Origin of the sequence: Streptococcus vestibularis (genome assembly GCF_900636445.1) — a bacterium.
GTDB classification, from domain to species: domain Bacteria; phylum Bacillota; class Bacilli; order Lactobacillales; family Streptococcaceae; genus Streptococcus; species Streptococcus vestibularis.
Genome location: NZ_LR134275.1, coordinates 1,383,241 through 1,613,926 on the forward strand (window position 1 = coordinate 1,383,241; position 230,686 = coordinate 1,613,926).

The following is a 230,686-nucleotide window of genomic DNA, read 5'->3' on the forward strand; positions in this document are numbered from 1 at the left end:
TGATTGTCTGAAAGTGCATGCTTACGTTCAATCCATGTGTCAGTGTAATACTTACGAATCAAACCAGCCAAGGCTGTGAAGATTTCGGTTGGTGTGCCTTAGCTACTCTAATCAACTGTTCTTGGTGGAGCGTATCTTTAAAATCACGGATAAATTGTCCTTTTATTAAATTTTCGAATTGCATAGAAATCCTTTCTTATACTTCTATACCTTTGATAGACATCTTATAGGGTAAATATTAGGATAAGGGGGAATTATACTTCTAGAGCGCCTCTCTCATTTGCTTTAGCAACAAGATTTGGGCGACTATCTTGTTTTTTCTAACTGTAGTTACAGCGCTTTTAACCTTTTTTACATGAAAATAACTTTTCCCTTTCGAGAAAAGTTATCTTTGTATTACACTAATTGTTTATACAAATCAACATATGCCAAACTTGCTGTATCCCATGAGAAATCACGAGTCATAGCATTATGCTGGAGTTGTTTCCAAGAATCAGTATTATTTTTGTACACATCGAGAGCTTTTTCAAGGATTTGAACCATCCAGTAACCTGAAAAGTTACCAAATGAGAAGCCTGTACCTGAGCCTGTCACAGGGTTGTATGGTTCAACAGTATCACGAAGACCACCAACCTCACTAACTACTGGCAAGGTACCATAACGCATAGACATCATTTGTGAGAGCCCACATGGTTCAAAAGCTGAAGGCATAAGGAAAATGTCACAACCAGCATAAATTTGTTGAGCCAACTCTAGGTTGAAGGTAATGTTGGCAGACATTTTCTCTGGATAAGCATGACCAAACCAAGAGAAAGAATTCTCGTAACCACTATAACCAGTACCCAAAAGAACAATTTGAACATCATGTTGCAAAATATTGTGAAGTTCGTTAACCACCAAATCGAAACCTTTTTGGTCAGTCAAGCGTGATACAATACCAATCAATGGAACATCTTCACGAACTGGGAGGCCAACACGCTCTTGAAGAGCTGCCTTGTCTTTGGCTTTACCTGACAAATCATCCACTGAGAAATGATAAGGAATGTGAATATCTGTTTCTGGATCAAGGAGGTCTGTATCGATACCATTAACAATACCAGACAACTTACCAGATTCCATGCGCATGATTTGATCAAGACCTTTACCAAATTCAGGTGTTTGAATTTCACCAGCATAAGATGGAGAAACTGTTGTTACACGATCTGCGTAAAGAACGGCGGCTTTCATCCAGTTAAGGCAGTCATTCCAACGGAGCGTACCGTCTGCATAACGCTCGTAACCAACACCGAAGATTTCCCAAAGCATACCACTGTCAAATTGACCTTGGAACTCAATATTATGGATAGTGAAGACCGTCTTAATACCTTGGTAAGCTTGAATCCAATGGTATTTTTCCTTAAGAAGGAATGGAATCATGGCTGTGTGATAGTCATGAACATGGAGAATATCTGGAATAAAGTCCACTTTTTCCATCAACTCAAGGGCAGCCATTTGGAAGAAACCAAAACGCTCACCATCATCCCACTCACCGTATACCGTACCACGATTAAAATACTGCTCATTATCAATGAAGAAGAAGGTCACACCATCACGGACAATTTTCTTGATACCGACATATTGACGACGCCAACCAACATTTGTATAGAAGAAGCCAAGGTCTTCAACTTGATTGCCAAATTTAGCCGAAACCACATCATAATATGGGAGAATTACGGCTACTTCGTGACCATTTTTGACTAGAGATTTAGGAAGAGCACCGATAACGTCACCCAAACCGCCAGTTTTAGCAAAAGGTGCCCCCTCTGCTGCTACAAATAAAATTTTCATCGTACAATATCCTCTGTTACAACGCTACCTTTTTTGATGACAACTGGATTGTTTTCTGTACCTCGAATCGTAACACCTTCGGCGATTTCAACATCTTTATCCACAATAGCATATTTAACTGTTGCACCTTTAGCAACTTTAACACGTGGGAAGATAATCGAATGGTTAACACTAGATCCTTCAGATAAGTAAACATTACGTGAAATCACTGAGTTCTCAACTTTACCTCGTACGATCGAACCAGATGCAAATTGTGAGACCTTAACTTCAGAAGAGTCTGCATAATATGTTGGCTCTTCATTTTTAACTTTTGTATAAACTTTTTGGTTTGGTGCAAAAAGTGAATAGAATTTTTGTGATTCCAACATATCCAAGTTGGCATCAAAGTACGATTTCACTGAGTGGATATTTGAAAGGTAACCAGTGTGCTCGTAAGCAAAAGCATTCTCAGCAACTGCCAAATCACGAAGCACATAACGAAGCTTACGTGGCTCTTCTTTAGCAGCTTCTTCTTCCAATTTTTCAATCAAGAATGGTGTATCCACGACAAATATGTCTATAGACATATTGTAAACTTCTTTATTCCCACCCTGGAAGAGCTCATGCTTAAGCACTTTATCAGATTCATCAATATCCAAAATGCTGTTTACATCTGAAATGAGTTCTTTAGGAAGTTTTTTGTAGACTACAGTAACTTTTTGTTTTGTTACATTGTGAAGGTGGAAAACTTGGTTAAGATCAATGTTGACCAAAACATCACTATTAAGAGCTACAGTCTGGTCTGAGCCTGAACGTTTAAGGTAGGTCAAAATTTGATGATAGTATTCTTTATCAACAGTTGAACTATCAACTGGAGTATTGTAGATACCAAGATAGTAGTGGCTGAGGAGAGTAGACAAGCCCCACTCACGACCTGAACGAATATGGTCGAAGACAGAACTAATGTTTTCGTTTTGGAAGATTCCGAAGACGCTACGGATACCGGCATTAGCCAAGTTAGACAACGGGAAGTCGATGAGGCGATATTTTCCACCAAATGGTAGGCTGGCAATAGGACGTTGATCAGTCAAGCCATCCATGTCATGGAATCCTACGGTATTTCCTAGAATTGCAGAATATTTATCAATCTTCATCTTTTGCTACCCCCACTACTTCATTGTATCCTACGACTTGCACTTCCTCTGTACCGTCAATTTCCACACCATCAGAAACGTGTGCACCTTCACCGATAATAGCACGTTTAATTTTTGCACCTTTACCAATAACTGCACCACTCATAATCACTGAATCTTCAACGACTGCCCCTTCACGAATTTGTGCATTTGTTGAAAGCACAGAATGCTTAACAGTTCCATCAACCAAACAGCCATCAACAACGAGTGAATCTTCAACCTGAGCATGTTCACCAAAGAAGTTTGGTGTAGCAATCACGTTACGTGAGTAAATTTTCCATTGACGGTTACGACTATCCAAGGCATTTTCAGGAGAAATGTACTCCATGTTTGCTTCCCAAAGGGATTCGATAGTACCTACGTCTTTCCAATAGCCTTCAAATTCATAAGCATAGACGCTTTCACCTGTTTTAAGATAAGCTGGGATAACGTTTTTACCAAAGTCTGACATACCAACTGCATTCTTTTCAGCTGAAACTAACATATTACGAAGACGTTTCCAGTCAAAGATGTAAATACCCATTGATGCTTTCGTAGATTTAGGATTTTCAGGTTTTTCTTCGAACTCAACAATACGGTTATTAGCATCAGTGTTCATGATACCGAAACGGCTAGCTTCTTTAAGTGGCACATCTAGAACGGCGACTGTAAGACTTGCGTTGTTGTCTTTGTGAGATTGGAGCATATCGTCATAGTCCATCTTGTAAATATGGTCACCAGACAAAATCAAAACATATTCAGGATTGATGCTATCGATATAGTCAATGTTTTGATAAATAGCGTGGCTGGTACCTTCAAACCAACGATTACCTTCGCTAGCTGAGTAAGGTTGAAGAATTGATACACCAGAGTTAACACCATCCAAGCCCCAGCTTGAACCATTACCGATATGATTATTCAAAGCAAGTGGTTGATACTGTGTAATGACACCTACATTGTTAATTCCTGAATTGGCACAGTTAGACAAACCAAAGTCAATGATACGGTAGCGTCCACCAAACTGAACAGCTGGTTTGGCAATACTTTGGGTCAATTTTCCAAGACGAGTTCCTTGCCCACCAGCAAGGATCAAAGCCAACATTTCATTTTTCATGAATAGTCCCCCTCATGATTTTTAGTTCCATCCTCAAAAGAATGTGAGACAATCAGTCAAAACTGATTATGACAATTAAAGTAGGTTTCTCAGTGTAGCAATAGTTTGAGCGCCAAAAAGCTTCTTTCAACCGCGACTTTCTTTCTATCATCCCTGAAAAACAAATCGTGTACACATTTACATCTAACCTTTATTTCAAGCGACGTTTAACACGCCAAATACTTGCTCCAAGAGCTGGCAATGTGAAGCTAAGAGTATTTTCATAATCCTTCCACTTCGCTTTTTGGGTACGGGTATCAGGATTTCCTTCCTTCCAGACACCACCGAACTCTTCCATCTCAGTGTTAAGGACTTCTTCGTAAATACCGGCAATTGGCAAGCCAATAGTGAACTCTTTACGTTCCACTGGAGTAAGATTGAAGACACAGACTAGGATATCCCCCTTATCACCTTTATCACCCTTACGGATAAAAGAAAGAACACTTTCAGCACGGTTATCCGCATCAATAATCTCAATACCATCGTAAGAATCATCAATCTGCCAGAGAGACTTGTGGTCCTTATAGAAAGCATTCATATGACTAGTGAAGGCCTGCATCTTATGGTTCATCTCATCTTCAAGATTTCCCCATTCAAGTTGGTAATCATGTTTCCACTCTAAGAATTGACCAAATTCAGATCCCATGAAGAGCAATTTCTTACCTGGATGACAGAGTTGATAAGCGTAGAGGTTACGAAGACCAGAAAACTGATTGTATCGGTCGCCCCACATCTTATGCATCATACTCTTCTTACCATGTACCACCTCATCATGTGAGAATGGTAGAACATAGTTTTCATTGAAGCAATACATGAAACTGAAAGTCATCAGATTGAAATCATACTGACGGTAAACAGGGTCCTCCTCGTAGAATCTTAAAATATCGTTCATCCAACCCATATTCCATTTGAAGTCAAAGCCTAGACCACCTTCTTCAATAGGTTGTGTGATTGGCGTTGCTGCAGTTGATTCTTCCGCAATCATCATGACATCTGGATAGCGTTTTTTAATTTCACGATTGAGTTTTTGAAGAAAGCCGTAACCTTCCAAGTTACGATTACCACCATCCTTGTTGGGCATCCATGGACCCTCATCATAGTCTAAATAGAGCATATTAGAAACTGCATCCACTCGGATACCATCGATATGATAATTCTCAATCCAATAAAGAGCACTTGAAATAAGGAATGACTGTACTTGATTTTTTCCTAAGTCAAAGTTCAAGGCACCCCAACGATAATTATGAGCTCGATCGTGATCTTGATATTCAAATGTTGGTGTGCCATCGAAATAGGCCAAAGCATCATCATTTTGTGTATAGTGACCTGGGACCCAGTCCACTAAGACACCGATATTATTCTGGTGACATACTTCAACAAAATCTTGAAACTCTTCTGGTGTACCATAAGTATGCTCAAAAGCAAAGTAACCCATGAGCTGGTAACCCCAACTCATCCCTAATGGGTGAGCCATGAGTGGCAGAAATTCCACGTGAGTATAATTCATCTTAACTAAATATGGTATCAACTCCTCTTTCAATTCCTTGAAAGTATAAGGCTGACCATCCTCTTTTAGTTTCCAAGACGATGCATGAACTTCATAGATATTTACCGGACGTTTTTGGAACCCAAATCGTTTGCGACACCCCATCCAAAGGCCATCTTTCCACTTCTTAGCTTTCTGCTTACGAATGACAGCTCCTGTTCCTGGGCGTGGTTCCAAATAAGTAGCAAAAGGATCCATCTTTTCAACTACTTGACCACCCTTACGTTTTACCAAGAACTTATAAAGTTGTCCTTCTTCAGGGAGAGATGAAGTCGCCTCCCAAACGCCGATATGGTTTTGAGTCATATCCAGAGGTGTATCAAACCAACCTGTGAAATCTCCTATTACCTGAATCTGCTCAGCATGAGGGGCCCACACACGGAAGACAAATCCTTCTTCTCCCTCCAATTCATGCACACCCAAATAATTCTGAAGGTGGAAGTTCTCACCTGTTCCAAACGTGTACATGGCTTCATCAAGATTCATACCATCACTCCTTCCTTAAACTCGTCTTGATAAGAGATATCAAGGCAGTAAAACATTGAAATTAATATATGTAAATACACCAGAAAACCCTTTACGATGATAGAGCTTTCAAGCCCACAAAAATCAAATATGTAAGCGTTTTCTATATTATATCATTTTTTGACTACTTTGTCAGTAAATCTCCAAATCTTTTTTCATATTATCGAACACTAAGGTTTCATCCAGTTTTCCAGAAATATGTAGTTCCACGATACCTGAAGCAAAGTCTGCTTTAGTCACGTAGAGATTATCATATATATCCGCATATGAACGATATGAAAATTCTGCTACTGTTTTCTTGCGTTCAATTAATTTGGCAATTTTATCAACCAATTCTTTCTTAAGAGTCACCTGATTCCAATCCACCCGATTTACCTCATCAGGGGCATTGTAGCTATTCATAGCACGCTTAACATCTGCTTCTGTGTAATTTCCATCTTCACCTGTTGCAACCATCTTACTACGCTGGAATTCTTGCCCTAATTGCATGAAACACATCCCCTGCATAGTCAGATTAAGAGCGTTAGCCAAGTAAATTCGTTTTTCAATATCCTCTGGCGAATCATGTGGATGCAGATGATGCATAAGATCATTCAAATTGTAATTGTCATGAGCTTCAATATAGTTGAGAACCTGACCTGGCATGAGGTAGTTTACAAAGCCACGGCTACCAAGTAAACTCTTAGCAATTTTATCTTCTAAAGGAGCTCCGGACACATAACCATTGCTGATGTGTCCATAGACTTCTGCCCCTTTAACGGCATCACGCGCATTGTCATTGAAAAATCCGATTCTAGGCATCAAAGCTGCGTTATCCTTCTTGGCCTTTTGGTCTACAGGAAGACCAATCCCCATGTCCCATCCTTCACCGTAAATAAGAATCCTAGGATCTATATCATCCATGGCTGAACGAATGGCATTCATAGTAGCAACGTCATGCAAGCCCATAAGGTCAAAACGGAAACCATCCACTCCAAATTCTTCTGCCCAATAGGTCAAAGAATCAATCATATACTTGCGGTACATTTCTTTCTCACTAGCTGTTTCGTTCCCACAACCTGATCCATCTTGAAATGAACCATTGTCGTGCATACGATAATAATAAGCCGGTACTGCCAGTTGGAAAGGCGAACTATATGACGAATAGGTGTGGTTATAAACAACATCCATGATGACCCCAATACCCGCTTCATGGTAGACCTGAATCATCTTCTTAAGCTCCAAAATTGGTGCTAAGGGATTTTTTTGATCAACCGCAAACTGACGATCTGGAACATTGTAATTTTCAGGATCATATCCCCAGTTATAGAGAAGATTACCATTCTTATCATAGGTCTTGTGATGATCAAAGACCGGCTGTAACTGGACATAGTTATAACCCATGCGTTTGATATAATCAAAACCAGTCACATCCCCTTGGTCATTTTTAGTTCCTTTCTGGCAGGCACCCAGATAAGTCCCTCTATATGCCTTCTTAACACCAGATGTTTCTGAGATTGAGAAGTCTCGCAGATGCATCTCACAGATAACAGATGAGCAGGCGTTGACATTACGCCAGTTGGCCTCTTGTCTTGTAACCTTCTGATACCCCTTAGGAACCAAACGCTCAGGGTTTACCACCAAGCTCTTTTTATTATTTAAGCTAAGGGCAATGCTATACGGATCTCTAGTATCTTGATAGAAACTCTCCTCATGGTAGACTCGAAACTGATAGGCTAACCCATCCAAATCCCCAGGGACAGAGACGCTCCAAACACCGTGTGTGTTCATCTCGTGACGATCCTTATTTACACTGGTTCCTCGGCTCATCTTAATCACCTTAGATTTTTTACTACCTTTTTTAAAAAGTAGTAGCTGCACTCGCCGAGCTAGTGGCGCCCAAAGGCGAAACTCTGTGGAACCTTTTTCATACTTATGTCCTAACCAACCTTGAAATCCCCACTTTTGATCAAATTCCTGTCTACGAAGAGCCATATCAAAGGCATGCTGATCACGCCCTTCAAAACTATGACTCGTCATAGCAGCCTGTTTAGAATAATAAACAGTCGGGTCTCCTTCAACCACCCAAATAGCATTCGGGGCATCCCCCAAGAAACGTCTGATACGATAATCATGTGTCTGCTTTGACCAATCTTCCGTCTTAACCAAGAGATTGACATAGTCAATAAAACGATTAGCCGGAAAGGTGAGCTGACCCACCAGTCCAAAATCATCCTCACGAGAAAAACGGGCTTCTTCGCCCCAATAACCATCTAGCCACTTCCACATACTATATTTCGAATAGTCGCCATGCATACTATGAAAATGAACGGTTAATAAATTGTCCATTTAAAACTCCTTAAATCTTTATTACTCATTTTCCTTTTATTATAGCAAAAAACGTTCGTTTTGTAAGCGTTATTATGAAACAGTTTGACACTTTTTGATTTGTGTTAAACATAAAAAAGAATGAGAAAATTTGGCTCTATAATTTCTGTAGTGGGTAAAACCACTGTAGAGATTATGGAGCTTTTTGAATGCAGACAAAAAGTCCCATAAGAACTATAATGAAAAGCAACCAAACCATCATTAGGAAGAACTTATGAGACTTATTAAGAATACCACAGAATTAATCGGAATTAAAGACCCTAACATCATTATTTCTCTTGTTTTTGAAACGGATACTCATATCGAGGTTCAAGCAAAACTGGATTATCCTGCACCACCATGCCCTCATTGCCAAGGAAAGATGATTAAATATGACTTTCAAAGACCTTCTAAAATCCCTCTTCTCGAGCAAGCGGGAATGCCGACACTGCTACGTCTGAAGAAACGTCGGTTTCAGTGTAAAAGTTGTAGGAGAATCACGGTGGCTAAGACATCAATCGTTGAGAAAAACTGCCAAATCTCAAATCTAGTCCGTCAAAAGGTCTCACAACTCCTAACTGAGAAGATGTCACTAACGGATATTGCCAGAAGACTTCGTGTATCGACATCCACTGTCTATCGTAAGCTTGATCAGTTTTCTTTCAAGGAACATTTTGATAAACTCCCAGCTGTTATGTCCTGGGATGAGTTTGGGTTCAAGAAAGGGGAATTGGCTTTTGTGGCGCAGAATTATGAGACAAACGAACTCATAACCATCCTTGATAATCGCCGCCAAACCACTATACGAAACTACTTTTTGAAGTATCCATTGAAAGCTCGACAAAAGGTGCAGTTTATCACGATGGATATGTCAGGAGACTATAATGCCACTAGCTCGAAGACTTTTCCCAAACGCTAAAATCGTTCTTGATCGTTTCCACATCATCCAGCATCTTGGTCGAGCCTTTTTAAAGACAAGAATTGCCATTATGAACCAGTTCGATAAGAAGTCACTACCCTATCGAGCCTTGAAGAATCACTGGCGACTCTTCCAAAAGGACAGCCGTAAACTATCTCTCAACTCTTTTTATTCAAAGACTTTCCGCCAAACTTTAGCACCACATGAAGTTGTTGAGAAGACATTGAATTTCTCAGAGGAACTCGCTAATTATTATAACCTCTATCAGCTCTTGCTTTTTCACTTTCAGGAGAAAAGAGTAGATGAGTTCTTTGAGCTGATAGAGGAAAATAGAAGCAAAGTCAATCACTATTTTCAAACGGTCTTTAGAACTTTTCTTAGACACAAACAATACATCCAAAATGCACTAGAAACAGATTATTCAAACGCAAAACTGGAAGCTACCAACAAGTTGATTAAAGACATCAAACGGTTGGGCTTCGGTTTTAGAAACTTCATCAACTTTAAGAAACGTGTCTTCATCACTCTAAACATACATAAAAAGAGGACCTATCCGGTCCTCTCAAGATGTTAGCTTTTCGTCACCCACTACAGTTGACAAGGAGCCGAAAATTTGCGCCGAAACAGTTACTCTCTCATCCTTTTATTATTTTTAAAACATATGTAAATGGTGGGTAGTACTTTTCCCATCATCACTCTTGAGTCATCAAAACCTTACGTGGCTTAGTGCCTTCAGCTGGTCCAATCACTCCGGCTTCTTCCAATTCTTCCATCAAACGAGTGGCACGGTTAAATCCAACCGACAGACGACGTTGAATCATAGAAGCGCTAGCTTTTTGTGTTTCCAATACCAAGGCCTTCGCTTCTTCAAAGAGAGGATCTCCTTCCGAGCTACCACCATTGGCAGACGAACCTCCACCAAAATCATTCTCAGAAACTTCGCCAGGGTCAAAGCTCTCATCGTAGTCAGCAGAAGCCTGATCCTTGATAAAGGTCACAATACGTTCCACGTCATCATCAGAAATGAAGGAACCTTGTAGACGAACAGGGTGGTTCTCATCAATCGGTTTGAAAAGCATATCCCCACGTCCGAGTAGTTTCTCTGCCCCATTTTCATCTAAAATGGTACGACTATCTGTTCCGGAAGACACCGCAAAGGCCACACGAGAAGGCACATTGGCCTTAATCAAACCAGAGATAACATCAACCGATGGACGTTGGGTGGCAAGAATCATGTGAATTCCAGCCGCACGTGCTTTTTGTCCAAGTCGAATGATGGCATCTTCCACTTCTTTACTGGCCACCATCATCAAGTCAGCCAACTCATCAACGATAACCACAATCAAAGGCAAGGGGATCTGTTTCTCTTGCGACTGGGCATTCCAGTCTTCAACCTTGGCATTATAGCCTGCGATGTTACGCACGCCAAACTTACTAAAGAGTTCGTAACGATTTTCCATCTCATCAACCACTTTTTGAAGAGCCTTGGCGGCCTTACGTGGATTGGTCACCACAGGGATAAGGAGATGAGGAATATCGTTGTAAACAGAAAGTTCAACCATCTTAGGATCGACCATGAGGAACTTAATCTGATCTGGGCGAGCCTTCATTAGAATACTAGAGATGATTCCATTAACCGCAACAGATTTACCAGAACCAGTTGATCCAGCCACTAACAAGTGAGGCATCCGACCTAGGTCAAAGCTACGAGCTGAACCATCAACAGCCTTACCAAGAGGAACTTCCAAGAGCTTATTAGGATCCGTCTTGGACTGTTCCCAAAGTTCACGGAAAGAAACCGTCGCAATCTCGGAATTAGGTACTTCGATACCAACTAAAGATTTTCCAGGTATAGGTGCCTCAATACGGACATCTTTTGCAGCAAGAGCCAGAGCCAAGTCATCTGCTAAATTGGAAATACGATTAACCCGAACCCCAACAGCAGGCTTGACCTCGTACTTAGTTACAGACGGTCCAATCTCAGCCCTCTCAACCTTGACATCAATATTGAAACTCTTGAAAGTATCTTCTAAGATTCGAATATTCTTACGAACGATGTTTTTCTCTTTAGATTGACTCTTAGGCTTATCAGGTGCAAAGAGATCTATCTGAGGTAATTTATACTGTAAGAGCTTCTTCGGTGTGAAATCAACCTCGACAGGTGCATCATCTCCCTCAACAACCATAGATGGCGGAAACTCCTCGGTTGGCACATCCTCTGGATAAGGTGCATAATCTTCTTGGAAATCCTCATAATCCCCTGGAGGCAGATTATCATAGTAAGCCTCAGAGGCATAATCACTGATTTCAGGTTCAGGTTCAAAAATCTCGGCTTCTTGTGGCAACTCTTCTGCGGCGTCATCTAAGATTTCTCCCGTCTCCTCGTCAACAGTTAAATCAGCCAGACGCTCTTCCTCAGCACGTTCTTGCGCTTCACGTTCTTTCTGAGCCTGACGTTCTGCCTTCTTCTCCTGACGTTTGGCCGTTCGTTCCAAACGCTTCTCGGAACCTCTCTGCCAGATACCTTTTGCATAATCCATGATATCTAAAACATCCCAAGGACTGAGAATAAAAGCACCCAATAGAATAATCAAGCACCCAATCATGAAGCTACCGATATTTGAAAAGAGGAAGGAAATCGGTTGGTATAGGAGAGCTCCCAACATACCACCACCCGCAAAACGAGCTACTTGCACACTGACCAGTTCCCCAAAAAGCAAGTCCTTTGTCCCAGGGAAAATATCCAGACCACTCATGCGTTCTAGACTAAAGAGATAGGCGTGAAACTCCAACAAGAGACCCGCGAAGACCATCCAAAATCCTGTTACGTAGTTACTATGTTTCCGTAACCATTTAAAACCAAAGAGATAGATATAGATAGCAAAAATCAAGGGATAAGCCATACTCCCTACGAAGACTCGAAAGAGATTATAGAGCGTAATCCCAAAGAAACCCAATCGAAAGACTGGGAAAATTAAGACAAAGGCAAAAAAGAAGGTCCATAGCATTCGCTTAATCGCCTTCTGTCTGTCTAATTCTGCTTTTGTAAGCCGCTTCTTACTGTTCTTAGAAGTCGACCCTTTTTTCGTTTTTTTCGTTGTAGCCATAGGTGTATTATACCACGTTTTTAGACATGAAAAAAGAGAGACTGGTCTCTCCTTAGATTGAAGACAAAGTCTTTTTTTGAGACTTTCCTTCTTTTGACATTATTCTTCAATTAATGATGTTGAGTGAACCGGACGATTCTTACCGTCTGGATCAATATATTGAATAGCTTGGTTGATAGCGATAGGAGCTTCACCCATTCCCACAGCAATCAAATCAATCTTACCCTCATATTCTGCCGCATCACCAATAGCATAAACACCTTCTTGTGAAGTTTCAAACTGAGCATTAACCGTAACACTAGAGCGTTTGAAGTCAACATTCCAGTTACGAAGGTTTTTATTATTGGTTAAGAAGCCAAAGCTAACAATAAGGGCATCAAGTGGCAATTCCACAACCTCGTCTGATTTTACTTTTTGAACGGTCAAACTTTGGGCAAGACCATTTTCACCCTTGATTTCAAGGGGGACATAAGGCGTCATCACATTAACTGATGATTGATGAAGAAGCTCTACACTATGCTCATGGGCACGAAAGGCATCACGGCGGTGAATCAAAGTCACGCTCTCAGCAATCCCATCCAAGTGATTAGCCCAGTCAACAGCTGAATCCCCACCACCAGCAATCACAACCTTCTTGCCGGCAAATTGGTCAAGGCTATGCACATTATAGAACAAGTTATTGTCCGCATAATCTTCTTCATTGTCCACACCCAAAGGACGGGGAGCGAAGGCACCATTCCCACAAGCAATGACGATAGCCTTGGACAAGTGTTGACCCTTGCTAGTAGTAATCGTGAAGATACCATCTGTTTTTTCAAAGGTTTGAACCTCCTCTTTTAAGCGAATACTGACACGATCTTCAAAACGCTTAAGTTGGGTCAAGAGATTTTCTGTCAATTCGGCACCTGTCGTTTGAGGAAAGGCTGGGATATCATAGATTTTCTTCTCAGGGTAGAGAATGGCAGGCTGACCACCAAGCTCTGACAAACTCTCGATAATATTCACAGTCATGCCACGTAAGCCGGCATAGAAGGCAGCCCAAAGGCCTACTGGTCCACCACCGATAATAGTAATATCATATATCTTTTCTTCTGACATTTTATTTTCCTTCTACTTTTATCTCTTCTAAAATTTGACGTTCTTCGTCTGTAAAGGCGTAGTTTTCCAAGAGGTCAGGTCGACGCTCCCAAGTCTTTCGCAAACTCTGTTCCATACGCCAACGTCGAATATTAACATGGTGACCTGACAAGAGTACATCTGGCACCTTCATGCCACGAAACTCAGCTGGGCGAGTGTACTGTGGAAATTCCAAAAGCCCTGATGAGAAACTATCATCCTTATGACTAGCTTCCTTACCTAAGACCTCAGGAATCAGGCGGACAGTCGCATCTACAATAGTCATTGCAGCCAACTCTCCCCCAGTTAAGACAAAGTCTCCTAGTGATATTTCATCAGTCACTAAGGTTTTGATGCGCTCATCATAGCCCTCATAGTGACCACAGATAAAGACCAATTCCTCTTCTTGCGCCAATTCCTCTGCATAGGCCTGATCAAAGGTACGACCTGCAGGATCCAAGAGAATAACACGAGGCTTAGTCACATTTAATTTATCAAAGGTATCAAAAATTGGCTGGGCACGTAGCAACATGCCTTGCCCACCACCATAGGGTTCATCATCTACATGACGTGCCTTTTCCGCATTTTCACGGAAATTGTGATAGTTGATTTCTAGAAGCCCCTTATCCTTTGCCTTACCAACAATGGAATGCTCTAAGGGAGCAAACATATCTGGAAATAGGGTCAAGATATCAATCTTCATCGTCTAATCCTTCCATGAGCTCAACCTCAATACGACCAGCTGCGACGTCAACACCAAGAACCACTGGTGGAATATATGGCAAGAGCAGGTCCTTTTTACCTTTACGTTTCACTACCCAAACATCATTAGCACCCGGTTGGAGAATCTCTTTGACCTGACCAATCAAACTATCGCCTTCGTAAACATCAAGGCCAATGATTTCATGGTAGTAAAATTCACCGTCATCAAGGTCTGTTAGATTTTCCTCAGCAATTTTGAGACTGCAGCCTTTATACTTTTCTACATCATTGATATGGTAAAGCCCTTTGAACTTAACGATATCAAAGTTCTTATGCTTACGGTGACTCGCAATCTCAACATCCATGATGTGATTATCTTTGTCATCAAAAAGAGCTAGTACACTCTTCTTCTTAAAACGTTCGTCCGCAAAATCTGTTACAGACAAAACACGAAGTTCACCCTGCAATCCCTGTGTATTTACAATCTTTCCAACGTTATAATATGTCATTTAACTTCCTTATTAATTCTTATTCAAATCAAACCATGAGTCAACGAATTATCAAGTAGCCTATGACGGCATCTCAAAAAACGCGTTTTAAACCAGGTTAGATTCTTGTTATTCTTTATTTTAAAGCGATATAAAATGTCTGGCTTAGATCATTCAACCCCTCTATTTTATCAAAAAGGACACAAAAAAACCAGCTTTCTCTAGCTGGTGCTTATAGTCCGTACGGGATTCGAACCCGTGTTACCGCCGTGAAAAGGCGGTGTCTTAACCCCTTGACCAACGGACCATAATCTGTATCTCTACCCTCAGATAGAACTGGGGTAGCTGGATTCGAACCAACGCATGAGGGAGTCAAAGTCCCTTGCCTTACCGCTTGGCTATACCCCAAAAGACTCTTATTATTTTACAGAAAAATCAGGAGGCTGTCAATACTTTTCTTAACTTTTTTTCAAAAAAAACAATCGGCATAACCGATTGCTAAGTGTTAGGAGATTTCATCATCTAAGTGACCTTAGATTGATGATTCGAGGTTGAAGCAACCTCATACGAAAAAAGAAAAGTTTTAGGATGATTTAATTATATATGTTGCTAGAAATAAAGTCAAACACTTTGACTCGCAAAATAAGAGATAATTTGCACAGCTATAATTAACCTTTTCCAACTCCTAAAATAGATTTATTCATCATCCTGTGAAACCAGATGATGTCTAAAGGCATAAACTACAGCCTGAGTACGGTCATCAACATTTAATTTCCCAAGGATATTAGACACATGGGTCTTGACGGTTTTTAAAGAAATAAACAGTTCGTTAGCAATGGTTTGATTGTCATAGCCTTTAGCTAAGAGGGCTAAGATATCACGTTCACGTGCGGTCAAATCATCATGTAAGTCCGGGTGACTATCGTGGTATTTAATCTTATTGTCCACCTCAGTTTCGATAGCTTCTTCTCCACGGTAAACCTTTCGGATACTATTTAGAATCTCTGTTGCACTGCTCGTTTTAAGCATATAGCCTTTGGCGCCAGCTTCTATGACTGGATAAATTTTTTCATTGTCCAAATAGCTGGTCAAAACTAAAATCTTAGCTTCAGGCCATTCTTTGAGCAATTCCAAAGTCGCCTGAACACCATCTAACTCAGGCATAACAAGATCCATAACAACAACGTCTGGACGCAACTCCAGGGCAAGATCGATACCATCACGACCATTTCCTGCCTCTCCCACCACTTCTACATCTCCTTGGAGATTCAAGAAACTCTTAAGGCCTAAACGAACCATTTCATGGTCATCTACCAAAATCACATTAATCTTATTCGACATTGTCTTCTCCTCTTAATATTGGCACACGAACATCAATAGACGTCCCTTTACCTTTAGCTGATAGGAACTGCACAGTCCCCGCCATTTCATCAACACGCTCTTGGATGTTTTTTAGCCCATAACTCATCTCGTCAGTCGAGGCATTCAAATCATAACCAACACCATTATCTAGCATTTTTAACTGAATTTCCTGACTATTTTGATAGAGGTAAACCTCTATTTGGCTGGCCTTGGCGTGCTTAAGGGTATTAGAGATAAACTCTTGGGCAATCCTAAAGAGATTATTTTCAATACGTTTGGGCACTTTCTTAACCATATCCTTGTAGACAACACGGATATTGGATTTATCGGTTAATTCCTTAAGAATCATCTGCAAGCCTTCTTGTAAGGTCTTGTTCTCAAGCTCTGTCGGACGAAGGTGCAAAAGCAAGACACGCATATCATTTTGAGCATCTGTCAGCATGGCCTCGACTGCCTGAATCTGATTATGTAAATCTTCCTTACTTAGTTGGCCCACCATCTGAGAGACACCAGATAGGATCATACTAGCTGCAAAAAGCTCCTGGCTAACGGTATCGTGAAGATCTCGAGCAATGCGGCCTCGCTCTTTCTTAAGAATATCACGACTTTGCAAAGCCTGAGCATTTTCCGTCTTTTGCAGATCCTTGGTCAATTTACGCATTTTATGAGATAGACGCATCATATTCTTGTCCAACTCAATATCTCCCTGACGTTTGACTGGCTGGTTATTGATAATACGACGCAAGTCCTGATTGACCGAACGCATACTATTATCATTAGCAATGGCCCAAAGAATATATAGTAAAATGAGCAAACTCAGAACCACAAAAAACATGTTAAAAAAGAAGTGAAATGCCTGAGAAATACTACCGAAAACCAGCGAAAAGTTTAGGTTAAAGCTATCCATAACCACAAGGGTAACCCCAATTAAAACAACAACTGAATAAGTTAGGATTAAAAATAGGTACTGTTTCTTCATTTACGACGTACCTCCACTGGTCCAGCTCCCACATTGAGAATCAATTTAACCGTGCGATGGGCATGCTCATACTCCGCTCCCTGCAAGGTCAATCTTTCGTAACGGAGGTCGTATTCATCTTCATTAAAGAAGGTCACAGAGCTATAGATAGCTGATATATTCAGCTTTACAGAAACATCAATTGGTACCAAGATTGTCGTTGGCCCATAAAGTTTCTGTAAAATGACGACATTTTCTCGACCCGAAACGATAACCTGGGTCAAATCAATCACATCTGTCCCAAAGAAACGGATAATATTAATATCATCAAAGTCATAGCGATCACTGACAGGTTCCATACGAGTCCCAATCCACTGATTTCGCACAGCCTGTGGATTCAAGTCGTCTTCCTTAAATTGAATGAGAGCATAGCGATTCTTTTTCTTAACCTGTGAAAAATGGTTAATCATGACATAGGCCACACCCACTAAGATAGCAAGAACCACATAGATATTCCACATGGAAACCAGAAAAAGTGAAATCAAGCAGATTGTCAAGACAAAGTCGCTCTTGGACTCCTTGTTAAAAAAGCGAACTGCCAACAAGGTCAAAACCAGTATGAAAATAAAACTGGTAATATCATTATTAAAGATGGTGATTAAGCCTAGAGTTAAAAGAAGAGCCTCCACCACTAAGAAAAAATTAAATTTGGTCATAAGGACCTCTCAAATAAAAGTATACAGGGTTCATTCTATCAAATTTTGGACTAATTGACAAAAAGACCTAGTTTGAGAACTTACTAGCTATGGGAGATAGGAGCAAAAAAGTACCTCCATTATAGGAAGCACAATCTTTAATCTACAGAAAACCTAGTCGTCGATCTCATCCATTTCCCTATTCATAGCAAGCACCGTACTTCTGATTTCCTCAAGAATGGCACGTTGTTCAGCCAACTCCTTCTCAAACTCAGCTAATTTTCGTTCAGTTTGGCGACCTGAACGTACAAAAATATTATTAAGAGAGTTAGTCAACAACCCCAGAGTAGTAATTCCACTAAACATGAGCACAACAGCAATCACCTTACCTACGATGGTTTTAGGGACACTTTCCCCGTAACCTACTGTGATAATTGTTTCCACAGACCACCAAATAGTATCTATAAAATTATGATGCTCCACAAGGGCGATAATAGCACTACTGATAAGGATGATAATACTATTAACCGAAGGCAAAAAGTAAAAACCATTCCTACGATTAATACGATTTGAATTATGCTTAAGTTTACTACTTAGACCAATTAGACATGAGATTTTTACCAAACGAGCAAAGCGGCCCCCCTTGAAAAACAAAGGAAGGTGAATACTTCATTGTAAGAGACAATAGCCAACAAGTCCAAGACATGCGTTTTAACAAAAATCCGCTTCCGAAGTGCCAAGGAGAAACAAATAATATAATCTAAAGCAAAATATAAGGGTAATGGTCTTATTAATAAATAGAAAAGAGTGTCTCCCAATAGTAATCAACCCAACCAAATCAAAAATCACTCTCCCTATGGAAAGAAGGTCTAGAATCGTCATGACAATATCGTAGCTAATAATATACCTTTTTCAGTTTTCTACGGTTTCTCATTGCGCCTCTCCTCTATGTGACGCGTTCATTATAAAAGAATCTGCCATTCCTGACAAGCAACCACATTAAAATCCCCAAGCAATTGAATCAAAAAGAGAGGCAAAAAACCTCTCTTTCTCTTATATCTAAGATTTCAAAACTTATTATTGCTCTGTGTGGGTAGCTTCAGTAGCTGTTTCGGTACTAGAGGCTGTACTTTCAGAACTAGAACTTGTAGATGACGACGAATGTGTCGTACTTGCTGAGCTTGACTGTTGAACGCTTGAACTCTCAGTTACAACTGAAATATAGAGAATCACTGCGCTATCAACGGCAGTACCAACTTGTGGGTCTTGATAAAGTACCTCTGTATTACTAGGTACCTTACTCTTATCCAACTTAACACCAGTATTATAGTCGTGATACTCAATACTACTACTTGAAATATCTTTACGATTCAAGGTTTGGACTGCTGTCGAGACAGTTAAACCAGTCACATCAGGCATAGTTATGGTCTTAGGAGTTGCCACACGGAACTTGATTTTTGCCTTACTATCTTTAGGATTGAAGGACTTGTTTTTCTCCGGACTTTGAGATAGGATTTCACCTTCTTTAGCATCATCGTCTTCAACATGTTGAATATCAATTTGATCCTCGGAAACCCCATAATTCGAAGTTAAATCCTCAATGGCATCCTTATAATTTTTCCCCTTGTAATTTTTCAGAGTGAAACCTTTGCTACCAGAAGAAACATAGACATCAATGCTTGTTCCCTCTTTACGCGTTGTCCCAGCTGTAGGGTCGGTCTTGATAACTTTGCCCTTATCGACTGAATCATTCTCGACTTCATTAACATCGCCAACTTTAAAGCCTGCACTTTCAAGTTTCGTCTGAGCTGTTGACAACTCTTGACCTACAACATTTGGCACCTGAACATTGTCAGGATTGGTAAAAACAAGATAGGCAAAAATGATAATTCCTATAAAGACTAAGCCTAGGAAAACCTTGAGTAGAGTTGAAAAGAGATTTTTCTTCTTTTTAGCTAGAGAAGCTTTTTCCCTCGGTTGTTTGCTTGGAGCCGGTGTTGGCTCTGATGGTTTAGGAGAAACCTTTTTCTCAGGACCTACTGATGGAACTGAATCAACCTTTGGCAGGGTCTTAGTATCCATCATGTCATCAAAAACTACTTTAGAATCACGACTATGACTAGGATGTAAACTAGTTACTAGGTCGCGACTCATTTCCAAAGTGCTATTGTAACGATTTTCAAGCTTTTTAGCAGTTGCTCTAATAACAACATTTTCTAACGCTTGAGGAACATTACGGTTCTCAGCCAAAATCGATGGCAGGGGCTTTTGGAAATGTTGAAGTGCAATGGTTACTGCACTATCGCCATCAAAAGGAATATGCCCTGTCAACATTTCAAAGAGCATAATCCCCATAGCATAGATATCACTTTGGATAGTTGCTTTAGAACCACGTGCCTGTTCTGGTGACAAATAATGGACTGACCCCAACATTGAGTTAGTTTGTGTCAGACTGGTTTCAGCAAATGCTACTGCGATACCAAAGTCTGTAACCTTAGCTCTACCATCCTTAGTTAATAGAACATTCTGTGGCTTAAGGTCACGGTGAATAATGCCCTTTTGGTGGGCAAGAGTCATGGCGGAAAGGACTTCCCCCATAATACGCACAACATCTTGGTTAGACAACGGAGCATGGTCTTGAATGAATCTCTTCAAGTCCGAACCGTCCACATACTCCATCACCAAGAACTGCTGACCGTCTTCTTCACCAATATCTCGAATCGCAACGATATTCGGATGGCTAAGCTCAGCCATGGCACGCGCTTCACGCTGGAAACGCGCCACAGCAACCTGATCAGTTTGATAATTGGTACGTAGCACCTTAATAGCTACACTTTCATTATCCAGAATCAGGTCGTTAGCCAGATAAACATCCGCCATACCACCACGTCCGATAGACTTAAGGATTCGATAACGTCCAGCAAACAATTTGCCAACTTGGATCATTATCCTTCCTCACTTTCTACTTTGATGAGAGCAACGGTAATATTATCATAACCACCGGCCTCATTGGCAGCGACAACTAAACGACTGGTTTTTTCTTCGACGAAACCAGGACTGTTAACAATATGAATAATCTGTTCAATTGAAATCATATTAGTCAATCCATCTGAATTGGCCAAAATATAATCTCCCGGTTCCAATTGTTGAACACCAAGATCTGCTTCAACTGGAGCAGCTTGCCCTATAGATTGCGTAATAATATTACGTTGTGGGTGAACTGCTGCTTCTTCTTCTGTCAACTGACCAGCCTTGATAAGAGCATTAACCAAGGAGTGATCGTTCGTCAATTGCTTATACTCACCATTACGGATAAGGGAAATACGTGAATCCCCAACATGAGCGAAAATCACAGCATTATCAACTAAGGCAAGAACCTCGATAGTTGTTCCCATTCCTTTATATTCTTCATTTTGACCAAGCTCATAGATTTTACGATTTTCTTCATCGATGGCAGCAATCATCCAATCACGAATATGGCTCAACTCACGAAGATCAGTATTAATCCAGTCACGACCAAGGTCAGTTACTGACATCTCACTGGCAATATTTCCAGCACGGTGTCCCCCCATTCCATCTGCAACAATGACAAGTGTAACACCAGCCTTGTTGACAAATTTATTAACAAAATCTTGATTGTTTGACCGTTTTTGGCCAATGTCTGTTAATAATGATATTTCCATAATTTTCTTTCTGACTTGCGTCAGTGTTTCCTCCTCTGTAACCCTAGACCTTCTTACGCAACTGAGCGATAAAAAAACCATCAGTTAGATACTGTTCGGGGGTAATAGCCAAACAGCCATTGACCACGATGTCCTTGCATGGATGATCCAAGGCAACTTGCTCAAAATCAGGATGGCTCTCAAGAAAGGCTTGAATCACCTCTTGATTTTCTTCTGCTATGATAGTGCAAGTACTATAGGTTATTATACCACCTTTTCGTAGGGTTTGACAAACACTGGATAAGATATCCAATTGCACGGACTTGAGGGATTCAAAATCTTGAAGATCCTTATTGTATTTGATGTCTGGTTTTCGACGAATGAGACCAATCCCTGAGCAAGGAGCATCCACTAGAATCTTGTCAAAACTATCAGTCGGAAAGACTTGATGCACCTGACTAGCATCCAGTTTCTGAGTCTTAACCTTATCAGCTAGACCAAGACGCTGTGCGTTTTCTTCGATAAGGACAAGCTTATGATCATAGAGGTCAAGCGCCGTCACATGTCCACTCGTCAAATAAGAGGCCATATGTACCGTCTTACCACCAGGTGCTGCACAAGCATCCAGAATTTCTTCCATACCTTGAATTCCTAAAGTTGGTGCAACTAGCTGACTAGTCTCATCCTGAATGGTCAATAAGCCCTCTTTAAAATAATCAGTCCCAGCAAAATAACCCGAAGATTTAACAAGCCCGACTGGTGATAGGACTGAACGCTCTGCTCCAGTGGCCTCCGCAATCTCTTCCAAACGTGACGCATCCGTTACACGCACACTAGCCTTGTTTCTCACAAAGAGACTTTGGAAAATAGCAAGGGCACGGTCCTCTCCATACTGGTCAATAAGCTTTTTCACCAACCATACAGGTAAAGAATACTGAACAGAATAGCGTTTATTGACACGTTTAATCTTGCTTGGATCTGGCAATGGCTGGCTAGATAGTTTACGAAGAACAGCATTCACCAGCTTCTCAGCTCCTTTTTTATTGCCACGATTTTTAGCAATAGAAACGGCATCGTTAACCACCGCATGGGCTGGAATCTTATCCAAGTAGGCCAACTGGTAAAGACTCAAAAGCAAGAGGTCGTAGACCCAAGGTTCAAGCTTATCTCGGTCCTCGATGACATGGGCTAAAATCCACTCCAAAGTAATCTTACGAGCTACGGTCCCATAAACAATTTCCGTCACCAAGGCCTTGTCTTTATCAGTCAAATATGACTTGCTCAGATGTGCATTGAGAGCAATATTTGAGTAAGCCCCTTCTTGGAAGACTTCTTCTAAGACTTCAAGTGCCTGTCCACGGGCTGTTTTTTTCCAATCATTGGCCAAATGCATCACCTACTTCAAGATTGCGACCAACTCCATTAAGGAAATCAGCAATAGCCATACGAGGTTTACCTGCAGGCTGAACACTCTTAAGTGAAATAGCCCCCTGACCAGTCGCAACGACCAAACTCTTCTTAGTTTTTTCGATAATATGACCAGCCTGTCCTTGCCCTTCTACTAAGTCTCCTTCATAAATTTTGAAACGTTTACCATCAAGCAAAGTATGTGCCACAGGCCATGGGTACATGCCACGAATTTGATTAAAGATGTCACGAGCCGACTTATTCCAATCAAGGCGTTCCTCTTCTGGGCTAATGTTTGGTGAAAACGTTACCTGACTGGCATCTTGAGGAACAGGTTTGATTTCTCCAGCAATGTAGGCAGGCAAGGTTTCAAGCAATAGGTCACGACCCAAAACTGCCAATTTTTCAAACATAGTACCGACATTATCTTGCTCCAGAATTGGCAAGGCCTTTTGGCTGACCATGTCACCAGCGTCCATTTCCTTGACCATTTCCATAATTGTCACACCTGCTTCTGCATCACCATTGATAATGGCATAATGGATAGGTGCACCACCACGATATTTTGGCAAGAGCGATGCGTGAACATTCACCGCAAAATCCATGCTATCAAGCAACTTACTTGGCAAAAATTGTCCATAAGCTGCAGTAACAATCCCATCAGCACCAAGCGCCATCAATTGCGCCATTTCTTCTGACCCTGACAACTTTTCAGGTTGATAGATTGGCAAGTCATGCGCCAAGGCTACTTCCTTGACCGGTGTCATGCGGATTTCTTTTTTACGGCCGACAGCACGATCTGGCTGTGTGACAACAGCGACAATGTCGTAACGCTCATCTGTCAAAAGTCCCTCCAGCACTGTCGCTGAAAAGGCCGGCGTTCCCATAAATACTATTTTTGTCATATTCTTCCTTTTCTAAATTAGGTAAAATTCTGAGGCTCATGGTCGATAATCAAACGCAGATCCTTATTTTCAGGTTCCTGAGTCATATCGAGGATCTTATTAAGCGTCTCTTCCAAGCTATCCTCAAAACGATATTTGATAATAATCTGATAATGATAAAGGTTATGTGTTCGGGCAATAGGTTTTGGTGTTGGTCCCAAGAAAGTCACCTTGTCCGACAAGTGTTCTCTTAAATAAGCCATGACATCATAGCTCTTACGGATTACAAACTCTTCATCCTTGTGGGAAAGAGTGATCCCTACCGTATAAAAATATGGCGGGTAGGCCAACTGACGTCGAATCGCCATCTCATAGGCATAGAATCCCTCATAATCCTGTTGCTGTGCAAAACGAATGGCATAATGACTAGGATTATAGGTTTGAATAATAACTTCCCCTTCCTTGTCAGCACGACCAGCACGACCAGCCACTTGTGTCAAAAGCTGGAAGGTACGCTCAGCCGAACGAAAATCTGGCAAATTTAGCGACGTATCCGCATTTAAGACCCCTACCAAGGTAACATTGGGAAAATCCAAGCCCTTGGCAATCATTTGGGTTCCTAGCAGAATATCAGCCTGGCCACTTCCAAAAGTCTCTAGGAGCTTCTCGTGAGCCCCTTTTTTACGTGTAGTATCAACATCCATACGAATCACTCTGGCTTCTGGCAAAAGTTCCGTCAATTGATCATAAGCCTTCTGTGTTCCTGTCCCATAATAGCGAATCTGGCGACTCTGACAGTTGGGACAAACATGAGGAATAGCTTTTTGAAAATCACAGTAGTGACAATTCATGGTCTTAGTATCCATATGCAAAGTCAGTGAAATATCACAGTTCGGACAATCATCCACATAGCCACAGTCACGACACATGACAAAAGAGGAATAGCCACGACGGTTCAACATTAACACGACTTGTTCCTTACGTGCCAAGCGTTCTCGGATTTTCTCTAAGAGAGGGGGCGTAAAATCACTCGCCTCTTGTCGGCCTACAAAGTCCTTAAAGTCCACCACTTCCACCTGCGGAATTTTAGCCTTAGGATTGGCCCTCTCCGTCAACTCAAGAAAATGGTAGACCCCTTTCTGAGCCCTCGCTCGCGACTCAATAGAAGGCGTAGCTGACCCAAGTACAAGCACAGCTCCATGACTCTTAGCCCTAAGCAAGGCCACATCTCTAGCATGGTAACGAGGATTAGACTCTTGTTTATAAGTAGCCTCATGCTCCTCATCGATAATGATAGCCCCAATATTTTCCAAAGGAGCAAAGATAGCCGAACGCGCTCCTACGACAACCTTGGCCTGACCAGACCTAACCTTACGCCACTCGTCAAATTTCTCACCGTCTGACAAACCTGAATGCATGATTGCTACTAAGTCACCAAAACGGGAGATAAAACGATTGGTCATTTGTGGCGTCAGAGAAATTTCTGGAACCAAGACAATAGCCGTTTTCCCCATAGCCAAGGTTCTCTCAATGAGATGTAGGTAAACCTCAGTCTTACCTGACCCCGTCACACCTTCCAACAAGAACGGCTTCCCACCATGACCAATCTGACCTGTCATTACTTCAACAGCATATGCTTGCTGAGTATTAAGCTCTAGAAAATCCGTCTTCTCTACCTTTTCAAAGTAGCTATCAGCACGATTGACCTCAACTTCAGTGATAGATAGAGCTCCAGTACCAATGAAAAACTTCACCACATCTCGAGAAAAAAGTTTGTGCAGGTCTACCAACTTTCCAGACTCATTCTTTTCTAACAAGAAGTCGCGCAGCTCCATCCGTTTCTTGGCTCGTTGCGAAATATCCAAAGTCTCTAAAATGCCCCTTTGAACACTATAATGCTTCTCCGTTTTTATATTTTGTTTATCCTTAGCAATGTAATCAACCGTTACGCGACCAGATTCCACCAGACGCGGAATAGCTTGACCTTGTTCCTTCGACAATTGGGAGAAGAGAATATGATCTCGCCCCTGAAGAAAAATGTCCCTCTCCTCTTCGCTCAGTTTATCAGTTGCCATGATAACTTTGTCATACTGTGAATTAAGGAGACCCGGAAGCATAGACTTCAAGATGGAAATCTTATAGGAAAAAACCGTGTGTCGCATTTGGTCAGCCAAATCCAGCTGATCCTGATTAAGGACTGGTTCATAATCCAAAAGTTCCGCAATTGACTTCAAGTCTGGCAGCTTTCTTACATTTTCTTGCTCTCCAAAGCCAATAACAAACCCTTGCAAGAGACGATTTCCTTTACCAAAAGGCACATGAATCCTCATGCCGATGGCAATTTGCCCCTGCATGGATTCGGGTACAAGGTAACTATAAGGCCTGTCCGTCTGCATCAGAGGAACATCTACAATTATTTGTGCAACTAACACCATATATCTCCTCTCTTCACCTTTGGACCAGCGATTTCCTAAGCTCCAGAAATCCTGAGCTAGTGATATTCATCATAAAGAAGGAAGCTGAGACACTATGCCTCAGCTCCTCCTATCCTTGTAAACCAAAGCAAGACTTTGATTTTAAATTTTATCGCCTTCTTCTTTTTCTTTAGCGATTTGTTCTTTGATTTTACGTTCTTCTTCCTCAGCAGCAAGACGCGCTTGGATAACTTTCAAACGTGCCAATTCACGTTTAGCTTCTGGATCTGGGTGGATAGTGACATTACCAGATTCAATTTCTTCAAGGGCTTGAAGCGTAGATTTTACAGCCGAAAATTCTTGAGTAGGTTCAGCACCAGCTGCCAATTCATGGGCACGTTTTGCTTGCAAAATAACTAATGAATATTTTGAAGGCACTTTATCCAAAAGTTTATCAATAGAGGGTTTCAACATCATAATTCTATACCTATTTCTAATTTATTTATCTGATAATTTCTTGTCTGAAATCATATTACGATAATGACCAATCACACGGTCAACTCGGAAGTGTTCCGCTTCAATAACACGCTTCACACGCTCGGCAGCCAAAGGCACCTCATCATTGACAATGGCATAATCGTATTCGCTCATGAGAGCAATCTCTTCACGCGCACGTTCAATACGTTGGGCAATAACTTCTTCAGAATCCGTTCCACGGCCAACTAAACGTTCTTCAAGTTCGTTCAAATCTGGTGGTGTCAAAAAGATAAAGACAGCATCTGGAACCTTTTTCTTAACCTGTAGGGCCCCTTGAACCTCGATTTCAAGGAAAACATCAATCCCTTTATCCAAGGTTTCATTGACATAGGTCAAGGGTGTTCCGTAGTAGTTGCCCACATACTCAGCATATTCCAACATTTGACCATTACGAATAAGCTCTTCGAATTCCTCACGCGAACGGAAGAAATAATCCTTTCCATCAACTTCACCAGGACGTTGAGCACGTGTGGTCATCGATACCGAGTATTCAAATTTGTGGTCAGGTGTTGAAAAAATCTCCTGACGAACAGTTCCTTTTCCGACACCAGAAGGCCCTGAAAAAACAATTAAAAGTCCACGTTCAGACATGTCTTCTCCTTAAACTAAGATTAAAATTCTTCTTATGACTCACCTTAAAAAAGAGAAGTAAATCATCTCTTTTTATGGCTTAGGGGTTGTTCAGTGATTAAGTTACAGCTCACTTTTCAAAGCAGTCGTATTTCTTACTATTTTATCAATAAAAGCGACTTTTTTCAAGGTGAGGACACCATTAAAAAGAGTGAATCTCTTTTCCCAGTACTCACTCTTTTTAAACCAATCCAGTCAAGAGACCTTGCATGAATTCTTCTGAATGAAACTCCCCAATGTCGTCAATTTTCTCACCAAAACCAATTAACTTAACTGGAATATCCAACTCTTGGCGAATGGCTAGAACCACACCACCCTTGGCACTACCATCCAACTTAGTCAAGACAAGACCTGTAAGAGGTGTAATTTTTGAAAATTCCTTGGCCTGACTAAGGGCATTTTGACCTGTTGAGGCATCCAAAGCCAAGAGGGTTTCATGAGGTGCTTCTGGCACCACACGCTTGATAATACGGCCGATTTTTTCAAGCTCTGCCATAAGGTTGTCTTTGTTTTGTAAACGACCCGCAGTATCAATCATAAGAACATCAACATCTTCAGCAAGGGCCTTCTCCATACCATCAAAAACCACTGAAGCAGGGTCAGCCTTTTCAGCACCAGTCACTACTGGCACATCAACACGACGTCCCCACTCGACCAATTGGGCAACAGCTCCCGCACGGAAGGTATCGGCAGCAACCAGCATAACTTTTTTGCCTTCTTGTTTGTATTTATGTGCCAACTTACCAATAGAAGTCGTTTTACCAACCCCATTAACACCAACAAAAAGCATAACTGTCAAACCATCTTGGAAATTAATATGCTCCTTATAAACATCGTCCTTCTCGTAGATATCCACAAGTTTTTCAATAATCAAGCGTTGCAAATCCTCAGTCTTTTTGACATTCTCAAGTCGAGCTTCATAGCGTAAGTCTTCTGTCAATTGCGTTGCAACATTAACACCTACATCGGAAAGAATCAGCATTTCTTCCAATTCTTCGAAAAACTCTTCATCAACACGACGGAAATTCGCAAAGAATTCATTCAGGCGGGCAGCAAAACCTGTACGCGTCTTCTTAAGGGTACGATTATATTTTTCTTGTTCTGTTTCAGTTTTTGAAGCCTGAACTTCTTCAGTTTTTTCCTCAACTTTACGGGTTTGAACAGCCTCAAAAGTAACTGTTTCACCTTTTTCTGCAGCAGCAGCTACCTGAGCCTTTTTAGCATAGTAATCAGCCATGACATCCGCAAAGTGGTTATCCACAGTTACTTGGCTTTCTTCTGTCACTGTAGATTCGCTTTCTTCAACAGATTCTGTAGACGAAATCTCTTCTACTTGAGTCTCTGACTCACTGAGCTGTTCTGCTTGACTTTCACTTGTTGACAAGTCTTGATTATCAAGAGCCTCAGTTTCTGAAAATTCCTGATTTGCTACAGTTTCTTGTGACTGGTTTTCCTCTTGTCCAAATAATCGATCAAATAGACCCATTTGGTTCTCCTTATTTCTCTAGAATATATTTGTGGATGGCCTCAGCCACTCCAGATTCCTCATTAGTTTTTGTCGTTACAGCCTTAGCAACAGCCTTAGCCTTAGGAACAGCATTTGCCATAGCCACACCAAGACCAGCCCACTCCAACATGGTCAAGTCATTTTCCTCGTCTCCCATAGCCATAACCTGACTTTTATCAATGGTAAGATAATCAGACAAAAGTTTCAAGCCTACAGCTTTATGAACTCCTTTCGGCATGACCTCAAGGATAATCTCACGAGACTTAAAAACTTCAAAATTCTGATATAGCTGTTTAGGTAGTTTTTCAATTTGGGCATCCAAAAATGCTTCCTCACAGACCGTAACTACCTTATTATAGACGATATTTTCAGGAATGTCATCAATACTCTCCACATCAACGAAGGTCAAGGTAGGATTAGCCTGACGATAGAGAGAATGATTGCCTTTACTCGGAACACCATAGACAATGCCATCACTGATAACATCCATAGGGAGCCCTAGAGGTTCAAATACAGCATAAATCTGCTTTAAATCTTCTCGACTCATCTCTTTCTTTATGAGGATATCCCCATTATTACGCTGAACCAAGCCACCATTGAAGGTCACACTATAGTGCTTATCATCCAACAAGCCCAAATCTTCCAAGATATGAGTAATAGCTGGCAGAGGACGACCAGTCGTAATGACCACATGAACTCCCTCAGCTTCTGCCGACTTCAGAGCAGCTCTATTTTCAGCTGTTACTTGCTTATCCTTGGTAAAGAGGGTCCCATCTAGGTCCAAGGCTAGTAATTTAATCTCAGACATCTGATCCCACCAATCCTTCCATGTAGTCAAAGACTGCCCCGTCTTTATGGTGACCAATCACTTCATCAGCTACTGCCTTAATCTCATTGCGCGCATTTTCCGTAGCAACCGCACACCCTGCAAAGGTCAGCATCTCCATATCATTGAGATTATCGCCAAAAGCAACGACATCTGAAGCCTTACGCCCCAACTCTTGACAAAGATGGTAAAGCCCAAATCCCTTGTCTATACCTTTAAGGATAATATCCATAGAATCAAAGCCAGTTGTCACTGCTGTCATATCCTCAAAGATTGTGTTGAGGTAGTCACCACGTTCCATAACAGTATCCCCTTGAAACTTAGCAGTTACCTTGAAAATGTCATCTGTAACCGCTTCAAGGTCCGTCGCCATAACATTTTCATAGTAACGTTCCATGGCCTTAAGATAGGCTGGATCTGCATCGTTTGGTGCATAGGCACCTCGACGGCCTGACAAGAGAATCCCCTCGCAAGTTGGCAAGGCTAAAGTCGTGTCTGCAATTTGCAAATAATCCTTAGGTTCTAGCTTGGACTCAAACAGGACTTCACCCTTATACTGAACCAAGGCCCCATTTTCTGCAATAATAGCAATGCGGTCCACAAATCCATCAAAAAGCTCTTCCAAAGCCAAGAGAGCTCGGCCAGAAGCTACAGTAAAAACGTAATCTTTAGCTTCACAAGCAGCCAAAAGGTTATCCAAACGTGTCTTATCATAGGTACCAAGATGGTCTAGAAAAGTACCATCCATATCTGTTGCTAAAATTTTCAAAATAATCTCCCTTCAGGTCGAATATACTTGCCCCTATTGTACCAAAAATAGGAATATAAGTTTGGGAAAAGCCAAAGAAATTAGAGAAAATATAGCATTTTACTTGCAAATTTATCGTTTTAGTTGTATCATTACTGTAGTACAAAAATAATACTATTATACTTTTAGAAAGGAGTCTTTTATGGCTTGGACATTTGATGAAAAATCACCAATCTATCTCCAAATCGCCTATCGTGTAAAACTGAAGATAGCTTCCAAGGAATTGAGCATGGGACAACAACTCCTACCTGTAAGGGAATTTGCTCAGGAAGCCGGGGTCAATCCCAACACCGTACAAAGAGCCTTCCAAGAACTTGAAAAAGAGGGGCTGGTCTATTCTGCCCGTACCTCTGGCCGCTTTGTTACCGAAGATGAAAAACTTATTGATCAAAAACGGCACGAGATTGCCCAAAGTCTCATGAAAAACTTTGTCACTGAGATGGCAGCCATTGGTTTTAGCTCACCTGAAATCAAAGCTATCATTACTAACTACATTGAACAAACAGGAAAGGACTTATAGACCGATGACTGATATTGTAACTCTAACAAATCTCACCAAGACCTATAATGGTATTCCAGCCCTTAGAGATGTGACCATGTCCATTCCTTCTGGTAAAATCATTGGTCTCTTAGGACCAAACGGTAGTGGTAAAACAACTCTCATCAAGATTTTGAATGGCCTCCTCCAACCAACTTCTGGTTTAGTAACTATTAATGGATTTCAGCCATCACCTATCACTAAAGCTCAAGTGGCATATCTACCCGATACAACTTATTTGGATGAAAGTAAGACTATCCAATACTACTTGGACTTATTCCAAGATTTCTATGCTGACTTCCGCTATCCTCTTGCCTTGCAACTCTTGCAGGATCTAAAACTACAGCCTGATTTGCACCTCAAAGACCTTTCAAAAGGTAACAAAGAAAAAGTTCAGTTGATTTTGGTTATGAGTCGTGAGGCTAAACTCTATCTCCTTGATGAACCTATCGGTGGGGTCGATCCCGCATCACGTGACTATATCCTTAAAACTATCATCAACCAGTACTCTGAAGATGCTTCTGTTATTATTTCAACCCATTTGATTGCAGATATTGAATCCATCCTAGATGAAGTTGTCTTCCTAAAATATGGTCAGATTGAACTTCAGGGTGATGCTGATAATATCCGTCAAGCCCATGGCAAATCTATCGACAAACTCTTTAGAGAGATGTTCCACAATTAGGAGGTATGAGCATGTTTTGGAAATTAGTTAAATATGAATTACAATCGGTCCGTAAATGGTATCTCGGCATCTATGGTATTGCTATCCTACTCTCTATCCCCTTGGGTTTAATGCTTCGAAAATTAACGGTCACCTTTGAACACAGCCACAAGGAACCAAGCTTACTGTTTATGGCTTTCTTTACACTGATTGTGATTGCTACCATTGTTGTTTGGGGAACCATCTATATCGCAACCATTGTTCTCATTATCAAACGCTTTGCGACTAGCGTCTTTGGACGAGAAGGCTACCTAAGCAACACGCTTCCTGTTTCAGCGCACCAATTAATCTTGTCTAAACTTTTGGCAGCTTTTATTTTAGATACGATTTCATCTCTCGTTGTACTCGCTTCAATTGGCATTATAGCCACTTTCAACCTTGATATGAAAGATATCCTACTGACTACCAGCTACTTCGGTCAAATCTTAAAAGAAATGGGAGCTCTCTATCTCTTCATCCCTACTACAATTTTAGGAACAATTGGCAGTATCCTATTCTATTACCTCTGTATCAGTATCGGAAACCTCTTCAATAATAACAAAGTTCTTATGGGATTTGTCGCCTATTTTGCCATTCAGGCTATCCTATTCTTTATTGGTTTCTTCTTTGGAATCGGTGCATCCTTGACCGGAAATGCAACAAATACTATAATTAATAACTCGTCATATGTCTTTAGTCTAGTTCAATCTCTCATTCTCATCGCAGCAAGTTACTTTGGTACCTACTATATCATGACAAAGCGCTTAAATTTAGACTAAAGAAAAACCGTGTTCCTTGTGGAACACGATTTTTTTTGCATTGAAAAGACTTACTTACTTTGTTCTTTACGATAAGTCTCAATTTCTTTCTTGTTACCCCAAACGAAGTGACCTGGACGTACTTCCACCATTTCTGGTTTATCAACCGAATAGTCGTGTTGGTTTGGATCATAAACCTTCAAGACTTTCTTACGTTCCAAGATTGGATCTGGAATAGGAACAGCAGACAAGAGTGACTTGGTGTAAGGGTGAATAGGATTGTTATAGAGTTCTTCTGTCTCAGCAACTTCCACGATTGTCCCCTTATAGATAACAGCGATACGGTCAGAAATGAAACGGACCACTGACAAGTCGTGAGCGATAAAGAGGTAGGTCAATCCCAACTCTTTTTGGAATTTCTTAAGCAAGTTCAAAACTTGGGCACGGACTGACACGTCAAGGGCTGAGATTGGTTCGTCAGCGATGACCAAGTCAGGTTGCATGACCAAGGAACGCGCAATACCGATACGTTGACGTTGTCCCCCAGAAAATTCGTGAGGGTAACGTGTCAAGTGTTCCTCAAGAAGTCCCACTTCTTTGATGATTTCCTTGATTTTAGCTTTACGATCTTCCTCATCCTTATAGAGATGGAAGTTATGCAAGCCCTCAGACAAGATATAATCAACTGTTGCACGTTCATTCAAACTAGCCGCAGGGTCTTGGAAAATCATCTGAATACGACGAATAAGGTCGTTTTTCTCAGAGTGCGATAAGTGTCTATTGATTTTCTTACCGTCAAAAATAATCTCACCATTACTTGTATCATTCAGACCAATAATGGCACGTCCGATAGTAGTTTTACCACTACCAGACTCACCAACGAGGGAAAAGGTTTCACCCTTGTTGATGAAAAAATTAGCATTGTGGACCGCAACGAATTTCTTGCTTCCCTCACCGAAGGAAATCTCCACATCTTTTACTTCAACTAACTTCTCAGACATTGCCTTCCTCCTCATCTCCTAAATGTGCAAATCCCATATTAGCACGGATTTTTTCATGTAGATTTTGGATAACCGCAGGTTTTTCAACCTTTGGTGCATCCTCATGTAAGAGCCAGGTCTTAGCCCAGTGAGTATCTGAAACTTGGAATTGTGGTGCTTTTTCCTCAAAGTCAATTTGCATAGCATAGTCTGAACGCAAGGCAAAGGCATCTCCAACAACCGGTGTATAAAGTGATGGTGGTGTCCCTGGAATTGAGAAAAGCTCACCCTTATCGTCAGCCAACTGTGGTAAGCTTGAAAGCAAGCTCCACGTGTATGGGTGACAAGGCTCATAGAAAATTTCCTCAACAGTTGCGTACTCAATGATTTCACCAGCATACATAACAGCAACCTTGTCAGCGATACTTGCTACCACACCAAGGTCATGGGTAATGAAAATCACTGAGAAACCGTACTCCTCTTTGAGAGATTTCAAGAGGTCAATGATTTGAGCTTGAATGGTCACATCAAGGGCAGTTGTTGGCTCGTCACAGATAAGGACATCAGGACGACAAGCCAAGGCAATGGCGATGACGATACGTTGACGCATCCCACCAGAGTATTGAAAAGGATATTCGTTGAAACGTTTTTCAGCATCAGGAATACCAACCTTATCCATGTAATCAATAGCCATTTTTTTAGCTTCTTTGACTGATTTTCCTTGGTGTTTGACAATGACTTCAACAATTTGGCTACCAATAGTCTTAATTGGGTCAAGACTGGTCATAGGATCTTGGAAAATAGTCGCAATCTTAGCTCCACGAATAGGTGCCCAATCTTGGTGACTCTTAAGCTTGGTCAAATCTTGGCCACGATAATCAATAGAACCGCTAGCTACACGACCATTTTCTTCAAGCATCCCTGTGAAAGTCTTAGTCAATACTGATTTACCTGAACCAGACTCACCAACCAAGGCTAAAACTTCACCTTCAACCAAATCAAGGGACACTCCTCGAATAGCTGTCAAAACACGGTCACGAACGTCAAACTCCACGACGATATCGCGAGCCGATAATATTACATTTTTATTTTCTGTCATATTGGACTCCTATCTATGCGTACGTGGGTCGCTGGCATCCGCCAAGTTTTGACCGACAATAAAGAGGGCAAGGGAAACGAGGATCAAGGTAGTCAATGGAATCCAGAAGAGATAAGCATTGACTGTAACGTTCTGTGCATAGTCTGAAATCAAACGACCAAGACTAGGCGTAGTAACGGGAAGTCCCAAACCAAAGTATGAAAGAAAGGCCTCATAAGAGATAAATCCTGGCAAAAGTTGACTAGCCATGGTTACGATAACTGACACAAGTTGTGGCATGATATTTTTAACCACAATCTTAGCAGTTGGTGTTCCCAAAGTACGAGAAGCCAAGTTATACTCCAAATCACGGTAACGCATGATTTGAATACGGATAGTATAGGCAATACCAATCCATCCTGTAACAGTCATGGCAAAGATCATATTCCAGAAACCAGAACCCAATGAGTAAGTCAAGACGATAACCACAAGGAGGTCAGGAATATTTGAGATGATGTTGTAGATTTCCATCATAATCATATCGAAGGTCTTAGAAATCCCCCAAACAGCACCAACAATCAAACCAATTATAACATTAAGGAAGGTAGCGATAACAGCAATAAGGATAGAATTACGAGCTCCGAACCAAACACTGTCAAATAGAGACTTACCATTACTGTCAGTACCGAACCAGTATTGAGCGTTTGGATGTACATAACGCAAACTGAAATCATTTACTTTTGAGACATCATTGAAGTCAAATTTAGAAAACATTGGGTAGATGAAACTCATCAAAACAATGGCAATCAAGATACCTAACATGACAACTGTTGATTTCTTTTTAAAAAATTGACGCATCACTGATTTCCAGTATGAGTAAGCCGGTGCATCAATTGTTTCAGAGGCAAAATCATCGCGCTTTACAAATTGGAACTTACTTTTATCAATTGAAGCCATTATTTACCTCCTTTAGATGTCAATTTGATACGTGGGTCAATCATAGTCATAAGGATATCACCCACAAGCAATGAGAAGATGGTGAGGGCTGTGAAAATAAATACCAGACCAACAACCATAGCATTATTAGAAGCACGAACAGAATCGATCAACATTTTACCCATACCAGGGTAGGCGAAGATTGTTTCTGTCAAGGTAGCCCCTGTAATAACCCCAACAATAGATGCTGGAATTCCTGAAACCAAGGAAACCATAGAATTCTTGAAAATGTGCCTGTTCGAAATTTCTTGTTCTGACAACCCTTTGGCACGTGCAAAACGAACGAAGTCTTGTGATTGCAAGTCAATCATGTAACGACGAATCCAAATAGCAAGACCTGGTGTTGACAAGAGACCGAGAATAACAGATGGCAAGACGTATGAACGCCAGTCACCTGCACCCAAGATAGGGAAGGAATCTGGAAGACCAATCTCAGAACCAATCAAACGAATGATATAAACCAAGGCGATGGTTGGTAGTGAAAGCAAGAAAGTCAAGACACCTGTTGACACACTATCAAAGAGTGTATTTTTAAAGCGTGCCATGTAAGATCCCAATGGAATCGCTAAGGCATAAGACAAGACCAAACCAATCAAACCTGCAATGGCAGAGCTTGTCACCATTGATGGGTATTGATAGCGACTCTTAGTAGATGTGTACGGATCATCACCATAGTAAGAACGATCTCTAGCGTCAGCCTGACTAGGTGATTTATAAGTACGAGAATAGATATCTACTGAAGATATTTTCTTACCAGTAGGGAAGTTAACCTCAGAGCTTTGTGTTTGCCCTTGGCCTTGAGTAATAACATCAAGAACACCTTGCTCAGCATAAGTTGGGTATGAAGTTCCAAGATTCATCTTCACAAAGTTTTGGTGAACAAATGGGAACTGACTGTTAAAGTAAAGCAAATATTTGTGCTTAGTCCCTGAACCAACAACTGACCAACCAATAGCTGGATCATTTTCAATACGGATGTAACGCTTCAAGTTTGGATTCGTTTTATCTTTAACCCATCCAGTATTGTCAAATTCAAAGAGGTGCGTGTAGAATTCAAACACACGTTCAAGCACTGGTACATCACGTGTCGCATAGAACTGCTTACTTTGCTTAAACTGATGCAAACTCCAGCCATGTCCCAAACTATCCACATATTTTTGGTAGATAGCTTTATTGGCTTTTGTTGGCTTAGTGGTTACTGACTTATCAAGGGAGCTAGCTTTCTCCTGCAACTCCTTGGTGTCATAGTAATCAATGTAACCCATACGTTCAAAGATTGTATTTTCATAGTTAGCCTTAGAATCAGCTGTCTTAGCAATCTTGTTGTAGTTTGGGTCCTGTCTGAAAATCAAACGCCTCGGCACCATGGTATAGATAATCGTGTAGGTCAAGGCCGTCACGACAAATATTGACAATAGAGAACGGAGGGTTCTCAATAAAATGTATTTTTTCATGTCTCTTCCTTTAATTCCAAAAGAACTTTCCCAATCAAATGAGAAAGTTCCATCGTCCTTTTATTTTACGTGTTTCTCAAGATCTTTTTGAGCTTTTTCGTTAGATGCTTTCTTTTCTTTAAGCCATTTTTCACGACTTTGTTCATATTCTTTCTTAGTAACTACTTTTTCTTGTGGTTTCACATATTTGAAGTAGTCTGATGAGTTTTTATCTCCCACCTGCATGCTAGCACCGGTAAACGGTGCCAAGCGTGAGATAACTGGTGCAGCACCATTACCAACAGTCAATGGAATCACAAGCGAGCTGTCCTCCAACCATGCTTGAGCTTGAGCATAACGGTCGTAACGAACATTGAGGTCACTTGTTTCTGAAGCTGCAGAATCAAGCAAGGCATCATAGTCTTTGAGTCCTACTTGGGCTGCTGCCGCATTATTTGGATCATCATAACCCATGAAAGTCTTAGTGTTTTCACTTGATGTTGTTTTGAAGATATCAAGATAAGTTGATGGGTCTTGATAGTCTGGACTCCAAATAACACCATTTGAAATATCCCAATCTTCTGCTGCTGCGTTGGCTGCATTAAGTGTTGCATTTTGCATATCATCAGATGACAATTGGTTAATATCGATCACCACATTGTCATTTCCCAATGATTTTTCAATGGTTTGTTTCAAAGATTGGGCTTGGGTAACATTAAGTTTAGAGCTTTGGTCAACTGGAAGGTCCAAATGAATTGGAAATTGAACACCATCTGCTTGGAGAGCATCCTTAGCTTTGGCAAACTCAGTCTTAGCTTTTTCTGCATTGTAGAGGCCATCTTGACTATCAGCAAAATTCACGCCTGACCATTCATCCCCATATGAAGACATTTTCTCTGTAACAAGATCTCCGAAGGTCTTATTACCTGCACTAACGAAGTCAGAAGGAACAAAGAGATTTCGAATAGCTTTAGCTGATCCATCCTTACCATTGACTTGTGATTGATATACCGTACGGTCAATAGCAAAGTTAATTGATTGACGGAAGTCTTTATTCAAAAGAGCTTTTTTCGTTGAAGACTTTTCAGCGTCAGTCTTTTTAGCAGTGTATTTGTAACTTTGACGGTCAATATTAACACCAATAGCTGATGTAGACGCACCTGCTGCTGTGTAATAAATATTGTCTTTATATTTCTTCTCTACAGAAGCATAGTTTGAACTCGTTGGGAAGACACGAGCAATATTATAAGCACCATCAGTGAAACCACGTTCTTGAGCCTCTTGATCCGAACCATCATCATACGTCAATTTGATAGCATCAAAGTGAACATTTTTCTTGTCCCAATAATTTTCATTCTTAGTCAACTCAATTGAAGATTTAGCTGTCAAAGATTTGAGAAGGAAAGGTCCATTATAAAGGATAGAGGTTGGGTCTGTTGATTTACCAAAATCTTTTCCTTTATTCTTGAGGAAGTCTCCATTTACTGGGAAAAGCAAACTATAGGTTGTCTTAGAGTTCCAGTATGGTTCTGGTTTCTTAAGCGTGTACTGCAAAGTATAGTCATCAATTGCCTTGACACCCACATTAGAGAAATCTTTATTGGCACCAGAGAGATAGTCAGACAATCCAGCAATAGAATCTTGTACCAAATAGAGAGCCCCAGCTTTGGCATCTGCAGCATGCTTAAGACCAGTTACAAAGTCCTTGGCAGTCACATCAGCATACTCTTCACCATCTGAAGTATACCATTTAACACCCTTACGGATCTTATAGGTATAGGTAAGACCATCTTGAGAGACAGACCAGTCTTCAGCTACTGAAGGAACAAGGTTCCCATATTTATCAGCTTCCATAAGACCATCTACAGCGTTAGTTACAGCAGTTGTCGTAGGTCCAGTATTTGATGTAATATAATCCAAGGTTTCTGGATCCGAACTGTAAATATAACCATAAGTAGTTCCGCTAGTGTTTGATTTAGATGAACAAGCCGCTAACGCACCAACACTTAGAAGTGCTACCCCCACGAGAGCCAACCATTTGCTTTTTTTCATAAAATTTCTCCAAAAAAATTTTTTACAACTTTATTATAGCATAAATAATCAAGCATCACAGCTTTTATCAGAATATTTTGTACAATTCGATAACATATGTAAACACGAGAACAACTGCGATTCCTTATAAATAAAGGTTCTATCTAGTTTACATTGATTTATTTTTAATCACAAAAATTGCATAAAAAAGCCCAGACACTTAGCCAGACTTTCTTTTATTATTGCTTTTAATTATTAAGAGCTTGAGCAGCTGTGATAATAGCTAAGTTGTAAATATCTTCAGCACTCGCACCACGAGAAAGATCGTTTACTGGTTTATTAAGACCTTGTAAGATTGGTCCGATAGCCTCAAACATTCCCAAACGTTGAGCAATCTTATAGCCGATATTTCCGGCCTGCAAACCAGGGAATACAAAGACATTAGCATGTCCTGCTACGTCACTATCTGGAGCCTTAATAGCTGCTGTTGCTGGAACAAATGCTGCATCGAACTGCAACTCACCATCAATAGCCAAGTCAGGACGCATTTCTTTAGCAATATTTGTTGCTTGAACAACCCTGTCAACTTTTGGTGATTTAGCAGAACCTTTTGTTGAGAAGCTAAGCATGGCCACTTTAGGATCAATACCAAAAACTTTAGCTGTTTCTGCAGTATTAATTGCAATTTCTGCTAATTCTTGAGAATTTGGTTCAATATTGATAGCACAGTCGGCAAACATCAAACGATGATTGGTATCCTCACGGTTCATAAGGAAGACACCTGATGTACGAGAAATACCAGGTTTTGTTTTGATAATTTGAAGAGCAGGACGTACCGTATCCGCTGTTGAGTGAATAGCACCTGAAACCATCCCATCAGCAAGACCAAGTTTAACTAGCATAACACCGAAATAGTTGACATCACGAAGCAATTTCTCTGCATCTTCGACTGTTGCTTTTCCCTTACGAATTTCAAGAAATTTTTCCTTCATTTTCTCAAAACCTTCATAGGTTTCAGGATTAATAATCGTATAGTTAAAGTCTGCAAAGCCAAGATCGTTCAAGATTTTGTGAACCTCAACTGGGTCACCCAAAATAATAGGATCCACCAATCCTTCAAATTTCAAACGGGCAGCAGCACGAACCACACGGTCATCGTTACCCTCAGGGAAGACAATCTTAACTCCTTTCCCTGAAATACCTTCACGAAGTTCACCAAATAGACTACGCATAAAAAATCCTCAATCAATCTTTTTTAGTTTGTAAGTTCATGATAACGGTTTCAAAATCATCTGTCAAGGAAGATGCATGGACCATCTCTTTTTTGGTGAAAGGATCTATAAATGCAAGGCGATGACAATGCAAGGCTTGACGCTTAATACCGTAGTCTAGGGACCCGCCATAAAGGTCGTCTCCCAAAAGAGGCAAACCTAAGTGGGCAAAGTGCACACGAATCTGGTGCGTACGTCCGGTATGAAGATTGATATCAACCAGTTTAACCCTACCATAATCACCTACCAAACGATAACTAGTGTGAGCATATTTTCCCGATTTATGGACTCGACGTGTGATAATGGAATCCACATCACGCGCAATTGGTGCAATGATTTCACCCTGCTGCTCAAGTTTGGTATCACCTTCAACCAAGGCATAATAATGTTTCTTAATAGACTTCTGTTGTAACTGTTTATCCATACGAGCATGGGCGTAACCATGCTTGGCAAACAGCATGAGACCAGATGTGTCCTTATCCAAACGTGTCACGATATGGACACGCTGGTTAGGATAATTATTGCTGACAAAGTGATATTTGACAAAGTTAGCCATGGTATTATCATGGTTAACACTTGGAATACTAGCATAGCCATAGGGTTTATTAATCACCAAGAAGTTATCATCCTCATAGACGATATCCAGGTCAAAAGGAATTGGCTTCAAGGTTTCATGCGGCACCTCATCAGGGATTTCTATGGCAACCACGTCTCCCTCATGGACAGGATAAGTCGCAAACTGCTCCTCACCATTGACCCAGATATGACCACCCTCAAACTTAATTTTGGCTAGAAGTCCTTTTGAAATATCGTGCTCCTTCAAAAAGGTTTTAACTCGACATGAACGTCCTACAGTAAATTCATATCTCATTCTTCCATGTCTCCAATAAAGGATTCACGGACCCGTTCCCAAAAACTTGTGTGACTAGCACTAGCAACAAAAGAAATCTTACGTTGGTCAATCGAAAATTCTACCTTTTTCACATTACGGTTGGTATAGGTCTTATTATCAACCGACAGAGTGTAGCTCCCCATTCGAGTAGGATAGATAGTAATCTTCTCATGTTTTGGCACGATAAGTGGACTACCTAAGGTACGGTAAACACGATTATTAAGACTAGCAATTTCTGTCAGCTGCAAGGCTTCAATAGTGGGATGAAGTACCGCACCACCCAAAGATTTATTGTAGGCGGTTGACCCCGTAGGCGTCGATACAGATAACCCATCTCCACGGAAGCTCTCAAACAGTACATCATTAAGACAAACATCTGCCGCCATAGTCTTCTCGTTACGCTTAATTGCTGCTTCATTGAGGGCAATAGACGTGAAAGAACGCCCATCAGCCAAGGTTAATGTGACATTTAAAAGAGGGTAGGAAATCTTATCTCCATTATCCTTACGCAGGGTTTCAATTAATTGATCCACTTCACTATCCAAGTAATCTGTATAAAAACCTAAATGCCCCGTGTGAATCCCTACAAAACGGACACGAGAGAGCTCTTTTTCATACATGTGGAAAGACGATAGCAACATGCCATCGCCACCAATAGAGATAATCACATCAGGATTTTTCTTAGTCAAATAAAAATCAGGATCATCTCGAAAGGTATTAAAAAGTTTTGAGGCAACACGCCTGCTTTGGGGTTTGCCATTAGCAATAATAGCTACCTTCATCTTATCAGAAAAGGTCTTCATCTGTGTCATCACTATTTCCTACACTATCTTTCAAAGTTCTGTTGATTGGATCAAAGAGCAACTGAGCATCTCGAATATCATCACGTATCTTACGCATCTCTTCATCAAGTTGATAGGCTATGCGTGCCGTAGTTTCCAAGCGAAGTTTAATCTCCTCTGGAAAATTTCCCTGATACTTATAATTAAGGGAATGTTCAATGGTGGCCCAAAAGTTCATGGCCAAAGTCCTAATTTGAATCTCGGCAAGGATTTCCTTGCGACCATCAATGGTATCAACAGGATAAGACACGATAACATGGTAAGAGCGGTAACCCGAGTGTTTACGGTTCCTAATATAATCACGCTCTGAGACTATGGTCATATCACTACGGCGACGCAGAAGCCCCAAAACCTCGTCCACATCATCAACAAATTGAACCATTATTCGGAGTCCTGCAATATCTTGCATATCCTTTGCTAAATTTTCAACAGACAGTCCACGTAGGGCAATCTTCTCTTCAATGGAAGCCACTGACTTCACACGTCCCGTCACAAACTCAATGGGCGAGTGACGATTTTGCTTACGAAATTGTTTACGAATACCTCGAAGCTTAATTTTGAGCTCACCTACGGCCTGAATGTAGGGGTCTAGAAATTCTTCCCAATCCATGGTCAAGATAGGACTCCTCCTTGTCAAAAGCTTTAGTTTTTTATAAAATAAATACAATCTGTTACATTATACCACATTTAAAAGAACAAGGGAGGACACACATGAACCATTTAGAGATAGAGTACAAGACTCTGCTCACCAAAGACGAGTATAATCGTTTAGCAGTGCTTTTCTCCCATGTAACACCTGTTACGCAAACCAACTACTACATCGATACACCCCAAAGTGACATGAGGAATAAAAAGTTGTCTTTGCGTATCAGAACCCTTCCCACTCATGGTGAGCTGACTTTGAAAATTCCTGAAAAGGTCGGAAATATGGAATACAACGTCACCATGGACTGTGCAGATGCTAAGGCTATGACCAAGTCTCTTAACTTCCCTGATTGCCAAATCAAGTCCATTCTTCTGGAACGTGGTGTTAAGTTAGAAGACCTAACCATCCTCGGACATTTAACCACAACCCGACGTGAATACCAGACCAATATTGGTCTCATGGCACTTGATGTCAATGTCTATGCTGATAAGAAAGACTATGAGCTAGAGTTGGAAGTTTCAGATGCCAAGAAAGGTAAAGACGACTTTGATGCCTTTCTTAAGGAAAATAATATTGACTTTAAGTATGCCAAGAGTAAGGTTGCACGCTTTGTAGCTACCCTAAAGCGAGATAAAGACTAGTTGGTGAAATGTGAGTTTATAGAAATTCCGCTAGTCATTTTTGATACGTTCTGAGGCGAACTTTTCACCATGAAAAACGTCTATAAAAACTATTTACTTCATTTTAAGACAAGGATTAACCCTTGTCTTTTTTATATATGCAAAGACAATTTGGTACTTGTGGCAACTTCCACAATCGCTCTCATCTATCTAAAAACGCATACAAAAACGATTCAGCGATTTATGGTCCGTCAATTTTCATCAATATCGCTTTCTGAAGGCTGAAATTTCTACTTTTTTTTGCTAAAATAGAATCATCTGTAGTTTTATTACAATAGCCCTAATTGGGCTTCGCATCTTATTTTTTTAAAGGAGTCACCATCGTCATGGTACATCAAAAAGCAAACCCACAATTGAAGTTGTTCTCGCTCAGCTCAAACCCAGAAATTGCTGAAAAAATTGCTAAGGCTACCGGATTGCCACTTGGCAAAGTATCTTCACGTCAATTTTCTGACGGTGAAATCATGATCAATATTGAAGAGTCTGTTCGTGGGGACGATATTTATATCATCCAATCTACAAGCAACCCTGTTAACGACCACCTTTGGGAATTGCTCATCATGATTGATGCCTGCAAACGTGCCAGTGCTAACTCTGTCAACGTAGTGATGCCTTACTTTGGTTATGCACGTCAAGACCGTATCGCTGCTTCACGTGAACCAATCACTGCTAAATTGATTGCCAATATGCTGGTTAAAGCTGGTGTCAATCGTGTCTTGACACTTGACCTTCACGCTGTCCAAGTTCAAGGTTTCTTCGACATCCCAGTAGATAACCTCTTCACAATGCCTTTGTTTGCTGAATACTACAACGAAAAAGGATTCACAGGAAGTGATGTTGTCGTTGTTAGCCCTAAAAACTCAGGTGTTAAACGTGCTCGTAGCTTGGCGGAATACCTTGATGCACCAATCGCTATCATTGACTACGCCCAAGATGATTCAGAACGTGAAGAAGGCTACATCATTGGTGAGGTTGAAGGAAAAACAGCAATCTTGGTTGATGATATCCTCAATACTGGTAAAACATTTGCTGAAGCTACTAAAATCCTTGAACGTGGTGGCGTTAAAGACATCTATGCAGTTGCTAGTCACGGTCTCTTTGCAGGAGGTGCTGCCGAAGTCCTCAACGCTACTCCAATTAAAGAAATCTTGGTAACAGATTCAGTTGCGACTAAAGAAAAAGTGCCTACAAACGTTAAATACCTTTCAGCAAGTGAGCTGATCGCTAACGCTATTACTCGTATCTTTGAACGTCAACCACTTAGCCCACTCTTTGCATATACTGCCAACGAGGACTAATTTATGGTTTATTTGGACAATGCAGCAACGACTTCTTTGAATACTGCTGCTATCTCAGCGATGACACATGTCATGACTGAAACTTTTGGAAATCCATCCAGCCTACATGCTTATGGCCGCAAGGCTTCTAAGGAACTCCGTGAGGCTCGTGAAGAAATGGCCAAGCAATTTCAAGTTCCTGCTCGAAAACTCATTTTCACCTCTGGTGGGACTGAAGGAAACAATACAGCTATCAAAGGTTATGCCCTAGCCAACCAAGCTAATGGTAAGCACCTGATTACAACTGCTATTGAACACCACTCTGTCCTTCACACCATGGCCTACTTGGAAGAGCGTTTTGGTTTTGAAGTAACCTATATTCAACCAGAAAATCAAGTCATTACTGCTCAACAAATTGCTGATGTCCTACGTGACGATACTATTCTGGTTTCTGTCATGTATGCCAATAACGAGACCGGCCAATTGCTTCCTATCAAGGAAATTGGTGACCTACTCGCCAATCACCAGGCTGCTTTCCACGTGGATGCTGTTCAGGTTGCAGGAAAACTTCCAATTCACCCAGAAGAACTTGGCGCCGATTTTCTCTCAATCAGTGCCCATAAATTCCATGGACCTAAAGGTGTCGGCCTGCTCTATCATAACGATTTGCATTTTGACAACCTACTCCATGGTGGTGAACAAGAGGAAAAACGTCGTGCCAGCACTGAAAATCTGGTCGGTATTGCAGGTATGACCGCAGCTTACAAGCATGCTAGTGACCACTACCAAGACAATTACCAGCATGTTGAAAAGATTCGTCAGGTCTTTCTAGATACCCTTACCGTTCCTTATGAAATTAATGATGGGGGATCTAGCCTACCTCACGTCATCAACATCAGTTTTCCTGGTAAGGAAAATGGCCCTCTCTTAACCTTGTTAGACCTAGCTGGCTTTGCTGTTTCAACGGGTTCTGCTTGTACTGCTGGAACTGTTGACCCTAGCCACGTCATCCAGGCCCTCTATGGTAAGGATTCTGACAAGTTAAAAACAGCCATCCGAATTAGTTTATCAGAGGAAAATACCGCTGAAGAACTCCAAGCCCTAGCAGAAAAACTTAATCAAATCATAGGAGACTAACATGGCATTTGAAAAAAGCATTCATTTGACTAACTGTAAATACCGTTACACCATCAGCCCTAATGTCAAAAAATTCACCCTTCGTGATACAACTTTTGTACAAAATAAAATCGGTAACTACGAGTTACACCGTCTACTCGAAAAAGTGCCTAACTCAGGTGAAGGTTTCCCACTAAAGATCACTATTAACAAAGATTTGACAGGTTTCAAATTGTCAATCACAGACAAATCTGGCCTTCGTAACGTTAATATCTTTAAAAATGAAGATCATCACATCTTGCAAGAAAAATTCTACTTCTTGATGCAGAGTTTGGTTGACCGTCAAGTTTTTGAGCAAGAAGAAGTCTAAATTTTTTCTTACTACATAGAAATAGCCTATCCATGTGATAGGTTTTTTATATCGCCTCATCTACACTATTTTGTTGCAATTTTCACAAACTTTTCTTAAAATATAAGAGAATCATACTAATTGAAGAAAGGAAATGCGATCAATGACATTTGAGAAAAACATTCCAAACGCTACTGCTAAACGTCTCTCTCTCTATTATCGAATTTTCAAACGATTCCATCGTGAAAATATCGACAAAGCAAGTTCCAAACAAATTGCTGAAGCAATTGGAATTGATCCTGCTACAGTGCGTCGTGACTTCTCCTATTTTGGTGAGTTAGGTCGTCGTGGTTTTGGTTATGACGTTAGTAAGCTGATGACATTTTTCGCAGAACTCCTTAATGATAATGCGACAACTAAAGTAGTCCTTGTAGGAGTAGGAAATATCGGACGTGCTCTTCTTCACTACCGTTTTCAAGAACGTAACCGCATGCAGCTGGTTATGGCTTTTGATACAGACGATAACGAACTGGTAGGAAGTCAGACTGAAGACAATATTCCGATCTATGGTATCTCTCAAATCAAGGACAAGATTTCCCAGGAAGATATTAAAACAGCGATCCTGACAGTGCCATCAGTCAAGGCACAGGAGGTGGCTGAGCTTTTGGTTGATGCTGGAATCGAAGGCATCCTCTGCTTCTCCCCAGTCAACCTCAATCTTCCACGCCACGTGGTTCTCCAATACGTAGACCTGACTAGTGAGCTACAAACCCTACTCTATTTCATGAAAGAAGAAGAAAAAGCAAGGAGAAACAATGACTAAACCAATTATAGGTATCACAGCCAATGTAAGACCTAATCCAGCCCATGAAGATATCAACTGGTCTTATGCCCCATCTGGTTTTGTAGAAGGAGTTCAAAAAGCTGGTGGTCTAGCAATCCTTCTACCAGTATCTGATCCTTCGGAGGCTAAAAACTATATCTCCATGATTGACAAGCTTATCCTCATCGGCGGTCAAAACGTTGACCCTAAATTCTACAACGAAGAAAATCATGCCAGTGAAAATGACTTCTTCCTTGAGCGAGACCTCTTTGAGATGGCACTGATTGAAGAAGCTACCAAACAAAAGAAACCAATCTTTTCAATCTGTCGTGGTACCCAACTCATGAATGTTGCCCTTGGTGGCAGTCTCCATCAAGATATTGAAAGGCACTGGCAGGATAAGCCTTCCGATTACCTTTACCACGAAATGATTATCGACGAAAACAGTAAGTTAGCGGAGATTTACGGCCTAGAAACCTCTATCAACTCTTTCCACCATCAGAGTATTAAGCACTTGGCCTCTGACCTCCGTGTTATTGCGCGTGACCCTGAGGATAATACTGTCGAAGCTGTTGAATCAAACACTCCAGACCTTCGTTACCTTGGTGTTCAGTGGCATCCAGAACTTCTCCTACACAAACGTGAAGAAGACCTCAAACTCTTTGAATACGTTGTAAACGAACTTTAAAAGCAACTGAGACTACACTCAGTTGCTTTTCTTGTGTCTTTAACTTATAGACTCTACTTAAAGCTCAAAATCCTCCCTCTCCTCACGAAAGGAATAATATGTTGATTTTCCAACAATAATATGATCAAGCAGACAAATTCCCAAATCATCGCAAGACCGCTTAATTTTTTGCGTAAAATCAATATCATTTCGGCTCGGATAGGCCTCACCCGAAGGATGATTGTGAACCACTATCAAGGACGTCGCCATCAGATGACAAGCATAATGTAAAATCTCACGTGGCTCGGCAATCGAACGGCGAACACCACCAATAAAGACTGTCTTCTGCTGAATAATACGATTCTGCGTATCCAAATAGATAGCCACCAGATGCTCCTGAGGCTTGTCGCCAATATCCAACATCATACGACGCGCCACCTGCTGACTGGACATAATCTGCTCGGAACGAGCCAACTCAGCCTTCTCAATCCGCTTAGCCAACTCCACCATAGCCTTCAGCTCAATAGACTTCACACGCCCAATACCAGGAATTTCCTGTAGCTCATTCAGGGACAAACGAGACAAATCCGCCAAACTCGTCATCCCTGTTAAAATACGATTGGCCATAGATAAGACCGACTCAGACTTGGTCCCTGTTCGCAGCACTATCGCCAACAACTCCTGGTCCGATAAAACCTCTGCTCCCTTCTGTAAGAGTCGCTCACGAGGCAAAAGCCCCGCCTCCTCAGATACAATACTATACATAAGAAAAAACCTCCTACTTACCTATTCGTAAGTGGGAGGGGGAAGTTACACAGCTGAGGATTTATTCTATGGCCAAACTCTGAATCAACAAAAGAAAAAAAGATTTTCTGATTTATTGACTTGCTTCTATCTGTATTGGGAGAGCTTCAATTATAGCTCAAACAAAGATAAACTATGTCTGTAACTGAGTATATATACCGATACTTATAGTTAGGATATTTAGATACACTAATATATATTGTAAAGTACTTTCAAAATTTGAGTTTTCACTCATAATAGTTTCAGCAATACCGAATAATTTTCTAAACCAAGAGCCACAATAAAGCGGCATGAACATAAGAATAAAATAATAATAACGGCCTTGAACGCCACCAACAATAATATCTCCTTTATGGTATACTCTAGGATCTCCAGATATGGCAATCACTATCAGAGAAGCAATTGCTATAAGCAAAATAAGGCTAAAATATTTAAAGAATTTTGGAAGTTCAATCTTATTTCTCATTACAACAATAAATAAGAGTAAAAAGAATATTATTGTTGAAATAGCAATTAAAAATGCTGATGGTTCTTTGACGTATTTTAATGGCTCAGAAACAAAGTCATTAATAATACCATACGGTGCTTGGAATAAAGTTCTAATTAAAGGCAAAGGATGGGTTATAAAATAGGAAATTCCTGGTCCATTTCCTGAAAGGGCACCTTTAGAAGGAAACAACTTAATTATTCCAACATAAATAAATGAGACTAATAAATTCAAAAAGAACAAAATTAAACTTAAAATTCTCACCGATTTCTTTTCGTAGTATTTATTAGGTAAAACGGAGAATAGGCTGCCAATTAGTATGAACGGAAATTTTGAAAATGAAAAAAGCAAGGTTGAACATTGAAAAGCAATTGCATACCTTCTATCAATTTTATGGTTTCCACTAAGAACATTTGTTAGTAAAGCAAGTCCAAACATGCTCGCACCAAAATATAGATAGTCATAATGATAACCCGCTATGATATACAATACTGCCGGAAAAGTAGAAAACAAATAGATGACTTCTTTATAAGCCTTACTTATTTTCAAAGCAAAAAATACTATTAAAGCAAATGCTATCACCTCAAATATTCTTCCTAAAAAGTAAGAGATGTACACTTTATTTGAAATAATCCTACCAATATTCCATCCTATTGAACTAGGAATAAATGCAGGATTGTCGAATCCAGTCTTAACCCCACTAATTTTACTTTTTTTATGTTCAACATTTAACCAATAATTCTTATCTTTTTTAGCAGGATTCCTAAGAGAATCATATGCAAATACCGAATCATAATCTGCTAGTTTTTCTTTAGAATATTTGAAAATTGGACTATCCGAAACACTGATTACATTTGGTAAATGTGACTCCTCGTCTAAACCGTACTGAACTGGTTTTACAACAGAAATAATTGTTCCAAATATAATAATCAAAAAGAAGGCATTTATCGGTAATTTTTGTTTATCAGTTGGATTGAATATAATAAAATACATTATTACACCCAGAATTAAAAGATAAACATTGGTATTGATAGTGAGGTCAAATAAACTAGCTAAGAACACCTTCGAAAATAAAATCAGAAATACCGAAATAATAATATTAACTATTTTTGTCTTATTTATAATTTTCACAATACATACACTACTTTCTAATCAATAGCCTTTTGAGAATATATTTCACAGCTCTTGCTGGACCGATCACGATATACTTCAAGGCACCTTTAATCCCACCGATTTGATTAAAGTCCACGAAGGTATGCGGTTGGAGATCTTCACGATTGTTCAACTGCTTATTATCGATAAATGGGGTTAAAACATGCGGGTTTTGAGAGATTCTAAAATCATACTTTTGATCCCAGGCAATGTAGATCAACAAACGTTCAATCGCATGCAATATCGAATTTTGAGGAAGAGGTTCAGCTGGAACATCTGCTGCTGTCAGGTTCAAATCAAACAAAGGTTTTAGAGCATCATATTTAAACCAAACAAAAGTCCCATAACTCATGACAAAGGTATTGAGACTCTTGAAATCAATTGTCTTGGTCGCTCCCATCCGTTGCCAGAGCTTGTTCATCTCTGGTGAAATGAGGGCCTCATTCCAGGCAACTACTATTCGATTATAACGGAAGAAGGTTGGAATATCTGCGATAGTGATTCCGACTTTTGGATTGGCCTCCATATTGGCAAGGATTAGATCTGCTGGTTTGACCAGCATCTCGATCAATTCTTTTCGCCAGGATTCACCTGCCCAGAAATCTGCTTCTTTGGATTTCTTGGTATGGAAATGACCTACATAATCATAGCGCGAGAGTTGCTCTTTTAGGAGCAACATTGGCAACACATCTCGTCCAATGTTTCCAGTCACCACAACCGTGGCATCTTGTACTCGATTAGAAAGAATTTTCTCAATAGCCTGCTTCTTTTCTTCTACATCTGTCGTAATCCATAAGTCATAGATGAAATGAAAAGCTTGGAAAGCATCTAGAAATTCTTCCAAAAGATCCACATAAAAGACATGGAGATGAACCGCAACTTTTCTATCGAAATTCTCTACCAATTCTTGGCCTTTCAAGTACTTATGCGATAACAAATACGGATAGTCCGGACGATCAATCATAGACATGTGGTTGAGAATCAAATCTAATGGATAGTCCGATATACGTTCCAATTCGTCAAAAATGTAAGGCATAATTCCTTCATTGTTTGCAATAGTTTTGACTTTGATGAAAGGAACCTTATGATTTAGAATCGCTGTAGGATTGTAGTAAGAAAAGTCTGGATAGAGCATTCCTGTTGTGTCTTCATGGATAGTATCAAAAACAGTTTTATAGCGAAAACCAGCATTCAAGAAGTTCGTTGTGACCTTGGTCTCGTAGTGATCAATCACATTTTGAACATTGGTGAAGTCTTGAACACCCTGCCAAAATTCATGAAAGGCGCTCGATGTTAGCACCTGTTTTTTAAAACTGAGATAATAACTCTGAATATGCTCGTTAAAATCCTTGTCTTTCCGATAATTGGTCATCCCCCAGAAATCCACTTCGTCATCATTTTCAAACTGCTGATAAATTGGTTTTAGATCCCAAAGAGGTCCAAAACAGGTATCATTCATGAGGGTGACAGAATCAAAGTTAGCTAGTTGATCAAAGCCGACCACCTTCATCCCATCTCGCCAAGCAGCAAAGTCAAATCCGATATTTTGACGCTCCAGAATATCATCTACTAGATTTTGAAAAGACAAACTATCCTTCACATCTTCTGAAAGTTGACTATTGGAGATAAAGACCACCCGAGAATACAAGGGACGGATTTTTTCCAATTGATAGAGAACATGTCCACTAATAAAGCTAAATTTATTGAAGTGAACATATAAAAGTAAACGTTGCATACTATTTCCTCATTCTTAAGAATTTCAAGATTTTTGTGGGGATGGTCCAACGGCGTGAATGAATGACTGTACTATATGCTTCTTTTGTAGCTTGTAACTCTGCCTCAAGATTTTTCAAACTATTTTGACAATCTAACATTTCGGCAGCAAAAACCTTTCCAATATAATCCGGTGCAGAAGGATTATCTATAGAAATCATTTTATAGCTCAGTTGATACACACCCTCTTCTTCAACTTCATAAATCAACTGAGGATCCGGTTCGCTAAACAAATACAAATGATCAACAACAACACCATTACTATAAACAGCTGAGCAAACTTTGCCTGACGAATCTTTCAATTCAACATCAGAGTAATAACTAGGACATTCCGAAAGATCAACTCGAACAGTGGAGGTTCCCTTCGGAATTTCGATTGTCAGACTATCTTCTTTTTGAAGAAGTTTAGTCAGGACACGATCTTCCGAATAGGTATTTTTTTCATCTCCAAAATAAATTGTAACAGACTCCATTCCGATGTGTGAAAGAGAATCCATTGGTTTGGAAAGACGGATCTCATAAGTATTATTACGATCTAAAAGGATCTTCGTCATCTCTTTATAATCGGCATTTGGATATTTATCAAGATACTCAAGTTGTGTTTTCAACAAATTATGAAAACGTCGTTCTAATTTTTTTAAATCAGTAGGACGAGAATCCGATCCTTGATTAATGGTATAAGCAACTGTCGCTTCATCCAGATATGCTAAAGAAGTCCGTTGAAAGAGCTCCAATTGGAGGTTGAAAGTATCATCTGATGTTGTTAAGTCTAACTCTTGATTGACTTCTAACATCAGTTCTCTATCTACTAGCCATGTAGAAGCCATGGTAAACCCTCTTGTTGCAAGCATCTTTTCGTAGGTATCTGCTAATGGAATCGTATGATTCGCAAAGCCAGCCTTAGAAACGAGAGTCCCTTGTTCATCATAAATATCAAAATCTGTATTGGACCATTTACAATCAGGCTTACTTTCTAATAAGTCAACCTGTTTCTGAAGTTTTAAAGGATCTAACCAAAAATCATCTCCGTCACAGCGAGCAATATACTGTCCCTGCGCTTCCTTACAGATAGTGACCCAGGTTTTAGCAATCCCCTGATTCTCTTCGTGATAAAAGGTACGAATCAAATTAGGATAGTTAGCTTGATAGTCCTGAATGATGTGACGAGAACCATCGCTTGAGGCATCATCCACCAAGATAATCTCAAAAGCAAACTCTGTTTGTTGTACTAAGAAGCTATCAATCGTCTTCTTTAGCCAGGGTTCTTTATTAAAAACTGTACAAATAATCGAAACAAAAGGCGTCGTTTCCATATCTTCCTCAGTCTAGTCAGTTATTGACCATGTTCCATTACGTTGGATTAAGCCACTTGCTGAATCCATTGCTGATTTATCATCTAAATCTATATCATCTCGATTGATAAAGATTAGTGGAGTTTGGGTAGCATCTGAAAAAGCCAACATTTGCCCTTCAGCATCCCGTACTGTCACTTCTAATTTCATTTTCAAGTCATTCACAGTTGAAAGTGAACAAGAGTAGTACACCGTTTTATGTCCAGCCCCACTCATAAGTCGATCCATAGAATTATCATTATAAATCCAAATGTTCCGATCGATATCCGTTAAAGACAGAGCAATATAGGTTTGAATATCTTCACGAACATCAAAATCAATCTGGAACTGAATGGGATCTTGTGGACGTAACTTGTTCGAACTTAATAACTGAAGCTGAAAGTTTTCAACCAAGACTTTTTCCTCCTGGTTTGACTTAGCAATCCCACTAGTCTCTCCTCCCTGTTGTAAAGGAGCTGTATTATCAAAACTATACTGATTGGCAACATTTTCCGGACTTCCTAAAGCCTTCACCAAACCATTTTCAATCAAAACAGCCTTGTTACAATATTTCTTGACGGCTCCCATATCATGGGTAACCAGGATGGTGGTTTTCCCTGATTTCTTTCGTTCTTGGAAGTAATCGTTACACTTGCGCTGGAAAGCCTCATCCCCTACCGCAAGAACCTCATCCAAAATCAAGATATCACCTTGTGCCTTAATCGCAACCGAAAAGGCTAGGCGAACCTGCATACCTGATGAGTAGTTCTTAAGTTTTTGGTTCATGAATTCATGCAACTCAGCAAAGTCTACGATGTCATCATACATGGCATCAATTTCAGCTGTTGAGAAGCCCAGCATAGCTCCATTCATGTAGACATTTTCACGACCTGTCAGTTCTGGGTTAAAGCCCACTCCAAGCTCGATAAAAGACACCAGTTTCCCATCGATGGTAACAGAACCTTTCTCAGGAACATAGATTTCAGAAATAATTTTCAAGAGGGTCGATTTCCCAGAACCATTTCTTCCTAGGATCCCAAAAAAATCTCCTTTTTCTACTTCGAAAGAAATATCATTCAGAACGTGTTGTTCTTTGTAACCTTTAATTCCTTTGAAGCGATTAACCAAGGTAGTTCGGAGACTGTTAGTAGCCTCTGTTGGCAACTTAAAGTACTTGCTAACATGGTCTACTTTTACTGCAATTTGTTTATCTGTCATTAGAGAATCTCCGCAAATTTCTTAGCATGTTTGTTAAAGTAAGCAAAGCCAGCAACAAAAATAATAATTGGCAAGACATAAGGAATCAGAACCAAATACTTATTCTGCACCAAAAGCCATACTGGGGTGTTAGCTTTATCAATCAAGAAATAACGCATATCTTGAATAATCTGAGCCAATGGATTCATCATGACCAACTTAGCCGCCCATGGATTGCGGTCTGCAATAAAGGTAATCGGGTAGATAATTGGCGTCGCATACAAGCCGGCTTGCAAAAGTACTTCCCAGACTTGACCTAGGTCACGGAAACGAACAAAAAAAGTCGCTAAAATCAAAGCGCATCCTGTCGCTATCAAGAATAACTCAAAGAATAACGGAATAACCATCAAAGCTGTCCAAGAGAATGTCACCCCATTAAAGAATGAGAAAATCAAGACCACTACAAGGTTAATGACAAAGTTAATCGCTGCTCCTGAAATCGCAGATAAGACAATGATATGTTTGGAGAAGTTCAACTTGCGCAACAGGTCGCCTCGACTAACAATCGAAACCATCCCCATAGATGTTGCTTCTGAGAAGAAGCCCCAGACTACATTGGCCAACAAGAGGGCAACTGGGAAATGGGGCACATCTCCACCCAAGCGTAAGAATCGGATGAAGACAATATACATGATTGTGAAAGTCATCAAGGGTTTTAAAATCGACCAAAGATAACCAATCGCTGATCCTTGGTAGCGTAATTTAAAGTCTGTTTTAATTAATTCTCGTAATAAAATTCGATTTTTCTGACTAAAAACGTCAAACATTATTTTTTACCTCGATATGCAAACTTTGTCAGAATCAAGCTGGTAAACACAAAGGTGTGGAAGGCTCGGTTCTTACGATAACCATACTGACGAATCCGTCTCATACGTTCTTTTAAAGGGACGTCCATAATAGTTACAAAGTTTTCAATAATTCCTTTATTTTGGGGACTGACAGGCAGATCCAATAGATTTTTCGCTTGTTCTTGACTAGATTCGATGAGATTCCAATACTCAGCAAACAAAATATGGGGACGAACCCAATTTTTGACCCGTTTTCTAAGGGTACGAGCACCCAGAACATTGCTACTGTGCTGACGGTACAATTCTGTTGGTTGATCGACATAGATGAGCTTTCCAAAGGCAGCTGCTAGTAAGGCTAAATACCAATCATGCATGAGGAGCCCATGCTTTTCTTGACCCGTCCATAAGTCAGCCAGAGCATGATTAATCATGGCTACTCCACCAGTTACCGTATTTTCTGTCAGCTCTTGAATCAATTCTGTATTGGCATGATCAGACTGGGTGCGAATCATACTTTCATGCTTAACATTTAAGTTTTCATCAACCACTTTTAAATCTGTGTAGACCAATAAAGGCTCCTTTTGCGGATGTTTCTCTGCTTCTTCCACTTGTAGGGCAATTTTTTCAGGAAGCCAGACATCATCTTGGTCACTAAAGCAATAAAGATCAGCCTTTTCATATTTTAACAGTGTGTGAAAACTCTTGATAACTCCGAGATTTTCGATGGCTCCTTGATTGATAAAGCGAATGCGCTCATCCTGAGCAACCAGCTCTTGAATAATCTCTACTGTACCATCTGTCGAACCATCATCCCGGATCAAGAGTTGCCAATCCTGATAAGTCTGGTCTTGAATACTTTTGACCTGCTCTTTTAGATACTGCTCACCATTGTAGGTGGACAACAAGATATTTACTTTCATAATAAGAATAATTCCTCGTACTCACCTACAATTTTTCCCCAGGTAAAGTTTTGCTTCATATTGGCTTTGGCTAGTTGGCCCCATTCAGATGCATCTTCTAAAGAATCGACTTGATTAATCAAATGTGCCAAATTTCCAGTTTCTTTGGTCCAATATTGAGCCGTGTCCTTTGCGACTGTTTGATTAAAAGAGACTCCTAGGACCAAATTGAGATCCGTCTGAGCAAGAGCCTCTAGGAGGCCTGGATTGGTCCCACCCACTTCATGACCATGGATATAGGCAAAGGCTTCTTTACGGACATACTTCAAAAGGTCTTGATCATAGACTGTTCCTACAAACTTGACGCGTGGGTCCTGATCAAATCCAGTCCGAGAGCGAAGTTCTTCAAAATAGGGATTGCCTTCATGGTTACAAATAATCACCAAATCTCGCTTGGTAGAAGAACCCATAAATTCACGAATAGCGGTCTCGTAATTATTTTCTGGAACAAAACGTCCCAAAATCAGGTAATATTTTTTTTCCTGTGTCTGCCACTTTTGATAAAGTTCTCTAACCTTGCTATCCTGACTAGCCAAACTTGTTGGAGATAAGTCAGTCCCATAGGCAATATAGGTCGTTTTAGACCAAGGATAGACTTCCTGGATATAGGACTCAATTCCAGGATTATCAGAAATTACCAAGTCAGCATGATGCGTCATGACCTTTTCAGAATACTTGAGATAGGCTTGAATTGGCTTTGCCCACTTGGCCCGTTTCCACTCCAGTCCATCAGGATTAATATAGAATTGACCACCAATTTTATGAATTTTTCTCGCAAAAGGCGCCACAAAGGCCCCGATGGTATTGCCCAAAATATAAAAAATAGGTTTTTCAATTCCTTGTTTCTTAATGACCTTCAAGGCATAATTGATGGCTATCATATCATAGGCAATGACCCGCGCAGGCCCAAGTTTGGGCGCTTTAATCGTAAAACAATCTACACCCTTGTATTCAAAATGATAGTAAGCTTGATCATTAGAAAGGCAAGCAACATGGTACTTGATATTCGGTGATACTCGATTGGAGACCAATTGGTCCACGAAGGTCTCGAAACCACCATATTGAGCCGGAAGTCCACGACTTCCGATAATAAAAACGTGTTGCATATTATTCCCTTTCTAACAAACTACAATCCGTTCAATTATACCATTTTCTGGGCTTTTTGCCTAATACAAAAAGAAAAGCGACTGTTCAAGTCGCTATTGCTATGAATATAAAAACAAATCAATTATTCGTCTTCTGACTCTTTACATATTGTTTCATAAGGATATTTGCTATCCATTTTGGCCAAAAGAGTTGGTACATATACAAATCTTCTTTACTACGAGTATTATCAGCAATTGTCTTAGAAGTCTCAGATTCCTCATGAATTCGGTGACACATTAGCTTATCTGACACATAAACAAAACGTCCCTTGTATTCACTAATCTTATACCAAGCATACCAGTCAAGACTAACCTTCATTCCCTCATCAAAATAGAAATTCTTCAATTTTTCAAGGTTATAGGTGACAGCTGGACAACAAATTGGATTACCAAAAGCCATTACGCGGTTACGCCAAAAATGACTACCAGGAAAAAGATTCATTGTTTTCAGCATCAAAGTTTTAATCTTGAGATTTGTATTTGCAGGAATCTTAAGACCGTTTTTTTCTTCAAAATAATCAGAATATCCAATTAGGACATCACTATACTTATCCATCTTGGCCAATACTTTTTCTGCATATCTTGGCTCATAATAGTCATCCTGATGGGCGATAGTAGCATATTTTGTTCCTACAAAAGAAATGGCATTATTCCAATCCTTACCAATCCCCCCACCTTGTTTCGTATAAAATGGGATATCATAACGCTGGCAAAGTTCCTTAATCGAATCAAGTGGCGTTGAACTATAACAGATAATTTGAGAATAAAGAGTTTGATTTTTCAAAGATTGAATACAGGCTTCAAGATAATCACTTTCTCCATAAGCGCAAATTACCCAAGTATGATTATCATTCATTCTTTTCCTCTTTCTCTTCTACATGACTTTTTAGAATAGATAATTCCTGAACTAAATGTTTAATCTGCTCTTTTTGTTTCGATAAAGTCATGGTTTGTAGGAAAGCGATGACCAATAAGAAAAAGATAGCAAGCGACAGCAAAAAATTCGAAGTCAGTTCAAATCCAAGTAATCCTGCAAAATATACCGGAATAACATCAAAAAGGGAAATAACAATCATAACCAGACTGATGACGATCCACATGAAGGCCTGTTCAAATAAAATATTATTCTTATTAATATTTCTAATGACTAGATAAAGGAAAAAGATGGAAGCTACCAACATCACAATAGATAAAACTGACATTATTCACTCTCCCTCATAAAGGCTGCAATAACAATCGACGAACACACTTCAAGCATATATCGAATAGATTTGATGGGCGTAATGGAAGAAACGCCACCAGTACGTTCAAACATATTCGCTGGTTGCTCAACAACTCGATATTTACGTTTCAAAATATGAACAATAGTCTCTGGTTCTGGATATTTGATTGGATAACGCTTAGCGAACTGTTTAATAACATCTTTATCAGCCAAACGGTACCCCGAAGTTGTATCTAAAACTCTTTGTCCAGTTGTCCATTTGATAAGGTTGGAAATAACACTAATTCCGAAGCGCCTCATAAAAGTTGTTTGAAATTCCGACTTAACATCACCAACAAAACGAGAACCAATAACTAAATCTGCTTCATTTTTTCGAATTGGCTCTAGCAAATCTGACAAGGATTCAATGTCATGCTGGCCATCTCCATCAAATTGAACTGCTACATCATAGTCATGATCTAGTGCATATTTGTATCCTGTTTGAACCGCACCACCAATCCCAAGATTCATCACGAGATTAACCGCATTAAAACGATTATCTTCCAGAATTTGTTTTGTCTTATCTGTTGATCCATCATTGATAACCACATAATCCAAATCAAAATCAACTTTCTTGCGGTAATTCAAGATACTTGTTACCGTGTCGAAAATACTTTCCTCCTCATTGTAGGCAGGAATTATCATTAAAACTCTCATTTATTATTTTCTTTCTTTATTCATTACAACTATTTCTTATTCTTTTGAAGTTGTTTTTTTCGATATTTCATGAATGTTGGTATAAGTGAGTTAATTATCTTATAACGTAACATTGGAAAAGGTTTCATAACTATATTAAAAATCCTAAAACAAATAAAGTATAATTCCCAACCAGTTTCCATAGGCGTTTCAGACCAAGGTGTTCGTTTCTGATAATCAAGATATTGCTTGGCAAACCTATGTGTATTTCCTTTACGCCAAGGGCGTTCCTCTCCTAAATAGTGGATAATTGAAGGTGATTTTTTTATTTCTAAAAATTCATTTTTGGAAATAAAGTCTGAAGGAAAACTTAATTGTTTTAAAATTCTGTAAGGGTAAGTATCATAAATATTGAAATAGTTATATGAAATTGATAACGTTGCTATATCCTTATTAAGGGCACCATTTAACGCATCTTGATCTGGAGCAAAAAGTTTTCCATCGTGCAGTTTATAAAAATCAATAACTTTTTTACCGATTTCTTCCCTCCTCCATCTTTTTAAATCAATCAATAATACTCCTGAGTTATGATATGGAACCTCTCCTAAAGCTAAGAATTTCCTTCTTTCTTTATCAACAGTAGGCTCAGGACACATCCCTAAAACTTTATCGCCAAGATCAATGTTATAAAAATTAGAAATATCTTTTAGTACGAGAGTATCTCCATCCAAATATAAAATTCGATTGATATCGTCAGGAAGCAATTTATCAAGGAATAATCTAGCTAATACAATTGAAGACCATCCATTGGTATCAAAATCAAAATCTATAAGGTCTGAGATTTCTCCTAAATTAATCAGGTGTACTTTGCGACCGTACCTTTCAGCAAAATTAATTAATTTTTGCTTATTATCAATAGAAATATTCGAAGCAATCAAATAAATATTGATTTCACTCATAGACTTATTATTTTCAAAAATTGAACACATACATGTTGCAGCTTGAGGAACAAAAGCGTTATTTAACGTAAATAAAATATTCATTAACTTCTCTTTCTTTTATTGTTATTATTTACCCAAATATAAATTATTATGCTAGTGCAAAAAAAGATAATCATTGAAATCAAGAATGACATTGATGCACCCATAATCCCCTCTCCCTTTACAAACGGCATTGTGATAAATTTAGCTACAATAAAGCTAGTAATATATGCAATCACAAGATATGTTTGTTTTCTAAAAATTGTCATAACTATATCAATAACAAGTGCTAATACATTTAGGATTCCTCCAATAAGGAGAATCACAAAAGGCACTTTATATTCTACCAATGACGTTCCATAAATAAAACCTAGAATCTCTGTACCAATTAGATAGCCTAGACCTATAATAATTATGCCTAAAACAGTCATAGTTGCAAATAAAAGATAAACCTGCTTATAAAACAGATTATATTTCTGTTCATACCAATAGATTGATAGCTGTGTAGTTAAAGGTCTTAAAACGAAAAATAAGAGGGATAAAACAAAGACGGGCATAAACAATACATTAAAGTCTCGTTGAATACCATTTGAAAATAACCCCTGAGACAAGAGAGAATCAATATCAATCTTAGCTTCATTGTAGACATAAGTAATCAAAAAACCATTTAGAAATAAGGGAAATGCTTCTTTTAATATAGAGATAATATTACGGTTATCTTTAAATATTGATGGATAAAAATTAATTTCAAAGTTTCTAGTAGAGATTCTATAATCTAGGACAACTGTAAGAAATAGATTTATCAAACAAATAATAGTACTTGAAATCATTAGTGATTTTGCTAAAATCAAGCTTAATCCAAAGACTAATATAGAAATCCAACTACGATAAAACTGAACTTTTCCAGCTAAATCTGATCTGTTTTGTTGTTGAAAATAACCCTGAAAAACATCTGAATAAGCATCGATTGCTCGATACAACACTAGGAGTAAGATAATTACTGCTTTATAAAAACTATATCCTTGCACAAAAATATATCCAAGAGAGGTTAATAACATCATAATAACTGTTACTATACGTGTATTATGATAGGAAACAAATGAGTGCCTTTCTTGAACATCTGTAGACTGCATATTACGTATCTGGAAATATCCCAAAATAAAGAACTGCTGACTTAGTGCGTATGCAATGCTAAAAATATCTGAATTTTGAGAATCAAGAAGTCTAGAAGCTAAGAGCAAGAGAATAACTGAAATTAAAGAAGAAGAGATAGTTCCCAACATATTCCAGATATAATTCTCCTTTATAGAAATTTTATTATCTATTATCTCTGAAATGAATTTTGGGTCATCTACATTCTTCACTAAAGTGCCTTTTTCTGAACTCATTATTTCTCCTACAAAAATGATTTTTCCCTTTATTATACTATAGATTTTTTAAAAAGTGAAAATCCCACTAACAATTCACTTCACCTCCTAAAAAAGAGGTCTTAAAGACCTCTTCAAAAAAGTTTGATAACTATATTCTTTTAGAACAAATAACACTAATTATAAATAATCTGCTTCTGAATTATATAATACAACCAAGGGACTGAATACTATTGCGAAATATTCTTTGCCAAAATTGGATAATGTCAGAAATTTCTATTTACAGTTTCCCTTCTGGTACCACTATTTTCATCGCACTATCCAAGGCTATAGAAAACTACCAAAATAACCACTAATAAACCAAACAATAGTACTTTTCCCATATTCTTATTTCACTTCTTGTTTGTAAAACTCTCTCAAAGCATCTTGCCATGTTGGGATGACAAACCCTGTTGCCTTAGCCTTAGCCAAACTCATTGTTGAATTAAGTGGGCGTTTAGCTTTAGCAGGGAATTGGCTTGAATCAACAGGTTTCACTTCAACATCAGTATCTTTGAGGATTTCAACCGCAAAGTCATACCAAGTTGTATCTTCTGCTGCATCATTTGACAAGTGATAGTAACCATATTCCTTACGGTTTTCAGCCAAATAAGTCATAAACTCTGCCAAAGTACGTGTCCAAGTTGGACGACCATGTTGGTCATTAACAACTGTAAGTGTCTTGTGAGTCTTAGCGAGGTTTTGCATGGTGAAAACAAAGTTCTTACCATAGTTACCGAACACCCAAGCTGTACGGATAATGTAGTAGTTTGAAACATGTTTTTCAACTAACTCTTCACCCATGCGTTTTGTACGGCCATACTCTGTCTGTGGATCTGGTTTGTCATCAACTTCCCACTCTTGACCTACAGGTTTTTCACCATCAAAAACGTAGTCCGTTGAAATATAAACAAGCGTTGCACCATGTTTTTCGGCAGCCTTAGCGACATTTTCAGTACCTGTCACATTAATTGCATAGTCAAGCTCTTTGCCTTCATCTTCAGCAGCATCAACAGCTGTGTAGGCAGCACAGTGATAGACCAAGGTTGGTTTTACTTCCGCCAACACTTCATCTACTTTTTCAGCATCTGTGATGTCCATTTCTGCTACATCTACTGCTACATACTCTTCGTTACGCTCGTCAAGAAGGTGACGAAGCTCAGTTCCGAGTTGGCCATTTGCACCTGTTACTAGAATCATATTTTTCTCCTCGTAATTTTCATTAATAGCACTTTAATTTTAACAGAAAAAGGGTGAAATTTCACCCTTTTTCTTTAATAACATACACTGGTCGTTTCTTGGTTTCTAGGAAAATCTTTGAGATGTAGTTCCCGATGATTCCCAAGGCTAAGAGTTGGATTCCTCCGATAAAGAGGATGATTGAGACAAGGCTTGCCCAGCCTGCGACACTCCCACCTATAGTTAGTTTTCGAATAACGACAAAGAAAATTCCAACCAAAGAAATCAAGAATGAAAAGGTTCCTGCCCAAGTAGCAAGTTTCAAAGGCACTTCGGAAAAGTTGATAAAGCCATCAAGAGAATAGCTCAATAATTTCCAGAAAGACCATGAGGTTTCTCCGGCAACGCGTTCACGATTCTCATAAGAGACGTAGGCCACATCAAAGCCAACCCATGAAAAGAGCCCTTTTGAAAAACGATTGACCTCTTTGAGTTCTAGGATAGCATCAACAACCTGGCGAGTCATCAAACGAAAATCACGTGCGCCACCAACCATCTCGGTGTCAGAAACTTTGTTAATTAGCCAATAGAAAGTCTTGGCAAAGATGGAACGAATCGAAGGCTCTCCCTTACGGTCAGCACGACGACTCCCAACAACATCATAACCTTCTTGAATCTTGGCATACATCTCAATAAGCAGTTCAGGCGGATCCTGAAGGTCAGCGTCCATAACTGTCACATAGTCTCCCTGAGCTGCTTCAAGGCCAGCAAGTAAGCCCGATTCTTTACCAAAATTACGTGAGAAAGATAGATAGTGAACATTTTCAAATTGCTTTGAAACTTGTCTCAATATCTCTAAAGTTTTATCTTTAGAACCATCATTCACAAAGTAATAGTTGAATGCCAGTTGATTGGCCATCTGCTTTTCAACAGCCTGAGAAGCTTCTAAAAATGGATGAATAGTCTCTTCTTCGTTATAACAGGGGACAACGATAGCCAGTGTTTTCATAAACGTTCTCCTAACGAATACCTAGAGCGATACGGGCATAACGGCTCATTTTTTCTACAGACCAAGCTGGTGTCCAGACCAACTTCACTTCAGTCTTAGTGACTTCTGGCACTTCTTTCATAGCATCATAAATTTGGTCTGTCAAAAGATCTGCCAAAGGACATCCCATAGTCGTCAAAGTCATATCGATTTCAGTATAGCCGTCTTGTTGGAAACGGATATCGTAAATAAGGCCTAGGTTGACAATATCAATCCCCAACTCTGGATCAATGACCATTTCTAAGGCTTCCAAGATACGGTCTTTGATTTTTTCAATTTCTTCTTCAGTGTATTTTACTTCAGACATAGCTTTTCCTCCAAAATCAGGGCCTAACAATCAGGCCCCTTCCATTTACTATCTTAGTCTTCAATAAAGTCTTTAAGTTGTTTGCTGCGGCTTGGGTGGCGCAATTTACGAAGAGCTTTAGCTTCAATCTGACGAATACGTTCACGAGTAACGTTGAAGACTTTACCAACATCTTCCAAGGTACGCATCTTACCATCATCAAGACCGAAACGGAGACGAAGAACGTTTTCTTCACGATCTGTAAGGGTATCAAGCACTTCATCCAATTGTTCACGAAGAACGACACGAGTTGTGTAATCTACTGGATTTTCGATAACTTCATCCTCGATAAAATCACCCAAATGGCTATCATCTTCTTCACCGATAGGTGTTTCTAGAGAAACTGGCTCTTGAGCAATCTTAAGGATTTCACGAACCTTATCTGGTGTCATATCCATTCGCTCAGCAATTTGCTCAGGTGTTGGGTCTTGTCCCAACTCTTGCAAGAGGTTACGTTGCTCACGTACCAATTTATTGATGGTTTCAACCATGTGAACTGGGATACGGATGGTACGTGCTTGGTCTGCGATAGCACGTGTGATTGCTTGACGAATCCACCATGTTGCATAAGTTGAGAATTTGAAACCTTTAGAGTAGTCAAATTTATCAACGGCTTTCATAAGCCCCATGTTACCCTCTTGAATCAAGTCCAAGAACTGCATACCACGTCCAACATAGCGTTTAGCGATTGAGACTACCAAACGAAGATTAGCTTCTGCCAAACGTTGTTTAGCTTCCAAGTCACCATTTTCAACAGCAATAGCCAATTCTTTTTCCTCTTCGTTACTCAAGAGAGGCACTACCCCAATCTCTTTGAGATACATACGAACAGGGTCATTAACCTTAGCTGAGTTTGAACCAAGAAGCTCCTCGTCTGTCAACTCTTCTGGTTTTGGGGCTTCAACAACATATTTAGATGAAGGATTTCCATCTTTATCAGTGATAGAGATACCACCATCTGTCAAACGTTCCAAAAGGTCATCAATCCCATCAGCATCTAGAACAAATGGGATAACTAGTTTTTCTGTGACTTCATCATCAATTGCTGTACCAGCTTTTTTATGGTTACGAATGAAATCAGCGACTTGAACGTTGAATGCTGTATTTTGTTTTTTCTTTGCCATGTGTTACTCCATATCTCGTTTTTGGGCGATGAGCATCTGCAAGGCTTCCACCGCTGCATCCACATCACCGTGGTTACTTGATTCTCTAATTTGTTTACTTTGCTTGCGAAAGTCCTGTTCCATCAAAAAATGATTTCTACGCTCTTCGATAGCTTGAACTTCTTCAAGACTAGTTTCAGGTGGTAAAATCTCCTCTAAAACCTGATAATAGGCTGTTTGTACCTCTTGAGAAAGTAGAGACAAAGCTACGGTATCAATCTGACCATCTTGTTTCAGAATATGATAAAGCTCCTCTAACTCAGGTGTTTGGAAGAAAAACTCCTCTCTCATGCGATAGTCATTCAAAATCATAGGATGATTAACCATACGATGGAAGAGTTGATTTTCCGCTCGACGAAGACCTGTGATTTTAGGTGTAGAAGGTAGATTGACCGTTCCTCTGAATCCTGACGCTGAAGACTCATAAGCACTATTACTAGCAGCCGATAATTGAGCCGTCTGCTGATTTCTCATGGTCAATCGTTCGTTATTGACCGCTTGCTCGACTTGGAAAAAATCAAAGTCAGGCAAAAGGTCAGCCACCTTAGAAATGTAAGAATTTTGTGCCGTCACAGAAGGTGACTTGGCAATAATCTTAACAATCTGCTCGACATAGGCAATCTCCGCTTGAAGATTGTCTACATTAGCAGGTTTTAGCTGTCCTATCCAAAATTCCACATCTGAAATACGGGACTCGACCAAAAGTTTCCTCAAAGCCTCTTCGGATGTTTTCTGTAGATATTCATCAGGGTCCATATTATCTGGAATTTTAACAATATCTACTTGAAAATCCGATAAAAGCTCAAGAGACTTGGCAATCGCATTTTGCCCTGCCTTATCACCATCATAGGTCAAAACAATTTTCTTGGTGAGTTTACGCAGACGATTGACATGCTCAGGAGTCAAAGCTGTTCCCATAGAAGCTACTGCATTAACATGCCCAGCCCTATAGGCCGCAATGACATCCATGAACCCTTCCATCAGATAGACCTCATGGGTCTTCTGAATCACTGGCTTAGCCTGATCGAGGTGGTAGAGTTCATAAGACTTATTGAAAATGCGGGTAGCCCTTGTATTTTTGTACTTGGCTTGTCCTTTTTCAATATCTTCCTTGGTCCAAACACGCCCTGAAAAACCGATAGTCTTTCCAAACTCATTCTTAAGCGGAAACAGAATTCGATTTTTAAAAGTATCGAAAAGACGATTACTTTCAGAAAGATTAAAAAGACCTGATTCTGTCAGTACCTCTTCGTCATATTTTTTTGATACAGACTGATAGAGATAATCTGGTTCGTCAGGGGCTAGACCAATCTGGAAGGTCTTAAGTAAATCGTCAGTCATACCACGCTCATAAAGGTAGGCACGCGCTGCTTCTCCTATCTTGGTCGTCATGAGGACAGCGTGGTAAAACTTAAGTGCATCCTCATGAAGATCATAGAAGGCTTGATTAGGAGAATTTTGCTGCTGGACTTGCCTTGGCGCATCTATACTAACTGCGATACCTAGTCGATCTGCCAGAACCTTGACACTTTCTTGGAAAGAAATCTGACGGTATTCCTCTAAAAATTTAAAGACATCTCCAGACTTTCCGCAACCAAAACAATGGTAAAACTGTCTGTCCTCAATAACATTAAATGAGGGGGTTTTCTCCTTATGGAAGGGGCAGAGACCCAGGTAATTGCGGCCAGCACGATTAAGACTGACAACTTCACCAATCACGTCGACGATATTGGTACTGCTCTTAATATCTTCTATTAAAGTTTTATCAATTACCATCTAATCGCCCCCCATCTTACCATAATTGCATTACTTCTAATTATAACATGACGAAAAATGAAAGTAAAATAAAATTGATTTTTCATGAGCAAAACTCTTGTCAAGATTTACAAAATCAGATAGACTATTAAGTGAATAGATGAAAGGATTCATTGTCAAAATGATTAAAGAACTTAAAGACTTTTTATTCAAGGGTAACGTCCTTGACCTTGCTGTAGCCGTTGTTATGGGGGCTGCTTTCAACGCTATTATCACTTCACTTGTAAGTGATATCATCACACCACTTATCCTTAACCCAGTTGTTAAGGCTGCTAATGTTGAAAACCTCTCTAAATTGTCATGGAACGGTATCGCATACGGTAGCTTCTTGAGCGCAGTTATCAACTTCATCATCGTTGGTATTACTCTCTTCTTCGTTGTTAAAGCTGCTAACCACGCCGCAGCTCTTGGTAAAAAAGAAGAAGCTACTGAAGAAGCAACAGCTCCATCACAAGAAGAATTGCTTGCTGAAATCCGCGATCTTCTTGCAAACAAATAATCTTTATTTGTTCAACTAAAGACGTCTGAAATTCCAGACGTCTTATTTTTTGTATCTCATAACTACTAACTGACTTATTTATTCGATTAACAGAAAAAAACTTGAGTAAACTCAAGTTTTTTTCTGTTAATTTCATTCTTAATTAGAATTTTTTACGTTTGCGAGCTGCCTCTGATTTACGTTTACGTTTTACAGAAGGTTTTTCGTAATGTTCACGTTTACGAGCCTCTTGAAGAGTACCAGCTTTAGTCACAGAACGTTTGAAACGACGAAGAGCGTCGTCAAGTGATTCGTTTTTACGTACTACTGTTTTTGACATTGAATTCACCTCCTCAAGATAATGTAACATTTTACACGTTCTATTCAAGTATACAAGACTGATCTTTTTCTGTCAAGAAATATCTTTTAAGTTTGGGCATTTTTGATGTCAACGCTATTTTCTAAGTCTTACTGAAGATTATCAGAGACTTCGCCATACAAAAAACTAGAGGAATCATCCTCTAGTCTATTTTTTACTCAACTGCTGTATATTTAGAAGCATCCTTGATGTACTCGTCATAAGTACCATTGTCTTTCAATTTCTTGATAACCTTGTTTACTGCTTCTTTCAATTTGTCATTACCTTTAGCCATAGCGACTGCTTTAGCATCACCATCGTCAACTTTGAGGGCAACACTTGCCAATGCCAAATCTGGATTTTGTGCCACGTAACCTTCTGCTACTGGTTTTTCAAGATCAACAGCATCAACTTGGCCAGACTTAACTTCGTTAATAGCTTCACCCATCGCTGTAAGTGATACAACTGTTGAGTCTTTCAACTGTTTCTTAGCAAGTCCTTCTTCGATAGTACCTTTTTGAACAGCTACTTTTTTACCCTTGAAAGCGTCTAGGCTTGGGTAGGTAGATTCTTGATCTTTACGAACGATGATAGCATTTTGTGTTTCGTAGTAAGGATCTGAGAAATCAAAGGTTTTCTTACGTTCGGCTGTTACTGAGATACCTGAGATAGCAAGATCAGCCTTACCTGATTGAAGGCTAGAAAGGACATTGTCAAAGCTCATTGTTGTCACTTCAAGTTTAACCCCAAGTTCATCAGCAATAGCTTGTGCCAACTTGATGTCTGACCCGACAACTTGGTCTTTACCGTCGACCAAAGTTTTGAACTCAAATGGTGCATAGTCTGGACTGACAGCTACGACAAGTTTTTTATTTTCTTTAATAGATTCGTAAGCATCTTTTTTTGACCCACATGCTACCAAGGTAACAGCAGCAAGGAGAGCCATGACTCCAAGTAATAGTTTTTTCATAAGAAACTCCTGTATAAATATAATTTTTGCTCGTTTATTTTACTTAAAATTAGTGGTATTGTCAACATTTATTAAGAAATTGCGACAGTTTTTCTAAGCCCTTTTGAAGGACTTCCTTGTCACAGCAATAACCGATGCGGACATGGGACTCCTTGTCAAAACGGTTACCCGGAACCACAAGAACACCATAGCCCTGAAGAAGCTCTAAAGCAAAATCTTCGATAGGACGATTCACATCTAATTTGACAAAAGAGGTGGAAACACTAGCAGGTCTCATCCATGACGCCTTAGGTTCTTTGGCAATCCAGGCATCCATAAGAGCTAGATTTTCCTCCACAATCTGACGATTACGTTCTAGGATAGCTTCTTTATTTTCCAAGACAAGGGTAGCCACCATATCATCAAAGACTCCAGCACAAATCATCGTGTAGTCGCGGTAGTCACGTAGAATGTCCGCTACCTCTGTGTTAGAAGCTACCCAACCCACACGAATACCGGGAATCGAATAGGTCTTTGACAGACTATTGATGGCAATACCCTTTTCATACAAATCCACAATAGAAGACGCAGGCTGGTCAAAACTGCGATAGACCTCATCTGAGAAGATATAGGCGTCTACTTCTTTAGCGATAGCCACTAGCTCCTCGAGGTAAGCAGCGTCCATAAGGGCCCCGGTAGGATTGTTGGCATTGTTAATACAGATCATCTTGATATTAGGGCGAATCAGACGACGGAGTCGATCCAAATCAGGCAACCAGTTATAGTCCTCCTCAATCTCCCAAAGGTCCACATCTGCTCCTAGCGACTTGGGAATGTCATAGAGCTGTTGATAGGTTGGATACATGGAGATGACATGGTCTTCAGGCTCAATAAGAGCGTAAAGGGCTAGCATCGTCGCTCCCGTTGCTCCATTGGTTTGGAGGATATTATCAACTGGTATGTTCTTGTATAAGCTAGCCACTTGAGTCTTGAACTCTGGTGACCCTTCAATCCAGCCGTAATCCATTTTTTTATTTAGTAATTGGGCAAAAAAGGCGTCCTTATCAAGGCCTGATAGGTCAAATAATTCTCCCATTGTGAGGGCCTTTATTGAAACTCCTGCGATATCATAAATGGCAGATTTTTCATGGACATTAAGCCATTCTTCAACACCAAAACGTGGTAGCTTCATAGTTTCTCCTTGCTTTTCTTAAGCACTCTATACGATGTCATTTGTCTATTTGAACAGACTTACCTACTTTGATAATAACTGTTTTTAGCAGAGAATTCAATAAAACATGGGGTATTGCCCCATTTAGATTCAAGAATTTTTGGCGACTCCCCTTAAGTGAGTAAAGCGAGCACCAAACGAGACTTTTCGCCGTTGGTGAAAACACCTGAAATTGACTTGTTTCAGGTGCTCAGAAGTTTTAAATTTACTTACTTTGTTTGTAGGTTGATACTTCTTTTAACCATTGGTCAAATTGTCCAGAGTCTTTAGTCTCTTTGATGACGGCATTGATTTCTTTAAGCAGATCGTCCGAGCCCTTACGTGTCGCGACTGCATAAGCATCCGAACCGTCTGACTTGAGGTTAAAGTTGGCAAGGGTTAAATCGTCATTTTGGGAGATATAACCTTCTGCAATGGCCTTCTCAAGTACAACTGCTTGAAGCTGTCCTGACTTGAGTTCATTAATCATTTCACCATTTGAAGCCAGCGAAACGACACTTGCCTTAGAAATTTGTTTCTTAGCAACTGTTTCTTGAACGGACCCTTTTTGCGTACCGACAGTTTGTTTAGCTAGACTATCAGCACTCGTAAAATCATTCACCTTGTCTTTTTTGACAATCACTACATTTTCAGAGGTATAGTAGCTATCAGAAAAATCATAGACTTTCTTACGCTCGTCTGTTACTGAGATTCCTGCAATGGCGATGTCTGATTTACCACTTTGCACACTAGCGAGGACATTGTCAAAAGACATCACGGAAAATTCAACCTTTACGCCGAGTCTTTCACCGATAGCTTTGGCCAACTCGATGTCTGCTCCAACTAGCGTATCTTTGCCGTTAACCAATGATTTGAACTCAAATGGTGCAAATTCTGATTCTGTTGCCACGACAATTTTCTTCTTTTCCTTAATCGTTTTTGTGTTCACTCCCTGACTTCCGCTACAAGCAACTAGAAAGCACGTGGCGACTAGAGCTGTAAGGATAAACCAAAATTTCTTCATATAATACCCCCTTATTTAGTAGAACTCTTAAGTGACAGAGCATAGGCATCTTGAACATAGCTGTCAATCTTACCTTCTTTTTTGAGTTTAGCGATAACCTTATTAACCTTTGCTTTTAGCTTATCGCTTCCTTTAGGCATTGCAACGGCATAGGCGTCTTTTGAATCTGACTTGAGAGCAATGTCTGACACAGCTAGGTCATTGTTTTGCTCTATATAACCTTGTGCAATGGCTTTTTCAAGAACCACTCCTTCAACTTGACCAGATTTCAATTCATTGATAGCTTCACCAGGTTGTGCCAAGGATACCACATTAGCATCTGACAAGTTGGATTTAGCAATGCTTTCTTGAATAGAACCTTTTTGAACGGCTACAGATTTTTTAGCAAAATCACCGGTTTGTTTGTAAGTTCCTGTCGCATCTTTTTTGACAACAAGAACCGTTTCAGACTCATAGTAAGTATCTGAGAAGTCGAAAATTTTCTGACGCTCTTTAGTGGCTGAGATACCAGAAATGGCAATATCAGCTTTACCAGATTGAACGCTGGCTAAGACATTATCAAAAGACATCTCAGAGAATTTGACTTTCACACCTAGTTCATCGCCAATAGCCTTGGCAATTTCGATGTCTGCTCCAGCAATAGTATCCTTACCATCTTGGATGGTTTTAAATTCAAAAGGAGCAAAATAGGGATTAAGAGCAACTGTCAAAGTTCCTTTATCTTGTACCTTTTCCAAAGTGTCCTTCGATGAAGAACAAGCTGCTAAAGTCATCAAAGCAAAAATCCCTGCAAATCCCAACAAAAGTTTTTTCCATGTTTTCATAATCAATCTCTTTTCTATATTTATTAACTTATGTAAGTATAATAATGTATTATTATGCATTTGTCAATGAAATAATGAACTTTTATTGATTTATTTTTTATTTTTATTAATTTCGGAGTCGTTATGAATACCCAAAATCGTTTGTTTTAAAGTTTTCTATCTAATTTCAAAGACAAAAAAACTATTCATTCATTTGAATAAATAGTTCATTTTTTTACCAAAACTCTTTTAGGAAATCATTTTCAAGGCGCTCACGATAGAAAAGTTCGGAGAGTTGATCCTCTTCAAACACGCGCAAGAGGTTGAGCATGTCATAGGCCAGCTCCATCTTAGGAACATCCTCCCTGGCAACCCAACGGACTTCTCCCTCCTCTGTCGAGTGAATGTCACCTTCAAAGTCTGAAGTTCTATAGAGGAAAACGAGATAACGCTCGTCATCTGTCGTGTACCAATGCTTCATACCAACCAATTTAGGATTTTTAATGGTCAAGCCAGTTTCTTCCTTGACCTCACGAATAACTGACTCCACTAGTCCCTCGTGTGCTTCAATATGGCCACCAGGTAGGGCAGCACCTGACCAAGAATAACGCTTGGGATCGCGAATTTGCATAACAATATTTCCATGACCATCTTCAATGAGACACATGTTGGTCAGAATAGTAGCTTGTGAACGTGACATATAGTTCCTTTCTATAAGTAAATATTTATTTAGTAGGAGCAATAGTTATATAATCAAATCAACTTAAATATTTCTTTTTGATATCTTCAATTTTATCATCATTATCCTCAAATTGCTTAATTCGTTTTTTATTTAGTATAATTGCTCTCTTCCCATTAGACTTTTTAACAGAGTACATATTAATTGATTCGTAAGGTATTTTATAAGCATAATCCACTTCAAAAGTTGGACTAAAAACCAAAACTAAAAGATAATCAAAAGTTGGGTTTTCAGTTGAAATTGAAACTGACCCAAACTCAACATTTAGACCATCTTCCCTCCCATTTAACCTACGAGACTTAATCTGGTACCTAATTTCTCTATTATCAACAATCTCAATAGCATCTACATCCTTTGAACTATTATCACATAACTCTAAATTCAATTTGTCAGAAAGCAAGTATTCAGCATAAGAACCAACTAAGTTATCAGTTCTTAGAATCCCCTGTATATAAAACCAATTCATTAATTCCTTATATTCACAAAACTTTTCTTGTAACACTTTAATATCCATTAATCTCACCTTAATCCATACTCTTCAGCTCTAGAACCATATCACGGATTTGTGCTGCCAATTCAAAATCAAGCAGTTCTGCCGCTTCGTGCATTTGTTTTTGAAGTTTCTTGATGGCTTCTTGGCGTTCTTTCTTGTTCATGGCACTGTAGTTCACCGTATCCTCTGCCACTTCTGCTTCATTGGCCTTGGTAATCGAAATAAGATCACGAATTTCTTTCTTAATCGTTTGCGGAGTGATACCGTGCTCCTTATTATAAGCCATTTGGATTTCACGACGACGAGCAGTTTCATCCATAGCTTTCTGCATAGACTCCGTAATCTTATCCGCATACATGATAACGTGCCCTTCACTATTTCGGGCAGCACGCCCGATTGTTTGGATGAGCCCACGTTCATTACGAAGGAAACCTTCCTTATCCGCATCCAAAATAGCAACCAGACTAACTTCAGGAACGTCAATCCCTTCACGAAGAAGGTTAATACCAATAAGAACATCAAAGACACCCAAACGTAGGTCACGGATAATCTCAGTACGTTCCAAAGTCTTAATGTCAGAGTGCATGTATTTGACCTTGACACCCATCTCCTTGAGATAGTCAGTCAAGTCTTCAGCCATCTTCTTAGTCAAAGTGGTTACAAAGACACGCTCGCCTTTTTCAGTTCGGGCATTGATTTCACCAAGAAGGTCATCCATTTGTCCCATAATTGGACGCACTTCGACTTCTGGATCAAGGAGCCCTGTCGGACGGATAATTTGCTCAACAACAGTCTCAGTCTGCTCCATCTCATAGTCCCCTGGAGTGGCAGACACATAGACAATCTGATGGACATGACTCTCGAATTCTTCACGTCGAAGTGGACGGTTATCAAGCGCCGATGGTAAACGGAAACCGTAATCAACCAACATCTTCTTACGGGCCTGGTCTCCGTTATACATTCCCTTAATCTGACCCATAGTCATGTGACTTTCATCAATCATGATAAGGAAATCTTCTGGGAAGAAATCAAGCAAGGTGAAAGGTGGCTCGCCTTCTTTACGTCCATCCATATGGCGCGAGTAGTTTTCAACACCATTGGTGTAACCCATCTCACGGAGCATTTCGACATCGTATTCTGTCCTTTGGCGAATACGTTGAGCCTCGATGAGCTTACCCTCAGCTTCAAATTGCTTAACTTGAGCTTCCATCTCTTCCATAATATTCTTGATGGCTTCTTCCATATGCTCTTCATTAGTCATAAAGTGAGTCGCCGGGAAAAGAACAAGGTGCTCAACCTCGCCGAGATTGCGTCCTGTCAAGCTTTCAATCTCACAGATGCGGTCAATCTCATCACCGAAAAATTCCACTCGAAAAGCATGTTCATCACGACTGGCAGGGAAAATTTCAACCACATCGCCACGTACACGGAATTTTCCGCGTTGAAAATCAATATCGTTACGCTCAAACTGGATATCAACTAGGTCATTGAGCAACTTGTCTCGAGAAATCTCTTGGCCTGGACGAAGACTAACCGCTGAATCGGCATATTCTTTGGGTGAACCCAAACCATAAATACAAGAAACGGAAGCCACAACGATAACATCATTACGCTCAAGGAGGGCCGACGTTGCTGAGTGTCGTAGCTTATCAATTTCATCGTTTACAGAGCTATCTTTTTCGATATAGGTATCTGATGACGGTACATAGGCCTCTGGCTGATAGAAATCATAGTAGGAAACGAAGTATTCTACAGCATTGTCTGGGAAGAACTCCTTGAACTCTCCGTAAAGCTGACCTGCCAAAGTTTTATTGTGGGCGATAACCAAGGTTGGTTTATTCACGCGCTGTATGACCTGACTCATGGTATAGGTCTTACCTGTCCCAGTCGCACCCTTTAGGATTTGAGCCTTCTCACCACCTTCAATATTGTCCACCAAGGTTTCGATAGCCTGAGGCTGATCTCCTGAGGGTTCGTATTTAGAAACCAAATGAAATTGGTTATCTTCTTTTCTATCTATCATAGTTTTTCCTTTCATTTATGTAATCATTCATCTCTTGGTCGGAGAAAAATTCTCCTTCTGCGATAGGAATGTGAATCATTCGTGTCGCAGCAACGTATTTTCGCTTTTTTCGTGTCTGAAAACCACGTTTTTTATCATATTTCAAGGCCGTTTTACTATCATTGAAAAAAATGTATAAAACTCTATATCTCTGCCTTTCCCAAGACCTTATATTTCCGAAATCATCGATACGTTTTAGAATATAGTATATAGTCGACGAGTGTTTGGCATCATCCATTGGCGTTGACCAATCCTTCATAACCAAGTCAATCTCAGACAGCAGAATCTCAAAGGTGACCCGTCCACATAATCTTCCATAATAAATAAAGGTATCATTGTTAATTTCCAAAATTTTTTTATGACCTTTAAGTCTCACAATACCATCAACTAAGTTAGTCAGAGCATGAAGAAATATTAGTAAAACGAGGAAGGCAACACAGTTATCCACAAAATTCCCAAAACGATAATCGTCTATAAGAAGCCAGCAGAATAAACTGGTAGAAGCGATAAGAAGTATAAGTCCATAGACAATCTGTACCCAAATCATACCTCGCTCAAGCTTTACTATCATCTCTTCCCCTTTTCCAAACTTTCTTCTATTTTAACACAGAAGTAAAAAGACCGAGTCTTTGAACTCAGCCTTAAAAGTTTTCTTTTTTCAATTGTAGACGAAGGATGATAATCCCTACCAAGAGAACGAGACAGGTAACGAGATTTCCTTCTAGCCCAAAAGCTCCTCCTGACAACCAATCAGGCACGCCTGACCTGGCCTGAAAGTGCAATAAGCTACCGCCTGCATTCTGTCCACTAACTGCCACGCCAACTAGATTCCCTTGCGCAAAGTTCCAAGCACCGTGAAGGGCAGCGACACCCCAGATATTATCTGTCTTGAGCATGTAAAGAGCCATGAGAATTCCTACTAGAACAATACTGATAAGAGACAAGGCTGTAACACCTTGATTTCCTAGGTGTAATATTGAAAAGAAAGAACTTGAGATAGCAATTCCCCAGGAAAGGTTCAATTTATTAGTCACCGTCTGAAGTAACCAACCACGTGTCACCAATTCCTCGGTTCCGCCTTGGATAAACCAGAAAGGTATTAGGGAAAGTATATATAAGACGGTTCTCTGAGAAAAGTCTACTTTTACAAATTCTAACCCTCCAAGTAAATAAGTCCCAAGGAAACTAACTAACAAGAGTAAAGTCCCAAATCCCCAGCCCTTAAGCAAGTTCAACCAAATATAACCCTTGAAAAATCCAAGTGTACGAATGGGACGTTTTTCAACAACTTTAACCCAGAAAAAGATAGCTAAGGCAGTAAAGGCAAATGTTCCCAACTGAAAATACATGTTTGAAAACATCTTATAGGAAATCGTATTTATATCCTGAAACTGAATGTCGCCATTAAACATCAAGAATGAAAGAACAATAGCCATTGGAATTCCCACAACAATCCCTGATAGAAATCCACCTATGAGGACATAACCAAAAGCAATAAAACAAGACAGCATAATCATCAGCCAACTTGGGACTTTATCATATCGGCTAGTATATTTCTCAAGTATACGTCTCTTCATTTTTTAGCTCCTGTAACAAATCTTACATGTATTCGATTACAGTGTAACTAATTGACACAAGCTTGTCAACTTCTTCCCAGATAGCTCTCATAGCTAACTGACTTTGTCACATTTCCTGACATCAAACTTCTAGAAGTTTGATAATAAGACCTTTTTTTGATAGAATAAGAGGGTATTTTATAAAGGAGACTTTTTATAATGAAGAAAAAACTTCTGACACTCTTCTTGAGTGCCATGTCAGTTTTCTTTGTTTTCGGAGCTAAGGTATCTGCTGAAACAATTTCAGTCGTTTCAGATACAGCCTATGCCCCATTTGAATTCAAAGATTCTGATCAGATCTACAAAGGTATTGACGTTGATATCATCAACGAAGTTGCCAAACGTAAAAATTGGGATGTTAACCAAACCTTCCCTGGTTTCGATGCAGCCGTTAACGCTGTTCAATCAGGCCAAGCAGACTCCCTAATGGCCGGTACTACTGTTACCGACGCACGTAAGAAGGTCTTCACTTTCTCAGACACTTATTACGACACTTCAATTGTTATCTATACACGTAGTAGCGACAAAGTCAGCGACTACAAACAATTGAAGGGGAAAACAGTCGGTGTTAAAAACGGTACCGCTGCTCAAACTTGGCTCGATAAAAACGCTAGCAAATATGGTTTCACAGTTAAAACTTTTGACACTAGCGACTTGATGAACAACAGCTTGGATTCAGGTTCTGTTGACGCAGCTATGGACGACACGCCAGTTGTTAAATACGCTATTGGTCAAGGAAAAGACTACGCTATCAACATCAAGCCTGAATCTATCGGTAGCTTCGCTTTTGCTGTTAAAAAAGGCGGAAAACACGAGAAGCTTATCAAAGACTTTAACGAAGCTCTTAAGGAAATGAAGAAAGACGGCACCTACGACAAAATCATGAACAAATGGTTGGGGGATTCAGAAAAATCTTCTTCATCAAAACCTTCAGCAGATCTTAAATTGACTGGTGATGCTAACGCAAAAGCCACTCCTGCCAAGGAAACCTACACTATCTCAATGGACTCATCTTTTGCTCCATTCGAATATCAAAATGGTTCAGGTAAATATGTAGGTATCGATGTCGATATCATCAATGCCATTGCTAAAAACCAAGGTTTTAATGTCAAATTGACAAACCCTGGTTTCGATGCATCACTTAATGCTGTACAATCTAGCCAAGCTGATGCCGTATTGGCCGGTATGACCATCACTGATGCTCGTAAACAAATCTTTGACTTCTCAGATTCTTACTACACATCAAATATTCGTTTGGCTGTGGCTAAAGGAAGTAAGATTAAATCTTATAAGGATCTCAAAGGTAAGACTGTAGGAGCTAAAAACGGTACGTCATCTTACTCATGGTTGGAAGACCACGCTGGTGAATATGGCTTTACAGTCCGTGCTTACGATGAAGCTTCTACTATGTATGACAGCTTGAACTCTGGTTCAATCGATGCTCTTATGGATGACGAAGCCGTTCTTCTATACGCTATCCAACAAGGGCGTAACTTTACAACACCAATTGAAGGTATTGCTACTGGTGATGTCGGCTTTGCTGTTAAAAAAGGTGCTAATCCTGAGTTGATTGAGATGTTCAACAATGGTTTAGCTGCTATCGTTAAAGATGGTACTTACGATAAGATTATCAATAAATACCTCGATAGCAACAAATCAAAAGAGGGAAGCTCAAAAAAAGCTACCGATGAAACAACCATCGTAGGCTTGATTAAGAACAACTATAAACAACTCCTCCAAGGTCTTGGAATTACCCTTGGTTTGACCCTTCTTTCATTTGCTATTGCCATGATTATCGGTGTTCTCTTCGGTATGATGGCAGTTGCACCAAACCAGACACTCCGCGTGATTTCGCAAGTCTTTGTTGACGTGGTTCGTGGTATCCCATTGATGATTGTTGCAGCCTTCATCTATTGGGGTATTCCGAACTTGATTGAAAATATCACTGGTCACCAGTCACCAATCAATGACTTTGTGGCAGCGACTATCGCCCTCTCACTTAACGGTGGTGCTTACATTGCTGAAATTGTGCGTGGTGGTATCGAAGCTGTGCCAATTGGTCAAATGGAAGCCAGCCGAAGCTTGGGTGTCCCTTACAATACAACAATGCGTAAGGTCATCTTGCCACAGGCTGTTCGCTTGATGTTGCCAAACTTCATCAACCAATTTGTTATCTCATTGAAAGATACGACTATCGTATCAGCTATCGGTTTGGTCGAACTCTTCCAAACTGGTAAAATCATCATTGCTCGTAACTACCAATCATTCCGTATGTATGCGATTTTGGCCATCCTTTACTTGGTCATCATCACATGCTTGACGAAATTGGCCAAACGACTAGAAAAGAGACTTAAATAATGGCTGAATTGAAAATCGATGTGCAGGACTTGCACAAATCATACGGCGACAATGAAGTCCTTAAAGGCATTGACGCCAAATTCTACGAAGGTGACGTTGTATGTATCATCGGTCCTTCAGGTTCAGGTAAATCAACCTTCCTTCGTACTCTTAACCTACTTGAAACAGTAACTTCTGGTAAAGTAGTCGTTGATGGCTATGAATTATCAGATCCTAAGACAAACCTTGACAAAGCCCGTGAAAATATCGGGATGGTTTTCCAACATTTCAACCTCTTCCCCCACATGACCGTCCTTGAAAATGTGACATTCGCACCAGTTGAACTTGGACGCATGACTAAAGAAGAAGCTGATAAATTAGCTATGGATCTTCTTGATCGTGTTGGACTTGCTGACAAGGCTGATGCAACGCCAGATAGCTTGTCAGGTGGACAAAAACAACGTGTGGCGATTGCACGTGGTTTGGCAATGAATCCTGATATCATGCTCTTTGACGAACCTACTTCTGCCCTTGACCCTGAAATGGTCGGAGATGTTCTTAACGTTATGAAAGAATTGGCAGAGCAAGGTATGACCATGATTATCGTTACTCACGAAATGGGATTTGCCCGTCAAGTTGCCAACCGAGTAATCTTTACTGCAGAGGGTGAGTTCCTCGAAGATGGTACTCCAGATCAAATCTTTGATAACCCACAACACCCACGTTTGAAAGAATTCTTGGACAAGGTTCTAAACGCCTAGCCTAATTATCAAAACGGTTACTCTTGCTAGAGTAGCTGTTTTTGATTACTATTTTGGATAAGAAAAACAGAGCAAGTGCTAGACTTGCTCTGTTTCTTCATTTAGTTCAGGGTGTTTTGCTGCTTCTTCCCTTGCCAAGCGTTCACGCTCAAGACGGAGTTTTCGGTTAGGATTTAAGCGCGTAAAGAGTTCTTCAAGTTTCTTTGGATTCCAAACATCGGCCGCAGAAACAAAGTTTCCATCTTTATCCCTGAAGGATATCGGTTTATCTCCCATTGTAAACCTCTTATTTCAATATTTTTAAATTCGCCGACTTTACATAGTTAGTGAGGTTGCTTGGCAGGCCGCCATAGCGACTGCCGTACACTATCTTGTGCTTCAGTACTTAGAGAGTCTTACAACGTCAATCCACAAACTCAAATTCGAAGTTACCGATACGAACGATGTCGCCATCCTTAGCACCACGTTCACGGAGCGCTTCATCAACTCCCATACCACGCAATTGACGCGCAAATTTCATGATAGATTCGTCACGTTCCATGTTAGTCATGACAAAGAGTTTTTCAAGTTTCTCACCAGAAAGTACCCATGACGCATCATCGTCACGACTGATTTCAAATGGACGTTCATCCTCGTTAAAGCCGTAGTAAACTTCTTCTTGTTCCATATCGTCTTCGCTATAGAGCAAGAATTCATCTGTCTCATCAAGCAACTCTGCAGTAGCTTCCAAGAGATTTTCCAAACCTTGGTGAGCCAAACTTGAAATTGGGAAAATTTGTGGCAACTCATCAAACTCATCATAATTAGCAGCCAATTTTTCCTTAAACTCTTTTAAGTTTTCCTCAGCCTCAGGCATATCCATCTTATTAGCAACAATAATTTGTGGACGTTCCATCAAGCGCAAGTTGTAAGTTTCCAACTCTTTGTTAATTTGAAGATAATCCTCGTAAGGATCACGCCCCTCACTTGCGGACATATCAATAACATGAAGGATAACACGTGTACGCTCAATGTGGCGGAGAAACTGTGTTCCCAACCCAACCCCCTGGCTAGCACCTTCAATCAATCCTGGAAGGTCGGCCATGGCAAAGCTCTCTCCTGACTTTGTACGGACCATTCCCAAGTTAGGAACAATTGTCGTAAAGTGGTAGGCACCAATCTTTGGTTTTGCTGCCGTTACCACACTGAGAATTGTTGATTTACCAACAGATGGGAAACCAACCAAACCAACATCAGCCAAAATCTTCAATTCCAATTGAAGTTCACGCTCTTCACCTGGTTCACCATTTTCAGCGATTTCAGGGGCAGGATTACGAGGTGTCGCAAAACGGATATTTCCACGTCCACCACGTCCACCGTGAGCAACGATAAACTCTTGGCCATCCTCGACCATGTCAGTAATAACCTTACCTGTTTCAGCGTCACGTACTGTCGTACCAGGCGGGATGCTAACGATAAGGTCTTCAGCTCCTCGACCATGCATACCCTTGGTCATCCCTTTTTCACCGTTTTTGGCTTTGAACTTCCGGTTATAACGGAAATCCATAAGGGTGCGCAAGCCTTCGTCAACCTTGAAAATGACTGAGCCACCCTTACCACCGTCACCGCCCCAAGGACCGCCATTTGGCACATATTTTTCACGACGGAAGGCAACCATCCCATCGCCACCACGACCAGCTTTGACACTGATCTTGGCTGTATCTAAAAACATACTCATTTATATTCTCTCTTTCTGATTTGTATGCAGTGTTCTAATTCAATCTCAGACCAAAGAATTTCCGACATACACAAAAAAACGCTTGATAGCGTCTTAAAGGACAGATGCGACTGCTTGGAAAATCAATGCCCCAACTGTTACTAATAGCATAATCAAAACGACTAATACTGTTAGACGTTCAAAAAATGATTTCTTACGTGGTCCGTTATCTCCAAATGCCACTTGAATTTACCTCGTTTTTTCTTCTAGAATATCACAATAATAGTAACAAAAATCCGCCTATTTCGCAACTATTAGACTAGCTTAAGACAAAGGAATTCCAAAAACCGTTAAAGCTTCCAACTCCTCCTCGGTTAAACGTCGCCAAGTACCAAGTTCTAAATCATTGGGCAGGCTTAAAGGCCCCATACTTAGACGTTGTAACTCTGTCACTTCCTTACCGCAAGCAGCTACCATACGCTTAACCTGATGGAATTTTCCCTCGGCAATGGTAATTTGAACCCAACTAGTACTCTCATTCCTGTCGACTGATACAATCTCTAATTTCGCTGGCTGACAAGTATGGTCTTTAAGCTTAATCCCTTTTTCAAAAGCCAAGATATCCTCTTCATCCATTACACCAGCCACCTTAGCCTGATAAATCTTGTCCACATGTTTCTTCGGAGATAGCATAGCATGGGCTAAGTCTCCATTATTGGTCAATAGAAGGAGACCATGAGTATCAATATCCAAGCGACCAACTGGAAAAACCTGCTTATGTCTTGCTGTGTCATCGAGTAAATCAAGCACAGTCTTATGACGGGGATCTTCCGTTGCTGAAATGACACCTTGAGGTTTATTTAAGAGATAGTAAACAAAAGTCTCATGTGTCAACTCCTGATCCAAGTAAGCAATTCGGTCTTTATTCTCATCAATCTGAGTCTTAGGTGATGTTTCCAGCTGCCCATTTACAGTCACTTGCTTCTTTTTCAGAAAGTTCTTGACTTGACTACGACTCCCGACACCACAGTCCACCAAAAACTTGTCCAGACGCATCTACACTTCCTCCTTTATTGGAATCCAAATTTCCATTTCATAATCTTCAGCCTGACGATTCCCTGGTGGATAAACCTCTACAGTAGGCTGATCAGTCATCACAAAATGTTTCTTAGCATAATGAAAACACTCCCAAACAGCCGCCGTCGCAGGCCCTCTAAGTTTAAAAAACGCACAAGTAGCTGGCGCAAGAGCAATCATTCCCAGACTATTGTCCTCACCAGCCAAAGCTGTTACATAAGTCTTTCGACTCCCTCATTGAATGACACATCAACGAAACGATAAAGAGAGCCAGTTAAATCAATAACCACCATCTCCAGTCCAGTCACTTGAAACAGGAGTTCTTGGTCCCCTAAGTCGTACCTTCATAGTCAGGCTTTCAGTATCTATAGAAAAACTATTATCCAAATCCATTACAGACTGAAAAAGACCTTGTGTAAGCCAGAAAAATTTCAGACGGCATGCTAAGGACACATCATATCATAATCGTCAAGAGGCACAAGAATATTCCTGAACACTCAATTGGTCTGGTGTCAGGTAGTCATTTACAAAGACTGCAAACTCATCCACAGTTTGAAAATCTGACATAAGATCCCTTCTCTACTCCGAAACCGAGCCTGTCACATACATGGTAAAGGTCGCCCTAGTAAGAATTTTTTCCTCCTGATTAGTAATGAGGACTTCTACCACCTTGGTCATTTTACCATTATGCACACAAAGACCTTCAATCTTGAGTTGGTCAGACAAATGGCCTGCCTTTAAATAATTGATATTGGACTGAAGAGTCACAGCGTAGTCCCCTGTTGAAAGTGCCACAAGTCCTGCCACCTGATCACAGAGCGTAAATAAATAACCTCCATGAGCATTACCAAAATAATTCAAGGACTTCTCGACGACCTCAGTTGCGACAATCACATGCCCAGTTTCAAATAGTTCTTCTTGAAAATTCTCAAACACACGGATTTCATGTAGTTTGTCTTGCATAGCAAGCCCTCCTATCAATACCCATCCCACCACAAGTGAAACAGGTTGTCTATAGCTACTAGTATAACACGAATTTCTCGACGGATAACAAGCTTATTTCACCAAGCTGATATCAACATCTATATCCGCTTCTTCATAGCTAGAGTCAATCCGTATATCCAAAGAGTTCCACAGACACTCCGTAACCCTCTGAAAGTGAATGATAGCATTTGTCACCTTTAATCGTCGTTTGATACATAATGAACCTACATTTGTTTTCTTTTATTATAACAAAGAGAAGCCTAACAACCGAACTGAACGCTTTAAAATATCTATCATAACCCTTAAGGCATCCTCTTATTTTTCAACAGATTAGTCTTATACAACACCTATCTTACCAAGAGTTTACAGTTCGGTAAAAATAGAATCGCTTTCAATTCGATGAGTTTTCATTAAATTAAATTTACTAATAAAAAAGGAATATTATTATGAAAGTATTTTCTAGATTAACTTTAGCATCTGTCTCAGTTCTTGCCTTGTTAACCCTAGCAGCATGTGGTAACTACAAAGACAAAACTGACTCATCTTCTTCATCATCATCAAGTAAGGTGAGAAAATACTCTTCTTCTAACGACTCAGGTACCTCAGTTAAAGTCAACAAAGACAGTTCGTCTGAATTGAACAGCGAAAACGGTAATTCAGCCAAAACAAATGGTGAAAATGCTGTTTAAGCCAAGACATTACAAATGTCAAAGTTGGCTCAAACGGAACTGTCTCAATTGGTAACCAATATAAGATAGGCTAGCTATTCTGCTAATCTTTTTAGATTCAGATTGATGAAAGCGTTATCTAAAGGTGCTATAATAGGTATGGAAATCCATAATCAGGGGGTGAGACAATGAGACATAAAATTATCTTGGGATGTTTGGCTGCAGCTGCCTGCGAGATCCTTTTTGGGCTCAGTTTTATCTTTACCAAATCGATTACAGCACAGGCCAGTGGCCTTGCTTTAATCTCTTGGCGTTTTGTCACAGCCTTCTTCTTTGTCAACCTTTATCTTCTCGCAAGAAGACATAGGGTAGTCATAAACGGCAGAAATCTCAGACCTCTGACACGTATTGCCATCCTTAATCCTATTATCTATTTTATCTGCGAAACGATTGGAATTCGTATGACTACTGCCTCTGAAAGTGGAGCATTCCTCGCTTGCATTCCGGTCGTCGCACTTATCATGTCTAGTCTTATTTTGAAAGAATGGCCAAGTCGTTGGCAAGTGGTAGGTGTCACTACAACCCTCATCGGTATCATTATTGCCGTATTCGCTGCAGGTGACTCTACCAACTTCTCACTTGTCGGGTACTTCATTTTAGGTTTAGCCGTTGTCTCCTATGCTCTTTATTGCGTTGACGTTGAAAAAGCCAGTCAATTCACTAGCTTTGAAATTACCTATTTTATGTTAGCCAGTGGTTGCCTTACATTTGGACTCTTTGCACTAAGCCATAGCTTTCTAGCAGGTAACTTGAAGGAGCTCTTAACGCTCCCTTGGAGTAATCCAAAGTTCGCCATAACCATCCTGTACCAAGGATTGGGCTGTAGTGTTATAGGGTATATCCTTTCAAATTTTGCTATCGCAAATATCGGAGTTAACCGAACCGCTTCTTTCATCGGCATATCGACGATTATCTCAATTCTAGCTGCTGTAGTCTTCCTTGGGGAGCCCTTTTCACAGTTACAAATTTTAGCGGTAATCTTGGTAGTCCTTGGAGTCTATTTGGCTAATAAAAATTAAAACTCTCGGAAATTTACCTTCCAAGAGTTTTTTTGCTGTCAATCAAGTTCCGCCTAAACGAAAACCACAAGCTCTTCCTCATTAGGAATACTACTTACCGCCGTCGGCACAGGTAAGTTCCTTGTCTCCATAATTAGTGATAATATGAGCCAAAAAAACTGACGATTTCGTCATAACATCAAACAAAGAAGCTACCTGAATAATCCGACCAAAATTGGGAAAACTAATCCTGTAAGCTTCCTCAAACATGTAAAAAATAGCTGGATATTCGTATAACATATCCCTTCTCCCATTTCAATACTAGACTCCTCTATGATAAGATGAGTTCTAAGAGATGTCAACCGAAAATTGTGATAACAAAAGTTTTGAAACCATTCGAAACAATACAGCAAGTTAAATTAAGGCTTAGTCCGTATACAACCTGAAAAAAGTGGCACCGATTCGGTGCTTTTTTGACGTACAAAAAGTCCATTGGAATGGTCCAACAGCTTCTTTTTCTACCATTTGTCAAGTATAATACGGTTTCTGATTCAACATTATTTCTGAAAGTGCATAAAAGGAATTTTTTGAGGAATAGTTCAAGCCATTTTTTCTGACATTTGAGCATATAAAAACGACACCTTATCTGGTATTTTTTGAAATAAGGTGTTAGAATTATAAAGCATAGACGACTTTAATGACTTTTGGCTAAAGTATAGTCGTAAAGTTTATTATGCATTATAAGATAGTACATTGTCCTAATGAGGCGATGTATAGAGGCAATCGTATGTGGCTTAGTTGAAGTTGTCTGCGATTGTCTTTTTCGTTTCTCATAGAAATCTGCGATATGGCAAGGATTGGTATGACTAGCTGAAGCGATATTGTGAATACATTTATACATAATTTTTCTTGCATAAGGATTCCCACGCTTAGTGATATGCTCTTGAGCTAGGAAATCTCCCGATTCATAGTGTTTGAGATCAATGCCGATAAAAGCGTTGATTTGATTAGCAGACTTAAAGCGACGAATGTCTCCTAATTCGCCAATAATGCTTGTAGCCGTTGTTTCTGCGATACCAGGAATAGAGAGAAGAATCTCATATTCAGGTAGAGGTTCAGCTAACGCTATCAACTGTTGTAAAACTTGTTCCCGACGGTTTGTCAACCTTATAAGTTCCTGTGCATTATACTTAACCTCTTCTATCATAGGAGAGGTTTTTGAAATGGCAGAATAAGATTGCTTTGCCAGTCCAACTAACTTCTCGGCCAAGTTACCTACTCTGTTCTCTGAAATGCGTTTAGAGGTTGAGTTGCGGATAGTCTCTTTCAACTCAACTTCTGATAATTCCAGCACCCAATGCTTTGTTGGGAAGATGGACACGAGATTCCAATATTGCTCACCTGTAGGAGTAGATAGTAGATTCTCGATTTCTGGGAAGGCGACTTGAAGAACTTTGTGCAGCCTATTCTTTGTCCTTACGATATCCTCTGTCAGATTTTGGTAGAATCGGCTAAGATCATGCAAGTTTTGATAGACTTCTTCTTGAACGTAAGTTGGTTTACGATTTAAAACAAATTGTGACGAAGCTAGTTTCTCTGCGTCAATCTTATCAGTTTTCCGAACTCGTAAGCTATCAAGTTGCTTCTTAGCTTCCAAAGGATTAAGACGTGTATAGTCATAGCTGTTTTCTTCCAGAAAAGCCTGGAGTCGGCGAGAATAGACACCAGTAGCTTCGAAAATAATTTCGGGGTTGCTCACGGTCTTTAGATCCTTCAGTAGATGAGAAAATCCGATAATGTCATTAGGCATAGTATAGCTATGAACCCTTTCACCATTCACAAGAATAGCGACTTCTGAGCTTGCTTTACTCACATCGATACCAAAAACTGTCCGCATTATGTTTACCTCTTTGTCTTGAATGATTCCTTATTTTAGTGATTTCATTTTCAATACTCGACGTCTAGCGTCCAACATACTTTGATAAAATTCCATCTAAAACAGGTGTCTTGCCAGTTTTATATACGACGTCTAGCGCCAAAAGAAGCCACGACTTAACAAGACACCTCTACTTTAGCACAAAGAAAAAGTAGTGAGTACTCTCTCCCGTCGGAGATTTCTTCACTACTAATCTTAGTATGTTTTATATCTACTTTGTCTTAACCTCATCCAAAATCTGAATCACCTTATATAAATTTGGTTCTGTGATTTGATAGGGAGCTTGTTCACGGACAATTGGTTTGGCACAAAAGGCGATGCCTATGCCGGCTGTCTTAATCATAGGCAAATCATTGGCTCCATCACCCATAGCAATGGTTTGAGAGAGTTTAAGACCATTTTCTGCTGCCCAATCTTTAAGTTTGGCTACCTTGACATCTTTGGTAACAATCTCACCATAAATCTTACCAGTTAAGAGACCATCGACCACCTCAAGGTGATTAGCCTTCACATAATCAATACCTGCTTCTTTTGCCAGTCTATCAACTGTCTCATGGAAACCACCAGAAACTAAACCTACCTTGAAGCCACGTGAGTGAAGTTCATCCACAAGTTCCTTGGCTCCCTTGTTGAAATGAATGCGGGCATAAACCTTCTCAAATATGCTGTCAGGTAATCCCTTAAGGGTTGCCACACGCTCATTCAGAGCCTGTCTGAAATCTAATTCTCCACGCATGGCCCGCTCTGTGATTTCAGCGACCTCTCGACCAACACCAGCCTCTTCCCCCAATAAATCAATTACTTCTTCTTGGACCAGAGTTGAGTCTACATCCATAACTAATAAGCCTTTTACTTCTGACATAATTACCTCTATTCTTTAATACCTATATAACTTTTATTAGGCTTTTCATTAACCTAAAAAGAGATAAGTTTCTTCAAAAAAATCCTGAACCGAGGCCCAGAATCTCTCTTCTACATACGAATTTGTTCGCGTGTTTTTTCGTAAGACGATACAAAACGATCTGTTACACCTGGTTCTACTGTTTCCAAGGCGTAAGAGATTTCTTCCAAAGATGCATCGTAGTCATGGTCGACTTCGAACAACTTAAGTGCATGCTCAAAGCTACTTTGAACAGCAGGTTCGAAAGAGCGGTAACGGTTTGAGTACTGCAAGAGTTGTTCAGTTAAGGTTGCATTTTGAACAACCAAATAAGCAGTCTCTTCCAAATGTTCAATAGCATTTTTTGACGTTTCAGTCAAACGCATTACTGCATCAATATTAATACGTCCACGGCTGAGCTCATCCATTAGAGCTTCAATTTGTGCACTTGTTGAGAAGAATACACTCAAGAAGGATTGAGGAATACCTGGAAGATTACGTTTTTCCATATAACGCTTGATAACATGCAATTTATTAACATAAACATCAAGCTCGTCGCGCGCCTTAGCTTCATTTTTCGCGATAGCTCGAAGATTTTCAAAAACCTCAACCTGTCCATTTTCAACAGCAGACAAGGTATTGAGACTCTTTTCGAAGATCTTTTCAAGTTCTGAGAAAGGTTTCACCTGATTATCAAAGTTTTCAAGGGTTGGAAGAACTGCTGTTTCAACACTCGAAATATCTGAAGCAAAGCTACGTACATCTGCTGCATAAGTTTCATCGAAAATGTAAGTCAACATGAGACGCTCAAGCTCTTCTTGAAGTTTCTTGTTGTTTTCTTTAGCATGCTTGAGATAATCTGGCAAAATTTTCTTTTGACGTATAACAGCCTTGTATGATGCAATTTCGCGTTCGAAAATGCTATACAAGTTGTCAATTTTTTCTTGAATATCAGCGTTTTCTTCTTCCGCGCGATCCAGGTCAAGAGAAACCAACTCACTTGAGTTTGAACGGATAGCTTCACGAATTTCCTGGAAGCGACGTTCGATATTTTTCTCAGGGAAGTGGTAATTTTGCTCAATCAACTTGCGGTAGCCAGATTCCAAATCATCCAACTGATCTGGGAAATCATCTTCCAACTTAGCTACAATGGCTGGAATCTTCTCTGAAATTTGACCCAAAGCAATGGTATGCTCCTCTGCACGGTCCAAAATGCTTGATGCCTCAACAGGGTCACCTGATGAATTAAGAGTCACGAATTCAGCAAACTCAGATTCGATGTTTTTAAGCTGTTTATTGATTTCACCCATAGTAGAGCCAAAATTATCAGAGTTTTCTTCAATAGAATTTTGCAACTCTTCGTACAAGTCAAGTGCATGTTTAACACGAGCACTATTCTTTTCTTCTTGTTCTTTCAAGGTTGAGAGCGCCTCACGAATAGACTTAATGTCTTCTTCCACAAGATCTAACTGACTCTCAATATTATTGATCTCACCACTAGCTTTAAAGAAATGGAAGGTATCATTCATATTTTCAGCTTCGAAAATATGATTTTCAATATCTGCAAATGAATTTGTCGAAATGTCTATCCATTTCTGATTCCATTCACGGAAAGTTGTTTGACTTTGTCCAATCAAATGAAGCTTTTTAACTTCTTCAATTTCTTCGTTAATTGGCAAGTCAAACAATTTTTGCTTGCGTTCTTCAAGCTGTGCAATCCGCGAATCATTTCGTTTTCTAATAAGAATACCGACTAAGTAAGCGACAATTACAAGTATAACTGCCACTACAATCAGTAAAACAATTCCGCTAGACATAGTTTCTCCTTAATCGTCTATTATGTTCATAAATGTAGAATAACATTACGATTATATCATAGTTATCCTAGCATTGCACCTTTTTCTAAAAGAATATTAGATATCCAGAGTACTGTAAACGGCATTTTCTTCGATAAATTCGCGGCGAGGTTCAACCTTGTCTCCCATCAACATATCGAAAATCTTATCGGCCTCTGCAGCATCATCCACAGAAACACGTGCCATCAAACGATTTTCAGGGTCCATGGTTGTTTCCCAAAGTTGGTGGTCATCCATTTCACCTAGACCTTTATAACGTTGAACCGTAGGTTTTGAACGTCCCACACTGTAATTTTCAAGAGCTACACGCAATTTTTCTTCTTGATTTGCACCAGGTTGGATGTATTCTTTAATCTCAGAACCAACCTTAACCCCATAAATTGGTGGTTGAGCAATGTAGACATAGCCTGCTTCCAAGACTGGACGCATAAAGCGGTAAATCAAAGTCAGAAGCAAAGTACGGATGTGGGCCCCATCGACATCGGCATCAGTCATGATTACCAACTTGTGGTAACGAGCCTTGCTGACATCAAATTCTGATCCAAAACCAGTTCCCATAGCTGTGAAGAGAGAACGAATCTCTTCGTTGGCTAGAATCTTATCCATGCTAGCCTTTTCAACGTTCAAAATCTTACCTCGAATTGGGAGAATAGCTTGGAATTCACGGTTACGACCTGATTTAGCAGATCCACCGGCTGAGTCCCCTTCGACAATGAAAAGTTCATTCATTTCAGCATTATTCGATGAACAATCTGCCAACTTCCCTGGAAGGTTTGAAATTTCAAGACCTGACTTCTTACGTGTCACTTCACGAGCACGCTTAGCGGCGATACGGGCCTTAGAAGCCAGAATTCCTTTTTCAACAATCTTTTTAGCAATAGCAGGATTTTCCAAGAGAAAGCGACTTAAGGCTTCACTGAAGAGACGATTAGTAATCTTAACCACTTCTGAGTTTCCAAGTTTGGTCTTGGTTTGCCCTTCAAACTGTGGGTTTGGATGCTTGACAGAGATGATAGCAGTCAAGCCTTCACGAACATCATCACCGGTCAGATTATCATCTTTTTCTTTGAGAATCTTATTCTGACGTGCATAATCATTGATAACACGAGTAAGAGCCGTACGGAAACCTTGTTCATGAGTACCACCTTCATGAGTGTGGATATTATTGGCAAAACTCATCACCGTTTCATGGTAGCCGGTCGTATACTGCATAGCAACTTCGACTGAAATGCCATCCATCTCACCATCTGTGTAGATAGGCTCGTCAAAGATAACGTCTTTGTTTTCATTGATGTACTTCACATAAGATGTGATTCCACCCTCATAGTGATAATGTTTCTCTTGTTCAAGACCTTCACGCTTATCAGTGATAGAGATACGGAGCCCCTTGTTCAGAAAGGCTAATTCTTGGATACGTTTAGCTAACTTTCCAAAGTCAAACTCCGTTGTCTCTTGGAAAATCTCTGGGTCTGGCGTAAAGTGAACAGTCGTACCATGTTTCTCTGTTTCACCAATTACTGCTAAATCTGCTACCACTACCCCACGTTTATACTCTTGGAAGTGGATATAGCCATTTTTATAAACCTTAACATCAAGTTGTGTTGAGAGGGCATTAACGACCGAAGAACCAACCCCGTGCAAACCACCAGAGACCTTATAACCGCCTCCGCCGAATTTACCACCAGCGTGAAGTACTGTAAAGACAGTTTCTACCGCAGGACGGCCAGTTTTTTCTTGGATATCGACTGGGATACCACGACCATCATCAACAACCGTGATAGAATTATCAGGTTCAATAAAAACTTTGATATGTGTGGCGAATCCTGCTAAGGCCTCATCGATTGAGTTATCGACAATCTCCCATACCAAGTGATGCAAGCCTTCTTTTGAGGTGGATCCAATATACATTCCGGGGCGCATACGTACCGCTTCAAGTCCCTCTAAGACCTGAATCTGGCTGGCATCATATTCTTGCGCTTTTTCTTCAAGATTTTTTAATTCATCAGTCATCTATGTCACAATCTCCAATAATGATTTATGGCCATCAACAAACAAGGTATCCAAACCCGCTGCTCCTCCAGCCTCTATGTCTATCTGGCGGTCACCAATGACCAAGCCATGTTTAATATCGTATTTTTTAATTAAATAAAGAAAACTATCTGGACTAGGTTTTCTAGCAAAACCATTTTCAGAAGTTACAACCTCTGTAAAATAATGAGCAATCTCTGCTCTATCAAGGATATCTAGCACCAAATAATTACGGTGGCTAACCAAGAAATTACGTCCGCCCTCAGCCACAATCTTAGCAAGGACATCCTTAGCACCTTCAAAAAGCACAGGTTCTTGTAAATGTTTGGCTTCCTCTTGCTTATATAGGGTTCGAAAATCAGTTATATCAGGCGCAAACATGGCAATGGCAGTACTGGTTGACACCTTAAGGGCATCATAGACTGCTTGAAATTCTGCTGTACGCTCAAATTGTTCTAAAGTTGCTAGAAAGGCTTGGCTTGATACCTGGTAATTATCCAACAAGGTACCACCTAAATCCCAGATATAATCTCCATAATTCATAATCTTAATTATAGCATAAAAGGTCAGATTTTGCTTGTTTTTCATAGCTAAAAAGGCTTGGAAAACCTATCCAAACCTTAATTTTTTATCTCAGAATTAAACTAGCCACAATAGGACTAATAAAGACATATAAAATCCCTGTTACAGCGATTGATAGACCACCCATGGCACCTGCAACCTGACCATATCTGAAGGCAGTTCCAGTACCAACGGCATGCCCAGTTCCTCCTAGGGAAAGACCAATAGCGACTGGATCTTTAATACCAATCATCTTTAAAAAGACAGGACCTAAAACTGAGGTTAAAATACCCGTAATAACAACTACAACCAGAGTAACTGTCGTAATCCCCTGCATTTTTTCCGAAATTCCTACAGCCATGGCAGTCGTCACAGACTTAGGAAAGAGTGAGATAGCAAGGAAATAATCCATACCAAAAAGCTTAGCAATCAAAGCGGTATAAGTAGTGTTAAGAACACAGGCAACTGTTGACCCAATCAAGATACTCTTATAGTGATGACGCATGAGGTGTAGATTTTTATAAAAAGGAACTGCTAGCGCGACGGTTGAAGGAATAATCAAACTGTTAAGATAAGAGCCACCTACATAGTAATCCTTGTAGGAAATACCTGTATAGTGCAAAATGACGATAATCAAGGCAGTCGATACAAGAAGAGGCGTTGTCAAAGGATTAGGAAAACGGCGATAAATCAAAAGTCCTATTGTGTAAGCTAGTACAGAAAGTGTTAGCCCAAACAAAGGTGTGTTAAAAAAATTAGCCACGATTAACCTCCTCATAATCGCCTTCAAAGTGTTTTTTGATAAAGACGACAACTACTGCAATCACTACAATATTAAGAACCAAGGCTCCCATAATAATCAAAATAATAGGGACAATATTCGCTGAAATAGCATTCCATCGTTCCATAATACCGACACCTGCTGGCAAAAATAGAATAGTCATATTGGCAATTAAAAACTCTGCTACTGCATGAATATGACGTAGACGAATCCACTTAAGCTGTAGAGCAATCAGAAGTAAGAATAAGCCAATGATACTTCCAGGTACAGGTAATTTAAAAAAGGTTGAAAGCGCTTCGCCAATCACGGCAAACAAACAAATCAACATGAATTGAACGTAGTATTTCACGAGTTGCCTCCTAGGTTTAATCACCTATTAGTCTACTCCTTTTTTTTTGAATTTCAAGAGTTTTCAGTAAATACTTTTGAAAAATTGAGAGGCATAAATCAGCCTCTTTGAATATAGTCAAAACCACCCGTGAGAACGGGTGGCTTGCTCTTCGGCTGAAAGCCTCTGCTACTGGCCGAGGCCTAAAGGCCTACCGAATGGTTTCCCTTCAGCACCACCTTTTCTAGCTGACCCGTCTAGCGGGTCTCTTTAAGACTACTTTCTTTTATTCTTATCACCTGTAAACGGATCATACTCCTCAAATAGACTTAGCTGATCTGCTATCACGTCTTCTTGTAAGTGATTACGAATATATTCTTCAATTCGCTTCTGATTTTGCCCAACCGTATCAACATAAAACCCTCGACACCAAAATTTGCGATTCCCATATTTATACTTTAAATTAGCGTGTCGATCAAATATCATTAAACTACTTTTGCCCTTTAAATATCCCATAAATGAGGAAATACTTAGCTTCGGTGGTATACTCACCAACATGTGAATATGATCTGGGCAAGCTTCTGCTTCATGAATTTCAACGCCTTTTCTTTCACATAATAACCGTAAGATTTGACCAATACTTGCTTTGTATTTCCCATAAATTATCTGACGTCAATATTTGAGTGCGAACTCAATATGATACATAGAATTCCATGTAGTATGTGCTAAACTATTATTCTGTCTCAACAAAAATCCTCCTTTAATATATTAATTAGTGATCGAGAAACCTTATCTAATATAACACTTTAGGGGGGGACTTTTTTGATACATCGCTAAAAGCTTTTCGGAACCACTAGCACAGCTAGTGGTTTTCGTAAAACAAAAAAATCCAACCCTGAGGCTGGATTCATTCACAGATGCCACCACCGAGAATTGAACTCGGAACGGAGCATTACCATTGCTCTATTATACCATTTAACTATAGCGGCAACTGTTTTAATCTTACCATACTTCTATTTACTGTGGCAAGATTTTTTGCTTATTATTTATAAATTTAAGTCTTGGTAAGGGGTGCGGTAACCAACCTGTAAAACCTTACCATCTTTAATCAAGATAGGACGTTTTATCAACATCCCATCTGAGGCCAAGAGATCAATAGCTTCATCAAGAGACAATGTTGGTAGCTTATCTTTTAAACCTAAAGAACGGTAGGATTGTCCACTCGTATTAAAGAATTTCTTGAGTTCTAAATCTGACCCCGCCAAAAGTTCTTTTAAAAATTGAGCCGAAGGTGGGTTTTCCTTAATATTAATAGATTCAAAATCTAAACCTAATTGATTGAGTTCCGCCTTTGCCTTACGACAAGTGCTGCATTTTGGATATTCATAAAAAGTGTACATGTTTTTCTCCTTTTTTCTAGCATAAGACATCTGTCTAAGGATGGTCAAACCTAATGCCTTCTAACTGAAGTAAGAAACGCTTGGCTTCTTCTCCTGCTGCATATTTTCCTATACGACCACTACTAGGAAGAACCCGATGACAGGGGACGAGAATCAACCAAGGATTCTTACCAACAGCAGTTCCTACAGCCTGTGCGGATTGACAAGAAGTTGCCTTACCAATCTGACCATAGGTTCTGATTTGCCCCATAGGAATTTCACTTAAAGCCAACCAAACTCTTTGTTGGAAAGCTGTTCCTCGTTCAGCTAAAGGAAGGTCATCTGGACTTGGATTCTCACCTTTAAAATAAGCCTGCAACCACTTCTTGGTCACTTCTAAAATAGGATTTGAGGTGTCCGCTAACTCCTCTTCCTTAAAACCAGACTGAAAATGATTTTGTCCTTTTAACCATATACCATAGAGGACTTCTTCACCAGCCACCAAGGACAGGCGACCAATAGGGGATACATAATACTGACGATAATACATAAGTTCATTATAACAAAAAAAGACAGGAAAACCTTGTTCCTGTCAGCTTATTTCTGAATTATTTACCTTTAATCAAACGTACTCGTACGATATTGTCGCTGGCCTCAAACTTAGCGACCAATTCATCAATCTTAGACTTGTCTGTCTCATCAAGGTCAAGAAGGGTATAAGCATACTCTCCCTTTGAACGGTTAATGATATTATCAATATTGATATTAAAATCAGAGACCGCTGTTGAAATACGGGCCACAATGTTAGGCACGTTTTTATTAATCAAAGTGATACGATATGGAGCACTCAAAACCTGTTGTACACGTGGGAAGTTAACAGAATTGACAATTTCACCTGTTTCCATGAAGCGACGGATGGTTTGACCAGCCATAATAGCACAGTTAAGTTCTGCTTCACCCGTTGAACCACCAACATGTGGAAAGACTGTCACATTAGGCTTATTAAGTAGTTCTTCTGTCCCAAAGTCAGTGATGTAACGTTTTACTACACCTGTTTCCAAAGCATCAAAGAGCGCATCATTCTCTACTAATTCTGCACGGGCAAAGTTGATGATTGTTGTTCCTTTTTGCATAAGGCTAAAGGCATCTGCATTGAAAGTACCTTTCGTATCAGGTGTCAATGGAACGTGAACAGTGATATAATCACAGTTTTCAAAGATTTCTTTGAGATCAGAAACACGCTTAACGTGGTGAGAAATATTCCAAGCTGCTTCAATAGAAACATATGGGTCGTAGCCATAGACCTTCATCCCCAAACGGTAGGCATCGTTAGCAATACGCGCACCAATGGCACCTAGGCCGATAACACCCAGTGTCTTACCAGCAATCTCGCTACCCGCAAACTGCTTCTTACCTGCTTCGATTTGTTTAGACACATCGTCACCGCTAAGTTTGTTAACCCAAGCATTGGCCGCAATATAATCACGTGCTGAAAGCAAGATAGAAGCTAAGACAGCTTCTTTAACTGCATTAGCATTAGCTCCTGGAGTATTGAAGACAACAATTCCTTTTTCAGTTGCTTCATCCACTGGGATATTATTAGTCCCAGCACCGGCACGCGCAATAGCTTTCAAATTTTCAGGGAAAACTGTATCATGGAGATTTTGACTACGAATAATGTAAGCATCTGGATTTTCCGCTAAATCACCATCAATTTGGAAATGATTTCCAAGTTCCTTCAAACCAATTTGGTTAATATTATTATATGTTTTTACGCTAAATACCATAATTTTATTCCTCTTAAATTAATGAATCCCGTGGTGAGTAGCTTCATCAACTTCTTGATAAAAAGCCTTCTCCCTCTTGGTTTTGATTTTCTGATAGGCAAGTCGTTCACCATCAATAGGAACCTTACCACAATAGACATAGCCAAGTTTCTCCAAAATATGCTGCATGACAAGATTCTTTTCATGCGTGTCGCAACGAAAATCATGAGCGTCAGTTCCCTCAATAAGACCTTGAATAAATGTTTGAGCGACCCTTTGACCTGTAACCTCAGTCAAAACGGCAATCCTATGGAAGGTAATGTAGCGCTTATTATGATGCTTCCAGTCTCCATCATAGATTTTGTCGTAAGCAGGGTCTCCATCAGTAACCACCGCAGCATAAGAAACAACTTTACCATCAATGATACCGACATAGGCCTGTCCTTTAAGAACATCATCAAAGATGGTTTCTTCAGTAGGGTAACCATCAGCCCCTTGCCATTGGGGACTACCTGCTTCTGCTAAAGCAGTTCTAGCACTCTCAATCACAGTCATGATAGCCCCAATTTCATTTGGGAAGGCTTGTCTAATTTCCATCTCTTTACCTAATTATTTATTTTCGGCTTCAAATTTCTTCATAAAGTCAATCAAGTCAAGTACACCCTGACGTGGGAAAGCATTATAAACACTAGCACGCATACCACCTACAGAACGGTGTCCTTTGATATTCTTGAAACCAAGAGCATCTGCTTCTGCTACAAACTTAGTATCCAACTCTTTACTTGGTGTAACAAATGGAATGTTGCAGACAGAACGATCCTTTTCATATTTGACAGGGTTTGTGTAGAAATCAGATGATTCAATGTAATTGTAGAGAAGACCAGATTTTTCGCGTTGAATTTCAGCCATCTTGTCTACGCCACCAATTTCATTTTTAACCCAGTCAAAGACGAGTTTTGAAATATAGATGTTGAAACATGGTGGTGTATTGTAAAGTGATCCTGCTTCAGCTTGAATACGATAATCCAACATAGCAGACAATTGTGGTTGGTCGTTAAGGAAGTCTTCACGGACGATAACCACTGTTACACCAGCAGGCCCAATATTTTTCTGAGCACCAGCATAGATAAGAGCAAAATCCTCAACATTATAGCGAGCTGCTAAGATATTTGAAGACATATCTGCTACAATTGGCACACCATTAGTATCAGGCAAATCATAGATAGATGTTCCCTCAATTGTATTATTGGTAGTCAAGTGAACATAAGCGGCTTCTGGATCAATCGTTGAAGGATCAAAACTTGGAATATGATCGTAAACAGTATCCTCAGATGACGCCAAAAGAATTGGTTCAAAAGGAATAGTTTTTGAAAGTTTAACAGCTTCTGTATAAGCTTTTTTACCCCATGACCCTCCCACAAGGTAGTAAGCTTTCTTACCTTGAGCAAGGTTCAGTGGAACCATTGTGAATTGCGTTGAAGCGCCCCCTTGCAAGAAAATAACCTTATAGTTATCAGGAATGGCCATAAGCTCGCGAAGTGTCACTTCCGCATCTTTAACGATTTTGTCAAATTCTGGAGAACGGTGGGACATTTCTAGCACGGACATACCGGAATCTTGATAGTTAAGCAATTCAGCTTGTGCTTTTTCGAGCACAGGTTTTGGTAATGTAGCAGGTCCTGCTGAGAAATTATAAATTGTCATAAAGACACCTCCAAAATTTTAATGGTCCCATTATAGCGAATTTTCTGAATATTGTAAAGTGTTAATAGTAAAAAACGAACGGAATTGCCCGCTCGTCACAAAAAAGTTAGGTATTTTATGTATATTTTTGCAAGTAATCGAATTTACTATCCGTTATCCTTGCTTAAGAAAATAGGCTGCACCAATTAGATTTGCTCCATTATGATGATAACAGGCCACAATCTTCGGACGTTTAATGATTTTACCAATAAAGTCAATCTCATGGTGAACCTTATCAAACTGGCGATTGACCTCCTCGATAAGAATAGGCTGGGCTGAAATACCACCTCCAATAACAAAGGTTTCCATATCAAAAATGGTTTGAAGATTCAATATGGTAATGGCTAAGTTACGGCAATAGCTTTCAAAAAGTGGATAGACTGTTTTATCTCCTGCATTTATGGCCTTAAATGCGGCTAAACCATCCTTTAAATCTGAATTACCTAGCACTTCATTTACCTTGGTGATTAAACCGACAGCCGACAAAGTCATGCCTCGCATCAATGAAGAATCCACTTTTTCCATTTGAACTGGTAACAGAAAGGTCAACTCACCCGCTTGAAAGTGACTTCCTTGAAAAAGTTTACTATTAATAATAAATCCACCACCTAGACCTGAACCCAAAACAAGGGCTGCACCATTGGTCACTCCTTGCAAATGACCTGTAGCTAGCTCTGCCAAGGCGACTGCTTTTCCATCATTAAGAGCAGCTACTGGCAAATGATACTTGGCTTGCAGGGCTGCTTTGACACGAAAACCATGAAAGAATCTCAACAAACCGCCGTGATAAATCACACCCTCCTCAGTATCAACAGTTCCAGGAACACTAATAGCTATACCTGATAGGGCTGCTTCAACTGAAGTAACTATCTGATCAATCATATCAATAGCTTGTTCTAAGGTTTGTGGAGATGACTGCGTCGGCAGACTCTTTTCAATGGTAAACTGCTCTGAAACAAGTGCCGACTTCACCTGTGTTCCCCCAAAATCAATCGCTAAAATTGTCATAAGCATACTCCACAGATTGTTTTTCGTCATTATAGCATAAAAGAGCCAATAGTAGAAAAAACGGTTCCAAAATGCTATCATAAACTTACAGAATTAGATAAAAGGAGTATCTCACATGACTAAATTTCTACACACTTGTGTCCGTGTCAAGGACCTAGAAGCCTCACTTAAATTTTATAAAGAAGCACTTGGTTTCAAAGAAGCTCGTCGCAATGATTTTCCAGAATATAAGTTCACCCTTGTCTACTTGCAACTCGAAGATGATCCTGATTACGAGTTGGAATTAACCTACAATTATGACCACGAAGCCTATGATTTAGGAGATGGATACGGTCATATCGCTGTTGGTGTCGATGATTTAGAAGCTACACACCAAGCTCACAAAGAGGCTGGATACACTGTTACAGACCTCTCAGGTCTTCCTGGTAAACCAAAAATGTACTACTTCATCACTGATCCAGATGGCTATAAGATTGAAGTTATCCGTTTGACACAATTCCTAGAAAAATAAAACAAAAAAGTCAGATCGTATAGATCTGGCTTATTTTTGTGCTTAATTTTTATTATCTGCCTTCAAAGCTGACAAAATTTGGGTACGAATATCATCCACACCGTTTGGATTATTTGGTAGGAATAAGGTTTGATTACCTTTAGCTGCAAAAGTATTAAGGGTATCTAGATATTGGTTGGTCAAGAGAATAGACATAATCTGCTCTTCAGACATACCCACATTAGCCTCTTTAAGTTCTGCAATAGATTCAGCCAAACCATCAACGATAGCTTTACGTTGTTGAGCAATACCAACACCATGAAGACGATCTTTTTCAGCTTCGGCTTCAGCTGCTGTGACAATCTTAATCTTATCTGCTTCTGCCAATTCTTGGGCTGCCACACGCTTACGTTGAGCAGCATTGATTTCGTTCATAGACTGCTTAACTTCAGCATCTGGTTCAACTTTGGTAATCAAGGTCTTAACAATGATATAACCATAAGTGGTCATTTCTTCTGCTACTTGGTGTTGAACCTCAAGGGCAATTTCATCCTTCTTCTCAAAAAGCTCATCAAGCGTCAATTTAGGAACTGATGAACGGAGAGCATCCTCAATGTATGATTTAATTTGAGCTTCCGGACGCATGAGTTTATAGTAAGCATCTGTAACATTTTGCTCATTAACACGATATTGAGTAGCCACATTCATCATGACAAAGACATTGTCCTTTGTCTTAGTTTCAACCACAATCTCACTTTGAAGCAAACGTAGTTGAATACGGGCTGCAATTTTATCGATACCAAATGGCAAACGCATATGGATACCACTCGTTGCGATTTTTTGATAGCGTCCAAAACGTTCAACGATAGCTACTGACTGTTGACGTACGACATAAAGCATACTGATGAGAATTCCCAAGATAATCAAGAATGAAATCAGTAAAAAGAGAAATGCTGCTTGCATGTTAAGTCCTCCAAAATAAACATAAAAATTTCTTTGCTTTATTATAGCACAGTAATACAGTTGTTCAAGAAAAATAGCATGGTTTGTTCAGAATAGTGTAAAGTAGACACTTTCTTAAACTCTTATGTGTCAGCACTTCTGAAATCTTGGAAACTCTTGTTAATCGAGAGACTTGTACGCAACAGGCGAGACTTTTCGATGTAAGAAAAAGACTGAAACTATTGCGTTTCAGTCTCTCCGTAATTTTAAAATAAAATCGTTTGAAGAACCGTTTTAGATTGCATCTGAAACTTAGGCCTCAAAAAACTTATTTACGATACATCTTAACTTGAAGGTAAATATCGTTATAGATTCCTAGCCACTTTTGACCTAGGTTATTATAGACTTCAAGGTTTTTAATGGTTGATTCTGATGGGTAAAAGGCCTTATCATCAGTAATACTCTTTGGAAGTAAGGCTTTGGCTGCCTCATTAGGTGTGGCATAACCAATATATTCAGCATTTTGTGCTGCATTTTCCGGTTTAAGCATGAAGTTGATAAAAGCATAAGCTTCTTTTTCATGCTTCACTGTTTTAGGAATGACCAGATTATCAAACCATAGATTTGAGCCTTCAGATGGAACAACATAACGAAGATCCTCATTTTTATCAAGCATCTCACTGGCTTCCCCTGAGAAGGTTACTCCAATAGCTGCATCACCTTGAATCATGTAGCCCTTCATCTCGTCACCAACAATAGCCTTGATATTTGGTGTTAGACTATTAAGTTTAGTTTCAGCCAAACGTAATTCAGTCATGTTCTTGGTATTCAAACTGTAGCCCAAGCTATTGAGAGAAAGACCAATAACTTCTCGCGCGCCATCGACCAGCATAATCTGGTTTCTGTATTCGGGTGACCAAAGATCATCCCAGTGCTGTGGTGCTTTTTTCACCAATTTTGTATTATAAACAATGCCGACTGTTCCCCAGAAATAAGGGATAGAATAGTCATTATTGGGATCGAAACTAAGCCCCTTAAAACTTGAGCCAATCTGATCAAAGCCATGGATTTTAGATTTATCCAACTTCACCAAAAGGTCTTCCTTGACCATCTTATCAATGGTATAGTCTGAAGGTACAGCAATGTCGTAAGTCGTACCACCTTGCTTAATTTTAGTATACATAGCTTCGTTAGAATCAAATGTTTCATACTGGACCTTGATTCCTGTTTCTTTAGTGAACTTGGTCAAGAGATCAGGGTCAATATAGTCACCCCAGTTATAAATAACAAGTTTGTCCGAAGCATTTCCGGTGCGACTTTGCATGTAGGCAGAAATTCCCCAAAGGAAGAAAATAATTGCTAAAATCCCTGCCAGAAATTGATAGAGCTTACGCATCATGCTTCTCCTTTCTCTCCTGAGTAATCATATAATATCCAATGACTAGAAGAATAGAGAACAGGAAGACAACCGTTGATAGAGCATTGATTTCTAAGGAAATACCTTTGCGAGCACGTGAGTAAATTTCCACAGCAAGTGTTGAAAAACCATTACCCGTTACAAAGAAGGTTACTGCAAAGTCATCCAAAGAATAGGTAAAGGCCATGAAATAACCAGCGATAATACCAGGTGTCAAGTATGGCAACATAACCTCACGTAACATCTGCCATTGGGTGGCCCCCAGGTCATAAGCTGCATGCACCATGTCTCGATTCATTTCCTTAAGGCGTGGCAAAACCATGAGAACCACGATTGGGATTGAGAAGGCAATATGACTCAACAAAACTGATACAAAGCCAAGTTGGAAACCAATCAAGGTAAAGAGAATCAAGAAACTCGCACCAATCATAACGTCCGGTGCAACCATTAGCACGTTATTTAGGGATAAGATTCCAGTCTGTTGCTTCTGTTTGATCTCATAAATAAAAATTGACCCAAAGGTACCAATAATCGTCGCCAGAAGAGCGCTAAGGAAAGCTAAAAAGAAGGTTTGAACCAGAATTAACATAAGACGGCTATCTGAAAACATGCTCTGGTAGTTATCCAGAGTAAAACCTGTGAAACTATTCATATCACTACCACTGTTGAAAGAATAGGCGATTAAATAAAAGATTGGCAGGTAAAGGATAACAAAGACAAAAGCTAAATAGAGATTTGCAAATTTTTTCATTGACGTCTCTCCCTTGTTAACCACATTGTCGCAATCATAGCAGCAATAAGAACAACACCAATAGTTGCCCCCATTCCCCAGTTTTGTGTTGTGAGGAAATGCTGTTCGATAGCCGTTCCTAGTGTAATAACTCGGTTCCCACCAATCAAACGTGTTAGCATGAAGAGGCTAAGACTAGGAATGAAGACCGATTGTACACCCGAGCGTACCCCATTAAGCGACAAAGGAAAGATAACCTTGGTAAAGGTCTGCCAATCATTAGCTCCTAAATCCTTACTTGCATTGACAATATTCTCATCCAAATCATCCAGAGCATTAAAAATTGGTAGAATCATAAATGGAATTTCAATGTAACTGGCTACAAAAATGAAAGAGAAATCCGTAAAGAGAATTTGCATAGGGGCAATCCCAAAGAAACCAAGAAAGGCATTGATGCCCCCCTGTTGACCAAAAATCCCCATAAAAGCATAGGCTTTCAGAAGGAGATTGACCCAGGTTGGTAAAATGACCAACATCAACCAAAGTTGCTTATGCTTTAGTCTGGTTAAAAGATATGCCGTCGGATAAGAAATGAGAAGGGTTACCAGAGTAATGATGGCTGCATAAAGAACCGAGTTAAAACTCATCCTTAAGTAAGTCCAACTGGAAAAGAAGGTACCATAATTGTCCAAAGTAAAGTTGCCACTGATATCAAAGAAAGACTGATAGAGTAGCATGAGCACTGGAGCAACCACGAAGAGCAGGAGCCAAAGGAGGTAAGGTACCGAGAAGAGGCTAGCTGTTTTCTTCATAGCGCTCCTCCTCAATGGCATTAATCAAGCCATCTTCATGTTCTTCCACTTCCACATATTCTTCAATACGTGCATCGAACTCTTCTTCTGTCTCATTAAGACGCATGATATGAATATCCTCAGGCGTAAAATCAAGACCTATAATCTCACCCTCAATCGCCTTACGGGTTGAATGAATCATCCATTCATTGCCAAGATTGTCATAAGCAATGATTTCATAGTGGACCCCACGGAAGAGCTGCGTTTCCACGCGAACTTGCAGTTTACCTTCTTCAGGAAGCGTGATTTGTAAATCTTCAGGACGGATAACCACTTCGACAGGTTCATTTGGACGCATTCCTCCATCCACAGATTCGAAACGTTTTCCGTTGAACTCAACCAAATAGTCCTCAATCATGACTCCTGGTAGGATATTAGATTCTCCGATAAAGGTTGCAACGAAATGGTTGATAGGCTCGTCATAGATATCAACAGGCGTTCCTGATTGAACAATTTCACCATCGTTCATAACAAAAATCCAGTCTGACATGGCCAATGCTTCTTCCTGGTCGTGAGTGACGAAGACAAAAGTAATCCCTAGACGTTGCTGTAGTTCACGCAACTCGTATTGCATTTCAGTACGTAACTTCAAATCCAGTGCTGACAAGGGCTCATCCAAAAGGACCACACGTGGCTGATTGATAATCGCACGGGCAATGGCCACACGTTGGCGTTGACCACCTGATAATTTTTGAATCGAGCGCTTTTGATAACCATCTAGTTGAACCATTTTCAAGGCTTCTTTTACACGCTCTTCAATTTCCTTTTTAGGCACTTTTTTTAACTTAAGCGCAAAAGCCACATTGTCAGAGACATTCATGTGTGGGAAGAGGGCATAAGATTGGAAAACGGTGTGGACATCCCTTTTATTGATAGGGATATCATTAATACGCTTTCCATCCAAAAGAACGTCACCACTGGTCGCATCCAAGAGACCAGCAATGATGTTCAAGATAGTTGATTTACCAGAACCAGAAGCACCAAGTAGGGTATAGAACTTACCTTCTTCCAGTTCAAAGTTGATGTCTTTTAAAACTTGTGTGCCACTGTCTTCAAATACTTTCGAGACGTTCTGAAAGGCAATAATCGGATTAGTCAATTGTCATAAATCCTCCATGGATAACAAAAATAGGATTAGTATTATTAATTTAATTTGTCGCCAATGATGCGAACTTCAGGCTCTAGTGTCACACCTGAATTTTCCTTAACCTTAGCGATAACATCTGCAATAAGGTCTTCATAGTCTTTTGCTGTTCCTTGATCGACATTGACCATGAAACCGGCATGCTTAGTTGAAACCTCAACACCACCGATACGATGTCCCTTGAGGTTGGCTTCCATAATAAGCTGACCTGCAAAATGACCTAGCGGACGTTTGAAGACCGAACCACATGATGGGTATTCAAGAGGTTGTTTAAGTTCTCGCAAGTGATTAAGACGGTTCATCTCATTCTTGATTTGCTCGTAGTCTCCTGGTTTGAGGTTGAATTTTGCTGAAATAACCACTTCACCTGTTTCTTGGAGCACCGAACGACGATAACCAAAACGCATATCTCTTGCATCAATCGTACGAATTTCACCGTCTTTTGTAAGAACCTGGGCAGAAACCAAGATATGTGCAATCTCGCCACCATAGGCACCCGCATTCATAAAGACAGCACCACCAATACTACCTGGAATTCCCGCCGCAAATTCAAAACCAGTCAAACTTTGGAACCGGGCCACCTTGGTTGTTGCAATCAAATTAGCTCCCGCTTCTGCTTCAACTTGATAACCATTAACAGCGATACCATTGAGCTTGTCAAACATAATCACAAAACCTCGGATACCTCCGTCACGAACAATCAAATTACTGGCATTACCAAGCACCATCCACGGAATGTCGTGCTTGTTTGCAAATTTGACAATACGAGAGAGCTCATATCGGTTACGTGGAAATGCCAAATAATCCGCTGGACCTCCAACCTTGGTGTAAGTATAACCTTTTAAGGGTTCGTCGAAACGAATATCAATCCCCACTAAGTCTTCTTTAAGTTCATCTAACATGTTATTTCCCATACTTTTTCTATACATTTATTTCTTTGTAGGTATTGTGAAAAATTCCCCCTTATGACTATCACAACCTAAAAATGAATTAGTATTTTTTCCAAAAAATTAAAAGAAAAATACAGCAAAAAGCCAAGATTAATTATAGCAAAAAATCCCCATCTTGACGACAAGGAATTTTAGTAAAAACTAGTCCACTTGCTCCAATTTGCGGACATCACTAGTGTCTAATTGACTCAAATATTTTTCGTAGGGTTGACCAGTTTGAGGCTCAACTAAATCCTCGGCAATTTCTAGCAGAGGAACCAAAACAAAGGCCCTTTGAGTCATGAAAGGATGAGGCACTTTAAGGTGTTCAGTCCCCCAGGTTTCCTGCCCATATAAAAGAATATCAATATCCACAGTCCGAGGGCCCCAGTGTTCATGTCGAACGCGGTCAAGATTTTTTTCAATTTGCTGGCAAGAACTTAGTAAGGTTTCGGCCGGCAACTGAGTGTCAAGTGCTAAAGCGAGATTCAAAAAATCAGCCTGATCTGTTAATCCCCAAGCAGCCGTCTCATAATAAGAGGACACTGCTTTAACTTCCGTCTCAGGCAATCGATTCAAGCTCTCAACCGCTTTTTGAAGATAGCCTTGACGATTTCCTATATTAGATCCCAAACTTAAATAAACTTTCGTCATCGACTGCGCTCCAACTCAATTCCAACACTTCTATAGTGCCCATTAATTGGTGGGTTTTCTTTAGTAATTTTAATTTTAACAGATTGGATTGGCGCAAATTGATTAAACAAGTCCTCACAAATAGCACCAGCTAAACGCTCGATCAAAATATACTTTTCTTCTTCCACCTGTTTCTGTACTGCTTCAAAAACCAAACCATAATGAACTGTATCTGCTAGATTGTCACTTTGTGAAGCCCTGGTCAAATCAACTTCCAGTTCCAGGTCAACCACAAAAATTTGCCCTAGGGTTTGCTCCTCAGCAAAAGCCCCGTGATAGCCATAAAAACGGCAACCATTTAAAATGATTTTATCCATATCTTCTCCTTAAGACGACTAAACTCATCTTTATTCTAACACAAAAAAGGTGAAAAGTTGGGATCTAATTAGTATGATATTTTAGACAAATCTGAAGTTATTGTTTTTCGACAATACAATCGATTGCGTAATTCTTCTGATTTGGTAAAATAAAGGCACAGGAGTTTAAAAAACTCCTGATATCTAAACTAAGACTATCTCAACTAATAAGGAAAAAACTATGACAAATCAAACTGCAATGCAATACTTTGAATGGTATCTCCCAAGTGACGGCCAACATTGGAACAACTTAGCTGATGATGCCCAACATCTAGCAGACCTTGGCATCAGCCATGTTTGGATGCCACCTGCTTTCAAAGCTACTAACAAAGATGATGTTGGTTACGGAGTCTATGACCTCTTTGACCTTGGGGAATTCGACCAAAAAGGAACCATACGCACCAAATATGGTCTCAAGGAAGAATACCTTAATGCCATCAACCAACTCAAAAATGTTGGTATCGTCCCTATGGCCGATGTTGTGCTCAACCACAAGGCAGCCGCGGATAAACTTGAAACCTTTGATGTGGTAGAAGTTGACCCCGAGGACCGTACCCAAGAAATCAGCGAACCGTTTGAAATCGAGGGTTGGACTCATTTCACTTTTGACGGACGTCAGAAAGCTTACAACGACTTTGAATGGCACTGGTACCACTTTAATGGGACTGACTTCGATGCCAAAAGAAATAAAAATGGTATTTATCTTATCCAAGGTGACAACAAGGGCTGGGCACACAATGACTTGGTTGACAATGAAAATGGTAACTTTGACTACCTTATGTATGCCAACCTAGATTATAAACATCCTGAGGTTATAGAAAATATTTACGAATGGGCTGACTGGTTCGTCGAAACAACTGGGGTCCAAGGTTTCCGAATGGATGCCATCAAACACATTGATTCTTTCTTTATGCGTAATTTTATTCGCGACGTCAAAGAAAAACAAGGTCAAGATTTCTATGTTTTTGGTGAATTTTGGAATGCCAAGGAAGAGGATAATAATACTTATCTCGAAAAAACTGAAAACCGCTTTGATCTTGTGGATGTTCGCCTTCATAACAATTTATACGATGCTAGCCTCGAAGGAGCCGAGTATGATTTAACGACTATTTTCGATCATAGCTTAGTCAAAAATCACCCTGAACATGCAGTAACCTTTGTAGACAATCATGACACCCAACGTGGACAAGCCCTGGAATCTACTGTTGAAGAATGGTTTAAACCATCTGCCTATGCCCTTATCCTTCTTCGTAAAGACGGTCTTCCTTGCCTATTTTATGGTGACTACTATGGTATTGATGGTGAGTTTGCTCAAGAAAGTTTCAAAGATGTCCTAGACACCTTACTTTACGCTCGTAAAGATTTGGCTTACGGAGAGCAAACAGACTACTTTGACGACCCTAACTGTATCGGATGGACACGCTCTGGTAATGAAGACGGTACTCCATTAGCCGTAACGATTTCTAATGATGCTGCCAACAACAAATCTATGGAAATTGGAAGTGATTGGGCTGGACAAACCTTCTATGATATTCTTGGGAACTGCTCTGACACTGTAATCATTGACGAAGACGGATGGGGAGACTTCCCAGTCTCTGAAAAATCTGTCAGCGTTTGGACAATTCAAGACTAAGAAAAAAAGCTCAATTGAGCTTTTTTAATTTCATAAAATTCCTGAGATAGTCTTAACAATATCACGATTGACTTCAACATTATGGACACGGACAATTTGGCATCCCTTGCCAACAGCATAGGCAGATAAAGCAGCTGTCCCTTGATCACGGTCCTTGGCAGGAATATTTCCACCTAGGAGATAATCCACAACACGCTTACGAGAAATCCCAAAAAGAACAGGATACCCAAGTCCAACAACTTTGTCCAAGCCTCTAAGCAGGTCAATATTGTGTTGAACATTTTTAGCAAAACCAAAGCCAGGATCAATCCAAATATTTTCTTTAGCTACACCTGCTTCCAAGGCAGCTTGCGCACGTTGATTGAGAAAGGCACAGATGTCTTTAGTGACATCATTGTAAACCTCTTCTTTTTGATTGTGCATTAGGATGATTGGCACATCTTTCTCAGCAGCTAAAGCCAGCATCTGACCATCATAAAGCCCTGCCCATACGTCATTAAGAATATCTGCACCTGCTTCAAGAGCAGCTCTAGCAGTAGCTGTCTTGTAGGTATCTATACTGACGAGAACGTCATATTTTGCCTTAATAGCTTGTATAATTGGCACAATACGAGCAATCTCTTCTTCCTCGGTTACAAATTCTGCTCCGGGTCTTGTAGATTCACCACCCACATCGATAATGCTAGCCCCTTGCACAATCATACGCTCAACCTGAGCCAGTGCATCTTCTATTGTGACAAAATCACCACCGTCTGAGAAAGAATCTGGGGTGACATTCAAAATTCCCATAATGCAGGCATTACCTGCAATTTCATGTTTACCAATAAACATTTTAACTCCTACAAATCACGTATCAAAGAAAGAATTTCCTTACGTTCTTCACGGTCTTCTTTATAGAGGCCTTTTGCAACCGTTGTGATGGTCTTACTTCCTGGTTTTTTAATACCACGCATAGTCATACACATGTGCTCAGCTTCCACCATGACAAAGACCCCTCGAGGATTAAGGGCTTCTTCAAGCGCTGTAGCGACTTGATCTGTAAGACGTTCTTGCAATTGTGGACGACGGGCCGCCACTTCAACAGCACGTGCCAATTTTGATAGTCCTGTCACCTTATCCCCACTTGGCAAATAGGCTACATGAGCCTTGCCATAGAAAGGAACCAAGTGATGCTCACACATAGAGTAAAAAGGAATATCCTTCACAAGGACAACTTCATCATGAACTTCTGAAAAAACCGCTGTAAACTGATCTTTCGGGTCTTCATTTAAACCTGAAAACATCTCAGCATACATCTTAGCCACACGTTTTGGCGTATCCAAAAGACCTTCACGCTCAGGATTCTCACCCAAAGCTTCCAATAATTGATAGACTGCTTGTTCTACTTTTTCTTGATTTGCCATAATTTCCTCTTGCAACGTTATAATATTATCTATTATAACTCATTTTACCCGATTTTTCTTGCAAAAAATAAAATTGCTAAGCTGAATCCTAGCCAATCATAACCACCCGTCTAACGGGTGGTTTGACCAAGGGCTATAAGCCCATAATACCAGCCAGCGCCTAAAGACGCTGGCTTTCACTTTGTTCAAGCCTTATTGCTTTTGACTCGTCACAAGCCTCTCAAAGAGGCATTCGCATTACTTACCGTTATCCCTAAAGGGATTTTCATATTCTTTCACGCTTAATTTATCTAAAGCGATATCATGCTTCTCTTGTTCCTGAATATATTTCTTAATTGTGGCTTCATTAAGTCCTACCGTACTTACATAATAACCTTCTGCCCAAAAATGTCTGTTCCAAAATTTATATTTTAAATTGGCGTGTTTATCAAACATCATTAATGCACTTTTACCTTTCAAATATCCCATAAAACTAGCTACACTCATTCGTGGTGGAATACTTACTAACATATGGACATGATCTGGCATTAAGTGGCCTTCTATTATTTCAACGCCTTTATATTGGCATAGTCTATGAAAAATCTCTCCCAGACTACTCCTATATTGATTATAGATTATTTTTCGTCTATACTTAGGTGTAAATACAATGTGGTACTTACACATCCATTTTGTATGTGATAAACTGTGAGCTTTTTGCGCCATAGTCTTAACTCCTTCCGCTTTACAATTGGCTTGAACACCTATATTGTAACTCGTTTGGAGTTTTTTTGTTATGACGGTATAACCTTCGATGCGCACCCGCATAGCGGGTGGTTTATCTGTTTCGCACCTTCGGAGCGAAACGGACTTAAAGTCACATAATCATAACCACCCGTAAAAACGGGTGGTTTGCTCTTAGGCTTTAGCACCACCTTTGCTAGCTGACCCGACTAGCGGGTCTCAATATCAACTAAGGCGTGGAACCGTTAGTAAAGAATGTATTCATATCGCACTTGGCATTACACCAGAAGGACAGAAGGCTGTTCTTGGATATGAGATTGCCCCAAATGAAAACAATGCTTTTTGGTCCACCCTGTTAGACAAGCTTCAAAACCAAGGAATCCAACAGGTTTCTCTTGTAGTGACTGATGGCTTCAAGGGGCTTGAGCAGATTATCAGTCAGGCTTATCCATTAGCCAAGCAACAACGTTGCTTAATTCATATTAGTCGAAATCTAGCTAGTAAAGTGAAACGAGCAGATAGAGCGGTTATTCTGGAGCAATTTAAAACGATTTATCATGCTGAAAATTTAGAAATAGCAGTGCAAGCTTTAGAGGACTTCATCTCTGAATGGAAACCAAAGTATAGGAAAGTCATGGAAAGTCTGGAGAATACGGATAATCTTTTAACTTTTTATCAGTTTCCCTACCAGATTTGACACAGCCTTTATTCGACAAATCTCATTGAGTCTCTTAACAAAGAAATCAAACGTCAAACGAAAAAGAAGGTTCTTTTCCCTAACGAGGAAGCTATGGAACGTTACCTAGTTACTTTGTTTGAAGATTATAATTTCAAGCAAAGTCAACGAATCCATAAAGGGTTTGGCCAATGTTCTGACACACTTGAAAGCTTATTTGATTAACATTCTTCAACTCTACTTGAGTGTTTACACATAATCATTGACAGTATTCATCAGAAATAATCCAATTGATAATACAATTGTTCCTGTCAACATGCCAAATATATACTGAAAAAAATATATCTAACAAAAGCGACCTAAAGTTCCTACAAATAGTAAGATAGAAAAAACCACTAATTATTTTACAGGAAATGGCATAGAGTAAAACCAGAAAAGTTGCTCTTAATGATTCTCTACTTGCCTTTTTTTATAGGTGTATTCTTTATCAAATCATCTTTTTTAACTCTATCAATTAAAATACTAATTGTGAAACAAACTAAAACTGCTACACATAGAGTCAGAAGTACTATAATTAAATTGTTTAATTGATATAGGTAGGCTACAAAATTCCCCATAATTGACACAATTATTATAGATACAATAATAGGAACATTAATTGATTGTGTCATTTGGCCTACTAGAATTGAAGTTAACACTACGATAAGTACAAAAAAGCCTGCAAACATAGCTACGAAGATAGCTTTTAACACATAAACAAACAAGCTAGTTGATAAAACACCAAGAGAGAGTCCCACAAAATAAAAAATAATATTTTCAAGAAACAAAACAGGAACTAGACTTAAAAAACAATGAATAGACAAAGAAATAACTTTACTTAGGAATATCTCAAATCTACCGCCTGGAAATAAAAAGATAATTTCCCTTGCATTTCCAATATAATCTTTTAATAACAAACGATTTAGAATGACAACACCATAAATAGCAGCAACAGATACTGTTAATGTTGAAGCCAAAGTCATTATGCCTGCAGAGTCAGTTAAAATAGAGTTTTGATCAGATGACTCAAAATGTCCTACCAAACTAAAAAAAATCAAAGCAGATAAGTTGACTAATATATTTGTCCACATAATGCCCCTAAAATGACGACCATGGGTAGTGAACTCATAAATGATCTGTTCCTTCATACACCGTATTCCTCTTTTATTTTTCTATAGAATTGTTCCAAAGTTTCAAAACCTTGTCGCTTAATTTCCAAAACATCTGTATCCACTAAAATTTCCCCTTGCTGAATAAAAATAAGGCGATCAGTTATCTTCTCTAATTCAGCAAATGAATGGCTTGAAATAATAATCAACTTCTCTTGTTTTTTGAAATCCATCAAAAGATGCTGAAGAAAAAGAATACCATCTCTATCCAAACCATTAAATGGTTCATCTAGTATCAATATCTCTGGATTATGCAAACATGCTAAGGCAATATTAAGGCGTTGCTTCATACCTAAAGAAAATTTACAAATCATATCTCCTAAGTAAACATTTAGTCCAAATTTTTTTAGATAACTTTCAACATCCACAGATTGACAAGCATAATAACGTGTATGATTGTCAAAAACCTCTTTTACAGTATAAGCTCCAAAGCTATCTGGAAAAGGAAAGACAACACCGACTTTTTTAAGGAATTCGTTATAATTGAAAGAATTTACGATTTTATCGTCGAGAGTAACGGTTCCAGTAGGTTGACTTAATCCCAAAATACATCGGAATAGTGTTGTTTTTCCTGCACCATTATCTCCTATAACACTATAGACTTGCCCATAGTTCAAGGAAAGGCAGACGTTATTTAATAGCATCTTGTTCTTTACAACTTTTGTTAAATTAGAAACTGTTAACTTACTCATAACTATTTCCTCCTAGATAATGTTATTAGTGATAAAAAAAATCCAAAGCAAGCCCAAACTATTAGTGTGGAAAAATTCTGGCTGTCAACATACTCTAGTCTAAAAATGGATGAACGGATTATCTGACTAGCTGGTACAAAAGGAAAATACTTATATAAAGTTATTATCCATGAAGGTAGTCTATCTGTTGCATAGATTATTGGAGAAAACATCAATCCACCAATCATAATTAGCTGTGTTACTAAGGGAACAACATTTGTTGGTAGAATATAGGCAATCGCAAAACCAACTAATAACAAGGAAAAAATAATCAATAATGCAGATAAGATTGAATTAATCCCAATTGAAACATCTAAGCCAAAACCAAATTTGCTAATCAATATACTTGATAAGATTCCTGGTAGACATAATAATCCCCAAATTAATAAATCAGACAACAGTATCTCTACTCTCGAAACAGGCAATGTTTTCTGATATTCGTAAACACCATTTTGCTTAGCCTCACTAACAATTTGAGGTGCTAGCACACAAGTAACAGCAATCACATTTATAGCCATAGCTCCTGTACAAAGATAAGACTTCTCTGCTTGATTAGTTGAATTGGTAATGAATAGAAAACCATAAATGACAGCAAATGATAGAATGATTTGAACCACAACAAAGACTGGAATATAAAATCTGTGACGAAGTAAGCTCCATTTTACCAATCCACCGAATTTAGATAACCTTTTTTGACTATTATTCATTTATGTACTCCTCGTAGTCATCAGAGAGAGTTCTCAACTTTATCTCATAACTAACAATTCTATCTGTTTTCAGTAAATCAAAAATAACCGATATTACCTCTGTAAAACAATCTTCACTGACTGTAAAAATCAAACGTTTTTCAACATCATCATATTTCAAGTTACTATGATTCAAGAAATGAAAAAGTTCCTCTTTATTAACACCTGATAGCGATACTTGATGCTTTAACTGACGAGCATTTTTAGACTCTGATACAAGCACATCTCTTTTAATACGCCCTTTATCAAATAGTAAGTATCGATCAGCATACCTCTCTACCTCAAATAAATTATGACTGACAATGATAACTGTTGTTCCTAAATTTGCAAGAGAACGCAAGTAACGCCATATCAAAGTCCTTCTAAATGGATCAACATCATTAGTTGGCTCGTCCAAAACTACAATAGATGGGATATCGACGACTGACATCGCAAAAGATGTTAATCGCTGAAGTCCACCTGAAAGCTTTTCGCCAGCTGTATGCTCCCATTGGTTAATCTCTAAGAAATCAATTAATTCTTTGGTACGACTTTCAACCGCTGAAGAATTCATTCCTTTTACAGCACCAATGCATTTAATTGCTTCCTGTACTGTGACTCCCTTAATTGGTACTTGAAACTGCGGCATGGAAGAAACAAGTTCTCTCGCTTTTCCAGGTTGTTTGGTTACATCTACTCCTTTAATATGTATTGTCCCCTCATCTGAGGCTACTGTGCCATTTATTTGATTCAGAAACGTACTCTTTCCAGCTCCGTTATGACCTACAATTGCAACGATCTGACTACTATAAAAAGTAATACTAATGTCATCTGTAACATTTTTTTGACCGTAAGACTTTTTCAAATGTCTTACAATAATAGTTTCTTGTTTCATGAATACCTCACAATCTGTGCTACAAAAAATAAAAGAAGTAATAATAGCAAGATAGTTATAATAGTGCTAAAAATACGACATACTCTCCATACTATCTTTTCTTTATTTGTTAAAGAATCTCTATTATTATCAAAATTATTTTTCAAAAATGGATTATCAAATAACATATATATCAGTAACCGGCCATCAGTATGTTCTGTAAGTCGTAATTGCCACAATAATCTAAAAATCATAATATAAATGGATATTGTTATATATGGACTAAAAAAATAATCACTTATTAGGTAAAAACAAGACAAGATAATACTGTCAAACAATGGGCCTGCTAAAATAGCCATACTTCTTTCAAAAAGTGGCCAAATCCAAACATGTGTCAAATCAACTGTTGCTACTGATTTCTTCCAAGAAAAACGTAGAACTCTCCCTATATTTGTAACATTATTTGAAAACAAAATATGCATTCCTTCATGTATTATTGTGGTAAACAATGAGAAGAACACTCCAAATATTAAAAGCAAAATTTGGTTCTCTCTACCAAAATCATATTCAAGAAAAGGAAGTTTCGTTATACAAAATAAATTGTAAACTATAGCACCTCCTCCAAAAATGATTGCTAAAATTCTAAAAAAAAGTAGGTAGTTATTATCAGAATTCGGGATAGAGTTACCACTTTCAAAGAAATGATTCTCTTTCAATAATTCAAATAAAGGATCCCCGATTAATTGATGAGGTAACGATTCTATAATAGATTCATCCCATGTAATTTCATCAAAGACTAATAATTTCGAGCCTGTTGAATAAAGTAAGTAATCATTTTTACGAGTTTTCCTAAAGTAAATTTCTTGATTGAGGGACTCTATAACAATTACTTCAGTATTATTTTTTGTCATAATACCTGAAAATTTCCCATTTTTTAGCATCCCCATTTCCACATGTTGGACAATCATCAGCGTATCTCTCCCACGATGGGTGAGTAAACGAAGAGCCGTCTTCGTAGTTAATCTCATATTGTGTACTAAGGCTACTTGGTCTCGCATAGCCTGTCAGGACTCGAACTGCCTCATCAACAATAGCTGCCGTCAATTGAAAAATAGCTGGTGCATAGGCAATTGTCGGTGGATTAAAATCAATATTTCTAAATCCTACAAACTGCTCGACAAATTTATCATCATGCAAAGTATAATGGATATTCAAACAATCAAAGCATCCTGTCACTTTTGGAATGACAGAAAATACCCTACCTCGACTAACCTGCGATGCACCAAACACACAAGGCAAACCTGCTTTTATAATTGCTTTATTTACCGTTTTTTGTGCTTGAAAAGGCGGTTCGTCAATAACACAGATGACCAAATCAATACCTTCTGTAAATTCTAGTACATCTTCTGGTGTCTCAATTTTCTTGTTAAAACCTTCGACATTAATTGTAGAGTTCATTTCCCGTAATGCATTAACAGCTACATCTACTTTAAGTTTTCCTAAATCAGACTCTCTATATAGCAATTGCCTACCTAAATTACTTCTTTCAACTCTATCATAGTCGACAACCCGTACTGTTTTTGGCCCTAATCCAGACAGTAGTGTCAAAATGTTCGATCCACCACCCCCAAGTCCAAGTAATAAAATCGAGCTGGATCTGATTTTTTCTTGTATATCCATTGGGTTTCTGTCATATGGCATGTACCGACTGAAATAACTAATATTTGGATGGTAACGCTCATCCAAATCTTCCAAGACTTTATTAGGTGTTTCTTCAATAAGATTCTCTGCACTAAGAATATCCAATCCATCTACGACATCTTCTGGAGTTAAATCTGGAAAAGTATTAATCATGTGCTTGACTATTTCAGCCATCTCTCTACCATCGAGAACTTTTACCAACTCAAGCAACTTTCCTTCTGGGTCTTCAAACTCAGTTGTAATAGAAAGTTGGGCCCCTATGCGAAATAACTCATCATTTAACTGATATACTGGATAAATTGGTTTTATTCTTGGTTTAATGTATTGAAAGTTCATACTTTACCTCTTCTATAAATCCTGTAAAATGAAAACGCATGAATACCTTTCCATGCGTTTAACAAAATGTTGTACAAAATTCTTTAACAAATGGCTAGCTATTTTAACACAATAAAGGCACTTCTACAAACTAATAGCTTGCAGAGGCATATGTAATAACGTCACGATAAATCAGACGATAATCCACCAAGCTGTAGCATTGGCACTTTCAGCTTTACGTACTTTGATGTTTTTCATACGCTTTTCATCTCCTTTTTAATTTATCTGATCGATCATTTTAAGTGGGACATGTCCCACTACATACCATTGGTATGTAGTTTGATTCTAACATACCAATGGTATGTTGTCAACTACTTTTTTAGATTTTTTAATAAAAAATGGTTATAGAAAATAATTTCAAAATGCAATGAACAAAAATTATTAGGCAAGCTATGTATAAGTCTGTTATAATGATTAATTGGTAACTCTGTCAACAGTAATTGTGTACTAATTCCATTGACATAAATAAATTGAAAGGAGAGTTATTTTCTAAAATATGGAAAACACTAAAGAAAAAATACTTGAAGTCGCAACTAATCTTTTCTTAACAAAGGGATATGAACAAACTACCATTTCTGATATTATAAATGGCTTAGACGGTTTAACAAAAGGAGCAATTTATCACCATTTTGAATCTAAAGAGGATATTTTTGAAGCGGTTGTCAAAAATATAGGTTTACAGAATAAAATTATTTTTGACAAAATCAAATTTTCCAAAAATATAACTGGATCTGAAAAAATAACACAACTAGTTTCTATTAGTTTAGCTAATACTAATATGGAAACTATAGTTACAATTTCTCCTAAGTTACTGGATAGTCCTAAGTTATTTGTTTCATTTTTAAAACAAATGCAAGAACTCACAATCCCTGATTATTTTTATCCAATTATCGTAGAAGGAGTTTTAGACGGCTCAATAATGACAGACAAGCCTCAACAACTTGCAGAATTAATAGCTATTTTACTGAATATTTGGCTAAATCCTTTGATATTTGAAAATTCTAAAACTACTATTGTCTCAAAAATAGATATGCTAAACAAATGCTTGGAAAGCTTCAACATTAAATTTGATTTAAATATGTAAAAAATAATTCTCTTAGTCACATTCTAAGATGATTTCTACTTTCTCATATCCAGATACCTTGACAAAGGAGAAAATAAATCTTCAGAATCTATTTGAGGCCAAATTTAACTTTATTTGGATAGTCTTTATGTTCGAGAGAAAATAGAGATTGATTAATCGTTTACACAAATTTCACTAATCATCAGTAGATTTTATTATTGATTGTTTATGTTGTCTATCTCCTTCTCCGCCTGATCCAGTTTGAAAGCCAATCTTAAATCAATCTTGGAATAATCATACCTGTCTGGTCTACGATTCTTGGAACTGAGTTATTAATCCAAATTATTCATATCTCACACAGACAACTGCAGAATTAAAAACCACCAGAAAAGATAGTTGAATGAATCGCTATCCTCTTTGGTGGTTTTTATTTGTTTCTGATGTTTAAGATATGATAGACTAAACTTGTATTGATTTTTTCTCTTGAAAGAAGCCTACTCCTTATTTAGTAGGATAGTCTATTTTTAAAATAGGATTACTTATTCTGTTAGGAGCATCTGTTTCTGTTCTCTAACCAGATAGGGGAGGAGAACCTCAGATTTATCTGTCAGTTCTTATTAATTGGAGTATATAGACTTGAGAGTTTGAGAATATTTCATCTAGAAATAGATCCTTTTTTTCCAGCAATCGTACGGCAGGGACGTAAAAAACGTTTGCTGGTCGAAATTTCTATCTTGTCCCCCCCAAAAAAAGAATATTACCTTACTTTCTTTAAAAAAGTTTTCAATAATACCTCGTTCTCGATCAAAAAATGGTAAAAACGACGTAAATAGCGCTAAGAATTAGATTTATAAAGGGAGTCTGGCTAAGAAGAGTGAGGTAAAATCTTAACAGAATAAGGGCAAATGTCACATGCTACTAAATACTGCGCTACTTTTGAAATATTTTTGATTTTTGCTTTGAAGCTATTCGCATTTGAAAACATTAAGACATCACCTCCATATAAGATTGTAACTTATCAGCTACTTTAAATAGCTTGGCATAATAAAATAATTTGTGTAAATGAATTTGATTCTGTTGAAAATATTTCTTAAACTCTGGTGCAATAATTTGAAGATCAACCTGATGAACTGGTCTTAGACATTCAACCAAAACACGTTCAACTTCATAAACTTTAAGAAACCTGTCTTCATCACTCTGAACACACAAAAAGAGAAGACATATCAGGTCCTCTCTCAAGATGTTAGCTTTTCGTTACCCACTTCAGTTGATAAAGAGCTGTCTTAATTTAATCTTTTAAGTGGTAAGAATAGGATGAAATGACAATATTCTCACGCCATTTGAGATAATATTTCAATCGTAAACTCATCTGATTATGAAGTATGGTTTGCCATGATTTTTTCGGAACAAACTGTGGAATCATAACAGTCAGAGTCGCATTATCCTTTTCAGCCTGAGTAGCCACTTCATCTACATATTGAATAGTTGACTGCGTAATTGAACTATAAGGTGATTGAATATGAACCATCTCGATTTCTGGGAAATATTTTTTAAATTCTTGTTCGGTTTCCTTATCCTTATTCTCTGTATCTTTAGTAGACACATGCATAGCAATAACCTTATCTCCAATAGAACGTGCATAAGAAATGGCACCAATATTAGCCTTTGTAACATTTCCCACCAAGATAAGAACAATGTTGCCTTGATAATGATGTTCTTTGACTTGACCATTAATACGCAACTGTTGAGCAACTCCATTGTAATGTTTCTTAATCTTAAGGAACATCCACATCAAAATAGCAATAATTGGGAAGAATGGCCAAATATCCCCTAAGCGGAAGAGGAAGAGAATGAGGACAATAGCGTAACAAATTAAGGCACCTAAAATATTAGCCAAAGAATGCTTCCAGAACCCTTTGCCGTATTCACGAATCCAATGGACAACCATACCTGTTTGAGAAAGTGCAAAAGGAATGAACACCCCTATTGTATAAAGCGGAATCAAACGTTCCGTATTTCCTCGGAAAATGAATAAGAGAGTAATGGCCCCAATAGCCAGCGTCAAGATTCCGTTAGAGTATCCCATACGTGCACCTTTTTCAAGATACATATGAGGCATGTATTTATTCTTAGCCATGTTAAAGGACAACATCGGAAAGGCTGAAAAACCTGTATTTGCTGCCACTGCAAGAATCATAGCAGTTGAGAACTGAAAGATATAAAATAAGATACTTCCAATCCATGAATCACCAAGAATTTCCCTAGCCATCTGCGCCAAAATTGTCACACCTGAATGAGGTGTAATACCAGTCCACCAGCTAAGGAAGGTAATACCAGCAAACATGACTCCCAAAATACTTGACATGATAAAGAGGGTTGATGCTGCATTTTTAGCCTTAGGTTTCTTAAAGAAAGGCACCGCATTAGAGATGGCTTCTACCCCTGTCAATGAAGCCGAACCTGAAGTAAAGGCCCTTAAAATAAGAATAACTGACACGCCTGTAACCGGTTGACCTAAATGCGCCGTAGCCGCATAAGGCATATGACCCGTTAAAATTTGAAAGAAACCAAATCCCAACAATAATAGCGTCGAAACAATGAAGAGATAAACTGGTATCATCAAAGATTTTGCCGATTCGCGCATTCCCCTAAGATTCATAACCATCAAAACAAGCACCAAAATCATTGAGATTTCAAGATTGAAAGGATGAAGGAAGGGAAGGGCTGAAGTAATGGCATCTGCACCTGAGGCTACTGAAACAGCAACCGTCAACATGTAATCGACCAAAAGACTACCACCAGCTATCAAGCCAAACTTAGGAGACAGATTTTCCGTCGTTACCATATAGGCACCACCACCTTGAGGATAGGCTTTGATAACCTGTCTATAAGAGATAGTAAGACTGGCCAAAAGAACGAGAACCAAAAGCCCAATAGGGATTGACCACCAAATAGCCGCACTAGATACAGCTGTCAGAACCAAGACGACCTGCTCTGGACCATAGGCGATAGATGAAAGTGCATCACTCGACAACATGGCCAAGGCCTGAATCTTGGACAATAAGTGTTCATCACCATTATCATCATGAGTTAAAGGTTCACCGATTAAAATGTTTTTCAGACGTTGAAACATTGTGATCTCCTTACTTTTAAAACATACGAGGGCTATTATACGCCCCTAAATGTCATCTTTCAAGTCTTAAACATCACTTGCCTGCTCTAAAACCCATTTTCTGACCTGAGAAATGAAGTATAGAGATCCCGTAATCACATAAAGTTTCTTATTGTCAGTCGTCACATGTTCTTTAATCCATGTTTTGAAGTCTGGTACCTGCTTATAAACCTCTGGGTATTGATCTAGTTTAACACTGTTTGGATAGTCAAAACTCGTTACAGTCAAGTCACCAACCGATTTTAGTTGAGCAAGCATGCCATCAATAGGCTTGGTGTCAATCGCCGCAAAGAGAAGTTCAATCTCCTTATCTACATATTCTGACTGCAACAAATCAATCAAAACTTTAACACTCTCATTATTATGAGCACCATCAATCATAAGATTAGGTCTTAAAAATTCTGTTCGACCTCGCCAATTGGCATGAGCCAGGGCATCCTTTATGAGTTCAGGCGTTACTTTGGGATAATCTTTTTGAAGCAATAAAGAAGCCATGATAGCCAAGCTAGCATTTGCTACTTGGTGTTGACCAGCCATAGCCAAGACTATATCATCTAACCTTTGCTCTCCATAGGTAAAATCAAAGGAATGGCTTGATCCTGTAGCCGTGAAATCTCTCCCTAGCTCATAGGTCTTAGACCCTTCTTCACGCGCTTTCTTCTCGAAAACATCTCGAACATCAGTACGGTCAGTCGCATAAATAAAGGGAGCTCCATTCTTCAAAACACCGGCCTTCTCAGCTGCAATCTCAGCATGAGTATTCCCCAAAATAGCCTGATGGTCTAAACCAATCGAAGGGCATAGGACTGCCAAGGGCTTAAAGAGATTAGTCGAATCATGAAGGCCACCCATTCCCGCTTCAATGAATGCGATATCCACAGGATGGACCTGACCAAAATAGAGGAACATCAAGACTGTGATAATTTCGAACTCTGTCGCATTTTCGTGATTTGTCTCTTTTGGCAACCGTTCAACCACAGGCTTCACACGATTAACCAGGTCAAGTAAGTCCTCTTCTGAAATCATCTGACCATTGATAGAAATCCGTTCCTTAAAATCAATAATGTAAGGCGAGGTAAAAGTTCCAACTTCATAACCTGCTTGAGAAAAAATCATTTGTAAGGCATTGACAGTAGATCCCTTACCATTTGTTCCCACAATATGCACAGCCTTAAGATTGTCCTGTGGGTTTCCTAGTTCTTCAAGCATCCAGGCCATACGTTCCAAGCCAGGCTTAATACCAAATTTTAATTGACCATGAATCCAATCCAATACTTCTTGATAAATCATAATTGCTCCTTTTTAAGCTAATGCTTTGACTTAGCCATTAAACTAACCATTAAACTAGTTAACCTAGTTTTTCTATTAGCCTAATACCACTTTAACCCTCTTATTATACCAAAGACTGCTAGCTATAACCAAAATAGACAAAAAAGGTAACCCTAGGGTCACCTCTTAAGCTTTCTCTTTTTCGTCAATAACAAGACGAACTTTTTTACCTTGAGTAGGTACCGAATAGACAATCGCTCTTATCGCCTTAATAGTACGTCCTTTTTTCCCGATAACACGCCCAATATCGGATGGAGCAAGATCAAGATGGTACTCCAAAAACTCAGGACCGTCAATAATCTTGATGGTCAACTGATCTGGTGAAGTAATTAAGGGGTTAATGATAGCGATAATAAGATTTTCAATGGTATCCATAGGCTAAACAATTATTTTGAGAATTTTGATTCGTGGAATTTCTTCATAACACCTTCTTTTGAAAGGATGTTACGAACTGTATCTGAAGGTTGTGCACCTTTAGACAACCACTCAAGAACACGTTCTTCTTTAAGTGTTACTTGGTTTTCTTCAACGAGTGGGTTGTAAGTACCAACTGTTTCGATGAAACGTCCATCACGTGGAGCACGTGAGTCTGCAACGTTAATACGGTAGAAAGGTTTTTTCTTAGAACCCATACGAGTCAAACGGATTTTTACTGCCATTTTCAATTTCTCTTTTCTTCAGTTTTTTTATTATGGTGGAGGCACTTACTGCCTCTCTACCTTAACTAGTATACCATATCATTTTTATGTGTCAAGAAAAAAACTTGACAGATTTAAATTTTCTACAAAAAACTAGAGACAAGCTCTAACTTCCTTATAGGACTATTTCTTGGTAGTACTCTTATGATTTTTTTCATAAGCCACCTTTGTTTCAGCATACTCGGCTTCTAAGCCCTTAGCTGTCGCTTTAGAAGCTTTCTCAGTTCATATATTTGAACTTTATCTTCATAAATCAATTTCATAATAAAAACACCTCAAAAGTTAGACTTTCTCTATCTAACTTTTTGGATGCAGTTCAGCTAAGCCTTTTTTCTTTTTCCATACTTTTGCTATAATAGAGACATACATATCGAAGGGAACTCAACATATGACAATAGATCAGCAACTCGTTTGCTACAAACGTCTTCCAAACTGGACAGCCAAGACACTCCCAGAAATGGTGACGCAAAAACATAACACTAAGGTTGGAACCTGGGCTAAACTGACTATTCTATCAGGAGCTCTTCACTTTTACGAATTAGATGAAGGGGGACAAGTTACCGCAGAGCACCTCTTCACGCCTGAAACAGAAATTCCTTTTGTCCAACCACAAGCTTGGCATCGAATCGCTCCTGCTTCCGATGATTTAGAATGCTATCTTTCCTTCTACTGCAAGCCAGAGGACTACATGGCTAAAAAGTATGATACTAAAGCCCACTCTGAGGTTCTTGAAGCCGTCCAGTCTGGATATATTAAACCTGGTCGTACCCTTGATTTAGGCTGTGGCCATGGTCGCAACGCTCTTTATTTGGCATCACTTGGGCATGATGTTACAGCCGTTGACGTTAATAACGAAGCTACACAACGCATCCAAATGATTGCAGATGAGGAAAGTTACAATGTTAGAGCTGGCTACTACGATATCAATGTTGCTGCTCTTCCCGAGTCTGAGACCTTTGATTTCATCCTCTCAACAGTAGTCTTTATGTTCCTTGATCCCGATCAAATTCCGACTATTATCAAGAATATGCAAGAGCGTACTGTCGTAGGTGGTTACAATCTGATTGTCTGTGCCATGGATACCGAGGAACACCCTTGTACCATGCCTTTCCCATTTACGTTTGAAGAGGGAGAGTTAAAAAATTATTATAGTGACTGGGAGTTAGTCAAGTATAATGAAAATCTTGGTCACCTTCACCGTTTGGATGAATATGGCAATCCCATCGCCCTTCAATTTGCGACCATGTTAGCCAAGAAGGTAAAATAAGAGCGAATAACTGTAGACGAGCTGAGCACAGCTTGACTTGTCTTCAAAGTAAAAACTAGGAATCCAGTCGGATTCCTAGTTTTTTAATTGTTTACAATGTCTGCATATCCTGATTTAAGGTCTGCGTTTTCTGTTTCTTTGACATCATACACACCACCATTAGTAGTTACTGAGTAAGGAACAAAGGGAGTTCCGTCTTTTTTTATCGTAAAGAAATAGCGGTGAACAGAAGCATTTCCCATCTCTCATAAACCGAAACAATGGTACACTCAGAACTGCTATTACCATTTGCAGCATCGGTTTCATCCACAGACATATTATTGTCCGACATTCAACGAAGAGGCTTCCTTGGCATGGTTAGAATCAGGTGTATCAATACTTACACTACTAGATTCGTTTGACTTATTATTTCACTAGATGAAGTGATAGTATTCTCCGTTGATGAGAATATCGAGCTAGCCACTGTGGAAGACGACTGAGTCTGTTTATCGTTCTTCACTGAACTGGTGACAAGAGTCAAACCAATTGCAACTACGATTGCTACTAGGGATCCTAAAAGTATATAGATATAATTATATTTTTTCGAGACTCCAATAAGGCCAGACCGATAAGCCAGTTGTAGCTAATCAGATTTTGGCTTACGTCCCTGAACTTACTCAAAACGACTTATCCATTCTGCTTCTGACAGCTTTCGCATAATTTTCCTCTTCTCTTTATCTTATTACCTTTCATCCTATTACAGAATAAGTATGATGACAATAATGACAAAGATATGAAACTTGCTCTTAGTAAGACGATTAATGACTTATAAGAGAGAACAGGTTCAGACAAAAGAGGAAAATCAAGACACCCATGACCAGTAGGAGACTAATCTTATAACCTAGAGGATTTTGGGGATTTAAACTGATTTCAAGACCATACCTACGGAGGACAAATAAGGGTTCTGAGGGAGATCGATTAAGGGTGTAATGCAAGAGATACCTTAAGTAAAATAGAAAGAAGAGACTCATTCCTGGAAAAATGGCAATGGGAAGAATAATTCCCCGCGACAGACTAGTCATTATGGTAAGAATGATTTGTATCAACAAGAGAGCCCAAAACAAGTAATAAATATATGATTACTTTTTCATTAATATATACCTCTCAATCTAAAATAAGTATACTCCTCCTAGTTTCCCTTATCAATCCCATAACTCGCCTGATATCTTATTTTCTGCTACAATAGATAGGAACAATTCAAAGAAGGAAACTGTACACATGAAATTAATTTCTTGGAATATTGATTCCCTAAATGCTGCTCTTACCAGTGATTCTGCACGCGCTCAATTATCACGCGCTGTCATCGATACTTTGGTCGCTGAAAATGCAGATATCATTGCTATTCAAGAGACAAAATTATCTGCTAAAGGGCCAACTAAAAAGCATTTGCAAATCTTAGAAGACTACTTCCCTGACTATGTCAATACCTGGCGTTCATCTGTCGAACCTGCCCGTAAAGGTTATGCTGGAACCATGTTCTTGTATAAAAAAGAATTGATGCCAATCATTACTTATCCTGAAATCGGAGCGCCTTCAACCATGGACTGTGAAGGACGCATCATCACTCTCGAATTTGACAATTTCTTTGTGACACAGGTCTACACACCAAATGCTGGTGACGGTCTCAAACGTCTGCTTGAACGTCAAATCTGGGATGAAAAATATGCAGATTACCTAGCCAAATTGGACGCTCAGAAACCCATTCTTGCGACTGGCGATTATAACGTTGCCCACAAGGAAATCGACTTAGCCAACCCGTCAAGTAATCGTCGCTCACCAGGCTTTACAGATGAAGAACGTGCTGGTTTCACTAACCTCCTCTCTAAAGGATTTACAGATACTTACCGTCACCTCAATGGTGATGTTACAGGCGCTTATACATGGTGGGCTCAACGTAGCAAAACATCTAAAATCAATAATACAGGCTGGAGAATTGACTACTGGTTGACTTCAAATCGTATTGCCGATAAGGTCACAAAGTCAAACATGATTAACTCTGGTGATCGCCAAGACCACACACCTATTGTCTTAGAGATTGACTTATAAAATAACTCTAGACCTAAATCCCTAAAAGAGTAGACCTGCTACTCTTTTACTATGCCCAATAAAGGAGAAATAATGAAATCTAAACTTAACCCTACACAAAAGCTTGTTCTCTCAGCTATTATCATGGCCCTTTATATCGCTATCCTCTTTGTCTCACAAGCCATTTCCTTTGGTGCTGTTCAGATGCGTCTGGCCACGGCTTTATATGGATTAACCTATATCTTTCCATTTTTGGTTGTCCCACTCAGTCTCGCAAATGCTATTGCTAACTCTTTTGGTGGCCTGGGATTGATTGATGTTGTCGGTGGTTTCTGTGCCAGCTTTTTAGCAACTGGTAGCATCTACCTCATCCGTAAAATTAAGCTATCTAGCTGGTTTATCATACTCCCAATCCTACTCATTCCATCCTTAGTGGTACCAATATGGCTTAGTGCCCTACTTAAACTTCCTTATATTGCTCTTGTTATTAACCTTATCTTAGGGCAAATAGTTCCTTCAATCCTGGGAGCTGTACTTGTACGAGAGTTAACTAAGCGAGGATACAAAGACTGACAGACAAAAGTATCTCTGCAAATTGCAGAGATACTTTTTTTAGTAATGATTTGCTTTTTCGTAAGCTTCTTTTGGTGTCAGTTTATCTCCAAAAATAAGTAAACGGTAGTCAACATTAGTAGGATCTTTTTGATAGTCATCAACCCAATCTTGATTCATTTCGAGGTAAAGATTATAGGTTCCCAACTTAGTCGAAACAGTACCTATCTTGTAAAAATCTTTATAACGCTTTTGGTTATCCGATTTTTTTAATTTTTCATATCGATAATAACTTCTGCTAAACTCCGTGAACTGGAATTCTTTCTTATCTTTTCCAGAGCCAGTTGTGACTTCAATGGTGCCCTTGTTATTTGTTAAATGTAAATCATAATCATAGTCATTGTGACTATTCACTTGGAAGACACCTGAAGTGATATCACTGTCATCAGAGAATGTCTGAATATCAGCGAACTTAGCAGCCTGCCAAGAAGCAGGGATTCCTTCATACTCACCATCGCTTTGCAAGCCTAAAAGTGACCAATAATGACCAAGATAGAAGGTATTAGACTTATTACGATCTGTCACCAGTTCACCTACCATCTTAAGGTTTTCAGCACCTAGACGGTAAGGGTTAGAAAGGTAACCAAAGACTGGGAAGAAGTAAATGATGACTGTAAAGGTTAAGAGAGTCTTCATATTAATCTTATTGATAGCCCAGAAGAAATAGGCAGCTGAGAACAAGAGAGCGTAAGCAGCACCATAGCTAAACTTATGCGCATGGGCAATCAAAAGTAAAATGAAGAAAATAGGTTGGATAGGGCGAATCTTATGATAGATGATAGAGAAAACGTCCTCCTTGTCTTCCTCAGATTTGAAAATCAAGGACAAGACAATAGTCAAGAGTACAAAGAAGGCGCCAAACCCGAAACCAACATCATTTGGACGGAAGAAGTAAGCCAAGATGGACATGTCCATTACCAATAGCCAAACAGATGCAAATTTGACTATGTTGTTACCAAATTTTTCAGCTGTTTGACTAGGTGCCTTCAAAGGTACCTCAAAGGCTTGTGCAAGTGCTCTTTCTTTGGCTTGGCGTTCGGCCTCTATTGCCGCTTTCATTTCCTTAGTACAGCGTTCCTTTTGGAACAAATGAGCAACCTTGGTCGGTTCATCTTGTCTCGACTTGGTAATGCTCAAAAAGAGCAAATATTGCATAGCAAAGATGAGAGCTGTGTTCCCACCGTATTCTAGGAAGGAACCATCCCAAATACTAGAAACAACTGCAAAAACAATATAACCTCCAATTGAGATTAAAACCGTCAAAAGCAAATGAATCCAACGAAAACGATAAGTGTATTTATCAGTTGTATCTCGTCTCAAAAACGTGTCACGTGGGTAAAGATACCAGATAACTAAGATAAGTTCAATGGCCTGAACAGATGTTAGAAAACCAACATAGTTGAAGCCAAAAACGGCTACTACCACATTGATGAGATAGGAAATAATAGCCAAAACTCGCAGACTGGTTCGCTTAGACAAGAGTCCAATACTCATCAGGGTGATAGTTGAGAAGGCAGAAAAACCAGCACCCATCTTATTATCAAAGATAAACACATTGACAAAGGCAAAAATCAAGATTCCTAGAAGAGTTAAGACTTGTTTTTGCATTTCTTTTTTCTTTTCTTTCATATTTTCCCTCCTTCAAAGCGTTGAATATACTTTTGAAAGCCTAATAAACTAAAGGTTTCAATCTCATAACGGACCTGATCAACACCATCACTAGTGCTTTCCTCTAGCAGTTTAAGTTTTGGAATATCGGATTCCAAGACATCACGGTAAAGTCCTTTATACTCAAAGGTAATTCGAGCCCACTCATTACCAAAAAGAATTGAGAAAGCCAAATCATTTTCAGATTTGTGAATGGTTTGAAAACGATCAACACGGAAATAACGGATTTCAGAGAACTGATAATCACAAGTAAAGTTATCATCCAGTTTGTAAGAAATACAGTAGAAATAATGGTTGTCAAAAATGACTGAAATCGGAAAAACATTATATTCCTCCACTTTTTCTCCTGGCTTACGGTAACTAAAAGACAAAGGACGTTGGTCCACAATGGCATCGAAAATGGCTGAAATAGCTGGTAAGAGTGACTTATCTTGATTCTGATAAATCTTAAGTTCTTGATAACTATCTAGTTCTAGCTCAGTCAATCGCTTGATACGTCTGCGCTCCTTGTCGTCTACAACCCTCTCAACAAAGATGTTGATAATTTCTGCTACTTCATCCTTTCGAAGGGCACGACTCTCTAAAAGAATCTTAGATAGGATAACTGCCTGATTGTATTTAAGGTTACCATAGCCCTGTTCATACTGGGCATGATAGGAACCGTTTTTTCTAGAATACTTAACCTTCATATTTGGACGTAACTCAATCAAATTTTCCTTGAGTTCACTCACGTCCTATTTAAGTGTACGCTCACTTATGCCAAAGCGAGCCAGGTAGTCCGTTTTTGAAATGTCATTTCCCTTTTCCAATTCGGACATAAAATACAAGAGACGTTTGGTTTTTGATGCTGTCATTATAAAATCCCTCTTTATAATCAAACCTCTTATTACAAAAAAGTGCTGTCTAGTTATTCATTATCATAGATAGTCATCCCCAGTAGCGACGAGCCACAGAATTATAGCTCAAATAATAGTCCTTTTTCTTTTCGTTATACTCAAAAGATAGTCTTAACAATTGTGCTTTCTCAATAGGACTATTCTGATCAGTGTAATCAAGATCATCTGACTTATATATGATTCCTGATGAATGGACGTTGATACTTCTCCAGGCCCTTTTTGCCTGATAATGTTCCCTCACTACCTCAGACAAGGATGTTGCTGGACCCAAATAGTCTTGGTCTTTAGTACGTAAGCTATTTATCTGCTCTTCCGTCCAATTGCTGCTATAATTATCAACCTCAGTGACGCCATCAAGGCGATAAGTCGCTATTCCACCATCATAGATAAAGTGTCCCTTTTCGTCCTTCACAAAAGAGAGATCAATATACTCATTGCCATCTCCACGGTTATATCTCACCTTGAGACCACTAGACTCAATCTCGACATAATTGCCCTTACCATGACTTTTAATAATCGAACGTAAGGCATCATCCTTGGGTTTCAGATTTTCAAAATCTTCTTCCGTCCAGTTATAAATCGCAGACTCATCTTCGTAGTCTTTGGGATCATCGCTATCAGGTTTATCCTCATCAAGATCTGACTGAGACACCTGATGAATTATCCTATATTTCTTCTTATCTCCTCGATAGACAGAACCGCCTAAAGTCGCAAAGAAGGATAGTAAAATCAAGCCAACCACGATTGCGGTGAAGAGAAATCTACCTAGCTTCTATCCCGATATCAAGGACAAAACATGCCACAATTATCGGCTTATACTTCCAAGATAACAAGACCAAGCCCCAGCTCACACTTAAGAGTATCAGTGGCAGAGCAAGAGTCAAAAAGGAATGCCGCTTCTCAGCTTTTTCCTCCTGAAAAGCATATTCAAACTCTGGCCCTTTATTACTAAAACCCGACTCGAAAGCCTGATCACCATTCTTTAGATGAACATCACTTAAATAATGTTCATTCTCTTTATTAAACATCCACTCCTCTAAATATTCTATATAACAATTTCCCAGTTTTTCTATTGTAACAAATGAAAGCGTCATTTTCTACAAATATACTTAAAAAGCGGCTCTATAATTTCTGTAGTGGGTAAAACCACTGTAGAGATTATAGAGCTTTTTTAAGTGTACACAAAAAGTCCCATAAGAACTATAATGAAAAGCAACCAAACCATCATTAGGAAGAACTTATGAGACTTATTAAGAATACCACAGAATTAATCGGAATTAAAGACCAAAATATCATTATTTCACTTGTTTTTGAAACTGACACTCATATAGAGATTCAAGCAAAACTCGATTACCCTGCACCATCATGTCCTCACTGCCATGGAAAGATGATCAAATATGACTTTCAAAAAAACTCTAAAATCCCTCTTCTCGAGCAAGCTGGAACTCCAACTCTACTACGTCTGAAAAAACGTCGTTTCCAGTGCAAAAGTTGTAAGAGAGTAACGGTGGCTGAGACATCAATCGTTGAGAAAAACTGCCAAATCTTCAATCTAGTCCGTCAAAAGGTTACACAACTCCTAACTGATATTGCCAGAAGGTTTCGTGTGTCGACGTCCGCTGTCTATCGTAAGCTTGACCAGTTTACTTTCAAGGAACATTTTGACAAACTCCCAGCTGTAATGTCCTGGGATGAGTTTGGGTTCAAGAAAGGTGACTTGGATTTTATCGCTCAAAACTATGAGACCAACGAGATCATAACCATCCTTGATAATCGTCGCCAAACCACTATACGAAACTACTTTTTGAAGTATCCATTGAAAGCTCGACAAAAAGTGCAGTTTATCACGATGGATATGTCTAGAGCTTATATTCCACTGGCTCGCAAACTCTTCCCTAACGCCAAAATTGTTCTTGATCGATTTCACATCATCCAGCACCTTGGTCGAGCCTTTTTAAAGACAAGAATTGCCATTATGAACCAGTTCGATAAGAAGTCACTACCCTATCGAGCCTTGAAGAATCACTGGCGACTTTTCCAAAAGGACAGCCGTAAACTATCTCTCAACTCTTTTTATTCAAAGACTTTCCGCCAAACTTTAGCACCACATGAAGTCGTTGCGAAGACACTAGGCTTTTCAAAAGAGCTTACTGACTACTATACACTTTATCAGCTTTTGCTTTTTCACTTTCAGGAGAAGAGAGTAGATGAGTTCTTTGAGCTGATAGAGGAAAATAGAAGCAAAGTCAATCACTATTTTCAAACGGTCTTTAGAACTTTTCTTAGACACAAACAATACATCCAAAATGCACTAGAAACAGACTATTCAAACGCAAAACTGGAAGCTACCAACAAGTTGATTAAAGACATCAAACGGTTGGGATTCGGTTTTAGAAACTTCATCAACTTTAAGAAACGTGTCTTCATCACTCTGAACATAAAAAAAGAGAAGACCTATCAGGTCCTCTCTAGATGTTAGCTTTTCGTCACCCACTACAGTTGACAAAGAGCCCAAAAAGCAACCTATCTTAGGTTGCTTAAAGGTTAACCTTAATCATTTTCGATTTTTTCAGCTTCTGTACTAAATTTTTGTGCAATAGCTTCTAGAGCCAAGTCGTCTGTATCTGGAAGCGTGATAGCATCATCAGAAATCTCATCAATATTAGCATAGAATTCAATGTGATTCTTAAGATTTTGAAGGTGGATTGGGGCATCACCACCGTATTCTCCATCCAGATTGATCATCATACGATCTTCACCTAAAGGCTCAATATCTAGTGAACTTGTTTTGATATAGGAAATTCTCTTGTCGTAGATGTGTTTACCACCTTGGAGAACCTGACGAATAAGGTCTACCAATTCAAAGAGGTTGGCTGTCTTAACCATGATTAGTGTAAATTTACCATCATCCAGTTTAGCATCTGGGGCAATCGTTTCAAAGCCACCAACTGAATTGGTCAAGGCAACGAAAATCATGGAAAGGCCGCCTTCAAAGACACCCTCATCATGCGTAATACGGACAGGAACCTTTTTAACTTGTGGAAGCAACTCTGCCCCCTTAACAAGGTAAGCCAAATAACCAAGCACTGTCTTTAAGCGGCTAGGAACACTATAAGTTAGTTCCGTAAAGGAACCCGCAGCCGCAATATTGATGAAGTATTTGTCATCATAGGCACGACCAATATCCATTTGAAGGGTTTGATTTTTAGCAATAACCTTGGCTGCTTCAACAGGATTCCCTCTTGGAATCTTCAAGGCGCGTGCAAAGTCATTTGTCGTTCCCGTTGGAATAACCGCCATTTGTGGGCGTTTTTTAAGCGGGGCAATCCCAGAAACAACCTCATTGATTGTTCCATCGCCACCTGCAGCAATAACTAAGTCAAAGCCTGCTTTGGCTGCACGAGTGGCCTCATTTTTTGCTGAGTTTTCATCTGGTGTTGTTTGAAAGGCTGACGCTTCAAAGCCAGCACCTTCCAGAATATCCAAGACCTCAGCAACATTTTTTTTCATAATTTCTTGTCCAGATGTTGGATTATAAATTAAGCGGGCACGTTTTTGTTTCATATTGAACTCCTATAAATCCAGCAACCAAGCCTCATCTTTTACTTCAATTCCTAGGCTTTGTGCTTTTTCCAACTTACTTCCGGCATCACTACCAGCAACCACTAAATCTGTTTTCTTAGAGACAGAACCTGTCACTTTAGCACCCAGAGCTTCTAGTTTTGCCTTTGCTTCACTACGTTTAAGATGCTCCAATTTCCCTGTCAAAACAACTGTCTTACCAGATAAGATAGCATCATCTGCCACCTTTTGTCCAAGATAGGACAAATTAACGCCATAGGATTCCAGTTCTTTCATAAGAACTTGAGCCTCTTCCTTAGCAAAATAGCGCTGGATGGACTTGGCAATAACATCTCCTAAACCATCTACAGCAGCAATAGCCTCGACATCCGCACTGGCTAACTCTTGTATACTTCCAAAAGCTTCTAACAATTGCTTACTAACCTTGGCACCAACATGACGAATCCCAAAGCCATAGAGCAATTTCTCTGCAGAATTTTCTTTTGAGACTTGAATGGCCGAATAAAGTTTCTCAGCTGATTTTTCCTTGAAACCTTCTAATTGGAGGAAATCTTGACTGTTCAAGCCATAGATATCAGCTACATCTTTAACCAATTCAGCTTTAAAGAGTTTTTCAACTACTGAAGGTCCCATACCTGCGATGTTCATGGCATCACGAGAAGCAAAATGAATCAGACCTTCCTTGATCTGAGCAGGGCAAGAAGGATTGATACAACGTAGGGCAACTTCATCTTCAAAATGTAAAAGACCACTGCCACAAGATGGACATTGTGTCGGTACTTCCATCGGCTCCTGTGTCGTACGCTTACTTTCTACCACACGAAGAACAGCAGGGATAATATCACCAGCTTTGTAGACAATAACGGTATCACCGATACGAATGTCTTTTTCAGCAATATAATCCACATTATGAAGGGTAGCTCGACTAACCGTTGTCCCTGCTAATTGCACCGGAGTCAAATTAGCAGTCGGCGTTACTACACCTGTACGACCTACCTGCCAGTCTACTGAAAGAAGCTCTGCTTCCTTTTCCTCAGCAGGGAATTTATAGGCAATGGCCCAACGTGGTGCCTTGACTGTAAAACCTAATTCCTCTTGCATGGCTAAACTATTGACCTTTATAACAACGCCATCAATATCGTAAGCCAAGTCATCACGATCCTGACCGACAGCTTGAATAAAGTCCCAAATCTCATCCATCGACGATGTGACAATGCGTCGTGGATTAACTGAGAAACCTAGTTCTGCCACTTCATTTAAGACATCATTTTGTGTGAGACGCTCCGTTGGACTAGCTTCCTGATAAAGGAAAGTCGCTAAACGACGCTCCGCAACCACTTTGGTATCCAACTGACGAAGAGTCCCTGCTGCAGCATTACGTGGATTGGCAAATTCGGCTTCACCATTCTCCTGACGTTGGATATTGATGCGTTCAAACTCAGCTCGTGGCAGATAACACTCCCCACGCACTGTAATATTAAGCGGTTGATCCAGCTTAAGAGGGATATCTGAGATACGCTTGACATTTTCAGTGATATTTTCACCGACAGAACCATCACCACGTGTCGCACCTACCTGGAGAACACCATCCACATAGGTCAGCGAGATAGAGAGACCATCAATTTTGAGTTCAGCCATATAATCAGCATTAGGAAATTCGTCCTTAACCCTCTTATCAAAGGCATCCAGCTCTTCTCGTGAAAAAGCATCCTGCAAACTATAAAGCGGATACTCATGTTGATATTTTTCAAAACCATCAAGGACCAGCCCTCCCACACGATGTGTTGGACTATCTGCTTGAACAAGTTCTGGATGTTCAACCTCCAAATCTACAAGCTCACGATAGAGCTTATCGTAGTCTGCGTCTGACACCGATGGATTATCTTCCGTATAATACTCTTTTGCATACTGGTTAAGTTTAGAAACCAGCTCTTTCATTCGTTTTTCCATAGGAACATTTTAACATAAAAGCAACAAAAAACGCCTTTACAGACGTTATTTTACGAAACAAAATCGATTACTTTGGCCAATTTCTTGATAAGGACCGCACCAACTAAGAGTGACGCCAATTCTCCTAAAGCGACAGTGAACCAAGTAGCCCAAAATGGCGCTTGAGTAACCAAGGTCAACTCTGCAGCGATGGTCACCATGAAGAATGAAAAATAAAAAGCAAAATAAACATGAGCCTTATCAAGGAGGCCACCCAAAATATCTTGATTCTTAAAGCGGTCAAAGAAATAAACTCCTGAACCAACAAAGACTAGCGTTGAGAGACTTCCAACAACCACATCAATCATGTTAAAACTAAAGAAATTAGCAATCACACACCCCAAAGTAACGGCAATGATATACTTGCGATTATAAAATCCCAGAAGATTGAACATTTCCGCAATACGGAACTGGTAAGGACCATACGAAATTAAGTTGAAAGGTGGCACAATGGTCAAGACCACGTAAAGAGCCGCCACAATAGCAATATGTGTTAAATCACGAACAGTTTGTTTTTTCATTTTTCCTCCATAATCATTATCTTTTTATTATCTACAAAGGATAATATTCCCGTCAAAAGAGCCTGGGCTTCGCCAAGCTCTCTTTATGCTCTAAGACTTATCCTCATCGTTTTTTTGTTTTTTGCTGTCACTACCGTCTCCAGAAAAATGCTGAATTATGGTAAGCACGTCACCCCTTCTACTGTGCAGTTCACCTTGTTTAAGTTCCTGATAGGTCGCATTAAAGACAGCACCCAAAATCAAAATCCTAGCCAAAAAGATGAACCAAAGCATGAAGACGAAAATCATAATGGATCCAAATAACTTGATATCAACTAATCGACTCAAGGTACGAATCACATAGGTTCCAAACAAGTTGCTTAAATAGCCAATCACTAAAGTCGTAAAGATAGTCCCTGGCATAACATAGCGGATTTTTCGAATCTTCACATTCGGAAGTACAAAATAAAGCACCATCATTCCCAGGAAGACAACTGCAATACTCAGAGGCTGGATACTATTTAAAATAAGCTGAGTCATCTTGGAACCAATAGGATAGGTCTGTGTAATAACTCTAAGAACCGACTGAATAATCGTAGATAGCATTAGTGCAAAGGTGAGTAAGAACAAGATGACGAGACTCATGAAACCACCAACAATGTGACTAATAAAGACATCACGGTGTTCTGAAGCACCATATACCTTGTTAATCGCCTTTTGAAGCGAAGACAAGGACTTAATCATGGTCCAGAATCCCGTCAAAGAGGCAACTCCCAACAACTGTCCTGAAGGTGTCGAGAAGATATCCTGAACAACGTTGGCTGCAGGTGCATAAAACTGCTTAGGAAGGTGTTCATTCATAAACTTCAAGAGATCAGTCGTATCAATATTCAGATAGGGAAAAACATTTGCCGCAATGACAATGAGCGGAAAGACCGTCAAAATCAAATAATAAGCCACGGCAATACTAGAAATATCTATCTCAGCACTACGATAATGTCTAAGGTAAAGCTGCAAAGGGCGCCATTGAAGCTTATCTAGGAGACGGGCCATTATGCCTTGTCGTTTCATACTAATAAGTTCTTTCTTCGCCTTGAGAAGTCAAAATTACTGGACCATCTTTAGTAATAACAAACTGGTGCTCATATTGACAAGAAAGGCCACCGTCAAGTGTCTTATGAGCCCAACCAGTTTCAAGGTCTGTATCGATTTCCCAAGTTCCTGTGTTAATCATTGGCTCGATGGTCAAGACCATTCCTTCTTTAAGGCGAAGACCACGTCCGGCCACTCCATAGTTAGGAACCATTGGTTCTTCATGCATCGTTGGTCCAACTCCGTGTCCTACCAAATCACGAACGACACCATAGCCTCGACTTTCAGCGTATTCTTGGATAGCTGCGCCGATATCACCGATACGATTACCAACTACCGCTTGTTCAATACCAAGATACATGGCTTCACGGGTTACTTCCATAAGGTTTTTAACCTCATCAGAAGGCGTTCCAATCGCATAGGCCCAACATGAGTCAGCCAAACCACCAGTATATGATTCTGTATATTTTTTTACTTGCGCAACATTATCAAAATCCAATTTTGATACATCAAGCACTGACTTATCGATCGGTTCGGACAAGACCATATCAACTTTCAAGAGGTCTCCATCTTTCAAGATATAATGACGTGGAAAGGCGTGTGCTACTTCATCATTAAGACCACAACATGTCGCATAAGGATAGTCCATGATGCTTCCTTCGACCCCAATCTGAAGCGGTAGAACATTTTCTTCTTTACAACGACGACGCACATACTCTTCTACTTCCCACATATCCACTCCTGGTTTTAAGAGGTCACGTAGGCCAATGTGGATACTTGCAAGAAAATCTCCCGCTCTATCCATCGCTTCAATTTCACGTTCTGATTTTAGTGTAATCATTATTTTCTCCGTTTTCTTTATTTCTTTAATTTTAAATGGCTTATTAAGTTTTCTTGACCACTACTACTGACTTACAAACCGTATGATTACCATGAGTAACCATAAGGTCTAAATGAGCTCTGCGTCTGGTTTCCGCAATGATACTGGGTGTAATCGTCACCTTATCATCAATTTGAGCCGCCTGAAGAAAGTAAAACATCATCTCTTCAATCACCAGACTATTTTGTTCTTGGTTTTCCATCGTTCGGTAAACAACCTCTTTAACCATTTCTACAAGAACACCCTGTGTAAGGTTCCCAGAATTATCAATCATGGCCGGTTCTACCTCAAAACTAAAGGCATTCTTTTCACGATTAAGGTTAGCTATCATTTGATCGCTAAATGTATGGAGATCACCACGGTTATTATCTTGAAGCTCCTCTAAAACCTGACGACGAGTGATAGTGCCTAGATAATGTTTTTCGTCATCCACAACAGGAATCATGTCATAGTCTTCAAAAATCATCTTTTGGGCCACAGTCGCAAGGCTAGTCTCCAAACGAGTCACTGTCGGTTTTGTCATAATAGCCTTAGCCATAGTGGTCGGAAGCTGATTAGCCACATCACGCATGGTCACAATCCCAATAACCCTATCATCCTCAGACACAATAGGAAAACGAACAAGGTTAGTCCGTTTAACCAAATTTTGAAAATCTTTGACTGTCATTTCTGGAGTCATATAGTTGTAGTCTTCTCGTCTAGTATAGACTTGAGCGACTGTTTTAATATCTGTTTTGATACGAACATTAGAAAGTGCCTGGTTAATCATAGTCGCCACAGTAAATGTATCGTAAGTAGTGACCATGACTGGAAACTGCTTCAAACGAGAAAGCTCTTTAACCCTATCAGAAACCTGAAAGCCTCCAGTTACCAGAATAGCATTATTGTATTCGAGGGCTAATAACTGGATATCTTCCCTGTCTCCAACAATGAGAAGGTCGCCTTTTGTTAGATAACGGGTGATATTCTCAATAGTCATGGCTCCAATGTAGAACTTACTGAAGACACGTTCCAAACCTTCATGACCCGAAATCACCTCAGACTCTGTAATCTCTGCAATCTCCGCAAAGGTCAGTTTGTCAAGGCGAACCTGGACTTTCTTTTCAATTCGAACTGTTCCACTTCGAGGACGCGTTTCAACTAGTCCTCGATTTTCAGCTTCTTTAATGGCTCGATAAGCAGTTCCATCAGAAACCTGCAAGTGGTTAGAAATACTACGCACACTAACTCGTTTACCGATGGGCAAAGCCTCTAGATAATCTAGAATTTCTTGATGTTTACTCACAGTTCTCCTCCTTCTCAAAGCGGAGATAATCTCTCATGGTACGGGTGTATCGGTCTGCTCCTTTGAAACGAGACACCAATTTAAAGCCAGATTTTTCTGCCACACGAATCGATGCCTCGTTTTCCAAATGAGCAATAAGGATAATGCGTTCCATGCCCATAGCTGTCAATGCCAAATCTGACAAACAAGTAACTGTCTCAGTCATTAGACCTCTACCCCAGTATGAAGCATTCAAAAAATAACCGATCTCTGCAGTCCTTTTCTGGACGTCTATCTTTTCAAAGCGAACGATCCCAATCAACTTATTAGACTCTCGATCTACAATTGCCCAAACACCCAAAGGCTCCTTCATGAAATAATGTATCAAAAGGCAATCTGTTTCATACTGAGTTTTGGTAGCAGGAAAGAAAAATTGTAAATTCTCTGGATTCGACACAATCTCATGTAAGTCAAAACGATCTAAAAAGACGAGTGGTCTAAAAGAAAGGCGCTCTGACTCAAAGAAGGCAAAAGCACCCAAACTAGTCCAAATATCCATGATAGTATTATAGCACAGTTTTAGAAATGGAAAAAGGCTCAACAAGAAGCGGTTGAACCTTAGACTTAATCTTCAATCAAACGAATATCTGCACCAAGATCAGAAAGTTTCTCAATGATATTTGAATACCCTCGAAGAATAAATTCAATATTTGTTATTTCAGTCTGACCATCTGCCATAAGTCCTGCAGTAACGAGTGCAGCACCCGCACGCAAATCACTAGCTTTCACAGGTACACCAGAAAGTTGCGTTGGCCCATTATAAACAATCTGACCGCCAAGCACTTGAATATCAGCACCCATACGAGCCAGTTCAGGAACGTGATTTACACGCTTCTCATAGATTGTATCAATGATTTTTCCTCGGCCACTTGCTTTCAGCAACAATGGTGTCATTGGTTGTTGTAAATCCGTCGCAAAACCTGGATAAGGTGATGTCTTAATGTCAATAGGTTTTAAATCGCCCTGTTCTTCTACAAAAATTGCATCTTCTTCAACGATCATGCGAACACCCATTGCTTCAAGCTTAGCAATAAAACTTTCAAGATGTTCATAGAGAACATTTTTAATTTTAATCCCCTTACCAATAGCTGCTGCCATAGCAATGTATGAGCCCGCTTCAATACGGTCTGGAATAACCTGATGGCGAGTACCATGTAGGCTCTCTACACCATCAATCGTGATGATTTCTGTACCAGCACCACGTACACGCGCACCCATATTGTTGAGAAGCGTTGCCACATCAATAATTTCAGGTTCACGAGCGGCATTTTCAATAACCGTACGACCATCAGCCTTAGCCGCAGCCAACATGGTATTGATGGTCGCTCCAACACTGACCGTATCCATGTAAATATGAGCACCCTGAATACGTTGACCAGCATCAGTCGCAATACGCATAGACTCGGATTCATAAGAAATGCTAGCGCCCATCGCTTCAAACGCCTTAAGGTGAAGGTCAATAGGACGTGGTCCTAAATCACAGCCCCCAGGAAATCCTACTGTAGCTTGACCATAACGCCCAAGCAAACTACCATAGAAATAATAAGAAGCACGAAGGCTGTTAATCTTACCAAATGGCATTGGCATATCTTTAACTCCTCGAGGGTCGATTTCAAGTGTTTCGCCATCACGCTTAACAGAACCACCCATTACTTCAATGATCTCAATTAGATTATCGACGTCGCTGATTGCTGGTACCCCGTCAAGAGTAACCACTCCATCAGATAAAATGATGGCTGGAATCAAAGCAACAACTGAATTTTTAGCTCCTGATACTGTAACTTCTCCTTGAAGTTTCTTACCACCATTGATGATAATTTTACGCATACTGTTCAATCTTTCTTATACTGGAATATTAGCCTTTACATTCTACCATAGATTGAGGTGCATGACAAATTAAGGACCCTGGAAATTATCGGACAGTTTCACTTGATAGTTTGAACCATCCCTTAAACCGAATAGCACCATCCTGGTCTGTGCGTAAAACCTTAATATGACGTTCTTTGAAACGCTCTAATGTTTCATCATTTGGATGCTTATAACGATTATTTTCACCAGCTGAGACAAGCGCAAGTGATGGTTCTAACTGATCCAAAAAAGCTTCTGATGAAGAGCCTTTAGAGCCGTGATGTCCTGCCTTGAGAACACTTACTTTTAAATTTGGATAGCTGGACATCAATTCCTCCTCTCCTTCTTTTTCCAAATCACCAGTAAACAGAAAACTGGTCCCCAATAACTTTCCATAGAGAACAAGTGAATCATTGTTACCACCATCACCAATTTTATTGGGATAAAGAACCTGTAGGTTACTTCCCATCATAGGCAGTTTATCACCAGCCTTTAAGGTGCGAACGGGACGTTTAAGAAATCGAAGACGTTTGGCAAAACTAGGCTTAGTCAAAGCCCCCTGACTGACACAAATTTCCTTAATCTTAAACCGTTTAGCTACTTCCTCCAAATCACCAATATGGTCTGTATCTGTATGAGTCAGAACCAGATAGTCAATTTGAGACACTCCCCTTGCCTGTAGATAGGGAATTAAGGTTTTCTCCGCATTACTCGTCTGGCTCCCCTCTTGCCATTTTTCCTTAGAGCCGAAAGTCACCTTGCCACCTACGTCTATCAGGATCGTCTTACCTTTCATACTCCTTAAAAAAATACTGTCTCCTTGACCAACGTCAACCACCGTCACCTCATTGATCAAAGGATGTTTAACCCAGATCATCAAAAGACTAAAAATCATCAAGAGGGATATTCTAAACTGAGGCTTTTTCCAAAAATCAAAGAGCAAAACCAATACAACTATCATCAAGCCAAACTGAAACAAACTAGGTTTCCCTAGAATTAAAGGCTGGCCTATCCAGTATTGTATCCAAGTCAAAAAGGTCTCCATCCATTCAAAAAGTGGGTTAATTTGAGAAAAGATTACCAGTCCTGAAAGTGTAAAAAGTACTGTTAAGATAGGTAAGAGAAAGCTATCGAAAACTAGAGAGAAGATTGCCGTCAGAATCAAACTCAATGGTTGAAAAGTTCCATAATAGTAGGTCAAAAAAGGCAAAGTCCCAAGACTCAATACCAAACTCATATAGATTGACTTTTTAAAAGACGGCATCTCCTCAAAATCAAATAAACACAATAAGAAGGCATAAGAACAACTTAAAACACCTCCTACCGTTAAAAGAAAATGAGGCAAGACTAGAAATAATAGAAGCAGCGTTATGCCCATATTGTTCAGTTTTTTAATACCACACTCAGCCAAAAGGCTTTGAATCAAAGAACGTAAGACCGAAGCCGTCCAACCAGTCATTAAGCTATAGAAAATCGAAAAAGGTAATAAGATAGCAAGGATATAATTTTTGGGAAGACCCAAACGAAGAAGTCCATAGCGAAACCAGCCAAGAAAAAATCCAACCTGCATACCCGATAGCGCAAAAAGATGAATAATCCCCAAGCTGGTGTAGAGTTGACTCTGCTCATCAAACTCCTTATCCAAATACCCAAAGAGCAGTCCTGTCATATAGTGTCTCATCGGATTAGGAAAATGCGTCTGAATATGAACTAGAGCCCTCCTCCTCAATTGATGGAAAAAATCTATTGGAGATATCGATTTTGGGGTTACGATATGATCCAGACGCTCAATCTGAGCAATCCTATAAATGCTCTGACTAGCTAGATAAGACTGATAATCAAAGCCTTGAAAATTACGTTGACCTGTTGCCGAGGATAGCTTTATTTTTCCTTTTAAAACAAGCGTTTGACTAGTAGTCTTAAAAAAATACTGCTCCTTCTCAGATTTTAACCGGTAAAAGACCCGATAGGTTTGACCATTTGACTTACCGATTGCTGATAATTGCTCACCATTAACTGAGAGCGTATCTGCAACCAGTGTCACCTGATGAATTTCAGCAGGAACTTGCTTATCTTGCATGATAGCTCTGTGGTGCAAGAATAAAAAATAAATCAAAAAGAACCCACCAACAAGTCCCACCAACTTTAGAGCTGCCATATTCTTCCAATGATGCTTCAAAAAACAGACCATAAAAAAGACAAAAGCCCCAATAGCATAGAAATTAGATACAAAAATAGTAAAATAAAGAGCAACTATTAAAAGCGCTAGGGAAAAAAGATTGATTGGAGATTTTTTAAGCCACATAGATGGACTCTCTGATTTTATCTAACGTTTTATCACCAATGCCTGAAACATTTTTCAGGTCACCTACGGACTGAAAGCCGCCATGACTTTCACGATAAGCGACAATATCCTCTGCCCTCTTGGCACCAATTCCAGAAATAGTTTGTAACTGCTCTGAGGTCGCTGTATTTAAGTTAATTTTGCCATTCTTAGATACAGCCTGCCCTCCTTTGTTAGAGACCTGACCAGTATCTGATTGATCAAGAACAGAAACATTCTCGTCTTTATTGGCTACATAAATAACCTCTTCATCTGACAAGCTTGCGGCCAAATTAACACTCTTAGCGTCTGCATCCTCTGTCATTCCTCCAGCTTCCTGAATGGCATCTGTCACCCTAGCGCTTACTTTTAGCGTATATACACCTGGCTTGACCACAGCCCCCTTAACATCTACCGTTACTTTTGACTTAACTTTTTCACTTCCTTCAGTTTGTGACTGAGAAGACACTTCCGTAAGTGATTTTGACCCTTCTTTGGATGAGGAGGTTGACAATGTTGTCACATCTGTATAAGACGTCTCTGCCTCCATGCTGTTGCCGGCACCACAAGTCATCCACAGAAAGAAGCAGAAAACCATCATCAGCACACCAATGATACTCACAAATAGACGATTATTGTTAACATAGTCTATAATCTTTTCCTTCACGTCAGTCTCCTTAATTGATATATTTTCTTTCTTATTCGTAAAAAAATTGAAAAATATATCAAAAAGAAAAAAACTCCATCAGATTTATGTCTGACAGAGTCATTAGCTTATTTCTGTGTTTCTTTGGCACGGTGTTTTTCAGGATCCCAAACAAAGCTAGCTACATATGAGAAAGCCATAGTCAAAATCACTGCAAGGATAGCCACAAGACCGAGAGGTACACGGTAAATATAAGTCAAAGGATTTGGTTTCTTGCCTGTTTGATAGCTCAAAGCTTCTGCATCAAGACGATCAAATTCAGATTGGATACGACGAGCAACCTCTTGAATATTCTCGTCATTCAAACGCTTCAAATCTGAAATATCAATAGGATTACCATAGTTCATATCCACACGTTCACCTGTCAAGAGCCCCTTGAGTTCACGAGGTCCTTGATAGACAACTGGCATAATCTTAACCTTAGCCATCTTAGCGATAACCGCAACCCCACCCTTAACATCAGAAGAATGACGGCTACCACTTGGGAACATAATCAAACTACGATTACTCTTCTTAAGCATGTTAACCGGGTACTTGATAGCCTCCTGACCAGGATTTTCACGGTCAATTGGGAAGGCGCCACACATGCGGATCCACCAACCAAAGATACGGCTCTTGAAGAGTTCTTTCTTAGCCATGAAAATAAACTGCTTAGGACGAGCTGAAAAAGCCATATAAACAGGGTCCCACCAAGTGCGGTGCGGAGCAACCAAGATATAGTTTTCATCTTTGTTCAATAATTTATCGCGATTGTGGTAATGGGCATTACCATTGATAATCCAAAGAAGGAAGACAACAAGCCCACGTAAATAAGCGTAAAACACGTTTTTACCTCTTTTTCTACAATTTTTTAACTATTATACCAAAAAAAGGAACGCTTTTTCATAGAACTTCTTTGTAAAACAATTGGAAATGTTGTGGCACTTTCTAATTGTTTGAGCTATAATGTAATTATGAAAAGAAGTATTGAGATTATAGGGAAAAATAGGAAGGCACTTAATCTATGCCTCATCATTGCTAACTTGGCCGTACTGGCTATTCTAGGATTTGTTTTGTCACAACGCCACAATTCTAAAGCTGAACAACCAGCTCAGACTGAAAAAACTGAACAAGTAGCTAACGGAGCAAATTCTTCTTCAGAACAAGCTAAAAAAAATGATAAAAAACAACTCAAAAAAGGTAGTAACCATAGCATTGAAGCCTCTGATTATGCCTACGACGTTACTGCTGTTAATAACACTATCCGAGGTGTATCTCAAGATGTTGACGATAAGGTTGTCTTTTTAACCTTCGATGACGGGATTGATCCTACCTTGACACCACAAGTCATGGATATTCTGAAAGAGTATGGCGTTCACGCAACCTTCTTCCACATTGGTTATACCATTAGTCAAGAAAATGCGGACATCCTCAAACGCCAAATTACAGAAGGACACGCTATTGCTAACCATAGCCTTAGCCACAACTTTAACCTACTTTATCCTGGGCGTGTTCCCAACAAAAGTCAAATTGTTTCTGAAGTTGACCAAACCAATGCCAATTTCCAAGCCATCCTAGGTAAGGACTTCAAAACAAGAATTTTCCGTTACCCTGGTGGTCATATGTCATGGCAAGGATTGGAGGCAACCGACCATGCTCTCGCCAATCAAGGTATCCAGTGGATTGACTGGAACATGCTCTGTGGGGATGCAGAACCAGCCTCTGTTCGCCCAACCACATCTGAAACTATGATGGCCTACATGGATGGTTCTCAACAGTATTTCCCTGAAAGTCATGTTAAGGTTGTCCTTATGCATGACGCTGCTGGTAAAGAACTTACTGTTCAAACCCTTCCACAAATTATCGAATATTTCAAAAATCAAGGGTATACCTTCGGTGTCCTAGAGTAATCACTCGCAACAGTTCCTTTGGGAGCTGTTTTTTGTTACAATTAAAACTATGACAAATCCAATTTTAAAAGATGGAGAACGCATTGACCAACTCTTCTCCACAGATGTAAAAATCATTCAAAATAAGGAGGTCTTCAGCTATTCTATTGACAGTGTCCTCCTCTCTCGGTTCCCAAAAATTCCAAAAAAGGGATTAATCGTCGACCTCTGTTCAGGAAATGGTGCCGTTGGCCTCTTTGCCAGTACACGCACTGAGGCACCGATTACCTTGGTTGAGCTGCAAGAACGTCTGGCTGATATGGCCCAGCGTTCCGTAACTCTTAATCAATTAGAAGATCAGGTGACTGTTGTCAATGACGACCTAAAGAATTTGCTTGACCATACCCCACGATCTCAGGTGGACCTTATCCTCTGTAACCCTCCCTACTTTAAGGCGACAGAAACATCTAAGAAGAATCTGTCAGAGCACTACCTCTTGGCCCGTCACGAAATCACGACTAATTTGGAAGAAATTTGCCAGGTCGCACGTCATGCCCTTAAATCTAATGGGCGCATTGCCATGGTGCATCGCCCTGACCGCTTTTTGGATATCATTGACACCATGCGCCAGTATAATCTAGCACCTAAACGCATCCAGTTTATCTATCCTAAGATGGGACGTGAGGCAAATATGCTCCTGATTGAAGCCATAAAAGATGGATCAACAGATGGACTGAAGATTCTTCCCCCTCTCTTTGTGCACAAGAAAAATGGCGACTATACCGACGAAATCTTTGAGATTTACTTTGGAAAAAAGGCTGAAAGTGAGTCCTAAACGATGGCAGAAAAGGATAGCAAGGCCTACATGTATGTGGTCGAGTGTGCCGATGGAACCCTCTATACAGGCTACACCACAGACGTCGAACGCCGCCTCAAAACCCATAACTCAGGCAAAGGCGCCAAGTATACCAGAGCCCGCCTACCAGTTAAACTCATCTACTCAGAAGCCTTTGACAGCAAGTCTGAAGCCATGAGTGCCGAAGCACTCTTTAAGAAAAAAAGTCGAGAGAAAAAACTAGCTTATATCAAAGAACACACGGAAAAATAACCGTGCGTTTTTTAGTCTTGAATTATCAAATTAAGTGCATACTTTCCTCTTAGAAGACTTCATAAGATGTTTTCCAGTTAAGACATTTTCATATTCTATTATTTAGTTTGTTCTCCCAAAGCTGAATGATATAATCTTCAATCAATGTCAAATCACTACCTTTTAGAAAAATTCTCATAGTGGTATACAACGCACGTGTATGAATCAGTCTACATGCTCTAAATAGCTTTAAAATCAGTAGTATTACTCCAAATTTAGTAAATAAAAAAGACACCCGGCAAGGTGCCCTGAATTATATCCACAGTAAATGCCACAATATAGATAAACTCATCTTTAGATATAAATAATCTTACAAAACACTTCTATGCTATCTTTTTTCTCTAATTAAACCTACTTTGATAAATTAAATTAAACAACCACTGAAGATTGATTAATGGTTTTGTTTGAACCTTCATAATTGGGGAAAAATCTTCCCTAATCTCTCGTTTAATTTTCGATTCATTAACTTGAATTCTTTTTGCTTCTTCTGAAAAATAACTGACGTCCTCAAATCTAAACGTACTGTCAAAACCGACAGTCATATTATCCTTATCATATAAAAAGCTTCCTAAGGATTTTGTTAGAAAAGATTTACTTTTAGTATTTATAATAGCGTTTGTTCCGTCATTGTCATATCGAATACCATCAATCTCCGGTGTATAAATCCAGTCCATATTCTCTATCAACATAACGAGATCAGGCTCTGTCCCCTTCTTATGAGGGATATGCTGAGCATAATAAACAGAGTTAAATTTTAAATTAATAAAGATAAATAGGCTCATTCCTAAGACTGTAACCAACCCTATAAATAATCCTATAAAAATCCCTAAAATTTTGCTTATTTTCATTGTCATCTTCTCCTTCCTCTTCTACGACCAAACAATTTCTTGACTGGATTAACAACAAAACGTTTCACAGTATTTACGACAGGTCTTACAATATATCGTTTTGTTTCTTTTGCAATTGGTCTAACAACTGGTTATAGAAAAACTTATGAGTTTTTATTATGTACTTATATCGTATATTCAAGATATAGGAAAACGCTCTATTTCTTAGAGCGTTTTCATTGTTTATTTATCACCCTTGTTACGGATAACAAAGCCGTTTTTCTTTTCGCTTGAGGTACGGTGTGGGCGTTTGTTGCCATGGTTTTCGAAGTCACGGCTATTCTTCTTAGACTTGCGTTTGAAGTCACGACGGCCACCGTCTCGGTCATCGCGGTTACGGTCGCCACGGTATCCACCACCACGACGGCTGTTATCACGACCACGGTTGCCACGGCCACCTTTGCCACCTTTACCACCAAAGCCACCACCTGATGGTTTGAATGGCAATGGTTTTTCACGGGCAATTTCCACTTCTGGCATCATCTCTGGGTCTTGAACGGTCAAGCTCAAGATGTAAAGTGCCAATTCTTCAGGTGTGAATTCTTGAGCCAATTTAACCGCATCACCCTTGAACTTGTCAAAGTTAGAACGGATAGCTTCATCCGCAAAGTCACGTTCGATTTTCTTAAGGGCAACTTTCTTCTTAGCTTGGAAGGCTTCTTGAGCTGTTGGTGGCTTAAGGCCTTTCATGCGTTTCTTAGTCAAGTTTTCGATGATCCCCAAGTAACCCATTTCGTTTGGAGCAACGAAAGTAATCGATTGACCTGATTGGCCTGCACGACCTGTACGTCCAATACGGTGAACGTAGCTTTCTGGGTCTTGTGGAATATCGTAGTTGTAGACGTGAGTAACACCTGAGATGTCAAGACCACGCGCCGCAACGTCTGTGGCAACCAAGATATCGATTTGGTCGTTCTTGAAGTCACGGATAACACGAAGACGTTTGTTTTGGTCAAGGTCTCCGTGGATACCTTCTGCACGGAAACCACGAAGTTTCAAACCACGTGTCAACTCATCCACACGACGTTTGGTACGACCAAAGACAATTGACAATTCTGGTTGGTCAACGTCCATAAGGCGAGTCATAGTATCAAACTTCTCTTGTTCCTTCACTCGGATAAAGTATTGGTCAACGTTAACATTGGTCAATTCTTTAGCCTTGATTTTCACATGCTCAGGATCTTTCATGAACTGAACGCCAATACGTTTGATAGCATCAGGCATAGTTGCTGAGAAGAGAAGGGTTTGACGTTCTTCTGGTACTCGGCTAATGATAGCTTCAATGTCTTCAAGGAAGCCCATGTTAAGCATTTCATCAGCTTCATCCAAAATCAAAGTCTCGATATTATTGAGTTTAAGAGCCTTACGTTTGATAAGGTCAAGAAGACGACCTGGTGTCCCTACAACGATGTGGGCACCTGAACGGAGGGCCTTGATTTGTTTTTCAATGCTAGAACCACCGTAGACTGAGCGAACCTTAACACCTTTGTCACGACCAAAACGGAAAAGCTCTTCTTGAGATTGCACTGCCAACTCACGTGTTGGGGCAATAACAAGAGCTTGGATTGTATTTTCTTCTGTACGAATTTTATTTAGGGTAGGCAGACCAAAGGCAGCTGTTTTACCAGTACCAGTTTGGGCCTGACCGATAACATCCTTACCTTCAAGAGCGAGTGGAATTGTCAACTCTTGGATAGGTGATGGCTTTTCAAAACCGGCAGCTACAACAGCTGATTGGATGTCTTCTGATAGGTTTAAATCTGTAAATTTCAAAGTATTCTTCTTTCTATTTGAAGGCGGTGCGAAGCCACCTTATGAAACTTGGGTGAGCAGATAAAGCATCTGCTTGTATTTTATAGTCGTTAATTTAACAACTCATCTAGTCTATCATATTTAGAAATAAAAAGACAGAAAATAACGTTTTAAAACCGCCTCCAATTTGAGAAGACGGTTTCACTCACTAATTATTATTTATGGACCAACCAACGCAAGTAGCGGGCCAAGACCAAACAAAGAATCACACTACCCAAAATGATGAAAATCCAAGCTGGACTGACAGTCATAAAAGGTAGAGGAACATTCATCCCAAAGAAACCGGTAATGACGGCAAGAACTCCCAATAGTACCTCAATAATAGTCAAATTACTCAAGTTGTTATTCAGATTGTTGTTTAGGATATTATTATAAGAACCTGATAGTTGTTGTAAGACCTTAGAAATAAGATCCGTCATGGCAACCAACTGCCTAGCTTCAATCATGGCATCATCAAACTGCTCTTTTTCGACCTCATTGAGACGACGATAAATGGCATGCCCCTTAATATGTTCCAAAAGGAGACGGTTTTGTGTAGCTGCAGCCACCAAATAGACCATGCCTGTTTCCAAATCTGAAAGATCGTACAGATTCTTACTTGTCGTGGTCTGCCTTAGGCGTCGACTAACCTCATCTTTTTGCTGATCCAAACGTTCAATGACGGGATAATAGGCATTTGAAATCATCTCAAGTCCTGCAAAGAGCAACTTGTAGATGGACAAATCCTCATGGTTATCCACATAGTCTTGCATCTTGCTTATCACATAAGCGTTATCCTCGTTACTAATGGTCACCAAACGCGTATCTTGGACAATAAAGGTCAGAGGGATAGTTTCATAGTATTCCTTGTCCTTTTCAAGCGCCAGAACATTATAGATAAAGGTGATTGTCCCAGTCTCACGGTTGTAGTCCATGTGAGCTCGTTCATTTTTATCCAAGGCATACTCTATGGTTTCTTGGTCAATATCATACTTGGTATAAAGGTAGGATTGCTCAGAAATAATGTCTGAGTCAATATTAATCCAGTGACGCTTATAACTCAGTTCTTTTTCAATAAACATTTTTCTTCCTCATTACTCTAGCACTGCTGCTGCCAAAGCTTGTTGGATTTCAAAAACATTATTATCACTCTTAAATTGAAGTACCTCTGCGGGCTCCAGTGCTGATGAAATCCAAATCTTAAGTTCAGCATCTAGGTCAAAGTGCCCAGAACTTTCTACAGTAAAACGAGAGATTGAGTGATAAGGGATAGATTTATAGGAAGTCTTCTTTCCTGTAACACCTTGCTTATCGACTAAAATCAAGCGCTTCTCTGTAAAGACAATCAAGTCACGAACAAGGACATAGGCTAACTCCACCTGTTCACCTGGAATCAAGATGTTCTCCAATTGACGTTCAACCTTGCCATTATCTTTCTTAGACGCATTGCCAAGCAATCCTGAAAAAATTCCCATAGTTTTTCTCCTTTTTTTACTTAAAGATAGTTCTTGCTTTAACTATACCACAATTTTAAGATTTCAGACACTTGCAGAAATGGGTTTCTGGTAGTACAATAAAAGGGTCACAAGAGGAGCAATTGCTGAGAATGGCTAGCTTGAATCTTTTCTTCAAGACTTGCCTAAACTCTTACCACCTGATCAGGTTAGAACCTGCGTAGGGATGTGTCTCAAAATAGATTGAAATAGGAGAACTTCTATGACGTCGTTTTGATGTGGCAAAAAATAGCCAATCAAGACGATTGGTATAGGAGGTTTTTTTATGTCGAAAACAAGTATTCGACCAATGATTGAGGTTGCACTCTTTGCAACTATTGCTTATATCCTGGACCTAGTTACCCAGCCTATGTCACTAGGCCCTTGGATTTCCCTTTCCTTTAAGATGGTACCTATCTTTCTCCTCAGTTTTCGCTGGGGCTCAAAAGCTGGTGCTATGGGCGGTCTTATCTGGGGGCTACTTCAAGTGGTGACAGGACAGGCAGCCGGTGGTTGGCTAACCTTAACACAAGGTTTTCTGGAGTATTTTGTCGCCTTTAGTCTTATTGGTATCAGTGGTATTGTCAAACCAGCCCTTGATAAAGCCATTATACAAGGGAAAAAGCTCAAGTCTCTGACGGTGATTACTGAGGGGATTCTGCTTGGTAGCTTTGCTCGTTACTTCATTCACTTTATAGCTGGTGTCATCTTTTGGGGGAGCTATGCTCCTAAAGGACAAAGCCCTTATCTCTATTCATTCATTGTCAATAGCTCATCTTTCCTAGGAGAAACATTGGCAAGCCTTATTGTTTTCTTCGCCCTGCAACGATTCCTAGGCAGATTACTCAATACGGAAAAATAAAAGAAACCATAGGACAGTCTTAATTGGCAGTCCTATGGTTTTTCTTGTTTTAATAAGATATTACGACATAAAGTCAGACGGCTAGCTAGCCACAAGATAGTGGCTAGCGTCAAAAGATGAACGATTTAAAATCGTCATCTTTTGTGCCGTATTACATCTTCTCTTCCAATGTCACATCTGGGTATTTGTCCGCAAACCAACGAAGGGCAAAGTCATTTTCAAATAGGAAGACTGGTTGGTCAAAGCGGTCTTTGGCCAAGATGTTTCGGCTTGATGACATGCGTTCATCAAGGTCCTCAGGTTGAATCCAACGCACGGTCTTTTTACCCATTGGTGTCATAACGACTTCAGCATTGTATTCATTTTCCATACGGTGTTTGAAGACTTCAAACTGAAGTTGACCAACAGCACCAAGCATGTATTCACCTGTTTGGTAATTGGTGTAGAGCTGGATGGCTCCTTCTTGCACCAATTGTTCAATTCCCTTGTGGAAGGACTTCTGCTTCATGACGTTTTTAGCAGAAACTTTCATGAACAACTCTGGCGTAAAGGTTGGTAGGGGCTCAAATTCAAATTTGTTTTTACCTACGGTAAGAGTATCACCAACCTGGTAAGTTCCTGTATCGTAAACCCCGATAATATCTCCAGCCACGGCATTTTCGACATTTTCACGGGATTCGGCCATGAACTGAGTGACGTTGGAGAGCTTAGCTCCTTTACCTGTACGGGTTAGGTTTACACTCATACCACGCTCGAATTCACCAGACACGATACGAACAAAGGCAATACGGTCACGGTGACGTGGGTCCATGTTGGCTTGAATTTTGAAAACAAAACCTGAGAAATCCTTATTAAGAGGATCAATCTCATCACCATCCACCGTCTTGTGGCCATGTGGTTCTGGCGCGAATTTGAGGAAGGTATCGAGGAAGGTTTGAACTCCAAAGTTTGTAAGGGCAGAACCGAAGAAGACAGGTGTTAATTCACCAGCTAAAATAGCTTCTTCAGAGAATTCATTTCCTGCTTCTGTCAGGAGTTCGATATCTTCTTTAGCTTGCTCATAGAATGGGTTGTTGGCAAATAGAGTATCACCATCTTCAATCTTTGCAAAGCGCTCGTCACCTTTATAGAGCTCCAAGCGTTCGTTATAAAGGTCGTAAAGTCCTTCGAAAGCTTTACCCATACCGATAGGCCAGTTCATTGGGTAGCTGGCAATACCAAGCACTTCTTCCAACTCTTCCAAGAGGTCAAGTGGCTCACGTCCATCACGGTCCAATTTGTTCATGAAGGTGAAGACAGGAATACCACGGTGTTTGACAACTTCGAAAAGTTTTTTGGTTTGGGCCTCAATACCTTTGGCTGAGTCAACAACCATTACAGCAGCATCAACCGCCATAAGGGTACGGTAGGTGTCTTCTGAGAAGTCCTCATGCCCCGGAGTATCAAGGATATTGACACGTTTGCCAGCATAGTCAAACTGCATCACAGATGAGGTTACTGAGATACCACGTTGTTTCTCGATATCCATCCAGTCTGACTTGGCAAAGTTTCCAGTCTTCTTACCTTTTACGGTACCAGCTTCACGGATTTCACCCCCAAAGTAAAGCAATTGTTCAGTTATTGTTGTTTTACCAGCATCGGGGTGAGAGATGATGGCAAAAGTACGGCGTTTCTTAATTTCGTCTTGAATGCTCATAGTTTTCTTTCTTCTTTAAAAAATAATCTTATTGAAAAGCAAGATCGTTGTAGCACTTCTTTCAGAAAATTTCTGTCTTTTGAAAGCTACATTTGTTGTCAAGGCTTGCGATAATTCTCGCAGGCACAGCTCTTTTATTATATCCAAATTACAGTGTGAAAGCAATTCTGAAAGCGTTTTGTGTTAGAATAAAACTAGAATAAAACAAATAAATTGACAAAGCACGCTATCAACTTTCGGATAGCGTGTTTCTTCATTTATTTAATATTTCTCTTCAAAATGCTCCAGACCTTTTTTCATGATTATCATGAGAAAAATCAGAGCTCCTGAAACAGCAAAGTATTTGACAAATAAGGGAGTTCCTATAATAAATGGCGTGTGTTTAAGCATGCCATAGTTTCCACCGATGGTCTGATTAACTATTACAAGACCTAGATTCAGTATCAAGGTAGCCACCATAATCAGTCGTTGGCTGACGAGTTGGGTTTTATAACTGTTAAAAATGACATTCAGGCTATTGACAAGTAGGGCATAGTGACCAATTAGGAAAGAAAAGCCTGTGATATGAGGAAATTCATAGGGATCAAATACTGGATGAATCAATGCACAGTAAGTCCCGACAACTCCCATAATAGCGAAATAGCTCTTTATTCTACTATTTTTCAGGAGGAGAACAGCAAACATGGCCATGCGACAATGGTAAAGGGGTAGACTAATGTAAAGTGGAAAGCCCTGCCAGAGGTACCAGGTATAAAGGGCAAAGAGTTGAATGGCTTGGATAGTGAGAAAGGTCCAACGCCATATCTTATTGTTATACCAACGCCAACTCAAGTAACTCAGAAGCACCATCGCCAAAAGCATTAGTAAATAATAGGGCAAAGGTACATGGGGTAGATGAGTTTGGGTGGTTGTCAAAAAATCCTTCATTCTCTTCTCCTGCTGAAATTACTATGCCTGCTATTATATCAAATTTCAGGGTAAAGCAAAAACCTGCTTCAGAGAGCAGGTTAGATAACTTAATTCTTGGCTTGGAGTTCTTCCACGACCTTAGCTAGGTTCATAGAGTTGGAACCTTTAAGTAAGATTTGATCGTGCTCGCCTAGGCTTTCTTTGATGTGCTTAACCATAGCATCAAATTGGTCTTCATCAGCTATTTTCTTAAAATAATAAACATGACCAAGCGGAAACATTTGACTGGCAAGTTGTGACAATTCTGCAATGTCTTCACCGTAGAAAATCACCGTATCAATAGCATCTGGTGTCAAGCTTAAAATCATCTGTGTATGAAGTTGAACAGACTGTTCACCAAGTTCTTTCATATCAGCTAGGACAGCGATTTTCTTGCCTCCTTCATTCTTAGGAATAGCTGAGAAAGTCTCCAAAATGAGCTTCATGGCTGTTGGATTAGCATTGTAGACGTCGGAAAGAATATCAGCACCATTGGCTGCTTTTTTCCATTCAGTACGATTTTTTGTAAGCTGCAAGTTAGCAAGAGCTGTGAGGATATTTTCCTCAGTTACACCCAAGTGTTTGGCGACATAGGCAGCAACCATAGCATTTGTAGCATTGTATTTTCCAGTGACTGGCAAGGTAACTTGTCCATCTAGGAAGTTTGTTGAGAAGGTGAGGTGGTCTTTGAACTCTGTCAACTCAGAGACCGTAAGCTCCGCACCATCCCCAAAGCGTACCACGTCAAGATTGCTTGGCAAGAATGGATCGACGATAGGATCACTAGGTACAAGCAAGAGGCTACCATCAGGCATACCGTCTTGCATTTGCATTTTACCTTGAGCAATCTTGTCACGGCTACCAAAGAATTCCAAATGAGCCTCTCCGATTAAGGTAACAACAGCTGTTTTTGGCTTCGCCAAGGTTGACAAGAGGTGAATGTCTCCCATGTGGTCTTGCCCCATCTCAAGAACGATTTTCTCCGTATCATCAGGCATGTGTAGGGCAGTATAAGGAAGACCAATCTCATTGTTGTAATTACCTTGGGTCTTGTAAGTACGATAGGTTGTGGCCAAGATATCATGAATCATGTCCTTGGTCGTTGTCTTACCGTTAGAACCAGTCACCGCAATAACGTCAACACCAGTCTTTTCAAGATAGTAGGCAGCTAGTTTTTGGAAGGCTTCAAGAGCATCATCGACTAGGATGTGGGCTTGATCAGCTGGCAATTCTTTTTCTGTGAATGTCGCTAGAGCACCATTGTCAAAGGCTGTTTGGATAAAATCATGTCCATCACGCGCACCTTTGAGCGGCAAAAAGAGGTCGCCCTCTGTAATCTTACGGCTATCAAACTCAATTTGGTTAATGGCAACGTCTTCATAAGCTGTGACATCATTTTTAGCACCAACAACCTTGGCAATTTCATGGAGTGTCAGTTTCATCTTAAAATCCTCTGTTTTATTTTTACAAGTCTGGCAAGAAATAAGATTTTCTTGCCTGCAATCACTCCCAATTATATCACAAATCAGGCCAGCTTTTGCTTGGGAGATGAATTTGTTACAATGGTTGATGAAAGGATTAGGCATGACAAAGAAAAAATTAATCACTCTCTTTAAAGGAAAGAAAAATATAAATAGCGACTGCCAAAGTATCGTAGAACCTAAAGGATGGCGCTTTAATTGGAGAAATGTAGTTCTACTAGAGCCAACATCTGGATTGATCATCTTATTAATACTAGCACTGCTATATGGTGGTTTTTATTATTACGATCATTATACAGTCAACAAAGATAACATTTATGGTCTCTGGCAATCTGATCATCATCAGTTAGCGATTTCCTATAAGCATATTCGAAAGCGAGGAAATATCGACTGGCAGGTCGTACAGGATGGTAAGGATATTATCTATGCTGCTAGAACTCGCCCGGTCAAGCGGCTTAATGACGGAACTCTTCACATGGAGCTCTCCACTGTGGAAGGCTACCTGACAGACCTCCCAACCAAGGACGGCTTCAGCTATATGGATTTCTATCTTCGTAAAAACAATTATCTTACCTATGATGGCGAGTCCTACAAACGAATAGACTCCGGAAACAGGTCCATCACTTGGAAAGATGGTTCCACCAGCCCTTATGGTCAACGGAAAACCACTATAGATGAAGTTCTTGAAGCCTTCTATTTGATACTTATGGGTATTTGTTCATTTCTTATCGTGATAGAGGCTCGGCAAAAGAGGAGAGAAAAGTTAAGTGAGACACCAAAGAAAAAGAAAATACGCTGACCGGAAGAAACTCAACCGAAAGTATCATTCACAAAAAGCATATCGGAAACAACAGAAACGCAAAACTGGATGGCGAGCACGTTGGGATAAATTTACATACCGTTTAGCTAACATTTTTGGGGTATGTTTCCTAATCATCTTACCTATATTCATTATCTATGTTATTTTCTTTGATCATAACGTTTATAAAGACAGTATCTATGGCCTTTGGCAATCTGAAAGCCATCAGCTCGCTATATCCTACGAAGGAGGTTACAAGTCAGGTAAGCGCAATTGGGAGATTGTTCAAGATGGAAATGTCCTCATCAAAAATGCACGCATTGATGATATTAAACGCTTAGAGGATGGGACCCTCTACATTGAAGTTTATGCCGAGGAGCGCCTACTTTCAAACCTCCCCACAAAGCACGGCTATAACTATTTGAATATGTATGTACGGAAGGATCATTATTTGACTTATAATGATGAGTCCTACAAACGGATTGATGATGAAGACAAAAGCATTACCTGGAAAGACGGTTCAAAATCCCCCTATGGTCAACGAAAGACCTTACTTGATCGTCTGAAACCTTATATCGTATTTGGAATGTTTGGAGGCTTGTTTATATATGTCCTTTTCGTTGAATGGAAGATTAAAAGAAACTATAAAAACAAGTAAAACCACCCCTGCTTCTAGTTAACCTAGATAGCCACGAGGTGGTTTACTTGTTTTATTCTTTTTAAGCAAGACTTCCCCTTAGAGAGGAGTTAGTCTTATTTCACTTCGCCACCTTCAACGACGAGATCGTCAGCATTTGCTGCATCACCGTAAGTTGGGTGAAGTGTTTTTTCATAATCTTTGTGGAAAAAATTCTCTTCGCCAAGTTTCTTAATGTCTTTATTGATAAAGTCAAGGAGTTCTTTGTTACCTTTTTGAACGGCTGGGGCAATGGTGTCTGGGTCACCAAGTGATGTGATTCCAACTTCGTAACCTTTATTTTCTAGAGCCCAAGCAAGAACTTCTGTATTATCAGTCGAGAAGGCATCGCCACGACCATCTAGTAGGGCTTGGTAAGCATCGCTATATTGGTCATATTTTTGCAATTTGATATTTGGGTAGTTCTTTTCAAAGTAAGTTTCAGCAGTTGTCCCCTTAGTAACAATCAAAGTCTTACCTTCAAGCTCTTTAACGTCCTTAATCACCTTGTCTTTAGGTGACACCACACCGATTGAGACTTTCATGTAAGGAAGGGCGAAGTCCACTTGTTTCTTACGTTCATCAGTCACTGTGAAGTTGGCAAGGGTAATATCTACCTTGTTTGAAATCAAGAATTCAGCACGGTTAGCCGCATCTACTGAGACGTATTTAGGTTTAACACCCAAGTCCTTGGCCAAACGGTTACCAAGTTCAATATCGTAACCTTGGTAAGCACCCTTGTTATCTACATAACCGAAAGGTTTCTTATCCGCAAAAACGGCGATACGGAGTTCACCACTTTTCTTAATTTCTTCGATCGTACGTGCTTTGGCTGTTGATTTACCAGAGCTACTGTTACTTGAGCAAGCAGTCACTGCCACCAAGGCAAAGACGAGGGCTAATAGGGCAAAAATTTTCTTTGTTAATTTCATAAATATCTCCTAAAATAATTTATTTTCACTAAAAACAATGGGTTACAAATAGGCACCAAACTGGCTGAAGTCAAAGACATTGAGGAACTCTTGAGCCCGTTGTGTCTTTGGATGATTGAAGAATTCTTCAGCAGTACCTTCCTCAGCGATGACTCCCTTATCCATAAAGATAATACGATCAGCGATGGCACGCGCAAACTGAAGCTCATGGGTGACAATCAACATGGTACGCCCTTCTTGAGCGAGGTCGTTGATCAATTCCAGAACCTCACGAACCATCTCAGGGTCAAGCGAAGCCGTCACTTCGTCAAAGAGGATAACTTCAGGATGCATGAGAAGGGAACGGACAATTGCCACACGCTGCTTTTGACCACCTGACAGTTGTCGTGCGTAGCTATGCTTCTTGTCCAAAAGTCCCACACGATCCAAAAGTTTCTCAGCCTCCGCAATGACTTCTTCCTTATTACGCCCTTGAGCTTTGACTGGCCCCAAAATCAGATTTTGCAGGATGTCCAAGTGTGGAAAGAGGTCATAGCTTTGAAAGACCATGCCGATTTTCTGACGAATCAGATGAAAATCCTTCTTGCTACCAGTGATAGACTTGCCATCCAGGAGAATATCCCCTCCTTGAATGGTCTCCAAGCCATTGATGCAACGTAGCAAGGTCGATTTCCCACAGCCTGAGGAACCCAGGATAACAACGACTTCACCTTGTTTAACATCCAAGGAGATGCCTTTGAGAATCTCATTGTCCCCAAAGGACTTTTTCAAATCCTTGATTTGTAAAATGCTTTCTGTCATCTTAATTCCTCCAACGATTTTCAAGATAAGTAGACAGCTTAGATACTGGGTAACAAATAGCAAAATAAAGAATCAAAATCGTGCCATAAATCCAGAAAGAAGCTGTTGGAATAGTCAGGCGATTACTGTCGATAATCTGCTGACCAACCTTGGTCACCTCAACTACGCCAATCAAAACCACCAAGGACGTAGTTTTAATCATACGTGTCACCAGGTTAATAGCCTGAGGCAACAAGCGACGCAAGACTTGTGGAATAATCACATAGGTATAGAGTTGCCCATTGGTCAAGCCAAGGGACCTTCCGCTCTCAAACTGGTGTCTAGGTAGCGACGTGATTGAACCACGCACCAAATCACCCATCTCAGCCGTTCCCCAAAGGGTAAAGACGATAATAGCCGATAACTCACCTGAGATATTGATGTTAAAGTTCCTAGCCAGACCAAAATAGACTATAAAGAGCAAGACTAGTTGAGGCATGATTCGGATAAATTCCAGATAAATACGTGACAACAGCCGAACAATCTTAGACTTCGAAGTCATGACAATCCCAAAAAGGGTTCCTAGTAAAAGGGAAAGAAGCACCGAAACGATGGAAATGCCAATAGTTACGCCTAGACCTTGTAAGATACGTAGGAAATTATTCCCCTGAAGAAGAACCTGAAAGCCCGAATCCTGCATAGCGTAACCTCCTTTCAATCCAACTAAAGACTAGAGAAATCGGCAGCAACATTAAGAGATAAGCCACCACCAACATGCCTAGAGCCACATCGGTTTCGTAGTAAAGACCAATCAAATCTTTGGCAACATACATCAAATCCGCCAAGGCTACCGCTGAGAATACTGATGTTTCCTTAATAAGGAAAATGACGTTAGCACTGAATGACGGCAACGCCACAGCCACTGCCTGGGGAAGGACCACATAGCGAAAGACTTGAAATGGCGTCAAGCCTATAGACAGGCCCACTTCATGCTGGGTCTGACTAACGGCCTCTAGACCACTTCGGAAGGACTCCGCCATATAAGAACCACCCAAGAAAATCAAACCCACCACAGCACAAGCCTCTGATGATAAAACCAAACCTATACGAGGCAAACCAAAGTAGAGAAAGAAGAGTTGAATCAAGAGCGGCGTATTACGAGATAGCTCAATATAAGCCGTCGAAAGCTGACTCAAAACCGGTACTCGGTAATGACGAATAACACTCACCACCAGGCCCAAAAGGAAGGAACCAAAAATCCCCAGAACGGCAATATGTAAAGTTAAAAAGAATGCCTTCTGATAAAAGGGCAAATACTGTTGAACAATGGACCAGTCCAAAACCTACCTCCTCAAAACAAGATACAAAAGGCGTATAGAATTCCGTGAGCATTCACTGCCATCTACTTCTAGCCCTTTGACTTCACTCGCCTCTGATAATCATTGCGATACGCAAATCGTCATCAAAAACGAACGAATTGCTTTATTTCATTTGAAACGTTAGATTTATTCTACCATCTGTTAGATTATTTGGATAATATGTATTTTTTATCAGCGTGATAAAGAAAAGATATAAATAAAATCTAGATTTCTGTAAAGAAAAAAACACCTCAGTCTCAGAGATTTCTCCAAGACTAAGATGTCTGTCATCTAAATCATAGTGCTTAAATCAAATGGCTTTCACGTTTGTCGAACATTTCTTGTCCCAAGGCTACCAATTCCTTGATAAGATCTGAGTAAGAAAGTCCCATATTTTCCCAAAGTAGTGGGTACATTGACCATTGAGTGAAACCTGGCATTGTATTGAGCTCGTTAAGATAAATGGCTCCATCCTCTGTCAGGAAGAAATCACAGCGGGCAAGACCGCAACCACCTAGGGCACGGAAGGCCTTGGCCGCATAGGCACGCATTTGCGTCATGACTTCTGCAGGCACGTGAGCTGGGATATCCATGGTAATCTTATTGTCAATGTACTTGGCTTGGTAATCATAGAAAGCCACATCTTTGACCACTTCACCTGGGTCAGTCGTTTTGACAGTCGTATTTCCAAGGATACCAACCTCGATTTCTCGGGCAACCACACCTTGCTCAATCAAGATACGACTATCATATTTGAGGGCCAAATCAATCGCTGCATGAAGCTCTGCTTCATTTTCAGCTTTAGAAATCCCAACAGATGACCCCATGTTAGCTGGTTTTACGAAAACTGGGAAGGTCAATTTTTCAAGCGTCTCTGCCACTGCTGCTTCCAAATCTTCACCCTCGATGTAGACTGTATAGGCAACCTGAGGGACACCTGCAACTTCAAGAATATGCTTGGTCATAATCTTGTCCATAGCCACACTTGATGACAAGACATTAGTACCCACGTATGGCAACTTAAGGGTTTCGAGGAAACCTTGGATAGATCCATCCTCACCCATAGGACCATGAAGAACTGGGAATACCACAGCGCCTTCCTCATAAATATCGCTTGGTTTGATAGCCTGACTAGCCACAACTGTGTCATTAGTCATGAGCTTCTCATCATCACTTGGTGTTTCTGTAAATTCTTGTGTTTTGATAAAATCACCAGACTGAGTGATAAAGTAGGTTTTAACCTCAAATGCGCTGTAATCCACCGCACGCATAACACTCTCAGCTGAGAGCACAGACACTTCACGTTCTGCTGAACGTCCACCGTAGAGAAGGATAAGGGTTTGTTTAGACATAGGTATACCGTTTTCTTTTCTTGATTTTCTAGTCTCAGTTTTGAGAACATAATTATCTTAATCATATCACAAAAGGAAGGGATTTTCAAAAAGATTATGGGTAGAAAAAAACAGCCTAAGTGCTGTTTCAATCCTGTCTTAAATTTCGTCACCAAGTTCAAACTTAGTGCCTTTGAGGGCACGTTTGAGAGACCACTTCCATGGTTTACCTTCGATAGTGACTTGTTTGTTTTCGAGGTCAACTTGAACCTTGTCTACGCCTTTGACAGCAGAGAGTTTTTCGGTAACGGTGTTGACACAGCCTTGGCATTTCATTCCTGTGATGTTATATGTTTTTGTCATTTTTCTTTCTTCCTTTTCTTTAATTATTTTTTGATACACACCTTAAGTGGTGGTCATTATAAGTAACTGACGCTTAGACTTTGCGACGTTTGAGACGCAGAGCATTGAGGACGACTGAGACAGAGCTAAAGCTCATGGCAAGTCCTGCTATCATTGGGTCAAGGAGGGGGCCTCCAAAGAGGTGGAGGACACCCATAGCTACTGGGATAGACAAAATATTGTAGATAAAGGCCCAGAAGAGGTTCTCTTTAATCGTCGTGATAGTCACCTGACTAATTTTCAGAGCCTTAACGACATCCATGAGGTTGGGTTTCATAAGGACCATATCAGCACTTTCCATAGCAATATCTGTTCCTGATCCCATAGCAATACCGATATCGGCAGTCGCAAGGGCTGGGGCATCATTGATACCATCACCAACCATGATGACTGACTTTCCTTCTATCTGAAGGTCGCTAATCACCCTAGATTTCTCTTGCGGAAGCACTTGACTGATAACGCGTTTAATGCCAACCTTTTGAGCGATAGCTTGAGCTGTTTGGTCATTATCCCCAGTCAACATGATGACTTCCTTGCCCATTTGATGAAGAGCCGCCACCATATCTGCACTATCTGCTTTAACCTGATCGGCTACACCAAAGAGTCCGATTAACTTACCATCTTCAGCTAGAAAAATCGGTGTTTGACCATCAGCTGTCAAGTTTTGGAAATCAGCTTGTGCTGAAGTCAAGTCGACTTTTTCCTCTGTCATAAGGGTTTGATTCCCAGCTAAATAAGTCTTGCCTGCATAGCTGGCAGTAAGACCTCGTCCAGTCAAACTTGAAAAGTTATCCATCTCTAACAAGTCCAAGTTAGCATTTTCTGCTGCCACAAGGATAGCTTGACCTAATGGGTGTTCAGACTTAGCTTCCAAGGATGCCAAAAGCTGCAAGGCTACTCCACTATTGCCATAGGTATAGCTAGAAACCAACTGAGGTTTACCCTGAGTAATAGTTCCTGTCTTGTCAAAAACGAGGACATCAGCCTTGTGAGCTAGTTCAAGCACATCCCCACGCTTATAGAGAATACCGTGTTCGGCACCAAGGCCTGTACCAACCATGATAGCTGTCGGTGTCGCGAGACCCAAAGCACATGGACAAGCAATAACCAAGACACTAACTGCTACTGTCATAGCGAAGGTAAAGGTTTGTCCCATGACAAAGTACCAAAAGAGACCTGAAACAAGTGCGATAGCCATGACAACAGGAACAAAGACCGCTGACACTTGATCGGCAATCTTGGCAATCGGTGCCTTGGTTTGTTGGGCATCCTCAACCAATTTAATGATTTGGGAAAGCAAGGTGTCCTTACCAATTTTTTCAGCCTCATAAATCAAGCTACCTTGACCATTAATAGAACCTGCAAAAACTGGCTTACCAGCAGTTTTTTCAATAGGGAGTGACTCCCCTGTAAGCATACTCTCATCAATCGCGGAGCTACCAGAAATCACCTGACCATCCACGGCTATCTTTTCCCCAGGTTTGACCACAATATGGTCACCCAGAACAACCTTATCCACAGGAAGTTTGACTTCTTTACCATCTCTAAGGACGGTTGCCTCCTTGGCTGACAAGTGCATGAGTTTCTTGATAGCATCTGAAGTCCGACCTTTAGAGAGGGTTTCAAAATACTTACCTAGAGTAATCAAGGTCAAAATAACAGCCACTGACTCGAAATAAAGCTGGTGGGCGTGATGGGCATGCCCCAATGAAATATGGTAAGTACCATAGAGACTATAAAGAAAGGCTGCCGATGTTGCCAAGGCTACCAAGGCATCCATGTTAGGATGACCCTTGGCCAAGGTACGAAAACCATTGCTATAGAAGGAACGACCCAACCACATGACTGGAACTGTCAAAACTAGCAGCACCAAGGCATAAGTCAAGGCTGCATGGTGAGGAGACAAGAAGTTTGGCACAGGTAGACCGACCATTGGCCCCATAGCTAGATAAAAGAGAGGAATGGTGAAGACAGATGACCAAATGAGGCGCTCACGCACCTTGTGAATCTTGTCTTCTTCACGTTCTTCTTGACTTTTAGCTGTATCTGGATTGTAAACTTCTGCTTCATAACCAGCGTCAGCCACAGCTTTTTCAATCGCTTCTGGACTAACCTTATCCCCAGCATAATCCACAGACATTTTTTCCGTGGTCAGATTAACCACAGCCTTGTCCACACCATCCAACTTATTAACAGCATTTTCAACATTGGCCACACAGGACGCACAGGTCATCCCATTAACCACAAAAGTTTCTTTTGCCATTTTCTAATTCACCTCCATATGATGCCTACAAGCGCATTGACCAGGCACACAGTCACAAACCACCTGATCCACAGGTTCTTTTGCTGCAAGCAAGGCCTGTAACTTATCCACATCGGCCTGGGTCATCGGCGTCTTTGCCATGAGTTGACCCAACAAATCGCTATGTTTGGTCAAACAAATCTTGTCAAAAACAGCTTCTAAAGCCTGAAAATTCGCCTCATCTTCCCCCAAGCTAGCTTGATAGATAAACCCTCGTCCTTGACGCTGACTAGTTAGGTACCCCTTGTCCGCCAAACGTCCAAGCAAGGTCTTTACTGTCGAAGCCGACCAGTCTAGCTTCTTAGATAGAATCGCTATAATCTCTGAAGAAGTAGCTTGTCCCTTAGCCCAGAGCACTCGCATGACTTCCCATTCCGCAGATGAAATTGTCAGCATGATAGTTCCTTTCTGAATGTTATTATTTGTTTACGTTTGTAGATTTATTTTAACACTATTGTGAAAATGCGTCAAGAGTTTTGTCTACATTTGTAGATTTATTTTTGATAAAAAAACTCCCCATTTCTGGAGAGTATCATCTGCTATTTTTCAAAGTGTGAACCGAATGTAACAAATTCAGCGACTTCGTCTTTCTTACCGTCGTCAAGGTCACGGACAATTTTTGATCCCACGATAACACCGTCTGACACAGCGTTAAAACGTTTGATGTCTTCCTCTGTTGACACACCGAAACCTGTGAGGACTGGAATGTCTGCATGGGAAGTCAAGTTAGACAAGTGCTTATCAAGGTCATCACGGTAATTACCAGTCTTACCAGTGACACCATTGATGGCAACTGCGTAGATAAAACCTTCTGCACCATCAATCAACCGTTTCTGACGGTCAAGGCCTGTCGTCAAGCTTACCAAAGGAACAAGAGCAATATCACTATCTTTCAAATATGGTGTGATAAAGTCAGCATGTTCATTTGGCAAATCAGGAATGATGAGCCCCTTGACAGAAGTTTCTGCTAAATCTTTAACAAAGGCTTCAATACCATATTGATAAACTGGGTTGATGTAGGTCATGATAACCAAGGGCACCTGTGTTTTTTGTTCTTTAAGCTTCTTGATGATAGCCGTTAAGGTCACACCTTTAGCTAAACTACGTTGTCCTGCCAATTCAATAATAGGGCCATCAGCCACTGGGTCAGACCATGGAATACCGACCTCGATAGCTGAAACACCACTATTTTCCAAGAGAGCAATAGTCTCAAAGAGTCCGTCTAGACCTTTAGCGTGGTCACCAGCCATGATATAAGGTACAAAAATGCCGTGTTTACTGTCTTTGATAGCTTGTAGGTGTTTTGTTAGTGTTTTTGTCATGGTTTATTTCCCTTCTGCTTCAGCTTCGAAACGTTCTTTAACCTGCATCACGTCCTTGTCCCCACGACCTGAAAGGCAGACAAGGAGACTTTGGTCTGGCGACATCTTAGCTGCCACTTTTTGTGCAAGCGCAATGGCATGGCTAGACTCAAGTGCTGGGATAATACCTTCCAAACGTGATAGAAGTTTGAAGCCTTCGAGAGCTTCTTCATCTGTGATAGAGTCGTAAGTCGCACGTCCAATTTCGTTGAAATAACAGTGCTCAGGGCCAACCCCTGGGTAGTCCAGACCAGCTGAGATAGAGAAGGCTTCCATGATTTGACCATGAGCATCTTGGAGGACATCCATAAGCGCTCCATGAAGAATACCTGGACGACCTTTGGCAAAGGTTGCGGCGTGTTTATCAGTATCAAGCCCCAAACCAGAAGCCTCAGCACCATACATAGCTACTGACTCGTCATTGACAAATGGGTAGAACATACCGATAGCATTTGAACCACCACCGATACAAGCCATTACAGCATCAGGCAATTTACCGCCAGAAATCTCTGCATATTGGCGTTTGGATTCACGACCGATGACAGATTGGAAGTCACGAACAATTTCTGGGAATGGTGCTGGACCAAGGGCAGACCCCATGATGTAGTGAGTGTCATCAATACCTGCTACCCAAGCACGAAGGGCTGCATTTACAGCGTCCTTAAGCACGCGCGAACCATCTGTGACGCTAAATACCTTGGCACCAAGCAACTCCATACGGAAAACGTTAAGCGCCTGACGTTTAACATCTTCTTCACCCATGTAAATAGTACAATCCATGTCAAAAAGGGCTGCGGCTGTCGCTGTTGCAACACCGTGTTGACCTGCACCAGTTTCGGCGATGATTTTCTTCTTGCCCATACGTTTGGCAAGCAAGACCTGACCAAGGGCATTGTTAATCTTATGGGCACCTGTGTGGTTAAGGTCCTCACGTTTAAGATAAATTTGTGCCCCACCAATATGATCAGTCAATCGTTTGGCGTGGTAAAGAGGCGTCTCACGGCCCACATAGTTTTTGAGGAGATCATCCAATTCCGCTTGGAAACTTGGATCTTCCTTGGCTTCACGATAGGCCTTGTCCAATTCAATAACGGCTGTCATCAGCGTTTCTGGAACGAACTGACCACCGAATTTTCCATAAAATCCTTTTGCATCAGGTTGTTGATATGTCATGCTTTCACTCTTTCTATAAATGCTTTAATCTTATCTAAATCTTTGTGACCATCTGTCTCGACACCCGAAGACACATCTAAGGCATAGGGGTGGAAAGTCTCCTTGGCCTCTGCCACATTGTCCACAGTCAAACCACCAGCGATGAAATAATCCTGTTCAATCTGTTTGTCCGCCAAGAGTTGCCAGTCAAAGGTCTGACCACTGCCAGCAATGGGAGCATCAAAGAGAAGATAATCCGCCTGGCTCTTGACTTGAGAATCACTATCCGAAATCTGAATAGCTCGAATAACTGGTACTGATATCTCTGGAATCAGAGCTTCATCAAAAGTTCCATGAATCTGAACGATATCTAAGGGAACTTGACTAATCGCTTCTTCCAGTTCCTCAAGGCTTGGTGCAACAAAGACACCGATGATTTTTGTCTGGCCTGTCACTCCTTTAGCTAGCTTGTGAGCTTGTTCAAGACTCACTTGACGCTTGCTTTTGGCGAACACAAAGCCAATGTAGTCAGCACCTGCTTCAACTGCAGTTGCTACCGCTTCTGGTGTCGATAGTCCACAAATTTTAACCTTTGTCAATTTGCAACTCCTTGACCTTCTCAGCCACGTTGTCAGCCGTCATAAGGGCAGTTCCTACCAAAATCCCATTAAAATATGGGGCAACAAGGGCAGCATCCTGACCTGTGAAAATAGCCGACTCAGAAATATAAACAGGCTTTTCCTTGAAATGCGTTGATAACTCAAGACTGGTATTGATATCTGTCTCAAAAGTGACCAAATTACGGTTGTTAACACCGATAATCTCAGCACCAATACGATGAGCCACTTCCAATTCTGGTAGATTATGCGTTTCAACCAAGACTTCCAAGCCAAGGCTAGTCGCAAAATCATAGAGCTCCTTGAGACGAGCTTCTGGCAAGGCCGCTACAATCAAGAGAATGACTGTCGCTCCCGCATTACGGCTACGCACAATCTGTTTCTCATCAATAATGAAGTCCTTAGCCAAGGTTGGAATAGCCACCTGTGACGAAATTTCTTTCAAATAGGAAATATCACCCTTAAAGAAAACCTCGTCCGTCAAAACAGAAATCATGGCTGCCCCATTCTCCTCATAGGTCTTGGCCTGAGCCACAATATCCACATCTAGGTTAATATCACCCATACTTGGACTAGCTTTTTTCACTTCAGAAATAATTTGCAGCTTGTTTTGATTTGACTTGAGAAACTCATAAAGACGATAGGTCTGGCGCAAGGGCTGCAAGTCTTCCATGACCAACTGGGCCACTTCTTTTTCTTTTTGTTCTAAGATTGTTGGGAGAAAGGCTTTACTCATACTTGTACCTCTTGGAGTTGGCGAAGTTTCTCTAGGGCTGATCCGTCCGCAATCAATTGGCGAGCAAGCTCAACACCTTCTTTAATGGTCGCAACCTTACCATTGGCAAAGAAGCCAAGACCAGCATTAAGCACTGTTGTTTCAAGATAAGGACTAGCTTCGTTTTTCAAGACACTAAGGAGAATCTCTGCATTTTCCTTGGCATCGCCACCTGTGATGTCAGACAACTCAACCTTTTCCATCCCCAAATCTTCATAAGTGAAAGTGTGCTGGCTGATGTGACCATCTTCCAAAATGGTGTAGGTGTTAGTGCCATAGAGGGCAGCTTCGTCCATATTGTCAGGACCTGTGATAATAACCGCACGTTTACGTCCCAACTGTTGAATAGCATTAGCAACAATTTCTTGTAATTCCACACGATAGAGGCCCATGAGTTGTGTCTCAAGGTCAAGCGGATTAGCCAGTGGGCCAACCAAGTTCATAATCGTTGGAATCCCAAGAGCTTGGCGGGCTGGACCAATAAAACGCATAGCTGGATGCATGGTTTGGGCAAAGATAAAGGCCAAACCAACCTCGTCAAGTGCTTTAGATAGGGTTTCTGGTGATGCCGCAACGTTGATTCCAAGAGCTTCAAGCACGTCTGCTGAACCAGATTTAGAGGAAATCGAACGGTTACCAGCCTTGGCCATACGAATTCCGCCTGCTGCTAGGACAAAGCAAACCGTTGTTGAAATGTTAAAGCTATAAGACTGGTCCCCACCAGTTCCACAGTTACACATAGCATCTGTGAAGGTCTCAGGCAAGACCGTCGCATGTGATTTGAGGGCTCGCACAATACCTGTGATTTCATCTGCTGTCTCTCCCTTAGTTTTGAGCCCCATAAGGAAGGCAGCGATTTGGCTTTCTGAGACTTCATTTTTGAGAATACGGTCAAAGACTGCTTGGACTTGGTCTTGAGACAAGTCTTGTCGGTTTGAGATTTGTAGGAATATTTCTTTCATATTTGTTTACCTTTTCAAAAACGGTTCAAAGTTTTCTGATGCACGAGGAGATGTTCTGAGCGTAGACCAATTTAGTCAAAAGACTGACCAACTAGCCTGCAACGATTTTCACGAAATTTTCAACCATCTTGAGCCCATCTGGACTTCCGATGCTTTCTGGGTGATATTGCAAACCATAAATTGGTAGCTCCTTATGTTGAATGGCCATGATTTCTTGATCATCAGTTGTGATAGCTGTCACATCAAAACCCTCTGGCATTTGGTCAACAACGATGGAATGGTAACGCATGATTGGGACATCATTGTCAATATCCTTGAAAATTGGCGATGGCGTTTCAAAAGTAATATTGCTTTGTTTGCCATGCATGACATTCTTAGCCAAGCCAAGTTTACCACCAAAAGTTTCCGCAATAGCCTGGTGCCCCAAGCAAATTCCCATCATCGGTTTTTTACCAGCGAAATCCTTAATCAAGGCTTCCATTTTACCCGCATCAGCTGGCCAACCTGGACCCGGTGAAAAGACTAGCCCGTCAGCTTTTTCTGCCTCTTCATAGAGAGTCTCATCATCGTTACGTAAGACCTTTACCTCTGTAAATGTCCCTAGGTATTGTGCCAAATTGTAGGTAAAAGAATCATAGTTATCAACTAATAAAATCATTGGGCATCTCCTATTCTTGTCATAGCTTTCGCCTTGTTAATCGTTTCGTAAAATTCATTTTCAGGAACACTGTCATAGACAACACCTGCACCTGCCTGAACATAGGCTTTTTGATTTTTGAGAATCATAGTACGGATAGCAATGGCAAAGTCCATATCTCCTGTCGCAGACAGATAACCAATAGCTCCCGCATAAATACCACGTTTTTCCTGTTCAAGCTCATAGATACGGCGCATAGCACGAATCTTAGGCGCTCCTGACACGGTTCCAGCTGGTAGGGTTGATTTAAGAGCATCAAGGGCTGTCAACTCAGGCAAGAGTTGCCCTTTGACCACACTGGTAAGATGCATGACATAGCGGAAATACTCAACCTCCATATACTTGGTCACCTTGACCGTACCATTTTGGGCAATCTTACCAATATCATTACGCCCCAAGTCAACCAACATACGGTGTTCCGCAGTTTCTTTGATGTCATGTGAGAGTTCATCCGCCAAAGCAGCGTCTTCAGCCTCATTGGTACCACGAGGACGAGTCCCAGCAATCGGATTGGTGACCACCTCTCCATTTTTCACTGAAACCAGGCTCTCTGGGCTAGCACCAATCACCTGATAATCTCCAAAATCATAGAAATAAAGGTAGTTTGATGGGTTGGTCACGCGCAAGTTACGGTAGTAATCCAAAGGATCTCCCTCAAAGTCCGCTGAAAAGCGTTGACTAAGCACACATTGGAACATATCTCCCTCACGAATGAGTTTCTTAGCCTTAGCCACCATGTCCATGAAGACTTCTTTTTCGATATGATTTGAAAATTGCAAAGCTTGCAAGGCCTGAGGTGTAAACTCGTTTGGTGCCTGAGTCTGGAGGTCCGTTACCACCTGCCCCAGAGCCTGACGCACCGCATCGTTGTCACGACCAGAGTAGATATTATCCTCAACCACATAAACCTTTTCCTTCTTATGGTCAAAAATCAAGTAAGACTCATAGATGAAGAAATGCATATCAGGTGTTCCAATCGTGTCTTCAGGAATCTCCCCGATATTTTCATAGAGACCAATCATATCATAGCCTGCAAATCCGATAGCACCACCTGCGAAAGGTAGGTCAGACTTGATGTCCTTGACTGTTACTTGGTCCAAGTATTCGAAAGGATCCTGATCAATCGCCTTACCATTTTCATAAAGAACACCATCCTTGAAGGTTACTTCAAAGACCGGATTATAGGCAACAATAGAAAAACGTGCATTTTCCTTCTCACGAGGAATAGATTCAAGGATAACCTTGTGTTCCCCCTGAACACGCATATAAGCCAAGATTGGTGTTAAGGTATCGGCTGGTAAAATTTTTCTCATAGTATTTCCTTTCAAACTGGTTTATCGAGAGTAATAAGACTGATACAAGACTCCTTTATAGGATGTATCGGCACCATTATTGTTCTTTATTCACTTTCTCTTCCAAAGCAATAAGGGCTTGAATCATGCTTTGCCAAACACTTTCAGCCACATCTGGCGATAAGCCAAGCTCTAGTGCCTCCTTGCGACGGTAGCTATGACTTGAGCAACACAATCATTCGCCCGGACTGCGGACTTATCTCCTTTTGGCTTCAGCCGCCCTGCCTTTTCCACAAGTATTTGACGTTGGGCCAGGAGTCGAATTAACTGACTATCAATATTATCAATAACTCTTCGAACATTGCTTAATGCAGCCATAAATACCCAAGCTTTCATTAAACAATAAAATGACACTTCTTTTAGGTAAAGAGACCTTTAAAGATAAAAGTAAACAAAAAACCTCACAGAGAAAAACTCTGTGAGGGCATTAAATCTAGTTTAACACGGTACCACCTCAGTTAACAGTCTCAAAAAACGACCATCATCTCTATCTCCTCCAACAAGGAGTTGCACGGTAAGGGGTGCCAACCGAGAAGAATATGTGTTACCTTCTCATTATCATCCAATCAGCCCAATGTTCGCTCATCTCGATTACCTACTCACAATCACCGCAGGCTCCCTGAAAATCTAAGACCAGTTACTTTCTGATTTAATAACTATTGTACTCTTTTTTAGAGGGATGTCAAGAATTTTCTGTTAATTTTGACAATTCCTATCCCATAAGATTCGTCTATAGCTAATACAGAGAGTGAGATAGCCTTGTCCCTAAGCTATACAAAATAAAAAAATCCCCAAAGGGACTTTCTTTGTTTGATAAACAACGGCAGGGGGACAATCCTGCATCTCTTTCAGACCCGAAGGTGCGGCGGCTGCCTCTTCCGCCCTCGTTGTTATTCCTTACCCATATTATATCACATTTTCTTCACTCTACCAGCATTTATATAGTTTTTCAGCTTAGAATCTTTAATCACAAACATGGTACGGACATTAAGTTTATCACATAATCTGACCGCTACCAAAACATTACCATCAATACGTTTGATGTATTCCAAGGACTGGCCATTAGGATGGCGACCGATATAGTCCGGATGAGCAATAATCTCTGGAATACGTTCATAGGTGGCATCAAAATCACTGAATTCCTGGCGATGTTTTTCCATATGCCTCTTACGTTGTGCAGACAGCGTGATGTCTTCACCAGGATTGTAGTCCAAATCAAAAGCTTTAATGACTTTTGGCGTCAAGTGCCCTACTATTTTCATGCCTCTATTGTACCATACCTAGTGCCCATCAAGGATTTTCCTAATGTTCAGCTATCAAAAAACTCAAGCCTGTTACCAAGCCCGAGTTTTGCTTTATGCTTTTTGGAAAGCACCTTGTTTATAGCTAATCCAGAAGAAAAGCGGTGTACAGATAGCCATTGCGACCAGATAAATTGGCAAAGTGTAGCTATTAAGTGTTGAGATTGCAATCACATCTCGAAGATAGTAGGAGCTGATTAGGAAGCCAAAGACTGAGTAGATAATCAAGGCCACGCGCCCCTTATTCAACGGGATACAAGCACGAATAACGGCAAGAACACCCGTTGATCCCATCATATAATAAGACAGCGTCAGCATATCTGTACTACTCATGCCAAGATAGACCTGAGACAGATGGAAAATAAGAACACTGATAACCAGCATCAAGGCATTAGGAATAGACAACTGGAGCGAACGTCTGAGGAAATGTTTCTCAACAGGTCGTATATTACGTTCGAAGGTCAAAATAAACGGTGGAAAACCTTCGATAAATTGACCCGCCAAAGTCATCTGAACTTGAATAAAAGGGAAGACTAAGAGGTACTCTGCCTTACCAAAAACAATACTGGCAATACAGATAAGCCCCAAAAGGAAGGAATAAACAGTTTTAATGAGGAAAATCGGTGCAATGTGGGCAATATTATTAACCACACGGCGTCCCTCAAATAGAATTTCAGGAATGTCCTTAAACTCAGAATCCATAAGCACTAAGTTGGCAATCTGACGTGTTGCAGGATCTCCCTCTGCCATAACAATCGAACAATCCGCTTCACGCAGTGCCAAGATATCATTGACACCATCACCAGTCATAGCTGTCGTATGCCCATTGGCATTAAGGGTTTGGATTAACAACTTTTTCTGGTGCGGAGATACACGACCAAAAATCGCAGTATCCTCAGCCAAAGCCTCCAACTCCTCATCGCTGACCTTAGAACAGTCAATATAGCTTTGATAGTCGGCAAAACCAGCTTGATGAGCAATATGAGAAACCGTCACTGGATTGTCACCAGAAATAATCTTAAGCGTCACATCTTCTGAACGCAGGTATTCCAGAGTTTCTGCAGCATCCTCACGAATAGGATCGGCAATTTCAAGTAAAGTCAAAGCCTCGACGTCATTCGGCAAAATCATGGTCTCTGTATCAACACCTGACTGACTCCAAGCCAAGATCAAAACACGAGACCCTCGTGCCTGAGCCTGATCGACTGCTTTGGGATTTTCTTTAAGAAGCATCTCAGGTGCCCCCAAAAAGAGAGTTCCAAGCCCATTAACGCTCACAGCACCCCATTTACGATCACTTGAAAATGGAATAACGTCACCTACCTGATAATGATGTTCCAGACTCTCAAAAGCATTTCGAATAGCCTGAGCTGTTGCGTTTTTATCCTTGCTATGTTGCATATAAGCCGCAAGCAAACGCTCCAAATCCTCTTTCGTAAAACGCTCTGACAGTAGTTCCAGTCCTTTAACTGTCATCTTTCCTTGTGTAATCGTCCCTGTCTTATCTAAACAAAGCACATCTACACGAGCCAAGGTTTCAACAGAGTACATCTCTTGCACAAGGATGTGTTTCATCCCAAGCTTAATGACAGCCGTCAAAAGTGATGTAATGGTCAAAAGAGCAATTCCCTTAGGCAACATTCCCAGAAGGGCTGTCGAACTGGTAACGACCGACTCTTGAAGAGAAAGCTGCTTAATCATGTAAGCTTCAAAAAAGAGTGCAAGCCCAAATGGTATAACAATCTTTCCCGTAAACTTAGCAATCTTATCCATATTATAAAGGATACGGGACACGATTGGCTTATGAGTCTTGGCCTCTAACATGAGCTTGTTGGCGTAATTGTCCTCGGCTACGTTAATGACCTTAGCATAGACCTGACCACTCACAAGATAAGAACCCGAGAGTAGCTCCTTCCCATCTTTCTTTAGAATGTGATCACTCTCACCAGTCAGCATAGCCTCGTTAAGCTCAGCCATCCCATCAATAACCACGGCATCACTGGGCACCTGCTCACCCGCAGACAAGAGCATGACATCATCCAAGACAATATCCTTAGGATCGATAGAAACAAGCTGTCCATCACGCACCACACGAATCTGATCCTGATTCATGAGATTAAGCTTATCAATCATGCGACGGGCACGCAACTCCGTCATCATCCCCGTAAAAGCATTAAGCACAATAATCCCAAAGAAAAAAAGATTAGACCAAGCCTGAACAGCAATCAAAGCCACAAAGATTGCAAAATTGAGCACATTAAAGGAGTTAAAGACATTACGCCTAAAAATCTCCCAATTGCTGGAGCCAGTTTTTGCTTTAAAATGATTTGTTTTACCGGCATCTATCCGCCGCTTGACCTCCACCTGCGTCAAGCCTTGTAACTGTTTTTTCATAACTTTCATAGTAGCATAAAAACGAGGTGTTTTCAAAGGTTAGCCGTCATGAATAACAAGGAAATAGACCTACTATATCGAACCGCCATCCCCACCTTTTTTTATCAAATTAAGCTACTTTCAAATAGCAAAGGCAGGAGTCCCTACAAAACACTTCTATGCTACCTTATTCTCTAATTAAACCTACTTTGATAAATTAAATTAAACAACCACTGAAGATTGATTAATGGTTTTGGTTGAGCATCAATCACTGGTTGGACGGTCTCTCTAATTTCTTTTTTGACTTTTCGTTGATTATATTTAATATTGTGATAACGTTTGTCAAAAGCATGTTGGATAGAAAAATTACGATCAAAAAGATAACTTTCACCTGAGTCCAGGAAAAAAAATAGAGTACCATTCGTAAAACTTAATACAGACGTTTTAGTTCCTTTTTCTCTAGTTATAGCGTACGACCCATCATCATCATAGCTAATACCTTCTATTTCCGGTGTATAGGCCCAACCCATATTCTCCATCAGCATAATAACGTCCGGATCTGTCCCCTCCTTATGAGGGATATGCTGAGCATAATAAACAGAGTTAAATTTTAAATTAATAAAGATAAATAGGCTCATTCCTAAGACTGTAACCAGCCCTATAAATAGTCCTACAAAAAGCCCCAAAATATTTCTTTTTCGCATTCTTTTCTTCTCTTTCTTTTTCTATCTCCAATCGAATTTTGACTGGATTAACAATAAACCATTGTACACTATTTTTAACAAGTCTTACAATTTAAAGATTTCTTGTTTTTGTAATTGGTCCGATAGTTTTTTTGCTAGAACCTCTTGATAACTTCGTTCTAAATAGACTGAACTCCCCTATAATACCAGATTCTCTTTGGCCCTCTCTCACTTTGTTAATCAAGCTAAACATGGTATAATAGTTAAGATTTTTATACTACTCATTTCTGGGCAGAAGTGGGCAGTAAAATTTAAGAAACAAGGGCTAACCCCTTGATATGAAAGGAATCTAGAAAACATTATGATGAACATGCAAAACATGATGAAGCAAGCTCAAAAGCTTCAGAAACAAATGGAAAAAAGCCAAGCTGAGTTGGCTGCTACAACCTTCACTGGAAAATCAGCCCAAGACTTGGTTGTGGCTGAATTAACTGGTGACAAAAAAGTGGTTAACATCACTTTCGCTGATGCTGTTGTGGATCCTGATGATGTGGAAACACTTCAAGATATGACTGTTCAAGCACTTAACGATGCTCTTGGACAAATTGACGAAGCGACTAAAAAATCAATGGGTGCCTTTGCAGGTAAATTGCCATTCTAAAAAATGAAAAGGAATCTCGCGATTCCTTTTTCTATACACTCATTTAGCAACTCAGCCGTAATATACAAGAAAATACTTGGACAAGAAAGGCACTGCACCCCAATAATGGGACAAGAAAAAAATTCTCATGCGACCAGTTTTCTGTACTCTACAGGAGACTGACCATTTAATTTTCGTTGAATTCTAGTTTCATTATAAAATATGATGTGATTTTTAACAATATCTGTTATATTATCTTTGGTTAAGTTTCTCCACTTAGGAAGCATGATTGAAGATAGATAAAGTCTACAGTTTCCAAAGTAGAGGTAGGTGATGTCTGTGACAAGCTTCTCCATAGGCTTGTCTGCCTGAAAATCACGATCCAGCCTATTGTCTGTTACATGGTAAGTTTTACCTAGATTTGGTACTTTCTTGGGACGTGTCCGACAGAGCCATCCACTCTCCTTCATAATACGATAAACTTTCTTCTGATTAACGACAGGACTATGAATTTTCTTGAGCAAGCGAGTGATGGTTCGATAGCCATAAATAAAGTGATTTTCTATACAGAGTTGTTCGATTTTGTCTGCTATGTCGTCTCTTTTCTGAGAATTCTTACACTACTGTTTCCAGCGATAAAAGGTCGACCGTTTGACACCGAAACACTCTAAAATAATAGATACAGGGCACGTTTTCTTCTACTCTTCCACTAGCTTGATAAGACTTACTTTGTCGATTCTCTTACCAAGCTCTGATACTTTTCCACTTCAGATAACTGCTCCATCCCTTTACCATAAGTATATTGTTTCCCCACAGGTTAGTGGAAACGGTACAATTCATCATTCTGATACCATCGCCACCAGGTCTTCACCTGACTAGCATTTTTGATACCGAGGGTATCCATGATAACCTTATTTGATTTAGCCACCTTCTTCATTTCGATACAGGCTAGCTTAGTTTCTACTGAATATACTTTTTTGAACATAACAAAACACTCCTGTTTCTAGTTTACCAGAATTCACAGGAGTGTTTTCTTGTGTCTCATTTTATGGGTGCAGTACCAGTCCAAGCGTTTTTTTATGTTCGAAAACTCATTTTGTTTGACTCTTAGCCAACTCCAGACAGTAGGTTTTCACATGACAATGAGGACAAGTCAGTTTCCGAGTCCTTGGTGTATGTCCGGCAAGAGCAAACTCTTTAGAACTAGGCTCAAAAGTCCTATGACAGTTAGGACATAGGTATTCAAACTGCTTTCTATAGTGAAACACCACTAAATTTATGGCTATTAAAAATGCAGGGCAGATAATAAACAAACCTCTCGGATCCTTAAAATAATAAATAACTATCAGTAGGCCTATCAGATAAAGAAGGGATGTTAGAACGACACTCCCATACACTCTCAACTGCAAATGACGCCATGATTTTTGATTTTCCATAAGACGTGAAATGTCTGACAAATCTTCCAGCAAAAGTTGATGCCGTTTAACAGTAACTTTTTGCAAGTAACGGGCACGTTTTAGTTTAACCTCTATTTCCTTCGAAGACTTTTCTAAACTCTCGATTTGGTCTGTCAACAAAAGCTCTAAAACCTGTTCCCTATTCTCCTCTTGCAAGAGTTTCTTGATTTGTTTAATTGAGAAGTCCAAATCTCTTAAGAAACAAATGACTTGCAGACGTTCCAAGTCTGATTCGTGATAGATTCTCCGACCACCTTCTGTGACTTCAGACGGCGTCAAGATACCTCGCTGATCATAGTACTGGACAGTCCTAACAGACACTTCTGCTGCCTTAGCCAACTCTCCTGTTGAAAACTGAGACATCTCAGTCACCTCCTTTTAAGATTTTCTATCAAAGGAGGACCTTGACCACCCTTGATACCTAGATTCTACCTTATAACGCAAGGTAATATGCAAGCCCTAACCCTAGAGGATTTTCTTTTCTTACAGAAAAAGTTAGCCATCACTCTTTACACCCTTTACAGCTTCTGTAAAGCCCTAGTCGAAAAGGCCACCCAAACCTAAGGCAGCAAAAGGATTGTTACTGACTTCTTCCTGTTGCTCCAAAAGTTTGGCATTCTCATCTAATTCGAGAAACTTCTCGTAAATCTGTGCGGTCATACGAGCATCCTCCAAGCTGTTATGACCGTGTCCCTTGATTCCAAAGAAATCTGCCACACTAGTCAACTTGAGGTTAACAATACCGTTCAAATCAGAAGCACGACGGTCAAAGGCCTCATCGAAAACATCTAAAGCATATTGTTCTTCCAAGTCTAAACCATTTTCAGCTAGAATAGGCAAATCTGATTTAAGAGCATTGTAGCCAATAAGTGGAGTGTCACCAACAAATGATTTAAACTCCGCCAGAACAGACTCTAGCTTTGGTGCCTTGGCAATCTTATCCGCTGTAATTCCAGTCAAACCATTGATAAAGGATTGCAAAGGAACATCCGAATAGACGAAAGAATCAAACTGGTCCACTTCCTCATGCTGATTCAGCTTAATAGCCGATACTTGGATAATATGACTAACCCCATCCACCGTGTTAAACTCCAAATCAAAGGCAATATAAGTTTCTAAATTTTCCATTTTAATCTCCTACAATAGTTAAAGCTGAGACTGAGTCCCAGCTTCTTTTTTATTTTCCAAATAGACGTCCAAAGAAACCTTTTTTAGAAGCTTCTTCTTGTTTGGTCTGGATTTCTTCCACTTGGGCCTTGGCTTCGTCAACCTCAACCTTAGCCTCGTCAAGTTCCAGTTTAAGCTCTTCCTTGTCCTTCATAGCAGTCAAGGTCAATTGCTGTTGTTGATCAATTTGCTTGTCCTTTTCGGCGATTTGAACGTCTTTGACACGCAATTGGTCATCCATGTTAGACAACTGCTCGTCCTTAGCCTTCAACTGAGCATACAGACGGGCAATCTCAGAGTTTTTCTCGTCTACAAGAATCTCCAACAACTCACGTTGTTTTGTTTCTTCATCGATTGGCTCATCATCAAAGATGGTTTTCTTGTAAATTTCCTCCAACTTAATTAAGCCACTGCGTTTAACGACAGTAACTCCTTTAGCATTTTTTTCTAGATCTTCTTCTGGAAGTTGTTTGACACGATTATTGACTGCTTGACGACTAACACCAAGGATTTCAGCAATCTCGCTGACTGTCTTTTCAATACTCATAATAGCCTCATTTTCTCTTGAAATGTCTCACTATGAGAATATCACAATCACTCCTTTCTGTCAATTTGACTAGTTAATCTGGATATCTGAAGGACTTTTTTCCTTTCACTCTTCAAACAATTGACTTGATAGGAAGCTAAGCTTTTGGTTAACTATGTGTGGGTATAAATGTATATAGAAGGAAAGTCTTTGACTTAAACAATCGGTACTTCCAAATTGGGTTTTGTCGGTATCAGATCTGTTGTATCTAGGAATGGTGGGAACAATTCCACAAGGTTTGAGAATTTCATTCTTGCTCCAATTTTTGATGGCATTCGAGCAACCTTGGTTGCAAAACGACTTGATATTGAAGCATCAATCACATTATCTTCAACGGTTTGACTGTTGGAGTTTTTTTATTGTTACTTTACTCGCTTACTAAAGCCTCATATTGCCATCCGAGATTGAAAAAAGCCCTAAATTATGCCATAATAAACAAAAGCAAAATAGAAAGAATGAGTCCTATGAAAAACTTCCGTGATGATATTAAGGTCAATGATTTGGCCCAGCCCTTTTTAGAGCCAATCATCGAACAAATGACCACTGTATTCGACCCAGAGATTGAGCTAGATATTTACAACCTTGGTTTGATTTATGAAATCACCGTCGATGAAAATGGCCACTGCTACTTCCTTATGACCTTTACTGATACTGGTTGTGGCTGTGAAGAGACTATGCCTTATGAAATCGCTGAAAAGCTAAAATCCATTGACGGTATTAAGTCTGTCAAGGTGGAAACCACTTATTCACCAGTCTGGAAGATGACACGTATCAGTCGTTATGGACGTATTGCTCTTGGTATCTCACCTCGAGGCGGAAAATAAAAGGAAAACCGGTTGGACATTTACAACCGGTTTTTTACTAGAGCAACAACAGACAAACCATTACTTGTCACCATACTGCCAACAACTGTCTTAAAAATTAATATCAAAAAATCACATCGAACAAATGTCCGGTGTGATTTTGTTTTATATCATTTCATTAGGCTTTACCTGATTTATCCATGTTCCAGAAGTCGGTAACGGCACCACGTGACGCTGAAGAAACGATGTGAGCGTATTTACCAAGGACACCACGGCTATAAAGTGGTGGCAACTCAGTTTCGGCTTTACGTTTCGCCAACTCTTCGTCTGAAACGTGCATCGTAATTTCTTTGGTATCTTGGTCAACTGTAACCATATCACCTGTACGGAGGTAGGCAATAGGTCCACCAACCTGAGCTTCAGGAGCAATGTGACCAACAACGAGTCCGTAAGTACCACCTGAGAAACGTCCATCTGTCAAGAGGGCAACCTTATCCCCTTGACCTTTACCAACGATCATTGAAGACAATGACAACATTTCTGGCATACCAGGACCACCCTTAGGACCTACAAAACGTACAACAACTACGTCGCCATCAACGATTTCATCAGAAAGAACTGCTTCGATGGCGTCTTCTTCTGAGTCAAATACTTTAGCAGGACCAGTGATGTTACGAACTTTAACCCCTGATACTTTGGCAACCGCACCTTCTGGAGCCAAGTTACCTTTCAAGATAATCAATGGACCATCAGCACGTTTAGGATTTTCAAGCGGCATGATGACTTTTTGACCTGGTGTCAAATCATCGAAGGCCTCCAAGTTTTCTGCAACAGTCTTACCAGTACATGTGATACGATCACCGTGAAGGAAACCATTCTTAAGAAGGTATTTCATAACGGCTGGTACACCACCAACATTGTAAAGATCTTGGAAGACATATTGACCTGAAGGTTTCAAGTCAGCCAAGTGAGGCACACGCTCTTGAAAATCGTTGAAATCTTCAAGTGTCAAATCAACGTTAGCTGCATGAGCAATAGCGAGCAAGTGAAGTGTCGCATTTGTTGAACCACCAAGTGCCATTGTGACAGTGATGGCATCTTCAAAGGCTTCACGTGTCAAGATATCTGATGGCTTAAGACCTAGTTCAAGCATCTTAACAACTGCACGACCTGCTTCTTCGATATCTGCTTTCTTCTCAGCTGATTCTGCAGGGTGAGATGATGATCCTGGAAGGCTCATTCCCATTACTTCGATTGCTGTCGCCATTGTGTTGGCAGTATACATACCACCACAACCACCAGGGCCAGGGCAGGCATTACATTCAAGATCTTTAACCTCTTCTGCGGTCATATCACCGTGGTTCCATTTACCGATACCTTCGAAAACAGAAACCAAGTCGATATCCTTACCGTTAAGGTTACCTGGTGCAATGGTACCACCATAGGCAAAAATCGCTGGAATATCCATGTTAGCAATGGCAATCATAGAACCAGGCATATTCTTATCACAACCACCAATAGCAACAAAGGCATCGACGTTGTGACCACCCATAGCTGCTTCGATTGAGTCAGCGATGATATCACGAGATGTCAATGAGAAACGCATCCCTGGTGTCCCCATCGCAATACCATCTGCAACAGTAATCGTACCAAATTGAACTGGCCAAGCACCCGCGTCTTTAACACCTTCTTTGGCAATTTGTCCAAAACCGTGCAAGTGGATATTACATGGTGTGTTCTCAGCCCAAGTTGAGATAACCCCAACAATAGGCTTTTCAAAACTATCATCCGTCATCCCAGTCGCACGAAGCATGGCACGGTTAGGTGATTTAACCATGCTATCGTAGACAGAAGAACGGTGTTTCATGTTATTTTCAGACACGATATTTTCCTCCATAGTTAATAACTATTCTAATTTAAACTTCTACTCCTATTCTAACATAAATTATCTAAAAAAACTGACCATTTACAAACTATTCTCCCTTTTTAAATTATGCTAAAATAAAGGCATGAAACATTTTGATACTATCGTTATTGGTGGGGGTCCTGCTGGCATGATGGCGACTATTGCCTCAGCCTTCTATGGCCAACAAACCCTTCTAATTGAAAAAAATAAACGTCTCGGAAAGAAGCTGGCTGGTACTGGTGGTGGACGTTGTAATGTTACTAACAACGGGACTTTAGACGATCTTCTAGCAGGTATTCCAGGTAATGGCCGTTTCCTCTATAGCGTCTTTTCACAATTTGATAACCACGATATCATTGCTTTTTTCGAGGACAATGGTGTCAAACTTAAGGTTGAGGATCACGGACGTGTCTTCCCTAAGACAGATAAATCACGGACCATCATCCAAGCTCTGGAAAATAAGATTCAGGAACTTGGTGCTAGCATACTCACCAATACAGAAGTTGTCTCTGTCAAAAAAGTCGATGAACAATTTCAGGTTAAGTCTGCAGACCAGATTTTTACCAGTGATAAACTCATCGTCACAACTGGGGGAAAATCTTATCCATCAACAGGTTCAACTGGTTTTGGTCACGATATCGCCCGACATTTCAAACTTCATGTTACTGATCTTGAAGCTGCAGAAAGTCCACTCTTAACCGACTTTCCACATAAAGCTTTACAGGGAATTTCTCTTGACGATGTCACGCTGTCTTATGGAAAACACAAGATTACTCATGACCTTCTTTTCACCCATTTTGGACTATCTGGGCCGGCTGCCCTACGTTTATCTAGCTTTGTCAAAGGAGGTGAAATATCCCATCTAGATTTTCTTCCTAACCATAGCCAAGAAAATCTCAAGACCTACTTTGAGGAAAATCGCGAGAAATCTGTTAAAAACACTCTCAAAGGTCTAGTGCCTGAACGTGTCGCTGAATTTCTAGCAGGAGATAAGGCAGATAGCAAGATTAAACAACTCCATCCAAAAGATTTGGAAAAGCTTATCAGTCAACTCAAGGAGATGGAAATTCCAATTACAGGCAAAATGTCACTTGCTAAGTCCTTTGTAACCAAAGGTGGCATAGACCTCAAGGAGATTAATCCTAAGACCCTAGAAAGTAAAAAAGTCCCTCATCTACACTTTGCAGGAGAGGTCCTTGACATCAATGCACATACCGGTGGCTTTAATATTACTAGCGCCCTCTGTACTGGTTGGATAGCAGGAATTCAGATTCCTTGGGATTAGAAAGATTTTTCAATTAAGGACAACAAAAAGTTCCCTTCTGTCATAGAAGGGATTTTTTGTCTATTTCTCAAAGGAGAGGAGGGGATTCGAACCCCCGAGCCCCGTTAAGGACTACACGCTTTCCAAGCGTGCGCACTCGGCCTCTATGCGACCTCTCCACATCAAACGATTAGCCTATTAATGGCTAATCGTTATTTTTAATCAAGTTTTCAAGAGTTAATCTTTAAACTGGGCCTCTACTCGATAGATGACCTGACCTTTTTCTGAGAACTTACGCTCGTATTCAGTCATGACGTTGCCTTCATAATCACTGGCATGAAGGTCCAACCAAACTTTGTTGAGAACCATTCCATACTGTGAAAAGCTCGCCAAACTGTATTCAAAAAGTCCACGATTGTCTGTCTTAAAGTGAATCTCTCCATTTTCAGGCAAAATTTGCTTATAAGTATCTAGGAAAGTCTTGTATGTCAAACGACGTTTCTCGTGGCGACTCTTAGGCCATGGATCTGAGAAATTCAGATACATCATATCCACTTCGCCATCTTCAAAATAATTGGTCAAGGCTGAACCATCCACGCGCAAGAGTTTGACATTTTCAGCACCCGAAGCCAAAACCTTATCCAAGGCATAGCTCAATACAGACAGCTGAATATCAATACCAATGTAGTTGATGTCAGGGTTTTGTTGGGCCATACCAGTAATGAAGGCCCCTTTACCAGATCCTACCTCGATATGGATAGGATTGTCATTACCAAAAAGCTCATGCCACTTACCTTTAGCAGCCTCCGGCTCAAGGATAACGTACTGAGGATGGTTAGCTAGGTGTTCCTCTGCACCTTTACGTTTTCTAACTCGCATGTCTACTTTCTAATATCTGTGCAAGGTCTCTCTGAATTTACGAAGTTCATAAATTTCTCGGTTGGCATGTTCCATATCACGACTATCAAAGAATTTTGAAATCTGTGTCAAATATGAAAACTGCCCATACCAATAAATCTTGTCCATCACAAGGTCGTTGTTCTTATAGCCATAGTATGACAACCACTGTGGCCAATGTGCCAATGGAATGTAATGGCTGAGGATCTGCGCCACATCATACATACGATCTGTTAGACGTACAGAATCCCAATCAACCAAATAAATCAATCCTGAGGTTGTGATGACAAAGTTACTATGACGAGCATCTCCGTGAACAATTGTTGCAATTTCCGCACGAAACTCTGGAAGATGACGTTTCAAATCTCTAACAACGTCTTGAAGGAAGCCATTTTCACGCAATTGGTAAGCGGCATTTTCCTCCCACTCGTGTAGAAGATCGAAAGGATTTTCAATATGATAATCCAACTGCAAGAGTTGATTAACCAAGTGTTTAGAGCGGTGCAAATTACCAAGAATTTGGATAATCTGTTTACTGTTCATGTCATGTTTGGTCAAAATACGACCATCAAGCCACTCCTGTGCACTCATCATGTCACCATTTCCCAGACGCTTAGCCCACAAGAGCTGTGGTGCAATCTGTTCCTTGGCAAGAGCTGCCAAGATTGGTGTTGTATTCATCTTCACAAAGACGCGATCTCCGTTTGGGTAAGTTCCCATATAGGCCTTACCACTATTTCCTTTGAGAGGAGTCAGGCTCAAATCTTTATCTGTTGATGTCACCTAGGCATCTCCTTTTTCTTTAGTCATTCGTTTCTATTTTAACTTATTTAATAGGTGTTAGTCAATCATCTTCTTAAGCTTGGCTGGTAGGTAAACAAGGCTCAGAACTAGCATCATTCCAACCAAAATCAGGCTAAACTTAAGGTCGAAGAGACAAATAGCCTGTACCAGAGTCATCCCAAGTACAATCTGGCTAATCAAGCGCTTAAGATTGCTTACCTGCATGTCTTTTCCAACTGGCATAAGGTTAGCCATTCTCTGATAAGCAAAGTGCGATTTAAGTGCCGTGAGCTGAAAGAGCAAGAGGTAATCAAAAACAACCACAAGCACCATAGCCAACCATTTTTCAGGAACCAAAAAGATAACTAGAAGTGTTAGGGCAAACAGGCGTAAACTAAGGGCAAAGTAATCCCCAGAACGCAAGAAGGCTCTTAGGTAAAGATTGTACCAAGTATGTTCCTTGTCTTTCTTTGTACGTTTGAGAATACCATCCAAATAAGCACGGCGTTTAACACTCGACGTAATCCCTTTAACATTGGTAAAGAGTGAAAAGAACTTCAGAATCGATTGTTGACGCTTATTTTCCGCTGCAATAGCCTCAGTCCAATTCAGTCCAGACTGCTTATAAAAAGGTTGAGCCTTTTTCTGAAAAATGAAGTACTTAAGAATAGCCATAGCCACAGCTACAAGGATAACTCCCCAAACTGGAAGTCCCAAGGCTAAAAAGAGCGGAATAACCAAAATAAAAATCAGGCTTTGTACGATTACCCAAAATCTAAAAGCACGCCCTGTTGCCTTCTTAACATGGTCTAACACCTCTTCTTCCTTCACCAAAAGGTAATGCTTATCAGCTGGCTCTAAATAAGTCGCAATATTCCCCCAGAAAGGCAATAGAAGACAAAGCACTAGCAAACCAAGAATGATTGCCCACGGATTCTTTGGAAAATGTCGAAGCAACTGGCTATACTGAACCAATACAAAACCTAGCAGAAAGAGAAGAACCAAGATAAAGTGATCATTAAAGACGTAGCGACTATACTTAGCACAGCGGGCATTGAATCGCTTGCTACGCTCCTTAAATAGCTTAGCTATCATGACAATTCTCCCTTAGTCAACTGCATATAGATATCGTTAAGACTAGCACTATCGTTGCCAAAAGTCTGACGGAGCTCCTCGAGAGTCCCTTGTGCCAAGACCTGTCCATGGTGCAAAATCACAAAGCGATCACACATCTTCTCAGCCGAATCCAAAACGTGAGTCGACATGAGAATCGCCTTTCCCTTAGCCTTTTCCTCAGCCAAAAGTTCAATCAAATCAGAAATCGCCAAGGGATCCAAACCTAGGAAGGGCTCATCAACAATGAGAAGACTTGGACCAACAATAAAGGCACAGATAATCATGACCTTCTGCTTCATCCCTTTTGAAAACTGAGTCGGGAACCAGTCCAACTTTTCATCTAAGCGAAAAAGCTTAAGATACTTGTCCGCACGTGCCATTCCCTCTGTAACATCAAGGCCATATGCCATCAGCACCGTTTCCAAATGTTCACGAAGCGTCAATTCTTCATAAAGACTTGGCGTTTCAGGAATATAGCCAATCTTCTGACGATAGCTAGCTGGATCTTGTTGAATCGTTAACTCATCAATGGCAATCTGTCCCCCATAAGGTGTTAAGAGACCAATAATCTCGTTAATTGTTGTTGATTTCCCAGCACCATTAAGACCAATGAGACCAACCAATTCACCATCAGCCACCTCAAAAGTCACATCTTTTAGGACGGGAATATTAGCGTAACCACCCGTCACCTTTTCTAATTTAAGCATTATCTTTTCTCTCTTTGGTATGATATAATCTATTATAACAAAAACTCATGGAAAGGTCGTTATTATGGATAATTGTATTTTCTGTAAAATTATATCTGGAGAAATCCCTTCATCAAAAGTCTACGAGGACGACAAGGTTCTAGCCTTCCTCGATATTTCACAAGCTACAAAAGGACATACCTTGGTTATTCCTAAAGAGCACGTTCGTAACATCTTAGAAATGTCTGCTGAAACCGCTGAGACTGTCTTTAGCCGTGTTCCTAAAATTGCTCGTGCCGTGCAAAAAGCAACTGGAGCAATCGGCATGAATATCCTTAATAACAACGAAGAAGTTGCTGGACAAACCGTCTTCCATGCTCATATTCATCTCGTTCCTCGTTACGGTGCAGACGATGGTATCCACATGGGATTTGACGAACACGAACCAGACTTCGCTGCCTTGGTCGACCTTGCTGACAGCATTGCTAAAGAGGTAACAGAATGAAACTCGGACGCTTTCTAGCTCTTGGAACCCTTGCCTACGGTGCCTACTACGCCTATAAACGACGTGAAGACATCAAAGAGGAAATCCTAGACCTCAAACAATCACGAGAAAATATCTCTCACGATCTGGACAGAATCAAACGCAACCTTGACATCATCAAGGAACAAAACCTTGTGCTTGATGACATCAAACAAGACCTCAGCTATAAAACACGTATCTTCCAAAAAGACCTAGAACCTCGACTTAGCATCATCCAAAAACATTTGAAAAAATATCAAAGTGAAGATAAAGAATAAAGGTAAGTAGCATAGGCTACTTACCTTTTTATTATTCAGTTTTTTCAGCATTAAAAGAACTTATAGAGACTTGAGTTGTTGTAAACTCATTATCACCCTTAGACTGAGAGAACTCAAACAGAGTCTTACCAGATGGAGCCCAGTTATTAGCAGATACGTACTGTGTACCAACTGTAACACCATCAGCATTTACCAAATTAATGGTTAGGTAGATATCTTTTATTGAATATTCTGTTGTATTCTCAACTGTTGCAGAATAATATTTTGTATATTCATTAGACTTAGTATTATCTACTGTAAAATTGATATTCTTAACAAGATTTTCAATAGCTTCTTTCTTTACATTATTATCTTTAACTTCATTTCCTTGAGCAAGTAACTCTGATAAACCATCTTTATCTTGTACCGGAATAGAATTCATTTTATCTATTTCAGAAAGTAGAGATGTTCTTTTACCAAGATGTTCATCCCACTTGGTATCAAAACTATCCGAACCATAAGTTTTCGAAATTTCTAATCCATTGTTTAATTCATTAATATAAGAAATTGCCAATTCTTGAAGTTTACTATCCTTAAACTTCTTATCTTTATATCCACTAATTTCATCTAATTCTTTATTAATTGCTTTTTTTAGCGAACGAGCCGAGTCACTTTTTTCACTATCAACATACTTCCAACGAGCATCTAGACCCTTAGCTAAAGATTTTACAAAAGCTTCATCATATGTCTTACTTTCATTAGAGCTTGTACAAGCTGATAAAGTAATAATCCCAACTAAAAGCAATAATAGAATAGTAATCTTTTTCATAAAATTTCCTCACTATTTAATTTTTTATATATTTTTAATTTCATTAACTGTCAACTATTTATGAAAATAAAATGATTTTTTTATGCTTTTTCAGATTATTACAAATAAATTGAACTAACACTATTATTTTCTTCTCTCGCTCCACTCTTCCTCCAAGTTCTACCTTGTTTTATAGCAGTGTCTGAATTGATTTTATTATTTATTACATTTCCTGCTATCGCTCCTAAACCGAGCCATTTTGCTATATTACCTAATTTATTGATTACCTCTGAAATTGTAGCAAAAATCATGATAATTACCACGAATGCCATAAAGAACAACATTGGCCAAAATAAATCCATTTTACACTCCTTGAAATAATTTTCTCATATTCAACTATTAAAGAAATTTTTTCAGGCTCGCTAGATACAATGAAGCACCTATTATTCCTAAGATTCCGCCAATCCATCCTAAGAAAGGAATAAGAGAAATCGCTCCTCCAACAATCAATAGTACACTAGGAGCAGTTCCTACCGGTGTATCCCCTTTATAATATACAGCACCAACTATTCCAAGTACTAGTAGTGCTAGCTTTACAAGATATACAAACAAAGTCATTAATACAATCGCAGCTTCTGATCCCGAAGATGCTACACCTACAATAAACCAGAATGCAAAAAGAAGAAAGATGCCTCCGATTAGTCCCACTACTCCATTTGTTACGGCTAATGTTTTTGTTTTCATTTAATCTCCTTAATTATATTATTGAATTTGAGTTGAAATATTATCTGTATATTCCTTCAATCCATTACGGTAATTTTTCAAAAATTCAACTAGACTATCTTTACCAATAATCTTCGTGTTTCCCATCGCACCGTATTCTTTCTTCTGTTCTTCCAAAGATTTCAATGTTTCTTGTTTCATTTGCTCAATTGTATTTGCATCATCTAGTACTGTACCAGCGACAGCATTTTGAAGATTCGTTAGATATTCATCAACAATTTTTGAATACATCGTTATATAGTCGTTATAGGTTGAAATACTCCTAATTGTGGCATCAGATGTGTCCTGAGGGTTAAAATTACTTGAACTTACAGAACTTGAAGAGCTTGATGTTGTTGAAGAGCTTGAAGAGCTTGATGTTGTTGAAGAGCTTGAAGAGCTTGATGTTGTTGAAGAACTTGAAGATTTACTTGTAACGCCTCCTGAAATATTTTTTGCAGTATTTATTAAGCTTTTACTAGCCGAACAACCTGTTAGTGCTATAGATAGTAAAATCACTGAAAATGTAAATAAACAATTTTTCTTTTTCATAAGAATCCCTCACCTAAATTTAATTTTCCGTAAATATTATATATATATATATATATTGTCAATGTTTTCTTGAAAATAAAATCTAAATTTAAATTATTTTTAGACTATTATAATTAAATGAGTTTTATCTCATTTCAATATAGATTGATTGCTAGATTTCACCACTCTCCAAAGAAAGACTTTCCGCTGTGCTAAAAGTGAGAGAAGACATATTGCTTCTCTCACTCGGAAGATTTGAGACTCAAGCTCAAATCTTAGGAATGGAATTCCGTTAGGAAGTCGCTTCCGTCCGTAGCACCCAAGGAAAGTCTTAAATAAAAAAGAAAAAAACAGAGATGTCTACTAACATCTCTGCTTCATAATAGGATTAGGAGGTTTTATGCTTTTTATTTAGCATCTTTTTCTTTGATAACCAAGACACCATCTTCCATATCAGCTTCTAGGTGTTTAGCATCAAGGTTATCCAAGTGGAAGTCTGTGACTTTGTCACGGATTTGTTGTTCAACCACACGACGGAGTGGACGAACACCCATGACTTCATCGTAACCTTCTTCAGTCATGTATTCTTTAGCAGCTTCGCTAACTGCCAAGTCAATGTCTTTCTTAGAAAGTGTCTTGTTAACTTCAACCAACATAAGGTCTACAATCTTAGAAAGATCTTCTTTGCTCAAGTGTGAGAATTCGATGACAGCATTGAAGCGGTTAAGGAATTCTGGACGGAAGTAAGGTTTCAAACGATCCATGAGTTCTGGTTTATCAGCATCTTCTGTCAAGTTAGCTTCGTAACCAAATCCTGCGTTTGAAGTTGCGATAATCACAGTATTCTTGAAGTTTACAGTGTTACCTTGACCATCTGTCAAACGACCATCGTCCAAAACTTGGAGGAGAAGGGTGATGACTTGAGGGTCAGCCTTTTCAATTTCGTCGAGAAGGACGATTGAGTATGGGTTACGGCGAACACGTTCTGTCAAAGTATTGCTATTGTCATCATAACCAACATAACCAGCTGTTGTACCAATCAATTTAGAAACAGCTGTGCGGTCGCTGTATTCTGACATGTCCAAACGGATGATAGCATCTTTAGTTCCGAACATATCAAGAGCCAATTGTTTAGCCAACTCAGTTTTACCAACACCAGTAGGTCCTACAAAGAGGAAGCTACCGATTGGACGGTTACCTTCGTCAAATCCTGCACGGTTACGACGGATGGCACGTGCCACTGCTTCAACGGCTTTATCTTGACCGATAACCTTAGTTTGCAAACGGTGACCCATATCTTTCAAACGTTCGATATCAGTTGCACCCATTTGTGACACTGGAATACCAGTCATACGTTCTACAGATTCAGCCACATCGTTGACAGTTGCAGTGACTTTAAGGTCTTCTGTATGGTTGGCAATTTTCTTTTCAAGTTCTTCAATACGAACCTTAGCATTTAGAGCTGCTTCGTAGTCTTCTTTGGCAGCTGCAGCTTCTTGTTTAGCTTTTTCTTCTTCAATTTCATGTTCAACAGCATTCACATCAGTCACTGGGTGTTGAGCAGCCAAGTGAGCAGCTGTTACATCGACAAGGTCGATAGCCTTATCTGGTAAGCTACGTTGTGGAATATATTGTACAGAGAAATCTACTGCTGCTTTCAAAACATCATCTGGTAAGATAACATTGTGGTGTTTTTCATAAAGGTCACGGATACCTTGGAGAATCTTGAAGGTATCTTCAGCAGATGGAGCATTAACCTTAACTTCGTTGAAACGACGAGCTAGGGCAGCGTTCTTCAAGATAGTGTTACGGTATTCATCTTGAGTTGTTGCACCAATCACTGTCAATTCACCACGTGAAAGAGCAGGTTTCAAAATATCAGCCAGACCTTTAGATCCTTGACCATCGCCAGTGCTTCCAGCACCAAGAATTTGGTGGATTTCATCGAAGAATAGGATAATATTTCCAGCTTCTTTGACTTCATTTACCAAGTTTTGAATGTTTTCTTCAAAACTACCACGGTATTGAGTACCAGCTTCAAGTCCAGAAATATCAATTGAGATGATTTCTTTGTTCTTGATAGCAGCTGGGACATCACCATTGACGATGGCTTGAGCCAAACCTTCAACTACGGCTGTTTTACCAACCCCAGCGTCCCCGACAAGGACTGGGTTATTTTTTGTACGACGAGCCAAGATTTCGCAAGCTTCTTGGATTTCTTTGTTACGTCCAATAACTGGATCCAATTTACCTTCACGAGCTTCTTCAGTCAAGTTACGACCAAGTTTAGCAAGAATACCATCTTGTTTAGGTCCTTTACCTTGTTGTTGAGTTGGGTTGACTGCTTCACCTTCATTACCAGGCAATTGACCTGTTTGGCGGTAAATAGCAAATTCTTCAGGTGTCACTTCACGACCGTTAATCATGTAGCGACGGTTTTCTGAACGGTAACCACCCATGTTACCCATCAATTGATTGAAAAGATCGTCCATATTGTTAAAGTTGTTGTTCATATAATTACCTCGTTTTGTGTTATCTTGTGAAATTTCTTAAACGTTATTTTTATGTTAATGTATTTTCTGACTTTTACTGACCAAAACCCTAAAAATTTTTAGTAGCTTCAACTACTCTTCTAATAATTTCAGGTTTTGCTCTTGGTAGGAGACTGAGAACTTTCACAGTCTTAAATAAATTATCATTTAGCATAAGAGCCACCTTCTTTCTGTGAATCTCTCAATATAGCTAACTTCCAAGCCTCTTTCAAAACTATGAATAGCTTTTTCAGAAAGAAACTTATACATTAAGGAATCCTTTTTCCTTATAGCTTTATCATATACCTTTCATTTAATCAGGTCAAGAATTTAGTTTTGACTTTTACTGACCTTTTAGATGAAAATTTTTGCAGACTAGCTGCAATCCTTTTTATTGGTATATGGGCTATTGACACAGCCTTCATAAGGATTTCATTTCCTTATGCTTATATTCTACAACATTGGTCAGTAATAGTCAATAGTTTTGTTTGACTTTTTTTGACCTTTGTCATATTTTTGTGCAGCCAAACCAAAATAACTTTATAACCAGTATTTAGGCAAGCACTGCAAGATTTATAAGGAAGCTAAATCCTTATGACACTATCATACACTATTAGTCAGCAAAGGTCAAAGGTTTTGTTTGATCTTTTTTGACCTTTTGGAAAATAATTTACGGAAAGTAAAAAAGCCTACCAGAGGTAGACCTTCTATAAAACTATTTTACTCTAATCGGTACGCGTCCGAAGTTTTGTTCGGAAAGCTCGGGGTTACCTAATTGGTAAACATTATCTGCTTGCTGTGTAAGCAGATCCCAAGGCTCCCTTCCAATACGAGCCACTATATCAACAGACTTTTTCACAGATTTGAGATGAGACTGTCCTTTTTGAGAAAATCCAAGCACATGAACAGCCTGGGGCAAAGGATTATCCACAGCTTCGACCAGGATATAGGTCAAAATACGACGTACTCGTGCTTTTGTATAGCGTTTGGTTGCTACCTTATCCACCAGTTCCTCCACAGAAGACACCTCGCGGATAACAGCTTTTAAACGACTAGCAATCTCTTCGTTAACTTGAAAAATAGTGGTCAAATCAGGGTTTGTAAGAATCTGATAACTCAACAATTGGAAATAATTATCCCAAGAGACCTGTGGAGAAGTCTGAAAAAGCTTGCTATTGGGCATGAACTTATCCACAAAATCGCTATCTTGCTTGTGGAGACGTAGACTCGTCGCTGAGGCGAAAGATACTTCCTTGTCTGAGGAATGATAACCGGCTCCTTGTCTCTGGATAGGATTCAACTTAATGCCCTTACCAGCACAAGCTTTGGCATAGGCTAGCCCTAGGATATGGTTGGGTGTATTGCCAGTGAAATCCACACCAGCAAACTTTTCCCACATTTTTTGTGTCTTTTGTGGATAAGATAAGTCACTCGGTAAATTTTCTACAAAAGCTTCCATATCCTCTGACTTTTCAGCATAGACATCTGCTATTGCCTGGTAATCTAGGACTTCTTCCGTTCCAAAAGTAAGGCTATCAATTCCCAGTCGGGACAAGATATCGACGGCTCCAGCAGCAAAATAATCGGCAGACTGGACTGCCGTCAAGAAAGGCAACTCAACCACGAGATCTGCCCCATTTTCCAAAGCCATCTGAGCTCTAGTCCACTTATCCACAATAGCTGGCTCACCTCGCTGAACAAAGTTCCCAGACATGGCAACGATTTTTACGCCTTCAGCCTGATCCAAGAGATACTTGTGACCGTTATGAAAAGGATTGAACTCAGCAATAATACCTGTAACTGTCATAGGCTCTTACTTTTGGGCCACAAAGAACCAACGGGCACTAGTTTCTGTCGGTTCCTTATCCTCAAAATCGGCGTAAAGTTTGAAGGATTTGAAGCCAGCCTGCTCCAACAAGATATCATAAGTCAAAACCTCATAGGTGCGTTCCTCATGCACCTCATCATGACGGCTAAAGCTTCCATCTTCCTCTTGGACAAAGAAAGTTAATTCATGGACAATAGAATGCGGAGCCGCATCCTCATAGGTATCCCAGAGCATAGCAAAGTCTTCTGCATTTTCATGGTAGGAATAGCCAGGGAAAACCTCATCCGTCTGATAGGTTGAGTGTACATCAAAGATAAAGACGCCATCTTCATTCAGTGCATTATAAACCTCCTTGAAGACGTCCCCAACCTCTACTTCATCCTGCATATAGCAGATAGAATCTGAGTAGCAAGTCACAAAATCATATTTGCCCGCTTGCGATAAATCCAACATGTTGCCTTCGATAAAATCGATTTTCTGCTTGGCGGAAGACGCACGCTTCTGAGCAACCTTCAACATGTCAGCACTCAAATCAAGTCCAGTAACATCAAAACCGGCTTGGGAAAAACGTACAGATTGAATACCAGTCCCACAAGCTAATTCAAGCAATTTCTTTTTATCCTTAGTCTTTGGCAGATGACGGAGGGAAAAATCCGTCCACAAATCGTAAAGGCTGTCATCCATAACAGCGTCGTAGACCGCCGCAAAAGTTTCATAAGTAGCCATAATGATGATACCAAGTCCGTCCGTAATCAAAATGAAAATTAGGAGCTTGGACTTGGAGGAATCTCCAAGACAAAGCTGTCTATTTTCCGACGATTACAGGACGGGTTCAAATCCTTTCTAAGATACAAAGAGCGTCAAAAGCACAGAGAAAATAGGAAACTTTCTGCCGTATCGTTAGATACAAAGAAAGTTTATCTTTTTCTCACAGCTTTTAGTTCGTGTTCAGCTTCAACATTAACCAAACTCGACGCTCTCACCTTTCTAACAATTTTCTTCTAAAATAAGCAAATAAAACCCAGTTGACTACAACTGAGTTCATTATCTTATGCCAAATAGGCTGACACATCCATCATCGGTGCTTCATGCCAGAGTTTTTCAAGGTTATAGTGAGCACGTTCGTCTTCTGTAAAGATGTGAACAACAACGTCGTTCAGGTCCAAAAGAATCCAACCACCCTTGTTGTCACCTTCCATGTGACTAGCATCAAGGCCAGCTTCTTTAACTTTCTCACGGATGTTGTCGGCAATAGCTTCCAACTGACGGCTATTCATTGCACTCAAAATAACAAAGTAATCTGTTAGGCTAGTAAGACCATACAAATCTAGGGCAACAATGTCTTCAGCTCGCTTTTCATCAGCAGCTTTGACAACCAATTCAAGTAATTCTTCTTTCATTTAATCCTCTTTCATTAAAAAATCGTTTTGTAATCTAAGACATCTGCAAAACGTTCATCTCAAATGTTCTCGTAAAAATCATTAATTGTTTCTGCTGGAATGTCGTCTCCATCAAAGGTTGTAACAGTACCTTCGGGAACGACTAGCTTGTAGCCATGTTCGAAAGCAACTTTAACGGATGTATCAACACAATACTCCGTCTGCATACCGCATAAGACTAGTTTCTCAATTCCTTGTTGATCCAAGTATTCCTTTAATCCAGTCTCTTTAAAAATGCTATTGTATCGCTTCTGAAAAACCTTTTCATCAGACTGTCTCTTTAATAGTGGCGATAATTTCCAATCTTCCGAGGTTAGAGCTTCTTCCGTTTCAATATGCTGAATATAGATAATTTCAATCTGCTGTTTTCTAGCCTGATCTTGTAAATAAGAGATTTTCTCTAACAGCTTTTGTGTTTCAAAACCTGTTTCTACTAAGATATTTTGTACATCAATAATAATAAAAGCTGTTTTCACTTACTAATCCTCTTTCAAGCAATGCACAAAAGCATTATAGGTTTCAAGAGTTTGGGGATAAATCGGCAAGGCCTGGTGGGCCAAGTGTTCTACCGTATGGACTGTTTCAAAAGCAACTGCCTTATCCAAGGATTGCTCTGCTACTTGTCTAGCTTCCTCTACCAAAGGGAAATTACGGTTATGCTCAATATAATCAGCCACATAGACAATCTTATCTAGGGTTGACATTTCATGGCTTCCGACAGTATGAATCTCAATACTGCGTAGAATATCAGAATCAGTCAATCCCAAATCTTCTTGGATTTTGTAAATCCCAACCATGCCATGCCAGACATTGTTCCCCCATTTTTTCAATTCAGGATCAAGCTTATATTTATCAATAAGCTCCAAGAATTCCTGATCTGGAAGTTCCTTGGCATAATCATGAAGGAGGCCAGCCAAGCCAGCTTTCTCAGTATCATATTCGTACTTTTCAGCAAGAGTAATAGCAGCTCTCTCAACACCCAGAACATGATTGAAGCGTTTAGGACTCATGACCGCTCGAACTTTTTCAAGGAGTTCTTCACGAGAATAGTCTAAATATTTTTCATAGGTCATTTATAGAGCCCCGCTTTCTTGATGTAGGCAAGTACAGACTGTGGCACCATAAAGTTAGGTGTGCGATCCTTCTTAATGTAGGCTCTGACTGCACTCGAACTAATATCCATAAGGGGCACATCAACCCAAATAACTGGATAAGAGGTTCCAGCCTTATACTTAGGACGCTGAACACCCACAAATTGGACCATCTCGATAAGTTCGTCAATGCGATGCCATGTAGGCAGATAGTCGACCATATCAGCACCAATAATGAAGTAATAATCCGTATCAGGATTGGCCTCTGTCAAAAGCTTCATGGTGTCATAAGTATAACTGATTCCCTTGCGCTCCAACTCGATGGTTTCAATATCCAAACCTTCGATACCGTTAATAGCCAACATGAGCATATTTAGGCGATGCTGTTCATCAATAGTCTCCTTTTTATCGACATGAGGTGGCTCAAACTCAGGCATAAGAAGAACTTCATCAAGGCCTAACTGCTGGCGCACCTGGTCAGCAACAACCAAGTGAGCATTGTGAACAGGGTTGAAATTTCCACCCAAAATTCCCACCTGCTTACGGCCAGTATCTTTGATTTCTTCTTCTAGTTGAACCTTTGTAAATGGGGTTACGAGATCCAGTGCCATTTACGCCTCCTCTTACTCAAACATCATCTAAATAACTGTTCTTTTGCCTTTAAGGTTTCAAAAGTCATCAACTATTTTTGGATGGCTTTAACCTTTGGTGATAACTTACGATTTTCTTTTTTAGCTGATTCTTTGTAGAGAATCAAGATACGTCCAATCTTAAGGACTGTATCACAGCCAATTTCTTCTTCCAAAATTTCAGCAACCTCATAGATGTCTTCCATGGTATTTTGGAGTAGGGTTACTTTGATCAATTCACGGGCATCAAGAGCGTTACGAACGCTAGTTTTGATGTGGTCGTTAAGACCGTTTTTCCCGATTTGTACAATAGGTTTGAGAGTGTGTGCTTCCGATTTGAGGAAGGCACGCTGTTTTGATGTTAATGACATGTTTATTCCTTATAATTACTTTATTAAGTTTAAATAATCGCTTTTCGTACGACGACGCCAACACCTTCTGGTGCCCAGGCGGCAACGATGGTTGGTTGGTCAGCTTTTCCTTGAACACGAATCCAGCCTAATCCTGAGAAGACAATGTCTGTCTTATCTTTGACAGTGAACTCGTGACGAACAAGTTTTGGAAAATTGGCCAATTCCTTAGGCCCAGGAGGCATGAGAAGACTTCCAACATGCTTATCATAGAAGGCATCTGCTCCTTCAAGTTTAGTACGATGAAGCTTCAAGTTATTATCAAAGAAGGCTGTAAAACCTTGTTTATCACCATCAATAAAGTCAAAACGTCCAAGACCTCCTAGGAATAGGGTTTGGCTTGCATTTAACTGATAAGTCTTCGGCTTAATTTCCTTCTTAGGACTAACGTACTTGAGGTCCTTGGCTGACAGATAGTGTGCCATCTGGTGGCGATGAATAATTCCTGGAGTATCAAAAATATAAGTACCATCATCCAGCGGAATCTCAATCTTATCAAGGGTCGTTCCTGGGAAACGAGAGGTAGTGATAATATCTTTATCACCTGTAATTTCCTTGATAATGGCATTGATTAAGGTTGATTTACCAACATTCGTCACACCGACAACATAAACATCACGACCCTTACGGAGTTTTTCAATACGCTGAATCAACTCTTTAATGGCGTGATGATTTTGGGCAGACGTCAACATGACATCCACGGGACGCATCCCTTCTTCATGGGCACGTTCTGTCAACCATTGGGTTACCTTACCATCTTTAACGGATTTAGGTAGGATATCCTTTTTATTTCCGACCAAGAGCACATCATTACCCGAAACAAAGCGTGATAAGCCTGGTATGATTGATCCATTAAAATCAAAAATATCAACGACATTGACAACGAGGGCATCACTGTCTCCAACTTCATGAAGCAATTTTAAAAATTCATCATCTGTGATGTGGACATCCACAATCTCATTGTAATGACGAAGACGGAAACAGCGTTGGCAGTATAACTCACCTGTTTCTTCGGCCTTTTTAATAGAGCTAGCAGGTGTGAAACCTGCTTTTTCTTTATCTTCTGTTTGAATTTGGGCTCCACACCCAATACAAAATAATTCTTCCATTAAATTCCTTTGTTGAAGGTCATTGGACCATATGCTTTTTCAATTTTTTTCCACATGCGACGTTCACGCCAACGGTTAAATTTGGTTACCCAAGCATCTGATTTCACCAAAGGCTTGACCAAAATCGAGCGAATGCCAGCTCTGTGGCTAGCTCTGATGTCAGTCATTAGCTGGTCTCCCACCATAACAACCTCGTCTCGATTAAAGTGGTAACGCTCAATCGCTTCATTAATGCCTTTAGTGAAAGGCTTCATGGCACGACTCACGAAATCCACATGGAAATTGGCAACCGCACGTTCAACACGTTCATGTTTGTTGTTAGAGACCACAACCACCGGAATGTCAGCCTCTGTCATTTCATCTAACCAAGCACGTAGCTCAGGAGTCCCATCAGGGTTGTTCCAAGCAATCAAGGTATTATCCAAATCGACCAAGACAGCACGAATACCGTGTTCACGTAGCTGGTCAGGTTTCAAATCATAAACAGCCTCCACCATAAAATGGGGCCTGTAATCGTCTATACTCATTTTCTCTCCAAAATGTTAGTTTACCTCTTATTCTACCATATTTTTAAGGTTTATGTGTGGGACTTAAGTCCTATTTTTTAAGAACATCAATGACACGACGGTATAGAAAAAGAGCCACAATCACTCAGGCTCCATTCTTATCTTTGAATTTTTTCTTGTTTTTTAAGGGTAACTAAATTCTTAAGCGATATGATGATAACAGCAAGAACAATTAAAAACATTCCAACCACATCAATGACAAAGAAGCGGTCCCCCATAATTAATACGGTCAAAATGACCGACGCTATAGGTTCTACCGAAGCCAAGAGACTCCCTTTGACAGCTCCAACCATGGTTGTCCCCTTAAGAAAAACGGTGTAAGCAAAGACTGTCCCAATGAAGATTAAACCAAAAAGCGCTAAGAGATTTCCCCCAGTCAAAGAAAGCTTATACTTCCAGGCTTGGATAACAATCGGAAAGATTAAACCACCGATCAACAGACCTAAACCAATGACAATCAAACTTCCCCATTTTTCAATAGCCTTAGCAGGCAGTAAGATATAAAGTGCATAGGTCACCGCCGAAAAGAGACCCCAGAACAAGCCCAGAGGTGTAATCGCTAACTCCCTTATCTGACCATGCGTTGCGATGGTAAAGGTTCCCACAATAGCCAAGATAATCGCCACTAGCTCTGCTGCTGTTGGGAACCTACGATATTTTGCACATACAAAAGCCAGGATGATAACTGGGGTGACATACTGCAAGACCGTCGCTGTCCCAGCATTAGTGTATTGAATAGCACTAAGATAGGCGTACTGATTTAGTACCAGACCAAAGAGAGCAAATAAGGCGATACTTACTAAGGTTTTTCTATCTTTAATAGCTTGTACTAATTTGTCTCGCTGCCTAAAAAAGACCGAAGCCGTTAGTAAAATACCGGACAGAAGCAAACGTAAACTCGTCAAAAGATTGACATTAACACCATGAGCCATTAGGTATTGACCAGAAACTCCTGAAAATCCCCAGGCAATTCCTGCTGTCAATACCATCAAGCTCCCTTTTAGTTGTTTAGACATGTGTTTTCCTCGATTATGATAATGATTAATTATTATATCACAGAGTGGATAAGGTAAGCGGTTACCCCATAAAACTTAAACTGTTTTTCTTGAGGAATTTTCAAGCGACCAACCTACAACCCAGCCAAAGACTAAAAGATAATTTTCAAGTACTCCAATAGCATTGACTGAGTGATGATGTTGAAGATAGCTAAGGAAATGATTAGTCCCAATCACAAGGCCTCCAATAATCAAAGCTATCAGCACAGCTCTCAGATAAAACCAATCGTATTTGAGATTCACAGCAAGAAGGATGATTAGAACTGCCACATTCCAGATACCAATCTCCCTCTGCCAACCAACTGAAATGCCGTACCCCAAGTGACTTCCCATATAAGTTGGGAAGAACAGCTGAAAAATAATAGCACCAGTCATGTCCAGGATGACGAGGATAAATAGGACTCTTAAGAATTTGTTCATGGGGGGGGGCTCCTACTTAATAGATGTTTTATTGAATACCATTAGTATAAGAAAAAAGACCTTAACAAAGTTAAGATCTTTAATCATAAATTAAGCTTCTTGTTCCTCTTTCAACAATTTCTTATCGTAAACACGAATGAATGGGAAGTAAACAAGGAAGGCAGCAACTGCACAGACAAGAGCAACTAAGACAGCACGGAGATCTGCTGTTCCTAAGAAGGCTCCGATTCCCACTGGGGTTGGCCATGGAACTTGTGCAATAACAGGATTAATCAAATGCAATGCATTAACAAAGTAGTAAATAGTAGCTGTAACCATTGGAGCTAAGATAAATGGAATCGCTAATGCTGGATTATAGATAATTGGCAACCCAAAAATCAAAGGTTCATTAATGTTGAACAATGCTGGAACAACTGAGGCACGTCCAATCGCTTTAAGTTGCTCTGACTTAGCAGCAAAAGCAATGTAGAGACACAGACCAAGAGTTGCACCTGATCCACCAGCGATAACAAACATGTTAGAGAACTCACCAGCTACAGCATAGTGTCCTCCAGCAGCATTTTCTGCCAAGTTAGCAAGTGCGATAGGGCTAACGAAAGCAAAGATAATGTTAGCACCATGAATTCCTACAATCCAGAGGAGTTGAGTTAAAAGATAAATAATCATTAATCCAATCCATGAGTTAGTTAGGTTACCAACAAACCCAAATGGAATAGCAATAACTTTAAAGATGTCAGTTCCCAACGCCACGAGTGTACCGTTAATAAAGATAACTACAAATGCAACGACGAATCCTGGAATCAAGGCTGTGAATCCGCGAGAAACCCCTTCTGGAACAGCTTCAGGCATTTTAATAACCCAATTACGTTTTACACATGTACGATAAATAAGAACTGTCACAATAGCCATGATAATAGCTGTGAAAATACCAGTAGTACCAAAACGAGTAACGCCATTGCCCATTGCCCAACCGTCAACAACGACTGCACCTTCTTTAAGGCTACCTACAGCTTTCATCATTCCACCGTCAAAAATGATTTGTGGAACTGTCATAATGAACGCCATGAGCGCAAGAAGAGCACCGTTAAGAGGATTCATATTTAGTTCTTCTTCTTCTGCATAGATTTTAGTTAACTCATAAGCAAGTGAGAGAACAAAGTAAAGTGAGAGAGAACCCATAGTAGCATAGTTAGCAACCATGTATAGAGAAGTAAACTTATCAAATGAAGCTGAGAAAATATCAGCTACAATTGGCCAGAATGAGAAGGCTTGTGGCAGAATACTAAATACCAAGAACATTGACCCAACAATAGTAAATGGTACAGCTGCCATCCCTGCTGCCGTGATTGCACGTACAACTTTAAACTGGGCAAGTTTTCCCATTGGTCCCATGACATGATTTTCAAGGAAACCAAATAATCCGTTTTGTTGATCCATAATCGGACCTCCTTAATAATAATTATATATATTTCAATAGCAATCCTTTTAAAAGTTGTTATAAGGTTATAGAACTCTTTTCTAACTGGATAAAGCGTTGATAAGCCTTATCTTTACGTTCATATATTTCTTGAATTCTTTTAAGATTTAGTAAGCAAAGGCCTAAACCTAGTAAAAGAATAACAAAAACGAAGAAACGTGCAGCTTGATTATTTTCAAAAATTGGGAAAAGAGTTGTAAACAGACTTGTCCAAGTTAGAACAAGTAGTCCCACCTGAATAACAGCTTGCGAGCGAACAAACATCTGAGTCACTTTCAAACGTTCATCACGCTTGCCATACAATCGAAACTGCTCAACAGTAGCCAAAATCGCTAATATAATTAACGTAATAGGGAGAACAATAACAAAAGAAGGACGAATAAATTGATTCAAGAGCCAATAAATATTGCCAAAAAAGAAGAGTGCTATTGTATAACGTAGAAGAAGATAGCGATTAAAAAAAGTATTTTTTAACGCTGTCTCCCGACGTTGACGCTCGATTTCTAGTTGTTCTTTTTTTGTCATTGTCTTCCTCCTTGTTTAACTATATCTATTTAGCCAACCTTTCTATGAAGAACTAGCATTTCCTTTGCTACTTCCAATAGAGTCATTGTGGTCATTAAATGATCTTGAGCATGCACCATGATAATTTCAATCTTAATTTCTACACCACTTGCATAGTCTTGTAAAAGTTTTGTTTGTGCATGGTGCGCTTCTAAAATTTCTTCATTTGAATGATCTAACTTAGCTTCTGCTTCGTCAAAACGACCTTCTCTCATATCAGCAAACGCTTCATGGATTTCCGTTCTAGCAGTACCTGAATGAAGAATGATTTCAAAGGCTGCAACCTGTAGTTCTTCTTGATTCATATGAACCTCCTATGTTATTTTTTCAAATATCTTAATAAAATCTTCAAATTTCTTGCAATTAATTAATTGCTCTTGTAAATCTTCATTTTCTGTTAAGGAAACTATTTTCTTCGTCACATCCTTCAATCCATCATTTCCATATAATGATGGTGATAAAAGAAAAACAAGTTGAATATGTGAGCTTTGACTATCCCAAGATACAGGTTCTTGACAGATAGCAACTGAGATCTTCACTTCTTTTCCCAAAGGCCTAATTGGGTGAGGAACTGCAATTTTTTCGGAAAAGACGACTGAGCTTAATTCCTCACGCTGTTTTATTTCATAAAGTAGAGACTGTTCGAAGTCCACTGATTCATCGACAGATAGAGACTCAGCCATTTCTTCCAATAGTCGTGTTTTATCGCCTTTCGTCCACACAAAGAAAGTATCTCGGCTAAAGTATTGTTTACAATTATCGTCTTCAATAGGGGATACTTCTGAACGTTTCCTATTTCTCGAGACTTGCATCTGATTCATAGCATGACGAATCTGAGATATTTCGTCAGATTTAAGAAAGACACTCACCGTAAAAACGGGCATCTGAAAGTAAAGGTTCGATAAATCAACAGCCGATACAATAAAATCAATACCGTCTATTTTTTCTTGGTTCAACTCATAATACCCTATGACATCAACAACATCTATACGATTTCCAAGTTCAGACTCAAGGCGATTTTTAAGCATTTGAGCAGCCCCAAAACCTGTTGCACAAATCGCCAATACTGAAAATTTATGGTTTTCTTTTCGACGTTCGATGGCAGCCAAGAAATGAAGACAGACATAAACTATTTCATCATCAGATATAGTAGCCTGTGAAAAAGCTTCCATATTTGCAAGAATTTCCTTGGTCATGAAGAATACATCACTATAATTTTGTTTAACCTCATCTACCAATGGATTACTAAGATTAATATGACTGACTAAACGTACCTGTAAGGTCATCAAATGGGTTATAAGACTCTCAACAAGTTGAAAATCTGAGGAAAAGTGGTATATATCGTCTAACCCTAAGGTTTCAAAACGTTGGACCAACGAGTCTCTCAGTGCTTCTTTAGAAAACTCTGTTTGGTTGTTTTGGGGTAACTGACTTTTAGCTAACAGATGTAGGGTAATATAATCGATTTCTTGAACTGGAAATTCTTGATTGGTTACCTCACTAACTCTTGAAAGAATCCTCTTAGCAACCCGGCGTTCGATGTCGTTATCTGCCATCTGACAATCTAAGTTCCTAATTTCAAAACCAGACTTGATACGGCCTATTGCTAAAGCTATATGAACAACTAAATTTTGTAAAACAAAATCCGATAACTTTAGATTGGCTTCCTGACATTCTTCTAAAACAATCTTTGCCAATTCCTCTAATGGAAGATTTTGGTCAAAAAAATTTGACTTCACATATGAGTGCAATACTTTAAAAAACTGGTTCTCCAAGAAATAACTCATAATGAAGCGACGTTTGTCTAGTTCTTCACCAGAAACGTAGACACCTTTATTCGCTCTACTTTCTATAGTTAGGTTATACTCAGCTAGCATCTGGCGTATCTTTTTAAAATCATTAGACAAGGTTGAGCGACTAACATATAGCTCCTCAACTAAATCATCAAAATGAACTGGAACCTGTTCAAACAAGAGCTTATTTAAAATGAAAGCTAGCCGATCATCACTTTGGGACATGGAAGATTCTGTATTATAATCATCTCCTAATTCATAAATCAGACGAAAAGTTTGGCAAGCTTCTTGGCTTTCAAAAAACAGTCTATAACCTTGTCCTTGTTTTGATACTAAGCTAACACCTTGAAGGTTTAAGGTTTGATCAATTGATTTTAAGTGATTACGTACAGTCCTATCCGAGCAGGACAAGTATTCAGCAAGCTCTTTACTCGTAACATAACGTTCCCTATGCTTTATCAAGAATTGAAGGATGCTTTTTTCCCTAGTTTTTGACAATCTCATATCCTCCTAAAAATGATATATTCACCTTCTATTATAGGATATTTTCACACCTTTACTTCTTTTTATCGAGCATAAGTTAGATTATGAATCATTTATAATCTAGTCAACAGATAATATTAACTAATATCTATTTTTTACACTATTTATTTAACGAAGATTAGATGTTTTCTACAATTAAATTAGCCATTTTTTCAATTCCCATTGGAATTGGAATGTAAGCTTGAGGTGGAATTTGAACAACTGGTTTTCCGACTTTGGCACCTGCCTCTTCAAACTGTTTAAAATACATTTTTGTTTGAGGACTTACAAGGTATAAATCAAATTCTGATGCTGCAATAGCTTTTCCACCTTCAGTAGCACTAATAGCATCAACCTCAATATCCTGACCTTTCCCTTTTAGAAATTCAGTTGTTTTCTTTGCCATTAGTGATGAAGACATTCCTGCTGCACAAATAATCAATGCTTTTGCCATAAGATTTTCTCCTTTAATCTAATCCCATCAAATTGATACTTGATTGGGCTATTTCTTATTTACACCTTAATTATAGAGTATAGCGCTTACAATTACCATTGCTGATTTTTCCTCAACGATACGGAAAATAATTATTTGTACTTCAATTTATAAATCAAAATAATACCAGATAGTAAAAACGAAACACTATTAGCCAAAATCAAAGGTAAGTCACCAATATGAAATCCATGAGCAAGCCACAAAGCAATACCAATAACCTGCATAACATACATCCCTAAGGCAATTGATTCAGTATCTTTTGTTTTTACCACACGCACAACTTGCGGCAAAAAGGCAAATGTTGTTAAAATTGCTGCAATGCTACCAATCATATCTATTCTCCTATTTAGTAAAGAAGCTGGGCATCTTCCCAGCTTCTTAATACTATTCTACTGTTGCACCATTGGATGCAATAACTTCTTTATACCAATTAAATGATTTTTTCGGTGAGCGTTCATAACTTCCCTGTCCATAATCATCTTTATCCACATAGATAAATCCATAACGTTTCCTCATCTCACCGGTACCAGCTGAAACTAGGTCTATACATCCCCAAGGAGTATATCCCATTAAGTCAACACCATCTTCTACTACGGCTTTTTTCATTTCACGAATATGAGCACCTAGGTAATCAATTCGATAATCATCATGAACCATGCCATCTGCTTCAACTTGGTCTATAGCACCAAAACCATTTTCAACAATAAATAATGGCAAATGATAGTGATCAGTAAACCAGTTTAATGCATAACGTAAGCCCTCGGGGTCAATTTGCCACTCCCACTCAGATGCCTGAACATAATTATTTTTAACCAAATCTTCTGTTTCAAGATAATCAAAATAAGGATTATTCTCACGATGAGAATCGATAGCGAAAGACATATAGTAACTAAATCCAATATAGTCTACTGTTCCTCCAAGTAAATCCTCTTTATCTTGATCTGTAAAATCAACTGAGATTCCTTTACGTTCCCAATACTTGAGAATGTGTTCAGGATATTTACCCAAAACATGTACATCAGTAAAGTAATAACGTTTTTGCATAGCCTTCATAGCCATTAAAATATCTTTAGGATTACAAGTTGCAGGATAAATAGGACACATCGCAATCATACAACCAATTTGAAAATCTGGATTGATTTCATGACCAATTTTTACTGCTCGAGCAGAAGCCACTAACTCATAGTGTGCTGCTTGATACATAATAGCTTCTCGGTCGTCACCTTCCTCATATACAATACCAGAGTTCGTAAATGGTGCAAAATCTTCCTGGTAATTGGCCTGATTGTTGATTTCATTAAAGGTCATCCAGTATTTAACTTTATCTTTATAACGTTTGAATACGACTTCCGCAAAGTGAACAAAGAAATCAATCAATTTTCGATTTTTCCACCCACCGTATTCTGTAACCAAATGATAAGGCATCTCAAAATGAGATAACGTAATTACAGGTTCAATTCCATACTTCAAGCACTCATCAAAAAGATCATCATAAAATTGCAAACCTTCTTCATTGGGCTCTAACTCATCACCTTTGGGGAAAATACGTGTCCAGGCAATCGATGTTCGGAAGCACTTAAATCCCATTTCAGCAAAAAGTGCAATATCTCCTTTATAACGATGGTAAAAATCTATAGCCTCATGGTTTGGATAATATTTACCTTCCAAAACGCCCGGGGTAATTTCACGGGCAACTCCATGACGACCAGCAGTCATCACATCAGCAACACTGATTCCTTTACCACCTTCTTGCCATCCACCTTCAAGTTGATGAGCAGCAACAGCACCGCCCCACAAAAATCCATCTTTAAAAGTAGTCATCATTTTTCCTCCTGACTTTGATACTTCTATTATAAACTCCATAAGCATCAATGAAAACGCATTCTTTTTCCATAATACTACGGAAAGCAATAGGTCATCTTTTGATTGAAAACGTTTTATATAAAGAGTATAATATCTCTCATAAGGAGGCAATAATATGAATTTCATACAGTTTTTAATTGCTTTTGCAGGACTTGTTGTTGGAGTTAGCGCTGTTGCTATACTCTTCTGGTACTTAAGTAAGACTTTGAAGAAAAACGTCATTGTACGTAATAGTAATACCTTTACTATTGTTCATCTTAAAGAGCTAGATCAATACCCTGACTTACTTAAGAATACTAATTTTAAGAAAATGGGAGACTGGACTGTCCATGATAACGGACATGAATTCCGAGGAACTGCCAATGTCTCTAAAGAAAAACTTCGCCAATGGATTATTGATGAATATCATTTAAAAGCTCATCAAGTTATTGTCACTGTTCCTGAAGAAATGAAGGTTGCTTCAGCTCTTCCTCATTTCTAAAGTCACTTAGCCTTTTTCAAAAACTCCTACGAACTCCACTAGTTAGGAGTTTTTGTATACCCTAATAATAGATAAAGAACCAACCTCTCGGCTGGTTCTTTATCTATTACTCTTCTTTCAACTTAGCCAATTCTTGGGAAAGTAACTTGAGGGCTACTTGTGGGTTAGCTTGGCCTTTGGTTGCTTTCATAAGGAAACCGGTGAAGGCCTTGTCAGCGTTACGTTTACCTGACTTGAAGTCGGCTACGGCTGCTTCATTATCTGCAAAGACTTGGTGGATGATTGGGATCAAGACTTCAGGGTCTGAAATCTGTACCAATCCAGCTTTTTCGACGTATTCACGCGCACCTCCACCGTTTTTTGCCAAGTGAACGAAGACTTTCTTGGCAATCTTAGAAGAGATGGTTCCATCTTCGATGATGGCAATCATTTCTACCAAGTTTTCTGGTGTCAACTTGATTTCTTCAAGCGTTTTACCTTCTGCGTTCAAGAATTGTGCGACTTCACCTTGGAGCCAGTTAGACACTTGCTTGGCATCTCCGCCAAGGGCTACGGCTGCTTCGAAGAAGTCAGATGTGACCTTAGTAGCTGTCAATTGGTTGGCATCATAGTCAGACAAGCCAAGCTCTGCCACATAGCGAGCACGACGGTCTTTTGGAAACTCTGGCAACTCAGTACGCATTTCCTCAATCCACTCATCTGAGATTTCAAACAATGGAAGGTCTGGTTCTGGGAAGTAACGGTAATCCGCTGCCCCTTCTTTGACACGCATAAGGATAGTGCTCTTATTAGCTTCATCATAACGGCGTGTTTCTTGACGAATGACACCACCTGAACGCAAGATTTTCGCTTGGCGTTGCACTTCGTATTCAAGACCTTTACGGACGTTTGAGAAAGAGTTCAAGTTTTTCAACTCAGTCTTGGTACCAAATTCCTCTTGACCGTATGGGCGAAGGGAAATGTTAGCATCCACACGCATAGATCCTTCTTCCATCTTGACGTCTGAAATACCAGTATATTGGATGACTTCTTTGAGGGCTGTCAAATAAGCATAGGCTTCTTCTGGAGAACGCATATCGGCTTCAGATACGATTTCGATCAATGGAACCCCTTGACGGTTAAGGTCTACGTAAGAGAATCCATCTGTTCCGTGGGTATTCTTACCGGCGTCTTCTTCCAAGTGGGCACGTTCAATCCCGATTTTCTTAGTTGAACCATCTTCCAATTGCACTTCAATCCAACCGTTGTAACCGATTGGTTCGTCAAATTGCGAAATTTGGTAGGCCTTTGGATTATCAGGGTAGAAATAGTTCTTACGGTCAAAGTGCATGTGCTGGTGGATATCCATATTCAGCGCCAAAGCAGCCTTGATACCAGCATCCACAACACCCTTATTCAAGACAGGAAGCACCCCTGGGAAAGACCAGTCAATCACATTAGTGTTGGCATTTTGCTCGTTCCCAAAGTGAGCAGAGGTTGGTGAGAAAATTTTTGAGTTTGTATTCAATTCAACGTGGACTTCAAGTCCGATGACTGTTTCAAAGTTCATTAATTGTCACCTCCGAAAATTAGGGGTTGTTGCTTGTGGTAATCCGTTGTTGCTTCAAAGGCAGCTGCAGCTTGGTAAATGGTTTCTTCAGAATACTTAGGACCAATCAACTGCAAACCAACTGGAAGACCTTGCGCAAAACCTGCAGGAATCGAAATCCCTGGAAGACCTGCCAAGTTGACTGGGATTGTCAAGAGGTCAGCCAAGTACATGGCAACCGGATCATGATTGAGCGAATCCAAATCAAAGGCCACGCTTGGAGCTGTAGGACCAAGGATGAGGTCGTAATCCGCAAAGACTTTTTCGAAGTCTTGGATAATGAGGGTACGAACTTGACCAGCTTTCTTGTAGTAAGCATCGTAGTAACCAGATGACAAACTAAAGGTACCAAGCATGATACGGCGTTTGACCTCATCGCCAAAGCCTTGGCTACGAGTGTTCACGTAGATATCATCCAAGTTCTTGGCATCCTCTGCACGGAAACCATAGCGAATACCGTCGAAACGTTGCAAGTTTGAAGACGCCTCTGAAGAAGCGATGATATAGTAAACGGCAACACCGTATTTAGAGTGTGGCAAGCTGACTTCTTCGACAGTTGCTCCCAATTTTTCAAAGTGTTTAGCCGCATTAAGGATCGTTTCTTTGACTTCTGGGTCAATTCCTTCACCGAGGTATTCCTTAGGAAGGGCAATCTTCATGCCCTTGATGTCTTGACCAATCTTAGAAGTAAAGTCTGCTACACGAACAGGTGCTGAAGTTGAATCTTTGGCATCTTCACTGGCAATGACATTGAGCAATTGGGCATTTTCCTTAACGGTTTGTGAGAAGGTACCAATTTGGTCAAGTGAGCTACCAAAGGCAATAAGACCGAAACGTGAAACAGTTCCATAAGTTGGTTTGAGACCAACAATCCCGTTGAAGGCAGCTGGTTGGCGGATAGAACCACCGGTATCAGAACCAAGAGACAAACGAACTTGCCCTGAAGCGACAGAAGCTGCTGAACCACTAGAAGATCCACCAGGCACCTTGCTGTGGTCCCAAGCATTTTTAGTCGCCCCATAGTAAGATGTTTCACCAGATCCACCCATAGCAAATTCATCCATGTTGGTCTTCCCGATGACAATCATATCTTTGGCTTTTGCATTGGCAACAGCTGTCGCATCAAAGATAGGCTCGTAGTTGTAGAGCATTTTTGAAGCCGCAGTCGTCAAGATACCATCTGTTGAGATATTGTCTTTGACAGCAAGCGGAATCCCTGACAGGAGGTTATCTGCATCGATTCCTTTTTCATCAATAGCCTTAGCTTGGGCAAGTGCTGCTTCTTCAGCCACCGTCACAAAGGCATTGACCGCTTCTTCACGCGCCTTGATATCGTCAAGTGTCGCTTGGGTCAATTCGGTTGCTGAAATTTCCTTAGAGACAAGGAGGTCGTGCAACTCTTCAATGGTTTTATTGTTGAATGACATTAGGCATCTCCTCCATCTTCTAGGATAGCTGGTACCTTGATGTAGTAGTTGTCTTTTTCAGGTACATTTTTAAACAAGCGGTCACGGTCAGTCCCTTTTTCAGCAACATCCGGACGCAATACGGTCTTACGATCAGCCATAGTCGTTGTTGGGGCAACACCTGTTGTGTCCACTTCTTCCAACAATTCTACCATGTCGACAATTTTAGACAAGGTTGTCGCAAACTCAGCAGTCTCTTCTGGAGAGAATTTCAATTTTGAAAGATTGGCAACGTGGGTTACCTCTTCTTGCGTAATTTTCATCTTGCTTCCTTTCGTGAAATGATGATTTTTCAATACGTTCTATTTTACCATAATTAGGCCTATTTTGCTTGGAGGATCAAAAAACTGTAGTAACTTTTTTGTCACTACAGTTTACAGAGATAGAGCTTTTTCAAAACACTTATCGTATGGCTATCAAGAGCTTTCTCCAAGCCTCTAGGATTTCTGGTTTCAAATACTGTTTTGCCAGGTCATATGAGACTTGGTGCATAGACTCAAGATCACTTTCTAAGGCAAATACAATTTTGTCTGCCATCTGAGAAACAAGCAGGTCCTCATCCATAGTCTCGCTATAAGGGACCAGATAGCCATTCTCACCATCTTTGATGAAGGTTGGATTACCATAACGAGCATCAAAACCAACCAAGGCTAGCCCTGCTCCTACCGCTTCCATCAGAGTCAAACCAAAAGTCTCCCACTGAGAGGTAGTGATATAAAGTTCATACTGTGGGTAGATGTCACGCAAATCCGCATGTCCTCTAAGTTTGATGTAATCATTCGCCTCAAGAGTATCAATCAGTTCTTGTAGATTCTCTTGCTCTCCACCTTTGCCGTAGATGTCAAAGCGAAGATTAGGTTCTTTTTGATGGGCAAGGGCAACGGCTCTTATAGCTAAATCCGCCCAGATCCACTTCAAAAAGTGGTGACAAATCCTGCGTAAAAATCATATCACAATCCAAATAGAGAACACGATCTTCTTGAACAAACTCAAGAATCGCATAACGGAAAAAAGTCGAATAATGAATATGCGCACTTGGAAGCGAAACATGTTTAAAGCTTTCTGCAGACACACGACAATTAAGAATTTCAGAATCAATAGCCTCTAAACGACGATTCATCAGCGTAAACCATTCTGTTGGTAAATTTTCATTTAGCACATAAATTTTCCATTGCCCTTTATGTGCACACAAAGATTTAAGAGCTACCTCTAATTTTTCCATATAGGATAGCTCAGATACAAATACAACTGATTTTTTACCCATGTTTTCTCCCTCTCAAACTTTAATAAAAATATCATTTTTTAGAAAACATTACAATTTCTATCCCTTACAAAAAAGCCAACCCTAAGGCTGACTTTAAATGGAGATCAATTTTCTCTTAGTGCTCGTTAATTGCATAAAATAGGATTCAGACTAACATATGGCTTAAAAAACCAAACACCTCTCAACTCATAGTGTCATGGGGCGAGAACTCATACCCTATTCTACAGAGGCACCGTTACTTGCGATAACTTCTTTGTACCAGTTAAATGATTTCTTCTTAGAGCGTTTAAGGCTACCATTACCATCGTTATCTCGATCCACATAGATGAAGCCATAACGTTTCTTCATTTCACCAGTTCCGGCAGAAACAAGGTCGATACAACCCCAAGTTGTGTAGCCCCAAAGCTCTACACCATCTTCATTGATTGCATCACGCATGGCCTTGATGTGGGCTGCCAAGTAGTCGATACGATAATCGTCTTCAACATAACCATTTTTATCTGGTGTATCCACAGCACCAAGCCCATTCTCAACGATAAACATTGGTTTCTGGTAACGATCCCAAATAGCATTGAGGGTAATACGAAGACCTAGTGGATCAATTTGCCAACCCCACTCTGAAGCTTCCAAATATGGGTTTTTAATAGAGGCAAAGATATTGCCGGCAGTCTTTTCATTAACTTCTGAATCACCTGAAGCCACACGACTTGCATAATAAGAGAAGGAAATAAAATCAACAGTATGCTCTTTAAGAAGGGCCAAATCTTCTTCCGTCATCTCAAGCTCAATGCCATCACGTTCCCACTGTTTCTTAGCATAATTTGGATACTCTCCACGAGCTTGAACATCAATAAAGAAATAGCTACTACGGTCTTCTTGCATGGCTGCCCAGTAGTCACGTGGGTGGGCTGTATTTGGATAATATTGCCCTGCTGCCAACATACAACCGACCTTATTTTCAGGGTCAATCTCATGGGCCAACTTAGTCGCCATGGCTGAAGCTACCAACTCATGGTGGGCCGCCTGGTATTTCACCTTCTCCTCATTCTCACCCTCTTCAAAGCAGAGTCCTGCTCCCATAAATGGTGCATGGAGAATCATATTGATTTCATTGAAAGTGAGCCAGTACTTAACCAAACCTTTATAACGTGTGAAAAGGGTACGGCAAAGATTTTCATAGAAGCCAAGCATCTTACGATTACGCCATCCTCCATACTCGGTAATCAAGTGCATTGGACAATCAAAGTGAGTAATAGTTACTAAGGGTTCAATGCCATGTTTGTGACATTCCTTGAATAGGTCCTCGTAAAAAGCTAGCCCAGCTTCATTTGGCTCATCCTCATCACCCTTAGGAAAAATACGTGACCAAGCAATAGAAAGTCTATAAGTCTTAAAACCGATTTCACCAAAGAGAGCAATATCTTCCTTGTAACGGTGGTACATATCGATACTTTCCTTGGCCGGATAAAAATAACCATCCTCAAAATCAAACATCTTGCGACGTCCAGTAATAATGGAAAGTCGATCCTCACCAATTGGTACCACATCAACATTGGCTAAACCACGCCCATCAGCATCATAGGCACCTTCACATTGGTTGGCTGCTGTCGCACCACCCCACAAAAATCCGTCAGGAAAAGTTAATTTTTTAGTCATTATTCTACCTCCTATATATTTCGACTTAATAATAGTATACAATAGCATGTAATCGTTTTCTTATGGTAAACTACGGAAAACTGATACTATCCTATGATTTTAGACAAAGAATTGAGAGTAGGACTTACTCCTACATTTGATACGAACTGAATTTCAATCCTCTTACCATTATTACAATTATCAAAAAAAGAGTAAGAACCAACTCTTACTCTACAATTGTTGCTCCAAGAACATTTTTTAAATGCCCAATAGCAAAGTCATGTGCTTCAGGTGTCAAGGAGGCTGTTGCACTCTCTACCACCTCGATATCATAGCCCAAATTATAAGCATCAATAGCCGTATGTAACACACAAATATCCGTTAAAACTCCCGTCAAAACAACTGTCGTCACACGACGCTCACGCAAACGAATATCCAAATCTGTTCCTGAAAAAGCCGAATAGTGACGTTTGTCCATCCAAAAGACACGATTGTCATCCTTGATGGCATCATATACACCAGCTAACTTACCATAAAGTTCTCGTCCGTCTGTCCCTGCAATATTGTGAGGCGGAAAGAGTTTAGTCTCAGGATGGAAAGTATCCCCCTCATCATGTCGGTCCATGGCAACAAAGATATAATCTCCATTGTCATAAGCTTCTTGCGTTACCTGAGCAATACGATCTTCAATGGCTTGGGCAGGCTTACCAGCCGTCAACTTCCCATCATCTGCCACAAAATCATAAGAGTAATCAATTGAAATCAATGCCTTGGTCATAAAACCTTCTCCTTTTAAAAAAGTGCGGCGACCTCAGCCTACCTCACTTCTATTCAATGTTTTATTCGTATTCTTTCAATTTGTCGTAGATACCTTCGTTAAGGACTTTAAGATAAGTTCCTTTCATACCAAGCGAACGACTTTCAATAATACCAGCTGATTCTAATTTACGAAGAGCATTAACAATAACAGAACGAGTGATTCCAATACGGTCCGCGATAACAGAGGCTGTCAAACGACCTTCTAAACCGTCCAACTCATTCAAAATAGCTGAAACTGCCTTGATTTCTGAGTAAGACAAGGTGTTAATAGCCATATTAATAGCTGTTTGTTTACGAATCGTTTCTTCCAAGTTTTCTGTTTGAAGATTCAACAATTGCAAACCAACTACTGTAGATGCAATCTCAACCAAGATAAGGTCGTCGTCCACAAAATCATGGTCGTTACGCCAAATAATGAAAGAACCAAGACGCATACCACCACCATAGATTGGTGCAATTGTCGTTAAACCGTCTGGAAAATCATCTTTTGATTCCACTGGGAAAATGGTCAAGTCACTGTCAATACCGATATTTTCTTGAGTATCATAAACACGGCTGATACCACGTGTGTATTCCTCTGGAAGTTGTTTCGCTTCAAAAAACTCTTCCACACGGTCAGTGTTGGTTTTGTATTTCATAGCAAAACCAAGGAGAGCACCACCACCATTTACGATAGCAGCATTACAATCAATAATATCTGCCAACTGAGCAGCCATGTTGTTGTATGGAAGATCTCCTTCCAAGCTATCTACTGAGCGTTGCAAGATAGAAGTAATTTTACGTGTTTTAGCCAGCAAATTCGCCATTTTTATTATCTTCACTTTCTATTTATAATCTTAATAATCTCAGGTCCTGTACCAAGCATATCCGTTAAGACCCGCTAGCCCTATCATTATAGCACACCTGACCTAAAAATTGCAAATAATTGTCTGAAAATTATTTATTATTCTACTATTCATTATATTATGTCTTTTTCAAGGAAAACGTTCGGATTTTAGGTAAAAACGACTCCTTTTTAAGCAAGATAAAAACCGGACAAGCCTTTTTGTCCAGCTTTCACGAATTTAGCGCTTGTAATATGACAAAACACGTTCGATTTTATTTCCAAGATCAGCCAATTCTTCCACACGAGGAAGGTAGACAATACGGAAGTGGTCCGGTTCATTCCAGTTAAAGCCTTTTCCTGGAACCAAGAGGACTTTTTCCTTCTTCAAGAGACGAAGACAGAACTCTTCATCATCGTCAATATCATACATGTTACGGTCAATCTTAGGGAAAATGTAAAGACCTGCATCTGGCTTAACAGCTGTAAGTCCTGGAATATCGTTTACTGTGTTTGTAATAAACTCACGTTGTTCATAAATACGACCACCAGGAATCAGGAGCTCATCAACAGATTGGTAACCACCAAGTGAAGTCTGAATTACGTGTTGAGAGAGCACATTAGAACAAAGGCGCATATTAGACAACATATTAAGCCCTTCAATATAGCCCCGAACATTCTTCTTAGGCCCAGAAAGAACCATCCAACCCACACGGAAACCACAAATACGGTGAGATTTAGAAAGACCATTCATAGATACACAGAAAACGTCTGGTGCAAGACTTGCAATAGCAATGTGCTTCTTACCATCCATAACCAAGCGGTCATAAATCTCATCCGCAAAGATAATCAAGTCATTTTGGCGTGCAATATCAACAATCTGTTCAAGAACATCTTTAGGGTAAAGAGCACCTGTAGGGTTATTCGGATTGATGATAACAATAGCCTTAGTATTTGATGTAATCTTTGATTTGATATCATCAATGTCTGGATACCAGTTAGATTTTTCATCACAGACATAGTGCACAGCGTTACCGCCAGCTAGACTGACACAGGCAGTCCAAAGAGGATAGTCTGGCATTGGGACCAAAACCTCATCTCCATCATCAAGCAAGGCCTGCATAGACATGGAAATCATTTCTGAAACACCATTACCAATATAAATATCATCAATATCTACATTTGGGAATCCCTTTAGCTGGCAATACTGCATAATCGCCTTACGAGCTGAGAAAATCCCTTTACTATCCGAATACCCTTCACTGTTACGAACATTCATAATTAAATCACGAATGACTTCATCTGGTGCTGTAAAACCAAATTCCGCAGGATTTCCTGTATTAAGACGGAGAATTTTTTCACCGTTGGCAATCATACGGTTGGCCTCATCCAAAACTGGACCACGAATATCATAGGCAACGTGTTCCAACTTTGATGATTTATCAAATGTTTTCATAAGTTAATCCTTTCAAAAGATACTAAAGCAGATACATCTAGTAGAAAATAAAAAAATTCAACACCTGATGGAGATTTCCACTTTTATTGACACCAACTTTAGGCTCGGCCATTTCATTTGGTATCATTTCTGAAGACTTGTCTTCCTCTTTTTTAATTATCATGTTTCTTACGAAGCTAATAACAGATTGTATTATACCTCTTTTTCAAGCAATCTTCAATTTTTAGATAATACTGAAATCTTCACATTACCAAGAGCATCCTAAAGTAAGCAGTCAAAAAAAGATTTCAGAAAATCTATAACAACGCTTTCATTTTTTAGATTAAAGGAGTATAATAAAGCTAAAGATAGGAGGTAGAGCTTATGTCTCAACAATATGAACGTATTATGGTAGCTATCGACGGTTCTTACGAATCAGAACTGGCCTTTATTAAAGGTGTGCACGTTGCAAAACGTAATAATGCTCAGTTACTATTGGTACACGTTATCGATACACGCGCCCTTCAAAGCGTTGCGACTTTCGACTCTTATATCTATGAAAAACTAGAAGACGAAGCTAAAGCTGTATTGGCTGACTTTGAACGTCAAGCCAGAGAAGCTGGTTTAACCAAGATTCGCAAAGTTATTGAGTTCGGTAATCCTAAAAGCCTTTTGGCTGTTGATATCCCTGATAAGGAAAATGTTGACCTTATTATGGTTGGTGCCACTGGTCTCAATACTTTTGAACGCTTGCTTATTGGTTCATCTTCTGAATACATTCTCCGTCACGCAAAAGTTGACTTGCTCATTGTTCGTGACTCTGAAAAAACACTTTAGTCACCTCTCACAAGCACCTCTGGTGCTTTTCTCATATAAAAAAGAACCGAGATTTTAACTCTCAGTTCTTTTTTTGTTCTATTTTTCAGACTTTGCTGCTTCAGACATCACTGCTGACTCTGAAGTTGACTGACTTTCTTCGGCCAGGTCTTCACTAGCAGACTGACTTGAGGCACCTGCTTGCTCCAAAGCAAGGCTAGTTGAAAGACTCTCACGCTCCGCTTCCTGACTAAGGCTAGCTTCAACAATCATGAGTTCCTTTTGACGTTCTGTTTCACGAAGATATTCACGTTCTTCAAGTTCTTCCTGACGACGTCTTTCTTGCTCACGTCTTTGAGCTTTCTGACGTTCACGCTTAGCATGGCGTTTTTGCGTCTCATCAATCAAGACCTTAGTGTTGTCTTTAATATGCATCCACTTAATAAGACGAACCAAGAGTCTCCATAGGAAAACAATAATCGATTCTGCAAAAAGAAGAATCTCAACCAGAATAACACCTAGCAAGCTCCAAGCCATGAAGAGTGTAATCAATAATTGCGTGAAAATCTTCTTCAAGTCACCCAAATGATTGTTGTGAATATTAAGAGTCTCAAGGAAAAGATCTAAAATTCCTTGCAAGAGGTGTGATTTAACCGATTTATCTCCCTCTAAGCTCAAGTCCGTTTGAACTTCTGCCGGAGTAACAACGGTCAAGTCACCATCTTGGTAGACGTCAATACGGTCTCCTAATTTTATATCAAAATCAAAAAGCGTGCGATCTATTTTCTTAAGTCGCCCGTCAGGATGACTGAGATAAACAAAGTCATCATCAAATTTTAAAATACGAAACATAATTTACCTGCTATTTATTGCTCCCTAAATAATAGCAAAGTTAAAAAGCCCTTGTCAAGAGCTTCTTTTTCAATCCAAGGTTTTGACACCGATACGATTTTTATACTCTTGATAGGTTTCCGTATGCATAAGAGCCTTAGCATTTTTAACACGGTCTGCAGTTGGTGGTTTGACACCTTCCAATGGATAAGGGATGCCAAGTTCACGCCATTTAAACTCACCCATTGTATGATAGGGAAGAATTTCAAATTTATCGACATTTTTCAAGGTCTTTACAAACTCACCAAGCTTAACCAAGTGTTCGTCAAAGTCTGTCAAACCAGGTACCAAGACATGGCGAATCCAGACTGGAACTTGTTTATCAGACAGATATTGAGCAAATTCCAAAATATTCTTATTAGGTTGACGAGTCACAAACTTGTGTTGTTCGGGGTCAATCTCTTTGATGTCAAGTAGGACCAAGTCTGTCACAGCCAAAAGTTTGTCAACAACTTCATGATACTCAGGAGTATTGCGGTAAACAAACCCACAAGTATCAAGCGTACAATGAATTCCTAGTTTCTTAGCCTCTGTAAAGAGGGCAGTGACAAAATCAATCTGAAGCATGGCCTCACCACCTGATACAGTGATACCACCATGCTCACTCCAGAAATGACGGAAACGAAGAGCCTCATCTAAGACATCTTCAACTGTACGTTCAACAGCCTTATTTGACTCCATAGCCCAAGTATCTGGGTTATGACAATATTGGCAACGCATCTTACAGCCTTGCATGAAAACAATAAAACGGATACCAGGACCATCTACAGATCCAAAACTTTCGGTTGAATGAACAAGTCCAGTCACCTGACTGTAATCAATTTCTGCCATGGCAGCCTCCTTGAAAACGCTTTTTACATGATTTTATTATACCTCTTTTATCGGAAACATGCTCCATATCTGCCTGAATTCAAGCAAAGGTTATACTATAATACATCTGAAATTACAATATAACTATACTATACCAGAAGAAAAAGTAAAAAGCTGGAAGAATCCAGTTTTTTTATTATCTATACGATTAGGCACGTTTCTTAAATCCCAATAAAACTGCAAGAGCAAGGAAGAATGTTCCTACAAATGTCAAGATTGCAGTTGATGCTTCACCAGTCTTGGGAAGAGTGACTTCTTTACCTTTGGCATCTTTACCAGTCAATGTACCGTCAGCATTCACTTTGAATCCTTTACTTCAGGAGCAACAAGACTTGTTGTACCGTCATTATCGGCAACAACAAGTTGACTATTTTGTGTAGAAACGATTGTTTGACCAGCTGCTGTGATAACTGGTGGTGTCACAGTAACAACAGGTTGACCATTAACGTTGACTGAAGGAACTTCAGGTGATTAAGGGGCCTCACTTGTATTTATATCTGTATCATTTTTTGGCTGCGTAAGAACAGTATCATTTGTCGCAATGCCGTCATCTGCAAAAGAAGTTACTGGTAGAAAAGCTCCTAGAGTAAGGGTGAGTAAAAGCAAGCTACTATGTATAGAATATAGAGATTTTTTAGAAGCTATTAAGATTTTCCCTGTTCATTTATCAGTTAATTTATATTCTGTCATAAAAAGAAATAGAGAAGCGTTTTAATCAAAATCTTATTTATTTTTATTCTTAATCTACCATCATTTCAAAACCTGTTTAAATTACTTCAAAAAACAAGGTCGTAGGCCAATAATAACTAGATGTTTTATTGAAATATAAAAGCATAGCGATTTTCATCCATTTTCTAATCTAATTACATCTATTAAAAACATTTAGCAAAAAGATAATAAAAAGCGCTTCCTATTCAAAGGAAAGAAGGCGCTCAATTATCATTATCTTACTTTTTAGCTCTAGTCTTTTCTAATCTAAAGCTGGTAAATTCTATTCTCCTGCTTCTTCTGGAGCTGATGTGATGATTACCTTAAGTTTGGTTACGCGACCATCCTTAACCTTATCGTTAATAAATTCAAGATGTTTGTCCTTGTTGATAACTTCATAATGTTCCTTGACTTCTTGAGTGGGAATTGCTCCTACACCAGTCAAATAATAGCCTGCGATAGTATCAACATCATCACTTTCAAGCTCTGTGTCAAAGTGTTCATTGAAGTCATTAAGAGTCATAGCCCCCTCAACAATATAGGTATTCTCTCCTATTTCACGAACTTCCACACTAGCTTTATCTGTTTCGTCATCAATTTCACCGACGATTTCTTCCAAAAGATCCTCGAAGGTCACCAGACCAGCCACACCACCATATTCATCAAGCAAAATGGCCATTTGATTATTGGTGTTACGAAAGGCTGCCAAGAGGTCATCAACGAAAATTGTTTCTGGAACAAAGAGGGGGTCATTCATGATGCGGCGAAGCTTAACATTCTCAAAACCAAGCTCATAACCCGCTTGAAGGAGGTTTTTAGTATGGATTACACCGATAATTTTATCCTTATCATCTTCGTAGACAGGGATACGAGAGAAGCTTTGTTTTAGAATGGCTTGGATATTTTCCTGAGTATTGTCTTCAATATCAATCATGAAGGCATCTGTACGAGGAACCATGACTTCACGCGCCATTAATTCATCAAGAGAAAAGACACCTTGAAGCATTTCGATTTCTTCAGCCTCAAGTGTATCTTCGCTCTTGGTCAACATGTACTCGATCTCATCACGAGTCATCTGCTCATCCGCATCATCAAAAGTCATAGGTGTTAAACGAGACACAAGATTTGTCGATGCTGAAAGAATCCAAACAAAGGGACTAACAATCTTACCAGTAACAATAATGACAGGCGCTGAGTAGATGGCTAGATTTTCTTTAAGATTCATGGCAATACGCTTAGGATAAAGCTCACCAAAAACGATAGAAATATAAGTCAAGATCACCAAAGATACCACGCTACCTGCTGTTTTAGCCCAGGCTACGTGGCCAAACCAGGTCGCTATGACTGCTCCTAGCGAAGCAGAGAGACTGGCCCCTTGCAAAAGACTGATAAAAGTAATACCAACCTGAATAGTCGATAAGAAATTATTGGGATTTTCAAGAACCTTTAGCAGACGAATAAATTTCTTGTCGCCTTCTTCAGCCTTTTGTTCCACACGTGAACGGTTTAGTGATACTAAAGCCATCTCAGACGCTGAGAAAAAGGCCGTAAGCAAGGTTAAAATTAGTAATAAAATAAATTGAAATAATAAGGACTGACCACTAGAGTCTTCCATTTTATCTTCTCCTCTAAAAAAATTCTGACTTCCATTATATCACAATTTTCCAATATAGGTTCCTATTTTATGCTATAATTAGAGTAATTTATCATCGAAGGAGAGACCTATGTCACTTATACGCTTAGAAAATGTCAGCTTGGCTCGCCAAGGAAAAACACTCTTGTCCGATCTTAACTGGACAGTTGAAAAAGGCCAGACCTGGGCTATCCTTGGACTTAATGGTGCAGGGAAATCAACACTTCTACGCTTATTGACAGCTGAATTCTTTCCTTCTGAAGGTCATGCTGAAATACTTGGCTATGCCTTTGGTAACGGGGACATCACGGGTCTTCGCAAACATATCGGTATTGTCAGTTCCTTCATCACTGAGCGTCTGCCTAAGCATATGACCGCTGAAAAAATCGTCCTTACTGGTAAATACAAGAGCTCAATCCTCTACAAGGCATATGGGGATAAGGAGTTGCAAGAAGCTAAGGACATGCTGAACTCACTTGGTGCTGGGGATTTGATAGGTCGTAAATACCATAGCCTCTCTCAAGGAGAAAAACAAATTTGTTTGATTGCTCGCAGTCTCATGGAAGATCCTGACATCATTATCCTTGATGAAGCGACTGTTGGCTTGGACCTATTTGCTCGTGAAAAGCTCTTGCGTCAGATTGATCGTATCACCTCGCTTCCTCATGCTCCGCTGGTTCTTTACGTCACTCATCACGCTGAGGAAATTACCGAAAACATGGACCATATTCTCCTACTCCGTCAAGGAAAAATCGTAGCACAAGGACCCAAAAATGATGTCATCACACCAGAAGTTTTAGCTGACTTCTACCAAAACCCTGTTCAAATTATTCCAATTGATGACCATCGTTTTTACATTAACCCACTTCTCTAAAAACCGATCAATATTAGCTTGATTTAGGGCTAATTTACGAACAACATTAAAGAAACAAGTCCCTTAGACTATAAGTCTGGGGGATTTGTTCTTTCATCATTACTTCTCTTTTATTTGAGATACACCATACAAAATTAAAGCTAGAAGGACAAGGTGTTCTATAGACATTCTTGAATAAAATAAATAGTGTAGCGACTATATATAAGTGGCTTTTGTCAGAGATTTTACTGTGTGAGGAAATCTTTTGACTTTTACCAATTCAATAACAAAACAGTTCTTTTTTTGACCGAATAGATTCTAAGATTAACCACATAGACATATGATATTGTCCGAGAGCTACCCTTTCGATACATTAGTAAGTGTTAAAACAACAGATCTTCAGATATAGAAAGAGAGGTAGAAACATGACTAAAGTAACAGGTTTTGGATTAATCGGTACAGCAGTAACAGTTATCATTTACAGTATTCCCGGCTTCCCAAAAATAGAGACTTCCCTTGGGCCACTCTTTCCAGTTGCCTTATTGATCTTCTTTACAATTGAGAATCTCATGAAAAAAAGATTATAAATCTAGCCTCATTAGTATCTTGACTGGGCTGATGATTGCTAATGCAATCTATGACCTACTCCCTATTCCTACCGAAACTCTGATTGTTGCCGGTATCCTAGTAGGCCTAGGATTGGGCTATCTCTTTCCTGACCACGATAATGAGAAAAACAAACATTAAAAGAAGCCAAATTAATAACTTGGCTTCTTTTTTACTCTAAATTCTTTCTTAAGCTCCCCTTCGGGCCAGATTAATCATATCATAGGTCAAAGTATTGCTTGTTTCTTTGAGAGAATAGTCCTCCAAAGTATTGACTTCCTTACGAAGCTGTTTGGCATAACGACTAGAAATAAGCTCAGCCTGTTCATATTCGTTGATAACCTTACGTTCCAAATAATAGCCTCGCAACATTTCATCAACATTGTCTGGATTTAAGTGGGTGATAACCCTCTCGACAAAGGCTCCTGATTGGATAATTTCAGCCTCTCGAAGTCGACTGCGTTTCAAATAAGACAAAAGATCTGAATGATAGACACCTTCCAGGTTGCTCAAGGCTTCCAAAACCTGCTCAGTATTTGTTAAATAAAGCTCAGTCATATGGTCACGATTTTCCTCAGTCAATCGAGGACCTCGCCTATTCTCCTCTTGTTCAATTCGAAACTTGAAGGTAAGAGCTAAGTGCAAAATTCTACGAAGACCACGAACGAAAACAGCAAAGGCATAAGAGAGACTAGAAACAAAACCTCGGTTAATACGACGCTCTAAGCCCTTGATATAACGTTGGTAGAGATTGTATTCGAGTTCTGAAATCTTACCCTTCTTGTAGGCATATTCCAGACCCTCACTCTCAATTTCCATAATCATGACTCGGATATTGGCCAACTCTTTTTTGACATCATTTGATTCCTGCTCCAAGACTAAATCTTCCAAGCGTTGATTGTAGTTGTCAATAGTAGCATAGACAGATCCTTGATTAGTTGACTGTTTTAGATCTTTTTCCAACTCACCGACCACATCATTAAGAATGGCAATCTGCATATAATGGTTGGTCGTATGAGCTGGTCCAGTCGCTAGCTTAGGTAGGACTAAAATACCTATCAAGAAGCTCAATAGCGTAACACCCGCTACCGTAAAGAGTAAGAGACTGTGTTCTAGCGCAGTCATATTGGCAATCGGAAGCAAAAGGATTGTTGCAATCGAAACCGTTCCTTTTACGCCAGAAAAAGTCAAAAGCGTAGCACCCTTCCATATTTTTTTCAATGACCGTTTGGTCCGCCAAGCTCTTTGGGCAAACACTGCGCTAATCATGACAAATCGAATTCCAAACATGATCGCTGTTAACAAGACGATGGCAAGAAACATCCAAAGCGTATCGCAAGTACTGATAGACAGTACTGGGGTTGCTAAGGTTGGCAGTTCCGTCCCCAGAAGGAAAAAGACCATACCATTAAGCATGAAGGTAATGGTTCCCCAAATCGTATGGGAAACACTATCCAGTTTGGCATCAAAAACGGTGATTTTTTTGAAACGACTGGCAAGCGAAATCCCTGCTACGACAACAGCAATAATTCCAGAAGCATGAATTTCCTCGGCTACAAAATAAGAGGAGATCGGTAGTACCAGCTCTAGTAAGAGAGCACCTGTGACATCTGCAGCATCCATATTATCCAAAATGGTCAAAAAGAGGCGATTAAATAGGGCTGTAATCAAGCCAACCAAAAAACCACCAAGCACAGAGATAACCAAATTCCAGCTCGCATCCAGGAGGGAGAAGGCACCCGTTGTCAAAGCGGTCACTGCCACCTGAAAGGCGACCAAGCCAGAGGCATCATTCAGCAAACCCTCTCCCTGCAGAATATAACTAATCCACTTTGGAAAACTGAAACGTTTAGAAATAGCGGAATAGGCAACCAAATCCGTTGGACCAAGAGCGGCACCGATTGCTAGACAGGCAGACAAGGGCACCGAAGCAGGCAAGACGGCCTTAGCAAGATAGCCGATTCCCAGTGTAGACACGAAGATGACTGGAAAGATCAAAAATAGAATGAGTTTCCAGTTACGGAGAATACTGGTAATGTCACTCTCTTCGCCCTCACGAAAAAGCAAGGGAGCAATAATAAACGCTAGAAAAAGTTCCGTTTCAAGCTCAAAAACTTCCCCCTTAAGAAGAAAACCAATACCAACCCCAAAAATAATTTGAATCAAAGGTAGGGGAAGACGTGGAAAGACACGATTGATAACGTTCGATAAAATCAAGCTAAAAAAAAGAACAAGCAAAGCTAATGATAAATGCATAGTTCCTCCTAACCTTCCTTATGACAACAGTTTGAGAATAGTTCTTTTTGCTTGCGAATTTTTTTATCAATGGCAGTCACGTCTTCTTTTGCTAAAAGTTTATGGCAACGTTCGACCTCAAGACTAGCTAACTTTTTCTTAATTTTAGCCGTTTTACGATTATCAACCTTTTTCAAAGTATCTTCGGCACTTTGCTTATCTATATATTTGACCTGCATATCTGCAAGCTTTTCTTTAATATCTGTAATCATTGTAATTTCTCCAACATCACCAAAAATGGTGGGGTATTAATTTGATTAAGGGGTTGGTAAAGCATGGCTGTAAAATCACGCTGGTCCAAACCGATAACGTACTCGAGCACAGCATCCTTCTCCATATCGCCGCCATCATGACCATAGTAAATCATAATAGCTAAACGACCACCCACCTCTAGACGGTCAAGGATCTTCTCAATGGCCTCAAGAGTCGTGTGGGGTTTGGTAATAACACTCTTATCTGCAGATGGCAGGTAGCCCAGATTGAAAATAGCTGCACGAATAGGTTCCGTGACATAACGGTCCAGATTTTCATGGCCATCTAAAATAAGTTGCGCATTTTCAATTTCCAAGTCCGACAAGCGTTGACGAGTCTTTTCGAGCGCCTGCTCCTGCACGTCAAAAGCATAGACCTTCTTGGCAAGGCCAGCCAGAAAGGCTGTATCATTACCGTTTCCCATGGTTGCATCAACAGCAACACTCTCGTCATCCAGCACTTCTGCTAGAAAGTCATGAGACAGATGAATTGGTAGTTTAATCATGCTTTCTCCTCCTTCTCGCTAGCTGCTTTGCACCCTTGCCATGAGTCACGACGTTCCATCTCTTTGTCAATAGCATTGAGGACTTCCCACTTATTGAGACTCCACATAGGACCAATCAACATATCTCGCGGCGCATCACCAGTGATTCGATGAATAACGATATCCTCAGGGATGATTTCCAACTGGTCACAGATGATGGACACATACTCTTCCTGACTCAGTAATTTAAGACGTCCCTCGTGGTAGTCTCTTTGCATACGGGTATTAGTCATCAAGTGGAGCAAATGAAGCTTAATTCCTTGAATGTCATTATCAGTTACGCAACGGCGAACATTTTCCACCATCATCTCGTGGGTTTCCCCTGGCAGCCCATTAATCAGATGCGATACAATCTCAGCCTTTGGCGCACGCTCACGCACGCGCTTAACCGTCTCCACATAGAGATCATAACTGTGTGCTCGGTTAATAAGCTCCGACGTCTCTTCATAAGTCGTTTGCAAGCCAAGTTCAACGGTCACATGCATACGTTCTGTGAGTTCTGCCAGATAATCAATCACATCGTCTGGCAAACAGTCTGGACGGGTACCGATATTGATTCCAACAACACCAGGCTCATTGATAGCCTGTTCGTAGCGTTCCTTAATAACCTCAAGCGGCGCGTGGGTATTGGTAAAATTTTGAAAATAAACCAGATATTTCTGAACTTCTGGCCACTTGCGGTGCATGAAGTCAATCTCATGGTAAAACTGCTCACGAATCGGTGCCTCAGGAGCTACAATAGCGTCACCAGACCCCGATACTGTGCAAAAGGTACAGCCACCGTGAGCAACTGTTCCATCACGGTTGGGACAATCAAAGCCCGCATCTATAGGAAGTTTGAAAATCTTTTCGCCAAAAATTTCACGATAGTAATCATTGACTGTTCTATAACGTTTTTTCATAAAGACTATTATAACACTTTGCCCTAAAAAAGAGAGTAAGACTAGGACAAAAATCATGGATTTCTGCCTGTCCCACTCTCGCTTCTTATTTAGTTTTTTTCAAATAATCAATGGCTTCTTGAGCTGTTTTAATAGGGACGATTTTCATCTTGGTCCTCAGTTTCTTGGCAGCTTCCTTGGCCTCTTGATAATTAGTCTTGGCATCCGGATCAACCTTTTTCATTTCCTTAGTTACTGGATTATTTGGCACGAAGAAAATGTCTGCGCCACTATCAGCCGCTGATTTCACCTTAAGGTAGGCACCACCGATATCACCAACCGAACCATCTTTTTCAATAGTTCCTGTCCCAGCAATCTTACGACCAGCCTTAAGATCTTGACCAGACACCTGATCGTAAATAGCTAAGGTAAACATAAGACCAGCGCTCGGTCCGCCAACACCATCTAGTTTAAACTTAACATTCTCAGGACTCTTGACCTCAGTATGGTCCGTTAGGCCGATACCAATACCATTTTTGCCATTGGCGATCTTAATAATCTTACCAGTAGCAGTCTTTTCTTTGTCATCTGTCGTATAAGTGACCTTGACTTTTGAACCCAACTTAAGCCCTTGAACGTATTTAATCAAGTCAGTAGAATTATCAAAGGTCTTGCCATTAACAGCCGTCACCGTATCAGCGATATTGAGGACACTCTTGAAGCTAGAATCATCAGCAACCTGAAGCACATAGACACCCATATACTCCAAACTAGCCTCCTTACCAGCCAGTGTCAAGCCCTGATAAATCGCTTGGTTTTGAGAAGTCTCCATGTAAAATTGGTTAATACGCATGAAATCTTCATCAGAGTAATTTCCGGTTGCTTCTTTAGCTGTTTGAAGCTTTGCAAAATCATTAAGCTGAGCATAGAGCATCAAGGCCAAAGTCGCCTTGGTTTGGGCCACCGCCACAAAATTGTAGGATCCTTTTGAATCATCAGCTTTCTTATCTACAGTCAAGACTTCCTTGGTATCAAAAGCACCACCCGGAAGCTCAACATAATAATTATTTAGCGGGAAAAAGAGGGCAAAAAGGAGGAAAAGTACCGTAAAAATACTTAATAACCACCACTTAATACGCCACATTTTCTCTAATAGTAATTTAGATTTTGTCTTGTTTGCCACGCTTGGCCTCCACTTCCTTAACTACTGCTTGCGGAACATAAGAGCTAATGTTCCCCTCAAAATAAATCAACTCACGTACACGACTCGAGGAGACAGGTGTCACCTCATGACTAGCAATCAAATAAACCGTTTCTAATTCAGGCGCCAAACCTTTATTGAAATAGTCCATATTGGCCTCATAGTCAAAATCTGTCGCATTGCGAAGGCCTCGAACCAAATAAGTCACCCCAAGATCTTTGGCGACATCTACAGCCAGACTATCGTGAGCCGTTATAACCTTGACATTGGGAAGATCTGCTACAACCTCTTCCAAGATACGCTTGCGAGTCGCAACATCCCAGAAGCCCTGCTTATTTTTATTATAAAAAAGGCCTATATAGAGCTCATCAAAGAGCTTGCTGGCTCTGGCAATGATATCCATATGCCCATTGGTAATTGGATCAAAAGACCCCGTAAACATAGCAATCTTTGTCATAGCATTCCTTTCTACAACTTACCTATCAAAGGCTAACGCACGTAAACGGTTACCTTACTGATACCATAGGTTTTCTGCTTCCAAATCCCAAAGTTTGAAATTTCTTCAGGCAAGTCCACTGCCTTATCCGTCTCGCAAACCAACATAACTTCTTCAGCCAAGAGCCCTTGCTCCTCTAACTGAGTAATATTGGCCACAATCTGCTCTTTGGCATAAGGCGGATCTAAAAGCACCAAGTCAAATTGACCTGTCAATTGGGTCAGTGCACGCGCTGCATCCATCTTCAAAAGCTGGAACTGCTTCTCACTCTTGGTTATTTTGATATTTTCCTGAATAATGGCTTGTGCCCGACGGTCTTTCTCCACGAGGACAGCAGACGACATGCCACGACTAATAGCCTCAATGGCCAGACTACCACTCCCAGAAAAAAGATCCAAAACACGTCCTCCATCAAAGAAAGGACCAATCATATTGAAAATGGCACCCTTGACCTTGTCCGTTGTTGGACGAGTCGTTTTGCCTTCTAACGTTTTAAGCGGACGTCCGCCAAAATCACCTGCTACAACACGCAAGTCGGTCACCTCGTTTCATTATTTTATTGAAAAAAAGAAACCCTAGTTTTTTATCAATGTACCTATTATAGCAAAAACCAATTGTATAGTATATTGAGCACATATAATCTGTATTGATTACACCAAAAAAAGAGGACATAACAGTCCTCAAAGTGTTTCTCACACAAATAGTATTTTCTTAACTAATTCAACATATATGCTAATAGGCCACCTAGAATTAAAAT

At 39.9% G+C, this 230,686-nt stretch carries 231 protein-coding genes, 4 tRNA genes, 10 pseudogenes and 1 riboswitch (2 of these 246 running past the window's edge); of the genes and pseudogenes, 39 read left to right on the forward strand and 206 right to left on the reverse strand.

The genetic code is table 11. The features are described 5' to 3' along the window. The 6 genes and pseudogenes from EL076_RS06910 to pulA all read right to left on the reverse strand — a co-directional run. A pseudogene (locus EL076_RS06910) lies at window positions 1–184 on the reverse strand (glycogen/starch/alpha-glucan phosphorylase); its annotated part reaches 619 nt to the left of the window's first position; the annotation flags it as partial. A 212-nt stretch (window positions 185–396) separates the two neighbouring features. Next, window positions 397–1,827 (reverse strand): glycogen synthase GlgA, encoded by a 1,431-nt coding sequence (glgA, locus tag EL076_RS06915; protein ID WP_126429822.1) that lies wholly within the window; start codon window positions 1,825–1,827, stop codon window positions 397–399. Next, window positions 1,824–2,960 carry a glucose-1-phosphate adenylyltransferase subunit GlgD gene (gene glgD, locus EL076_RS06920; protein ID WP_117647085.1) on the reverse strand — a complete coding sequence of 379 codons (1,137 nt, stop codon included), beginning with the start codon at window positions 2,958–2,960 and terminating at the stop codon, window positions 1,824–1,826. Before glgD ends, glgA begins: the two co-directional genes overlap by 4 nt. Beyond that, window positions 2,950–4,092, reverse strand: coding sequence for a glucose-1-phosphate adenylyltransferase (locus tag EL076_RS06925; protein ID WP_126429824.1), 1,143 nt, complete (start codon window positions 4,090–4,092; stop codon window positions 2,950–2,952). The genes glgD and EL076_RS06925 overlap by 11 nt, the downstream gene beginning before the upstream one ends. A gap of 190 nt (window positions 4,093–4,282) precedes the next feature. Further along, window positions 4,283–6,163 carry a 1,4-alpha-glucan branching protein GlgB gene (glgB, locus tag EL076_RS06930; RefSeq protein WP_126429826.1) on the reverse strand — a complete coding sequence of 627 codons (1,881 nt, stop codon included), beginning with the start codon at window positions 6,161–6,163 and terminating at the stop codon, window positions 4,283–4,285. A gap of 171 nt (window positions 6,164–6,334) precedes the next feature. Beyond that, window positions 6,335–8,530 carry a type I pullulanase gene (pulA, locus tag EL076_RS06935; RefSeq protein WP_126429828.1) on the reverse strand — a complete coding sequence of 732 codons (2,196 nt, stop codon included), beginning with the start codon at window positions 8,528–8,530 and terminating at the stop codon, window positions 6,335–6,337. Window positions 8,531–8,783: 253 nt separating this feature from the next. On the opposite strand from pulA, the pseudogene EL076_RS06940 reads away from it, so the two are divergent. Continuing rightward, window positions 8,784–10,031: pseudogene (locus EL076_RS06940) on the forward strand (ISL3 family transposase); the annotation flags it as partial. Window positions 10,032–10,159: 128 nt separating this feature from the next. On the opposite strand, the gene EL076_RS06945 reads toward EL076_RS06940, so the two are convergent. The 20 genes from EL076_RS06945 to EL076_RS07040 all read right to left on the reverse strand — a co-directional run bounded on the left by EL076_RS06945 (window position 10,160) and on the right by EL076_RS07040 (window position 30,531). Next, window positions 10,160–12,574: a DNA translocase FtsK gene (locus EL076_RS06945; protein WP_126429830.1), complete on the reverse strand. Its 2,415-nt coding sequence runs from the start codon at window positions 12,572–12,574 to the stop codon at window positions 10,160–10,162. Window positions 12,575–12,673: 99 nt separating this feature from the next. Then, the gene (locus tag EL076_RS06950; protein ID WP_126429832.1) at window positions 12,674–13,672 is read right to left on the reverse strand and encodes an NAD(P)/FAD-dependent oxidoreductase; all 999 of its coding nucleotides are present in this window, start codon (window positions 13,670–13,672) and stop codon (window positions 12,674–12,676) included. A gap of 1 nt (window position 13,673) precedes the next feature. Continuing rightward, the gene (gene trmD / locus EL076_RS06955; protein ID WP_126429834.1) at window positions 13,674–14,393 is read right to left on the reverse strand and encodes a tRNA (guanosine(37)-N1)-methyltransferase TrmD; all 720 of its coding nucleotides are present in this window, start codon (window positions 14,391–14,393) and stop codon (window positions 13,674–13,676) included. Then, window positions 14,383–14,901, reverse strand: a complete 519-nt coding sequence (rimM, locus tag EL076_RS06960; RefSeq protein WP_126429836.1) for a ribosome maturation factor RimM — start codon at window positions 14,899–14,901, stop codon at window positions 14,383–14,385. The genes trmD and rimM overlap by 11 nt, the downstream gene beginning before the upstream one ends. A gap of 214 nt (window positions 14,902–15,115) precedes the next feature. Beyond that, window positions 15,116–15,187: transfer RNA gene (locus EL076_RS06965), tRNA-Glu, on the reverse strand. Between the two features lie 29 nt (window positions 15,188–15,216). Further along, window positions 15,217–15,288, reverse strand: a tRNA-Gln gene (locus tag EL076_RS06970). A 288-nt stretch (window positions 15,289–15,576) separates the two neighbouring features. Continuing rightward, the gene (locus EL076_RS06975; protein WP_003094523.1) at window positions 15,577–16,221 is read right to left on the reverse strand and encodes a response regulator transcription factor; all 645 of its coding nucleotides are present in this window, start codon (window positions 16,219–16,221) and stop codon (window positions 15,577–15,579) included. Then, window positions 16,211–17,221, reverse strand: coding sequence for an envelope stress sensor histidine kinase LiaS (locus tag EL076_RS06980; RefSeq protein WP_048788123.1), 1,011 nt, complete (start codon window positions 17,219–17,221; stop codon window positions 16,211–16,213). The genes EL076_RS06975 and EL076_RS06980 overlap by 11 nt, the downstream gene beginning before the upstream one ends. After that, on the reverse strand, window positions 17,218–17,916 hold the full coding sequence (gene liaF / locus EL076_RS06985) for a cell wall-active antibiotics response protein LiaF (RefSeq protein ID WP_003096617.1): 699 nt from the start codon (window positions 17,914–17,916) through the stop codon (window positions 17,218–17,220). The genes EL076_RS06980 and liaF overlap by 4 nt, the downstream gene beginning before the upstream one ends. 153 nt (window positions 17,917–18,069) lie before the next feature. After that, window positions 18,070–18,519, reverse strand: coding sequence for a potassium channel family protein (locus EL076_RS10340; protein WP_232009625.1), 450 nt, complete (start codon window positions 18,517–18,519; stop codon window positions 18,070–18,072). 453 nt (window positions 18,520–18,972) lie between these two features. After that, the gene (gene pknB / locus EL076_RS06995) at window positions 18,973–20,841 is read right to left on the reverse strand and encodes a Stk1 family PASTA domain-containing Ser/Thr kinase (protein ID WP_126429838.1); all 1,869 of its coding nucleotides are present in this window, start codon (window positions 20,839–20,841) and stop codon (window positions 18,973–18,975) included. Then, window positions 20,841–21,578 (reverse strand): Stp1/IreP family PP2C-type Ser/Thr phosphatase, encoded by a 738-nt coding sequence (locus EL076_RS07000; protein ID WP_126429840.1) that lies wholly within the window; start codon window positions 21,576–21,578, stop codon window positions 20,841–20,843. Before EL076_RS07000 ends, pknB begins: the two co-directional genes overlap by 1 nt. Window positions 21,579–21,621: 43 nt before the next feature. Further along, window positions 21,622–22,944 carry a 16S rRNA (cytosine(967)-C(5))-methyltransferase RsmB gene (gene rsmB, locus EL076_RS07005; protein ID WP_126429842.1) on the reverse strand — a complete coding sequence of 441 codons (1,323 nt, stop codon included), beginning with the start codon at window positions 22,942–22,944 and terminating at the stop codon, window positions 21,622–21,624. Beyond that, the gene (gene fmt, locus EL076_RS07010) at window positions 22,934–23,869 is read right to left on the reverse strand and encodes a methionyl-tRNA formyltransferase (protein ID WP_126429845.1); all 936 of its coding nucleotides are present in this window, start codon (window positions 23,867–23,869) and stop codon (window positions 22,934–22,936) included. Before fmt ends, rsmB begins: the two co-directional genes overlap by 11 nt. Before the next feature lie 17 nt (window positions 23,870–23,886). Next, the gene (locus EL076_RS07015; RefSeq protein ID WP_126429847.1) at window positions 23,887–26,283 is read right to left on the reverse strand and encodes a primosomal protein N'; all 2,397 of its coding nucleotides are present in this window, start codon (window positions 26,281–26,283) and stop codon (window positions 23,887–23,889) included. A gap of 141 nt (window positions 26,284–26,424) precedes the next feature. Then, entirely contained in the window at window positions 26,425–26,739 is a 315-nt protein-coding gene (rpoZ, locus tag EL076_RS07020; protein ID WP_003093276.1) for a DNA-directed RNA polymerase subunit omega, read from the reverse strand. 21 nt (window positions 26,740–26,760) lie between these two features. Further along, window positions 26,761–27,390 carry a guanylate kinase gene (gmk, locus tag EL076_RS07025; RefSeq protein WP_003094729.1) on the reverse strand — a complete coding sequence of 210 codons (630 nt, stop codon included), beginning with the start codon at window positions 27,388–27,390 and terminating at the stop codon, window positions 26,761–26,763. Window positions 27,391–27,610: 220 nt separating this feature from the next. Then, window positions 27,611–28,915: a signal recognition particle-docking protein FtsY gene (gene ftsY / locus EL076_RS07030; RefSeq protein WP_064519010.1), complete on the reverse strand. Its 1,305-nt coding sequence runs from the start codon at window positions 28,913–28,915 to the stop codon at window positions 27,611–27,613. 10 nt (window positions 28,916–28,925) lie between these two features. Continuing rightward, entirely contained in the window at window positions 28,926–29,744 is an 819-nt protein-coding gene (locus tag EL076_RS07035) for a Cof-type HAD-IIB family hydrolase (protein ID WP_003094472.1), read from the reverse strand. Beyond that, entirely contained in the window at window positions 29,737–30,531 is a 795-nt protein-coding gene (locus tag EL076_RS07040; protein ID WP_126429849.1) for an HAD-IIB family hydrolase, read from the reverse strand. Before EL076_RS07040 ends, EL076_RS07035 begins: the two co-directional genes overlap by 8 nt. Window positions 30,532–30,712: 181 nt before the next feature. Here EL076_RS07040 and EL076_RS07045 point away from each other — a divergent pair, with 181 nt between their 5' ends. Genes EL076_RS07045 through EL076_RS07055 form a run of 3 tightly spaced genes read left to right on the forward strand, consistent with a single transcriptional unit; the run spans window position 30,713 to window position 32,590 of the window. Further along, entirely contained in the window at window positions 30,713–31,090 is a 378-nt protein-coding gene (locus EL076_RS07045; RefSeq protein ID WP_003094041.1) for a GntR family transcriptional regulator, read from the forward strand. 4 nt (window positions 31,091–31,094) lie between these two features. Continuing rightward, on the forward strand, window positions 31,095–31,793 hold the full coding sequence (locus tag EL076_RS07050) for an ABC transporter ATP-binding protein (RefSeq protein ID WP_003094313.1): 699 nt from the start codon (window positions 31,095–31,097) through the stop codon (window positions 31,791–31,793). Between the two features lie 11 nt (window positions 31,794–31,804). Beyond that, the gene (locus EL076_RS07055; RefSeq protein WP_126429851.1) at window positions 31,805–32,590 is read left to right on the forward strand and encodes an ABC transporter permease; all 786 of its coding nucleotides are present in this window, start codon (window positions 31,805–31,807) and stop codon (window positions 32,588–32,590) included. A gap of 50 nt (window positions 32,591–32,640) precedes the next feature. Here EL076_RS07055 and EL076_RS07060 read toward each other — a convergent pair whose 3' ends face one another. The 9 genes from EL076_RS07060 to EL076_RS07100 form a co-directional block, all read right to left on the reverse strand. Further along, the gene (locus EL076_RS07060; RefSeq protein ID WP_126429853.1) at window positions 32,641–33,570 is read right to left on the reverse strand and encodes an ATP-binding cassette domain-containing protein; all 930 of its coding nucleotides are present in this window, start codon (window positions 33,568–33,570) and stop codon (window positions 32,641–32,643) included. Then, window positions 33,563–34,648 (reverse strand): ABC transporter ATP-binding protein, encoded by a 1,086-nt coding sequence (locus EL076_RS07065; RefSeq protein ID WP_003093342.1) that lies wholly within the window; start codon window positions 34,646–34,648, stop codon window positions 33,563–33,565. The genes EL076_RS07060 and EL076_RS07065 overlap by 8 nt, the downstream gene beginning before the upstream one ends. Window positions 34,649–34,657: 9 nt before the next feature. Beyond that, complete coding sequence (gene oppC, locus EL076_RS07070; RefSeq protein WP_003094850.1) at window positions 34,658–35,584, reverse strand: oligopeptide ABC transporter permease OppC; 927 nt, start codon at window positions 35,582–35,584, stop codon at window positions 34,658–34,660. Then, a complete protein-coding gene (locus tag EL076_RS07075; protein ID WP_126429855.1) occupies window positions 35,584–37,077 on the reverse strand; it encodes an ABC transporter permease in 1,494 nt (497 codons plus the stop codon). The genes oppC and EL076_RS07075 overlap by 1 nt, the downstream gene beginning before the upstream one ends. Before the next feature lie 60 nt (window positions 37,078–37,137). After that, window positions 37,138–39,108 (reverse strand): peptide ABC transporter substrate-binding protein, encoded by a 1,971-nt coding sequence (locus tag EL076_RS07080; RefSeq protein ID WP_003093456.1) that lies wholly within the window; start codon window positions 39,106–39,108, stop codon window positions 37,138–37,140. 227 nt (window positions 39,109–39,335) lie between these two features. Beyond that, a complete protein-coding gene (gene pta / locus EL076_RS07085; RefSeq protein WP_003094325.1) occupies window positions 39,336–40,319 on the reverse strand; it encodes a phosphate acetyltransferase in 984 nt (327 codons plus the stop codon). Window positions 40,320–40,332: 13 nt separating this feature from the next. Then, window positions 40,333–41,229 (reverse strand): RluA family pseudouridine synthase, encoded by an 897-nt coding sequence (locus EL076_RS07090; RefSeq protein ID WP_003094194.1) that lies wholly within the window; start codon window positions 41,227–41,229, stop codon window positions 40,333–40,335. After that, on the reverse strand, window positions 41,226–42,062 hold the full coding sequence (locus tag EL076_RS07095; protein ID WP_003094740.1) for an NAD kinase: 837 nt from the start codon (window positions 42,060–42,062) through the stop codon (window positions 41,226–41,228). Before EL076_RS07095 ends, EL076_RS07090 begins: the two co-directional genes overlap by 4 nt. Next, a complete protein-coding gene (locus EL076_RS07100) occupies window positions 42,037–42,708 on the reverse strand; it encodes a GTP pyrophosphokinase (RefSeq protein ID WP_003094485.1) in 672 nt (223 codons plus the stop codon). The genes EL076_RS07095 and EL076_RS07100 overlap by 26 nt, the downstream gene beginning before the upstream one ends. Window positions 42,709–42,803: 95 nt before the next feature. Here EL076_RS07100 and EL076_RS07105 point away from each other — a divergent pair, with 95 nt between their 5' ends. The 6 genes from EL076_RS07105 (at window position 42,804) to EL076_RS07130 (ending at window position 47,671) form a co-directional block, all read left to right on the forward strand. Next, window positions 42,804–43,379: a CYTH domain-containing protein gene (locus EL076_RS07105; protein WP_003094309.1), complete on the forward strand. Its 576-nt coding sequence runs from the start codon at window positions 42,804–42,806 to the stop codon at window positions 43,377–43,379. A 365-nt stretch (window positions 43,380–43,744) separates the two neighbouring features. Further along, the gene (locus tag EL076_RS07110; RefSeq protein WP_003094061.1) at window positions 43,745–44,716 is read left to right on the forward strand and encodes a ribose-phosphate diphosphokinase; all 972 of its coding nucleotides are present in this window, start codon (window positions 43,745–43,747) and stop codon (window positions 44,714–44,716) included. 3 nt (window positions 44,717–44,719) lie between these two features. Beyond that, complete coding sequence (locus EL076_RS07115) at window positions 44,720–45,832, forward strand: cysteine desulfurase family protein (RefSeq protein ID WP_126429857.1); 1,113 nt, start codon at window positions 44,720–44,722, stop codon at window positions 45,830–45,832. A 1-nt stretch (window position 45,833) separates the two neighbouring features. After that, window positions 45,834–46,181, forward strand: a complete 348-nt coding sequence (locus tag EL076_RS07120) for a DUF1831 domain-containing protein (RefSeq protein ID WP_003093257.1) — start codon at window positions 45,834–45,836, stop codon at window positions 46,179–46,181. A 142-nt stretch (window positions 46,182–46,323) separates the two neighbouring features. Beyond that, window positions 46,324–46,983 carry a redox-sensing transcriptional repressor Rex gene (locus tag EL076_RS07125; protein ID WP_126429859.1) on the forward strand — a complete coding sequence of 220 codons (660 nt, stop codon included), beginning with the start codon at window positions 46,324–46,326 and terminating at the stop codon, window positions 46,981–46,983. Next, a complete protein-coding gene (locus EL076_RS07130; protein WP_064518997.1) occupies window positions 46,976–47,671 on the forward strand; it encodes a gamma-glutamyl-gamma-aminobutyrate hydrolase family protein in 696 nt (231 codons plus the stop codon). The genes EL076_RS07125 and EL076_RS07130 overlap by 8 nt, the downstream gene beginning before the upstream one ends. A 57-nt stretch (window positions 47,672–47,728) precedes the next feature. On the opposite strand, the gene radC is transcribed toward EL076_RS07130, so the two are convergent. From radC to dnaG, 18 genes are all read right to left on the reverse strand, one after another. Then, window positions 47,729–48,415: a RadC family protein gene (gene radC, locus EL076_RS07135; protein WP_003096578.1), complete on the reverse strand. Its 687-nt coding sequence runs from the start codon at window positions 48,413–48,415 to the stop codon at window positions 47,729–47,731. Window positions 48,416–48,587: 172 nt separating this feature from the next. Then, window positions 48,588–49,934, reverse strand: a complete 1,347-nt coding sequence (locus EL076_RS07140) for a DUF2142 domain-containing protein (protein ID WP_232009626.1) — start codon at window positions 49,932–49,934, stop codon at window positions 48,588–48,590. 148 nt (window positions 49,935–50,082) lie between these two features. Further along, window positions 50,083–51,828: a rhamnan synthesis F family protein gene (locus EL076_RS07145; RefSeq protein ID WP_126429863.1), complete on the reverse strand. Its 1,746-nt coding sequence runs from the start codon at window positions 51,826–51,828 to the stop codon at window positions 50,083–50,085. A gap of 1 nt (window position 51,829) precedes the next feature. Then, a complete protein-coding gene (locus EL076_RS07150; protein ID WP_126429865.1) occupies window positions 51,830–53,179 on the reverse strand; it encodes a glycosyltransferase in 1,350 nt (449 codons plus the stop codon). Between the two features lie 12 nt (window positions 53,180–53,191). Further along, on the reverse strand, window positions 53,192–54,415 hold the full coding sequence (locus EL076_RS07155) for an ABC transporter ATP-binding protein (RefSeq protein ID WP_003096568.1): 1,224 nt from the start codon (window positions 54,413–54,415) through the stop codon (window positions 53,192–53,194). Continuing rightward, on the reverse strand, window positions 54,415–55,221 hold the full coding sequence (locus EL076_RS07160) for an ABC transporter permease (protein ID WP_126429867.1): 807 nt from the start codon (window positions 55,219–55,221) through the stop codon (window positions 54,415–54,417). The genes EL076_RS07155 and EL076_RS07160 overlap by 1 nt, the downstream gene beginning before the upstream one ends. Continuing rightward, complete coding sequence (locus tag EL076_RS07165; RefSeq protein ID WP_126429869.1) at window positions 55,221–56,162, reverse strand: glycosyltransferase family 2 protein; 942 nt, start codon at window positions 56,160–56,162, stop codon at window positions 55,221–55,223. Before EL076_RS07165 ends, EL076_RS07160 begins: the two co-directional genes overlap by 1 nt. After that, the gene (gene cps2T, locus EL076_RS07170) at window positions 56,159–57,307 is read right to left on the reverse strand and encodes a beta 1-4 rhamnosyltransferase Cps2T (RefSeq protein WP_126429871.1); all 1,149 of its coding nucleotides are present in this window, start codon (window positions 57,305–57,307) and stop codon (window positions 56,159–56,161) included. Before cps2T ends, EL076_RS07165 begins: the two co-directional genes overlap by 4 nt. Window positions 57,308–57,425: 118 nt before the next feature. Next, window positions 57,426–58,202 carry a glycosyltransferase family 2 protein gene (locus tag EL076_RS07175; RefSeq protein ID WP_126429873.1) on the reverse strand — a complete coding sequence of 259 codons (777 nt, stop codon included), beginning with the start codon at window positions 58,200–58,202 and terminating at the stop codon, window positions 57,426–57,428. After that, entirely contained in the window at window positions 58,195–58,548 is a 354-nt protein-coding gene (locus tag EL076_RS07180) for a DUF2304 domain-containing protein (protein ID WP_003096561.1), read from the reverse strand. Before EL076_RS07180 ends, EL076_RS07175 begins: the two co-directional genes overlap by 8 nt. Then, a complete protein-coding gene (locus EL076_RS07185; RefSeq protein WP_164555395.1) occupies window positions 58,548–59,264 on the reverse strand; it encodes a glycosyltransferase family 2 protein in 717 nt (238 codons plus the stop codon). Before EL076_RS07185 ends, EL076_RS07180 begins: the two co-directional genes overlap by 1 nt. A 29-nt stretch (window positions 59,265–59,293) precedes the next feature. Beyond that, a complete protein-coding gene (locus EL076_RS07190) occupies window positions 59,294–60,286 on the reverse strand; it encodes a glycosyltransferase family 8 protein (protein WP_003096554.1) in 993 nt (330 codons plus the stop codon). Beyond that, the gene (locus EL076_RS07195) at window positions 60,286–61,611 is read right to left on the reverse strand and encodes a lipopolysaccharide biosynthesis protein (RefSeq protein WP_003096552.1); all 1,326 of its coding nucleotides are present in this window, start codon (window positions 61,609–61,611) and stop codon (window positions 60,286–60,288) included. The genes EL076_RS07190 and EL076_RS07195 overlap by 1 nt, the downstream gene beginning before the upstream one ends. Before the next feature lie 366 nt (window positions 61,612–61,977). After that, window positions 61,978–62,829, reverse strand: coding sequence for a dTDP-4-dehydrorhamnose reductase (rfbD, locus tag EL076_RS07200; RefSeq protein WP_126429875.1), 852 nt, complete (start codon window positions 62,827–62,829; stop codon window positions 61,978–61,980). A gap of 61 nt (window positions 62,830–62,890) precedes the next feature. Beyond that, window positions 62,891–63,817 carry a glycosyltransferase family 2 protein gene (locus EL076_RS07205; protein WP_126429877.1) on the reverse strand — a complete coding sequence of 309 codons (927 nt, stop codon included), beginning with the start codon at window positions 63,815–63,817 and terminating at the stop codon, window positions 62,891–62,893. Between the two features lie 10 nt (window positions 63,818–63,827). Further along, the gene (locus EL076_RS07210) at window positions 63,828–64,163 is read right to left on the reverse strand and encodes a metal-sulfur cluster assembly factor (protein WP_126429879.1); all 336 of its coding nucleotides are present in this window, start codon (window positions 64,161–64,163) and stop codon (window positions 63,828–63,830) included. 53 nt (window positions 64,164–64,216) lie between these two features. Beyond that, window positions 64,217–65,326: an RNA polymerase sigma factor RpoD gene (rpoD, locus tag EL076_RS07215; RefSeq protein ID WP_002884252.1), complete on the reverse strand. Its 1,110-nt coding sequence runs from the start codon at window positions 65,324–65,326 to the stop codon at window positions 64,217–64,219. Window positions 65,327–65,329: 3 nt separating this feature from the next. Then, complete coding sequence (gene dnaG / locus EL076_RS07220; RefSeq protein WP_126429881.1) at window positions 65,330–67,141, reverse strand: DNA primase; 1,812 nt, start codon at window positions 67,139–67,141, stop codon at window positions 65,330–65,332. A 160-nt stretch (window positions 67,142–67,301) separates the two neighbouring features. On the opposite strand from dnaG, the gene mscL reads away from it, so the two are divergent. Next, entirely contained in the window at window positions 67,302–67,679 is a 378-nt protein-coding gene (gene mscL, locus EL076_RS07225; RefSeq protein WP_048788125.1) for a large conductance mechanosensitive channel protein MscL, read from the forward strand. A 142-nt stretch (window positions 67,680–67,821) separates the two neighbouring features. Here the strand turns inward: mscL and rpsU are convergent, their stop codons facing one another. The 10 genes from rpsU to EL076_RS07275 all read right to left on the reverse strand — a co-directional run bounded on the left by rpsU (window position 67,822) and on the right by EL076_RS07275 (window position 76,873). Further along, window positions 67,822–67,998 (reverse strand): 30S ribosomal protein S21, encoded by a 177-nt coding sequence (gene rpsU / locus EL076_RS07230; protein ID WP_002884573.1) that lies wholly within the window; start codon window positions 67,996–67,998, stop codon window positions 67,822–67,824. Between the two features lie 193 nt (window positions 67,999–68,191). Then, complete coding sequence (locus EL076_RS07235; protein ID WP_126429883.1) at window positions 68,192–68,986, reverse strand: ABC transporter substrate-binding protein; 795 nt, start codon at window positions 68,984–68,986, stop codon at window positions 68,192–68,194. A gap of 61 nt (window positions 68,987–69,047) precedes the next feature. Continuing rightward, window positions 69,048–70,157 (reverse strand): aminotransferase, encoded by a 1,110-nt coding sequence (locus tag EL076_RS07240; protein WP_126429884.1) that lies wholly within the window; start codon window positions 70,155–70,157, stop codon window positions 69,048–69,050. 244 nt (window positions 70,158–70,401) lie between these two features. After that, complete coding sequence (locus tag EL076_RS07245; RefSeq protein ID WP_048788086.1) at window positions 70,402–71,199, reverse strand: transporter substrate-binding domain-containing protein; 798 nt, start codon at window positions 71,197–71,199, stop codon at window positions 70,402–70,404. A gap of 11 nt (window positions 71,200–71,210) precedes the next feature. Continuing rightward, window positions 71,211–72,023 carry a transporter substrate-binding domain-containing protein gene (locus EL076_RS07250; RefSeq protein ID WP_003093913.1) on the reverse strand — a complete coding sequence of 271 codons (813 nt, stop codon included), beginning with the start codon at window positions 72,021–72,023 and terminating at the stop codon, window positions 71,211–71,213. Window positions 72,024–72,237: 214 nt separating this feature from the next. Then, window positions 72,238–72,702, reverse strand: a complete 465-nt coding sequence (locus EL076_RS07255; RefSeq protein WP_003093679.1) for an 8-oxo-dGTP diphosphatase — start codon at window positions 72,700–72,702, stop codon at window positions 72,238–72,240. A gap of 58 nt (window positions 72,703–72,760) precedes the next feature. Continuing rightward, window positions 72,761–73,255, reverse strand: a complete 495-nt coding sequence (locus EL076_RS07260) for a DUF6998 domain-containing protein (protein ID WP_003093476.1) — start codon at window positions 73,253–73,255, stop codon at window positions 72,761–72,763. Between the two features lie 10 nt (window positions 73,256–73,265). After that, on the reverse strand, window positions 73,266–75,257 hold the full coding sequence (uvrB, locus tag EL076_RS07265) for an excinuclease ABC subunit UvrB (RefSeq protein ID WP_003094691.1): 1,992 nt from the start codon (window positions 75,255–75,257) through the stop codon (window positions 73,266–73,268). Further along, on the reverse strand, window positions 75,247–75,867 hold the full coding sequence (locus EL076_RS07270) for a hypothetical protein (protein WP_003094067.1): 621 nt from the start codon (window positions 75,865–75,867) through the stop codon (window positions 75,247–75,249). Before EL076_RS07270 ends, uvrB begins: the two co-directional genes overlap by 11 nt. A 70-nt stretch (window positions 75,868–75,937) precedes the next feature. Further along, window positions 75,938–76,873 (reverse strand): CPBP family intramembrane glutamic endopeptidase, encoded by a 936-nt coding sequence (locus tag EL076_RS07275; RefSeq protein ID WP_003094806.1) that lies wholly within the window; start codon window positions 76,871–76,873, stop codon window positions 75,938–75,940. Between the two features lie 198 nt (window positions 76,874–77,071). On the opposite strand from EL076_RS07275, the gene EL076_RS07280 reads away from it, so the two are divergent. Together EL076_RS07280 and EL076_RS07285 are read left to right on the forward strand one after the other, a co-directional pair. Further along, window positions 77,072–79,270 (forward strand): ABC transporter substrate-binding protein/permease, encoded by a 2,199-nt coding sequence (locus EL076_RS07280; RefSeq protein WP_003093324.1) that lies wholly within the window; start codon window positions 77,072–77,074, stop codon window positions 79,268–79,270. Next, on the forward strand, window positions 79,270–80,010 hold the full coding sequence (locus EL076_RS07285) for an amino acid ABC transporter ATP-binding protein (RefSeq protein WP_003093638.1): 741 nt from the start codon (window positions 79,270–79,272) through the stop codon (window positions 80,008–80,010). Before EL076_RS07280 ends, EL076_RS07285 begins: the two co-directional genes overlap by 1 nt. A 78-nt stretch (window positions 80,011–80,088) precedes the next feature. On the opposite strand, the gene EL076_RS07290 is transcribed toward EL076_RS07285, so the two are convergent. The 6 genes from EL076_RS07290 to EL076_RS07320 all read right to left on the reverse strand — a co-directional run bounded on the left by EL076_RS07290 (window position 80,089) and on the right by EL076_RS07320 (window position 83,746). Further along, window positions 80,089–80,286 carry a hypothetical protein gene (locus tag EL076_RS07290; protein ID WP_002884415.1) on the reverse strand — a complete coding sequence of 66 codons (198 nt, stop codon included), beginning with the start codon at window positions 80,284–80,286 and terminating at the stop codon, window positions 80,089–80,091. 127 nt (window positions 80,287–80,413) lie between these two features. Then, window positions 80,414–81,727 (reverse strand): GTPase ObgE, encoded by a 1,314-nt coding sequence (obgE, locus tag EL076_RS07295; protein WP_003093958.1) that lies wholly within the window; start codon window positions 81,725–81,727, stop codon window positions 80,414–80,416. 93 nt (window positions 81,728–81,820) lie between these two features. Continuing rightward, window positions 81,821–81,949, reverse strand: a complete 129-nt coding sequence (locus EL076_RS07300) for a DUF4044 domain-containing protein (RefSeq protein WP_003094424.1) — start codon at window positions 81,947–81,949, stop codon at window positions 81,821–81,823. 81 nt (window positions 81,950–82,030) lie between these two features. Beyond that, a complete protein-coding gene (locus EL076_RS07305; protein ID WP_126429885.1) occupies window positions 82,031–82,762 on the reverse strand; it encodes a pseudouridine synthase in 732 nt (243 codons plus the stop codon). Then, window positions 82,763–82,990: a GyrI-like domain-containing protein gene (locus EL076_RS07310; RefSeq protein ID WP_225901369.1), complete on the reverse strand. Its 228-nt coding sequence runs from the start codon at window positions 82,988–82,990 to the stop codon at window positions 82,763–82,765. A 372-nt stretch (window positions 82,991–83,362) separates the two neighbouring features. Then, window positions 83,363–83,746, reverse strand: a complete 384-nt coding sequence (locus tag EL076_RS07320) for a PaaI family thioesterase (RefSeq protein ID WP_003094070.1) — start codon at window positions 83,744–83,746, stop codon at window positions 83,363–83,365. 467 nt (window positions 83,747–84,213) lie between these two features. Here EL076_RS07320 and EL076_RS07330 point away from each other — a divergent pair, with 467 nt between their 5' ends. Both EL076_RS07330 and EL076_RS07335 read left to right on the forward strand, forming a co-directional pair. Continuing rightward, on the forward strand, window positions 84,214–84,456 hold the full coding sequence (locus EL076_RS07330; protein WP_126429886.1) for a hypothetical protein: 243 nt from the start codon (window positions 84,214–84,216) through the stop codon (window positions 84,454–84,456). Window positions 84,457–84,623: 167 nt separating this feature from the next. Next, window positions 84,624–85,514, forward strand: a complete 891-nt coding sequence (locus EL076_RS07335; RefSeq protein ID WP_126429887.1) for a DMT family transporter — start codon at window positions 84,624–84,626, stop codon at window positions 85,512–85,514. A 673-nt stretch (window positions 85,515–86,187) separates the two neighbouring features. On the opposite strand, the gene EL076_RS07345 is transcribed toward EL076_RS07335, so the two are convergent. From EL076_RS07345 to EL076_RS07420, 15 genes and pseudogenes are all read right to left on the reverse strand, one after another. Then, complete coding sequence (locus tag EL076_RS07345; protein WP_003091867.1) at window positions 86,188–87,390, reverse strand: IS110 family RNA-guided transposase; 1,203 nt, start codon at window positions 87,388–87,390, stop codon at window positions 86,188–86,190. A gap of 250 nt (window positions 87,391–87,640) precedes the next feature. Further along, window positions 87,641–88,291 carry a phosphoserine phosphatase SerB gene (gene serB, locus EL076_RS07355; RefSeq protein WP_003093290.1) on the reverse strand — a complete coding sequence of 217 codons (651 nt, stop codon included), beginning with the start codon at window positions 88,289–88,291 and terminating at the stop codon, window positions 87,641–87,643. 110 nt (window positions 88,292–88,401) lie between these two features. Further along, on the reverse strand, window positions 88,402–90,126 hold the full coding sequence (gene ezrA / locus EL076_RS07360; RefSeq protein ID WP_003094835.1) for a septation ring formation regulator EzrA: 1,725 nt from the start codon (window positions 90,124–90,126) through the stop codon (window positions 88,402–88,404). 96 nt (window positions 90,127–90,222) lie between these two features. Continuing rightward, on the reverse strand, window positions 90,223–92,175 hold the full coding sequence (gene gyrB, locus EL076_RS07365; protein ID WP_126429888.1) for a DNA topoisomerase (ATP-hydrolyzing) subunit B: 1,953 nt from the start codon (window positions 92,173–92,175) through the stop codon (window positions 90,223–90,225). Continuing rightward, the gene (locus tag EL076_RS07370) at window positions 92,176–92,736 is read right to left on the reverse strand and encodes an HAD-IA family hydrolase (protein WP_039976507.1); all 561 of its coding nucleotides are present in this window, start codon (window positions 92,734–92,736) and stop codon (window positions 92,176–92,178) included. Between the two features lie 85 nt (window positions 92,737–92,821). After that, window positions 92,822–93,532 carry an LrgB family protein gene (locus tag EL076_RS07375; protein ID WP_220428504.1) on the reverse strand — a complete coding sequence of 237 codons (711 nt, stop codon included), beginning with the start codon at window positions 93,530–93,532 and terminating at the stop codon, window positions 92,822–92,824. Continuing rightward, a complete protein-coding gene (locus tag EL076_RS07380; RefSeq protein WP_126429889.1) occupies window positions 93,510–93,884 on the reverse strand; it encodes a CidA/LrgA family protein in 375 nt (124 codons plus the stop codon). The genes EL076_RS07375 and EL076_RS07380 overlap by 23 nt, the downstream gene beginning before the upstream one ends. 255 nt (window positions 93,885–94,139) lie before the next feature. Beyond that, window positions 94,140–94,568: pseudogene (gene tnpA / locus EL076_RS07385) on the reverse strand (IS200/IS605 family transposase). 213 nt (window positions 94,569–94,781) lie between these two features. After that, window positions 94,782–94,852: transfer RNA gene (locus tag EL076_RS07390), tRNA-Thr, on the reverse strand. Between the two features lie 57 nt (window positions 94,853–94,909). Then, on the reverse strand, window positions 94,910–95,263 hold the full coding sequence (locus EL076_RS07395) for an arsenate reductase family protein (protein ID WP_126429890.1): 354 nt from the start codon (window positions 95,261–95,263) through the stop codon (window positions 94,910–94,912). Between the two features lie 34 nt (window positions 95,264–95,297). After that, window positions 95,298–95,792 carry a methylated-DNA--[protein]-cysteine S-methyltransferase gene (locus EL076_RS07400; protein ID WP_126429891.1) on the reverse strand — a complete coding sequence of 165 codons (495 nt, stop codon included), beginning with the start codon at window positions 95,790–95,792 and terminating at the stop codon, window positions 95,298–95,300. Between the two features lie 58 nt (window positions 95,793–95,850). Further along, entirely contained in the window at window positions 95,851–97,029 is a 1,179-nt protein-coding gene (locus EL076_RS07405; RefSeq protein WP_126429894.1) for a 3-phosphoglycerate dehydrogenase family protein, read from the reverse strand. Between the two features lie 18 nt (window positions 97,030–97,047). After that, on the reverse strand, window positions 97,048–97,605 hold the full coding sequence (locus EL076_RS07410) for a GNAT family N-acetyltransferase (RefSeq protein ID WP_126429895.1): 558 nt from the start codon (window positions 97,603–97,605) through the stop codon (window positions 97,048–97,050). A gap of 12 nt (window positions 97,606–97,617) precedes the next feature. Then, window positions 97,618–98,712, reverse strand: coding sequence for a 3-phosphoserine/phosphohydroxythreonine transaminase (gene serC / locus EL076_RS07415; RefSeq protein ID WP_117647719.1), 1,095 nt, complete (start codon window positions 98,710–98,712; stop codon window positions 97,618–97,620). A 153-nt stretch (window positions 98,713–98,865) separates the two neighbouring features. After that, window positions 98,866–99,759, reverse strand: coding sequence for an ROK family protein (locus EL076_RS07420; protein WP_048788504.1), 894 nt, complete (start codon window positions 99,757–99,759; stop codon window positions 98,866–98,868). Window positions 99,760–99,874: 115 nt separating this feature from the next. Here EL076_RS07420 and gloA point away from each other — a divergent pair, with 115 nt between their 5' ends. Continuing rightward, window positions 99,875–100,270 (forward strand): lactoylglutathione lyase, encoded by a 396-nt coding sequence (gene gloA / locus EL076_RS07425; protein WP_002884456.1) that lies wholly within the window; start codon window positions 99,875–99,877, stop codon window positions 100,268–100,270. 42 nt (window positions 100,271–100,312) lie between these two features. On the opposite strand, the gene EL076_RS07430 is transcribed toward gloA, so the two are convergent. The 8 genes from EL076_RS07430 to folB all read right to left on the reverse strand — a co-directional run bounded on the left by EL076_RS07430 (window position 100,313) and on the right by folB (window position 107,272). Further along, window positions 100,313–101,212: an SPFH domain-containing protein gene (locus tag EL076_RS07430; protein WP_002891518.1), complete on the reverse strand. Its 900-nt coding sequence runs from the start codon at window positions 101,210–101,212 to the stop codon at window positions 100,313–100,315. Window positions 101,213–101,519: 307 nt separating this feature from the next. Then, complete coding sequence (locus EL076_RS07435; protein WP_117647727.1) at window positions 101,520–102,587, reverse strand: ABC transporter substrate-binding protein; 1,068 nt, start codon at window positions 102,585–102,587, stop codon at window positions 101,520–101,522. Further along, on the reverse strand, window positions 102,580–103,359 hold the full coding sequence (locus tag EL076_RS07440) for an ABC transporter permease (RefSeq protein WP_003094414.1): 780 nt from the start codon (window positions 103,357–103,359) through the stop codon (window positions 102,580–102,582). Before EL076_RS07440 ends, EL076_RS07435 begins: the two co-directional genes overlap by 8 nt. Further along, a complete protein-coding gene (locus EL076_RS07445; RefSeq protein WP_003096477.1) occupies window positions 103,356–104,150 on the reverse strand; it encodes an ABC transporter permease in 795 nt (264 codons plus the stop codon). Before EL076_RS07445 ends, EL076_RS07440 begins: the two co-directional genes overlap by 4 nt. Continuing rightward, window positions 104,134–105,288, reverse strand: coding sequence for an ABC transporter ATP-binding protein (locus EL076_RS07450; RefSeq protein WP_126429897.1), 1,155 nt, complete (start codon window positions 105,286–105,288; stop codon window positions 104,134–104,136). The genes EL076_RS07445 and EL076_RS07450 overlap by 17 nt, the downstream gene beginning before the upstream one ends. 44 nt (window positions 105,289–105,332) lie before the next feature. Continuing rightward, on the reverse strand, window positions 105,333–106,235 hold the full coding sequence (gene murB / locus EL076_RS07455; RefSeq protein ID WP_003093707.1) for a UDP-N-acetylmuramate dehydrogenase: 903 nt from the start codon (window positions 106,233–106,235) through the stop codon (window positions 105,333–105,335). A 189-nt stretch (window positions 106,236–106,424) separates the two neighbouring features. Then, window positions 106,425–106,916, reverse strand: coding sequence for a 2-amino-4-hydroxy-6-hydroxymethyldihydropteridine diphosphokinase (gene folK, locus EL076_RS07460; RefSeq protein WP_126429898.1), 492 nt, complete (start codon window positions 106,914–106,916; stop codon window positions 106,425–106,427). After that, the gene (gene folB, locus EL076_RS07465; protein ID WP_126429899.1) at window positions 106,913–107,272 is read right to left on the reverse strand and encodes a dihydroneopterin aldolase; all 360 of its coding nucleotides are present in this window, start codon (window positions 107,270–107,272) and stop codon (window positions 106,913–106,915) included. The genes folK and folB overlap by 4 nt, the downstream gene beginning before the upstream one ends. A 220-nt stretch (window positions 107,273–107,492) precedes the next feature. Between folB and EL076_RS07470 the strand changes: the two genes are divergently transcribed. Continuing rightward, window positions 107,493–108,944 carry an alpha-amylase gene (locus EL076_RS07470; protein WP_126429900.1) on the forward strand — a complete coding sequence of 484 codons (1,452 nt, stop codon included), beginning with the start codon at window positions 107,493–107,495 and terminating at the stop codon, window positions 108,942–108,944. 30 nt (window positions 108,945–108,974) lie between these two features. Here the strand turns inward: EL076_RS07470 and folP are convergent, their stop codons facing one another. The 3 genes from folP to tnpA (EL076_RS07485) form a co-directional block, all read right to left on the reverse strand. After that, a complete protein-coding gene (gene folP, locus EL076_RS07475) occupies window positions 108,975–109,775 on the reverse strand; it encodes a dihydropteroate synthase (RefSeq protein WP_126429901.1) in 801 nt (266 codons plus the stop codon). 8 nt (window positions 109,776–109,783) lie between these two features. Next, on the reverse strand, window positions 109,784–110,347 hold the full coding sequence (folE, locus tag EL076_RS07480) for a GTP cyclohydrolase I FolE (protein WP_126429902.1): 564 nt from the start codon (window positions 110,345–110,347) through the stop codon (window positions 109,784–109,786). A gap of 237 nt (window positions 110,348–110,584) precedes the next feature. Further along, on the reverse strand, window positions 110,585–111,049 hold the full coding sequence (gene tnpA, locus EL076_RS07485) for an IS200/IS605 family transposase (RefSeq protein ID WP_003093826.1): 465 nt from the start codon (window positions 111,047–111,049) through the stop codon (window positions 110,585–110,587). 232 nt (window positions 111,050–111,281) lie between these two features. On the opposite strand from tnpA (EL076_RS07485), the pseudogene EL076_RS07490 reads away from it, so the two are divergent. After that, window positions 111,282–111,968 (forward strand): annotated as a pseudogene (locus EL076_RS07490) (IS256 family transposase); the annotation flags it as partial. 230 nt (window positions 111,969–112,198) lie between these two features. Here EL076_RS07490 and EL076_RS07495 read toward each other — a convergent pair. The 6 genes from EL076_RS07495 to EL076_RS07525 are packed head-to-tail and all read right to left on the reverse strand — an operon-like array spanning window position 112,199 to window position 117,318. Beyond that, the gene (locus EL076_RS07495) at window positions 112,199–112,930 is read right to left on the reverse strand and encodes an accessory regulator AgrC (RefSeq protein ID WP_126429903.1); all 732 of its coding nucleotides are present in this window, start codon (window positions 112,928–112,930) and stop codon (window positions 112,199–112,201) included. Further along, window positions 112,927–113,643 (reverse strand): ABC transporter ATP-binding protein, encoded by a 717-nt coding sequence (locus EL076_RS07500; protein WP_126429904.1) that lies wholly within the window; start codon window positions 113,641–113,643, stop codon window positions 112,927–112,929. Before EL076_RS07500 ends, EL076_RS07495 begins: the two co-directional genes overlap by 4 nt. Before the next feature lie 2 nt (window positions 113,644–113,645). After that, complete coding sequence (locus EL076_RS07505; RefSeq protein WP_126429905.1) at window positions 113,646–114,389, reverse strand: ABC transporter permease; 744 nt, start codon at window positions 114,387–114,389, stop codon at window positions 113,646–113,648. Further along, a complete protein-coding gene (locus EL076_RS07510) occupies window positions 114,382–115,302 on the reverse strand; it encodes an ABC transporter ATP-binding protein (protein ID WP_126429907.1) in 921 nt (306 codons plus the stop codon). Before EL076_RS07510 ends, EL076_RS07505 begins: the two co-directional genes overlap by 8 nt. Beyond that, complete coding sequence (locus tag EL076_RS07515; RefSeq protein ID WP_232009627.1) at window positions 115,299–116,249, reverse strand: lantibiotic ABC transporter permease; 951 nt, start codon at window positions 116,247–116,249, stop codon at window positions 115,299–115,301. Before EL076_RS07515 ends, EL076_RS07510 begins: the two co-directional genes overlap by 4 nt. Then, the gene (locus EL076_RS07525; protein ID WP_126429910.1) at window positions 116,179–117,318 is read right to left on the reverse strand and encodes a ThiF family adenylyltransferase; all 1,140 of its coding nucleotides are present in this window, start codon (window positions 117,316–117,318) and stop codon (window positions 116,179–116,181) included. Before EL076_RS07525 ends, EL076_RS07515 begins: the two co-directional genes overlap by 71 nt. A gap of 535 nt (window positions 117,319–117,853) precedes the next feature. On the opposite strand from EL076_RS07525, the gene EL076_RS07530 reads away from it, so the two are divergent. Continuing rightward, window positions 117,854–118,441 carry a TetR/AcrR family transcriptional regulator gene (locus EL076_RS07530; protein WP_126429912.1) on the forward strand — a complete coding sequence of 196 codons (588 nt, stop codon included), beginning with the start codon at window positions 117,854–117,856 and terminating at the stop codon, window positions 118,439–118,441. A 963-nt stretch (window positions 118,442–119,404) separates the two neighbouring features. On the opposite strand, the pseudogene EL076_RS10345 reads toward EL076_RS07530, so the two are convergent. The 5 genes and pseudogenes from EL076_RS10345 to rpsP form a co-directional block, all read right to left on the reverse strand. After that, window positions 119,405–119,605 (reverse strand): annotated as a pseudogene (locus tag EL076_RS10345) (type IV toxin-antitoxin system AbiEi family antitoxin domain-containing protein); the annotation flags it as partial. 103 nt (window positions 119,606–119,708) lie between these two features. Then, window positions 119,709–121,553: an APC family permease gene (locus EL076_RS07545; protein WP_126429914.1), complete on the reverse strand. Its 1,845-nt coding sequence runs from the start codon at window positions 121,551–121,553 to the stop codon at window positions 119,709–119,711. 66 nt (window positions 121,554–121,619) lie between these two features. Continuing rightward, on the reverse strand, window positions 121,620–122,882 hold the full coding sequence (locus tag EL076_RS07550) for a bifunctional folylpolyglutamate synthase/dihydrofolate synthase (RefSeq protein ID WP_126429916.1): 1,263 nt from the start codon (window positions 122,880–122,882) through the stop codon (window positions 121,620–121,622). A 165-nt stretch (window positions 122,883–123,047) separates the two neighbouring features. Then, entirely contained in the window at window positions 123,048–123,296 is a 249-nt protein-coding gene (locus EL076_RS07555; protein ID WP_002951562.1) for a KH domain-containing protein, read from the reverse strand. Between the two features lie 11 nt (window positions 123,297–123,307). Continuing rightward, window positions 123,308–123,580: a 30S ribosomal protein S16 gene (gene rpsP / locus EL076_RS07560; protein WP_002884675.1), complete on the reverse strand. Its 273-nt coding sequence runs from the start codon at window positions 123,578–123,580 to the stop codon at window positions 123,308–123,310. Between the two features lie 427 nt (window positions 123,581–124,007). Here rpsP and tehB point away from each other — a divergent pair, with 427 nt between their 5' ends. Next, window positions 124,008–124,886 (forward strand): SAM-dependent methyltransferase TehB, encoded by an 879-nt coding sequence (gene tehB, locus EL076_RS07565; RefSeq protein WP_126429918.1) that lies wholly within the window; start codon window positions 124,008–124,010, stop codon window positions 124,884–124,886. Window positions 124,887–124,969: 83 nt separating this feature from the next. On the opposite strand, the gene EL076_RS10350 is transcribed toward tehB, so the two are convergent. After that, window positions 124,970–125,128, reverse strand: coding sequence for a DUF4767 domain-containing protein (locus tag EL076_RS10350; RefSeq protein WP_164555382.1), 159 nt, complete (start codon window positions 125,126–125,128; stop codon window positions 124,970–124,972). A 1,015-nt stretch (window positions 125,129–126,143) separates the two neighbouring features. Between EL076_RS10350 and EL076_RS07580 the strand changes: the two genes are divergently transcribed. Continuing rightward, window positions 126,144–126,971 carry an exodeoxyribonuclease III gene (locus EL076_RS07580; protein WP_126429920.1) on the forward strand — a complete coding sequence of 276 codons (828 nt, stop codon included), beginning with the start codon at window positions 126,144–126,146 and terminating at the stop codon, window positions 126,969–126,971. A 72-nt stretch (window positions 126,972–127,043) separates the two neighbouring features. Beyond that, the gene (locus EL076_RS07585) at window positions 127,044–127,523 is read left to right on the forward strand and encodes a QueT transporter family protein (protein ID WP_126429922.1); all 480 of its coding nucleotides are present in this window, start codon (window positions 127,044–127,046) and stop codon (window positions 127,521–127,523) included. Between the two features lie 39 nt (window positions 127,524–127,562). On the opposite strand, the gene EL076_RS07590 is transcribed toward EL076_RS07585, so the two are convergent. The 4 genes and pseudogenes from EL076_RS07590 to EL076_RS10355 form a co-directional block, all read right to left on the reverse strand. Further along, window positions 127,563–129,191 (reverse strand): hypothetical protein, encoded by a 1,629-nt coding sequence (locus tag EL076_RS07590; protein ID WP_126429924.1) that lies wholly within the window; start codon window positions 129,189–129,191, stop codon window positions 127,563–127,565. After that, window positions 129,188–130,084 (reverse strand): annotated as a pseudogene (locus EL076_RS07595) (helix-turn-helix transcriptional regulator). The gene EL076_RS07590 and the pseudogene EL076_RS07595 overlap by 4 nt, the downstream one beginning before the upstream one ends. A 73-nt stretch (window positions 130,085–130,157) precedes the next feature. Beyond that, complete coding sequence (locus EL076_RS07600) at window positions 130,158–130,859, reverse strand: hypothetical protein (RefSeq protein ID WP_232009630.1); 702 nt, start codon at window positions 130,857–130,859, stop codon at window positions 130,158–130,160. Window positions 130,860–130,887: 28 nt separating this feature from the next. Next, entirely contained in the window at window positions 130,888–131,154 is a 267-nt protein-coding gene (locus tag EL076_RS10355; RefSeq protein ID WP_232009632.1) for a hypothetical protein, read from the reverse strand. A gap of 212 nt (window positions 131,155–131,366) precedes the next feature. Between EL076_RS10355 and EL076_RS07605 the strand changes: the two are divergent. Further along, window positions 131,367–132,598 (forward strand): annotated as a pseudogene (locus EL076_RS07605) (ISL3 family transposase). Between the two features lie 78 nt (window positions 132,599–132,676). On the opposite strand, the gene EL076_RS07610 reads toward EL076_RS07605, so the two are convergent. The 11 genes from EL076_RS07610 to EL076_RS07660 form a co-directional block, all read right to left on the reverse strand. Next, on the reverse strand, window positions 132,677–133,690 hold the full coding sequence (locus EL076_RS07610) for a diacylglycerol kinase (RefSeq protein ID WP_126429926.1): 1,014 nt from the start codon (window positions 133,688–133,690) through the stop codon (window positions 132,677–132,679). A gap of 9 nt (window positions 133,691–133,699) precedes the next feature. Beyond that, the gene (ligA, locus tag EL076_RS07615; protein ID WP_126429928.1) at window positions 133,700–135,658 is read right to left on the reverse strand and encodes an NAD-dependent DNA ligase LigA; all 1,959 of its coding nucleotides are present in this window, start codon (window positions 135,656–135,658) and stop codon (window positions 133,700–133,702) included. A gap of 50 nt (window positions 135,659–135,708) precedes the next feature. Then, complete coding sequence (locus tag EL076_RS07620; RefSeq protein ID WP_003096445.1) at window positions 135,709–136,218, reverse strand: QueT transporter family protein; 510 nt, start codon at window positions 136,216–136,218, stop codon at window positions 135,709–135,711. A 90-nt stretch (window positions 136,219–136,308) separates the two neighbouring features. Further along, the gene (locus tag EL076_RS07625; protein ID WP_003096444.1) at window positions 136,309–137,268 is read right to left on the reverse strand and encodes a YihY/virulence factor BrkB family protein; all 960 of its coding nucleotides are present in this window, start codon (window positions 137,266–137,268) and stop codon (window positions 136,309–136,311) included. 1 nt (window position 137,269) lies between these two features. Further along, complete coding sequence (locus tag EL076_RS07630; RefSeq protein WP_003096442.1) at window positions 137,270–138,130, reverse strand: methionyl aminopeptidase; 861 nt, start codon at window positions 138,128–138,130, stop codon at window positions 137,270–137,272. Window positions 138,131–138,173: 43 nt separating this feature from the next. Further along, window positions 138,174–139,454, reverse strand: a complete 1,281-nt coding sequence (gene spxR, locus EL076_RS07635; RefSeq protein WP_003094415.1) for a CBS-HotDog domain-containing transcription factor SpxR — start codon at window positions 139,452–139,454, stop codon at window positions 138,174–138,176. Further along, window positions 139,447–139,992 (reverse strand): GNAT family N-acetyltransferase, encoded by a 546-nt coding sequence (locus EL076_RS07640; protein ID WP_003093731.1) that lies wholly within the window; start codon window positions 139,990–139,992, stop codon window positions 139,447–139,449. The genes spxR and EL076_RS07640 overlap by 8 nt, the downstream gene beginning before the upstream one ends. A gap of 65 nt (window positions 139,993–140,057) precedes the next feature. Beyond that, entirely contained in the window at window positions 140,058–141,320 is a 1,263-nt protein-coding gene (locus EL076_RS07645; protein WP_003093180.1) for a UDP-N-acetylglucosamine 1-carboxyvinyltransferase, read from the reverse strand. An 85-nt stretch (window positions 141,321–141,405) separates the two neighbouring features. Then, complete coding sequence (locus tag EL076_RS07650; RefSeq protein ID WP_126429930.1) at window positions 141,406–143,646, reverse strand: DNA internalization-related competence protein ComEC/Rec2; 2,241 nt, start codon at window positions 143,644–143,646, stop codon at window positions 141,406–141,408. Further along, window positions 143,636–144,331 carry a helix-hairpin-helix domain-containing protein gene (locus tag EL076_RS07655; protein ID WP_003093743.1) on the reverse strand — a complete coding sequence of 232 codons (696 nt, stop codon included), beginning with the start codon at window positions 144,329–144,331 and terminating at the stop codon, window positions 143,636–143,638. The genes EL076_RS07650 and EL076_RS07655 overlap by 11 nt, the downstream gene beginning before the upstream one ends. Before the next feature lie 107 nt (window positions 144,332–144,438). Continuing rightward, entirely contained in the window at window positions 144,439–145,194 is a 756-nt protein-coding gene (locus EL076_RS07660; RefSeq protein ID WP_003096426.1) for a lysophospholipid acyltransferase family protein, read from the reverse strand. Window positions 145,195–145,323: 129 nt separating this feature from the next. On the opposite strand from EL076_RS07660, the gene EL076_RS07665 reads away from it, so the two are divergent. From EL076_RS07665 to EL076_RS07675, 3 genes are read left to right on the forward strand one after another with little or no spacing between them, the layout of a single operon-like run. Continuing rightward, entirely contained in the window at window positions 145,324–146,259 is a 936-nt protein-coding gene (locus EL076_RS07665; RefSeq protein ID WP_003096423.1) for a polysaccharide deacetylase family protein, read from the forward strand. 49 nt (window positions 146,260–146,308) lie between these two features. After that, entirely contained in the window at window positions 146,309–147,073 is a 765-nt protein-coding gene (locus EL076_RS07670) for a tRNA1(Val) (adenine(37)-N6)-methyltransferase (protein WP_003096421.1), read from the forward strand. A 3-nt stretch (window positions 147,074–147,076) separates the two neighbouring features. Next, window positions 147,077–147,346, forward strand: coding sequence for a GIY-YIG nuclease family protein (locus EL076_RS07675; RefSeq protein WP_003096419.1), 270 nt, complete (start codon window positions 147,077–147,079; stop codon window positions 147,344–147,346). Between the two features lie 49 nt (window positions 147,347–147,395). Here EL076_RS07675 and EL076_RS10625 read toward each other — a convergent pair. The 5 genes and pseudogenes from EL076_RS10625 to EL076_RS07700 form a co-directional block, all read right to left on the reverse strand. Beyond that, window positions 147,396–147,515, reverse strand: a pseudogene (locus tag EL076_RS10625) (IS30 family transposase); the annotation flags it as partial. A 211-nt stretch (window positions 147,516–147,726) separates the two neighbouring features. Continuing rightward, window positions 147,727–148,233: a hypothetical protein gene (locus EL076_RS07685; RefSeq protein WP_126429932.1), complete on the reverse strand. Its 507-nt coding sequence runs from the start codon at window positions 148,231–148,233 to the stop codon at window positions 147,727–147,729. Between the two features lie 222 nt (window positions 148,234–148,455). Further along, window positions 148,456–150,045, reverse strand: coding sequence for a DEAD/DEAH box helicase (locus EL076_RS07690; protein ID WP_003094406.1), 1,590 nt, complete (start codon window positions 150,043–150,045; stop codon window positions 148,456–148,458). A 194-nt stretch (window positions 150,046–150,239) separates the two neighbouring features. After that, the gene (locus EL076_RS07695) at window positions 150,240–151,145 is read right to left on the reverse strand and encodes a magnesium transporter CorA family protein (protein ID WP_003094630.1); all 906 of its coding nucleotides are present in this window, start codon (window positions 151,143–151,145) and stop codon (window positions 150,240–150,242) included. A gap of 12 nt (window positions 151,146–151,157) precedes the next feature. Next, complete coding sequence (locus EL076_RS07700; RefSeq protein WP_003094759.1) at window positions 151,158–151,538, reverse strand: PH domain-containing protein; 381 nt, start codon at window positions 151,536–151,538, stop codon at window positions 151,158–151,160. 102 nt (window positions 151,539–151,640) lie between these two features. Further along, window positions 151,641–151,761: riboswitch (TPP riboswitch) on the forward strand. A gap of 81 nt (window positions 151,762–151,842) precedes the next feature. On the opposite strand from EL076_RS07700, the gene thiT reads away from it, so the two are divergent. After that, a complete protein-coding gene (gene thiT / locus EL076_RS07705; protein ID WP_003093515.1) occupies window positions 151,843–152,418 on the forward strand; it encodes an energy-coupled thiamine transporter ThiT in 576 nt (191 codons plus the stop codon). A 151-nt stretch (window positions 152,419–152,569) separates the two neighbouring features. On the opposite strand, the gene EL076_RS07710 is transcribed toward thiT, so the two are convergent. The 3 genes from EL076_RS07710 to EL076_RS07720 form a co-directional block, all read right to left on the reverse strand. Continuing rightward, complete coding sequence (locus tag EL076_RS07710; RefSeq protein ID WP_002884210.1) at window positions 152,570–154,114, reverse strand: peptide chain release factor 3; 1,545 nt, start codon at window positions 154,112–154,114, stop codon at window positions 152,570–152,572. A gap of 261 nt (window positions 154,115–154,375) precedes the next feature. Further along, complete coding sequence (locus EL076_RS07715; protein WP_126429934.1) at window positions 154,376–155,041, reverse strand: YwaF family protein; 666 nt, start codon at window positions 155,039–155,041, stop codon at window positions 154,376–154,378. A gap of 89 nt (window positions 155,042–155,130) precedes the next feature. Next, window positions 155,131–156,504: a UDP-N-acetylmuramoyl-tripeptide--D-alanyl-D-alanine ligase gene (locus tag EL076_RS07720; protein WP_003093831.1), complete on the reverse strand. Its 1,374-nt coding sequence runs from the start codon at window positions 156,502–156,504 to the stop codon at window positions 155,131–155,133. A 142-nt stretch (window positions 156,505–156,646) separates the two neighbouring features. Between EL076_RS07720 and EL076_RS07725 the strand changes: the two genes are divergently transcribed. Then, complete coding sequence (locus tag EL076_RS07725) at window positions 156,647–157,342, forward strand: hypothetical protein (protein WP_225901330.1); 696 nt, start codon at window positions 156,647–156,649, stop codon at window positions 157,340–157,342. Then, a complete protein-coding gene (locus EL076_RS07730; RefSeq protein ID WP_003093721.1) occupies window positions 157,311–158,000 on the forward strand; it encodes a hypothetical protein in 690 nt (229 codons plus the stop codon). Before EL076_RS07725 ends, EL076_RS07730 begins: the two co-directional genes overlap by 32 nt. Window positions 158,001–158,095: 95 nt before the next feature. On the opposite strand, the gene EL076_RS07735 is transcribed toward EL076_RS07730, so the two are convergent. The 19 genes and pseudogenes from EL076_RS07735 to EL076_RS07825 form a co-directional block, all read right to left on the reverse strand. Then, the gene (locus EL076_RS07735) at window positions 158,096–158,950 is read right to left on the reverse strand and encodes a cysteine ABC transporter substrate-binding protein (RefSeq protein ID WP_003094464.1); all 855 of its coding nucleotides are present in this window, start codon (window positions 158,948–158,950) and stop codon (window positions 158,096–158,098) included. Window positions 158,951–158,992: 42 nt separating this feature from the next. Beyond that, complete coding sequence (locus tag EL076_RS07740; RefSeq protein WP_039976374.1) at window positions 158,993–159,751, reverse strand: amino acid ABC transporter ATP-binding protein; 759 nt, start codon at window positions 159,749–159,751, stop codon at window positions 158,993–158,995. Window position 159,752: 1 nt separating this feature from the next. Further along, a complete protein-coding gene (locus tag EL076_RS07745; RefSeq protein WP_003094336.1) occupies window positions 159,753–160,430 on the reverse strand; it encodes an amino acid ABC transporter permease in 678 nt (225 codons plus the stop codon). After that, complete coding sequence (locus EL076_RS07750) at window positions 160,390–161,070, reverse strand: amino acid ABC transporter permease (RefSeq protein ID WP_003094028.1); 681 nt, start codon at window positions 161,068–161,070, stop codon at window positions 160,390–160,392. Before EL076_RS07750 ends, EL076_RS07745 begins: the two co-directional genes overlap by 41 nt. Before the next feature lie 323 nt (window positions 161,071–161,393). Continuing rightward, entirely contained in the window at window positions 161,394–162,440 is a 1,047-nt protein-coding gene (locus tag EL076_RS07755) for a D-alanine--D-alanine ligase (RefSeq protein ID WP_003094824.1), read from the reverse strand. Window positions 162,441–162,578: 138 nt separating this feature from the next. Beyond that, window positions 162,579–162,782 carry a copper chaperone CopZ gene (copZ, locus tag EL076_RS07760; RefSeq protein ID WP_002891592.1) on the reverse strand — a complete coding sequence of 68 codons (204 nt, stop codon included), beginning with the start codon at window positions 162,780–162,782 and terminating at the stop codon, window positions 162,579–162,581. A gap of 73 nt (window positions 162,783–162,855) precedes the next feature. Continuing rightward, window positions 162,856–165,084, reverse strand: coding sequence for a heavy metal translocating P-type ATPase (locus EL076_RS07765; RefSeq protein ID WP_126429936.1), 2,229 nt, complete (start codon window positions 165,082–165,084; stop codon window positions 162,856–162,858). Between the two features lie 3 nt (window positions 165,085–165,087). Continuing rightward, window positions 165,088–165,519 (reverse strand): CopY/TcrY family copper transport repressor, encoded by a 432-nt coding sequence (locus tag EL076_RS07770; RefSeq protein WP_064519491.1) that lies wholly within the window; start codon window positions 165,517–165,519, stop codon window positions 165,088–165,090. 143 nt (window positions 165,520–165,662) lie between these two features. Then, a complete protein-coding gene (gene trpA, locus EL076_RS07775; RefSeq protein WP_126429938.1) occupies window positions 165,663–166,445 on the reverse strand; it encodes a tryptophan synthase subunit alpha in 783 nt (260 codons plus the stop codon). A gap of 3 nt (window positions 166,446–166,448) precedes the next feature. After that, entirely contained in the window at window positions 166,449–167,657 is a 1,209-nt protein-coding gene (gene trpB, locus EL076_RS07780; RefSeq protein ID WP_126429940.1) for a tryptophan synthase subunit beta, read from the reverse strand. Then, window positions 167,654–168,235 carry a phosphoribosylanthranilate isomerase gene (locus EL076_RS07785; protein ID WP_003093795.1) on the reverse strand — a complete coding sequence of 194 codons (582 nt, stop codon included), beginning with the start codon at window positions 168,233–168,235 and terminating at the stop codon, window positions 167,654–167,656. Before EL076_RS07785 ends, trpB begins: the two co-directional genes overlap by 4 nt. Next, on the reverse strand, window positions 168,222–168,989 hold the full coding sequence (gene trpC, locus EL076_RS07790; RefSeq protein ID WP_126429942.1) for an indole-3-glycerol phosphate synthase TrpC: 768 nt from the start codon (window positions 168,987–168,989) through the stop codon (window positions 168,222–168,224). The genes EL076_RS07785 and trpC overlap by 14 nt, the downstream gene beginning before the upstream one ends. Beyond that, window positions 168,986–169,990: an anthranilate phosphoribosyltransferase gene (gene trpD / locus EL076_RS07795; RefSeq protein ID WP_126429944.1), complete on the reverse strand. Its 1,005-nt coding sequence runs from the start codon at window positions 169,988–169,990 to the stop codon at window positions 168,986–168,988. The genes trpC and trpD overlap by 4 nt, the downstream gene beginning before the upstream one ends. Window positions 169,991–170,081: 91 nt before the next feature. Then, complete coding sequence (locus tag EL076_RS07800) at window positions 170,082–170,648, reverse strand: aminodeoxychorismate/anthranilate synthase component II (RefSeq protein ID WP_013991050.1); 567 nt, start codon at window positions 170,646–170,648, stop codon at window positions 170,082–170,084. Beyond that, entirely contained in the window at window positions 170,645–172,000 is a 1,356-nt protein-coding gene (gene trpE / locus EL076_RS07805; protein WP_126429946.1) for an anthranilate synthase component I, read from the reverse strand. The genes EL076_RS07800 and trpE overlap by 4 nt, the downstream gene beginning before the upstream one ends. A gap of 76 nt (window positions 172,001–172,076) precedes the next feature. Next, window positions 172,077–172,357 (reverse strand): annotated as a pseudogene (locus tag EL076_RS07810) (chorismate mutase). 593 nt (window positions 172,358–172,950) lie between these two features. After that, window positions 172,951–173,301: a PBECR3 domain-containing polyvalent protein gene (locus EL076_RS07815; protein ID WP_126429948.1), complete on the reverse strand. Its 351-nt coding sequence runs from the start codon at window positions 173,299–173,301 to the stop codon at window positions 172,951–172,953. A 93-nt stretch (window positions 173,302–173,394) separates the two neighbouring features. After that, window positions 173,395–175,743, reverse strand: a complete 2,349-nt coding sequence (locus tag EL076_RS07820; RefSeq protein WP_164555396.1) for a cation-translocating P-type ATPase — start codon at window positions 175,741–175,743, stop codon at window positions 173,395–173,397. Between the two features lie 164 nt (window positions 175,744–175,907). Beyond that, the gene (locus EL076_RS07825) at window positions 175,908–176,417 is read right to left on the reverse strand and encodes a hypothetical protein (protein WP_126429952.1); all 510 of its coding nucleotides are present in this window, start codon (window positions 176,415–176,417) and stop codon (window positions 175,908–175,910) included. Window positions 176,418–176,757: 340 nt separating this feature from the next. Between EL076_RS07825 and EL076_RS07830 the strand changes: the two genes are divergently transcribed. Further along, window positions 176,758–177,057 carry a YbaB/EbfC family nucleoid-associated protein gene (locus EL076_RS07830; protein WP_002884818.1) on the forward strand — a complete coding sequence of 100 codons (300 nt, stop codon included), beginning with the start codon at window positions 176,758–176,760 and terminating at the stop codon, window positions 177,055–177,057. A gap of 125 nt (window positions 177,058–177,182) precedes the next feature. On the opposite strand, the gene EL076_RS10580 is transcribed toward EL076_RS07830, so the two are convergent. The 6 genes from EL076_RS10580 to EL076_RS10005 all read right to left on the reverse strand — a co-directional run bounded on the left by EL076_RS10580 (window position 177,183) and on the right by EL076_RS10005 (window position 180,569). Continuing rightward, complete coding sequence (locus EL076_RS10580; protein ID WP_391595584.1) at window positions 177,183–177,629, reverse strand: IS3 family transposase; 447 nt, start codon at window positions 177,627–177,629, stop codon at window positions 177,183–177,185. Between the two features lie 224 nt (window positions 177,630–177,853). Next, window positions 177,854–178,021, reverse strand: coding sequence for a transposase (locus EL076_RS10585; RefSeq protein WP_082162566.1), 168 nt, complete (start codon window positions 178,019–178,021; stop codon window positions 177,854–177,856). Between the two features lie 106 nt (window positions 178,022–178,127). Next, the gene (locus EL076_RS07840) at window positions 178,128–178,856 is read right to left on the reverse strand and encodes a MerR family transcriptional regulator (protein ID WP_048787797.1); all 729 of its coding nucleotides are present in this window, start codon (window positions 178,854–178,856) and stop codon (window positions 178,128–178,130) included. A gap of 174 nt (window positions 178,857–179,030) precedes the next feature. Continuing rightward, window positions 179,031–179,621, reverse strand: a complete 591-nt coding sequence (locus EL076_RS07845; protein WP_048787798.1) for a 3'-5' exonuclease — start codon at window positions 179,619–179,621, stop codon at window positions 179,031–179,033. Between the two features lie 49 nt (window positions 179,622–179,670). Then, complete coding sequence (locus tag EL076_RS07850; RefSeq protein ID WP_002884601.1) at window positions 179,671–180,207, reverse strand: DUF536 domain-containing protein; 537 nt, start codon at window positions 180,205–180,207, stop codon at window positions 179,671–179,673. A 194-nt stretch (window positions 180,208–180,401) separates the two neighbouring features. Then, window positions 180,402–180,569, reverse strand: a complete 168-nt coding sequence (locus EL076_RS10005) for a hypothetical protein (RefSeq protein WP_003096325.1) — start codon at window positions 180,567–180,569, stop codon at window positions 180,402–180,404. A gap of 141 nt (window positions 180,570–180,710) precedes the next feature. Here EL076_RS10005 and EL076_RS07855 point away from each other — a divergent pair, with 141 nt between their 5' ends. Beyond that, window positions 180,711–181,070 carry a metal-sulfur cluster assembly factor gene (locus EL076_RS07855; RefSeq protein WP_037621331.1) on the forward strand — a complete coding sequence of 120 codons (360 nt, stop codon included), beginning with the start codon at window positions 180,711–180,713 and terminating at the stop codon, window positions 181,068–181,070. 157 nt (window positions 181,071–181,227) lie between these two features. Here EL076_RS07855 and ilvD read toward each other — a convergent pair whose 3' ends face one another. Further along, window positions 181,228–182,946: a dihydroxy-acid dehydratase gene (gene ilvD, locus EL076_RS07860; RefSeq protein ID WP_002891655.1), complete on the reverse strand. Its 1,719-nt coding sequence runs from the start codon at window positions 182,944–182,946 to the stop codon at window positions 181,228–181,230. 112 nt (window positions 182,947–183,058) lie between these two features. On the opposite strand from ilvD, the gene EL076_RS07865 reads away from it, so the two are divergent. Then, entirely contained in the window at window positions 183,059–184,240 is a 1,182-nt protein-coding gene (locus EL076_RS07865; RefSeq protein WP_126429954.1) for a BaiN/RdsA family NAD(P)/FAD-dependent oxidoreductase, read from the forward strand. A gap of 71 nt (window positions 184,241–184,311) precedes the next feature. Here the strand turns inward: EL076_RS07865 and EL076_RS07870 are convergent. From EL076_RS07870 to EL076_RS07890, 5 genes are all read right to left on the reverse strand, one after another. Next, window positions 184,312–184,398 (reverse strand) — tRNA-Ser (locus EL076_RS07870). Window positions 184,399–184,456: 58 nt separating this feature from the next. Continuing rightward, the gene (gene trmB, locus EL076_RS07875; RefSeq protein ID WP_003096317.1) at window positions 184,457–185,098 is read right to left on the reverse strand and encodes a tRNA (guanosine(46)-N7)-methyltransferase TrmB; all 642 of its coding nucleotides are present in this window, start codon (window positions 185,096–185,098) and stop codon (window positions 184,457–184,459) included. Window positions 185,099–185,107: 9 nt separating this feature from the next. Further along, window positions 185,108–185,899, reverse strand: coding sequence for a cell cycle regulator CcrZ (ccrZ, locus tag EL076_RS07880; protein WP_002884270.1), 792 nt, complete (start codon window positions 185,897–185,899; stop codon window positions 185,108–185,110). Between the two features lie 57 nt (window positions 185,900–185,956). Then, window positions 185,957–186,991: an ABC transporter permease gene (locus tag EL076_RS07885; protein ID WP_371748832.1), complete on the reverse strand. Its 1,035-nt coding sequence runs from the start codon at window positions 186,989–186,991 to the stop codon at window positions 185,957–185,959. Beyond that, window positions 186,991–187,722, reverse strand: coding sequence for an ABC transporter ATP-binding protein (locus EL076_RS07890; RefSeq protein ID WP_003096306.1), 732 nt, complete (start codon window positions 187,720–187,722; stop codon window positions 186,991–186,993). The genes EL076_RS07885 and EL076_RS07890 overlap by 1 nt, the downstream gene beginning before the upstream one ends. A 64-nt stretch (window positions 187,723–187,786) precedes the next feature. Between EL076_RS07890 and EL076_RS07895 the strand changes: the two genes are divergently transcribed. Further along, window positions 187,787–188,206: an HIT family protein gene (locus tag EL076_RS07895; RefSeq protein ID WP_003096304.1), complete on the forward strand. Its 420-nt coding sequence runs from the start codon at window positions 187,787–187,789 to the stop codon at window positions 188,204–188,206. After that, complete coding sequence (locus EL076_RS07900) at window positions 188,203–188,502, forward strand: hypothetical protein (protein ID WP_003096302.1); 300 nt, start codon at window positions 188,203–188,205, stop codon at window positions 188,500–188,502. The genes EL076_RS07895 and EL076_RS07900 overlap by 4 nt, the downstream gene beginning before the upstream one ends. A gap of 31 nt (window positions 188,503–188,533) precedes the next feature. On the opposite strand, the gene EL076_RS07905 is transcribed toward EL076_RS07900, so the two are convergent. The 23 genes from EL076_RS07905 to EL076_RS08015 all read right to left on the reverse strand — a co-directional run bounded on the left by EL076_RS07905 (window position 188,534) and on the right by EL076_RS08015 (window position 208,330). Further along, window positions 188,534–189,310, reverse strand: a complete 777-nt coding sequence (locus EL076_RS07905) for an FxLYD domain-containing protein (protein ID WP_003096299.1) — start codon at window positions 189,308–189,310, stop codon at window positions 188,534–188,536. 98 nt (window positions 189,311–189,408) lie between these two features. Then, complete coding sequence (locus tag EL076_RS07910) at window positions 189,409–189,651, reverse strand: hypothetical protein (protein ID WP_003096296.1); 243 nt, start codon at window positions 189,649–189,651, stop codon at window positions 189,409–189,411. Between the two features lie 37 nt (window positions 189,652–189,688). Further along, window positions 189,689–190,033 (reverse strand): hypothetical protein, encoded by a 345-nt coding sequence (locus tag EL076_RS07915; RefSeq protein WP_003096294.1) that lies wholly within the window; start codon window positions 190,031–190,033, stop codon window positions 189,689–189,691. An 18-nt stretch (window positions 190,034–190,051) separates the two neighbouring features. Continuing rightward, entirely contained in the window at window positions 190,052–190,603 is a 552-nt protein-coding gene (locus EL076_RS07920; protein ID WP_126429956.1) for a hypothetical protein, read from the reverse strand. Between the two features lie 386 nt (window positions 190,604–190,989). Then, a complete protein-coding gene (locus EL076_RS07925; RefSeq protein ID WP_070850081.1) occupies window positions 190,990–193,095 on the reverse strand; it encodes an AAA family ATPase in 2,106 nt (701 codons plus the stop codon). Between the two features lie 733 nt (window positions 193,096–193,828). Beyond that, window positions 193,829–194,920 carry a nucleotidyltransferase gene (locus tag EL076_RS07930; RefSeq protein WP_003096290.1) on the reverse strand — a complete coding sequence of 364 codons (1,092 nt, stop codon included), beginning with the start codon at window positions 194,918–194,920 and terminating at the stop codon, window positions 193,829–193,831. A gap of 6 nt (window positions 194,921–194,926) precedes the next feature. After that, window positions 194,927–195,667 carry a class I SAM-dependent DNA methyltransferase gene (locus tag EL076_RS07935; RefSeq protein WP_003094394.1) on the reverse strand — a complete coding sequence of 247 codons (741 nt, stop codon included), beginning with the start codon at window positions 195,665–195,667 and terminating at the stop codon, window positions 194,927–194,929. A gap of 323 nt (window positions 195,668–195,990) precedes the next feature. Beyond that, window positions 195,991–196,341 (reverse strand): ribosome silencing factor, encoded by a 351-nt coding sequence (rsfS, locus tag EL076_RS07940; protein WP_003093907.1) that lies wholly within the window; start codon window positions 196,339–196,341, stop codon window positions 195,991–195,993. A 59-nt stretch (window positions 196,342–196,400) separates the two neighbouring features. Further along, complete coding sequence (locus EL076_RS07945) at window positions 196,401–196,856, reverse strand: cysteine hydrolase family protein (RefSeq protein WP_003096285.1); 456 nt, start codon at window positions 196,854–196,856, stop codon at window positions 196,401–196,403. Window positions 196,857–196,859: 3 nt separating this feature from the next. Then, window positions 196,860–197,453: a bis(5'-nucleosyl)-tetraphosphatase (symmetrical) YqeK gene (gene yqeK / locus EL076_RS07950; protein ID WP_003093370.1), complete on the reverse strand. Its 594-nt coding sequence runs from the start codon at window positions 197,451–197,453 to the stop codon at window positions 196,860–196,862. Beyond that, window positions 197,450–198,082 carry a nicotinate-nucleotide adenylyltransferase gene (locus EL076_RS07955; RefSeq protein WP_003094587.1) on the reverse strand — a complete coding sequence of 211 codons (633 nt, stop codon included), beginning with the start codon at window positions 198,080–198,082 and terminating at the stop codon, window positions 197,450–197,452. The genes yqeK and EL076_RS07955 overlap by 4 nt, the downstream gene beginning before the upstream one ends. 71 nt (window positions 198,083–198,153) lie before the next feature. Next, window positions 198,154–198,471, reverse strand: coding sequence for a ribosome assembly RNA-binding protein YhbY (gene yhbY / locus EL076_RS07960; protein WP_003094895.1), 318 nt, complete (start codon window positions 198,469–198,471; stop codon window positions 198,154–198,156). Window positions 198,472–198,500: 29 nt separating this feature from the next. Further along, a complete protein-coding gene (gene yqeH, locus EL076_RS07965; RefSeq protein ID WP_048787812.1) occupies window positions 198,501–199,619 on the reverse strand; it encodes a ribosome biogenesis GTPase YqeH in 1,119 nt (372 codons plus the stop codon). Beyond that, on the reverse strand, window positions 199,619–200,146 hold the full coding sequence (locus EL076_RS07970) for a YqeG family HAD IIIA-type phosphatase (RefSeq protein WP_003094053.1): 528 nt from the start codon (window positions 200,144–200,146) through the stop codon (window positions 199,619–199,621). The genes yqeH and EL076_RS07970 overlap by 1 nt, the downstream gene beginning before the upstream one ends. Before the next feature lie 137 nt (window positions 200,147–200,283). After that, a complete protein-coding gene (locus EL076_RS07975) occupies window positions 200,284–201,201 on the reverse strand; it encodes a DMT family transporter (RefSeq protein WP_048787813.1) in 918 nt (305 codons plus the stop codon). A 75-nt stretch (window positions 201,202–201,276) separates the two neighbouring features. Beyond that, the gene (locus tag EL076_RS07980) at window positions 201,277–201,660 is read right to left on the reverse strand and encodes a hypothetical protein (protein ID WP_048787814.1); all 384 of its coding nucleotides are present in this window, start codon (window positions 201,658–201,660) and stop codon (window positions 201,277–201,279) included. Between the two features lie 90 nt (window positions 201,661–201,750). After that, window positions 201,751–203,097 carry a PTS cellobiose transporter subunit IIC gene (celB, locus tag EL076_RS07985; RefSeq protein WP_003096274.1) on the reverse strand — a complete coding sequence of 449 codons (1,347 nt, stop codon included), beginning with the start codon at window positions 203,095–203,097 and terminating at the stop codon, window positions 201,751–201,753. A gap of 58 nt (window positions 203,098–203,155) precedes the next feature. After that, window positions 203,156–203,662 carry a hypothetical protein gene (locus EL076_RS07990; RefSeq protein ID WP_003096271.1) on the reverse strand — a complete coding sequence of 169 codons (507 nt, stop codon included), beginning with the start codon at window positions 203,660–203,662 and terminating at the stop codon, window positions 203,156–203,158. A gap of 29 nt (window positions 203,663–203,691) precedes the next feature. Next, window positions 203,692–204,006 carry a PTS cellobiose transporter subunit IIA gene (locus EL076_RS07995; RefSeq protein ID WP_003096270.1) on the reverse strand — a complete coding sequence of 105 codons (315 nt, stop codon included), beginning with the start codon at window positions 204,004–204,006 and terminating at the stop codon, window positions 203,692–203,694. Between the two features lie 9 nt (window positions 204,007–204,015). Then, window positions 204,016–205,992 carry a BglG family transcription antiterminator gene (locus EL076_RS08000; protein WP_126429958.1) on the reverse strand — a complete coding sequence of 659 codons (1,977 nt, stop codon included), beginning with the start codon at window positions 205,990–205,992 and terminating at the stop codon, window positions 204,016–204,018. A gap of 163 nt (window positions 205,993–206,155) precedes the next feature. Next, entirely contained in the window at window positions 206,156–206,470 is a 315-nt protein-coding gene (locus EL076_RS08005) for a PTS cellobiose transporter subunit IIB (protein WP_003096262.1), read from the reverse strand. Window positions 206,471–206,601: 131 nt separating this feature from the next. Next, window positions 206,602–206,841 carry a SemiSWEET transporter gene (locus EL076_RS08010; protein ID WP_003096261.1) on the reverse strand — a complete coding sequence of 80 codons (240 nt, stop codon included), beginning with the start codon at window positions 206,839–206,841 and terminating at the stop codon, window positions 206,602–206,604. Window positions 206,842–206,893: 52 nt separating this feature from the next. Beyond that, window positions 206,894–208,330, reverse strand: a complete 1,437-nt coding sequence (locus tag EL076_RS08015) for a 6-phospho-beta-glucosidase (RefSeq protein WP_037621322.1) — start codon at window positions 208,328–208,330, stop codon at window positions 206,894–206,896. Window positions 208,331–208,487: 157 nt separating this feature from the next. On the opposite strand from EL076_RS08015, the gene EL076_RS08020 reads away from it, so the two are divergent. Beyond that, on the forward strand, window positions 208,488–208,853 hold the full coding sequence (locus tag EL076_RS08020; RefSeq protein ID WP_126429960.1) for a hypothetical protein: 366 nt from the start codon (window positions 208,488–208,490) through the stop codon (window positions 208,851–208,853). 106 nt (window positions 208,854–208,959) lie between these two features. Here the strand turns inward: EL076_RS08020 and gatB are convergent, their stop codons facing one another. The 9 genes and pseudogenes from gatB to EL076_RS08065 all read right to left on the reverse strand — a co-directional run bounded on the left by gatB (window position 208,960) and on the right by EL076_RS08065 (window position 217,904). Then, the gene (gatB, locus tag EL076_RS08025) at window positions 208,960–210,402 is read right to left on the reverse strand and encodes an Asp-tRNA(Asn)/Glu-tRNA(Gln) amidotransferase subunit GatB (protein WP_126429962.1); all 1,443 of its coding nucleotides are present in this window, start codon (window positions 210,400–210,402) and stop codon (window positions 208,960–208,962) included. Next, complete coding sequence (gene gatA, locus EL076_RS08030) at window positions 210,402–211,868, reverse strand: Asp-tRNA(Asn)/Glu-tRNA(Gln) amidotransferase subunit GatA (protein ID WP_126429964.1); 1,467 nt, start codon at window positions 211,866–211,868, stop codon at window positions 210,402–210,404. Before gatA ends, gatB begins: the two co-directional genes overlap by 1 nt. Beyond that, on the reverse strand, window positions 211,868–212,170 hold the full coding sequence (gene gatC, locus EL076_RS08035; protein ID WP_002884769.1) for an Asp-tRNA(Asn)/Glu-tRNA(Gln) amidotransferase subunit GatC: 303 nt from the start codon (window positions 212,168–212,170) through the stop codon (window positions 211,868–211,870). The genes gatA and gatC overlap by 1 nt, the downstream gene beginning before the upstream one ends. Window positions 212,171–212,309: 139 nt before the next feature. Next, a pseudogene (locus EL076_RS08040) lies at window positions 212,310–212,807 on the reverse strand (glycosyltransferase); the annotation flags it as partial. Continuing rightward, window positions 212,761–213,171, reverse strand: coding sequence for a glycosyltransferase (locus EL076_RS08045; RefSeq protein ID WP_126429966.1), 411 nt, complete (start codon window positions 213,169–213,171; stop codon window positions 212,761–212,763). The gene EL076_RS08045 and the pseudogene EL076_RS08040, both read right to left, overlap by 47 nt. Before the next feature lie 216 nt (window positions 213,172–213,387). Next, window positions 213,388–214,827 (reverse strand): 6-phospho-beta-glucosidase, encoded by a 1,440-nt coding sequence (locus tag EL076_RS08050; protein WP_126429968.1) that lies wholly within the window; start codon window positions 214,825–214,827, stop codon window positions 213,388–213,390. Window positions 214,828–215,032: 205 nt separating this feature from the next. Next, the gene (locus tag EL076_RS08055) at window positions 215,033–215,584 is read right to left on the reverse strand and encodes a cysteine hydrolase family protein (RefSeq protein WP_003093202.1); all 552 of its coding nucleotides are present in this window, start codon (window positions 215,582–215,584) and stop codon (window positions 215,033–215,035) included. Window positions 215,585–215,645: 61 nt separating this feature from the next. Continuing rightward, the gene (gene codY, locus EL076_RS08060) at window positions 215,646–216,431 is read right to left on the reverse strand and encodes a GTP-sensing pleiotropic transcriptional regulator CodY (RefSeq protein WP_003093975.1); all 786 of its coding nucleotides are present in this window, start codon (window positions 216,429–216,431) and stop codon (window positions 215,646–215,648) included. Window positions 216,432–216,689: 258 nt separating this feature from the next. After that, complete coding sequence (locus tag EL076_RS08065) at window positions 216,690–217,904, reverse strand: pyridoxal phosphate-dependent aminotransferase (protein WP_003096246.1); 1,215 nt, start codon at window positions 217,902–217,904, stop codon at window positions 216,690–216,692. Between the two features lie 363 nt (window positions 217,905–218,267). Here EL076_RS08065 and EL076_RS08070 point away from each other — a divergent pair, with 363 nt between their 5' ends. Then, a complete protein-coding gene (locus EL076_RS08070; RefSeq protein ID WP_002891687.1) occupies window positions 218,268–218,720 on the forward strand; it encodes a universal stress protein in 453 nt (150 codons plus the stop codon). Between the two features lie 78 nt (window positions 218,721–218,798). Here EL076_RS08070 and EL076_RS08075 read toward each other — a convergent pair whose 3' ends face one another. The 5 genes from EL076_RS08075 to EL076_RS08090 form a co-directional block, all read right to left on the reverse strand. Further along, window positions 218,799–219,551, reverse strand: a complete 753-nt coding sequence (locus tag EL076_RS08075; protein WP_126429970.1) for a hypothetical protein — start codon at window positions 219,549–219,551, stop codon at window positions 218,799–218,801. A 69-nt stretch (window positions 219,552–219,620) separates the two neighbouring features. Next, the gene (gene pflA, locus EL076_RS08080) at window positions 219,621–220,421 is read right to left on the reverse strand and encodes a pyruvate formate-lyase-activating protein (protein ID WP_126429972.1); all 801 of its coding nucleotides are present in this window, start codon (window positions 220,419–220,421) and stop codon (window positions 219,621–219,623) included. Window positions 220,422–220,608: 187 nt separating this feature from the next. Beyond that, the gene (locus EL076_RS08085) at window positions 220,609–220,761 is read right to left on the reverse strand and encodes an LPXTG cell wall anchor domain-containing protein (protein ID WP_003094577.1); all 153 of its coding nucleotides are present in this window, start codon (window positions 220,759–220,761) and stop codon (window positions 220,609–220,611) included. Next, window positions 220,758–220,883: a hypothetical protein gene (locus tag EL076_RS10430; RefSeq protein WP_263973187.1), complete on the reverse strand. Its 126-nt coding sequence runs from the start codon at window positions 220,881–220,883 to the stop codon at window positions 220,758–220,760. The genes EL076_RS08085 and EL076_RS10430 overlap by 4 nt, the downstream gene beginning before the upstream one ends. A gap of 568 nt (window positions 220,884–221,451) precedes the next feature. After that, complete coding sequence (locus EL076_RS08090) at window positions 221,452–222,783, reverse strand: hemolysin family protein (RefSeq protein WP_003094275.1); 1,332 nt, start codon at window positions 222,781–222,783, stop codon at window positions 221,452–221,454. Between the two features lie 109 nt (window positions 222,784–222,892). Between EL076_RS08090 and EL076_RS08095 the strand changes: the two genes are divergently transcribed. The 3 genes from EL076_RS08095 (at window position 222,893) to EL076_RS10365 (ending at window position 224,401) form a co-directional block, all read left to right on the forward strand. Further along, window positions 222,893–223,675, forward strand: a complete 783-nt coding sequence (locus EL076_RS08095) for an ABC transporter ATP-binding protein (RefSeq protein WP_126429974.1) — start codon at window positions 222,893–222,895, stop codon at window positions 223,673–223,675. Window positions 223,676–224,079: 404 nt separating this feature from the next. After that, window positions 224,080–224,241: an MFS transporter gene (locus EL076_RS10360; protein ID WP_082162585.1), complete on the forward strand. Its 162-nt coding sequence runs from the start codon at window positions 224,080–224,082 to the stop codon at window positions 224,239–224,241. Window positions 224,242–224,260: 19 nt separating this feature from the next. Further along, window positions 224,261–224,401, forward strand: a complete 141-nt coding sequence (locus EL076_RS10365) for a hypothetical protein (protein WP_164555383.1) — start codon at window positions 224,261–224,263, stop codon at window positions 224,399–224,401. Window positions 224,402–224,449: 48 nt separating this feature from the next. Here EL076_RS10365 and EL076_RS08105 read toward each other — a convergent pair whose 3' ends face one another. From EL076_RS08105 to EL076_RS08140, 8 genes are all read right to left on the reverse strand, one after another. Beyond that, window positions 224,450–226,516, reverse strand: a complete 2,067-nt coding sequence (locus tag EL076_RS08105) for a cation:proton antiporter (protein ID WP_126429976.1) — start codon at window positions 226,514–226,516, stop codon at window positions 224,450–224,452. 8 nt (window positions 226,517–226,524) lie between these two features. Next, window positions 226,525–226,767 (reverse strand): hypothetical protein, encoded by a 243-nt coding sequence (locus EL076_RS08110; protein WP_003094091.1) that lies wholly within the window; start codon window positions 226,765–226,767, stop codon window positions 226,525–226,527. Next, window positions 226,764–227,312, reverse strand: a complete 549-nt coding sequence (locus EL076_RS08115; RefSeq protein ID WP_048788174.1) for a tRNA (mnm(5)s(2)U34)-methyltransferase — start codon at window positions 227,310–227,312, stop codon at window positions 226,764–226,766. The genes EL076_RS08110 and EL076_RS08115 overlap by 4 nt, the downstream gene beginning before the upstream one ends. Continuing rightward, window positions 227,309–228,253, reverse strand: a complete 945-nt coding sequence (locus EL076_RS08120; protein WP_003094636.1) for a TIGR01212 family radical SAM protein — start codon at window positions 228,251–228,253, stop codon at window positions 227,309–227,311. The genes EL076_RS08115 and EL076_RS08120 overlap by 4 nt, the downstream gene beginning before the upstream one ends. 85 nt (window positions 228,254–228,338) lie before the next feature. Beyond that, window positions 228,339–229,415: a SepM family pheromone-processing serine protease gene (locus tag EL076_RS08125; RefSeq protein WP_197716138.1), complete on the reverse strand. Its 1,077-nt coding sequence runs from the start codon at window positions 229,413–229,415 to the stop codon at window positions 228,339–228,341. After that, window positions 229,393–229,890 carry a pantetheine-phosphate adenylyltransferase gene (gene coaD, locus EL076_RS08130; RefSeq protein ID WP_126429978.1) on the reverse strand — a complete coding sequence of 166 codons (498 nt, stop codon included), beginning with the start codon at window positions 229,888–229,890 and terminating at the stop codon, window positions 229,393–229,395. Before coaD ends, EL076_RS08125 begins: the two co-directional genes overlap by 23 nt. 32 nt (window positions 229,891–229,922) lie before the next feature. Then, window positions 229,923–230,462: a 16S rRNA (guanine(966)-N(2))-methyltransferase RsmD gene (gene rsmD / locus EL076_RS08135; RefSeq protein ID WP_003093460.1), complete on the reverse strand. Its 540-nt coding sequence runs from the start codon at window positions 230,460–230,462 to the stop codon at window positions 229,923–229,925. Between the two features lie 182 nt (window positions 230,463–230,644). Continuing rightward, a protein-coding gene (locus EL076_RS08140; RefSeq protein WP_126429980.1) for a 2-hydroxycarboxylate transporter family protein crosses the window boundary here: on the reverse strand, window positions 230,645–230,686 show its final stretch. The gene runs 1,233 nt beyond the window's last position; only the last 42 of its 1,275 coding nucleotides appear in the window; its start codon lies beyond the right edge, outside the window; the stop codon is at window positions 230,645–230,647.

Coding starts and splice junctions, on each gene's coding strand:
- EL076_RS07710 (WP_002884210.1), bottom strand. CDS start 154,114: ATGAGCATTCAAGACGAAATTAAGAAACGCCGTACTTTTGCCATCATC.
- codY (WP_003093975.1), bottom strand. CDS start 216,431: ATGGCGAATTTGCTGGCTAAAACACGTAAAATTACTTCTATCTTGCAA.
- EL076_RS07815 (WP_126429948.1), bottom strand. CDS start 173,301: ATGAAAATAGTAGGGCACTTGACGCCAAAAGTCATTAAAGCTTTTGAT.
- dnaG (WP_126429881.1), bottom strand. CDS start 67,141: ATGGTAATTGATAAAACTTTAATAGAAGATATTAAGAGCAGTACCAAT.
- EL076_RS07900 (WP_003096302.1), top strand. CDS start 188,203: ATGAAACTCGGACGCTTTCTAGCTCTTGGAACCCTTGCCTACGGTGCC.
- EL076_RS06980 (WP_048788123.1), bottom strand. CDS start 17,221: ATGAAGAAACAGTACCTATTTTTAATCCTAACTTATTCAGTTGTTGTT.
- EL076_RS07720 (WP_003093831.1), bottom strand. CDS start 156,504: ATGAAACTGACACTCCATGAAATTGCCAAGGTTGTTGGTGCTAAAAAT.
- EL076_RS07055 (WP_126429851.1), top strand. CDS start 31,805: ATGTTTTGGAAATTAGTTAAATATGAATTACAATCGGTCCGTAAATGG.
- gloA (WP_002884456.1), top strand. CDS start 99,875: ATGACTAAATTTCTACACACTTGTGTCCGTGTCAAGGACCTAGAAGCC.
- EL076_RS06945 (WP_126429830.1), bottom strand. CDS start 12,574: ATGGCTACAACGAAAAAAACGAAAAAAGGGTCGACTTCTAAGAACAGT.
- trpA (WP_126429938.1), bottom strand. CDS start 166,445: ATGACAAAAACACTAACAAAACACCTACAAGCTATCAAAGACAGTAAA.
- EL076_RS07050 (WP_003094313.1), top strand. CDS start 31,095: ATGACTGATATTGTAACTCTAACAAATCTCACCAAGACCTATAATGGT.
- rpoZ (WP_003093276.1), bottom strand. CDS start 26,739: ATGATGTTGAAACCCTCTATTGATAAACTTTTGGATAAAGTGCCTTCA.
- EL076_RS07175 (WP_126429873.1), bottom strand. CDS start 58,202: ATGAATGATAATCATACTTGGGTAATTTGCGCTTATGGAGAAAGTGAT.
- EL076_RS07915 (WP_003096294.1), bottom strand. CDS start 190,033: ATGAAAACAAAAACATTAGCCGTAACAAATGGAGTAGTGGGACTAATC.
- EL076_RS07140 (WP_232009626.1), bottom strand. CDS start 49,934: ATGTATTTTATTATATTCAATCCAACTGATAAACAAAAATTACCGATA.
- fmt (WP_126429845.1), bottom strand. CDS start 23,869: ATGACAAAAATAGTATTTATGGGAACGCCGGCCTTTTCAGCGACAGTG.
- EL076_RS10360 (WP_082162585.1), top strand. CDS start 224,080: ATGACTAAAGTAACAGGTTTTGGATTAATCGGTACAGCAGTAACAGTT.
- yqeH (WP_048787812.1), bottom strand. CDS start 199,619: ATGGAAGAATTATTTTGTATTGGGTGTGGAGCCCAAATTCAAACAGAA.
- trmB (WP_003096317.1), bottom strand. CDS start 185,098: ATGCGAGTTAGAAAACGTAAAGGTGCAGAGGAACACCTAGCTAACCAT.
- EL076_RS07285 (WP_003093638.1), top strand. CDS start 79,270: ATGGCTGAATTGAAAATCGATGTGCAGGACTTGCACAAATCATACGGC.
- rsfS (WP_003093907.1), bottom strand. CDS start 196,341: ATGAAAGAAGAATTACTTGAATTGGTTGTCAAAGCTGCTGATGAAAAG.
- ezrA (WP_003094835.1), bottom strand. CDS start 90,126: ATGTCTAGCGGAATTGTTTTACTGATTGTAGTGGCAGTTATACTTGTA.
- ligA (WP_126429928.1), bottom strand. CDS start 135,658: ATGGAAAAACGAATGAAAGAGCTGGTTTCTAAACTTAACCAGTATGCA.
- EL076_RS07115 (WP_126429857.1), top strand. CDS start 44,720: ATGGTTTATTTGGACAATGCAGCAACGACTTCTTTGAATACTGCTGCT.
- EL076_RS07585 (WP_126429922.1), top strand. CDS start 127,044: ATGAAATCTAAACTTAACCCTACACAAAAGCTTGTTCTCTCAGCTATT.
- rfbD (WP_126429875.1), bottom strand. CDS start 62,829: ATGATTCTAGTAACAGGTGCAAATGGCCAACTCGGAACTGAGCTTCGT.
- EL076_RS07740 (WP_039976374.1), bottom strand. CDS start 159,751: ATGACAGAAAGCATTTTACAAATCAAGGATTTGAAAAAGTCCTTTGGG.
- EL076_RS07370 (WP_039976507.1), bottom strand. CDS start 92,736: ATGAATTATGGAGATTATATCTGGGATTTAGGTGGTACCTTGTTGGAT.
- pflA (WP_126429972.1), bottom strand. CDS start 220,421: ATGGCAGAAATTGATTACAGTCAGGTGACTGGACTTGTTCATTCAACC.
- liaF (WP_003096617.1), bottom strand. CDS start 17,916: ATGACCAAATTTAATTTTTTCTTAGTGGTGGAGGCTCTTCTTTTAACT.
- obgE (WP_003093958.1), bottom strand. CDS start 81,727: ATGAGTATGTTTTTAGATACAGCCAAGATCAGTGTCAAAGCTGGTCGT.
- EL076_RS07185 (WP_164555395.1), bottom strand. CDS start 59,264: ATGAGAGTTTTAATGATAATTCCTGCCTACAATGAGGAGGAAAGTATT.
- EL076_RS07180 (WP_003096561.1), bottom strand. CDS start 58,548: ATGTCAGTTTTATCTATTGTGATGTTGGTAGCTTCCATCTTTTTCCTT.
- EL076_RS07130 (WP_064518997.1), top strand. CDS start 46,976: ATGACTAAACCAATTATAGGTATCACAGCCAATGTAAGACCTAATCCA.
- rpsP (WP_002884675.1), bottom strand. CDS start 123,580: ATGGCAGTAAAAATCCGTTTGACTCGTATGGGTTCTAAGAAAAAACCT.
- EL076_RS07820 (WP_164555396.1), bottom strand. CDS start 175,743: ATGAAAGTTATGAAAAAACAGTTACAAGGCTTGACGCAGGTGGAGGTC.
- EL076_RS07840 (WP_048787797.1), bottom strand. CDS start 178,856: ATGTCTCAGTTTTCAACAGGAGAGTTGGCTAAGGCAGCAGAAGTGTCT.
- ftsY (WP_064519010.1), bottom strand. CDS start 28,915: ATGGGTCTATTTGATCGATTATTTGGACAAGAGGAAAACCAGTCACAA.
- EL076_RS08110 (WP_003094091.1), bottom strand. CDS start 226,767: ATGATTACAGATATTAAAGAAAAGCTTGCAGATATGCAGGTCAAATAT.
- thiT (WP_003093515.1), top strand. CDS start 151,843: ATGTCGAAAACAAGTATTCGACCAATGATTGAGGTTGCACTCTTTGCA.
- EL076_RS07865 (WP_126429954.1), top strand. CDS start 183,059: ATGAAACATTTTGATACTATCGTTATTGGTGGGGGTCCTGCTGGCATG.
- EL076_RS07530 (WP_126429912.1), top strand. CDS start 117,854: ATGGAAAACACTAAAGAAAAAATACTTGAAGTCGCAACTAATCTTTTC.
- EL076_RS08020 (WP_126429960.1), top strand. CDS start 208,488: ATGAATTTCATACAGTTTTTAATTGCTTTTGCAGGACTTGTTGTTGGA.
- EL076_RS07375 (WP_220428504.1), bottom strand. CDS start 93,532: ATGAGGAGGTTAATCGTGGCTAATTTTTTTAACACACCTTTGTTTGGG.
- EL076_RS07330 (WP_126429886.1), top strand. CDS start 84,214: ATGAAAGTATTTTCTAGATTAACTTTAGCATCTGTCTCAGTTCTTGCC.
- glgA (WP_126429822.1), bottom strand. CDS start 1,827: ATGAAAATTTTATTTGTAGCAGCAGAGGGGGCACCTTTTGCTAAAACT.
- EL076_RS07440 (WP_003094414.1), bottom strand. CDS start 103,359: ATGAAAAAATTTGCAAATCTCTATTTAGCTTTTGTCTTTGTTATCCTT.
- gatA (WP_126429964.1), bottom strand. CDS start 211,868: ATGTCATTCAACAATAAAACCATTGAAGAGTTGCACGACCTCCTTGTC.
- gmk (WP_003094729.1), bottom strand. CDS start 27,390: ATGTCTGAACGTGGACTTTTAATTGTTTTTTCAGGGCCTTCTGGTGTC.
- EL076_RS07725 (WP_225901330.1), top strand. CDS start 156,647: ATGACAAAGAAAAAATTAATCACTCTCTTTAAAGGAAAGAAAAATATA.
- EL076_RS07695 (WP_003094630.1), bottom strand. CDS start 151,145: ATGTTTATTGAAAAAGAACTGAGTTATAAGCGTCACTGGATTAATATT.
- EL076_RS07145 (WP_126429863.1), bottom strand. CDS start 51,828: ATGCAACGTTTACTTTTATATGTTCACTTCAATAAATTTAGCTTTATT.
- EL076_RS07060 (WP_126429853.1), bottom strand. CDS start 33,570: ATGTCTGAGAAGTTAGTTGAAGTAAAAGATGTGGAGATTTCCTTCGGT.
- rpsU (WP_002884573.1), bottom strand. CDS start 67,998: ATGTCAAAAACAGTAGTACGTAAAAACGAATCACTTGACGACGCTCTT.
- EL076_RS07955 (WP_003094587.1), bottom strand. CDS start 198,082: ATGGCACTGGATCTCGTAACCCCATTTACAAAGGTTCAACTAGAAGAA.
- pknB (WP_126429838.1), bottom strand. CDS start 20,841: ATGATCCAAGTTGGCAAATTGTTTGCTGGACGTTATCGAATCCTTAAG.
- EL076_RS07905 (WP_003096299.1), bottom strand. CDS start 189,310: ATGAAAAAGATTACTATTCTATTATTGCTTTTAGTTGGGATTATTACT.
- EL076_RS07430 (WP_002891518.1), bottom strand. CDS start 101,212: ATGCAAGCAGCATTTCTCTTTTTACTGATTTCATTCTTGATTATCTTG.
- EL076_RS07920 (WP_126429956.1), bottom strand. CDS start 190,603: ATGAAAAAGAAAAATTGTTTATTTACATTTTCAGTGATTTTACTATCT.
- EL076_RS07120 (WP_003093257.1), top strand. CDS start 45,834: ATGGCATTTGAAAAAAGCATTCATTTGACTAACTGTAAATACCGTTAC.
- EL076_RS06925 (WP_126429824.1), bottom strand. CDS start 4,092: ATGAAAAATGAAATGTTGGCTTTGATCCTTGCTGGTGGGCAAGGAACT.
- EL076_RS07735 (WP_003094464.1), bottom strand. CDS start 158,950: ATGAAATTAACAAAGAAAATTTTTGCCCTATTAGCCCTCGTCTTTGCC.
- EL076_RS07255 (WP_003093679.1), bottom strand. CDS start 72,702: ATGTCACGTTCACAAGCTACTATTCTGACCAACATGTGTCTCATTGAA.
- yhbY (WP_003094895.1), bottom strand. CDS start 198,471: ATGTCATTAACATCAAAACAGCGTGCCTTCCTCAAATCGGAAGCACAC.
- EL076_RS08055 (WP_003093202.1), bottom strand. CDS start 215,584: ATGACCAAGGCATTGATTTCAATTGATTACTCTTATGATTTTGTGGCA.
- EL076_RS07395 (WP_126429890.1), bottom strand. CDS start 95,263: ATGTACACTTTTTATGAATATCCAAAATGCAGCACTTGTCGTAAGGCA.
- trpC (WP_126429942.1), bottom strand. CDS start 168,989: ATGAGTAAAGCCTTTCTCCCAACAATCTTAGAACAAAAAGAAAAAGAA.
- tehB (WP_126429918.1), top strand. CDS start 124,008: ATGACAATAGATCAGCAACTCGTTTGCTACAAACGTCTTCCAAACTGG.
- EL076_RS07630 (WP_003096442.1), bottom strand. CDS start 138,130: ATGATTACACTAAAATCAGAACGTGAAATTGAAGCGATGGATAGAGCG.
- EL076_RS07515 (WP_232009627.1), bottom strand. CDS start 116,249: ATGATTGTCCAACATGTGGAAATGGGGATGCTAAAAAATGGGAAATTT.
- tnpA (WP_003093826.1), bottom strand. CDS start 111,049: ATGGCGCAAAAAGCTCACAGTTTATCACATACAAAATGGATGTGTAAG.
- EL076_RS07665 (WP_003096423.1), top strand. CDS start 145,324: ATGAAAAGAAGTATTGAGATTATAGGGAAAAATAGGAAGGCACTTAAT.
- EL076_RS07620 (WP_003096445.1), bottom strand. CDS start 136,218: ATGAAAAAACAAACTGTTCGTGATTTAACACATATTGCTATTGTGGCG.
- copZ (WP_002891592.1), bottom strand. CDS start 162,782: ATGACAAAAACATATAACATCACAGGAATGAAATGCCAAGGCTGTGTC.
- EL076_RS07800 (WP_013991050.1), bottom strand. CDS start 170,648: ATGATTTTATTAGTTGATAACTATGATTCTTTTACCTACAATTTGGCA.
- EL076_RS07850 (WP_002884601.1), bottom strand. CDS start 180,207: ATGAGTATTGAAAAGACAGTCAGCGAGATTGCTGAAATCCTTGGTGTT.
- folB (WP_126429899.1), bottom strand. CDS start 107,272: ATGGATAAAATCATTTTAAATGGTTGCCGTTTTTATGGCTATCACGGG.
- gyrB (WP_126429888.1), bottom strand. CDS start 92,175: ATGACTGATGAATTAAAAAATCTTGAAGAAAAAGCGCAAGAATATGAT.
- EL076_RS07420 (WP_048788504.1), bottom strand. CDS start 99,759: ATGACAATTTTAGCGATTGATTTTGGGGGAACACAGGTGAAGTCGGCA.
- EL076_RS07205 (WP_126429877.1), bottom strand. CDS start 63,817: ATGAAAACACTGGCTATCGTTGTCCCCTGTTATAACGAAGAAGAGACT.
- EL076_RS07250 (WP_003093913.1), bottom strand. CDS start 72,023: ATGAAAACATGGAAAAAACTTTTGTTGGGATTTGCAGGGATTTTTGCT.
- EL076_RS07125 (WP_126429859.1), top strand. CDS start 46,324: ATGACATTTGAGAAAAACATTCCAAACGCTACTGCTAAACGTCTCTCT.
- EL076_RS07975 (WP_048787813.1), bottom strand. CDS start 201,201: ATGTCTAAACAACTAAAAGGGAGCTTGATGGTATTGACAGCAGGAATT.
- gatB (WP_126429962.1), bottom strand. CDS start 210,402: ATGAACTTTGAAACAGTCATCGGACTTGAAGTCCACGTTGAATTGAAT.
- EL076_RS07910 (WP_003096296.1), bottom strand. CDS start 189,651: ATGGATTTATTTTGGCCAATGTTGTTCTTTATGGCATTCGTGGTAATT.
- EL076_RS07970 (WP_003094053.1), bottom strand. CDS start 200,146: ATGAGTATAGACGATTACAGGCCCCATTTTATGGTGGAGGCTGTTTAT.
- EL076_RS06975 (WP_003094523.1), bottom strand. CDS start 16,221: ATGTCGAATAAGATTAATGTGATTTTGGTAGATGACCATGAAATGGTT.
- EL076_RS07995 (WP_003096270.1), bottom strand. CDS start 204,006: ATGAATCAAGAAGAACTACAGGTTGCAGCCTTTGAAATCATTCTTCAT.
- EL076_RS07445 (WP_003096477.1), bottom strand. CDS start 104,150: ATGAAGAAAACAGCTAGCCTCTTCTCGGTACCTTACCTCCTTTGGCTC.
- EL076_RS07990 (WP_003096271.1), bottom strand. CDS start 203,662: ATGACAAAAAAAGAACAACTAGAAATCGAGCGTCAACGTCGGGAGACA.
- EL076_RS07770 (WP_064519491.1), bottom strand. CDS start 165,519: ATGCTGACAATTTCATCTGCGGAATGGGAAGTCATGCGAGTGCTCTGG.
- yqeK (WP_003093370.1), bottom strand. CDS start 197,453: ATGACCTATGAAAAATATTTAGACTATTCTCGTGAAGAACTCCTTGAA.
- EL076_RS07245 (WP_048788086.1), bottom strand. CDS start 71,199: ATGAAGAAATTTTGGTTTATCCTTACAGCTCTAGTCGCCACGTGCTTT.
- serC (WP_117647719.1), bottom strand. CDS start 98,712: ATGACAATTTATAATTTCTCAGCAGGACCTGCTACATTACCAAAACCT.
- EL076_RS07210 (WP_126429879.1), bottom strand. CDS start 64,163: ATGTCTGAAGTAAAATACACTGAAGAAGAAATTGAAAAAATCAAAGAC.
- EL076_RS07270 (WP_003094067.1), bottom strand. CDS start 75,867: ATGATAGTAAAGCTTGAGCGAGGTATGATTTGGGTACAGATTGTCTAT.
- EL076_RS07320 (WP_003094070.1), bottom strand. CDS start 83,746: ATGCAAGACAAACTACATGAAATCCGTGTGTTTGAGAATTTTCAAGAA.
- EL076_RS07650 (WP_126429930.1), bottom strand. CDS start 143,646: ATGTGGCTTAAAAAATCTCCAATCAATCTTTTTTCCCTAGCGCTTTTA.
- EL076_RS08065 (WP_003096246.1), bottom strand. CDS start 217,904: ATGAAAACATTTGATAAATCATCAAAGTTGGAACACGTTGCCTATGAT.
- EL076_RS07045 (WP_003094041.1), top strand. CDS start 30,713: ATGGCTTGGACATTTGATGAAAAATCACCAATCTATCTCCAAATCGCC.
- EL076_RS07685 (WP_126429932.1), bottom strand. CDS start 148,233: ATGAAAATAAGCAAAATTTTAGGGATTTTTATAGGATTATTTATAGGG.
- trpD (WP_126429944.1), bottom strand. CDS start 169,990: ATGAAAGAAATATTCCTACAAATCTCAAACCGACAAGACTTGTCTCAA.
- EL076_RS07495 (WP_126429903.1), bottom strand. CDS start 112,930: ATGAAGGAACAGATCATTTATGAGTTCACTACCCATGGTCGTCATTTT.
- EL076_RS07095 (WP_003094740.1), bottom strand. CDS start 42,062: ATGACACAGATGAAGACCTTTTCTGATAAGATGAAGGTAGCTATTATT.
- EL076_RS07305 (WP_126429885.1), bottom strand. CDS start 82,762: ATGCGTCTGGACAAGTTTTTGGTGGACTGTGGTGTCGGGAGTCGTAGT.
- EL076_RS07000 (WP_126429840.1), bottom strand. CDS start 21,578: ATGGAAATATCATTATTAACAGACATTGGCCAAAAACGGTCAAACAAT.
- EL076_RS07090 (WP_003094194.1), bottom strand. CDS start 41,229: ATGAGATATGAATTTACTGTAGGACGTTCATGTCGAGTTAAAACCTTT.
- uvrB (WP_003094691.1), bottom strand. CDS start 75,257: ATGATAGATAGAAAAGAAGATAACCAATTTCATTTGGTTTCTAAATAC.
- EL076_RS07640 (WP_003093731.1), bottom strand. CDS start 139,992: ATGGATATTTGGACTAGTTTGGGTGCTTTTGCCTTCTTTGAGTCAGAG.
- EL076_RS07715 (WP_126429934.1), bottom strand. CDS start 155,041: ATGAAGGATTTTTTGACAACCACCCAAACTCATCTACCCCATGTACCT.
- EL076_RS07610 (WP_126429926.1), bottom strand. CDS start 133,690: ATGAAACAAAAACGTGCCCGCTTAATTTATAATCCAACATCTGGACAA.
- EL076_RS07160 (WP_126429867.1), bottom strand. CDS start 55,221: ATGTTTGACGTTTTTAGTCAGAAAAATCGAATTTTATTACGAGAATTA.
- murB (WP_003093707.1), bottom strand. CDS start 106,235: ATGTTAGATGAACTTAAAGAAGACTTAGTGGGGATTGATATTCGTTTC.
- EL076_RS07550 (WP_126429916.1), bottom strand. CDS start 122,882: ATGATTTATCAAGAAGTATTGGATTGGATTCATGGTCAATTAAAATTT.
- gatC (WP_002884769.1), bottom strand. CDS start 212,170: ATGAAAATTACGCAAGAAGAGGTAACCCACGTTGCCAATCTTTCAAAA.
- EL076_RS07345 (WP_003091867.1), bottom strand. CDS start 87,390: ATGCGGACAGTTTTTGGTATCGATGTGAGTAAAGCAAGCTCAGAAGTC.
- EL076_RS07190 (WP_003096554.1), bottom strand. CDS start 60,286: ATGAATATTTTATTTACGTTAAATAACGCTTTTGTTCCTCAAGCTGCA.
- EL076_RS10350 (WP_164555382.1), bottom strand. CDS start 125,128: ATGGGAAATGCTTCTGTTCACCGCTATTTCTTTACGATAAAAAAAGAC.
- EL076_RS07280 (WP_003093324.1), top strand. CDS start 77,072: ATGAAGAAAAAACTTCTGACACTCTTCTTGAGTGCCATGTCAGTTTTC.
- EL076_RS07510 (WP_126429907.1), bottom strand. CDS start 115,302: ATGAAACAAGAAACTATTATTGTAAGACATTTGAAAAAGTCTTACGGT.
- EL076_RS07745 (WP_003094336.1), bottom strand. CDS start 160,430: ATGCAGGATTCGGGCTTTCAGGTTCTTCTTCAGGGGAATAATTTCCTA.
- trmD (WP_126429834.1), bottom strand. CDS start 14,393: ATGAAGATTGATATCTTGACCCTATTTCCAGATATGTTTGCTCCCTTA.
- EL076_RS07400 (WP_126429891.1), bottom strand. CDS start 95,792: ATGTATTATCGTCAGTATTATGTATCCCCTATTGGTCGCCTGTCCTTG.
- EL076_RS07555 (WP_002951562.1), bottom strand. CDS start 123,296: ATGGATACCATTGAAAATCTTATTATCGCTATCATTAACCCCTTAATT.
- EL076_RS07035 (WP_003094472.1), bottom strand. CDS start 29,744: ATGTCTGAGATTAAATTACTAGCCTTGGACCTAGATGGGACCCTCTTT.
- EL076_RS07015 (WP_126429847.1), bottom strand. CDS start 26,283: ATGGTGTTAGTTGCACAAATAATTGTAGATGTTCCTCTGATGCAGACG.
- rimM (WP_126429836.1), bottom strand. CDS start 14,901: ATGACATATTATAACGTTGGAAAGATTGTAAATACACAGGGATTGCAG.
- EL076_RS07405 (WP_126429894.1), bottom strand. CDS start 97,029: ATGGTATTTAGCGTAAAAACATATAATAATATTAACCAAATTGGTTTG.
- ilvD (WP_002891655.1), bottom strand. CDS start 182,946: ATGGAGGAAAATATCGTGTCTGAAAATAACATGAAACACCGTTCTTCT.
- EL076_RS07105 (WP_003094309.1), top strand. CDS start 42,804: ATGAACCATTTAGAGATAGAGTACAAGACTCTGCTCACCAAAGACGAG.
- folE (WP_126429902.1), bottom strand. CDS start 110,347: ATGGCAAATCAAGAAAAAGTAGAACAAGCAGTCTATCAATTATTGGAA.
- EL076_RS08045 (WP_126429966.1), bottom strand. CDS start 213,171: ATGGGTAAAAAATCAGTTGTATTTGTATCTGAGCTATCCTATATGGAA.
- glgB (WP_126429826.1), bottom strand. CDS start 6,163: ATGAATCTTGATGAAGCCATGTACACGTTTGGAACAGGTGAGAACTTC.
- EL076_RS07625 (WP_003096444.1), bottom strand. CDS start 137,268: ATGAAACGACAAGGCATAATGGCCCGTCTCCTAGATAAGCTTCAATGG.
- EL076_RS08115 (WP_048788174.1), bottom strand. CDS start 227,312: ATGATTAAACTACCAATTCATCTGTCTCATGACTTTCTAGCAGAAGTG.
- celB (WP_003096274.1), bottom strand. CDS start 203,097: ATGGATCAACAAAACGGATTATTTGGTTTCCTTGAAAATCATGTCATG.
- oppC (WP_003094850.1), bottom strand. CDS start 35,584: ATGGCTTCAATTGATAAAAGTAAGTTCCAATTTGTAAAGCGCGATGAT.
- EL076_RS07240 (WP_126429884.1), bottom strand. CDS start 70,157: ATGAAGCTACCACGTTTTGGTGTTGAAGAATGGCTTAATGTCCATGAA.
- serB (WP_003093290.1), bottom strand. CDS start 88,291: ATGTCAGAAGTAAAAGGCTTATTAGTTATGGATGTAGACTCAACTCTG.
- EL076_RS06950 (WP_126429832.1), bottom strand. CDS start 13,672: ATGTCAGAAGAAAAGATATATGATATTACTATTATCGGTGGTGGACCA.
- EL076_RS07470 (WP_126429900.1), top strand. CDS start 107,493: ATGACAAATCAAACTGCAATGCAATACTTTGAATGGTATCTCCCAAGT.
- trpB (WP_126429940.1), bottom strand. CDS start 167,657: ATGACATATCAACAACCTGATGCAAAAGGATTTTATGGAAAATTCGGT.
- rpoD (WP_002884252.1), bottom strand. CDS start 65,326: ATGGCAAAGAAAAAACAAAATACAGCATTCAACGTTCAAGTCGCTGAT.
- EL076_RS07980 (WP_048787814.1), bottom strand. CDS start 201,660: ATGAACAAATTCTTAAGAGTCCTATTTATCCTCGTCATCCTGGACATG.
- EL076_RS07110 (WP_003094061.1), top strand. CDS start 43,745: ATGGTACATCAAAAAGCAAACCCACAATTGAAGTTGTTCTCGCTCAGC.
- EL076_RS07235 (WP_126429883.1), bottom strand. CDS start 68,986: ATGAAAAAACTATTACTTGGAGTCATGGCTCTCCTTGCTGCTGTTACC.
- EL076_RS07065 (WP_003093342.1), bottom strand. CDS start 34,648: ATGACAGAAAATAAAAATGTAATATTATCGGCTCGCGATATCGTCGTG.
- EL076_RS07765 (WP_126429936.1), bottom strand. CDS start 165,084: ATGGCAAAAGAAACTTTTGTGGTTAATGGGATGACCTGTGCGTCCTGT.
- EL076_RS07195 (WP_003096552.1), bottom strand. CDS start 61,611: ATGAGTTCAGAAAAAGGCACTTTAGTGAAGAATGTAGATGACCCAAAA.
- EL076_RS07675 (WP_003096419.1), top strand. CDS start 147,077: ATGGCAGAAAAGGATAGCAAGGCCTACATGTATGTGGTCGAGTGTGCC.
- folK (WP_126429898.1), bottom strand. CDS start 106,916: ATGACGAAAGTTTATTTAAGTTTGGGATCTAATATAGGAAATCGTCAA.
- EL076_RS08010 (WP_003096261.1), bottom strand. CDS start 206,841: ATGATTGGTAGCATTGCAGCAATTTTAACAACATTTGCCTTTTTGCCG.
- EL076_RS07645 (WP_003093180.1), bottom strand. CDS start 141,320: ATGCGTAAAATTATCATCAATGGTGGTAAGAAACTTCAAGGAGAAGTT.
- EL076_RS08095 (WP_126429974.1), top strand. CDS start 222,893: ATGTCACTTATACGCTTAGAAAATGTCAGCTTGGCTCGCCAAGGAAAA.
- EL076_RS08105 (WP_126429976.1), bottom strand. CDS start 226,516: ATGCATTTATCATTAGCTTTGCTTGTTCTTTTTTTTAGCTTGATTTTA.
- EL076_RS07845 (WP_048787798.1), bottom strand. CDS start 179,621: ATGGAAAATTTAGAAACTTATATTGCCTTTGATTTGGAGTTTAACACG.
- EL076_RS07165 (WP_126429869.1), bottom strand. CDS start 56,162: ATGAAAGTAAATATCTTGTTGTCCACCTACAATGGTGAGCAGTATCTA.
- EL076_RS10585 (WP_082162566.1), bottom strand. CDS start 178,021: ATGTTCAAAAAAGTATATTCAGTAGAAACTAAGCTAGCCTGTATCGAA.
- EL076_RS08070 (WP_002891687.1), top strand. CDS start 218,268: ATGTCTCAACAATATGAACGTATTATGGTAGCTATCGACGGTTCTTAC.
- radC (WP_003096578.1), bottom strand. CDS start 48,415: ATGTATAGTATTGTATCTGAGGAGGCGGGGCTTTTGCCTCGTGAGCGA.
- EL076_RS07545 (WP_126429914.1), bottom strand. CDS start 121,553: ATGTTTCAACGTCTGAAAAACATTTTAATCGGTGAACCTTTAACTCAT.
- EL076_RS07525 (WP_126429910.1), bottom strand. CDS start 117,318: ATGAACTTTCAATACATTAAACCAAGAATAAAACCAATTTATCCAGTA.
- EL076_RS07670 (WP_003096421.1), top strand. CDS start 146,309: ATGACAAATCCAATTTTAAAAGATGGAGAACGCATTGACCAACTCTTC.
- EL076_RS07930 (WP_003096290.1), bottom strand. CDS start 194,920: ATGACAGTTACAGGTATTATTGCTGAGTTCAATCCTTTTCATAACGGT.
- EL076_RS07590 (WP_126429924.1), bottom strand. CDS start 129,191: ATGAAAGAAAAGAAAAAAGAAATGCAAAAACAAGTCTTAACTCTTCTA.
- EL076_RS07935 (WP_003094394.1), bottom strand. CDS start 195,667: ATGGCTACTTATGAAACTTTTGCGGCGGTCTACGACGCTGTTATGGAT.
- EL076_RS07830 (WP_002884818.1), top strand. CDS start 176,758: ATGATGAACATGCAAAACATGATGAAGCAAGCTCAAAAGCTTCAGAAA.
- mscL (WP_048788125.1), top strand. CDS start 67,302: ATGATTAAAGAACTTAAAGACTTTTTATTCAAGGGTAACGTCCTTGAC.
- EL076_RS07290 (WP_002884415.1), bottom strand. CDS start 80,286: ATGGGAGATAAACCGATATCCTTCAGGGATAAAGATGGAAACTTTGTT.
- pulA (WP_126429828.1), bottom strand. CDS start 8,530: ATGGACAATTTATTAACCGTTCATTTTCATAGTATGCATGGCGACTAT.
- folP (WP_126429901.1), bottom strand. CDS start 109,775: ATGTTTATTGGTAAACATGAAATTGCAGGTAATGCCTGCATTATGGGA.
- EL076_RS07890 (WP_003096306.1), bottom strand. CDS start 187,722: ATGCTTAAATTAGAAAAGGTGACGGGTGGTTACGCTAATATTCCCGTC.
- EL076_RS08050 (WP_126429968.1), bottom strand. CDS start 214,827: ATGACTAAAAAATTAACTTTTCCTGACGGATTTTTGTGGGGTGGTGCG.
- EL076_RS07855 (WP_037621331.1), top strand. CDS start 180,711: ATGAAAAACTTCCGTGATGATATTAAGGTCAATGATTTGGCCCAGCCC.
- EL076_RS07410 (WP_126429895.1), bottom strand. CDS start 97,605: ATGGAAATTAGACAAGCCTTCCCAAATGAAATTGGGGCTATCATGACT.
- EL076_RS07150 (WP_126429865.1), bottom strand. CDS start 53,179: ATGGAAACGACGCCTTTTGTTTCGATTATTTGTACAGTTTTTAATAAA.
- EL076_RS07435 (WP_117647727.1), bottom strand. CDS start 102,587: ATGCGTAAGCTCTATCAATTTCTGGCAGGGATTTTAGCAATTATTTTC.
- trpE (WP_126429946.1), bottom strand. CDS start 172,000: ATGAGAAAAATTTTACCAGCCGATACCTTAACACCAATCTTGGCTTAT.
- EL076_RS07700 (WP_003094759.1), bottom strand. CDS start 151,538: ATGGGAATTTTTTCAGGATTGCTTGGCAATGCGTCTAAGAAAGATAAT.
- cps2T (WP_126429871.1), bottom strand. CDS start 57,307: ATGCAACACGTTTTTATTATCGGAAGTCGTGGACTTCCGGCTCAATAT.
- EL076_RS07825 (WP_126429952.1), bottom strand. CDS start 176,417: ATGCGAAAAAGAAATATTTTGGGGCTTTTTGTAGGACTATTTATAGGG.
- EL076_RS07580 (WP_126429920.1), top strand. CDS start 126,144: ATGAAATTAATTTCTTGGAATATTGATTCCCTAAATGCTGCTCTTACC.
- EL076_RS07500 (WP_126429904.1), bottom strand. CDS start 113,643: ATGAGTAAGTTAACAGTTTCTAATTTAACAAAAGTTGTAAAGAACAAG.
- EL076_RS07505 (WP_126429905.1), bottom strand. CDS start 114,389: ATGAATAATAGTCAAAAAAGGTTATCTAAATTCGGTGGATTGGTAAAA.
- EL076_RS08075 (WP_126429970.1), bottom strand. CDS start 219,551: ATGTTTCGTATTTTAAAATTTGATGATGACTTTGTTTATCTCAGTCAT.
- EL076_RS07275 (WP_003094806.1), bottom strand. CDS start 76,873: ATGAAGAGACGTATACTTGAGAAATATACTAGCCGATATGATAAAGTC.
- EL076_RS07260 (WP_003093476.1), bottom strand. CDS start 73,255: ATGGATATTAAAGTGTTACAAGAAAAGTTTTGTGAATATAAGGAATTA.
- glgD (WP_117647085.1), bottom strand. CDS start 2,960: ATGAAGATTGATAAATATTCTGCAATTCTAGGAAATACCGTAGGATTC.
- EL076_RS07895 (WP_003096304.1), top strand. CDS start 187,787: ATGGATAATTGTATTTTCTGTAAAATTATATCTGGAGAAATCCCTTCA.
- EL076_RS07925 (WP_070850081.1), bottom strand. CDS start 193,095: ATGAACAACAACTTTAACAATATGGACGATCTTTTCAATCAATTGATG.
- EL076_RS08005 (WP_003096262.1), bottom strand. CDS start 206,470: ATGGCAAAAGCATTGATTATTTGTGCAGCAGGAATGTCTTCATCACTA.
- EL076_RS08090 (WP_003094275.1), bottom strand. CDS start 222,783: ATGGAAGACTCTAGTGGTCAGTCCTTATTATTTCAATTTATTTTATTA.
- EL076_RS10355 (WP_232009632.1), bottom strand. CDS start 131,154: ATGTTTAATAAAGAGAATGAACATTATTTAAGTGATGTTCATCTAAAG.
- EL076_RS07755 (WP_003094824.1), bottom strand. CDS start 162,440: ATGTCTAAACAAACCCTTATCCTTCTCTACGGTGGACGTTCAGCAGAA.
- pta (WP_003094325.1), bottom strand. CDS start 40,319: ATGCGTAGTCTATTTGGTGAACTTCGTGAAGGTATTTCAGGGAAAGGA.
- EL076_RS08015 (WP_037621322.1), bottom strand. CDS start 208,330: ATGACTACTTTTAAAGATGGATTTTTGTGGGGCGGTGCTGTTGCTGCT.
- EL076_RS08120 (WP_003094636.1), bottom strand. CDS start 228,253: ATGAAAAAACGTTATAGAACAGTCAATGATTACTATCGTGAAATTTTT.
- EL076_RS07155 (WP_003096568.1), bottom strand. CDS start 54,415: ATGACAGATAAACAAATTGCAGTAAAAGTAGACCATGTTAGCAAGTAC.
- coaD (WP_126429978.1), bottom strand. CDS start 229,890: ATGACAAAGATTGCTATGTTTACGGGGTCTTTTGATCCAATTACCAAT.
- EL076_RS07080 (WP_003093456.1), bottom strand. CDS start 39,108: ATGAAAAAAAGCAAATGGTTGGCTCTCGTGGGGGTAGCACTTCTAAGT.
- EL076_RS07075 (WP_126429855.1), bottom strand. CDS start 37,077: ATGAAAAAATACATTTTATTGAGAACCCTCCGTTCTCTATTGTCAATA.
- EL076_RS07335 (WP_126429887.1), top strand. CDS start 84,624: ATGAGACATAAAATTATCTTGGGATGTTTGGCTGCAGCTGCCTGCGAG.